Consider the following 230,686-nt stretch of genomic DNA (forward strand, 5'->3'; position numbering starts at 1 on the left):
AGTATATGCTCCGAATATGAAAATTACATTTGGTGAAATAGAATGTTGAAAGATAGTGATTTATTAAGGATTGCTACCTTCAATATATGGAACCATAATAGTCTTTGGTTGGAGAGATTAGAAGCTATTTGTGAGGAAATTTGAATTATTTCTCCACATATTCTTGCTCTACAGGAGGTTAGAAGTTGTGTTAATTTGAATTCAAAGAAAAATGTTGCACAGTATATAGCGGGTCAAATAGAGTATCCGTTTTGTATATTTAAGGAGTACCCTGATTTAATGAATGAGAAAAATGTCATTTTTTGTTGGTAAGTCGATATTCACCGTATAATCGCCGATATAATTTCATGTACTGTTTTTAACTAACAAAAGATAGGATACACATGTTACGTTATTCTATATAATCAAACAAAATACAGAGAAAGACAATCATTTTTACTATATTTTGTTATAAATTTGAATAATATTAATTAATACCATCCATTATAAGAGATTTTAGTTGAATACATACTATATGGTGTGTAAAATCTAAGCAAGTAGCAGTATAAATATAAATTCGAGGTGAATGCATGCTAGATTTTAAGCAGTTAGAAACTTGTTTAAAAGACAAGAGATTTGTAGATGGATTACAGGAAATAAATAATGAAATTGCATATATAAAAGAAACGAATACTTTATCCTATGTGAAGAATTGGCTTGCCAATATTCCTTCGCATAAGGAGTTCGATATATTAATTCGTCTTACTGATGAAGGGCTTATGCACCAATACAGTTCATTCCTCATTCGTTACGCTTATAAAAAATTCCCAAATATGAGAACGCTCTCTTTATATTGTGATGAGTTAATTGATGAGCGGAAAATTCTTGAAGCAGAGCAGCTGTTAAAAGAAACTTTAGAAGAGAGTAATAAAGAAGAAATAGATGCAGATTTTTTAGCGAAAACATATTTTACGTTAGTACGATGTCTTTTAGAAATGAAACGAAACGAAGAAGCGTTAATGTATATGCAAAAAGCAGAGGAGTACAGTGCACGCGCAGTGTTTGATAAATGGGGCTACGTTTATATGCATACAGGTGAATGGGAGAAAGCGGAAGAACAATTTATTGCTGGCATGCAGCATGAAGATTGTGAAGAGTTATCTACCTATTTATTATCACAATTGTATGCGAATAAAGGAGAACAAAAACGCGCGATACAGTTAATCGATGATGCAATTGTAAAATTCCCACAAGTATCATATTTTCATTTTGAGAAGATAAAGTATTTATTAGATTTAGAGCGATATGAAGAGATGTTAGCGGTAATAGATAACATAAATACTCAGCTGCCGTATCATGCCTATAATACTTACTTTGTACATTTACGTGCAGAAGCACTGTACAAAATGAATAAATTTGCAGATTTACAAAAACTATTAAAAGAAGAAAATAGTTTAAAAGAATCTTTATATCATAATTTAGAAAAAAATCCGGATGGAAAAAAGGTTCACTTGCCGATAGTTCCTATTGTACAAAAGGATAATTATTGTGTTCCGACAAGTTTAGAGATGATGTTGCGTATATGGGGAGAGAAACGTACACAAGATGAAATAGCAGAGTTTATTTTTGATATGACAGGTTCGAAGTTTTCAGATACTGTTTCTTATTTAGAAGAATTAGGTTATGAATATCGTTATTTTAAAGGGAATGAAGAGAATTATAAGAGACTGATTGACGAAGGAATTCCTGTTTTATTAAGTATAGATATTGAGCATGCTTCACACGTACAAGTTCTATCTGGATATGATGATACATTGCAAGCTTTCTATGTTCAAGATCCAAACTTTATAGAACCAGTTCTTGTGGAATATAGTAAATTACAAGAAAAATATCGTTATACAGGCTGTTTAGCAATCACGTTTGTTCCGAAAGAAAAGAAGGAGCAACTAGCGTTTCTAAGTGAGGAAGAAAATCGTTACTTTAAATCTATTTTTTCTCTTACGGATCATTTAGATGAACATGACAAAGAGGGGATTAGTAACTTAGTACAATTTTTAAAAGAAACGAGTGATAATCCAAATACGTGGTTATATACGATAAAGCACTTAGATGTTGAAGTAGATAAAGAATTTATTTTATATTGTATTGATAAGTTAATGGAAAAGTTTCCGAACTCGGACTTTGTTAAATTGCATGGTGCACAGTGTTTTATTCGTCTTCAAGAAGTAGAGAAAGCGGAGCAAATGCTGACAAGCGTTGAGAAGAAAAATAATCGTGCTTTATATCATTTAATAAACGGAAGATATGCTTTTGAGCAGGAAAGTTATATAGAAGCGATTTCAAGCTTTCGTTCATCGTTACAATTAGACGCAGATCAGCCTATTGCTTGGAGTTTTCTCGCTTTATCCTATATGTATATTGATCAATCTGAAAAAGCATTGCAATACTCTCAAGTTGCGTTAGAGCGTAGTCCTGAAAGGTTCACTTTAACAAATCACGGTTTAATATTAATAGATTTAGAAAGATATGAAGAAGCATATGAAATCTTTAATGACTTGTTAAAAGAGTATAAATATGAAGCGCATGTATGGTATGAACGAGCGAGATGTGCACATCAACTAGGGAAATTATATTTAGCAATAAAAGGGCTTAAAGTAGCGATTCGTTTGGATAGTAATGCACCTTACATTTATACGAAACTTTCGGAAATATACGAATCTGATTTGAAGGATGAGGAAAGTGCGAAAGAAATTTTATTAAACGGTATTGAGAATTGTGATGATAAAGCACCTCTTTACGTAAAATTAGGTGATTATCATTTTCAAAATGATAGCTTGGAAGAAGCAGAAGTATTGTATAAGCGTGCTTTAGAAGAAAATGATGAGGATGTTTATTCTCACTTCGGACTTACACAAGTTTATATGGCAAGAGAACAATATAAGGAAGCAAAAGAATATATACTTGGTCTTGAGAAGCAAATTGAAAAGAGCCAAGATTTCCTCATGAATGCAGGAATGGTTTTATGGGATGCTGAAATTGAACTTGGTGGAAATGAAGAAGGGTTTAAAGTAGCACTATCTAAGTTAGAAAATGGTATAAAGAAAAGTGATTATAATGTAGCAAGTGCGTTAGATGAATATGTGAATCGAATTAAAGGAACGGAATTTGTACAACGAGGTATAGCATTTTTAAGAACGTTACACAAAGAAAGAAATGAAGTAAGTGAGTACGGTTGTTATGCAGGTATTTTATATGAATCTATTGGACAGTACGGCCAAGCGATGAAAAGATATAATAAGGCGATAGAACAAATGGAAACGGCATTACCGTATTACCGAATTGGTGAAACACTTATGGCATTAGGGCAATTGACGGAAGCAAAACAAGCGTATGAAACATGTTTAGAGCTTGATGGGAATTTCGTAGGTGTACATTTACAGCTTGCGGAAATATACGAAAAAGAAGAAAACCGTTCTAAAGAACAAAGTCATATGGTTCAGGCGATGAAAGAAGAGCCGTTGCATATTAATATGGAATATTTAGCACAGCTTTCAGTAGATATGAATCTTCAGGAAGAATTGCTGACTGAACTAGAACAATTAGTGGACGAAGTACCTGAAATATGGCGTTTAGATGCGATTGCATATGTGTACGGAGCGATGAATGAAATAGATAAAGAACAAGCACAGGTTGAATACGCACTACAATTAGATGGTGAGCATATAGAAGTTCTATATCATTATGCAAAAGTATTAGTGAAAAAAAGAAATGTAAAAGCAATTGAAGTTGCAATGAAAGTAATACAAAAAGATTTTGATAATGAACGTATATTTGATGTTTATGTAAAAGCAGTAGAGCAACATAAAAAATTGTCTAACATACGAGATTTTCTTCATACGTTAAAGGTGAAAAAAGCAGAAAGGAGTACAGCATTCATGTATGCTGCAGCTGCGGTTACGGAAATATGGATTGAACGCCAGCTGCATGAACAGCCAAAACGATCTATCATTACGAGAGCTTTTTATCGTATGAAAAATCGTGCGAAAGAAATTTCAATGGTTACTATGATAATTGATTTATATGAAATCTCTTTAAAGTTAAATCCGAAAAATAGTATGGCAGCACAGCGATTTGCGCTATTTTATGAGAATGTAGAGATGAATAAAGAAGCAATAGAGATTCTGCACACGTCACTAGAAAATAAATGGGATTATGACGTAGCGAAGCAACTTGTAAATCTTTTCGTTGAGTGCGAGGAAGAAGATATGTTAAGAGATGCTTTGGAATTAACGAAACAAATGGTTCGAGAACTACCAGATGATTATGATACTCTTCTTCTGCAAGCACAAGTATTCTTTAAAGCAGGGGAAGAAAGAAAAGCAGAAAAGATTATCTTACAATTAACAGAGCAAACACCGTTTGTAAGTAGAGCATTTCTTGCTTTAGGAGAAATATATCAAAGTCAAGAAAGGTTTGAAGAGGCAATTCATGTATTAGAAAATGCTTCTATACATCATCCAAATGAAACAGCAATTCTTCTTTCTTTAGCATCTTCATATCATGGTGCCGGCCAAACGATAAAGGCAGAAAAAATAACAAATGAAGTATTAATAATTGACGCGAGTGATTTGTTAGCAAGATATGATCGAGCTTGTTATTTAGCACAGTTAAATAGAAATGAAGAGGCGAAGGAAGAGCTTGAATTTGTCCTTCGTGAGGATGAATCGGGATTCTTTGCTGAACTTATTGAGGATGATGAAAATTTAGCAGCATTGCGAGAATTTGAAAAGTAATTGTATAAGAATAGGGAAAAAGATAAGGATATATTTTGAATTAGTTGACAATTAGTTGCTAAATGGCATAAAATAACTTTTAACAAAGTATACAAATCTGAAGACGAGAAAGAGTAAAATAGTGAGCTGTTCTCCAGAGAGCCGGTATATTGCTGAAAGCCGGTGTGCAGACGTTATTTGAAAATCATCTCCGAGGAGCCGAGGCTGAAAGTAAGTAAGCCCGGACGGATGTCTACCGTTACAAAGAACACGTATGATAGTACGTTGCTAAGTGCTATTAGTGAAAAAGCTAATAGAATTAGGGTGGTATCGCGGGTAAACCCGTCCCTACTTTATAGGGACGGGTTTTTTGTGTGCTTTAAAATATTCAAAGGAGTGATTGTATATGGAAAAAGTAGATGTAAAAGAATCAGCTGTAGGAAGAGAAATGCGAATTCGCAAACAGTGGAACGAACAAAATATTTTCGAACAATCAATTCAGAATCGAGAAGGCGCACAGTCTTTCGTATTTTATGAAGGACCACCAACGGCGAACGGACTACCGCATGTAGGTCATGCACTTGGACGAACAATTAAAGACTTAGTAGCAAGATATAAAACGATGGCTGGTTATAAAGTGTTAAGAAAAGCAGGATGGGATACACATGGTTTACCTGTAGAATTAGGCGTTGAGAAGCAACTTGGTATTTCTGGTAAACATGAGATCGAAGAATATGGCATTGAACCATTTATTCAAAAGTGTAAAGAGAGTGTTTTCACATATGAGAAGCAGTGGCGCGAATTCACTGAAAGTATTGGTTATTGGGTAGATATGGATGATCCATATGTAACTTTAAAGAATCCATATATCGAAAGTGTATGGCATATTTTGGGGACAATTCATGAAAAAGGATTGTTATATAAAGGACATAGAGTTTCACCATACTGCCCAAGCTGCCAAACCTCATTGAGCTCACATGAGGTTGCGCAAGGGTATAAAACAGTAAAAGATTTAAGTGCAACTGTGAAGTTTAAAGTGAAAGATAGTGAAAATGAGTATTTCTTAGGTTGGACAACGACACCTTGGACACTTCCAGCAAACGTTGCGCTTGCTGTCCATCCAAATATGGAATACGTTAAAGCAAAACAAGAAAGTCATGTATACATTGTTGCGAAAGAACGTGTACAAGAAGTATTAAAAGAGAACTATGAAGTATTATCTGTTCATAAAGGCGAAGAATTATTAAACACATCTTATACAGCGCCATTTCCGATGAAAGAAGTTACAAATGGTTACCGCGTTATTGCAGCAGATTTTGTAACGGGAGATAGTGGTACAGGACTTGTTCATATTGCTCCAGCATATGGAGAGGACGATTATAGAGTTGTTCAAAGTGAAGGATTGTCATTCTTGCACGTTGTAGATGAAAAAGGTGAGTATACAGAGGCAGTACCATTTTTGAAAGGGAAATTTGTAAAAGATTGTGACGTGGATATCGTTCGTTATTTAGCGAAGGAAGGTTTACTGTATCATAAAGAAAAATATGAACATAGCTATCCGCATTGCTGGCGTTGTGATTCCCCACTACTTTATTATGCAGGAGAAAGTTGGTTAATCCGAACAACTGCAATTAAAGATACATTTTTACAAAATAATGATTCTGTTACTTGGTATCCGGATCATATGAAACATGGGCGCTTTGGTAAGTTTTTAGAAAATATGGTGGACTGGAATATTAGCCGAAATAGATATTGGGGAACGCCATTGAATGTATGGGAATGTGAAAGTTGTGATCATCAGTTCGCACCGAAAAGCATTGCCGAATTAAGAAAGCATAGTACGAAAGAAACACCAGAAGATTTGGAATTGCATAAGCCTTATGTAGATGAAGTGCAAGTCTGCTGCGGGAAATGCGGAGGCACAATGAATCGTACACCAGAAGTGATTGATGTTTGGTTTGATAGTGGTTCTATGCCATTTGCACAATATCATTACCCATTTGAAAATAAAGAGTTATTTGAAGAGCAGTTTCCAGCGGATGTTATTGCAGAAGGAATTGATCAAACACGCGGCTGGTTTTATAGTTTATTAGCAGTATCAGCACTATATACAGGAAAAGTACCGTATAAACGAGTGTTATCACTAGGGCATGTTTTAGATGAAGAAGGGCAGAAAATGTCTAAAAGCAAAGGAAATGCACTAGATCCAGTTGATTTAGTAGATAAATTTGGTGCAGATGCGCTAAGATGGGCTTTACTTGTTGATAGTGCCCCGTGGAATGCGAAGCGTTTTTCTGAAAGAACAGTACTGGAAGCGAAATCTAAATTTGTAGATACATTAGTCAATGTGTATAGCTTCTACGTTTTATATGCAAATTTAGATGAGTATAATCCTAAAGAAACGTATGATGTAAAGCTTACGAAATTAGACGAATGGGTATTATCAAGATTGCATAGTACAACGAAAAAAGTGAGAACTGCACTTGATGATTATCAATTTACGAATGCAGCTCGTGAAATTGCAGCACTTGTAGATGAAGTGAGTAACTGGTATGTAAGACGCTCACGTAATCGTTTCTGGGAATCTGGTATGAACGCTGAGAAAGCAGCTGCGTATGAGACACTTCATGAAGTGCTTGTAACAATTAGTAAATTAATTGCACCATTTACACCGTTTGTCGCGGAAGACATTCATCTAAATTTAGAAGGAAGCAGCGTTCATTTAGCCGATTATCCAGTTGTAAATGAATCACTACTTCAACCAAAATTAGAAGCGGAAATGGATGCTGTTTTACAAGTTGTTGAACTTGGAAGAAGTAACCGTAATCAGCATTCTTTAAAAGTAAAACAGCCGCTAGCAGAACTTGTATTACTTGAGCATAACGAGAATGATATGGATTGGGAATCTTATCGTGATATCGTTATGGATGAGTTAAATGTAAAAGCGTTCCATGTTGAACTCGATGAAACAAAATACACATCATATCAATTGAAGCTTAATTTTAAAACAGCGGGGCCAAAATTCGGTAAAAATGTGAATGCAGTGAATGGTTGGCTAAAACAATTATCACAAGAAGAAGTACAAAACTTTGTATCAACAGGAAGAGCAGTTTACGAAGCAACACCAGAAGGAGAAGTAGTTGTAACTGGTGAAGATGTGTTAGTTGAGAAAGTTGCAAAATCAGGATTCTCTAATACGACTAACGGACAATATACAGTTATGTTAGATACGAATGTAACGGAAGAATTGTTACAAGAAGGAGTAGCGCGTGAATTCATTCGTGCGGTTCAAGAATACCGTAAACAGTTGAATTTACCAGTTAATTTACGAGTCGATATTATTCTTGATACAGAAGAAGAACTACAGCGAACGTTAACGAACCATAAAGATTTATTGGAAGAAAACTTACTCGTTAAACAATTTACATTTGGTCACTTAACGAACGAAGATGATGAACTTTCTTTAGGTGAAACAAAACTTAGAATTAAATTAAGTGCAGCTAATTAAAGAAAAAAGGAAGTTGGAATGATTCCAACTTCCTTTTTTGTATGGAGGTAAATTAACTAGCTAATTTCCTCATAATCCATTCGATAGGTCCTCTAGAAAATTTCTTTCTCCATAATACGCTAAACAAAATACTGAAAATGAAAAATACAGTAGCAAATAATAAAACGAAAAGTAGTGTTTGATGTTCCATTCTATTGAATAGAATTAATGTCCCAATCCCGATAAATACATGACTTACATAATGAGTTAATGTTAATTGACCTGTTTGTATAATGGAAGTAACAAACCAATTATTTTCATATTTTTCAGTAATATAGAGGCAAAGTATTAATATAGCAATAGCAGATCCTGTCGCAGATAAAATGTACAATACATTTGGTAAAACGGGTCCTGTATTAAACAAAAATGTAGCAGCTGCTTTGCCAATGTGTGGAATGAAGTAGTACGTGAGCCCTTTTGATAAAAGTTCTATCAGTATGGTGAATGTAATACCGAGCAAGAGCAACCTATCTCTAATCTTTTTATTATGAAGATCTAATCTGCCAATTATCATACCGATTAAGAAGAATGAAAACCTATGGGAAAAAGGGTGATAACCATTAAAGAATAAATTGCGAAGAAAACCGTTAACTGTCCAGAAGTCTACATAGTTTATAAATGGAGTAGGGCCTCCCCAACCTTCGAAAGCATTGAAAGTAAGCTGAAGAGATTGTGCCAAGAGTAGGATAATAATAGATAAGAAGAGTAATGCTTTTTTTCGGACTGTAATGAGTAAGGCAGCAACGAAAAGGTAAACACCATAGTAGTGTAATATATCCCCAGTCCACTCCATTACGTATAAAAGTAATCCTAAAATAAATAAGAATAGTGCCCGTTTCCATATGATCTTTCGGCTATTAGAAATTTTTATTTTTTCATTTCTAGCAACAGAGGATCTAGTCATTAAAGATATTCCAATTCCAGCAAGTATAACAAACAAGGCAGAAGCTCTACCTTCAAAAAGTGACATTAAAGTTATTAAAAATGGGGGACCATTTCCTTCTGCACCTGTTATCACCATAAAATTAACAAGCAGCATACCAAACATCGCCAAGGCCCTAGCAAAGTCTAAGCCGATAATTCGTTTTTTAGTATTCAATTCAATCCCTTCTTTCAAAAATAATGTTTACAGCTTCCATCCATATTTGTCTATAATCTATATCCACATGTAACATCATAAAATTCCCGACATTATCAAGCACTAATGCTAACATATGAGCTTTTGAAACTAGATTTTTATTTTCAATTAATTGCAGCTCATTTGCTTTTGTAAGGAGTGATTCAAACCCTTGTAAATATTCTGTTTGCACAGTTAGTAATCGATCTTTGTACATATCATTTCTTGAAGATAGTAATAAATATTCTTGCAACACACGATTAAAATAAGGATCGTTCTGCTGTTCATCAATTATTTTGAATCCAATTTCAATGCATTTCTCAATAAAATTTTCTTTCGTAAACTCTTCTGTATGGAAGAAGGAAGAAAACTGCATCGCAGCACATAATTCTGTGAAAATACATTCGATTAATGCATCTTTAGATTTAAAGTAATAATAAATGGACGGTTTAGCAATTCCGACTTCTTCAGCAATCATAGAATAGGTCGTTTTAGTAATGCCATGTCTGGCAAACAGTCGATAGCTTGCTTCCATAATTGAAGAGAGTGTTTCTTCACTTTTGCTCATAATAAAGCCTCCTACAAAAAGGTTATATAAATCGTATCATTCATAAATATTTTTTTCAACCTACCGTTAGGTAAAAAAAATATCCTGTTTTTTACAAAGTAATTTAAAAAGGTTAAGAGTTATGGAAATACTTTAGAAATATATTTCTAAAGTATTGTGTTCACTTTACACATAAATATTGAGAAAATTTCACTTACCCTAAATGGAAAGGTAATAGAAGTGTTCATAGAGAATTACTCGTAGATTCAATTTTTATCCATCCATTTTGCGGGGAATGATTGCCTAGTGGTAATGGGATAAGGTTGAGCTACTTTATTAGGGGGAGTGGTTCTATGTTTAATAAAAAAATGGTGGCAATGGCAATGACCGTGCCGTTAGTAATGGGGACGATTTCTACGGTTTCGGCATTGGAAAAACAACAGCAAGTAAAGTTAGAAGCTTATTCGCCACAGAAAAAAGCAACTGAATATTTAAAAGAAAATGCTGCGCAGTATGGATTGAAAACAGACCTTTCAGACTTGCAATATATTTCTACCACACCCCCGTCAGTAGCTTCATATGTTAGGTTCCAACAAGTTGTTAATGGTGCACCTGTATTTTCAAAACAAATAACAGTTACGCTTAACGGAGAGGGAAAGGGAGTACTCGCTGTTTCTGATTATCAGCCTGTTACAGGTGTGAAGGAAGTAACGACAAAAATTAGTGAAAAAGATGCAATACAAAAATCAATGGCGTATGTTGGAGAAGCAAGTGAGCAAAATTTATGGGCTCCTACAGATAAAGAGTTCGGATATATTGTTGAAGAAGGAATTGCTCGTCCAGTATATAAAGTTGTAGTCCATTCTAATAATCCATTTGGTGCATGGGAAACATTTATTGATGCAGAAAATGGAAAGTTAATTAAAAAGGTTGATATAAACCGAAAAGCTGAAGGGTCAGGAAAAGTATTTTTACCTAACCCAGTCGTATCTAGCGGTAGTAAAGTAGGCTTAAAAGATAATAACGATGCAGATTCAACAGCTCTAACGAACCAACTGAAAACTGTTACGTTAAAAGGTTTAGATGGAACAGGATTTTTAATTGGAGAGTATGTAACGATTTCTTCAAAAGCGAGAACAAAATCTACAAACTTACAATTCAACTATACACGTGCAAATGATAGCTTTGAAGATGTGATGTCATATTATCATATTGATACATTGCAACGTTACATTCAAAGTCTAGGATTTAAAAATATTAATAATCGTTCGATAAAAGTGAATGTTAATGGTACAACTGATGATAACTCATTCTATTCTCCATCAACAAAAGCTTTGACTTTCGGTACTGGCGGTGTTGATGATGCAGAAGATGCTGGTATTATCGCACATGAATATGGGCATTCGATTCAAGATAACCAAGTTCCTGGCTTTGGTAGTTCAGCAGAAGGTGGAGCGATGGGAGAAGGATTTGGCGACTTCCTAGGTGCTACATATGAAGATGCAGTATCGACTACTGGATATGGTAAAGCATGTGTTGGAGAATGGGATGCGACAGCTTATTCTAGTTCAGATCCAACATGCTTACGCCGATTAGATACGAATAAAGTATATCCGAAAGATATAACGAATGAAGTGCATGATGATGGTGAAATTTGGGCTCAAGGCCAATACGAAATGGCACAAGCTTTTGGCCGTGATGTAGCAACAAAAATCATTTTACAATCACACTGGTCATTAACACCAAACTCTAAATTCAGTGATGGAGCGAAAGCGATTAAGCAAGCGGATGCTCTTTTATATGGCGGACAACATGCTGCTGATATCGATCGCATTTGGGCAGCGAGAGGCATTAGTACGAATTAATATAAAAAGTCGTGGCATTATAAGCCACGACTTTTTAATTTGCTTAAGAACTGGTACTAGTAAATAAAGCTATATCAATGATAGTGTGAATATATCCGTATCCCATTTACTTTTTGGCTTCTTTAAAAACAAAATGCTCTTTAAATTTTCTAGATTCAACTTTTTGACCATTTCGCATCGATCGGAATGGGTGTTCTTGCCATGTAATAATAACATCAACTTCATCTGCTTTTGTAGCAACGGGTAAATTAGCGTGTTCAAATCCAGTTTTTCCACTTGCCAAACGACTTTCCTTTAGGGAAAAGAGTTCATATTTCGTTTTCTTATTTGGTTCGTTGCGGAATACTTCGACGTTTACATTATATACTTCACTATTCCCGACATTCTTTACTGAAAAATGATATGTTTGAAATTCATCTTTTTTAGCTTGAAGCATATTCTTGTTTGTTTTTTTCGGTTTATCAATATTCACTTGCCATCGATCAGAGTTTTGAGAGATTGGTAAAGATTTTGGTGAATAGGCATACGTTTCGTTTACTACAATTAAGCAAAACAAAAGGAGAAAGAAACTAATTGCTTTTTGCATAAACACACCTCGCTTTAAAATTTTTATTAATATGCGTAAATGAATTAGTTTTTATGTAAAAATTGGAAAATATTAAAGGTGTAATTTAGGATTTAATACATAAGAATATGTATTACAAAATTAACTTTTCACACTTTAGAAGAAGTTAGGAGTTATAAAACCAGAATGTTTCAAAAAAAGCTTGCGTTTTATAAGGTGAGGAGTTAGAATACTCTGTAAATATAAAAAGTGATGATCAGGAAAAGTACATGGTGCAAAGGTCTACAGAGAGCAGCCGGTTGCTGGGAAGGTTGCGATACCGCATGATGGAAAGACACCTGTGAGTGTTGCTTTGAACGTGATTATTAGTAAAAGCAAACGGTACCTACCGTTATCAGGGCTAAGATGGTCAATATGACAATTTGGGTGGTACCGCGGAAAAAATCCGTCCCTATTTATAGGGGCGGATTTTTGTATTCTTTGAAAGGGGGTGAGTGACCGTGGATGATGACGATGACAACAATAACGTAAATAAATATAAAATTACTGGAGGGAAAAATAATGGATTCAATAATGAAGCGTTCACTCACAAAAGAATGTACAAAGAAAAGCGGAAAGGTTGTATTACTTCAAGGATGGGTAAAAAAGATTCGACATCTTGGAAATGTTAGTTTTTTATTATTACGGGACAGAACAGGAGTAATTCAATGTGTATTAGAAAATGAATTGGCCGGATATAAAGTTGATGTAGAAAGTGTTGTCCATGTAATCGGTGAAACAGTCGAGACGTCGAAAACAGAATTGGGTGTTGAAGTACTTGCCCATGAAGTTAAAGTAATAAACGGTGCAGAGCCACTTCCATTTGAAATAAATAAAAAGAAGTTACAAGTTGGCTTAGATCAACTACTTAATGAGCGAGTAATATCATTAAGGCATGAGCGAACCGCAGCGATTTTTAAAGTGAAATCTACACTCGTTCAGAGCTTTAGTGAATTTCTTATAGAGAACGATTTCACACGGATCTTTACGCCGAAAATTGTTTCGCAAGGGGCAGAAGGAGGAGCAAATGTTTTTAAGCTTCCATACTTCCAAAAAGAAGCTTATTTAGCACAATCACCACAGTTTTATAAGCAAATGATGGTGGCAGGTGGGTTAGAACGAGTTTTTGAAATTGCACCTGTATATAGAGCGGAACATCATAATTCTTCCCGTCATTTGAATGAATATATATCGTTAGACGTAGAACTTGGTTTTATTCATGATTTTTATGAAGTGATGCAACTAGAAACGGATGTTTTACGATATATGTTTCAACAAGTAGCGAAAAAATGTGAAATAGAACTACAACTATTACAAATAGAAGTACCTGTTATTACTGAAATACCTAAAATTACATTGTTAGAAGCACAAGAAATTTTGAAAAGTAAGTATCGTAAAGAATCTCCTGTAGGGGATTTAGATACAGAAGGTGAAAAGTTACTAGGGAAATATGTAAAGGAAACATATAATAGTGAATTTGTTTTCATTACACATTATCCGAAAGAAGCGAGACCGATGTATACGATGCAAAATAAAGAGAATCCAGCTATTACTGATTCATTCGACTTATTATATAAAGGGCTAGAAATAACGTCAGGGGCACAGCGAATTCATAATTATGAATTGTTACTCGCTTCGTTTAAAGAAAAAGGATTACATCCAGAGAAATTTCAATCTTATTTAAATACATTCCGATATGGTTGTCCACCACATGGAGGTTTCGGAATTGGGTTAGAAAGGATTGTATATAAACTATTAGAATTAACAAATGTACGAGAGGCTAGTGCTTTTCCGAGAGATTGTACTCGTCTTATACCATAAAAAGAATCTTTGCGATTATCGCGAAGATTTTTTTAGTTCGTTTGAAAAGATGAAAATATAGACTCTTTCTTTTGCTAATAAGCTTAGTAAAAGTGAGTTATCAATATGAACCATTTCGACAAAAAATCAATATACCCCTTGACAGTTACAAATATAACCGATATACTTCATATTAATTTCAAAAGAAAATATATTCTAAATATTACAATGTGTTGAATAGGAGTAGTAAGGTCATGTATTTGTACAGAGAGCTATGGGGTTGGTGTGACATAGTCAAATGACATCCTGAACTCGCCTAGGAGCAGTAAGGTGGAACGGAATCACATTCTTAGTAAATCTTAACGGTTAACCTTCGATATTAGGTTTGTAATCAAACGATTACTACTAAGGTGGATTCATAATGGAATCAATAAGGGTGGTACCGCGTTAAGTAAATGGCTTAGCGTCTCTTTATATAGAGATGCTAGGCCATTTTTTTATTATATGGAAGAAGAAATGGAGGGTTTATTTGAATAGGTTTATAAAATTTATTTATTTATATAAAAAGATTTAATTAGGAGGAAAATGAGATGAAACAGACGGAGCAATGGACTTCGAAATTAGGTTTTATAATGGCGGCAGCCGGATCAGCAATTGGACTTGGTGCGATATGGAAGTTCCCTTATATCGCTGGGAAGAGTGGGGGAGGAGCGTTCTTTTTAATCTTTATATTATTTACTGTTTTAATTGGACTACCGCTACTTATAGCTGAATTTATGATTGGACGCAGTACGCAGAAACAAGCAGTTGGAGCATTTAAAAGCATCGCACCAAATACAGGATGGCATTGGATTGGACGCCTTGGTGTTGGAACTTGTTTTATACTACTTTCGTTTTATAGTGTTGTAGGTGGATGGGTATTAATTTATTTATTCAGAGGAATAACTGGACAACTGATTACTCCAGGACAAAATTACGGTACATTATTTACTGAAACAATTGGGAATCCTGCTTGGGCTATTATGGGACATTTCGCTTTTATGTTCATTACGATATGGGTTGTATCAAAGGGTGTACAAAACGGAATTGAAAAAGCAAGTAAATATATGTTGCCAGCATTGTTCGTTTTATTTGTCGCTCTTATTATTCGTTCGTTAACACTTGATGATGCAATGAAAGGTGTGAAGTTTTTCTTACAACCAGATTTCTCAAAGATTACTTCGGAAAGTATTTTGTTCGCAATGGGGCAATCATTCTTTGCAATTAGTATCGGGATTTCAATTATGGTTACGTATAGTTCCTATTTAAATAAAAAAGAAAGTTTACCAAAATCAGCAATAACAATTGTTGGATTGAATTTATTTGTTTCTTTATTTGCGGGTCTTGCCATTTTTCCAGCCGTATTTTCATTAGGAATGGAGCCGACAGAAGGACCTGGATTACTATTTATCGTATTACCATCTGTATTTAGTCAAATTCCATTTGGTGGGTTTTTCTTAACAGTATTTCTTGCACTATTTACATTTGCGACATTAACATCGGCATTTTCTTTACTAGAGACTGTTGTTTCAGCATTAGCAAATGGTGAACAAGAAAAGAGGACGAAATTATCATGGCTGATCGGTTTCGGCATTTTCTTAGTAGGTATACCATCAGCGTTATCATTTGGAGTATGGAGTGATATTACGATTTTCGGAAAGAATATTTTTGATGCAGTAGACTTTTTATCTAGTAATATATTAATGCCGCTTGGTGCACTATTTATTAGTATTTTCGTTTCATTCAAAATGGAGAAGAAGGTACTAGAAGCGGAGTTTTTTGTAGGTGGAAATTATGGAAAGAAAGTATTTACTTGTTGGGCATTTTTACTTCGATTTGTAGCACCACTTGCAATAATTATCGTCTTCTTAAATGTAATAGGGATTATTTAATATTAAATGTTATAATATTCAGTAAAAAAAGAAGATGGGGATGTTTATGGCGAATTTGATAGAAACAGGAGAGTATATGAATATTAGAGGGAAAAAGCTATACGTTGAAACACATGGAAATCCTAAAAATAAGCCAGTCTTATACTTGCATGGTGGACCAGGAGAGAGTTGTTATGATTTTTCATTTCATCAAGCGGAACGTTTAAAAGGTTCTCTATATGTAATTATGATAGATCAAAGAGGTGTTTGTCGCTCAGAAGAAATTACTGAAGACGAAGCTTTTGGATTAAATGATTTGATTGAAGACTGTGAGGAATTAAAAAAAGTATTACAAATTGAGAAGTGGTCTATAATTGGACATTCTTTCGGTGGATATGTAGCATTGCTTTATGCGTCGATATATCCAAGTTCAATAGAGAAAATAATATTTGAAGGACCAACTTTTGATTTTGCATTAACAAGTAGAGCTTTGTTGCAAAAGACAGGGCATTTATTAAAAAAGTATGGAAAAGAAGAAGTAGCAAAAGAGTGCTTTGCTTATTCATCTAGCGATGCTAGTTCAGAAGAGTTGTTAGAAGCTTATATAAGATTAAGCGCTGAATTAGAAGAAAAAAGAATGGAGATTTACAATAATAAGGAAGATAGGACAGATGAGAGTTTATACAGTGATGAAGAGTGGGAAATATTTTCAAATCGCTCCAAAATTCACTTTGATAGATTAAAATTAGAGGGAGCATGTCATACATCATTATTATCAAAAATAAAAGATGTACAAAATCTAATGTTATTAATAGTAGGAAAACATGATGTAGTAACGTGTGAAGAACAAATTAAAACATTTAATAAAGATGCCCGAAACGGCAAGTATATCGTATTTGAAGAGAGTGGTCATTCACCTCATTATGAGGAAGCAGATAGATTTGCAGAAACAGTCATACATTTTTTGAAATGAAGAAAAGGGTGCTTCTATAAATGAGAGGCACCCTTTCTAAATTTCTGGATATGTGATTGTGATGTTAGGCCACTTACTTTGCCAATTCTTTTTTATAACTCTGTTTTTGTACATATGTAATCGTTCTTTTGATTCAAGAAAATGAGCTGTTGGTCTCACTTGTAAAGAAAGGACATCTCCAATACCACATGGGGCTGTTAAGATAGCGTTGTTTAGTTCATCAAGTGTAACTCCTAAAGCCGTTGCTGTTTCAGGGAATTTAGAAATAGCATTAACAGAAGAAGAATATGGTGGCATATTATTCACTACATGCATACGAGCTTGATTTTTTACAGACCAAGGGATAGTAGCATCCATATTCATTAATTTCGTTTCTAATGATTGTTCGTATATCTCATCTTGATGTAGACTATCATAATAAATCACATCAACATCAGGCATAGCCGTTTTAGCTTCATAGTCATGTAAAGTATCCCAAATTTTAGAACGAACAAATCCGGCACAAATCCACCAATCAGGTAGCTCTAGTGATTTTGCCATTTGTAATACATTCATCATCCATTCGTCGTTTTCTATTAAGCGAATTATATCTTTCTCTGTTTTGATCTTCATTGATAAATTCACCTTTCTAGTAAATTAATGCATCAGTTCAATAATCCATAAAATCCAGTAAGCACCTGGTACAAATAGCAGTTGTGCTAATAATGTGCCGAGAAGTCTAGAAATCATTAGCCAACCATACATTTTACTCATAGATTCAGCACCGCTTTCTGATTGTAGAGCACGTTCTGTTAAAAGAGCAATGCGTGGATCGAGTAATACAGTTAATAAAATAGTGGCGAAACCATTTACAAGGCCAGAAGCTGTACTTGCATTTGTTGCATAATCTGGATTTAAAAAAGAAGCGTAAAGGGCTGAAAGTACCCCTGCTGTATAAATAGCAGTAGCAAACATGTTAATAAGCATTATACGCTTTGGAATACCGCCGATACGCAGTCTATGAATCATTTCTAACTTTGGAAAGCGGACATATTTTTTTGTGTACTTTAATTTTTGAATGTTATTCGTTTTCATCATTCGAATGAAAGAACCGTCTGTTTCAAAGTTTTGAATGACATATCCAAATAATTTTGTCAAAGTTGGATAAAGAATGATCGCGATTAATGTACCGATAGAAGCCGATAATAGTACGAGTCGTATAATATGCTCTAAATTAATAGAAGAATCTAGTTTTGCTTCATCGACAATACCACCGATTAAAAAGGCTTGTAGTAAGTTTGATGTTCTTGAAATAAGTAACACCATTCCTACAACAGACAGGGCAACCGCAATCTTCTTTAAACGTACTCCAGCTAATCGAATACTATAAGAGCTTGTTTCAACTGCGTGGATTACAATTGTGAAAGCCATTATAAAAATTAACGTAATTGACATTTGTTTCACCAGTTTCTATTAAAATAATTGTAACTTTTTTACTTTATCATATCTATCGTATTTTGTAACTGAAAGTATGTGACATATGGAAATTGATTTTTCGAAAAAATAGATAATGATAGTATAATAGGGAGAAGTGGAAGAGATGTTAGCAGTTATTTATACAGCAAATTAAGTGGAGGAATGAAACATGTATAAAACATTTCTATTTGATTTAGATGGAACTTTAACGGATCCGAAAGAAGGAATTGTAAATTCGGTTTTGTATGCGTTAAAAAAAGTAGGAATTGAAGAAGTACATATAAGTGAGTTAGATTCATTTATAGGTCCTCCTATTCAGCAATCATTCGTAGAGAGATATAATATGAGTGAAGGAGAGGTTGAACGTGCAGTTTTTTACTTCCGTGAGTATTTAAAGCAGCGTGGATTGTTTGAAAAGAATGTATACGAGGGGATTCTGAAGCTCTTGCAACAATTAAAAAGTTCAGGGAATCGCATATTTGTAGCAACTTCAAAGCCCACTGTATTTGCGAAACAAGTTATAGAGCATTTTCAATTAACGAATTATTTCGAAGACATCATTGGAAGTAATTTAGATGGTACGAGAATAAAAAAAGAAGAAATAATTGCTCATATTTTACAAAAAAATGAAGAACTAAATAAAGAAGAAATGATAATGATTGGTGATAGAAAGCACGATATAATAGGTGCAAATCAGAATGGAATTGCTTCAATTGGTGTTTTATATGGCTATGGCTGTGAAAAAGAACTGACTGAAGTTAGTGCGACCTACATAGTGAAAGATGTTGAAGAAGCTGTATCATTTTTGTGTAGAGAAAAATTTAATACAGCAGTAAATATAGATTCTAGCAATCCCTTTATAACGTATGACGATGAATTCGTTTCTGTTTAAAGGGATTTTTCATATGTAATCGCAATAATTATAATTAGACATTTTTAGCATAAAAATTTGTATGAATAAGAGGAGGGATGTCAGAATTAAAAGGTTAGTAGAAATTTATCAATAAAATTTAGAATATTCTGTTTAATGGAGGGGTAAACATTGGAGTTAGTTATTATATTATTAGCACTAAGTTTACTTATGTTCGTAGCATACAGAGGTTTTTCTGTTATTTTATTCGCACCGATATTTGCATTATTTGCAGTATTTTTGACAGAACCTAGTTATGTATTACCTTTCTTTTCTAATATCTTTATGGAGAAAATGGTTGGATTTATAAAATTATATTTTCCTGTGTTTTTATTAGGAGCAATATTTGGAAAAGTAGTGGAAATGTCAGGAATTGCAGATTCTATCGCAAAAACAATTATTGAGTTAGTTGGTGAAAAACGTACTATATTAGCGATTGTATTAATGGGGGCTATTTTAACGTATAGTGGTGTTAGTGTGTATGTAGTAGTGTTTGCTGTTTATCCGTTCGCAGCTAAGTTGTTTCGACAAGCTAATATTCCAAAGCGTTTAATCCCTGGAACGATTGTTCTTGGAGCAGTAACGTTTACAATGGATGCGTTACCTGGATCACCACAAATTCAAAATGTAATACCTACAACATTTTTTAAAACGGATATTTATGCTGCACCGATACTTGGGATTGTAGGAGCAATTTTTGTTCTTACAGTAGGTTTACTATATTTAGAGAGTAGACGTAAGAAGGCAAAAGCGGAAGGTGAAGGATACTTTGGTTTTAATGATGGAAATACTGAAATGGCAGCATCTTTGCAAGTAGAACAAAAAAATATGCCATTAACTAATAACATTGAAATCACAAGAGCACAACAACTTATTACATTTATACCACTTATTTTAGTAGGTGTAATGAATAAAGTGTTTACTATTATGATACCGAAGTGGTATCCAAGCGGTTTTGATTTTTCTGCAATTGGTATGAAAGCATTTGGAAAAGTAGAATTAAGTGCAGTAGTAGGAATTTGGTCTGTAGAATTGGCACTTATTATAGGGATCTTAACAACGTTATTATTATATTGGAAGCGAGTAGTAACAGGTTTCCAAGCTGGATTGAATACAAGTATTGGTGGAGCGCTACTTGCAACGATGAATACAGGAGCTGAGTTTGGATTCGGTGGTGTCATTGCAGCACTTCCAGGTTTCGCAATTATGAGAGATGGCATCTCTGCTACTTTCACAAATCCGTTAGTGAATGGTGCAGTAACGACGAATATTTTAGCTGGAATTACAGGCTCGGCATCAGGAGGAATGGGAATAGTATTAAGTGCAATGGGAGATAAATTTATTGCAGCGGCCAATCAATTTGATATTCCATTAGAAGTTATGCACCGTATCGTATCAATGGCATCAGGAGGAATGGATACACTACCACATAACGGGGCTATTATTACTATTCTTACAGTAACAGGATTAACACATAAACAGTCATATAAAGATATATTTGCTATTACAATTTTGAAAACGGTTGCTGTATTTTTAGTTATCGCATTCTATACTTTAACAGGACTCTATTAAAAAATTTGAATCGTAAAGATTCATCAAATCGATAATTTATGTTATAAAATATTAATTAGGATAAGAAGGGGTGGGGGACTTGCAAGAGGTTTCTGAGTTTCGTATGCCAAAGTCGGTATTATATGGAAGGAATTCGCTTGAAAAACTGGGAGAACAATCAAAAAAGTTAGGGAAAAGAGCTTTTATAGTTACTGATACAATTATGGAGAAATTAGGATATGTTGAAAAGTGTATGCAACAACTAAATAAGAAAGGTATTACTGTTAGTACATATAATAAAGTGGATGCTGAGCCTACAAATATACACGTATTAGAAGCGTTATCTCTTTGTAAAGAGGAAAAGTGCGATTTTATTATCGGTATTGGTGGTGGAAGTTGTATTGATGCTGCGAAAGCGGTAGCGGTTTTATATACAAATGGTGGAGAAGTTGAGGATTATGTCCAAAAGGATATTAAAATAGAAAACAAGCCACTACCACTTATTGCAATTCCAACAACTTCTGGTACTGGATCGGAAGTTACAAGTGTAGCAGTAATTACGAATAAAAAAACAGATGTAAAAATGATGATGAAGCATCCTAGTTTTATACCGAAAGTAGCAATTATAGATCCAGTTTTGACAAGTTCGTTACCCCCACAAATTACGGCAGCAACAGGAATAGATGCGTTATGTCATGCGATTGAAGCTTATATTTCTAAATTTTCACAACCACTTACAGATGTACTTGCTCTTTCAGCTATTGAAAGTATTATGAAATATTTACGTATAGCATATGAAGATGGACGTAATATGGAGGCAAGAGAAGCGATGATGATTGCTTCTTTACAAGCTGGAATTGCATTTTCTAATGCATCAGTTACATTAGTTCATGGAATGTCAAGGCCAGTGGGAGCATTATTTCATGTACCGCATGGAATATCAAATGCCATACTATTACCTACAGTGTTAGAGTTTACAAAAACAAGTGCAATGAAAAGGTTAGCAAAAATTGGACGTAGTTTAAATAAGGATTTGTATTCGAATTCTGATGAGGAAGTAGCAGACTACACACTTGGTGAAATAAAAAAACTTTGCTTTGATCTTCGTATTCCAAATTTAAAAGAATACGGAATCGATGAAATTGAATTTGAAAATGCTATTTCTAAAATGGCATCAGATGCAATTGAAAGTGGTAGCCCAGCTAATAACCCACGTGTTCCATCATATGATGAAATCAAAGAGCTGTATCGAGAGTGTTTTAATTATAAGTATAAAGAATTTATAAAAACATCAGATTGTTAATTTCAGAATATTCTATAAAAATTTCCTTGGAAATGAAAGTAGAATTATTCTTTATTATTTCCATATTTCCGTTAAAACAAGACTTTATATTCCAAACTTAAAGTCTTGTTTTATTATGTATAATATACACAATAAAACGTTGTTATTAGTTTTATAAAAATAGTTTAGGTAGGTGTTTATATGAAAACGATAGGTCTTATAGGTGGCATGAGTTGGGAATCAACTTCTGAATATTATCGAATTATTAATGAAGAAATAAAAGAGAGATTAGGAGGGCTACATTCAGCAAAATGTTTGATTAATAGTGTGGATTTTGAAGAGATTGAACGATGTCAGTCTAGCGGAGATTGGGATGGTGCTGGAGAAATTCTAGGGAATGTGGCATATTCATTACAAAAGGGAGGAGCAGACTTTATAATCATTTGTACAAATACAATGCATAAGGTAGTTGAAAAAATAAAGGAAAAAATTGATATTCCATTCTTACATATTGCTGATGCAACTGCAAAAGAAATTAAAAGAAAAGACATTCAAAAGGTTGGTCTGCTTGGAACTAAATATACAATGGAGCAAGATTTCTATAAGTCACGTATTGAAGAGCATGATATAAAAGTAATAGTACCATCAGGAACAAATAGAGAAAAAGTAAACGAAGTAATATATACAGAATTATGTTTAGGAAAAATAGTAGTTCAATCTAGAGAGTATTATAAAAGGGTTATAGAAGAATTAGTACAAGAAGGAGCACAAGGAATTATATTAGGTTGTACGGAAATAGGTTTATTAATAAAGCAAGAAAACGTATCAGTCCCGATATTTGATACGACCCATATACATGCAATTGAAGCAGTCAAGGTAGCTTTAGATAAATAGATTATAATTATATTATGTAAACTTAATTCGTATATCTGGAAAACATTCAGAAAATACTTTATAATGTAAGTGGTTACATTTGAGGGGGAATGCGTATGTTTTCAGTTCAACCAATCGCATTTGTACATAATGAAAGAAAGGAAATAAAAGATGATGAGTGGGGAGAAGTAAGATCCCGTATAACTTTAACTGAAATGTATGCAGAAAAAAGTATACAAGGGATTGAAGATTTTTCTCATATTGAAGTTGTTTTTTATTTTCATAAAGTAACTGACGAGCAAATTCAGTATTTTGCTAGACATCCTAGAAATAATAAGGATTATCCTGAAGTAGGTATTTTTGCACAGCGCGGGAAAAATCGTCCGAATCGCATAGGTGTAACAATTGTAAAGGTGATCAAAAGAGAAGGTAAATCAATTATTGTTGAGGGATTAGATGCTATTGATGGCACTCCTATATTGGATATAAAACCAATAATGAAAGAGTTTATGCCGACAGAAGAAATACACCAGCCTAAATGGGCAACGGATATAATGAGACAGTATTGGAAGGGGAATGTAGTAAAATGAGAATATATGAAGCAACAATTGCAGATTTAGATGGACTGGCATCAGTTTTTAATAACTATCGCATGTTTTATAGACAAGATTCTGATTTAGAAGGGGCAAAAGTATTTTTACGAAATCGAATTGAGAGAAAAGAGTCTGTTATTTTCGTAGCAGTTGAAGACGACGAATATATTGGATTCACGCAACTATATCCATCATTTTCTTCCAATTCAATGAAAGAATTATGGATTTTAAATGATTTATTTGTACAAGCGGCGAAGCGTGGAGCCGGAACAGGTAAAAAATTATTAGAAGCTGCTAAAGAATACGCATTAGAAAATGGAGCAAAAGGTGTAAAATTGCAAACAGAGATTGATAATTTATCAGCACAACGATTATACGCTGAAAATGGCTATTTGAGAGATAATCGTTATTTCCATTACGAATTAACGTTTTAAAAAATTAAGTTGAAAGAGGCATTTTCAAGAAAAAGAATTTCTTTGTAATGAGAAATTCTTTTTTATTTTTGCCTAAATTAAAAAATATGACAAAAATAAAACGATATTTATTTATTGTTAAACAATAAATGTTGTGATAAAATTATGTTGCCATTAAATAAGTGAGGTATTGTAAATGAATCTTAAACGAAGTTCAACAATGTTCTTAAAAGTAATTATTTTTCTTGCTGGAATTTCAGTGCTTGCTTTATGCATATTTTTAGTGCCGGAAATGGCGGATTTCACAGCGAATTTGTATCCTAACATTGCTCCGATAAAATATCTTGTTTTCATTGTAATGTATGGAGCAGCTGTGCCTTTTTACGTTGCTCTTTATCAGGCTTTCAATCTTTTACAGTACATTGATGAGAACACAGCGTTCTCGGAATTATCAGTAAAGGCGTTAAAGAATATAAAGCGCTGTGCAATTACAATCAGTGGTGTGTATGTATTAAGTTTGCCACTTTTTCATTTTATAGCGAAAAAAATGGATCCTCCTATTGGGTTAGTGGGACTCATTATCGCTGTTGCTTCGCTCGTTATCGCGGTTTTTGCTGCTATCCTCCAACGACTTCTACAAGAGGCAATTCACATAAAATCAGAAAATGATTTGACGGTTTGAGGTGGCGGATATGACAATCATTATTAATATTGACGTCATGTTAGCAAAACGAAAAATGAGTGTAACGGAGCTTTCAGAGAAGGTTGGAATTACGATGGCGAATCTTTCTATTTTGAAAAATGCGAAAGCAAAAGCGGTTCGTTTTTCAACATTAGAAGCGATATGTAAAGCTTTGGAGTGTCAGCCAGGGGATATTTTGGAGTATAAAAACGATGAGAATACTCAATAAAAACAGATAACAAATGTAAATAATAGAAGTCAATAAAGAAGGGATAGCCACTAAGCTATTCCTTCTTTACGTTAATTGCTGTTACTAATAAAAAATATAATTTGAATTGCAATGTTTGCGTATCAAAAGGGAACTTGCTACCTTTTGAGGTGATCCGTTTTGTGGAATACAATTATTTGCCAAAAGGCTATTTTAACTATGTTTTAAATTATTTCGGGTGAATCAAAATTTTCATTTGTATTATAGTTGATTTAAAACCCAGTTTGTTGCATCTTCAAAGTTATCTGCAATGTAGTTTGGTTCAATATGTGCCCATTTGTCTCGGTACGTATGCAAAGCATCATACCCAGCGCCTGTTCGGACTAGAATCGTAGTCGCATTTACTTTTGCTCCTGCAACAATATCAGTCCCACGATCACCAACTACAGCACATTGTGTTAAATTAAGTCCATGTTTTTTTGCTGCTTTAAGCAGCATGCCTGTACTTGGTTTCCGGCATTCACAACCATCACCGTGTTTATGAGGACATACATAAATATCATCAAACCCGAAGCCTTCTAATTCTTGTACAAAATCGGCTACAGTTGCTATTCCATCTGCGATACCGGGTTGATTTGTGAAAGAGAAAATTTTTATATTTTTAGCTTTTAGTTTTCGCAAGGATGTTTTTGTGAATGGAAATAATGTAAAAGATCCTGGATAATGTATTGTAGTGTCACCACCAATTGTACCGTCACGATCAATGAAAATTGCTTTAATGTTTGTCATAGTTATAGTCCCTTCACTTTATAAAGTAGTTTAAAAATATTTTACAAATCGGTAGCCATTTACTTCATAACCTAATTTTTTGTAAAAAGGATGAGCTTCTACTCTTTTTGTTCCACTAACTAGCCATGTGCCAATGCAATTATGTTTCTTTGCTAATTGCTCGGCATAATCCATCAAAACTTGTCCAATGCCTTTCCGTCGTATGTTAGAATCAACGCTAATAATTGAAATCTCTCCATAACGTGTTACATCTTCTAAATTTTCACGTATACGAAATCCAAGTAATCCAAATATAGCTTCTTCTTCCTCGTAAACATATAAAAAATCAAACGGACTCATTTGTACGAATTGTAGGCGGTTGTTCATATCTTCATAGGAAATAGAGGAACCTTTTAATTCTTTCGTTAAAGAACAAAGTGCGTCTATATCATCTATCGTTGCTTCACGAATTTGAAAAGACATATTATCAACTCCAATAAAATGTAATCAAACATTTAATATTCTGTTAAAAAATGTTTTTTCCTGCTATGAAAATAAATATTTTATAATGATATATAGATAGTTATATGTTATTCTTTTCCTTGATTGTATTGGAAATGGAAAGAAGGGGAATGCATGTTAAAAGTAAATATCCGCTCAGCTGGATATGAAATAGGCGAAAAAACAATTCATGATATAGTTTTTTCTATCGAAAAAGGTGAACTAGTTGCTCTTATTGGAGCAAATGGTGCTGGGAAAAGTACAACGATTAAAACGATACTCGGATTACTTGTAAATATGGACGGTGAAATATCATTCGGTGAAAAGAAAAATCCGTATGCATACGTACCAGAACATCCAACATACTATGATTACTTGACGCTCTGGGAACATATTGAATTATTAATGGCAGCTCGTGGAAGTGAAATGGGAAGTTGGGAAGAACGAGCGGAACAATTATTACATACTTTTCGAATGAATAAGCATAAACATGAGTATTTATCAAAGTTTTCAAAAGGCATGAAACAAAAGTCTATGCTAATATTGGCGTTTTTAACTGAGCCAGATTTTTATATCATTGACGAACCTTTTATCGGTTTAGATCCAGTAGCTACGAAAGAGTTTTTAAATTATTTATATAAAGAAAAAGAGCGCGGGGCAGGAATTTTACTTTGTACGCACGTATTAGATACTGCTGAAAAAATTTGTGAAAGATTTTTACTCATTTCACAAGGTACATTAGTCGCAGATGGACATTTAGAATCTATTCAAATATTAGCGGAAATGCCGGGTAGTTCATTATTAGACTGCTTTGATGTAATTGTAAGGCGTGAACAACATGATTAAACAACAATTTTATAAGAGATTACGCCATGAACTTGAGCGGAAATGGAAGTCTATACGTTCGGTAACAGATTGGACAGTCGCATTATATATTATTATTCCAGCACTTATATTTATGGGAATCTATTATCGATCGCTATGGATAAATGAATTATCAACGGAAGAGACGATTTATTTCGGATTAGGATTACTCGCATTTTATCTAGTAACATATCCAAGAGGAGTTCGTTCATTTTTTGAGCAAGCGGATAGTTTATTTTTAATTTCGTATGCAACACATATGCGAAAATTAGTCCAGTATGGCATGATGTACACATTTGTTCGAATAGCGATAACGAATATAATAGTAGTCGTTATTATGTTACCAGTGTTGATGAAAAGTATCGAAGTAACAGAGATACAAGTCCTATTATTTTGGGTATTCTTTACTATATTTCGATTTATGTTGTCGTTGTTAACGAGATTTGTTCATGTACATGTGGGGAAACGATGGGTTTTATGGATTGTAAAAAATGTAGTATTTTCTATGAGCGTGTCCTTTTTTGGAATTAGTTTATTTTTTATTTATAAAAATCCGTTGTATTCAATTCTATTTATCGGTCTAGTAATTTTCTTAAGTAGTGTATTAGTAAAAGAGAAAATGAATTATAAAAAGTTCTTTTTTAAAGAAATCGAGAAAGAAAAGGAGGAAAGCATGCGCTGGACGAGCGGAATTATGCAAGTTGGTGGTCATGCGGCTAAACCGAGTAGTTCAAATAAAAAACCGTGGATGTTTCCGCGCTCTAAAAGACTTTTAGGGAAAAAAGCTGATTCTCGTATTGTCGAATCTTTTTTGAAAGAATTTTTCCGTACAAGTACTGCACGAATATTTTATATTCAAATTATATGTATCAGTACTGCAAGTATAATTATGACTCCAAGGTGGATTGCAGCTATTGTTCTCGTATTTGCTGTAGTTGCAATTTCTCGCTATGCACGTGATTATTGGAATGAATTTACGAATAAGATGTTTCTTCGTTTATATTGTGATGAAGGGAAATTACTATTGTTAAGATGGAAGGCAGATCGTTATTTACTACTACCAGCAATACTTTTATATGGAATAGTTATACTCTCACAGTTTTATTTATTGCCAGCTGTGGTAGGCAGCGTTGTTTTTATTTTATTAATTGTATGGATTGTATTTGTACCATTAAAAAAGAGCCATTGACGGCTCTTTTTCTAGTCTGTAACACATTGATAAATAAAATATACTAAAACGAGTATACTTGCGGCGGAATAAATGACATCTAAAGTCATCTGATCGCCTCCTTATTGTTGTTGTTGTATTTTTATTGTATGAAATCTTACAATTTCATATTCAAGTGAAAAATATGTGAACGTTAACAAAATTGTAAAGTGCAAAAATTACAATCATTTTGTATAATAGAAGAAACCACCGTTATATAAAAAATAATGAGTAAAAGGGGAGGGAACATAAATGCCAAATTGGTTTAGAAAAACCTTAGTCGCATTAATTACCGTGTTTACATTTGGTTTAGTGACGCCTCCTTCCATATTACTTGATAATGCCAAAGCTGCGGACAAGCCTACGAGCACAGCTGGGCAACAAAGTTTGGAGAGCACGTCCTATACATATGAAGAAACGAATGACAGGTTAACCACCGATACTTTTATTACTTATGCAATGCAAGAAGCAGAGAAGCAGTCGATGCAAAAGTTTGGTACTAAAATTGGTCCAGTAATTGAAGATGAGTTTAAAGATGTAATATTACCGAAAATTGAAGAGGCAATTGCTGAGCTTGCTAGTGATGTACCAGAAGATTCACTACAATCATTAGCGATTTCTCAAAAACCAGCTGGTGGAAATAATGAGAAGATTTTTCACGTCTACGATACGAAATCTGGAAATGATTTATTGCGTTTCCATGTAAGAAGAGATCATCCACCGCAAGATGGTTATTATTTTAATTTCCATTACCACCGTTTTGATGATGGATACTCTGGACATCATGAGTTAGGAAATATTTATTGGAATACGAATGTACCACCGAAATGGTTGTCTTAAAAAGAACAAGAGAAAATCTTGTTCTTTTTTATTTTTATAGAAGGGACAGACAACTATGTTGTTGAATAACATAGGTTTAGAAAAAAGAAGCAAAGGGAGTATGGGAATGCAAAAATATATTGTTTTTGACTTTGATGGCACATTAGTAGATTCACAAAATATATTTGTACCGATTTATAATCAACTTGCTGAAAAACATGGGTATAAAGCAGTAAAGGAAGACGAAATTGAACATTTACGTAAATTAACGATGCCAGAGAGATGTAAACAACTTAATGTACCACTGTATAAACTACCGATATTAGCGTTGGAATTTTATAAATTATATCAGCCTGCTATAAAAAATCTCGTTTTGTTCCATGGGATGAAAGAAGTATTAGATGAACTACATAAAAAAGGCTACGGAATTGCAGTCATATCATCGAACTCAGAAGAGCATATTCGGGCGTTTTTACACAAGAATGGTATCGAAAATATTCAAGAAGTGTATTGTTCTAAAAATTTGTTTGGTAAAGATAAAATGATAAAAAGATTTTTGAAATCAAAAAAAATAACAGAGAAAGATATGTTATATGTCGGTGATGAACAGCGAGACGTAGCAGCGTGTAAAAAGGCTGGAGTGAACGTAATTTGGGTATCTTGGGGATATGATGTTATTGAAACAGTGAAAAAAGATGCACCAGATTACATGGTTCATAAGCCGATGGAAATTGTGCAAGTAGTACAAGGAGCGTATTCTTAATATGAATACACTGCGAGCAGGCATTCATCATATTGAATTTTGGGTAGCAAATTTAGAGGAATCCATTTCTTTTTATAATAAGTTGTTTTCCATAATTGGGTGGAGAAAGTTAAATGAAATAGCATATAGCACAGGAGAAAGTGAAATATACTTTAAAGAAGTAGATGAGGAAATTGTAAGGACGTTAGGGCCTAGACATATTTGTTATCAAGCTATTCATAGAGAAGTAGTTGAGGAAGTAGCAGATTTTCTTTCTAGTACGAAAGTGAAGGTAATACGTGGTCCAATTGAAATGAATCATTATTCGGAAGGTTACTATACGATTGATTTTTACGATCCGAATGGATTTATTGTAGAAGTTGCCTATACACCAAATGCAGAAATGTAAGGGGAATAGATATGAAGATAATTACAGCATGGCAAAACAATATACAAATAGTAAAAAATGCAGTGGATATTAAAGAAATTTCTAAAGGTTTTTCACCTGATAAGAAATATATAATTACGAGTGCGAATAATGATAAATATTTATTGCGGACAGGCGATATAAAAGAGTATGAAAGAAAGAAAATAGAGTTTCAAATTTTAAATGAAATGCAAAATCGTAGTGTGCAAGCACAAAAACCAATTGAAATAGGTTTGTTGGCAGAAGAAGGTTTATGCTATGGCATCTTTTCGTATTTAGAAGGGGAAGATGCGAAGAAGTTATTGCCTACGTATTCACCAAAAGAACAATATGATATTGGTATAGAGGCAGGGAAAGATTTAGCAAAAATGCATACATATGAAGCTCCTAATAATATACTTCCATGGTATGAAAGAGCAATGAAAAAACATAGTAAATATTTAGAGGCATATAAAACATGTGGAATAAACATAAAAAATGATGATAAAATCATAAAGTTTATTGAAGAAAATGAAATATATTTAAAGAACCGCCCAAATCGATTTCAACACGATGATTTTCACTTAGAAAATATAATTGTACGGGATGGAAAATATGTAGGTGTTGTTGATTTTAATGGCTACGATTGGGGCGATCCACTTCATGATTTTGTGAAAATTGCACTGTTTGCAAGGGACATTAGTATTCCGTATTCAATCGGACAAATAGAAGGATACTTTAATAGAAAAATACCAGAGGAATTCTGGACATTATACACGGTGTACGTTGGTATGACAGTTTTCTCCTCAGTTGTCTGGACATTACGAGCAGCGCCGCATATGTTAGATGATATGTTAGAGCGCCTTACTATAGTTTTAGAGGATCATAATAACTTTGAGTTATCGAAGCCAATTTGGTTTCAATCAGATAAGATTGATATGAAATAGAAAAGGTAGGTGTGATTCGCACCTACCTTTATTTTTTACCATCAAAATACTTATTTAATTTTCTTAAATGTAAGCGGCTGAGTACTTAATGTAGCTGGTACATGTAACTGAAGGGATGGGAATTCACCACTTACATTCATTTCATAAGCGAATAATAAGCTCATTTTCATTTGGAATAAGTCAACTTTTGCAGAGAAGATGTCGTAATGATGATGCCCTAATTGAATATCCATTTCCATAAATTGTACATATAACGAATCATCTCGTTTGTATACTTGTAATGTTCCGTATGCAGGATGTTCAAAAGTACCAGTATAATCCTCTAACTTGTGCGAAGGTGTAGTCCCTTTAATTTGTTCAGGGAGGGATTCAGTTGCTTCTTTCATCATTTCCTTCATTTTTTTAGTATCTTCTACAGCACGTTTATGCCAATCAATGGATTCTAATTCAAGTAGTTCGTCATAAATTTGATTAGCGAGATAAGTAGGAAGTAATGTTCCTCCAGCATTCGTTAAAATGACAAGGCCTATGTTTTCTGTTGGTATGAATGAAACAAGCGCTGAAAATCCATCGATATTACCGCCATGATGAATCACTTTTTTACCACGATAAGCGCTAATAAACCAACCAAGACCGTAACTATTTAATGGAGATTCAGGGAGTGATAAAACCGGTTGGTCTGGAATTGAATTGTGTGGTGTATACATTTGTTGTAATAATTCAGAGGAGATTAATTCATGATCTCCAAATTTTCCTTCATTTAAGTGGAGAAGTACCCAATTTGCCATATCTTCAATTGTGGAATTAATACACCCAGCAGCGCCAACTGTATCGATGTTACGGAATGGAACTGCTTTTATTTCACCGTCATTTTCAATGTAAGGTAAAGCGTAATCATCTGTAGTTTGTGAATCGTTAACAGAGAAGTTTGTATGTCTCATATTTAAAGGTTCTAAAATATGTTCTGTAGTGTATTGCTCCCACGTTTGATTTGTAATGTTTTCAACAATGTAGCTAATTGTTGCATACATTAAATTGTTATATAGAAATGCAGTTCGGAACGGTGCATCAAGTGGTAAATGTTTTATTTTTTCAACGAGATCTTTTCGAGATAAGGAAGAACTGTACCAAAGAGCCTCATGACGACTCACTCCAGTTCGATGAGAAGCTAAATCCCGTCCTGTAACTTGTGAGCTAGCAAGTAGTTCAGATAAAGTAAAGTTAGGTATATAAGACTGGATAGGGGTATCCCAATTAAACTTTTTTTGCTGTGCTAACAAGCTTAATGAAAGTGTGCCAAATGCTTTCGTTGAGGAACCGATTGCGAATCGAGTATTCGGTGTAACAGCCTCTTTTGTTTCTATATTACGATAGCCGAAACCTTCTGAAATAATAACTTCACCGTCTTTTATAACAGCGACAGCAGCACCAGGAACATTTAAATCCTTCATCATTTTTTCAGCCGTTGTTTGTAAAGAAGTCATAACAGGCGTTTCAATTTTAGACATACTTCTAACCTCCAAATATAAATTTTGTTCTACCGCACTATACTTTCGGTAATAGAAAATGAAAACCTTTTTATATTTGGAAAGTTAATAATTTTGTAAGAATTAGCGCAAGAAATTTTATTAATTAGGATTATTAAATTTATCATTTTTCATGTTATGATAAATTGCATATACGATTGAAAGAAGGTTTTCCTACATATGAAACATGCTGAAAATGAATACTTAAATTTATGCCGCCATGTAATGGAACATGGTACGAAGAAAGAAGACCGTACAGGGACAGGCACTGTATCTGTATTTGGATATCAAATGCGTTTTGATCTAAGTAAAGGTTTTCCTTTATTAACAACAAAGAGAGTACCGTTTCGCCTTGTAGCAAGTGAACTGCTTTGGTTTATGAAAGGTGATACAAATATTCGCTATTTATTGCAGCATAATAATAACATTTGGAATGAATGGGCTTTTAAGAGCTGGGTAGAAAGTGATGAGTATACTGGCCCTGACATGACTGATTTTGGTCTTCGCTCACAACAAGATGAAGAATTTAAAGTACAGTACGACGAGCAAATGGAATTGTTTAAAAAGAACGTTTTAGAAGATGATGAGTTCTCAAATAAATATGGTTATTTAGGAGACGTTTACGGTAAACAGTGGCGTGCTTGGAAAACGACAGCTGGTGAGACACTTGATCAATTAAAAGATGTAATTGAAATGATTAAAAAAACACCAGACTCACGTCGTTTAATCGTTTCTGCCTGGAATCCAGAAGATGTACCAAGTATGGCCTTACCGCCTTGTCATACGCTATTCCAGTTTTATGTAGCAGATGGAAAGCTTTCTTGTCAGTTATATCAAAGAAGTGGTGACATATTCCTTGGGATTCCATTTAACATTGCAAGTTACTCACTACTAACACATTTAATTGCACATGAATGCGGACTTGAAGTGGGAGAATTTGTTCATACAATTGGTGATGCACACATTTATACAAATCATTTTGAACAAGTAGAAAAGCAATTGGCACGTGAACCACGTCCATTCCCGAAACTTACATTAAATCCAGATGTGAAATCTGTTTTCGATTTTGAAATGGAAGATTTAACGATTGAAGGATACGATCCGCATCCAGCAATTAAAGCACCGGTTGCAGTATAATTGTAGAGGAGATGAAAAAATGATTGTTTCATTTATGGTCGCTATGGACGAAAATAGAGTAATTGGTAAAGATAATAATTTACCTTGGCGTTTACCGAGTGAATTACAATACGTGAAGAAAACAACGATGGGTCACCCGCTTATTATGGGAAGAAAGAACTATGAAGCGATTGGTAGACCACTGCCTGGAAGACGTAATATTATTGTAACTCGTAATGAAGGGTATCATGTTGAAGGTTGTGAAGTTGTTCATTCTGTAGAAGAAGTGTTTGAACTATGTAAAAATGAAGAAGAGATTTTTATTTTTGGTGGAGCGCAAATTTACGACCTCTTTTTACCTTATGTAGACAAGTTATATATAACAAAAATCCATCATGCATTTGAAGGAGATACATTCTTCCCAGAAATAGATATGACAAATTGGAAAGAGATTTTTGTAGAAAAAGGTTTAACGGATGAAAAAAACCCATATACGTATTATTACCATGTATATGAGAAACAACAATAATAAAAAAGATTGATGTGAGAATTCGCATCAATCTTTTTATTTATATTCACCAATATAAGTTTATAGATGAGATTCGATAGTGCTATAATGATAGGTAGCATGTAAAAATGCTAAAATTTTCAAAAGTACTAATATAGAAAGAGGAGGAGAATCGATTGAGAAAGATATGGGGGATTCTTTTTCTTTGCTTAACATTCATGTTAGTTGGATGTGGTAAAGAAGAAAAACCACAAGAAGCGTTTGATACATATGTAAAAGCGTGGAATAAACAAAAATTTGCAGATATGTATGATCAACTATCAAAAAATGCAAAAAAAGATATTTCAAAGAAAGAGTTTACTGAGAAATATGAAAAAATTTATTCTGGTATCGAAGTGAAAGACTTAAAGGTAGAAACAGGGGAAGTAAAAGAAGATAAAAAAGATGAAGGCCCTGTTCCTTTTAAAGTAAGCATGGATACAGTTGGTGGTAAAATTACATTTGGTCATGAAGCAAAAATGGTGAAAGAAAAAGATGGAGATAAAGAATCTTGGAAAATAGATTGGACTCCTGATTTTATTTTCCCAGGCATGACGAAAGATAGTAAAGTGCGTATGCAGACAACACAGCCAAAACGTGGTGAAATATACGATCGTAATGGAAAAGGTCTTGCAACGAATGGGAAAGCTTCTGAAATCGGATTGATTCCTGAAAAGTTAGGCGATGCTGCTCCGCAAACGAAAGAAACAGTAGCGAAGTTATTAAATATGTCTGTAGAAGAAATTGATCAAAAATTAGCTGCTAAATGGGTAAAACCAGGGTATCTCGTACCAATTGGAATTTTGCCTGAAGGGGCAACACAAAATACGTACATTGATTTTCCAGGTGTTTCCTCAAAACCTGTAAATGTTCGTACATATCCGTTAGGGGAAGCGGCAGCTCATCTGCCTGGTTATATTGGAAAGGTAAATGCTGAAGATTTAAAAACGCTACAAAAGAAAGGCTATCAAGCTGATGACCCAGTTGGTAAAGCTGGTTTAGAGCAAGTATTAGAGGAAAAGTTACGCGGTAAAAAAGGTGGCCGTGTCTTTGTAGAAGATGCGCAAGGAAAAGAAATTAAAAACTTGGCAAAAACAGATGCTGTTGATGGAGAAAATGTAACTTTAACTATTGATAGTGCTGTTCAAGAAAAAACGTATAATGAAATGAAGGGTGAAGCTGGTTCAAGTGCAGCAATTAATCCGAAAAGTGGAGAAACAATTGCACTAGTAAGTAGTCCAGCATATGATCCTAATATAATTGCACGAGGGACATCGAAGGCACAACGCGAAGCTTGGAATAATGATCCGAAAAAACCAATGACAAATCGCTTTACACAATTGTCGGTACCAGGTTCTGTATTTAAACCTATTACAGCTGCAATTGGTCTTGAAACGAAAACGATTGATCCAAAAGAAGAGTTGAAAATTGAAGGATTAAAATGGACAAAAGATTCTTCTTGGGGTAATTACTATGTAACGCGTGTGAAAGATGCAAATCCGATTGATCTTGATAAGGCGATGAAATACTCGGATAATATTTACTTCGCACAAGAAGCTTTGAAAATCGGAAAAGACAAGTTTATGAGTGAAGCAAAAAAATTCGGATTCGATGAGAAACTACCAATTGAATATGGATTCCCTGCTTCTAAAATTGCAAATGACGGCATTAAAAATGATATTCAAATGGCAGATACGGGATATGGACAAGGACAAGTATTAATGACTCCTCTTCATTTAGCTTTAACGTATGCGCCAATTGTAAATGATGGAACGATTCCGTCACCGTATATTATTAAAACAGATAAACAACCAAAAGCTTGGAAAGAAAATGTAATTTCTAAAGGAAATCAGGATATATTAAAAACTGCAATGACGAAAGTAATTAATGATCCAGATGGTACAGGGAAAATTGCTAAAATTGATGGCATGACTCTTGCTGGAAAAACAGGTACAGCGGAATTAAAAGTATCAAAAGAGGCCGAAGGAAAAGAACTAGGTTGGTTCGCTGCATTTGATTTAAATTCCCCAGATATGGTCATTACAATGATGATTGAAGATGTAAAAGGTAGAGGCGGAAGTAATATTCCAGCTGAAAAAGTAAAACATGTATTTCAAAAATAATATGTAATAGTAGGCTATCTCTATAAGTTGTAGAGGTAGCCTATTTATATGAAAGAGTTTGTAATATCCGTATACTAAATTTTAAGGAAACAAAGTAAATCATTAACTTACGAAAAAAAAGTAGCTATTTTTTATTGACATTGATTAAAACTTTTTGTATTATACTTACATAAGGTAAGTTATTAACTTTCGAAAAATAAATCTTGAATTAAAGATAAAGAGAAAAAAGGGAGAGAATACAATGACAAAAGTACTATTTATCACAGCAAATCCAAATTCAGCAGAAGGTTCTTTCGGAATGGCAGTAGGGGAAGCTTTCATCGAAGCTTATAAAAACGAACATCCACAAGACGAAGTTGTAACAATTGATTTATTCAACACTACAGTACCAGCAATTGATGCAGATGTATTTGCTGCTTGGGGTAAATTTGCAGCAGGTGAAGGCTTTGAAGCTTTAACTGAAGTTCAACAACAAAAAGTAGCAGCAATGAACACAAACTTAGAAACATTTATGAATGCAGATCGTTATGTATTCGTAACTCCAATGTGGAACTTTAGCTATCCACCAGTAGTAAAAGCATACTTAGATAACGTAGCAATCGCAGGTAAAACATTCAAATATACTGAAAATGGTCCAGTCGGCTTATTAGAAGGTAAAAAAGCGCTTCACATTCAAGCAACAGGTGGCGTATATTCTGAAGGAGCATACGCAGCTGTAGACTTCGGTCGCAATCACTTAAAGACTGTATTAGGATTTGTCGGTGTAAATGATACTGAATATATTGCAGTTGAAGGTATGAATGCAAACCCTGAAAAAGCACAAGAAATTAAAGAAGCAGCAATTGCTAATGCTCGTGAATTAGCAAAACGTTTCTAATATAGAATGCTTAAAAAGTCCGAACACTTGCTGTTTGGACTTTTTTTCTTCTTTTTCCTTCGTTTGTCTAGTATAATGAAGGTCGGAATGATAATAGGTGGGGGTTCTGTATGATTCAAACGTTTTTTAAAATCTTTTATTTAATTTTAATCGTAATTGCGATTACACCGAGAATGTGGCGTCTTAAAAGACAAGTAAATACGATGGCGCCAAAAGAAAAAGACAATGCTGTGTATAAAACGACAAATTGGTTTGGTAAGAAAATGGTACGTGTAGCTGGAGGGGCAGTAGAAGTGAAAGGACTTGAAAATGTTCCGAAAGACAAGCCAGTACTAGTTGTAAGTAATCACCAAAGTAATATGGATATCCCTGTTTTACTAGGTTACTTAAATAAACCAATTGGATTCGTTTCAAAAGCAGAGATTAAAAAGTTCCCAGTTGTACCAACTTGGATGGAACTGATGAATTGTGTATTTATGGATCGTAGCGATCGTCGTCAATCTCTTCAAGCGATTAAAGATGGAATTGAACTATTAAAGAATGGACATTCTATCGTAATTTTCCCTGAAGGAACGAGAAGTAAGGGTGGCGAAGTTGGAGAGTTTAAGGCTGGTAGTTTTCATCTGGCAGTAAAGTCAGGTGTAGCAATTTTACCTGTAACATTAGATGGTACATATAAGATGTTTGAAGCGAATGGAAATCGTATGAAGCCAGCTCATGCAACAGTAACAATTTCTAAGCCGATTACACCTGAAGATTATGCGAATATGGATATTAAAGAATTAACGAAGCATACACAGGAAGTTATTGCCTCACAATTACATAAGTAATAAAAAAGGATTCAGCTTATCGTAAGCTGAATCCTTTTTTATTATGCTGTAGGTAAGACATAAAAGAGTACACAGAAGAACATCATCGCACTACCACCTAAAACGAACAGGTGCCATATGGCATGGTTGAAAGGTAGCTTTTCCCAAAGGAAGAATATAGCTCCAACAGAATATAAAATTCCACCTGCTAAAAGTAGTGAAAAACCATGTCCAGTTAGATTTTCATAAAGTGGTTTAATAGCAACGATTATGAGCCATCCCATAATGATGTAACATAAAGTTGAAGCCTTTATAAAGCGACGTACAAAGAAAATTTTGAAGACGATACCTCCGATTGCTAGTGTCCATATTATAGCAAGCAACGTCCATCCTAATGGGCCACGAAGTGTAATAAGTAGAAAAGGAGTATACGTGCCAGCAATCAATAAGTAAATGGCTGAATGATCTAAAATAGTAAATATTTTTTCTACTTTAGGATGATGAATGCTATGTAGCAATGTTGAAAACAAGTACAGTAAGAACATACTTACACCATAAACAGTAAATGCAACTACGGCTGATGCGGTACCGTGCTTAGAAGCATGAATAATCAATATGATTAAGGCAGGGATGCTTAAAATGGCACCGATACCATGTGTAATTGCATTTGCAATTTCTTCTTTTACAAATTGGGTCATTCGTGTCATTTTTTCAGTCATAATGCAAATCCTTTCTACTATCATAAAATAATATGTCATTTCCCTTACCATATCATACACAAGAGCAATAGAAAATGAAATTTGTATAATTGATTATATTTTTGAATTTTTTTGACAAAAGACAATGGATTTGTTGACGTTTTCAAACTTTTTTGACAAAATAAAATTATGTAATAGTAGGACAAGGAAACTACTAATAAAGGGGATGGGGAAATGTTTTCAAATATTGGCTTTCCAGGGTTAATTTTAATTTTAGTAGCAGTACTCATTTTATTTGGACCTAAAAAATTGCCGGAAATCGGGAAGGCTTTAGGGGAAACGTTAAAAGAGTTTAAAAAATCAACGAAAGAATTGACAGATGACGCATTTCAAGAAAAGGAAAAGAAAGAAAAAATGTAGTGTATTTTCCTTGTAATGGATAAATAAAGTGTGGTGAACGAGATGGAAAATCGGGAAATGAGCGTAGTAGAACATATTGTTGAGCTTCGAAAAAGAGTAATATATACGGTGTTATCCTTTGTACTATTTTTAATTATTGGATTTACTTTTACAAAGGATATTTATTTTTGGCTTGTAAAAGATTTACCAATGAAATTAACTGTTCTCGGTCCAAGTGATGTATTGTGGATTTTTTTCTCGATTGCTACAGTATTTGCTATCGTTTGTACAATTCCTTTTGCTGCTATACAAATTTGGTTATTTGTAAAACCGGGTTTACATCCAAATGAACAAAAGATGACAATAATGTATATACCGGTATTGTCTATATTATTTATTGCAGGTTTATGTTTTGGATATTTCATTGTAATGCCGTTTCTATTTCACTTTTTAACTACGATAGGTAATGAAATGTTTAATACGATGTTTACGACAGAAAAGTATTTTCATTTTGTACTTAATTTAACAGTTCCATTTGCTGTGATTTTTGAATTGCCAGTCGTTGTAATGTTTTTAACTAGTATTGGAATACTTACGGCGGAATTTTTAATAAAAATAAGAAGGTATGCTTACGTAGCATTAATTATCATTGCATCTTGTATATCACCGCCAGACTTTTTATCTCATAGTTTAGTTGCAGTGCCGCTTATTTGTATTTATGAAGTAAGTATTGCGTTATCAAAGGTTGTTAGTAAGAGGAAAAAGAAAAGAGAAGAAATGCAGTCGAAAAGTGCCTCGTTATAAAGGCACTTTTTTATTTATTTGTTATACTATAGCTATAAACGTATACAATATATAGAAGAAAAAAATTATAGAATCTCCAAAATTTAGACAAACTTTGCGCTTTTATAAGCTTATACTAAATGTATTAAACAATTGATGGATAATGAGATTCCCGTCTCAGAGATATTTAGGGCGGGAAGGTGAATTAGGTGGAGATGAATAGAGTATAAATCTTCTAGCCATAAGGACTACAGAAATCATATAAGTCTGATTTTACTCCACTTTAAACAACGTGTTACAGCGCAAAGTAGAGGAAGTTCAAAAATCCAATGAAAAAGAGGATTGATATTGTGATTACGAAAAGTTTTTATTTCACTCATTCAACAGGGGATTGCATTAAAATATTCGAAATCCCTGTCCTACAGGCACAGCATCCATTATCGTTTCTAATTCAGTCTCGTCTTCAATTATTTATTGCAAAAATTCAAAAACAAAAACACCCAAGATTTTCGTATTCTTTCCGTGAATATTTACAAAATTGTTTGAAGTGGAATGATTATTTAAATGTATATAAAACAAATACCCTTGAAAAAAATGCATGATACGAAGTACGGACAGGGTTAGTAAACTCTGTCTTTTTCATTTTAGATATGAAAATATAATTAATTTGATGAAATTTCGTTCCAAATTGTTGAAAGCAATGGGAATACTAGTATAATAACAAGGAGAGCGTATTGGAAAGGGAAGAAGTATAGTATGCAAAAAATTAAAATTGTAACAGATTCAACGGCAGATTTATCACAAGACGTAATCGAAAAGTATGACATTCATGTTTTACCATTATCAATCTCTGTAAATGGACAAACATATTTAGATCGCGTTGATTTACAACCTGACGAATTTATTGAAGAAATGATTAAATCAGAGGAATTACCAAAAACATCACAACCAGCTATGGGTACATTTGTAGAAATGTATGACAAGCTAGGGGAAGATGGAAGCGAAGTCCTTTCTATCCATATGACAAGTGGAATGAGCGGTACTGTAGCAACTGCAAATAGCGCTGCATCAATGACTGATACAAAAGTAACAGTTGTTGATTCTCAATTTATTACACATGCTTTAGCATATCAAGTAATTGAAGCTGCAAAAATGGCAAATGACGGACGCTCACTAGAAGAAATTTTAAAACGTGTAGATGAAGTAAGAAAGAATACTCGTTTATATGTAGTAGTGGATACATTAGAAAACTTAGTGAAGGGTGGACGTATCGGTAAAGGAAAAGCGTTTATCGGTTCTCTACTTAATATAAAGCCAATTGCTAGTCTTGAAGACGGTGTTTATAATCCTGTAACGAAAGTTCGTAGCCAAGGCCAAATTGTAAAAACATTAGCTAAGTTATTTGAGCAAGATACGGCTGGAAAAGTCGTAAAAGCTGTTGCAATTCCGCATGCGAAAGCAATTCCTTTAGCTGAAAGTATGAAAGCGGCGGTTGAAAAAGTAAGTGGATTTGCTCAATCAGAAATTTTCTATACAACGCCTATTATTAGTACTCATACAGGTCCGGGCGCAATCGGATTTATGTATTTAGCAGAGTAATAAAAAAGCTACTTGAAAATATATTTCAAGTAGCTTTTTTATGTAAATAGAAAGTAAGAAATAAGAAGAGCTACACAGGCACTACCGCTAATGATATAGCGAGTCTGTAAATATTCATTCATAGAAAACACCCTTTATCCCGCTATTTGTGGACAGTAAAACTCTCTACCTCAAATTTAGCTGGAGCAAAGAGGTTAGGTAGCGGGCTGCCCGTAAAAGCTTGATTGGTGAAGGCAAATAATCAGTGGGGATGAAGAAAACCCACTAATTAAAGTTTCACTATAGGATTTTCTATATTATATGTTGGATATAGAAAATCAGTCATTACGTTACACATGTAAAGTTTCAATTTTTTCTTTTATTTGCTTATTATTTGTTGCGTTACTATAAATAAAAGTTTGACCTAAAAAGAGTACATGCAGTTGTTCCCACGGTAACATGCGCAAATTCCAATTATTTCGAAGTCTAGTTATTGCTTCACGAGGTGTTTCATCGGCGAGTGCAAAAGCTCCATAATGCATTGGTATAAAATGCGTAGCGTTTAAATCTAAATAAGCTTGCACGGCCTCTTCAGGTGAAACATGAGATACTTTCATAAACCATTCTGGTTCATAAGCGCCAATGGGCATAAGAGCAATATCAATTAAAAAGCGTTCACCAATTTCTTTGAAACCTTGGAAATAGCCACTGTCACCACAAAAATATATGGTTTCCATAGTCGTTTCATTATCAATAATCCATCCACCCCAGTGAGACGTATTCATATCAAATAAGAATCTTCTCGTCCAGTGCTGAGAGGGTACGAAGTGAAAAGAAACTTCGTTAATTATCGTACTTTCCCACCATTTATACTCTTCTACATGTTTAAATTTCTTACGAGTAAATAATTTTTTTAATCCAATAGGTACAAGATATAGAACATCATCATTCAACTGACGAAGAGTTGAAAAATCTAAATGATCATAATGACCATGTGAAATAAGGACAATATCAATTTTAGGTAGTGCTTCTATAGAGAGTCCAGGTTCTGTAAGTCTTGGAACTAGCTTTAATTTATTAGCCCATACTGGATCTGTTAATATATTAAGTCCATTCGTTTGGATAAGAAAAGTGGAATGCCCAATCCATGTGATAGTCGTTTTTTCAACATTACTTTGCAAAAATGCACTTTGTTTAACGGGTGATTGTTCTACTAAGAAAGAAAAATCTTTTTTGTTTTGCTTTCGTTCTTTACGCCAGCGTAAAAAAGAGCGAATTGATTTTTTTGTACTAACATTATCCATATTTTCATAGCGCTTTGCCATGAACATCACCTCATTTAAAATCGTTGTATTTGTATTGTACCGAAATGTTGTTAAGGAATACAGTGTAAAACATGGATTAATGTTTAAGGAATTGTTAAAAAATAGGGAGAGGTATTTACAAAAGTAACAATAAAATTAGTTTTATCACTTTTATTTAGAGAAATAATAGTAAAAAAATATATTTTGTCTAGTAATTCGCTTGAAATAAAAAAGTAACATACGTAAATTCGTACGATTTCGTGAACAAATGTAGTAAACAATTTTCTCGTAGTGTTAACTTTTGTTATTATAAACATAACCTATTTAAATTTAGGATAGAGAAAAGAGGTTTATAAATGAAGCGTTATCAAAAAATAATTGGTCTTATGGTTGTATTTTGTCTCTTTGTACTTGCTGGATGTAGTGAATCAGGTTCAAAGCTTCGTAAACCATTAAATTGGGATTTAGAAACCTTCCAATTTACAAATCAAGATGGAAAGAAATTTGGTACAAAAGATTTAAAAGGGAAAGTTTGGGTTGCAGATTTTATGTTCACAAATTGTCAGACAGTTTGTCCACCAATGACTGCAAATATGGCCAAGCTTCAAAAGATGGCAAAAGAAGAGAAATTAGACGTTCAGTTTGTTTCATTTAGTGTAGATCCAGACCTTGATAAGCCAGAAAATCTGAAAGCTTTTATTCAAAAGTTTACAGAGGATACTAGTAACTGGAATTTATTAACGGGGTATTCGTTAGAAGATATTACAAAGTTTTCAAAAGATAATTTCCAATCACTTGTAGATAAGCCGGAGAACGGTCAGGTCATGCATGGTACATCATTTTATTTAATTGATCAAAACGGAAAAGTAATGAAAAAGTATAGTGGCATTAGTAATACGCCATACGAAGACATTATACGTGATATGAAGCGATTAGTGGGTTAAAAATAAGGGTGCATAGCACCCTTATTTTTTTGCATTAGTCTATCGATAAAATGTCATGTTGCTGGGGAAGTTTCGGCGCCCGAATTTCTAATACGCCGTTTTGATAAGAAGCTTTTGCCGCTTTTTTATTAATTGAATACGGCAATTTAATCAATCTTGATGCTTCTGAAATGGAACGTTCTCGGCGATAATAGTTATGGGATGTTTGTTCTTCTTCCTCTTCAAGTATCTCTTCTTTTACAGAGACTTTTAAGTATTCACTTTGTATTTCAATTTGGATTTGTTCTTTTTGTATACCTGGTAGTTCAGCTGTAACAACGAGTTCTTCACCAACTTCATATAAATCTACAGGGAATGTTAATAAACGGTTTCCTTTTTGGAAAAAATGATTTAAATCAGCGATTACATTGCGAAGAGGTGTTTGCTCGAAGAAATCATCAATTTGCTTTAAGTAATTACGAACCGGTGGGCGAGAAGAATCTTTTTTTTCTTCACTCATGGTATTCCCTCCTAGAAATCAATTTGCAATATCATATGACAAAAGCGGAGAAAGGTGAGTGCCTAGTTTTCATGTTTTCATAAAAAATTGTTAAAAATGTGAAATGGAGTGATTTTTTTATAGTTTTTGGTCGCCATATTCAGTTGATTATGCTAGTATAAATAGGGTTGATATAGTAGTATAGAGACAGAATGAAAACTGAAAGAGGGTAAGAAGTATGTGTGGTTTTGTAGGATGTTTATGTGAAAACCCTAGAGAGTTTTCAGAAACAGAAAAACATCAATTTGAAAATATGAACACGATGATTTTCCACCGTGGTCCAGATGACGAAGGATATTTTCGTGATGAACATGTACAATTTGGCTTCCGCCGTTTAAGCATCATTGACTTAGAGGCAGGACATCAGCCGCTAACTTATGAAAATGATCGATATGTAATTATTTTTAATGGTGAAATTTACAACTATGTAGAATTACGTGAAATGTTACTTGAAAAAGGTGCAACGTTTGCAACGCAATCTGATACAGAAGTTATCATTGCATTGTATGCACATATGAAAGAAAAATGTGTAGATTACCTTCGTGGTATGTTTGCATTTATGATTTGGGATCGTGAAGAAAAGAAACTTTTCGGTGCACGTGATCACTTCGGTATTAAACCTTTATACATCGCACAACAAGGTGATACTACATTCTTCGCATCTGAGAAGAAAAGTATTATGCATGTGATGGAAGATAAAGGCGTTAATCCAACGTCACTACAACATTACTTTACGTACCAATATGGTCCAGAGCCAGAAACTTTAACAATTGATGTTAATAAAATCGAGCCTGGTCATTATTTCGTAAAAGAAATCGGTAAAGAGATGGAAATCCATCGCTACTGGAAACCTTATTTCAACGCTTCAAGTGCAACGAAAGAGGAGCATATCCAAGCAATTCGTGATGTGTTATATGATTCAGTAAAAGTGCATATGCGTAGTGATGTACCAGTAGGTTCATTCTTATCTGGTGGTATCGATTCATCTATCATCGCTTCTATCGCAAGAGAAATGAATCCAAATCTTTTAACATTCTCTGTTGGTTTTGAGCAACGTGGTTACAGTGAAGTTGATGTTGCGAAAGAAACTGCTGAGAAATTAGGCGTTAAAAACCATAACGTATTCATTTCAGCGAAAGAATTTATGGATGAGTTCCCAAAAAATCATTGGCATATGGATGATCCTTTAGCTGATCCAGCAGCTGTACCATTGTACTTCGTTGCGAAAGAAGCACGTAAACATGTAACAGTTGTTCTTTCTGGTGAAGGCGCAGACGAGCTATTTGGTGGTTATAACATTTACCGTGAGCCAAACTCACTAAAAATGTTCTCTTACATCCCTAGTCCAGGTAAGAGCGTTCTAAAAGCATTAAGTGGTGCTCTTAAAGAAGGATTTAAAGGTAAGAGCTTCCTAGAGCGTGGATGTACACCAATTGAAGAGCGTTACTATGGAAATGCTAAAATCTTCCGTGAAGAAGAAAAAGCTGAATTAATGAAGTATTACAATGAAAGTGTTAACTATATGGATATCACGAAACCATTGTATAACGAGATTAAAGATTATGATGATGTAAGTAAAATGCAGTACATTGACATGTTCACATGGTTACGCGGTGACATTTTATTAAAAGCTGATAAAATGACAATGGCAAACTCATTAGAACTTCGTGTACCGTTCTTAGATAAAGAAGTATTCGATGTTGCATCTAAAATTCCAACTGAATTTAAGATTGCTAACGGAACTACGAAAGCCATTTTACGTGAAGCAGCACGCGGAATCGTTCCAGATCACGTATTAGATCGTAAAAAACTTGGATTCCCAGTACCAATTCGTCACTGGTTAAAAGACGAAATGCATGATTGGGCTATAAATATTATAAACGAAAGTAAGACAGAGCATTTAATCGACAAACAGTATGTATTAAACTTACTGGAAGCACATTGTGCAGATAAAGGCGATTATAGCCGTAAAATTTGGACTGTACTTGCGTTTATGGTATGGCACCAAATTTATGTTGAGCATAAATACGATACGAATAAGTTCCATGAAGAAACAAAACGTGCGTATAGCTTAGTTTAATTAGAAAAACCTTAAGATCGCATACGGTCTTAAGGTTTTTTTCATAAATAGGAAGTATTATTGATACAATAATAGTAAAAGGATGGACAACATATGATTACGTTTGAGAAAGTTACTGTAGAAAATGAAAGCGTTGTTAAAGAAATGTTTAAATCGCATAGTTTAGGTGAGAAAAAGGTACAGTACTGTGTGAAAGTTGATGATACATATATTGGTGTAATAGATTATAGTGTACAAGAGGAACGGGCTGTTTTATCACAGCTAATTATTCATTTTGATTACCAAGGTTACGGTTATGGTACAAATACGTATTTTACATTTGAAGAAATGATGAAACAAAGAAATGTGAAAGAAATAAAAGTGCTAAAAGAGAAATTAACAGAAAAGGCGAAGTCTTTCATAGAGAGTTTTGGTTTTACTTCAGAAGATGAAGAGTACGTAAAGAAAATATAACGATGATTATTTATGCGATACAATAAATATAAGGCAGGTGGATGTATGACGATGACTTCTGGTCTTGTATTAATTGGAGGGTGCTTTATAGTAGCAGAATTATGTCATATAATCATTCGGAAAAGAATGATTAAGAAAAAAAAGCCGTATGAATTACAATACGTCCCTGTCTTTTTCATTATGTTTTGTATGCTTAGTACATTACAAAATCTAATAAACTTTCCACCACTTGTAAATGTTTTTTTAAAGTTCGGTTTACTTTATAGTGGTGTTGGAATAGTACTTTTATTTATTTTATTTTGCATACGTTATGTTCACTATCAATCGTATATATTTATTTTAAATTGGTTAAAGCAAGATGATAGAAACCGCCTTACATAAGGCGGTTTTTTTATTTGCAATTGTAACAGAATTTGTACATTTCACATAAAATAGGACGAGTAGAAATGCAAACATATTACAAGAAAGGGGCGGGGCAATAAAATGAAACTTGTTATAGACGCAGGGCACGGTGGATATGATTCTGGTGCTGTTGGTAATGGTTTAGTAGAAAAAAACTTAACACTTCAAATTGCTAGACGCGTTCGAGACATTTTAACGGTAAATTACCCAATTACAATTAAAATGACACGTGATAGTGATGTGTTTATTTCTTTATCTGAACGTGCTAATATTGCTAATGCTTTCAGTGCGGATTATTTTATTTCATTTCATATTAATAGCGGCGGGGGTACAGGTTTTGAAAGTTATATTTATAATGCGTTATCCAATAGCAGCACTGCATATGCAAAGCAACAAAAAATGCATACAGCTGTCAATCCTGTATTAACAAAATATGGTCTTCGTGATCGAGGAGCAAAAAAAGAAAATTATGCGGTATTAAGAGAAACCGCAATGGATGCAATTTTAACTGAGACTGCTTTTATTGATACAGCTTTTGATGCAAATTTATTAAAAAATCCACAATTTATTGAAGATCTAAGTCAAGCGTATGCAAATGGAATAGCAGCTATTTTTGGAGTAGCTCCAAATCCACAACCTCCTAACCCACAACCGGTACCTCAAACGAAGGGAATCGCTTATGTTCTTGGGAAAAATGTAAATTTAAGAAATGGTCCATCAACTTCTTCCTCAGTTATTCGTCAATTAAATTCTCCAGAATCTTACGTTGTATATCAAGAAAGTAACGGATGGCTAGATTTGGGGAATGGACAATGGGTGTATAATGATTCTTCTTACATTAATTTTGTAAAGACAAGCAATAGTGATGGAAGCCCGATTGGGGTTGCATATATACAAGGGATGAATGTAAATTTAAGAAGTGGTCCATCAACTACATCTGCAGTTATCCGCCAATTAAATTCTCCAGAATCTTATTTAGTATATATAAATGAAAATGGTTGGTTAAACCTTGGTGGAAATCAGTGGGTATATAATGACCCAGCGTATATTAAGTATACTCAATATTAGGAATTGAAATGATAGTGCAATATGGATGCGTATCCTTGTTATGTATAACAAGGATACGCATTTTAATAACAACATTTTTTTCATACTTATGCACTATGTTTTAAAAAGAAACATTAGCAAAGCGGATAGAATCTAAATAGTATATATTAAAAAAGTTTTCTGATATACATTGACAATGTATGTAAGATACATTAATCTTTAAATGTTAATGATAATCGATTTCATCTAGGGAGGACATATGATACATACTAAAAAACTAATTATGTTCTGCATTATGATACTCATGGTTGTAATTGCAGGATGTAGTAAAGAAGAGAAAAAAGAAAATAATATATCAGCGAAAGCAAAAGATTCATATACGGTAAAGCATGCAATGGGTGAAACGACAGTAAATGGTACACCTAAAAAAGTTGTTGTTTTAACAAATGAAGGCGCAGAGGCTCTCCTAGCTGTGGGCGTAACGCCAGTGGGGACTACGAAACCACGTGCTGGTGATGAATGGTATCCTCATTTAGCGAAAGAGTTAAAAAACACGGAAGTTGTAGGAACTGAACGTGATATTAATTTAGAGGCTGTAATGAAGCTTAAGCCAGATTTAATTATCGGAAATAAAATGCGTCATGAAAAAATATATGATCAGCTAAAAGAAATCGCACCAACTGTTTATGCAGAAACATTACGCGGTGATTGGAAAGAAAACTTTACACTTTATACAAAAGCTGTAAATAAAGAAAAAGAAGGGCAAAAAGCTCTTGATGATTATAAAAAACGCATTGAAGGAATGAAAGAGAAGTTAGGCGATAAATTGAATTCTAAAGTTTCTATTATTCGTTTCGTGCCAGGTGATGTTCGTATTTATCAAAAAAACTCATTCTCGGGCGTTGTTTTAAATGATATTGGATTTAAACGACCACCATTACAAGATAAAGATGATTTTGCGATAAAAGGAATTACAAAAGAGCAGATTCCAAATATGGACGGAGACTACTTATTCTATTTCACTTCTGATAAAGATGCAGATAAGAATAATGAAGGAAATTCGTTAGCGAAGGAATGGACAGAAGATCCACTCTTTAAGCAACTACAGGCTTCTAAAAATAATAAAGTATTCCAAGTGGATGAGGTAATCTGGAATACAGCAGGCGGTATTAAAGCTGCGAACCTTATGTTAGATGATATTGAAAAATATTTCCTTAAATAAATGATAAAATACATCACTTTTACGAAGTGATGTATTTTTAGTTTGTGAAAATACAGAAAATTCCTTCTTTAAGGGTGTCATAAGTTGTACAATAAAATCAATCATGTGATAAAGGAGTGGGGAAGAATGAAAGCTACTCATAAAGATTGGATCTTGTTTAATGGGAGAATGATTAATACGAAAGAAGAACAGCCGATGGTAGCATTAGAAGAGAGAGGCTTCCAATTTGGTGATGGGATTTATGAAGTATTTAGACTATACGATGGCAAGCCTCATTTATTAGATTTACATTTGGAACGATTCTTTAACTCTATGGCAGAAATAAAACTAATTCCACCATTTACGAAGGAAGAATTAGTAGAAGAGTTATATCAAATGATTGAAAAAAATCAATTTCAAGAAGATGGCAATGTATATTTACAAATATCAAGAGGTGCACAACAGCGCAATCATGTATATGAATCAGATTTACAACCGACATATTTTGCAAATCTTGTTTCGTTCCCAAGACCAGTTGCTTCAATGGAGGCAGGGATTAAGGTGACAGTAGAAGAGGACATCAGGTGGAAGTTTTGCCATATAAAATCTTTAAATTTGCTTCCTAATATCATGATCAAAAACAAAATAAATGAACAAGGGTATCAAGAAGCAATATTAGTACGAGATGGTATTGTGACTGAAGGGTGTCATTCCAATTTCTTTATCGTGAAGAATAATAAGTTGATTACACATCCAGCGGATCATTTCATTTTACATGGTATTACACGTCACTATGTAATTACATTAGCGAAAGAGTTACATATCGATGTAGAGGAACGAGAGTTTTCATTACAAGAAGTATATGACGCTGAGGAGTGCTTCTTTACAGCGACGCCACTTGAAATATTCCCAGTCGTTCAAATTGGTGATGAACAGTTCGGGGCTGGTGAAAGAGGACCAATTACGAAAAAACTACAAGCTGCATACGAAGAGAGTATTCGTTTGTTTAAAGTGACAAATTAATCATGAAGAAAAAAGCTGGTATTCTTCCGGCTTTTTTTCATGATATAATTCAAGCATAGGACAAGTTTTGAAAACGCTGTAAAAAGGGGATTTAATATATGAATTATGAAGATTTTAAAGAAGTAATTCACGGAAGACGAAGTGTTAGAAAGTTTACAGATCAAGAAGTATCTACTAATGATATAAAAGAAATAATTGATTGTGCTCGTTACGCACCAAGTGATACGAATTCACAAACGTGGGAATTCTTAGTTATCATGAATCGAGAGAAGATTAAAGAAATTGAACAAATGACGTGGGATGCATTACATAAACTTGCGGCAAAAGCAGCAGAAAATGGAGAAGAGAAAGCAGGGAAATTACTTACACGTTCTTTCGGACCATATGCAACAGCTTTCTCGGAGGCACCAGTATTAATCGTATGTTTGGCAACACCATATGAATCAAAGTTCCGTGAAAAGATATTTGATCCAATTGCTTTTGTTCCAAATTCAGTTTGGGAGGAAGAAGGCATTAAGAGTAGCTGTTTAGCGGCACAAAACTTAATGTTAGCTGCACATGCAAAGGGACTTGGTACTTGTCCAATGACAGGGCCAGTATTGCTAGCTCAAGATGAACTGCGCCAATATTTACAAGTTGAGCCTGAAAAACAAATAAATATGGTTATTTCACTCGGATTTCCGAAAGATAAACCGAAGAAACTTCCAAGAAAAGAAGTAGATGAGATTACAACGTTTGTTTTTTAATTGCTGTATAGAAAAGACATTGAATTAAAAATGTCTTTTTATTTTTGAGGGTATGTAATTCATATGTTGGGCTAAAATGATAGATAAGAGGAAATTACTATTTATTTCATAAAAAAAATTAATGTTCTATTAAGGAAAGTATGATACATTAATCGTGAGCAAGATTCTATTTGTTCATGAAAGTGTTGAAAGTAGGCTCAAAATTTAAAAGTTATTTTTGTATAATAAATTATAATGAAGTTACAGGGGGGATGAATTTTGAAAAAATTCATAATCACTGGATTGTCTGTATTGTTATTAGTTGGTTGCGGTGCTCCACAGGAAAAAGAGGACGCTCAATCAAAACAGGAAGAACAAGTTGTAAACGCAAGTGATGAGAATATGGTTGTATTTCCTGAAGGAGCAATGTCAATTGGAGAAGGGAAAGTAAAAGTTATTACTCCAGATGGTACTTCTGAAAACGGCAATATACCGCCTGTATTCATCAAAAAGGATACATTAATTCAGCAAGTTGAATTAGAACTTTCTAATTTTCAAAGTGATAAAGAAACATTCGTATTTGTAGATCAAATGTATACAGATAAACATCAAGTAACTAGTACAACGCAGACAACAGTGCAGTTAAAAGAAAAAACGCTGGAAACAGGTAGTCATACAATTACTGCAGTTCAGTATGAAAACAATGACCCGAAAGGAAAGGTTATTAGTTTTAATCAAGCAACATTTGAGACAAAACCTGCGTCTTAATAAGAATAAAAAGTACATTACTCAAAAAGTAGTGTGCTTTTTTGTTTGGACTAAAGTGGGCAAGAGTGAATAACTTATTTCATTTTCTAATACGATTAAATAGGAAGTAATCACTTGTTACTACTATGACAGAGAAAGAGGTTGAATACGTGAATCGGTGTATTCGTATCATTTTGATTAGCCTAATGATGGCAATAATTTGGTTTACGATACAAGAGTTTATGCAAATAACGCTCAATTATCAAATTCATGACTTGTTAATAGGAGCTATTTGTTTTACCATTGTTTATCTATTATATGATAAACTCGGACTAAGGTAAGTTTCAGAAGAAAAATGTAGGTATTTCATTTGAAATGTCGAATAGTACATACGATGTCGTAATAACAAATTTTCTATTGTTTACTGTGAAACAGAAGAAGGAGAGATAGTGGTTATGAAACGAGCTCTTATTAATATTGATTATACATATGATTTTGTAGCGGAAAAGGGTGCTTTAACTTGCGGGAAACCAGGACAGGAAATTGAGAAGGAAATTGTACATATAACGAAGCAATATATTGAAAATGGAGATTACGTTGTCTTTGCTATTGATAAACATGAAGAAAATGATGTATATCATCCAGAATCAAAGTTATTCCCACCTCATAATATAGCTGGTACAAGTGGAAGAGATTTGTTTGGTGAATTACAAGATGTGTACGAAACATATAAAAATGCAGAGAATGTATATTATATGGACAAAACGCGATACAGTGCGTTTGCTGGAACGGATTTAGAGATGAAGCTAAGAGAAAGAGGAATAGAAGAAGTTCATCTTGTAGGTGTTTGTACTGATATTTGTGTTCTTCATACAGCAGTAGATGCTTATAATAAAGGGTTTAAAATTGTTGTTTATGAAAAGGCGGTTGCATCTTTTAATGCACAAGGGCATGAATATGCACTTGGACATTTTAAGTCATGCTTACATGCAGAAGTGAAGTGAAAAAAGAGGCCTTTAAAAAAGGTCTCTTTTATTTGTCCATGTTCATTGAAAACAGCTACAGCAGAGTGGTCTTGATCCGACAACTTTTCTAAGTTCTTCAATATATCCCATTGTATGTAACCTCCGTAAGAAAAAATAAGAGCAAATAAACTATTCGTTATTATGTAAATATATTCCTCTTTATAAGGGGAGAGATGACATATAACTTATTTGTTTTATTTGGTAAAATATACATCAAAAAAGGTCAAACAAAAACTTTGACCTTTTTTGACCAAATGTTATAATAAAGGCAGAAAGAGATAATCTTTCATTCATAAATAATAAGGAGGAAAAAATATGCGTAATTTATTTCCAGAGATAACAAAACGTCAAAATGGCATTTTTGATTTTGGGCCTTCTTTATTAGAAGGGATGACAGATGCTTTCTTTAAGCCACTGAACATGGATACTTTTAAAGTAGATGTTCATGAGCAATCTGGTAAATATACTGTGAAAGCAGATTTACCAGGTTTTCAAAAAGAAAACATTCAAGTTGATTTTGAACAAGATATATTAACGATCCAAGCAACGAATCATAATGAAGTAGACGAAAAAAATGAGAATGGCACATATATTCGTAAAGAACGTTCTATAGGTTCTGTAACTCGACGCTTTAATTTTAAACAAGTTGAGGAAGAAAATGTTAAAGCAAATTATAAAGATGGCGTACTGACAATTGAATTGCCAAAATTGAAAGAAGAAAAAAGTAGTAAGACAACAATTAATATTGAATAAAAGAGCTGATAAATTCAGCTCTTTTTTTACGTAGTTAATGAATAAATGAGTTGAAATCGTAATGAGATGAATAAAGTTTTAACGTATAAAAAATTTTCACGATTCGCTCCCCCTTAGGTTATTAAAAAGGGTATATTTAAAGGGAAAGGAAAAAGAACACCTAGACATACTGTTTAAGGTGAATTAGTAATAGAGTCAAAATACATAGTAAGGATAGTGGCATTTTAGATTAGGATAATAGATTTTTCTGGAACAAACTTAGGCGATTATGAATTTTTTAATTAGTAAGGAAGTGGTTAAATGAGCTTATTAACGTATACTGAAGAATTTTTTAATTATGTAAGAGAGTTTTTACTTTTAAGATTTTTACTATTTGCTTTAGTTTTAATCATTATTTCTTTTGTAATAAACCGTATTATTGATTGGTTTTTTAGGAAATCAAGCTTTTTTGATGAAGAGGTAGAGCAGACGATTCAAAGTGTAATTCGATCTATTTTTAGATATATCATTATCATCAGTCTTATCATATATTTAATTAGCCAATTTGTAGATATAAAAAGTATTATTGCAGGTGCAGGGATAGCTGGAGTTGTCATCGGTTTTGCTGCACAACAGATGCTAAAAGATGTTATATTAGGCTTTGCAAGATTAGCGGACAAAGAGTTTCGGGTTGGTGATTTTGTAACTTTTAACGGAACAAATTCAGGAACTATTGAAGAGATTAGTATTCGTTTTATGCAAATTCGTGAATGGTCAGGAAAACTACTTACCATCCCGCACGGAGAGATTAGAACGATACAAAATTTTAATAAAGGATGGATGCGTGTAATTGAACGCATCACGGTAAGTTATCAGGAAGATCCAACAAGAGTGAAGGAATTGTTAGAAGAAGTATGTGTTATATGCAATGAAGAATTGAATCAAACTCTTTATAGAGTAGAGGATGAGGCTGTTGAACCATTTAAATACGTCGGTGTTACAGACTTAAATCCTAACTTGAAATATGTTGGCTATGAATTTTGTATTACAGGTTTAATAAAGCCAGAAGATTATTTTGAAACTTCTAGACAAGTAAGATTTGAATTAATGTCTATGTTCCATAAGAATCAAGTGCAAATGCCAGCAGCGAATATGGTTGTTACTACTGAAGGTTTACAGCATATCCATGGTGGACAATCTTTATCGGACAGCTAAAGTAGAATCGTTTGTTAACAAAAATTCTGCTTCCAACATTGGATAGAATAACAATAATAAAATGATTGATATAAAGAAAGGGCTGAAGGAATTCGGTTCTTTTTTTATTTATAGAATTTAGAAATTTCTTAATGTTATAATTGTAGTTGGTGATGAGAATGAACTTTGAAGAAAAAGAGATGCGTCGTTTAGAAGCATTAAAAGAAATTGCTGAATTATTAAATGAAGCAACAAACTTACAGGATATGTTAGAAAAAGTGTTGCATACATTGTTACAAGTAATGAATTTACAAACAGGGTGGATATTCTTTATTGATGAAAGTGGAAAGCACAGCATGCTTGTAGACGAAAATTTACCAGAGGCTCTTACGTGGCAAAAGAAGAAGCCGATGTGTGAAGGAAACTGTTGGTGTGTAGAACGTTTTGTGAATGGGAGATTGGAAAAAGCGACTAATATTATTGAATGTAAGCGAATAGAAGATGCAATTGAATGTAATTGGGGAGAGACAGAAGATGTTACACATCATGCGACAATTCCGCTTAGGTCTGGATCAGAAAAATTTGGTCTACTAAATGTGGCTGCACCTCATAAGACTCATTTTTCTGAGGAAGAGTTAGCGTTATTAGAATCAATTGCATTTCAAATTGGAACGACAATACAACGTATTCAATTAGTTGAGAAAGAACGTAAATATGTAGTGGTAGCGGAAAGAAATCGACTTGCACGTGATTTACATGATTCAGTAAAACAATTGTTATTTTCTATTATGCTAACAGCGAAAGGTACTCTGAATATGACGCAAGATAGAGAATTGCAAGAGATGTTAAGTTATATTGGGGAATTATCACAAGAAGCATTACAAGAGATGAGGCTATTAATTTGGCAATTAAGACCTGAAGGATTGGAGAAAGGATTAGCAGAAGCAATTCAAAATTACGGGAAGTTATTAGGAGTTCAAGTGGAAGTTCGAATTGATGGGATGGTTTCAATTGGGGATGAAATAGAAGAAGTTTTATGGCGTATTAGCCAAGAGGCGCTACATAATTGTAAAAAGCATGCTTCGTGTGAAAAGGTACATATTCTTTTGAAAATAGAAAATAACCAGTTACATTTTTACATAGAAGACAATGGAATAGGATTTATACAAGAACAAGTAAGGGAATCAGCACTTGGCCTGAAAAGTATGAAGGAACGTATTCAGTTAATGAAGGGGTCGTTTCAAATTATAACAGAGTTGAAAAAGGGTACAAAAATAGAAATTCAATTGCCGATTTGAAGGGGAGAATAAGGTTGAAGATTAAACTGCTACTAGTTGAGGACCATCATATCGTTCGAAGAGGACTTGTATTCTTTTTGAAAACGAGAGAAGAATTTGAAATTATTGGGGAAGCGGAAAATGGCGAAGAGGCATTACATTTCATGCAAAAAGAAAGACCAGATGTCGTACTAATGGATGTATCGATGCCGAAAATGGATGGAATTGAGGCAACAAAACGTCTAAAGCAATATGATGAGACAATAAAGGTACTTATATTAAGTAGTTTTTCAGAGCAAGATTATGTTATACCAGCACTTGAAGCTGGAGCAGATGGTTATCAATTAAAAGAAGTACAACCTGAGCAACTTGTCGCTTCTATTATTGCAGTACATCAAGGAAATGCGAATTTTCACCCGAAAGTAACACCTGCATTAATGGGGCGTTCTGCAGTAAAGAAGGAAGTAGAAAATCCTTTTTCAATGTTAACGAAAAGAGAGCAAGAGGTACTTCGCGAAATTGCGAAAGGAAGAAGCAACAAGGAGATTGCAGCAGAACTTCATATTACAGAACAAACTGTGAAAACACACGTTTCAAACGTTTTAGCTAAATTGGAAGTGGATGATCGTACGCAAGCCGCATTATACGCAGTGAAACATGGAGAGAATTATTCATAAGCATGAATAATTCTGTTATATCGTATGACAGAATACATAGGAGCAATTAAAATTTATAGTAATCCCTAATATAGGTTTTTCTTCTTTCGATAATTAGGTACAATAAAGTGAAACTCTAATCAGTGGGGGACCATCCCCACTGATGATTAGTTTAACTAATCGGTTTTTACAGGATAAAGCTACGATGGAAGGGGAGGATATGCTATGCCTGGTACAAGAAGTGGGATTGGAAAGATTCAGGCTTCGTTAAATGGTTTATCACCGAAATTGCGAAGTATTGCCGAACATATTTTGAAACATCCACAAGATGTTGTACATAAATCTATTACAGAATTAGCTGAAGTTACGAATAGTTCCGAAGCTACGATATTCCGCTTATGTAAAAACCTTGGTTTGCAAGGTTTTCAAGATTTAAAGATTACATTAGCTCGTGAAATTGTACATACACCGATGCAAAATATTCATGAAGAGGTATCAGCAGAAGATAGTATGGTAACTGTTGCTAAAAAAGTTTTTCATTCGCATATTACAGGACTGCAAGATACTTTACATTTGCTTAATGAAACGGCACTTGAGCAGGCTGTACGAGCCTTACAAGAAGCAAGTCGAATTGAGTTTTATGGAAATGGTGGCTCTGGTATTATTGCAATGGATGCGTATCATAAGTTTATGAGAACGGGTATTTCTTGTATCGCTCATACTGATTCGCATTTTCAAATTATGGGAGCAGGTTTACTCTCAGAAAATTCAGTTGTTATTGGTATTTCTCATTCTGGTAGCAATAAAGGATTACTTGAAGCGTTAGAAGTAGCGAAAGCAAGAGGAGCCAAAATTATTGCGATTACGAGCTATAAGAAATCAGCATTAAGTCAACTTGCTGATATAACGTTATATACATCAACACGTGAGACTGAATTCCGCACAGAAGCAAGTTCATCACGATTAGCACAGTTAAGCTTATTAGATACTTTGTATGTAGGGTTGTCGTTGCAGCGACAAGAGGAAACTCTAAAAAATTTACAAAGTATACGTGAAACGATTTCGATGAAGCGAATATAAAAAAAGCTCTTCAAATGAAGAGCTTTCAGACTGTAGACAAACTATTTTTGGAGAGTTCAAATGCTAAAAATAGTTTGTTTCTTATTTTAGGGATAATTTATCCAATGGAATTTATATGTAGAGCTTTCTATACTATAATTTACTATAAGTGAGGAAGATGTCTTATGAAAATATCTGTTTATGTTGCAAGTGCATTTAGCAAGGAGCATAAAGGCGGAAATAAAGCAGGAGTGGTATTTATTGAGAATACAAATACATTGACCACTACTCAAAAAATCGAAATAGCCAAACAACTGGGTTATGCGGAAACCGCATTTATATCAGAATCTGAAATTGCTGATTATAAATTTGAGTATTTTACTCCAAAAGAAGAAGTTGATTTATGTGGTCATGCCACAATTGGCTCTTTCGCGATACTGATGTATTTAAATAAACTTTTCAGGAATCGCTATACGATTGAAACGAACAGCGGTGTTCTTACTATCACTATAAAAGATGACATCATATTCATGGAACAAAATAAACCGAGATTCTATGATGTTGTATCTCCAAACGAGTTCATCGACTGTTTTGATAGTAAAGATATAGACAATAAATACCCAATTCAAATTGTCTCCACTGGCTTAAAAGATATTTTAATTCCTATAAAAAGCGAAATACAATTACATGCACTGCAACCTAATTTTGAAAAAATTAAAGAAATCAGCAAGTATTATAATGTTGTCGGGATGCATTTATATACTTTTAATGACAATCGAATTATATGCAGAAATTTTGCTCCACTATACGACATTAATGAAGAAGCAGCGACTGGAACTTCAAACGGTGCATTAGCTTGCTATCTTTATGAACAGCACTATTTGCAAAAAGAAGTCTATGTATTTGAACAAGGTTATTCTTTACACTCGCCTTCCGAAATATTAGTTAAATTAGCAACCAATAGCAAGAATAAAATAGAAAAAGTTTATGTTGGTGGCAAAGGCTATTACTGTGAAACTAAGTGTTTAAATATAGAAAATATTGAGTGAAGAGCTTTTTTATCGATGAGAAGTTTGTTACTTTATTTTCTTTTAGAAATGTATGACTTACTTATAGTCAGTGATAAACTCTCATTTTTAAAAATTTAAAATAAAGACCGATTTATGTAATAATTCAAATATTGTTCATAATTTCACAAATTGTTTATGAAGTGTCATGTTATGATGAAGATGTAATGATGATTGAACACTTAAATTTGGTACAATAACTAGCCAAAGTAGTGAAGAAAGTAGTTGTGAGATAAACTCATTAAAATGCTAAAACACTAAAGGGGAGATCACATATGAAAGCAGTAGTGGTTAATAAAAACAGCAAAGCAAACATCGAAGTGATTGAAAAAGAATTACGTCCGTTACACTCAGGTGAAGCGTTAGTAGATGTAGAGTATTGTGGAGTTTGCCACACTGATTTACACGTTGCGAATCATGATTTTGGTAACACTGATGGCCGTATTCTTGGTCATGAGGGTGTAGGTATTGTTACGAAAATAGCTGATGATGTTACTTCACTAAAGATAGGTGACCGTGTAAGTATTGCATGGATGTTCCAATCTTGTGGACGTTGTGAATATTGCGTAACTGGTAGAGAAACATTTTGCCGTGAAGTTAAAAACGCTGGTTATTCAGTGGATGGTGGTATGGCTGAACAATGTATCGTTACAGCTGATTATGCGGTAAAAGTACCAGAAGGATTAGATCCTGCTCAAGCATCATCAATTACTTGTGCTGGTGTAACTACATATAAAGCTATTAAAGTATCAGATATTAAACCTAGTCAACCTATTGTAATCTATGGCTGCGGTGGATTAGGTAACTTAGCTATCCAATATGCTAAAAATGTATTTGGTGCAAAGGTAATCGCAGTAGACATTAATGACGATAAATTAGCCTTAGCGAAAGAAGTTGGTGCTGATATGACTATCAATCCAATTTCTCAAGGTCCTGCTGATAAAATTGTGCAAGAGAAGTTTGGTGGCGCTTATGCTGCGGTAGTAACAGCAGTCTCTAAAGTAGCCTTTAACTCAGCAGTTGATGCAGTACGTGCTTGCGGTAAAGTAGTTGCAGTAGGGCTACCAGTAGAAACAATGGACTTAAACATCCCACGACTTGTACTGGATGGAATTGAAGTAGTTGGTTCTCTAGTTGGTACTCGTAAAGATTTGGAAGAGGCGTTTATGTTTGGGGCAGAAGGAAAAGTAGTGCCGGTTGTTCAAACTTGTTCGCTAGATAAAGTACAAAATGTATTCGAAGAAATGGAACAAGGTAGAATTCAAGGGCGTATGGTAATTGATTTTAAAAAACATAATTGTGATTGCAAATAATTCACTTTAAATATAAAAAACATGAGTCTAGCAAAGGACATGTAAAAAAGTTAGACAGCATAAGAAGATGATCCCTGTATTTAATAGGGATCATCTTCTTTATTTTCTACTAATATCGATGCCAATTAATACTTCATTAATGAGAAATGATTAAAGGTTTACTTTATTTGCAAACGAAAAGGAATCTTTATGTTTAACAAATTTTTTATGATCTGGAACGTTTTGAATTGCTACAATTTGCGAATCTCTTGCTTTCAGTGCATCTTGAATCCCGATGGTCATAAGCTTAATAAATAGAATCGTAATAAAGAATGAAGCGAGAGTATAAAAAATAATCCACCATGAAAGATTCATTTCATTACGATTTAATCCAATAAGACCTGCCCAATCATTAGATAGAGAAACAGGTTTGAGCACTCCGTCATAGAGTTCACGCATTTGTATGCCGCCAATTACAATGTTAAGCAACGCTAAATGGATAACGAGTATGAGTGTTTGGACGATATGTTCCATAAATAATACAAATAAGCGGTCAAGTAATAAGACTCGTAAGTGTTTTTTTATAATATGAAAACGACTAGCCCCCAGTAATTGTGAACTTAAGATGTAATCTTGTTTCATAAATTCATCAACCTCTGAGGATATGTATAAAGAAAGTGTAGGCAGAGCGACGAAAATAAGTACGAGTACTTGATAAAACGTAAATGAAATATTTGGATCTACCCCATCAGCATTTGATGTGATTATAATATTAACGGGCGTGATGAGTATGAATGCGATAAATAGAGTTGGAATGTAATAAAAAACTTCTGAGCATGACTGGAAAAATCTCTTGAGTTTTGGAGCAAATAAACTTAAGAGGATTCCTATACATGTTCCGCATAAAATTCGAAAGAAGCTAATTGCCATGGCTAATAAAATAGTGAATTTTGCTCCTTCTACAATTTGTAAGAAAACAGACTCTCCAAAACGATCAGATCCAAAAGGTGGAATTAACGATGGCGGAAAGGGGGCCTTTCCAAGTAATTCGTTATTGTCATTGTAAAGTAACTGAGGAGGTTTTGGGATGTTATCTTTAAAGAACCAACTATAAATAAAACTAGCTGAAATAAGTATGAATAGATAAGTAAAGCCGATTAAAAAGCGTTTTGATTTCCAAATAGATTTCATAATGATACTCCTTTCAATTGCTTTTTCCATCTATTCATCATGAATGAGACTATTTGGAAAATAGCATAAAATGGTAAAATAATCATAACAAGTATGATAAATGCAGCTGGAGGTGAAACAAACGCCTTATTAAATAAAAATTGAATAATGCCTTCCATATTAAAAACAAATTCTAAAATGAATAAATTAGAAAGTAAGAAAACAAAAATCGTTTTTAAATGGTGGAAGAAGTGGATAGATATATTTTTGAATAAATGAATGCATAGTATATAACTTGATGAAAGGCCTTTTCCATATGCAACCTCTACGTAATGTTTTCCTTGCTCTTCTTTTATGTATAACACCATCATCCGAAACATTTGTAATGTAGGTAAGACAGCTAATGATAAAATAGGGAGTAAATAAGCTCGATTTTCATTAAAGGAAATAATAGTGACAGGAGATTCCCCAAATTTCTGAAGTACCCATATGAAAAATATTTGCAAACAGATCATCATCATCATATCAGGGACAGCTTCTAATATGAACACAATTCGGTTTATCCATTTTTTTATATAATCTTTTGCTAAAAAATAAAAAAATGCCATGCTAGATGATAAAAAGAGAGCAAGAAAAAAGGCTAAAAATAATATAGTAAATGAATATAGGTAAGGTTCTAAAACAGTTGGAAATAATGGTGTTTTTTTGAAATGGCCAAACTTCGGGTCTGATCCTATAATCACTAATGATTCAGGGGAAAAAACTTGTTTTAACATAGTAACGGTCTGATTAAAAAAATAAATTGGTTGAAAGGTAAATCCTTGTTGAGTGATAAATAAATAAGGTAAATTTAATAATAGTAAGAGTGATAAAAGAATTGATGAAAGCTTAATTGTGAATTGAGATATTTTATTTAACATTAAATCCCTCCGACATCTTTTTACAACATTATACAATAAATTTCGTGTTATTGTTTTTATTTTTCTGAAAAATAAAAATACTTTTCGGTTTTATAGTATGCAAGATATATTTACAAGATAAAAAAGTGATAGTAGGGGGCCACGCTCTATGTTTATCAAGATAAAAGACTAGTGAACCTAAAACAATAAATATGAGTAAAATGCACAGAATTCTCATTCTGCGGTTAGTTACTTTTCTTGGCTTGATGGTGATGTTACGTGACCGCTAAAAATGAATATTGCTTTTCAACTTTTTCTTCAAGCAAATAAGTAGAACGTATGGAGGATTATGTATGTGTTGTTAATGAGAGGAAAGAGTGTATTGCGTAACGAATATAACGTAATTTTACCGCATGGAAAAGCTAAATTTAGTATATAAGTGAAATGGAATGAGGGGATTTATTTTTGGTATGAAAAAAATTTTCTTTTTATAACTTGATAAATGAAAAAATATTTTATATACTAATTCATGTAAACGGTTTACTAAATCGTATTTTGCTAGTAATGAAGGGAAGATTCGCATGGAAACAAGGGGGAGAGTAATCGGGATTGATATCGGTACCACAAGTACAAAAACGGTTGTGTTCACAGAAAAAGGAAAAGTCATTGCATCACATGCAATCGATTACCCAATTATTCAACCGAATGTAGGATGGGCTGAGCAAGATCCTGATGTAATATGTGCCGCTGTATACAAAAGTGTAAGCGTTGCCATTGAAAAAGGTAATGTATTACCAGAAGATATTTCTTCAATCGGTATTAGTACAGCTATGCACGCATTAATTGCAGTAGATGAAAATGGTGCGCCATTAACGCGTTCTATCATTTGGGCAGATAATCGAAGTACGAAGCAATCAGAAAAATTATTACAACAAATGAATGGGCATGAAATTTATAGACGTACAGGTACACCGATTCATCCGATGTCACCACTTTCTAAATTGTTATGGATGAAAGAAGAGGAACCAGAGTTATATACAAGTGCCTATAAATTCATTTCCATTAAAGAGTATGTGATTTACCAATTATTTTCACGCTACGTAGTTGATTATTCGATTGCTTCTGCTACAGGGTTATTTAATTTAGAAACATTAAACTGGGATGAAGATGTTTTAACTATGTTACATATGTCATCAGAAAAATTATCAACCCCTGTACCAACTACATATATTTTATCAGGTATGAAGCCAGAGTTAGCACAGAAGATGGGGATAAGTGCAGAAACACCAATTGTCATCGGAGCAAGTGATGGGGTTCTTGCAAATGTAGGAGTTGGTGCGATATCACCGGGTGCGGCTGCAATTACGATTGGAACGAGTGGTGCGGTTCGAACAATCTCATCAAATATAAATACAGATGAGAAAGGGAGAACGTTTTGTTACGCATTAACAGATGAGCACTGGGTAATCGGTGGTCCAACGAATAACGGCGGAATATTACTGAGATGGTTACGTGATGAATTTGGTAGTCCAGAGCAAGAAGTAGCAAGAAAGCTCGGCATTGATCCTTATGATTTATTAATTAAATATGCAGAAAGCGTACCAGCTGGAGCGGATGGGCTATTGTTCTTACCTTTCTTATCTGGAGAACGCGCACCTTACTGGAATGCAAATGCTCGTGGTACATTCTTTGGAATCAATCTTCAACATAAGCGAGAACATTTTATACGTGCAGTGATGGAAGGTGTTTGTATGAGTGTATATTCAGTAGCACTCGCAATCAGGGATTGTACAGGGCCACTTACTGAAATACGAGTTTCAGGAGGGTTTGCAAAATCTGCATTTTGGAGACAAATGTTGTCCGATATGATGGGAAAAGAATTGCTTGTACCTGAAAGTCATGAAGCATCTGCGCTTGGGGCAGCGGCAGTTGCTTTATATGCTGTAGGAAAAATTGATTCTCTTGAAGAGGTAAAGGATTGGATTGATATTGTCCATCACCATGTACCGAATAAAGAAAATACGGCTATATATTTAGAAATGTTTTATATGTATGAACGACTTTACAATCGCTTGAAAGAAGAATTTGATTGTATAGCTGCTTTCCAACGTAAACAATAGGGGGATTGGGAGAAATGGTAGTTGGGATCGTACTAGCGGCAGTTGTCATACTACTTTTACTTATTACGGTAGTAAAATGGCATCCATTTGTCGCATTAATTTTAACAGCAATTGGTGTAGGATTAGCAATGGGAATGCCTTTAATTGGAACTTCACCAAAAGATCCAGGGATTATTGATTCTATTAAACTAGGGCTTGGTAATACATTAGGGTTTTTAGCAATAGTTTTAGCACTAGGAACGATGCTTGGAAAAATGATGGCCGAATCTGGTGGTGCTGAACGTATCGCTAACACATTAATTAATCGTTTTGGGAAGAAACGAGTTCACTGGGCGATGATGTTCGTTGCATTTTTAGTAGGGATTCCGGTATTTTTCCAAGTTGGATTTGTACTATTAATTCCGTTAGTATTTACAATTGCGTTAGAAACTGGGGTATCACTTATTACAATTGGTATTCCGCTAGTAGCAGGACTGTCAGTCGTACACGGACTTGTTCCACCGCATCCAGCGGCAATGGCGGCAGTTGGTATTTTTAAAGCAGATGTGGGGAAGACAATTTTATATGCGTTAATTGTCGGACTTCCAACTGCAATTATTTCAGGTCCACTTTACGGGAAATGGATTGGTGCTCGTATACATAAGGAAGTACCATTAGATATAGCGGAGCAATTTGTTGAAAAAGATAATAAAAAAGAGCTTCCTAGCTTTTGGAATACATTGTTTACAATTTTACTTCCAGTATTTCTTATGCTTGGTGCATCAATAGCAGAAGTTGCATTAAATAAAACGAGTCAACTAGCACAAGTATTACACTTTATTGGAGATCCGATTGTGGCTTTATTAATTGCAACCATTTACTCTTTCTTTAGTCTTGGATATGCAAAAGGTTTCTCAAAAGATAAAGTGTTACAATTTACAAATGATTGCCTTGGACCTATTGCAAACATATTGTTAGTGATTGGTGCAGGCGGCGCATTTAATAAAGTATTATTAGATTCTGGAATTGGAACGACAATTGCAGATATGGCGAAAGAATCACATATTTCACCGATATTATTAGGGTGGGGAATTGCGGCACTAATCCGAATTGCAACTGGATCGGCAACTGTTTCTATGATGACAGCAGCTGGTATTGTTGCGCCGATTGCAGCAAGCACACCAGGTGTAAATGTTGAATTATTAGCACTTGCAACTGGTGCAGGGTCATTAATTTTATCACACGTGAATGATTCAGGATTTTGGATGATTAAAGAGTATTTCGGAATGACTGTGAAAGAAACATTATTAACATGGACTGCAATGGAGACTATATTATCTGTAGTAGCACTTGGGCTAATTTCGATATTAAATATATTTGTATAGAATAGGAGATTGATTAATATGAAACTAGGTTTAATTGGATTAGGAAAAATGGGATTTCCATTAGCTGAACACTTATATGAAGACAAGCATGAAGTAGTTGTATACGATGTAAATAAAGAGCTTGTTGAAAAGGCAGGAAAACTAGGAATTACTGCACGTCATACATTAAAAGAAATGATTGCTGAACTAGAAGCTCCTCGTACAATTTGGGTAATGGTGCCTGCAGGAGAAGTTGTAGAGTCAGTACTAAAAGATGTATATCCATTATTAGATGAAGGTGATATCGTTATTGAAGGCGGAAATTCATTCTATAAAGATACGTTACGCCGTGCTGAAGAAGCAAAAAGCTTCGGATTACATTATGTAGATATCGGTACATCAGGCGGTGTAGAAGGAGCTAGATACGGTGCTTGCTTAATGGTTGGTGGAGAAAAAGAAATTTACGACCAATTAGAACCTTTATTTAAAGATTTAGCAGTAGAAAATGGCTATTCTTATGCTGGCCGTGTTGGTAGTGGTCATTTCTTGAAAATGGTTCATAACGGTATTGAGTACGGCATGATGCAAGCAATCGCTGAAGGATTTGAAGTACTAGATAAGAGTGACTTTGATTTCAATTATGAAGATGTTGCAAAAGTATGGGCTAACGGATCAGTTATCCGTGGTTGGTTAATGGACTTAACTGAAAAAGCATTTGCAGAAGATCCGAAACTAGATGGCATTAAAGGTGTAATGAACTCTTCAGGAGAAGGAAAATGGACTGTTGAAACTGCACTTGAACTTCAAGCTGCAGCACCAGTTATCGCTATGTCATTATTTATGCGCTATCGTTCTCAGGAAGATGATACATTCCATGGAAAAGTAGTTTCAGCATTACGTAATCAGTTCGGTGGACATGAAGTTGTGAAAAAATAAGGATGTTTTTAAAAAGAAACTTGTGTATAAGCGCAAGTTTCTTTTTTATAGTTTAAGAAATTACTAATTTAAAAATACCAATCAATCATCGTTTTTTTGTCACAAATGATAGCTTCGACGTTCATTGAATGAACAATATATTCTATATTTTCTTCTTTAGCTAATAATAAGGTTGTAAAGGAATCGTATATACTCATAAACGCATACTCATTATCTTCGCCAGTAATAATTAACTCATTATTGCTAATGTCCCAAATATCTAATGGAGTAGTATTATTTACCTGTAATAATCCGTTTGTATCAAGAATTGGTTCAGAGAAATATAGATTTTTTGCACCTTTAGAACCGAGGAGTTTAAGTAATTTGTGTAATAAAAATATAGACGTATAATCTTCTGTTGGATAATAAAGATCTTTTTTTAAGTTTGAATGTAGCTTTTCAGCTAAATCCTCTCTTTTATATTCTTCTGAAAGGGCACTAATGGAAGTCAACATGGCCATTGCTAGGTCTGCGTATGAATGTAATCCACTACAAGACATCATTTCCTTCCAAGAAACGGATTTCCCATTATAAATGATTTCTTCAGCGCTAGGATAGATGTGCTCATATGGTCTTTTTCTCACAGACTTTTCCCATTCTAAAGGCATTTGGATAAAAGGATATAGCAATATAGCTGCAGATTTAAAGTTTCTTGGTAGTTGTTCTAAAATTGGTGATTTGTCATCTAGCCAAATGTAATCCAACAAAATATAACCTCCTCTTAGACTTTGAAATGTACGGATTCCCGTATTATGTTTTTTGTATTGATTGTATCAAATATAAAGCGAAGCATGAAATATGTCCCAACATAAAAGTAAGAATAAATAAAATGAAGTTTTCATAAATAGTAAAAGGGTGCTTATGTCATCAGTATAGCTAAGAAATGTTGTTACATATGAGAAGAGCGTGTTAATAAAATATGAGGTGGTTAAATGGGAAATGAGCAAGTGAAGTCTGTAAAGGAAGAAAAAAAGTTATGTCTTTGTATGATCGTTAAAAATGAGTCTAGAATTATGGAAAGATGTTTAAATGCAACAAAATCAATTGTAGACTTTGTTTCTATTTGTGATACTGGATCGACGGATAATACGCCTGAAATTATTGAAAATTGGTGTAAGGAAAATGAGATACCTGGGACGGTTCATCATGAGCCGTTTAAAAACTTTGGTTATAACAGAAGCTTAGCTGTTTCGTTAGCGCAAAAAACATACCCAGAAGCAGATTATTTATTAATATTAGATGCGGATATGATTTTAGAGGTTGATCCGAATTTCGATAAAACGAGCTTAACGGAAGATCATTATCTTACATTACAATATGATGTTCATATTAAATATTGGCTTACACGTCTTTTAAAAGCTTCTTTACCATGGAAATCTGTCGGTGTTACTCATGAGTATTGGGATATAGATCGTTCAAAAGTTGGAGCGAATTACAATACGAGGGTAGCTCGGTTAGAGACTCTTGTCGTGAATGATCCCGGAGATGGCGGGAGCAAAGCTGATAAATTTGAAAGAGATGAGAGGTTGTTGTTACAGGGAATAAACGACCCAGAAACAACGCCAGATTTGCATATAAGATATTTATTTTATTTAGCTCAGACTTATTTTCATTTAAGTCAATTTGAGAATTCAATTAAATGGTATAAAAAACGTGTGGAAGCAGGAGGATGGGTTGAAGAGGTATTCTATTCGTTATTGCGAATAGGATTTTGTTATGAGCAGTTAGCAAATCGTTCAGCAAATAAACAAAATGAAGTGACAGATGCTGATGAAAAAGAAACTGTTAAAGGGCAAGAAGAGCAATATTTAGCGTTAGCTGTTTTTTATTTTCAAAAAGCTTGGGAATATAGACCAACCCGGGCTGAACCATTATACCAACTTGCAAGGTTGTATCGATTACGATCTCAAAACAATATTGCTTTGATGTATGCTCTGCAAGGGAAGGAAATTCCTTTTCCAAAGGATGATCTACTATTTGTAGATTATCATGTGTATGATTACTTATTTGACTATGAAATTTCTATTAGTGCTTTCTATATACCTCATAAAAAACATTTAGGGGCGGTGTCGCAAAAGTATTTGGAATCGATAAAAGAAAAGATTCCATTTCATATAGCAAATATAGTAGAGAATAATGCGAAATTTTATTAAATACATTTTCGATTAAAGGAGTAGTGGAGTAATCATGGAATTAATACGATGGGCGATTGAACTAGGAGAATCGGTGCATGGAAATACGTATGAAGAATTGATGCCACTACTAGACTATTATTATGATCGTGATCATTTAAAAGCGTATTGTATCGCAAATCTTCTTTTAAACATGGATGTATTAGATGAGGACCGGGAAAGAATCGAATTAAGAAGATGCATCGCTGCTTATTATGCTGGATTATATAAAGTAGCAAGAAAACATGCAAATGAGTTGGTACTTAAACATCCGGATGTAGATCTATATAAAAATAATTTAAGATTAATGGAAGTTTATTTGAATAAAGAATATGATTATTGTCTTTTTATATGCCCAAAGACATACGGTAGTTTCATAGATATTGCGCGAGCTTTAAAGTGGAGGTTGGAGCAGGAGGGAAATACAGTAATTATATCAGAAACAATACTGGAAAATGTAAAGAATACAGTTGTTTTTGGAGCACATACATATGCATATAACCCGAACCTTCTTCCGAAAGATGCAATTGTTTATAATTTAGAACAGCTATACGAAGGAAGTCCATATGCGCACCCCCTTTATTTAATATTATTAAAAGATAGAGTGATTTGGGATTATAGTAAACAAAATATAGAATGGCTTAAACAAAAAGGGGTAGGAAAAGAAATAAAACATGTAGAAATGAACTATGCTCCAACTTTGGAAATAAAAAAAGATGCGTTTGAAGATGAAATTATTGAAGATATTGATATTCTGTTTATAGGTGCTCTTAATCCGAGGCGACAAGCTATTTTTGATCATCTAAAAGCGATTGCCCCGAATTTAAATATAGTTTTTAAAAATAATGCGTGGGGAATTGTTAGAAATGAATTGATTGCTAGAGCTAAAATTATATTAAATATTCATTTTTATTTATCAGGAATTCTTGAAACACCTCGCGTGTCTTATGCAGTCGCAAATAAGAAATTTATTATTTCCGAAAATAGTAATCCAGAAGATGAGGTAGAGTGGCCAGGAATTGTGTTTACTCCGTACGAAAAAATAATTGAAAACGTAATGAAATATATAGAATTACCAGAAGAACGGAAAAGATTAGCGGAAAAAGCATATAATCATTTTGAAGCAAATGAAAGTTTAGGTACATTGAGCATGAGAGATGAAACAAAGTAATTGTACAAAACTCATACGAAAGTATGAGTTCTTTTTTGTTTATCATACTATTTTATGAAACAAGTTAACTCTTTATATTGTGTTTTGTATAGAAATTTCTGATAATATATAAGTAGAACTTGAAAACAAAGGGGAGAAATAATCATGAAACTAGTCGTTATTAACGGTACACCAAGAAAATTTGGTCGAACTCGTGTGGTGGCAAAATATATTGCGGATCAATTTGAAGGGGAATTATATGATTTAGCAATTGAGGAGTTACCTTTATACAATGGAGAAGAGTCACAACGTGATTTAGAGGCAGTAAAAAAATTAAAAACGTTAGTGAAAGCTGCGGATGGGGTTGTATTATGTACACCAGAATATCATAATGCGATGAGCGGTGCGCTGAAAAACTCTTTAGATTACTTAAGTAGTAGTGAATTTATTCATAAACCAGTTGCATTGTTAGCGGTTGCTGGTGGCGGTAAAGGTGGAATAAATGCATTAAACAGCATGCGAACGGTCGCTAGAGGTGTTTATGCAAATGCAATTCCAAAACAAGTTGTGCTTGATGGATTACATGTGCAAGATGGTGAACTTGGAGAAGATGCAAAACCATTAATTCATGATGTAGTTAAAGAATTAAAAGCATATATGAGCGTATATAAAGAGGTGAAAAAACAACTAGGAGTGGAATGATATGTCCTCACTTTATCATGATTCTCGCTTGTATTACATTCTAGGAGCCAATAGTCTATCTGCTATTGGTTCCGGAATTGTTATGATAACGATTCCTTGGCTGTTAATTAAAGAGAGTGGAGGAGAGACAACATTTGGTTATGTTTCTATCATTGCAACCCTCATTATGTTTTTATTAACACCATTCATTGGGCAAAGTATTGATCGTTTTTCAAGAAAATCTTTATTGCTATGTAACGAAGGAATCGGAATAGCCGTAATCGGAATAATGGTTATATGGGGATTTGCTGGGCAACCTTATCATTCTATTCACTATATTCTTATTTATATAGCCGGATCATTCTACTATTTATTGTTTTATCCTACAATATTTGCGTTCAACCAAGAGATATTTCAAGCAGAACATTATAAAAGTTTAAGTGGAACGATGGAAATACAAGGACAGTTAACACAAGTTATTTCTGGAGCGGCTGCGAGCTTCTTAATTGAAATTGTATCTTTGAAGTGGATTTTGTTAGTAGACATGTTAACTTTTGCTGGAGCATTTTTTCTTTTCTTATGTATACCGTACGTAAAGAAAAAAGAAGTGAAAAGAAAAATAACATTTAAGAAGCAATTGTTTGAAGGAATTCACTTTATGAAAAAACGTCCTAAGCTCTTTTGGTTCTTACTGGCCACTTATATGCCGTTTATAGGTGTTATGATGGCAAATTATTTAATACCAGTTTATATTTCGGATATACTTAAAGCCAATGCCTCTGTATACGCAATAGAGGGCACGATGTACGGTGTCGGAGCGGTTGTTGCAGGAATCTGTATTCCACTCATAATGAAATATGTAAAAACAGAAGTTTCAATCGTTATGACGATGTTCATTTATGTAATTTCAATTACCGCAATGATTATTGAACCTTCCGTAATTTTCTTATATGGACTTGCAGTTTTTCATGCAGTTGGAAATGCGGGTACAAGAGTGGCGAGAAATGTATTGATGATGGAGGAAATTCCAAACGAAGTAATGGGACGTGTAGACAGCTTATTTCGCCTAATTGGTACTGGAATACGAATTGTATTATTAATGCTGTTTACAGCGGGTGTATCTAAAGCCGGAGTAATGCTTCCGTTTTACGTATTAAGCTGCATATTGATCTTCTCATTAGGAATCGCTATTTATTATGTACTATCACAACGTAAAGTAGCGGCGAATGTTTCTAATAAATCAATCGTTTAAAAAACACTTCTGCCGCCCTTTCTTTTTCTGTATAATAAAAAGAAAGGGAGTGCAAACTTATTTATGAACAAATGGATCTTTCTTATCATTTTATTATTACCGCCACTATACATCATTTATATGACGTTTAGAATGAACAAAGTTGCTCGTGAAAAGTTGAGCTATCACTCTCCGTACGTTCTTATACTGGGTGCAAAGTTATTTGGAGATAGACCGTCTTTATCTCTTCAAAATCGTTTGGATGTAGCGGTGGAGTATTTATTTTCCCATCCTGAAGCGAAAGTAATTGTTTCAGGTGGTCAAGGAGAAGATGAAGATATACCGGAAGCTCACAGCATGAGAAACTATTTAATGGTACACGGTATAGATGAGAGTCGTATTTTAATAGAAGATCAATCTACAAATACGTATGAAAACTTAAAGTTTAGTATGGATTTATATAATGTGAAACATGCAGTAGTTGTAAGTAATACGTATCATTTATATCGAACGAAAATAATTGCAAAGCGTTTAGGCATGAAGATGGAGGCACTAGCTGCTGAAACACCAATTCGTTCTAAGAGAAAAATGTATGTTCGCGAATATGCTGCTATTATGAAAACAATATTGTTCGACCGTTAGAGCTCAAATGTGAGCTCTTTTTTAATTTAAAAGCGTATCATTTGAAATGAATGCCATATTCCATCAAAATAAAGGAAACAACATTAAAGGAGTTGTATTTGTGATTCAATTTAATCATGTGTCAAAATCGTATGAAGATGGCACGAAAGCAGTGGATTCATTGCATTTAGAAATTAAAAAGGGAGAATTTTTTGTTCTCATCGGTCCGAGTGGATGCGGTAAAACAACGACAATGAAGATGATTAATCGTTTAATCGAAACGACTGAAGGATCGCTTTTAATCGATGGAAAAGATATTCAACAATATAATATAAATGAATTACGTTGGGATATAGGATACGTGTTGCAACAGATTGCTTTGTTTCCTCATATGACAATTGCTGAAAATATTGCAATTGTTCCTGAAATGAGGCAATGGAGCAAAAAAGAAATTAAAGCACGCGTCGATGAATTGTTACATATGGTTGGATTAGATCCGGGTATTTATCGAAATCGTATGCCTCATGAATTGTCAGGAAGACAAAAACAACGTGTCGGTGTCGTGCGAGCATTAGCTGCAAACCCGAAAATCGTTCTTATGGATGAACCATTTAGTGCGTTAGATCCATTAATTAAGGAACAGCTTCAGAAAGATATTGTACAGTTGCAAAAAAAGATTCAAAAAACAATCGTATTTGTAACACATGATATGCAAGAAGCATTATCACTTGGAGATCGCATTTGTATTATGAAAGAAGGAAAAGTTGTTCAACTAGATACACCAGAAGGAATTATACATAATCCGAAAAATGAATTTGTAGAGGAGTTTATTGGAAATCGCGGACGAACTTGGTATCAGGGGAAAAGTATAGCAGATGTATTGCCGCTTGATCAAAGTGTGCAATTAGAAGGGCAGGCGCTATCATTACATTCTTCTTTACAAAAAGCGTTAGTTCGTGTGCGTGATGAGGAGGTCGTTCCAGTTGAAAAAAACGGTCAATATATTGGAGCGTTAACAAGTCGTCATATTGTCAATTACATTGTTGAACAAATGAAGGAAAGAGGCTAAACAGTGACTAATTTTATACAAACGTTCCAAGAACGAAAAATAGAATTACTAACTGCATTAAGTGAGCATTTACAAATATCGCTTATTTCATTATTTTTTGCAGTAATTATAGCGGTGCCACTTGGCATCTTATTAACAAGAAAAGAACGAATGGCTGAATTTATAATAGGAACTTCTGCAGTAATGCAGACAGTGCCATCACTTGCATTACTCGGACTATTAATTCCATTAGTAGGAATCGGAAAACTTCCAGCGATTATCGCATTAGTTGTGTATGCACTATTACCTATTTTACGAAATACATATACAGGAATAAGGGAATTAGATGAATCTCTAATAGAAGCCGCGAAAGCTATGGGGATGAATAGTTGGAGAAGATTGTGGAAGGTAGAACTTCCTCTTGCATTGCCTATCATTATGGCCGGTATTCGTACAGCGATGGTATTAATTGTTGGAACGGCTACATTAGCAGCTCTCATTGGTGCTGGTGGGCTCGGTAAGCTTATACTATTAGGTATAGATCGAAATGATCATGCACTTATCATTTTAGGGGCCGTACCAGCCGCGTTACTCGCTTTATTCTTTGATATAGTACTTCGCATACTTGAACGACCGAAACGCTCTTCTAAGCGTGTTATATTGACGATATGTATTGTTTGTATAATGATTGCTTCTCCATTTCTTTGGAGTACAGAAAAGAAAGATATTGTTATTGCGGGCAAACTTGGATCAGAACCTGAAATTTTAATTCAAATGTATAAGCAGCTTATTGAACAAGATACAGATTTACACGTACAATTAAAACCAGGTCTTGGAAAAACAGCATTTGTATTTGAAGCGTTGAAATCAGGGGAAGTAGATATATATCCAGAATTTTCAGGAACAGCTTTATCTACTTTCGTGAAAGAAGAACCAAAGAGTACAAATCGTGATGAAGTATATGAGCAGGCTCGCATTGGAATGGAAAAGAAATATAATATGATTATGTTGAAGCCAATGGAGTATAACAATACATATGCACTAGCTATGCCGAAAAAAATAGCAGATCAAAAGAATATAAATACAATTTCTGATTTAGGGAATGTTGCACAGGAAGCCAAAGTAGGATTTACATTGGAATTTGCTGATCGTGAAGATGGTTATAAAGGAATGCAAAAATTATATAACTATAAGTTCTCGAATGTTAAAACGATGGAGCCGAAGCTGCGTTATAGCGCAATTGAATCTGGAGATGTTAACGTAATTGATGCATATTCAACAGATAGTGAATTGGAGCAATACGGACTGAAAGTGCTGAAAGATGATAAAGGGTTATTCCCACCTTATCAAGGAGCACCATTATTAAGAAAAGAAACGTTACAGAAATATCCCGAACTTGAAAAGGTATTAAATAAATTATCTGGAAAGATTACAGATGAAGAAATGCGAAAAATGAATTATGAAGTTAACGTAAATGGTAAAAGTAGTGAAGAAGTCGCAAAACAATTTTTACAAAAAGAGAAGTTACTTCGTTAAATTTACAAGAAATATACAAATTTATATGTTTGAAATGACCGTTCATTACAAAATGAGCGGTTTTTTTGTGCATACTTATACATTTTTTCAAAAAAGTATTCCATTTTTGCTCATTTTCTTTTAGAATAAGTAATGTTTTCCTGAAAAAATATAAGAGAAACGTCTATTAGAGAAAAAGGTGACTTTAATAGTTGAACGAACATAACACCTAGAATGACAGATGGGGTGGTACAAATAGAAAAGAAGTTAGGATTTTTTCCATTAATCGCATTAGTAGTTGGAACAATGGTTGGTGGCGGTGTTTTTAGTTTACCGCATGATTTAGCAGTAGGAGCAAACAGTGGTGCAATAATAATTGGCTGGTGTATTACAGCGATGGGAATGATTCCACTTGCGCTCGTATATCAAACGTTAGCAAGACAAAAACCGGAACTTGAAGGTGGAATTTATAGTTATGCACGTGCTGGTTTCGGTGAATATATTGGATTTAATAGTGCTTGGGGATATTGGCTAGCAGGAATCTTAGGTAATGTCGCAACAATTATGTTACTGTTTAGTACATTAGGTTATTTCTTTCCAATTTTCAAAGGAGGAAATAATGTTGCGTCTATCGTTGGGGCATCACTTTTATTATGGACACTTCATTTTTTAATTTTATTTGGAATCCGTGAAGCTTCTATTATGAATGTGATCGCAACAATAGGGAAGTTAGTTCCAATCGTTTTATTTATTGTTGTAATGGTAACAGCCTTTCGCTGGGACACATTTACACATGATTTTTGGGGAGAAGGAACGATCTCACTTTCCGCTATACTTGGTCAAGTGAAAAATACAATGCTTGTAACACTTTGGGTTTTCATTGGAGTTGAAGGAGCGGTTGTATTATCTGGAAGAGCGAAGAATAGTCGAGATGTTGGTAAGGCAACAGTATTGGGACTTATTTTAGTAATGTCCATTTATATTTTAATTTCTGTCCTGTCAATGGGAGCTATGACAAGAGGCGAACTTTCTGTGTTAGAAACTCCGTCCATGGGACATGTATTAGAGCACGTTGTTGGTCCATGGGGTGCAGTTGCGATTAACATCGGATTAGTTGCTTCACTTGTCGGTACATTAATTGGCTGGTTTTTACTTGTTTCTGAAATTTCTCATGTAGCAGGAAAAGATGGCGTATTTCCGAAAGTCTTTACGAAAACAAATAAGAAGCAAACACCGCACATGGCATTATGGATTTCAAATGGTGTTGCCCAAATTATATTTATCATCGTTTTGTTTTCGGAATCAACATATCAAATTATGTATTTCATTGCATCAACATCAATTTTATTACCATATTTATTATCAGCGTTATTCCAATTTAAATTAGTCATTACAAACGAACTAAAAGACGCTAAATTAAAAAATGGAGCGTTAGCTTTAATTGCTTCTATTTACTCTGTATGGCTTCTTTATGCAGCTGGTTTAAAGAATTTACTACTCGTTTCAATTGTGTATGGAATTGGAATTATTGTTTACACGTTTGCAAGAAAAGAACAAGGGAACCGTTGCTTTGTAGGTGCAGAGAAGTATGTGATGTGGGCAATTATTGTTGCGGCTATCACATCAATATATATGTTATTAACTGGAAATATAAAAATGTAAAAAGTCCTTTTCATTTAAAGGGCTTTTTTCTTTGTTTAGAGAATATTTACTACATAAGATATTCAGGAGGGATGAGAATGGAAGAAAAAGAACAGTTGTCTAGAATAATTGATTTAGCTAGTGAGTTAAGGAAAGTATTAGTGCAAGAATCTTTTTTTAATCATCATCCTGAACTAAGAGGAGTCATTGAAAATTTAGCAAGTTCTGTTGAAAATTTGGCGGAATTACAAATAAGTAAAGATGAAAACGCTGAAGATCGATTACGTTACGTACTTGCGAAAATGAAAATTGCTCATAATGCAATTTTACAAGAGAAAAAAGCATTTCCTTCTCATTAATATAAGTTTTTATTTTGAACCTGGCGGATAACGTCAGGTTTTTTATTTCTAGTTTTTCGTTTCTTTCATACACTAAGAATAGTATGAAAAAAGAAGGTGACTAAGGTGAAATTACATAAAGCTCTTCAGCCAAGTTTTATAAAACGAATGTACTATATGAGATTTTTAGGGAAATTTACAAAAGCTGAGAAAGAGAAGAGTGGAGAGAATTTCTTTGTACACTGCTTATCGCCAATACCATTCACTTTACAGGAACAATTTACAAATGAACCATATGTATTTGAAGGGTTATGTAGCAATAAAAAGAATGAAAAAACTTTTCGGAATTAAAGAAGAGGAAATTAGAAAAGCAATTAGTAATGTTTCGTCTTTATTATGAAAGAGGAAATGTATACGTGGAGTTAATATGTACAGAAGAACCGAAAGAAATAGCAAGCAGCTATAAAATGATTCCGGCACCTAAAGTTACAAATCATAAAAAAAGAGAATCTTTAGAGCGAAAACTTAGCAACGGTTATTTATCATTTCTTATGCCAAAATTTCCGAAAGACTTTGAGCCTCCCGAATTATTGTGGCACGATGGAAGACTGTACGGAAACATATCCCTAAAGTCATCAATTAGCTCAATCGCCTATTTTGAACAGAAACGTGAATGTAAATATATAAACTGCAGTGACTGGACGAAGTATGTAGAAATAGCGGTAGAAGATCAATTATATTTTGTAAGTGATTATGTATATGAGCAATTAAAAAAACGAATGCATGAAGAAGGTAAGCTAGTTGAAGTAGAGGATATAAAAATACAAAAAGATGAATGGGAATGGGATGAGCGTGAATCGTCCTTTTTACAGTATGTACAAAGTATGGTGCATAATAAAGGGTTATATTTGGATGAAACGGATATTTATAATTTCCATATAAGTGTAAAAACAAATATGTTAACGATTCTTGGTGGTATACCGGGCGTTGGGAAATCACGTTTTGTGCAAACTTATGCAGAAGCATTAGGGTTACAGTATGGGGAAGAGTTGGTTTGGATTCCAATTTCGCCATCGTATCAAGAACCACATGATTTACTTGGTTACCTTCATCCAAATGGTACTTTTATTGAATCTGAAGCGAAGTTAGTTAGGACGTTAATGAAGGCGAAAGAAAATCCAAATCAACTGTATATAATCGTTTTTGATGAAATGAACATGTCTCATATTGAGCATTGGTTTACTCCGTTTCTATCTGTTCTTGAACTTGAAACAAAAAATCGTATTTTAAACTTGTATGAGGGTGTACAGGACATAGAGAATTCAATTCCATCAACAATTGAAATTGGAGAAAATATTATATTTGTAGGTACTGTAAATTTTGATGAAACAACGAAAGAGCTCTCTGATCGATTATTAGACCGAACGAACCTAATAACGTTACAGAAAATTCCGTTTTGTGAGATGGGCATGGAACAGGGGAAAGTCGTATTACATCCACCTTTGAAAGTAACGGCTGGAGAATTTCGGATAAATTGGATGAGAAATAAAGCGATGATTGAAGTGTTTTCTGAAGAAGAATTAGAGCTATTAGATAAGTTGCATGTCGTATTGTCATCACATGACGCGTCTAAGGGAATTTCTTTCCGATGTGCAAATGCAATTGCGACTTATTTGCAAAACATACCGTTTCAAAATAACCATACCTATATGATTAGTAGAGAAGAGGGGTTTGATTTACAAATAAAGCAGCGTGTATTGACGAAAATCAGAGGGACCGAAATGATGGTTGGGCCTTTACTTTCTGAAGAAGCAAAAAGGGGGGCGACCTTAGTACCTCTTTTGCAATCTACACTTGCAAACAGAGTATCTACATTTGAACACTCTTTAGCATATATACGAGAAAAACGTAGAGAACTGGAGTTGTATGGATATGCAAAATGAAGGGCGTTATGAAACAAAAATCGTTGATACGAATGAAACGCTCCCTTTTGTATTAAAGTTAATCATTGGAAATGAGGGGAAAGGAGATTATATTTTATTAAATCGTCTTTGTACATCTACTACAGCATTAGTTCAATGTATTTATAAAGTACAAGAATTAAAACCAATAAGATTGCAGTACAATTATGAAATCCCAATGAATATTACTTTTATATGGAATAAAGTATATGAGGGACAGAAAAATATAAAAGAGGCTCAATATGAAATAAATGAAAAAAAACAAAGAGTATTAATATATGAACACGGGAAAACAGAATTCTTTTATCCATGGCGCTGTGGTCTATACCATTTTGAAGTGCGTATAGAAGATACAACGTATTATGGCGCATTTCAAATCGTACCGAAAAACTTTTTTGATGATCAATTTGAAATGATTCAAGACTATGTGAAGTCAATTTTAAATGAGTTGATTTTGGATAGAGGTTACTATAAAAAAACCTTCTCTGCACTTAGCGATATTGAGGATTCTTCTTATTTAGTGTTACTTAGAAAGTTACCGCAAAAAATGAAAATGATAAAGCAAATCTTTAAGAAAATAGAATCAAGCTCAAAATTTATAAATGAATATAAATGGGAAGGAAAAGAGCGAAAGCCAACAAGAAAAGGAACTATAGTGGCAGAACGAAAACCTTATGCCAAACATTATAATCGTAAGTTTATGGAACAAAAAAATAGTAAGGAAAATGCATTTCTTAAATATAAAGCGATGCAATTTTATCATTATTTAATTGAAGCTAAAAGTTTTTTACGTCAAACAATTGAAATATTAGAAAGAGAAAAAAAGAAAAAATCAGAAGAGTTTCAAGCTGTAAAAACGATTATACAAACAATTGAGCGTAATGGATCAGTAACCGATAGAGAGAAGCAAAAATATAAAAATATACATTTACTAAAAGAAGCCGATTTACGAAAGAGCTCAATGAAAATACAAGAATATAAAATATTGGCGCATATTGTGCATGAAAATGTACAATACTTTCAAATGTTAATGCACTCTTCATTTTGGAGGGAAGTTACTGAAACAAGTAACATGAACTTACATGATTTACCGATACCACATCAACAATTACTACATCATTTAGAAGTACTCCCGCAATATACGGATCAATCTCCATCATTATTATTTGTTTATAAGCCAACGTTTTTAGTGTATGAATATTACGCTTTTTTTATCGTTATTTCACTTTTAGAGCAAATTGGTTTTGAGGCTAGAAACTCCATCCGTGAACAAATACAAGAACATTTTTATGTAGATGGATTACAAGATGGAACGACAGTAGTTTTAGAACGAGATGATATAAAGGTGCATGTCTCATTTAATGACTTAATTGAAACACATCCTCTTATTGCATTAAGTAAAGGTAGTAATTTTTACAATGGTGAGGATACGAAGAAGCCAGATATTCGCTTAGACTGTTATGTAAAAGAAGATGGGAAATACGTATATAAATCTTCTATTATTATTGAAGTGAAGTATAGTCCAATGTACAATATTTTTCAGCACGTCGGAAATACGAAAGCAACTGAGCAAATGTATAAGTACTGGTCTATAAAGTATGTAGAAGAACAGGATGGAAAGCGAGTCTATTATCGAAGGTCAATTTATGAAGTCATTTGTGTATATCCAGGAAGCCATATGCATAGTAAAAAAATTGAGTCTGGATGCGGTGTTTTCTTGCAGTTATATCCATATAAGACGAAACAAGGGGAAGAGAAATTAGCTGGAAAACATGGGATGGTACAAATTTTTGAAAAATGGCTAAAAAGCATTAAGAAGTAAAAGAAATCCTTTTTCATAAAGGATTTCTTTAGATTAAGAAGAATTATATGCTGTATGGAAAGAAACGTAGTGTAATTTAGATTTGAAAAGTGCTACAAATGTGTTATTAAAAGGAATGTGAGCGCGGGATAAAAGTCGATTAAATTGGAATCTAATTCATTTTGCAGAATATAATAAGTCATAAATATTTTTAGTTGCATACGAAGATTTGTTCTTATATGATAGATAGTGAAAGCGTTATCAAAAAAAACAGAGCGGCGATGGGAAAGGCGGTTAAATATGTTCCAGCGTGTTCAAACAAAGGAAGAACATTTTGGGTTCGAGCAACTATGGGGAGATTTTTGTGAAGAAAGAAACTTAATGTTCGTAGAACGTAATTTAAATCCATCACGATTTTTATTAATAGAAGATGAACATCCTATTGGTACAGTAGAATGTATTAAGTATACGGTACCTGAACAATCGAATTCTGAGTTTTTCTATCCGTTTTCTAAAAATGATTTAGTAAAAGATTTGAAGAATGTATATGAAATAGGCAAGTTAAGTATTTCGAAAACGTCTCGTGGAAGAGGACATTTCAAAAGGCTAACAGCTATTTTATTTATACATGCGTTAGAAACAAAAGCTGAATGGTACATTGCAGCAGTAACAAAAAGAATGTATATGTATTTACTTACACTTGGTTTTCCAATTGAACCAATAGATAATCCTTTTCAGTTTCATGATACTTTACAAGGTGTACCAGTAAGAATTCATGCTCGAAAAGGGGTTACGCATTTGTATTCTTTAAAAGAATTTCGTGATGTGATTCAAGGGAATGCTCATGCACAGGCATTAATTACAGAATACAGTAAAAATATTATGTTAACGAAATAAAGCGAAGTGAATATGTATAATAAAGAGAATAATATTTGTATAGGATATAACTCTTCATTAAAAAAGACCCTTATTATTTTAATAAGGGTCTAAAAATTATAATCCAAATATACTAAAAATCATTTTGCGGCGCTTCGGTTTCTTTTCTCGTTCATATGTTGGTTTTGAATCCGGAGTAATATAAATGGGTTCTTCTTTCGTTAGGGCAGCTTCTAACTTTTGAATTCGCTCTAACATTTCCTCCATTTCACGACGGTGTTGTAAAAGTTGGTACGTGACGACATCATTTGCCTTATCTTGCATTTGTTCTTCCATTCGATCAAGTCTTCTCGTAATAGTGTTTAATTGATTAGCTAATTGCTCAAAATCATTCGATGATATGTTTTGAACAATTGTATTAACTTGAGTTTTTAATTCCTCAACTTCATTTGAGGAAGCCTTTTGAGTAGATTGAGAATTTTGAGATTGCTCTATTTGAAATCGATGGTGTTCTAACATTTGATCGACATCCTCTTGTGTGAAAATAAAGTGGCCATATTTGTTTTTCTCTATCGTAAGATTTAATTGTTGCGCGATCCGGACAACAGCCTTTGGGCTAACACCTAATTTCTTTGCGATAAATGGTGTTTTATATTCCAAAATAATCCCCCCTATATATATCCTGTTGAATGATTTCGAGCTATGAAGTAAGTTCCCTTCTAGTGCGACAAAAGAAGTGTGGAATCGGCAAAGAAAGTGTTTTTTCACGAAATTGAGTTGAGGAGAATAGTTCTTTTAAATAAAAATGTCTTATCGTAACATTTAGAATAATTTGACGAGTGTAAATGAATTAGATTATCATAATGATAAATATCTTTTTTATGTATGCATATAATATATAAAAAGGTGGTTGCTAATGTAGAATTTTGTTAGAGTATTAGAATGCTTACTTCACTTGAATAAAATTAAGTAGGAGGTGGCTTCCTTGCTTACAAAGTAAGTAAGGAAAAGTATTTGGACATATATAGTATAAGTATAGTGATTGTTTTAATTGCCTTAACGGCATTTTTCGTTGCAGCAGAATTTGCAATTGTTAAAGTGAGAAGTTCACGAATTGACTATTTAATTGCAGAAGGAAATAATCGTGCAACATCGGTCAAAACAGTCATTACAAACTTAGACGAATATTTATCTGCTTGTCAGTTAGGAATTACTGTTACAGCTTTAGGAATTGGGTGGTTTGGTAAACCTGCGTTAAAGCAAATGTTTGATACGCTTTTTGCAAATTGGAATATCTCTACTCAACTAGCAGACATTTTTGCTGTAACTTTAGTATTTTTGTTAATTACTTTTTTACATGTTGTAATAGGGGAATTGGCCCCAAAAACATTTGCAATTCAAAAATCTGAACAAGTGAGTTTGCTTGTTTCTAAGCCGTTAATTTTCTTTTATCGTATTGCATTCCCATTCATTTGGCTATTAAATGGTTCAGCTCGAATCATTACGAAGCTGCTAGGGCTGAAACCGCCGAAGGGGCATGATGAGGTTCATTCAGAAGAAGAATTACGGTTGTTAGTTTCAGAAAGTTATAAAAATGGTGAGATTAATCAATCTGAATATAAATATGTAAATAAAATTTTTGAATTTGATGATCGGATTGCAAAAGAAATAATGGTACCTCGAACTGAAATGAATATTATAAGTAAAGAAATGCCTGCTGAAGAAGCTTTGCAAAAAATGTCTCGCGAAAAATATACAAGGTATCCAGTTGTTGATGGCGACAAAGACCACGTAATAGGTTTTGTGAATTTTAAAGATATTTTTACTGAGTTTGTACAACATAAAGCTGTTAATAAGAAGACAGTAGAGCAATATATGAGACCAATTATTTTAGTTATCGATTCTATTCCAATTCATGATTTGTTTTTAAAAATGCAAAAAGAAAGAACACATATTGCTATATTGATAGATGAATATGGTGGGACATCTGGACTTGTTACTGTTGAAGATATTTTGGAAGAAATTGTTGGAGATATTCAGGATGAGTTTGATACGGATGAGCAGCCAGAAATTCAAAAGGTTAGTGAAACGAAGACGATACTAGAGGGAAAAGTACTTGTTAGTGAAGTGAATACGTTATTTGGTTTAGGGATTGATGATGATGGTGTTGATACAATCGGTGGTTGGATTTTAACGAAGAATATAGAGATTGCTGAAGAGGATTCCATTGAAATTGAAAATTATAAGTTTTGTGTGAAAGAATTAGATGGACATTATATAAAAAGATTAGAAGTTACAAAGATAGTAGAATCGATTGTTATTTTAGAAGATGAAAAACAAATTTCGTTACAAGAGCAAATTAGCTCGTAAACTCTGCTATATAGCAGAGTTTTTTTGAGCATAATGTTTTTTGAGGGATAGGGGCTATGATACAATGACATAAGTTGAACCTTTCACTAGGTGAAGTATTGTTGTATACATATATTTGGAAGGAGAAGAAGTATGAAAAAGCATTTATATATAAACGGAAGTTGGAAATCTGTAAACACGTATAAACCATTATACGCACCATATTCTGAAGAAACATTAGCGGAAATTGCACAAGGAACGGAAGAAGATGTAAAAGAGGCTGTTACTGCTGCAAAAAATGCAATGACAAAAATGAATAAATTATCTGCATATGATCGTGCGACTATTTTAGAGAAAGTTGCACAAAAAATGGATGAAAGAAGAGAAGAATTTGCAGAGATTATTGCAAAAGAAGCTGCAAAACCAATACGTGCTGCAAGGGGAGAAGTAGATCGTACTGTTCAAACGTACAAATTTGCAGCTGAAGAAGCGAAGCGTATATATGGTGAGACATTGCCATTAGACGCCGCACCTGGTGCAGATGGGCGTATTGCATATACAATCCGAAAGCCGATTGGGGTTATAGGGGCTATTACACCATTTAATTTCCCATTAAATTTAGTAGCGCATAAAGTTGGACCAGCAATCGCTGCCGGAAATACAGTTGTATTAAAGCCAGCTGATCAAACGCCATTATCATCTTATGCATTAGTTGAGTTATTTGAAGAGGCAGGATTGCCAAATGGAGCTTTAAATATCATTTCTGGCCCTGGCCCCACGGTTGGTGAGGCAATCGTCAAAAATGATTACGTTGCTTCTATTACTTTTACCGGAAGTCCAAAAGTTGGAATCGGAATAAAACAAAAGGCTGGGCTAAAACGAGTTACGTTAGAACTAGGCTCAAATGCTGCTGTTATTATTGATGAAGATGTAGAGTTAACAGATGAAATAATTGAACGTGTAAAATGGGGAGCATTTGTTAATAATGGGCAAGTTTGTATTTCAGTACAACGTGTTTTTGTACATGAAACGAAAATACATGAATTTCTCTCAAAGCTAAAGAAAGCGATGGAATCAGTTGTTGTTGGTGATCCATCGCTTGAGGAAACGGATGTATCAGCTTTAATTTCAAAAAAAGATGTAGAGCGAATTGATATGTGGGTTCAAGAAGCAATTAAGGAAGGAGCAACTGTTTTATGTGGTGGTAAGAAGCAGGATGCAAGAATTTTTGAACCGACTGTATTAACAAATGTTCCAGATCATGTATCTGTGCAGTGCCAAGAAGTATTCGGTCCACTCATGACAGTAAATACATTTAAAGAATTTGATGAAGCGATTGAGCAAGTAAATAATTCGCGTTACGGCTTACAGGCGGGAGTATTTACAAATAATTTATTTAAAGCAATGCGTGCAATTGATGAGCTAGAGGTTGGTGGTGTCATGATTAATGATATTCCAACGTTCAGAGTAGATCATATGCCTTATGGTGGTGTGAAAGAAAGTGGCACGGGACGCGAAGGAATTAAATATGCAATAGAAGAAATGACAGAAATGAAATTAGTATGTATTAAAAAATAAAGTGGAAAAACTTAAAACTTGCACTAAAAAACGAGTAGGAAATGTTTACGATTCCATACTCGTTTTTTACGCTTCTAGTAACTATTTAATTAAGTGTAACTTTTACTTCATTTCTTGTTTGAAAATAGTATCTTCTACATAAATTTGTTCTTTATCTATAGCAGTAGCATGAGTTAATACTAAACCGATTGGTGTTTTTGTATCTTTATTTTGAACAATTGTAAAAGGAACATTTTTTTCGTTTGCTAATTTAATGTATTTTGATAAATGTGGGTAAGCAATGCCACCATTTAGGAGGAGTTGTAATGATTGAGAAGAGCGCATGCTACCCGCCACTTCAGAGTATACATTACTTTGCATTACTTGACCGATTGTTAAAGCGATTTCCACACGCTCACGTAATGTAGTTAAATACATATTACGTTCTTCTGGTTTGTTTTGCTTTTGGCCGTAAATGCCTTCTTGGAGATAATCTTCCACATTTTTATTTACCATATTTTTCACACCTTTCATTTTCTATTGTACGCAAGAATTAAAAATGATGCAAAAAAAAGTCGTTTTGACTACGGAAATAATGAAAATATGTGAAGGAAAAAGGGGATTTGTATACAATTAGTTAAATAAGAAAGAAAAAATAATTTTATCAACAGAAATTAACAAAATGTGACAAAAATCTATTAACGAATCGTATTTTTTGTGTTAATATTCAAAATATAAAGGGTATTCGTCGTATGGAAATGGAGGGAATGGAGGTTTTTCCAATCGATAAGGATATTAAAGAAATATTTTGTTCACACTTGAAAAACAATAGGCACCAATTCGTAGAGAACTGGAAAAACAAAATGATAATTTCCGAAAAAGATCCATTTAAACTAGAAGTAGTTCAAAATGGAGAGGATTTACTAGAGTTAATTATCGAACTTACTATGGAAGATAAAGATATAAATTATCTTCAACCGTTATGTGAGAAAATTGCTATTGAACGTGCTGGAGCAGATGCGAATATTGGAGATTTTGTTTATAACGCAAACGTGGGAAGAAATGAACTTTTCGAAGCGATGTGTGAATTAGATGTTAGCGCTCGTGAATTGAAACCAATTATGGCAAAAATACATACTTGTTTTGACAAATTAATTTATTATACCGTTTTAAAATACTCGGAAATTATATCGAAGAATTTAGAGGAAAAACAGCAATATATTAACGAAACACATAAAGAAAGGCTGACGATTTTAGGGCAAATGTCAGCTAGTTTTGTACATGAATTTCGTAATCCGCTTACTTCCATTATGGGGTTTGTTAAATTATTAAAGGCGGATCATCCGAGTTTATCGTATTTAGATATTATTTCGCATGAATTAGATCAATTAAATTTTCGTATTTCGCAATTTTTACTCGTATCGAAAAAAGAAATGTGGAATGAATCGGAACGGTTTTGGCTTAATGACTTGTTTCAAGACATTATACAATTCTTATATCCGAGGTTGGTCAATGCGAATGTTTTGATTGAAAAGAATTTACCGTATCCAATTCCGCTTGTTGGTTATCGGAGTGAAGTGAGACAAGTATTTTTAAACATATTAATGAATTCAATTGATGCTCTTGAATCAATGAAAGAAGAACGAAAAATTATCATTGATGTATTTGAAGAAGATCAAGCTATTCGAATTGTGATAAAAAATAATGGACCAATGATTCCAGCTGAAAATGTAGAAACGATTTTTGAACCATTTGTAACTACTAAAAAGTTAGGAACTGGTATTGGATTATTTGTATGTAAACAAATTGTGGAAAAACATAATGGATCCATTATGTGTCGATCAGATAACGATTGGACAGAATTTCAAATTGCATTTCAAAAATAAACAGTCTACACCAAATGAATGGTGTAGACTGTTTTAATTTGTGAGTATAACGGCTTCTAATTTAGGATCTTTAGTTGAATAACCTACTATTGAAATTGTATAAATAACATTTGGTTCAACATTGAATTTTGGTATAGTCAATAAAACGTTTTTATTATCTGCGAGTGAAATTTCAATATCTGCTGTACCAGGGCTAACTTGCAAAAAATCTGTTATTTGTTTAAAGAGTACATTTTCAAATAAATGATCCCCATCTTTTAAATCTACGTTTACAACAGGGGTATCTGGAGAGAAATGTGCAAACCGTATTTTGGCTTGACCAGCTGGTAAATGTGTATTATCAAGTATAGGCTGTAATTGTAGGTGATTATCACTATTTATTGCAGCAAGAGTATAAGTATGATTTCCCATTATTGGTACCAACGCTGAAAAGATTGGAGTTTCATTTCCGACAGGAACAATATCTATACGGTATTTACCTTGCACTAATGATAAATAAGGGCTGAATTGCTTAAATGAAATATTTTTAATAACCTTTTGTCCGTTTACTAAAATGTCAACCGCTGGTATATTTGGATCGGCATGAAAAATTCTTATATGTGACGGTAAAGCAGCTTCTTGTGAGTCTCTTGTTTCATACGCCTGTACAAGTTTTGATAGTGCATCGTAATATTTCATATATAATTCTATATATTTTTTAGGATTACGAAACTGATAGTAACGTGCGAGTTGTTCGTATTGTGTAACTTCTTGTCCATATTTTTCGATTTCAGATTGAGACATGAACATTCCTCCTTTGTCATCATTAAAACTATATGCGAAGCAAGAAAGCGGTTATGCAAAAAAAATGATTTTATAAAGGGAAAATTAAAAATTGACAACAAATATGTTTTCATAAAGAGGTGCTGGTGCATACGAGAATTTCGCAGAGTAAAGCAGTACATATGACTGTACGAAAGTAAAATAAATGCCAAATTGAAAGTGCATTTCAATTAACATATTGAATACATGTCCAAAAATCGCTAGAAAACTAGGGATTTTTTTAATTATAGGCAAATACACATACAAAGTGATAATTGTCCTACATAAATTATAAAGGAAAGATACTTTGAATCTGAGGAAAGGAGTGCACTTCGGGATAGGGATATCCCGATAGTAGTTGTGAATGAAGTTATGAAAAGGTTTTGTGTTATAGGCTGTAGGATGAATTTGTAAACTTCATTTTTCTATTTATTTTAGCAATTGACAGTATTAACCCATAAGAGAGCGTCATGACGAACTGATTAGTGTGGTTAATCGGTTCTTTTTTTATAGTTTAAAACTGAAAAGTTTACATAATGAATAGGAATCTGAATTGATTAGTAAGGTGGGTGTCGAAATTTGTTTTAAAATATGCAATTTAAAGTAGGATAATAGGAAGGAGTTTAACGGGAGTTCCGTCGAAGTGTACAGAATGTCGGCATTTAAGGACAGTTGGCATTATGCTATAAAAACATTTGGTGATGTAGTCATTTCATATAAAAAGGAGGGTTATTTGGGCGTATAGAAAAGGGTTGGTCTTCGGTTTTTTAGTTCTGAATTTTCTGTTTTATAAAAATTTTTAAGCACTCATTTGTATATTTTATAATAGTTTTTTGATAAATTCACTGCTTTTGCAGAGGATTCTTTTTTATGAAAGAAACGTCAATTTTCTTCATATATATATACAAATTGGAGAAATGGGGGAGCGCTATGCGCGATTACTTAATTAAACCACTTGTTGGTCAGCCGTATCCAATGATTTCACATGGAAAAGGTGTTTATTTGTATGATCAAAATGGCAATAAATATTTTGATGGTTCGTCAGGAGCAATTACGGCAGGTATTGGGCATGGCGTAAAGGAGATTGCAGACGTTATTAAAAAGCAAGCTGAGGAGATTGCTTTCGTTTATAGATCACAGTTTACGAGTGAACCAGCTGAAAAATTAGCGAAGAAGTTAAGTGATTTAAGTGTAGGAGATTTGAACTGGAGTTTTTTTGTAAATAGTGGCACGGAAGCGAATGAAACAGCTATGAAAATTGCAATTCAGCATTTTCAAGAGCGAGGTATTCAAGGGAAACATAAAATTTTATCAAGATGGATGAGTTATCACGGTATTCCGATGGGTGCTTTATCGATGTCTGGGCATCCACTACGTAGACAACGTTTCGTATCTATTTTGGAAGATTATCCGACTATACCAGCTCCATATTGTTTCAGATGTCCTGTTCAAAAGGTATATCCAACTTGTCAGCTGGCATGTGCGACTGAACTAGAAAGATCAATTGAAAGAATTGGTGCAGAGCATATTGCTGCTTTTATTGCTGAGCCGATTATCGGAGCAGCTGGAGGCGCGGTTGTTCCGCCGAAAGACTATTATAAAGTCATTAAAGAGATTTGCGACCATTACGATATTTTATTTATTGCGGATGAAGTAATGACTGGGCTTGGTCGTACTGGAGCATGGTTTGCGATGGAGCATTGGGGCGTAGAGCCGGATATTATGACACTTGGTAAAGGGTTAGGAGCGGGATATACACCGATGGCAGCGACAGTTGTAAGTGATCGTGTTATGGAACCAATATTACGTGGATCACGTTCAGTAATGAGCGGTCATACGTTAAGTGCAAATCCATTGTCTGCAGCAACGGCTTTAGCTGTTATTGAATATATGGAGAAACATAATCTTCCTGAAAAAACAGCAGAAAAGGGAGAGTATTTAATAAAAGGCTTACAGAAAGTTCAGCAACAATCGACAATCATTGCTGATGTGCGCGGAAAAGGGTTGCTAATCGGGGTAGAATTGCAACCGTTTACAAAAGCGTCAGAGCTTATTTCAGTTGCAGCTAAAAATGGTCTGCTTTTATACCAAGCAGTTTCAGGGCAAGCAGGAAAAGAAGATAGTGCACTGCTTGTAGCACCGCCAATGACAACTACATATTCCGAGTTAGATGAATTACTTTCAATTTTCTCTAAAAGTGTGGAAGAGATGATGCAAAAAGGAGGGCATAGTATCGCATGACAACTATTACAAATACATTCGGTAAATTAAAAGAAATTGAGGAAGTAATTTCTTTGTTCCATGATGATATGACATTGATGTTTGGGGGATTTGGAGGGATTGGATCCCCTCCATCTTTAATACAGGCAATTTTAGAAAAAGGCGTTACAAATTTAAATTTAATTGGAAATGACACTGGATTTCCTGATGTAGGTATCGGTCGTCTTGTTACAAATGAAAGAGTTAAATCAATAATTACTTCTCACATTGGCTCCAATCCAAATGCAGGAAGGCAACTAAACGAGGGAAGGTTACAAATTGAGTTTTCTCCGCAGGGAACATTAGCAGAGCGTATTCGCGCTGGTGGCGTTGGTCTTGGTGGTGTTTTAGTTGATGTTGGTGTTGATACGATTGTGGAAGAGGGAAAAAGAACAGTTGAAATGAATGGTAAGACCTACTTAGTTGAAACAGCATTAACTGCTGAAGTTTCAATTGTATATGCGAAAAAGGCAGATCCGTTTGGTAACCTTGTATTTGACAAAAGTGCACGAAATATGAATCCCCATGTAGCTATGGCTGGGGATATAACAATTGTAGAAGCAGAAGAAATAGTCCCGCTTGGAAGTTTAGATCCAGAGGAAATTGTCGTTCCAGGTGTTTTCGTAAATTATATTGTACCGTCGGAAGGAGTGAACTGGAAATGGGTATGGGCGTAGAAGTGAGGGATAAGATTGCTAGGCGTGCGGCGAAAGAAATACAAAATGGTATGATTGTAAATTTAGGTATTGGCATACCATCGCTTGTACCAAATCATTTGCCTGAAGATATAAATGTTATGTTTCATGCGGAAAATGGAATCGTCGGCATGGGACCAACGCCAAGTAAAGGGAATGAAGATGAAAATTTGTGTAATGCAGCAGGTTTACCAACTTCTCTTATAACAGGAGCAAGTTATTTCGATAGCTGCACAGCGTTTGGGATGATTCGAAAAGGTTTGCTAGACATAACGATTCTTGGTTCATTACAAGTAAGTGAAAATGGTGATTTAGCAAACTGGATTGTACCTGGAAAACGTGTTCCAGGTATTGGTGGAGCAATGGATTTAGCACAAAAAGCGAAGCGGGTCGTTGTTGTGATGAATCATGTTGATAAGTACGGAAATGCAAAAATTGTTTCAGAGTGTACATTGCCATTAACTTCAAAGAAATGTGTAGATTTAATTATTACTGATATGGCAGTCATGGAGGTAACTCCGAGTGGACTTATATTACAAGAATTAATGAGCCCATACACAGTAGAAGATGTAAAACGACATACAGAAGCTGATTTTCAAATTAGTTCTAACTTACTAGTAATTGAATGAAGGGAGATGTAATATATGGAGCAATTAAAAAAGCAAGTTTGTGATTATATTGAGAGCCATGAAGAGGAAAGTGTGAAATTTTTAAAACGATTAATTCAAGAAAAGAGCGTATCTGGTGATGAAAGCGGTGCGCAGGCAATTGTGATTGAAAAATTACGTGAATTAGGTTTAGAGCTCGATATATGGGAGCCTTCTTTTTCTAAAATGAAAGATCATCCTTATTTTGTATCACCCCGTACAAGTTTTTCAGATAGCCCAAATATTGTAGCAACTTTAAAAGGAAGTGGCGACGGGAAATCTATGATATTGAATGGGCATATTGATGTAGTTCCAGAAGGGGATGTGAATCAGTGGGAACATCATCCTTATAGCGGTGAGAAAATCGGAAATCGTATATATGGCCGTGGAACGACGGATATGAAGGGCGGAAATGTCGCACTTATGCTTGCGATGGAAGCGATTATTGAATCTAACATTGAATTAAAAGGAGACATCTATTTTCAAAGTGTAATAGAAGAGGAAAGTGGCGGAGCAGGGACATTAGCAACTATATTACGAGGATATAAGGCAGATGGTGTCATTATTCCGGAGCCTACTAATATGAAGTTTTTCCCGAAACAACAAGGTTCCATGTGGTTTCGTCTACGTGTAAAAGGGAAAGCTGCACACGGTGGAACGCGCTATGAAGGGGTTAGTGCAATTGAAAAAAGTATGTTTGTTATAGAACATGTAAGAAAGCTAGAGGAGAAAAGAAATAGTCGAATTACAGATCCGTTATTTAAAGAAATTCCGATTCCAATTCCAATTAACATTGGGAAAATTGAAGGAGGGAGTTGGCCAAGTTCTGTTCCCGATGAATTAATTTTAGAAGGAAGATGCGGTGTTGCGCCGAATGAGACTATAGAGGCGGCAAAAGAAGAGTTTGAGAATTGGATTGCTGAATTAAATGATGTGGACAATTGGTTTGTTGAAAATCCAGTAGAAGTAGAATGGTTTGGAGCGAGATGGGTTCCTGGTGAACTAGAAGAGAATCATGAACTCATTACGACACTTCATCACAACTTTGTTGAAATCGAAGGGAACGAACCAATTATTGAAGCATCTCCGTGGGGGACTGATGGAGGTTTATTTACACAAATTGCAAACGTACCAACAATAGTATTTGGTCCAGGAGAGACGAAAGTAGCACACTATCCAAACGAATATATAGAAGTTGATAAAATGATAGCTGCCGCAAAAATTATTGCATGTACATTACTAGATTGGTGTGAGGTGAAAAAATGAAATACTATGAATCTTTTAGAGAACAGACGAATTGTTATACAGTAGAAGGTGTTTTAGATTATTTTAATAAGCGTATTCGGGTAGATCACTATACAGGAAATGTTGAAAGTATTATACAGACAATTGACGAACTAGCAGAGAAACATTCTTTCACTAAATGTATTATTAAAGGAAAGGGAGAGCATGTTTCAACATGGCTCTCTTTCGGTTTTTTGTTGGAAGCAACGATACCTCATTATTTTCAAGGACACGATGCATACTTTTTTGTGAAATATAATAATGATGAAAGACGAAATAGTATGCATTGGATTGAGGAAGATACTATATTAAGCGGTGTAAAAGGAAAAGAAATAAAAGAAAAAGTAGTTCCAGAGAAATTTTTGCTGAGAAAAGCGACTGAAGAAGATGCAGAAGAATTAGCAACTGTATTCGGAAAAGTATTTGAAGTGTATCCGACACCTTTAAATGAAGCGAGTTATGTATTACAGACGATGAAAGAAGACGATACAATTTACTACGTGTATGAATTTGAGGGGAAAATTATTAGTACAGCATCTGCAGAAATGAACATAAAGGAAGGGAATGCAGAATTAACGAATTGTGCTACTTTACCTGAATACCGTAAACATGGATTTATGAAAAGTTTACTAATTAAATTAGAGGAAGAACTTCAAGAAAGATCTATTTTCTGCTCCTATACAATTGCTCGATCGCTTTCTTTCGGAATGAATGCTGCCTTTCATCAATTAGGCTATACGTATACAGGAAGACTGGCGAATAATTGCTACATTTTCGATAAGTTGGAAGATATGAATATATGGGTGAAAGATCTTTCTAGCTATTCGAAAGCAGTAAAACTTCCGCCTCAAAATTTGGCTGTAAAGCAAAACAGTTAGGTGGAGCTGGGTGTTTGAAAAAGCCGTACTAATTAGAGTTTCGAGTTATCTAATGAAAATATAAAATTGATTAAAATTATAGAACGGAATCGTCATGCTTACAATCGCACATAGGTGTGCCGAAAATTCGGCATGTAATTGCTGGATTTTCGGCAAAAGGGGGGATGACATTGCTAGCAGTTTCGACACAAGAAGTCATTGAAGCGATTTTGGGCAGTATTGATGAGGCTATACACGCTGTAGATGAAAATGGAATTACAATATTTTATAATTCTGTAGCTGCAAAACACGATGGATCGAAGATTGAAAAAGTGTTAGGGAAACATCTGTTAGAAGCGTTCCCGTCTTTATCAAGGGAAACGAGTACATTGATGAAAGTACTAGATACAAAAAAACCTATCGTACATCAGGTACAACATTATCAAAATTTAAATGGTGAAGATGTTTGTACAGTAAATACGACGTTACCTATTTTTATAGATGGGAATATTGCTGGGGCTGTTGAAATTGCAAAGGATTACTCTACAATTCAAAAGCTTACTGACACAATTGTTGACTTACAGTCGAAAATAAAGCGATCATCTAGAAAAAAAGTGATTAAAAAGCACGCTGCATTTGAGACGATAGTGACAAATGATACGCGGTTTAAACAGACGAAAGAGTTAGCACAAAAAGTAGCACCAACAGACGCGAATGTTTTAATATATGGTGAAACAGGAACAGGAAAAGAACTGTTCGTACAAGCAATTCATGAAGCTTCTAAAAGAAAAAACAAGCCATTTATTGCACAAAACTGTGCAGCTTTACCAGAGTCGCTATTAGAAAGTTTATTGTTTGGAACGACAAAAGGAAGCTATACGGGAGCGATTGAAAGAGCTGGGCTATTTGAACTTGTTGATGGTGGGACATTATTTTTAGATGAACTGAATTCAATGCCTCTTGATTTGCAGGCAAAAATGTTACGAGTGTTAGAAGATGGAGTCATTAGAAGAATTGGTGATAATAAGACGAGAAAAGTAGATGTTCGTGTTATTACCGCGATGAACCAGCCTCCAGAAATATGTTTACGAGAGAATAAAATTCGCACTGATTTATATTATCGCTTAAACGTATTTTCATTATATATCCCACCGCTTCGTGAAAGAACTGAGGATGTACTATTATTAGCATCTTATTTTTTGAAAGAATATAATAAAAGTTATAAAAAAGGTGTACTTCAAATTGATGAGGAAGCGAAAGATAGACTGCAAGCTTATCAGTGGCCTGGAAATGTACGGGAGTTAAAACATACGATTGAACATGCTGTTATTATTGCAGAAGGGAATACATTAACAGCCAATTGTTTACCACGTACATTTCGGAAAGAGAAGTTTTCGAAGAAGAAGGGTATAATGCCACTTAGAGAAGCACTTCATCAAACAGAAAAAGAATTAATAGATCAAGCGTTGATTGAAACGGAAGGGAATATATTACAAGCCGCAAAAATGTTGGGTATCCCTCGTCAAACGCTTCAATATAAACTGAGCAAGTACGACAAAACCGCCGAATAATCGGCGGTTTTTGTGTGTTTGCACGAATAAAAGAGCGTTTACATATATAAAAAGTAATGAATATGATGTTAAGTATTGATTTCATACAACGCTTAAAAATATTTTTTCGCTTATGTAATAGGGTTCTCCGCACATTTACTTATCAACAATGTAAAGTTGGCATAACTATTGCTTATATAAAGGATGAGCGTATAAAAAGGGGGAATAGCAATGTTACATGATGTATACAAACCAAATCGTCACTGGAAGGATATCGAATTATGGAAAGATGTTACTGAAGAGCAATGGAATGATTGGGTTTGGCAATTAACGAATACGATCAAAACGTTAGATGACTTAAGAAAAGTGATTAACTTAACACCTGAAGAAGAAGAGGGCGTTAAAATTTCAACGAAAACGATCCCGTTAAATATTACACCGTACTATGCTTGGCTAATGAATCCTGATGATCCACGCTGTCCGATTCGGATGCAATCAGTACCGATTTCGGAAGAGTTATATAAAACAAAATATGATTTAGAAGACCCACTTCACGAAGACGAAGATTCACCAGTTCCAGGGCTAACACATCGCTATCCAGACCGTGTACTATTCTTAGTAACAAATCAATGTTCTATGTATTGTCGTTACTGTACACGTCGTCGTTTTAGTGGACAAATTGGAATGGGTGTACCGAAGAAACAATTAGATGATGCAATTGCTTATATTCGTGAAACGCCACAAGTACGAGATGTATTAATCTCCGGTGGTGACGGACTTCTAATTAACGATAAAATTTTAGAATATGTATTAAAAAATTTACGAGAGATTCCGCATGTTGAGATTATTCGTATCGGAACGAGAGCACCAGTAGTATTCCCACAACGTATTACAGAAAACTTATGTAACATTATTAAAAAATACCATCCAGTATGGTTAAATACACATTTCAATACATCTATTGAAATTACTGAAGAATCGAAAAAGGCATGTGAAATGTTAGCGAATGCTGGTGTTCCAGTCGGAAACCAAGCAGTAATTTTAGCTGGTATTAACGACAGCGTTCCAATTATGAAAAAACTTATGCATGACTTAGTAAAAATCCGTGTACGTCCATACTACATTTATCAATGTGACTTATCTGAAGGTATCGGTCACTTCCGTGCACCAGTATCTAAAGGTCTTGAAATTATTGAAGGTTTACGTGGACACACATCTGGTTATGCTGTTCCGACATTCGTTGTTGATGCGCCAGGTGGAGGCGGTAAAATTGCACTTCAGCCAAACTATTTAATCTCACAAAGTGCAGATAAAGTTGTACTTCGTAACTTTGAAGGTGTTATTACGACGTATCCAGAACCAGAGAGCTATATTCCAGGAAGAGCGGAAGGATACTTTAAAGAGATTTATCCGAACTACGAAGAAAAACGTTCAGATGTTGGTATCGCAGGTCTTATGAGCGATAAGAAATTTAACCTCGTTCCAGACGACTTACAGCGTATGAACCGTCGTAAAGACTACGAAGATAATGATACTCATGCATCTTTAAAAGATAAACGTGATAAGCGCGATCAATTAAAAGATAAAAAATATCAAGCACAAATGGCTAAGTTAGAAGAAAACGACAAAAAAACTGAGGGTGATGCAGTATGAATTGTATGTGGTGTGACAGTACAGAAGCGAAAGAAAGCTTGAATACTGTATATTGGGAATTACCAGATGGTACGAAAGCCATTGAAATCCAAGAGACACCATGTATTTCTTGTTCCTCGTGCGGGATGGACTATCAATCAGACCATACAGTAAAAGAAATTGAAGATCAATTATTCTTAATTTACACGAAAGATTTACCAAAACAACTAACATATGAAGAATTAATGGGAAGACCGCGTCTATTAAAAAGAAATTATTTCGACTTTTAACCAGCTTTTATGCTGGTTTTTTTCTTTTTTGCCTTGTATAATGTACCCAAGTTAGAAAGGTAGGGAATATTTTTGAAAAAGACATTTTACCATTATATGATGAAGCATCGTGCAGCTTTATTTAGAAATGAAATTTCAGATTTAGCAGAGGCGATGTATGATGATTTAAGTTTTCCGAAGCAATCTGAAGACTATGATGAAATTAGTTCATACTTAGAGTTGAGCGGAATGCTAGAAAGTATGTCTATATTTGATGAAGCCTGGGATTTATACATACAAGATAGATAAAAACTATTTGAAAACATACAGAATACATTACTTTATTTAAAGTGAAGTATTCTGTATGTTTTTTTATTATGAAATTTGTTGATTTGAAGCTAGTCTAGTTACTAGCTTTTGTTTGAGTGTAATGTAAATTTTATAAGATTATATTTTTTATTGAAAAAATTTATGAATATAAGCTTCTGTGATAAGCGTTTTTATGTAGGTTGCATATACTGATATCAAAATCACGACGTCAAAAAAAGGAGAGATAGAGATGGCAAGAAAAAAACAACCTAAATACAACGTAGGGGACATAGTCGTGATTACGCTATATGGAACCGTTGGGAAAATCACAAATATGAAGGTTTTAGATGGAGTTTATGTATACGAAGTCAATAATCATGATGGATTTTACGTAGAGCAAACATTGCAGCACGTTACAGAGCAAGATATGAAAAAGGGCGATACGGAGTGGATTGAATTAAATTATAATTTCACGTTTGGTGATCTTGTGCAAGTAACTGGATATGATAAAGATGTTTTCCGTATTGTTGGTTTTCGTACAGAAGTATGGAGATATAAGAATGACGCATGGGAAGATACAATTTATGAATTGTCACGGATTACGGATGGTGAATGGTTAGAAGCGGATGAATCAGATTTAACGTTACTCGCCAATGCTCAAACGGCAAATGCAATTTTGAAGAAAATGAAACAAGATAAAGCAGGTATGAATAAATTAGATTTAGGAAAGTTAAAGTCAATTAACAACTCGAAAAAAGTGAGTGTTAAGACGAATCGTCAAGAAATCATTGATGGATTACTTGATATTTATAACGATTATCAATTATTGTTCGATACATTTAAAGATGAAGAATATAAAATTGTAATGGATGTTGTTCATAATTATTTAGTTAAATTGACAGAGAAAAAATAGTTAACTAGAAAGAGAGAATAAATTGAACAACAACATATGCAGTATAAGGTATGCCTACAACTATTAAAAAAATAAAAAGCCACTTTATAAGAGAGTCTGCCCATTGATCTTCATGCATGAACTCTTCTTTTGTTTGTCCTACTTCATATTGATTTTCCATTATTATTTCCCCCTTTGAATAGCTTGTACTACAATCGTATGCATCTCGTCCAAAGCTTATGACCTATAAAAAAATAAAATCTATTTTTCTAATCTCATATACATAATTTTGAGATTTTTTCATAAAACAGAAATAAAGGAGTGATGCTCATGAAGGAAATTGAAGTCGTGATTGATACGGAAGAGATTGCGGAGTTTTTTTATGAGCAACTAATTGAAAGAGGGTACGTTCCAAAACGAGAAGAAATTGAAGATCTCGCAGATATTACATTTGAGTATTTATTAGAGAAATGCATGATTGATGAAGTTTTTGATGAAGAGGATGAATGAAAGTAACGACGGGCATAACTCGTCGTTTTTTACTCTTTACAAACCTGTCACAAATATAGTCAATAATTATTGGTATAATGAAAAGGAAATTTTACTCAAGAGGTGAAGGAATGTTCAAAAAAATTATTGATTCTTTATTAGGAAAGAAAAAATATCGTTCATATTCAAGTAGTGATTATCGTCGTAGAGGGCGCTCGTATTCAAGTAGCGATTATAAACGACGTTCATCTGGTTATGGACATCAACATTATAAAAGAAAACGTAAAAGCCGTAGCTTCTTTTCAAGTAGCTGATGAAATGGCGTCGTGTACTAGCATTATTTGATAGACCACTGCGAAAAAATACAATTGTTGCAGAGCGTTATAAAATTGAATCAGTAATTGGAATGGGCAGTTATGGGGTTACATATGTCGTTAATGATTTACAAATAAATAGATATAAAGTCTTAAAACAATTAAGACAAAGTAAACAAAGATATGAGTCTGGTAGAAAATCATTTGAACAAGAGAAAATGATTTTACAAACATTAAATCATCATGCAATTCCTAGTCTATATGATCATTTCTTATGGGAGAAAAAGAGCTTCTTTGTGATGGAGTACATGCCTGGTAAAAATTTTGAAGATTATATTTTCATAGATGGGTATGTATATACAGAACGTGAAGTTTTTGAGATTTTATATGAAATATTAGAAATTGTATCGGTGTTTCATAGTGAAGGCATTATTCATCGAGATTTACGCATTCCAAACATACTAATGAAAGAAAATCAAATTAGTATTATCGATTTTGGATTGGCTAAATGGAAAGGTGAAGATGATGAGCGAGCTACAACTTACGAAGGTGAACAAGCTTTGATGCGAGAAGTTCACTTTCGTAGCGACTTTTATGCGCTCGGTCATTTCTCATTATTTTTATTATATGCAGGATATGAATCTAATGAAAAACAGGAAAAACCATGGTACGAAGAATTAACTTTGGAACATTATAATCGTGAAATGCTTATGCGAATGTTACAAATAAAAACGCCGTACTATGAGAATGTACAAGATTTAAAACAAGATGTAGCTTCTGCTTTAGAAAGGATGGAGACTCCATGTTTCAAAAGTTTTTAGCAAGCGTTGGTATTGGAAGTGCAAAGGTAGATACTGTTCTTGAAAAAGATGAGTATATTGTTGGGGAAGAAATAGTTGGAAAGGTTCATATAACTGGAGGTTCAGTTAGCCAACAAATTGAAAGCATTTACTTAACATTATCGACGTCGTATGTACGAGAAGTGGATGATAAAAAAGTAACAGCAACATATGATTTAGAGCGAGTACGCTTAACAGAACCTTTTTCTGTAGAACCGAATGAAAAAGTTGAAATTCCATTTTCTTTTCCAATGCCAATTGAAGCACCACTTACACTTGGTATGAAAACGGTTTGGATTCATACAGGTCTTGATATTAAACGTAGTATAGACCCAAGTGACCGCGACTACGTTCAAGTGTTACCTAATGCATTATTAAGTAGTGTTTTAGATAGTGTAAATGAATTAGGGTTTAAAGCACGTCATATAGAATGTGAAGAATTACCGCATCGATTACGTAAGCAAGTTCCATTCGCACAAGAATTTGAGTTTATTCCGGTTTCTGGAGAGCATTATGGGAAATTAGATGAATTAGAATTATTAATCTTGCCACGTGCATACGACCGACTAGAAATTATTATGGAAGTAGATAGAAAATCACGTGGATTAGCTGGTTTATTCGCTGAGGCGCTTGATCTTGATGAGAAGGTGATTCGTTTTACCGTAACAAGAGAAGATATCCCTGAGATGAAGCAAAAAATTAATAATTATATTTTTTAATAAACTATGCATAAAAAAGAAATGGAGAGGAAAACTAAAACAACCGCTCCATTTTTTTGCATAGTGAGGTTATGTATGTGAAACGATATCGACATTTATACTTGCTAAGTTTTACGTTACTCATTTGTTTTGTCGTATTATCACTTTCGTATCATACCGCTTGTATTGAGAACTTTGACAATATAGTCGCACATTTTATTCAAAGCTTTCGAAACGATTATTTGACGACCTATTTTACTTGGGTGTCTTTTATCGGTTCCAAAAGAATATATTTTCCATTACTCATTATTCTTGTAATGTATTTTCTCGTTAGAAAAAAGTTACTTAGTGCGTTACTTCTAACAATTAATTACTACGGATCTCGTTATTTAAACAGTATGCTTAAACTATGGTACGAACGAGCAAGACCTGATGTCACGCAGCTTGTTACTGCAACTGGATATAGTTTTCCGAGCGGTCATACGATGAATGCTACTGCTTTTTTAGGATTTATTGCATACGTCACAATTACTGAAGAGCGTATTTCGTTGCATAAAAAATTGTTAATTATTCTTATAGCAAGCTTTGTTGTATTATCTATTTCAGTTAGCCGAATATATCTTGGCGTGCACTATCCATCTGACATATTAGCAGGATGGGCAGCTGGCGGTAGCTGGCTCGTTTTATGTGTTATATTCCATAAAACGTTCATAAAAAAAGAACCTATGTCATAATAGGTTCTTTTTTCATTGGCTCAACATGAATGTGTGCATGGTAAATTCCAAATTTTTTGCGCAGCATAGCTTCGATGTTGTCGGTAATACAGTGACTTTCTCCAACATCCATGCGAGCATCTACTTCAATTGTAATATCAACGTACGTTTGATTCCCATACATACGTGCTCGAATATCTACAATGTTTTCCACACCGCCAATATGCTCAATAGCATCAGCGTATTCTTCCATTTTATCAGGATCAATTCCATCTGTTAGCATATGAGAAGATTCTACGAAAATCTCCCATGCAGTTTTACAAATAATAAGACCGACAATTAAAGCGGCAATAGGGTCTAAAATAGGCATTTGGAACTGAGAACCGACAATACCTACTACGGTACCAATACTTACGAGTGCATCTGATAAATTATCCTTTGCAGCGGCTTCTAATGATTTACTTTTTGTTCGTGCTGCAATTTTTTTCGTATACAAATACACGCAGTACATAACGACAGCAGAAAATAAAGCAACCCATGCAGCGAGTACATTAGGCGCTGCTTGTTTCGGATTTAAGAAAGATTGAATGGCACTAATAACAACTTCTAATCCGACTGTTGCCATAATGAAGGACGCAACAAGTGATGCGATTTGTTCGGCACGCGAATGCCCATACGGATGATCTGGGTCACGAGGTTTACGAGATATTTTTAGACCAATTAATATCGCTAAAGAAGCACCGATATCCGTTAAGTTATTTAAACCGTCAGCGCGTAATGCGCTAGAGAGGGTAATATAACTGATGATGATTTTCATAGAGGATAAAAATATGTAGGCCATAATGCTGACAATAGCACCTTTATCAGCTTCTTTATGAGAAAGAGTATCCATTTTAATCACTCACCTTTCTTTAAAGGAATTTCTTTCTATAAATAGAGTATCAAACGAAAGTCGTGTGGGTCTATACAAACATTGTTGACGTTTTATAGCTTTTTAAGAAGGGGATAACAAAGTTTCGTAAAGGAAAAATATGTTGAAAAGTACAAAGTCAAGGTGTGAACCTAATTGGAGTTTATTTACTAAAGAGATAGGAGGGTAGATGGATGAGGAAACGAATACTTTTCTTACTACGTATTATTCTTATCATGACAAGGTGTAATTCATTAAACGATGAAAAAATTCAAAAGATAATTGTGAAAATAGATGAAAACCCTCTGAAAAATATTTTCCAGAGGGCTTTCATTTTAGTATGCTTCTAAAAACTCAGTAACTTGCTCTTCTGTTTTTGCATTAGCACTATGTAAGTGGCCTAGCTTCTCACCGTTTTGGTATACAAGTAAACTTGGAATACCCATTACTTGATACTCTTCAGCGATACTTGGAAACTCATCTTTATTGATAGAGTACCATTCAAATTTATTGAACTCTTCCATTACATCTCCGATAAAGTTGTCCATACGTACGCAATCTGGGCACCATGTAGTAAAGAACTTAACAACTACAGGCTCCTCGCTTGCGATGATGTCTTTGAATTCTTGTTCTGTTTTAATTTCTTTCATAAGTAAAACTCCTTTCAATATCACACGAATTTATATGCAAAATTCGTATTTGCAAACATGTTGCAAACTTATTATTTGTTTTTTAGTTTTGTAGTTCGTTCACACTTATAAAATTGTATGTAACATGACTGCGCTACTAAGTGTGAAAATAATGGAACCTCACTTTTCTTTATAAGCTTTTTCCAGGATTGTGTCAAACTTTTGAATTTTATACAGAAATTAAAGAAGCCCACACTTTGATTGAGTATGGGCAGAGGGACTAAAATTAATCGCTTATTAATTTCGAATAGATATTTAAATCGATAAGCTTTCCAGCTGATTTTTCGCTCTTTCTCAGAGTACCTTCAAAAGTAAAGTTTAATTTTTCTAATACTTTTATAGAATTTACATTTGCAGGTTCAACTTTTGCTTCAACACGATTTAGTTTTAGATGTGTAAAAGCATAATCTAATAAAGAGGATATTGCTTCAGGTGCATATCCTTTACCCCAAAATGTTTTTGAAATATCATAGCCAATCTCAGTCTTTGAGTTTTCAAAATCTAAGGAATTATAGCCACATGAACCGATAATATGATTAGATTCTTTTTCAATAATAGTAAAACGTATAGCTTTATTATTTTGAGCGAGTTCGTTAAGGAATTGAATCATATCTTTTGCCTGGTTCTCATCAGTGAAATTACTTATATTCATGAATTTAGTAACATCAGGATCAGACCATATTTTAAACATACTTAGTGAATCAGATGCTTTCATTTTCCTTAAATATAATCTCTGTGAGTGTAGTTCTGTAATCAATACTTTTACCTCCGTTATGTTGTAATGATAGGTAGATTAAAAATATTGATATCTGCGCATAAGTCAGTCCCTTCTAGATTAATTAACTTTTATTATACAAGAAAATTACTACATTGAACAAAGGCGTTAATTGGAGCTAACGAAATGACAAACTCATCAATTGAATATTGCGTTCAGTGTGATTAAGAAAGTGGTGTATAAAGATGGGACGAGATGAGAGTTACTTCCAAACTAAAAAAAGAGTAGATAATTTAAAAACATTTTACATTCATTTAACCATCTACATACTAGTCAATCTGATGCTTTTTTTACTTTTTAAGTAGTGAATTAGCTATTTTTTATTTTTAATTACAAAAATTGAATAAGGTTAGAAATTATATGGTTGTAATGGGAATTGAGGGATATGAATAAAAAAATTTTATCCCGCTATTTGTCGGGCAGTAAATACCCCCACCTCAAAGTTCAGCGGAAGCAAAGAATTTAGGTGGGGTCGGGCTGCCAGTAAAAGCCCGATTGGTGAGAGCTGATTAAAGTTTCACTTTATTAGGGATTTGCCTTAAACATTTATTACAGTCAAGAATATTTATAATAATATGAACTAAAAAAGGTCCAATTTTTGTAATGTTGGAGGGGATTATTGTGGACATAACTCAAAGCGTATCAAGAATAGTGGTTAATGGGAAAGACCTTTCTTTCACTTCAGTTCAAACCTCTGCATGGAATCATGGACCTGTAAATGATTTAATCGTTACGACGAATCAGAGAGTGAATGAGCTTTATCAATTCATGTGGTCGCAAGTACCGGTTACGATTTCGGTATATTTCCTTCAAGGAGCGGATTTACTTAGGTTCGTTAGGGTTGCGGGAATTAATGAGCGTGTAACAGGAGAATATGTATATCATTTCATTTGGTGATAAGAAGGAGTCAAAGTAGTCTAGCAGCTACTTTTTTATTTTGTCATTTGAATATAAGCGAGCGGACTAGCTTTATAGTACCCACTGAAATAAAGAATCATAATATAATTTGTAATAAATTATACGGGAAGGGAGCTGAAAATCATGTTTTATTCATATTTTAATTCTGAAACTGGTATGCGACCAGCGTATGGTACATCTATAACGTATAGTGGAGCACAAAGTACAGTCCAAGCTATTCAACAAGCATTGCAAATGCAACAACAATTGCAAATGCAGCAGCAAGGTGTACAACCGTATTATTCATCCGTAGAGTATTTTTACCCAGTACATCAAGTTACACCGTACGGAAGTTCTTTTCTGACTATTCCATATGGGACTGTATACAACTTATAACTAGTAAGGAATGAAGTGGTGTATATAAATAAGGGTGCAGGTTAATAGCGCCCTTATGAATAATAAAAATAGCTAGTCCAAACCTTATAAATCAATCTTACATAATATATAGTAATAAGTTTGAAAGGGGAATCAGTATGTCTTGTTATTACTACTGTAAGTATTGTAAGGAGTATAAAAATAAGCATCATGATTGTTGTAAGAACACTAGTAAGTGTCATGATAACAAGGACAATCTTGTTAGAGCATCGGCATTTAGAGCTAGAAATACTGTGAATCAAAATGTTCCTGCTAATACTTTTGTGAAAGTGTTATTTCAAAATGAACAATTTGATTTAGCGAATGAGTATAATCCAGCAACATCTATTTTTATGCCGAAGACTAAAGGTGTATATTCTATTATTGGAACGATTGGTTTCTTTCCAAACGATCCAACTTTAAATTATAGAGCGCGTGTAGAAATTCGTGTGAATGGAAACGCAGCGATAGCTATAGATAATGACTTTTTTGGTCCAATAAGTTTTGGAAATGTCGTAAGTGTTTCGACGATTGTTCAATTGAATGCAGGGGATGAAGTTGAGATTTATGCACAAAGTAGTATAGATGGAGTTTTAAGTCCTTTAGAAGATGGTGCACATTTTGAAGCAGCAAGATTTCCTTCTCCAATTAAATAAAGTCATTAAACAATGAGTTTGCAGAAGCTTAAAGGTAAACCCTCACCGAAATGGTGAGGGTTTTTTAATCTATTAAAAATAGTAACAGGTCGTCCAAGCTATTCTAATCTATATAGCATACTATGTAAAAATAAGTGTAAAGGGGGACTCACTATGTCTTATTATTACTGTAAGTATTGTAAAGATTACAAAAAGGAAAGTCATGATTGTTATAGGAAAAGTAGTAAATGTGATAGGAAGTATGTAAAGGTGAAGTGTTGTGATGATAAGAAAGAGGAGCTTGTAAGGGCATCGGCATTTAGAGCTGTGAATACAGTTAATCAACCTGTTCTAGCAAATACTCCTGTTAAAGTATTATTTCAAAATGAACAATTTGATCTAGCGAATGAATATAATCCAGTAACGTCGATTTTTACTCCGAAAACTAGAGGGGTATATAGTGTATTAGGAAATATAACATTTTCTCCAAATGATTTTAATGTAAATTACAGAGCTAGAGTAGAAATTCGTGTAAATGGCAATCCGGCAATAGCGATAGATAATGATTTCTTTGGAACAGGAGTATTTTTTAATAATGATGTTTCCGTAACTACTATTCTTCAATTAGAAGCAGGAGATTTAGTTGAAGTTTTTGCAGAAAGTAGTATTGCTGGCGTAATTGTACAAAATGTTAATGGTGTAAATACGGTTCACTTTGAAGCGGCAAGATTTCCTTCTCCAACTAAATAAAACTGATTATTAAATGTTTTTTAGTAGGTTTAGTTAATCCCCTTACCAAATGGTGGGGGATTATTATTGTTTTTCTAAAATATATAAGTAAATAGGTAAAGCGTAGTTTAATTTGTAGGGGCTTCAACCTTCTTCAGATAATAAACAGAATAATAAGTAACATGCTTGTAAAAACGCATTGTTAGTAAGTTTACTAGTTTTCTTATAGAACAAGAAAGACGGAATACATAAAAGATCGTATCATTATGTTTTTTCTTTACCATATAGAAATTATATATTGAACATAGATTTGTGTAGGGAATGCTAATACACTGAAAAGAATAGCATAAAGGCGATTACACTATATAAAAACAAAATCAATCCTAAGATGAGTAGTATTGGATGCAACTTGAACATATTTGACCTCCTTGAGTATATAAAGAATTTTAATATATTGTTGGTCAATTTAGAAGGGGGACGGTTACATAAAAAAAGAGCATACATAAAAAGTACGCTCCAAAGAAAGATAGGTTTTATGAGTGGATAATCTCCATACGATAATATATGTTCTTTTCATAAAAACGTGTAAAAAATCAATGAATTATCAATGGAATATCATAACATGAGTAATTTTAGTCTAGGAATGCAGTTATTTTCTTTCTCGGTTATTTTAGGTAATAAAGTTGTGAAAATCGTGCATTATGCGGACTAACAACGGGATAGCGATCGTACTTCCGTTACATATTTCTTAAAGTCTGGGTATTGCGTGATAGTTTGACATTTAGGGGTGCATAGTTGATTAATTATAGACACATTTGTAATTACTTCGTTACAAGGACCGAAAAATGTAATTTTTAGCTTTGAATTTGGTGGGATTTTGAACACGATAGGTTTTTTTTCCATGAAATCAGCTCCTAATATTGAGTATTATAATTTAATGGATATAGAGTCGTATTAGTATAATATGAAATTTCAGTGGATTTGCTTATAATAAAGAATTTTATAGTAGTAAAAGTGCTTAAAGATGTAAAGGGGAAATTGAGAATGGAAAATAAAATGTTTAATTAATATAATCAATAAATACGCAAATGGTTAATATAACTAATGCATTTTTTTGTTTGTTACATATTATGTTAGTAAGAATGGTATAAGGGGGTAGTATAAAATAGTGGAAGAAAATGTACAAGCTCAGCTTTCGCCACCGTGGATCACATATTTTAATGAATTAAAAAATTCAATAGGTGCTGATCCAACTGTTACAGTTGGGCCGCTTATTCCTGTTGGTGGTAATTATATTATTTTAGTGCATGCGTTAAGCAACGAAAAAGCGAGAGCATTAGCAACGCTTTTAAAATCTTTTGTACAATTTGGGAATGTAAGTGTGACAGTTATTGTAACGAATAATGAGAATGAAATTGTAAATCCATTTCCTTGTCCACTAGATGCATTTGAAATAGCTCATTTATTTCAAGTAGCACTAGAAAATAATCCTTATTTTGAACAAGTTGTGGTACAGCCTCAGTTCCCTGGCGGACCGAATGTTGTTTTTCCGGTTTTCGCTGCGGAAGTCATTCAGTTTTTCAATGACGATATTTCTAACTTATGTCAAACGTTTACAGGTGTTGCGGCCAATGTGTTTCGTGATGTAATGAATGATGAGGTTTGTGGTATCCCAATTCTATTTTCCACAAGTTGTGTTATGAGCAGTGAAAACTCACAATTACAAAATACAGATTTAGCACCAAAGTTATTTTATTAAACTGTAAAAAGACATTTTCAGTAATAGAAAATGTCTTTTTTATGCACCAATAGTGTTCAGGTTGGAAAATTGCAATTTAATAGGAGTAAACTTCAATTAATTAAAATTTTTCTAAATCTCAAATTTCATGTAGAGGTAGTAATTTTGACTTAAGAATATATAGAAAATGAGGGATGAAATTTTTTAGTTGAAAGGAAATCGATACTGAAAGTTATAATTTAATAATACAGGAGATTTTTTTTAATATCTGTAAAAATGATTGATAGGACGAGATTACATAATAAATGAATAGTAGGGTATATTTCGAATGTTTTATGTGGCATACATGTTAAAGTTGATAGAAATATTTCTGAAAGAGAATATATTTTGAAAAACAGTAAAGATTCTTTTTATTTATATTATAGATAGCTAGTTTTAGAGAGAGGAGGCTTACAATAAAACAAGCTATGAATAAGACATTCAAAAGGAGCTGGAATGTATGGGGTATATTGTAGATATTTCAAAATGGAATGGAACTATTAATTGGGATATTGCAGCATCTCAGCTAGATTTAGTGATTGCTAGAGTTCAAGATGGCTCTAATACGGTGGATTTTATGTATCAAAATTATGTTAGTGAAATGAAAAAGCATAGTATCCCATTCGGTAATTATGCTTTTTGCCGTTTTATATCTATTGCTGATGCAAAGAAAGAGGCACAAGATTTTTGGAATCGTGGTGATCAATCAGCTAAGTTTTGGGTGGCGGACGTAGAAGTTCAAACGATGGCAGATATGCAAGGCGGGATACAGGCATTTATTGATGAATTACGCCGTTTAGGTGCGGAAAAAGTAGGATTATACGTAGGGCATCACACGTATTTATCATTTGGAGCATGTAATATTGAAGCTGATTTTGTATGGATTCCTCGTTATGGAGGGAATAAGCCAGCATATCCATGCGATATGTGGCAATATGCGGATTCAGGGAATGTTCCTGGGATTGGGAAATGTGATCTGAATCGATTAGTAGGAAATAAGTCACTTTCTTGGTTTATAGATTCCAACAAAGCAAATCAATCTAACATAGTGTATACACAGCAACCGAATGGCATTGGTATTGCAGTTTCGAAATATCCTGATGGATACGGAATAAATTTATATGAAACTCCCATGACCCCTCAATTTACAGGTGCACTCACTCAGAAAATTCCATATTTAATCTTAACAGGTTATTGGGGAGGCGGTGAGCAAGATATGATTTGTTTAGAGAACGATAAGCAGTGGGCATATTTAAAACATTTTAATGTGAAATGGTTTTATGCAACTTCGAAATATCCTGTCGGTTACGGAGTAAATTATTATGAAGAGCCTGAATGTATGAATTATAAAGGGAATATAGATGGATCGACATCTTTTCGAGTGTGGGGTAGAGTGGGAAATGCGGTAGATATCGGGCAGAATAGTTGGATACCTGAAAAACATGTAATTATTAAGTAACTATAGCGGCAGTATTGTTTTTAAGGAGTATGTAAAGAGTCTTCTTACTATACATAATAGTAAGAAGACTCTTTACGTTTAAAAATGAAAATACATGATACATAGTCTACTCATATGAAATGAATTACATGTAGAAAACACACTGTTTTCACAATGACTGTGTATAGTTAATTTGCATAATGATAAAAGTGAGGTATTTGAATTGAAAAAGAAAAAAATATTTATTGGAACAATTATTTCATGCGTGATGCTAGCATTATCTGCATGTGGTTCCTCAGACAACGTAGTAACATCAAAAGTAGGGAATGTTACAGAGAAAGAATTAAGTAAAGAATTACGACAACAATATGGAGAAAGTACTTTATATCAAATGATGTTAAGTAAGGCATTGTTAGATAAATATAAAGTTTCAGATGAGGAAGCAAAAAAGAAAGTAGAAGAAGCAAAAGATAAAATGGGTGAGAACTTTAAATCGACTTTAGAACAACTTGGATTGAAAAACGAAGATGAATTAAAAGAAAAAATGAAGCCAGAAATTGCATTTGAGAAAGCGATTAAAGCAACAGTTACAGATAAAGATGTGAAAAATAACTATAAACCAGAAATGAAAGTAAGTCACATTTTAGTGAAAGATGAAAAAACGGCTAAAGAAATAAAGGAGAAAGTAAATAATGGTGAAGATTTTGCTGCCTTAGCAAACCAGTATTCAGAGGATACTGGTTCAAAGGAACAGGGCGGGGAAATATCTGGTTTTGCTCCTGGGCAAACAGTGAAAGAATTTGAGGAAGCTGCGTATAAATTAGATGCAGGCCAAGTAAGTGATCCGGTTAAAACAACTTACGGTTACCATATTATTAAAGTGACGGATAAAAAAGAATTGAAGCCATTTGATGAAGTAAAGGATAAAATTCGTAAAGATATAGAACAACAAAGACTACAAGATACGACAGGTAAATGGAAACAACAAGTAGTCAATGATTTATTGAAAGATGCTGATATTAAAGTGAATAATAAAGAATTTAAAGATACATTTAAATTTCTAGAAAAGAAATAATGACTGTAATCATAATTAGAAAAGGGAACTCATATAGAGTTCCCTTTTCTAATTAGTGTGTGAGTTATAAATAGATAGTAAGACAATACAATATTACATTTAAATATTAAGAATTACAATGGGAAATTATGGTTTATAATTATTTCAACGAAAGTGGATATTCTACGGTTTTCATTATGCAAGTTTATTACATATATTTACTCTTTAATAATGAATATCGAACATAATTTAAAAAATAATACATATAATGTTTTTGAATAAATATTTAACATGGATAATTAGTAAAAAGCTGAGCATTCGATTGGAAAGGATGTTCTTTTTGTTGTGAAAATTTTAGGATAAAGAATGAATCGTTTTAAACGCATCATTTACCACATCAATAAATTAAGGTGGGGAGAATATATGAAAGTAATCTTTCAAGGAGAGGGCGGAGCGAAAATTTTTGAGTCATATGATGAAAATATAAGTGATTTATTAGTTATATTAAAAGAAACGAAAGGGATTAAAATTGGGATGGTTGAGTATAAAGTGTTAAAGTACGAACTTAATTATTTTCGTCATCCGAAAAAAGCGGATACAGAGAGAGAGTTACATATAATAGTACAACCTAAGTATATGTAATAAAATATAATAATAAAAATCACTGATTCAGTTTTGTAAAGTTCCATAGAGTATGTAAGAAAAGAGAGTGTTGTAAATGCTCTCTTTTCTTATGCTTTGTGAGTTCGTTCATCATAGTATATGTTTTCAGTTATAGATGGTTAATAAACGATAAAAATTTAAAACTTTTTCGTTTAGGCAGGGATTTTATATTTGAGTAAATAAATATACTATGAAGTATTTTTTATACGAATATTGGAGGAGTATAAAATGAGTTTAGCAAGTTACATAGGCTGTAATGTAGAAATTCCGTTAACGGATCCAGATTCTAATGATGTAATTGTTTTTGGACCGTGTTTTTCAGATGAAAGTATGCTTGAAATTGTACAAGATTATCAATTCCAAACAAATTACACATATGAGGTTTCAACTAATTGGGGAATTGAACTGGTCGAGTGGCAAAATGTAAAGGAAAAAAAAGAAGCGAAAGAAAAACTTTTAACTTTATGCAAGATTATGGAAAGTTATTTGGAAGATGGAGACTATTTCGAATTATTTAGTTGTTGGGTTGGTGATGAAGATAAGGAACGAGTAGGGGAATTGAACTTAAAAATAAATCATTTTAATATAGATGAATTATGTATTCCAGAAAGAACATTAGTTAGGATAGAAAAATAAGCTTTGAATATTTTTTAGAAAAAGGCGATTTCACTTTGTGTGAAGTCGCCTTTTAGTTTTTATATGCATTTTATATAAGAAATGAAAAGTTTATTTGATAAAGGAAAAAATATGGAGATAAATAAAATTATGTTTTTTGTTAAGAAATAATAAGTATAGCTCTTCTCAAAGGAACGTAAGTTCGTGTATAATAAGAACGAATGTTCTTTTAAGAGGTAACCTAATTATAGTTTAGAAGTAAATTCGAGTTTAGTAAGTATTAAAAATAACTAAGGGATAGCATGAATAAATAAATGTATAAATGATCAAGGAGATAAAAAATGAACGATGTAAAGATACAAAAAGAAGAAAGAGAGTGGGTTCCGTTTACAGTAATGTCCGAACAACTTTTAAATATGAGAAAGATTATTGGAGAGAAATTAAAAGTACAAAAACCGCTTTTAACAAATGAAGCAAAAGAGAGGATTTCTGATAAATTATTAACGTCATTACTGTCTGAGAAAGAAATATTGGTAACATATTTTGAAGATGGTTACATATTAACAAGCTACATGACTGTTGTACATATCAATCCGGTAAAACAAATTGTAATTTGTACAGACGCCTTTTATAAAACTTACGTATTTAACGCTATGGATATTATTGAAATAATGTAAAAGAAGCTGAATATTAAATGGCAGCTTTTTTTATTTCTGATTTATGAGACAAATAATATAAGAAAAAGCAGCTAGCTTTGTGCTAGCTGCTGAGCCCCAGGGAAAGGGAGAAAAAGATAGGGTACTCCAAAATCGATAAGAGCTGTCAAACAGCCTGATTATAGTATAGACAAATTAAAATTTTCTATACAAAAAGTTGAACATAAGATTAGGCTGTACCCACTTGGTTTTGATCTGCAAGGTCAGAATCAAATGTATTGGTCGCGCTAACACCGCTAAAAGTATTAACAACAAAACCAACGTTTGATGCGCCGGAACCATTATAAGCTTTCGTATTTTCTTTCGGAGAAACGTTGTAGAAATCACCTAAGTTAAATGATCCATTACTATTTTGTACAACTAAATTTCCTACAACTGATGGCATAATTTTCACCTGCTTTATAAAAAGTTGTTAACATTACTATATGGAGTTATAGTCCAGATGGTTCATATAATAAAAATTGTGGAATAGTAAAACGTTTGGAGCATGGATTTCAATAAAAGTGTGTTAAAATTAATATAATAAAGTTGAGTAATTTTTTTAAAAATTTGTATAATTGATATATATGAAAATAAAGGAGGCAAAATGTAATGAAAGATATTATGAAAAAAGTTGATTTAACAGATGCCAAATCAAGTAATCTTGTTGCACTAATTTATAGTAATGAAGTTATATTAGTTGAAGACGCATTTTGTCCAAATGAAATAAAATTAAAGTTTAATGAAATTGCAATTTTATCTGCAATTAAAACAGCTCATATTGCGAAAGTGTCTATTAGGAAAGAACTTGAAGCGCTTTTTCATGATACGGGTGTTATATTAGTGAAACAAAATGTTGATTATGGTAGTAGCCAATCTATTACCATGCATTTTGAGCAATTTAAAAAGTTGCAAGATGAGATTGAACATTTAAATAAAAGTATGTAATAAAGCAGCTAAATAAAGGTTCTATCATAAAGGTGGAATGTGTTGTGTTGAAAAAGTGGTTTAAAAATTATTTGGGTGAATCGCATTGTAAACATAAATATATTTTTATTAAGATGCAGGATAATGAGGATTTTAAAAAAAGGTACATTAGGTGTAGTTTATATTTACCAGTGTGAGAAATGTGGAAAAGAGAAGTTGAAATATAAAAACAATAATGAAATAAACAATGAATTTTTAGATATATAGCAAAAAGTAACCATGATGGTTACTTTTTTTGTTTATGTATACAATATCAAAACCATTACTAAAGTATGAGTTGAGTTAATACTATAGTAAATCGCTGAATAAAAATGAAGAGAGTAAGATATAGGGAAGGAGGATGAGAGAAATGAAGCGAAAAGAAATTAGTAAATCTGTAATTATTACAGGCGTGACACAAGGGTTAGGGCGTGCGATGGTTGATCGATTTCATGAATTAGGGTGGAACATATATGGTTGTGGACGTTCAAAAGATAAAATTGAAGAACTAAAAAAACAGTACAGTAAAATACATGATTTCCAAGTAATTGATGTTTCAGATTCTCAGCAAGTTAACAATTGGGCAAATTATATACTTAATACACATACAGCTCCCGATATGATAATAAATAATGCATCGATTGTAAATCAAAATGCACAACTTTGGAAAATTACGGCTCAAGAATTCGAAAATGTAATGAATGTAAACGTGAATGGTGTAGTAAATGTAATAAGAGCATTTGTTCCAGCGATGGTAGCTAGGAAAGAAGGAATTATCATTAATATGAGTTCTAGTTGGGGGAGAGAAGGTGAGGCTGAGCTTGCGCCATATTGTGCCTCGAAATTTGCTATTGAAGGTATCACTAAATCTATGGCCCTGGAATTACCCCATGGCATGGCTGTACTTGCTTTAGATCCTGGAGGGAGTATTAGTACTCCAATGCTGAAGTCATGTGCGCCACAATATATAAATGAATCGCCTACACCTGAAACTTGGTCACATAAAGCAATTGAATATATATTGAATATAACAATAGATAAAAATGGAGATTCATTGACATGCCCAGCATGCATATAAAAAGCACCTTTAAGGTGCTTTTATATTAGTAGCACATTATATCATTCACAAAATTACATCTAAAAAATAAAATAAAAGATTAAGGGTGAGATTTGTTTGTTTTGAAAGCTTTAGAAAATATTTAAATAGGTGATAAAAATGAATCCAAGCAGTTTAAAAGTGACAGGGGCATGGTTTCAAGTGGGAGGGAACCTTACAGCTGCTATTGGAACGACAAGAGGATTTATTGGAGAAGAGAAAGTTGAATCGGATCTTGTTATTGTAGGAAGCTCATTACAAGCCCTCGGATATATATTACAAATCATTGCGAGCAATTATGATGATGGGGAAGAAAAAAGAGAAAATCAAAATATAGACTTAGAGAATCAAAGTAAATTACTTGATCAAATAGGAATTGAGTTATTAGCATTAGGCAATATATCAAATGTAATAGGAACATATTTTAATATAAATGAACATTTGAAAGAAAATGATTATCTTATCATTACAGGGAACAGTTTACAATCAATCGGTGCTTTTTTAGGAGTAGAAGCAGCTTTGTTGGATATAAATGTATTACAGAAAATTATTATACTGGGTAACTCCATGCAAAGTTTAGGGGCTGGATTACAAGCGTATCAAGGTGTTTCAAATGTATTGAAAGATGAGAGAGAAAATGAAGATAGTATTTTTGATAAGAAGGATGAGAGAATCATTGCACTCATTGGTATTTGGATACAAGCGATAGGAACGTTAATTTCTGCAATTGGAGTAACTGCAATAGAGGAAGAAAATAGGCTAGAAAACAATAAAAAGTCTGAAATACTTATTTAAATAGAAGGAGATACATTGATTTTAGAGGTAGGTTAAGATTAAAATGGTAGTAGGTTTTTTTGCGTATATTTTGAAAAGTGATATATAAAATACAAAATAAGGAGTTTTCAAGGGATGATGTATTTATTAGCAATTCTTCTTCCACCTGTTGCTGTATTATTTTGTGGAAAACCAATTCAGGCAATCATAAATTTCATATTAACATTAATATTTTGGGTTCCAGGAGTTATACATGCAATTCTTGTAGTGCATGATAAAAAAGCTGATCGGCGTTTGAAAAAACAAATTCAAGCATATGATGAAATTAATAAGAGGAATCGAAGATAATTCATCTGCAAAATGTTTTTAAAAGAAAGGAGGATTAACCTCCTTTCTTTTTTAGTGGGTGTTAAGTTTAGATTTTTGTGTGGCGGAAAGAATTTTTAATGTAAGTATTATGATAATAACTTTTAGATTGTGCATGTAATAGGCCAGTATAAATACTTTCTGGTACATTAAAGAAATCGTACATACCATTCTTTAATTGGATTCGCAAAATCATAGGAAAAAGGATTATAACCAACAGCAACTATATTTTTTGAAATTACGGGAGATAGCTTCATCATTACGCAACTCCTCACTTTTTATTTTTAATACTTTTTTGTAGATGTTGAGGTTGTGATGTTGAAATCCTTATAATTTAAGAGGTATTATACTTATATGCAATATATTAAATGTTTGTTATACGTAATTATAAGGAAGTTCACACGAAGTACATATCGTTGTGCTATTTTTATTTCACCTTTGATTTATAAATAAGAAAATATTGACCATTTGAAAAAAAGGTATATTATTTATACGAGGTATTAAAAATTCACTTTTTACATTCTATGCTTCAAGGGGCAGCGTTATTAGGAAAAATAGAAGTGAAAATAGTTTGTATAAGAAGTATTCTAAAAATTATAATCTGTGAATTGGGAAAATATTGAATGCTCCAGGTCAATATACTTTCTTAATCAAATTCATTTTAGAAAGTGACCTCAATATTTTTAAGTAAATCAACGGGAGAATTGAAAGGCAGGAGAAAGTAACATGTCAGAAAATTATCGTTCTCGAGAGGAACGACGACAAGTTAAAAAGAAAAAACAACCAGCTTCTAAAACACAAAAGCCAAAAGGTAAAACATCATTCTTTCGCAAGTTTTTAATTACTTGTTTATTACTTGGTATTGTTGGTTTAGTGGCGGGGGTTGCTACCTTTTTCGTAATGATTAAGGATGCACCAAAACTTGAGAAAGCAAAACTTGTTAATCCGTTATCCTCAAAAATTTATGATAAAAACGGGGATTTGGTATATGAATATGGAAAAGAAAAAAGGACGAATGTTACGTATGAGCAAATACCTAAATTAGTAGAAAATGCATTTTTAGCGACAGAAGATTCACGTTTTTATGAGCATAGCGGAGTAGATTTTAAAGGTACTGCCCGTGCTGTTCTAGTAAGTCTTAAAGGGGATTATGGTTCTCAAGGTGGAAGTACGATAACACAGCAAGTTATAAAAAACTACTTCTTATCAATGGACAAAACACCAAAGCGTAAGGCGCAAGAAATATATTTAGCTTATAAGCTAGAACAACAGTATTCAAAACATGAAATATTAGAGATGTACTTAAATAAAATTAACTTAAGAAACCGTTCATATGGGATCGCAACAGCAGCACAAAACTACTATGGTAAAGAATTGAAGGACTTAACATTACCAGAAGTTGCGATGCTTGCAGGTTTACCGAAAGCACCGAATAACTATGATCCAACGAAAAAAGAAAATGTTCAAAAAGCAACAGAAAGAAGAAATGTTGTTCTAAGTTTAATGAACCGACATGGATATATAACAAAACAGGAAATGGAAGAAGCATCAAAAGTTGACGTAGAAAAGGGGCTTAAGCCTGCAGCTCAACTACAAACAATGCCATACCCTGCATTTATGGATGCAGTTGTGAAAGAAGTAGAAAAAGAATTACCAGATGCTAATATCGGTTCTGACGGTTTAGAAATTTATACAACGTTAGATCCGAAAGCACAGAAACTTGCAGATAATATTTTAAATAATAATATCATTGATTATCCGAACGATAAATTCCAAGGTGCATTCACATTTATGGATACGAAAACAGGAGAAGTTCGTGCTATAGGTAGTGGCCGTGGAGAAAATAAAGCTGTATTTAAAGGGCATAATATGGCAATTGAATTAGATCGTGCAGCTGGTTCAACGATGAAGCCGATTTTCGACTACGCTCCTGCAATTGAATATTTAAAATGGGCTACGTACCATCAAATTGATGACTCTCCATTTAAGTATTCAACGGGACAAGAAGTACGAAATGCAGATAGAAGTCATATGGGTCCAATTACAATGCGTGAAGCATTAAAAATGTCGCGTAATATTCCTGCAATTAAAACTGCAAAAGAAGTAGGGATTAGTAAATCGAAAGAATTCTCTGAGAAACTAGGTATTACATTTAATACAGCACCGACAGAATCGACAGCGATTGGTACAAATGAAGTATCGCCAACTGAAATAGCGGGTGCTTATGCGGCATTTGGTAATGAAGGTAAATATACGAAACCGCATTTTGTTAAGAAAGTCGTTTATCCAGACGGTAAGTCACAAAGTTTTGGACAAAAACCAAAACAAGTTATGACAGATTCTACAGCATACATGATTACTGATATGCTTCGTTCTGTAGTTACATCAGGTACTGGTACATCGGCAAATGTAGGCTCTTTAGATGTAGCTGGTAAAACGGGTACGACAAACTATTCATCAAAGCAATTAGCTCAATATAAAATTCCAGAAAGTGCAACTCGTGATAGTTGGTTCGCTGGATATACACCGCAATATACGATGGCAGTATGGACTGGGTATATGAAAGATGGTAAAGACGAGTATATTAGTAGTAAAAATACGAAAATTGCACAGTTGATCTTTAAAGAAATGATGAGCGAAATGGCTACAGATAAATCACGCTTTAAAATGCCAAGTAGTGTTATTCAAGAAGGTAGTGAGCTACGTATAAAAGGTGAAAAACGTGATTCATCGCCAAATACTAGCGTACCGGATACAACGGAGCAACCAAAACAAGATCAACAGCAAAAAACTGAAGAAGAGAAAAAGCAAGAAGAATTAAAGAAACAAGAAGAACTGAAAAAACAAGAAGAACAAAAGAAACAAGAGGAACTTAAGAAGCAAGAAGAACAAAAGAAACTAGAAGAGCAAAAGAAACAAGAAGAACAAAATAATGGAAATGGCCAAGGAACGACACCTCCAGCAAATAACGGAGGAGGTCAAGGAAATACGACACCTCCAGCAAATAATGGAGGAGGTCAAGGAAATACGACACCTCCAGCAAATAATGGAGGAGGTCAAGGAAATACGACACCTCCAGCAAATAATGGAGGAGGTCAAGGAAATACGACACCTCCAGCAAATAACGGAGGAGGTCAAGGAAATACAACTCCACCAGCGACCACACAACCAGAGACTGGCGGTAATGCAGGAGAGACCCCTGCTAATAATGGGCAATAAGAAAAATTTATAAAAAATATTAAAAAGCACTTAAGATTTGTGAAAATTACAATCTTAAGTGCTTTTTTCGTTTAAATGTAGTAGCTATGAAATGATGTGTTTTAAATGTTAAACGTACCATAAAAATTTTGAAAATAAATTGATGGGAAATGATAAAAGACTTGAGCCTGAGGTAGTGGAGCGTGGCTAGGATGATAAAAGGTAGTGCTACTTGGATGGGCACCATGATGCCAAAATGAAGGGGTAGCTTGACCTGGTGATTGGTATTGTTGCCAAATTGCTGGAAGTTCAATGCCGACATCGGAACTTGCTGTATGAACGGCGGGGGCATGTATTTCGGGTATCGAAGGAACCGCGACAGTTACTCTTGATGATAATACCCACATAAAATAATCACTCCTAAGTTGTGATAATAAATTAGTATATTCTTTTCACACGTATAAAGGTACATATATAGGACTTTCGTTTAAAATATGCGTACAAAGTCTTAAGACTAATGTAAGCTGATGGTGGACTATTTAATATGAAAAGATACGTCTATTTGCGGAGGGAAAAGAGATAAAAAAAATATACAATGAGGGTGTTAATCGTAATATTTTACGAGTGTATGGAGGTATTTTTATGGAACGATTATGGACGAAATCATTTATTCAAATGACTTTCGCAATGTTATTTTTATTTACAGGATTTTATTTACTTGTTCCAACGCTCCCGCTCTTTATTAAAGAGATAGGTGGCAATGAATCGCAAGTTGGACTTATGATGGGGATGTTTACAATAGCTGCTGTTGTAATACGACCGATTATTGGAGGAATGTTAGATCAATATGGTAGAAGATCCTTTATTATTTTCGGACTCATCTTTTTTGGCTTAACGATGTATTCCTATAATATAGCATCGACTATTGTCCTTTTAGCTGTTTTACGTGTTATTCACGGAGTAACATGGGCTGTTTCTACAACAGCTGTTGGAACAGCAATAACGGATATTATTCCAGATTCACGCCGCGGTGAAGGTATGGGGTGGTACGGGATGGCGATGACAATTGCAATGGCGATTGGACCTATGATTGGATTATGGGTTGTGCAAAATTATTCATTTGATGGTCTATTTTTATTAGCGACGTTGTTATCTTTTATGGCAGTCGTATTATCATTAATAACGAAGATCCCATTTACGCCACAAAAAGAAAAAGGGAAAATTCAGCTATTTGAGAAATCCGTATTAACAATCACGATTGTAGTATTCTTTTTATCGTTTGCATATGGAGGAATAACAACCTTTTTACCGTTATTTGCATCATCAATTCATGTAAACCCGGGAACTTTCTTTCTTGTATATGCAATTGCATTAACAATTGTAAGACCAATTTCAGGGAAACTATTAGATAAGTATGGAGAAGTATTCATTATACTTCCAGCATTATGTATTACTATTTTAGCTATAGTTGTTTTAACTATTTCAAATGGTTTGATAGGTGTAATTATCGCAGCAACATTATACGGTATTGGATTTGGTTCAGCGCAGCCAGCTTTGCAAGCGGCAATGCTTACAATTGTCGATCCGAGTAAAAGAGGAGTTGCAAATGCTTCATTTTTTACAGCGTTTGATTTAGGAATCGGGTTAGGTGCTATTTTACTTGGAGTTGTTTCACAAATGTTTGGTTATCGTATTTTATTTTCAGGGAGTGCAATTTCAGCATTGATAGCCTTAATTATTTTCGTCTTCTTTGTAAAACAACGATTAGGAAAAAAAGAGTTTGCGTAAACTGGAGGAATAAAGATGAGAATTTCAATTGATCGTAAAGCTCTGCAATGGTTCCAGGAAGAATTACGTATAAAGCACGGTGAATCTGTACGTTTTACTGTAAGGTACGGAGGGGATAGTTCAATTCAGCCCGGATATTCTTTAGGGGTTGTTGCTGAGAAACCCGATGGCGAAATAGTGTCAGTTGAGAAGGAAGGTATTATATTTTTTGTAGATTCTGATGATCTTTGGTATTTTCAAAACTATGATTTATTTGTAAGTTATCATGAGGAAATGGAAGAAATTCAATTTAATTATGTAAAATAATAACTTTATTAAAAATGAATAAGTTTTATATAAAAATTATATTTAAGAGATAGTGAAATAAATATCATATAGTAACGAGCTGTATTTATGTACAGCTCGTTTTTTCTATTTCTCAAATAAAATTAGAATAATTGTATATTTGGCGGTGTTATATGAAAAATCTTTATATCTTGTTTTTGAAAATACGCAAAGAAGTCTATCCTTTCTTTATAAAATATAAGAATTATTTTCAAAAAATTGTATTGTTACAGTAAGAAAAGTGTAGGAAACTTATCATTATAAAATAAATTGAAATCTTCTAAAAACTCTGATACATTGAAATAGAAATGTAGTTTCACAATATTGTAAAGGCTTACAGTTATGTGCACGAAGATCTATTAGGATTGGAGGAAATAATGATGAAAGCTGAAGAGAAATTTTCCCCGGGATTAGATGGTATAGTGGCAGCGGAGACGAAAATCTCGTTTCTTGACACAGTAAAAGGTGAAATTGTAATTCAAGGGTATGACTTAATCGAACTCTCAAAAACAAAAGAGTATTTAGACATTGTGCACCTTTTATTGGAGGAACACCTACCGAATGAAGATGAAAAAGTAACACTTGAAAAGAAATTAAAAGAAGAATATGCAGTACCAGAAGGTGTATTTAACGTACTAAAGGCATTGCCTAAAGAGACGCATCCCATGGATGGATTACGTACAGGTGTGTCAGCGTTAGCTGGTTACGATAATGATATCGAAAACCGCTCGTTAGAAGTGAATAAAAGCCGAGGGTACAAGCTGTTAAGTAAAGTGCCAAACATTGTAGCGAATAGCTATCATATTTTAAATAATGAGGAGCCAATTGAACCTCTTAAAGAATTATCTTATAGTGCGAATTTCTTCTATATGTTAACTGGTAAAAAACCAACTGAACTTGAGGAAAAGATCTTTGATCGTTCCCTTGTTTTATATAGTGAGCATGAAATGCCAAACTCTACATTTACAGCTCGCGTTATTGCATCAACACAATCAGATTTATACGGTGCTTTAACAGGTGCAGTTGCATCTTTAAAAGGAAGTTTACATGGCGGTGCAAATGAAGCGGTTATGTACATGCTTTTAGAAGCTGGTAATGTTGAGAAATTTGAAGAGTTATTACAGAAGAAACTATATAACAAAGAAAAAATTATGGGCTTTGGACACCGTGTTTATATGAAGAAGATGGATCCAAGAGCACTTATGATGAAGGAAGCTTTAAAACAGTTATGTGATGTAAAAGGTGATTATACACTATATGAAATGTGTGAAGCTGGAGAAAAGATTATGGAAAAAGAAAAAGGAATTTATCCAAATCTTGATTATTATGCAGCTCCAGTATATTGGATGCTAGGTATTCCAATTCAACTTTACACACCAATCTTCTTTAGCTCTAGAACAGTGGGGTTATGTGCGCACGTTATTGAGCAACATGCAAATAATCGTTTGTTCCGTCCACGTGTAAATTATATTGGCGAGCGACATGTACTTAGTAAATAAGAACAACTGGGGAGTTGTTAGCGCCGCCCGCCAGATGGGTGTTTGACCGACACCCATCATTAATAATAACGAATTTTCGACAGAAAGGGAAGAATAGCATGATTAAAACAAATGAAATTAAGCAAAAAGATGCATTATTAGAAGAGATTACCGATTATGTATTAAATAAAGAGGTTACTAGTGCAGAAGCATTCAGTACAGCTCGTTACGTATTACTTGATACACTTGGATGTGGAATTTTAGCACTGCAATATCCAGAATGTACGAAATTACTAGGACCAGTTGTGCCAGGAACAATCGTGCCAAATGGTACACGTGTACCAGGTACGTCTTATGTACTAGATCCAGTAAAAGGTGCATTTAATATCGGATGTATGATCCGTTGGTTAGACTATAACGATACTTGGCTTGCAGCAGAGTGGGGACATCCATCTGATAACCTAGGCGGAATTTTAGCAGTTGCAGATTATATTAGCCGTGTTCGTATTTCAGAAGGAAAAGAAGCTTTAAAAGTACGTGAAGTATTAGAAATGATGATTAAAGCACATGAAATTCAAGGCGTGCTTGCTTTAGAAAACAGCTTAAACAGAGTTGGTCTTGACCATGTATTATATGTAAAAGTAGCAACAACTGCAGTAGTTGCGAAAATGCTTGGCGGAACACGTGAAGAAATCTTTAATGCATTATCACATGCGTGGATTGATAATTCTAGTCTTCGTACATATCGTCATGCTCCAAATACGGGCTCACGTAAATCATGGGCTGCAGGTGACGCAACGAGCCGCGGTGTTCATCTTGCAATGACTGCTCTAAAAGGTGAAATGGGTTATCCAACAGCATTATCTGCGCCAGGATGGGGATTCCAAGATGTATTATTCAATAAACAAGAATTAAAATTAGCAAGACCACTAGAGTCATATGTAATGGAAAATGTATTATTTAAAGTGTCATATCCAGCAGAATTCCATGCACAAACGGCTGCAGAATGTGCAGTGAAGTTGCATCCGGAAATTAAAGAGAGATTAGATGAAATTGACCGTATTACAATTACAACTCATGAATCAGCAATTCGTATTATTGATAAAGAAGGTCCATTAAATAACCCAGCTGATCGTGATCATTGCTTACAATACATTACGGCAATTGGTTTATTAAAAGGAGATATCGTTGCAGACGATTATGAAGATGCAGTAGCAAACGATCCACGTGTAGATGAATTACGTAATAAGATGGTTGTTGTTGAAAACAAACAGTACAGTTTAGATTACCTTGACCCGAACAAGCGCTCAATCGCCAACGCTGTTCAAGTTCACTTTAAAGATGGCACAGTAACAGAAAATGTGGAATGTGAATATCCGCTTGGTCACCGCTTCCGTAGAGACGAAGCAATTCCAAAAGTTGTTCAAAAATTCACTGCAAATATGGCAGGTCATTATTCTAGTAAGCAACAAGAACAAATTCATGAAGTTTGTTTAAATGAAGAAAAACTAGAAAATATGAATGTAAACGAATTTGTAGATCTATTCTTAATTTAATAATAGGGGGGGAATTTAGAATGGCTTGGGTTGTGAAAAAACAGTCAACACAAGAGGAGCTTGCGAATCGATTCCGAGCTTTAGTAGAAGCAAATGAAATTTTGCAAATTCCAGGTGCTCATGATGCAATGGCAGCTCTTGTTGCGAAAAATACAGGTTTTTCAGCTCTTTATTTATCAGGAGCTGCTTATACTGCAAGTAAAGGTTTACCAGATTTAGGTATCGTGACGTCTACTGAAGTGGCTGAGAGAGCAAGAGATTTAGTAAGAGCTACAGACTTACCTGTTCTTGTTGACATTGATACAGGATTTGGTGGTGTACTAAATGTGGCGAGAACAGCTGTAGAAATGGTGGAAGCGAAAGTAGCAGCTGTCCAAATTGAAGATCAGCAATTACCAAAAAAATGTGGACATTTAAATGGTAAGAAACTTGTTACTACAGAAGAATTGGTTCAAAAAATTAAAGCGATTAAAGAAGTTGCACCTAGCTTATACATTGTAGCACGTACTGATGCTCGTGGCGTTGAAGGATTAGATGAAGCAATTGAAAGAGCAAATGCATATGTAAAAGCAGGTGCAGACGCAATTTTCCCTGAAGCGCTTCAATCAGAGGAAGAATTCCGTCTATTTAATAGTAAGGTAAATGCACCTTTGCTTGCGAATATGACTGAATTCGGAAAAACTCCATATTATAGTGCAGAGGAATTTGCGAATATGGGTTTCCAAATGGTTATTTATCCTGTAACTTCACTTCGCGTTGCAGCGAAAGCGTATGAAAATGTGTTTGCTTTAATTAAAGAAACAGGTTCTCAAAAAGATGCACTTTCTAATATGCAAACGAGAAGTGAATTATACGAAACAATTTCATATCATGACTTTGAAGAGTTAGATACTGGTATTGCAAAAACAGTATTATCAGAAGATCAATAGATAAAGCAGCGAAGGCGATGAAAATACATCTTTGGCAAAATAAAATGCTTGATGTGAAAAATCATCGCCTTCTATTTTCAAAAAAGATATTCCACTCATCGTAGACGAGCATAAGCAAAAAGCTATGAAAGCCGAATGATAGGGGGATACATATGGAGAAAACGAAGTTACCATGGGATGAATTCTTTTCACTTAATAAAGATATAAATCATACTTACTTTACACCAGAAGATTTTTCAGGTGATGAAGATTTAATCGCAAAAACGACAGAACAATTCGTTAAACAAGAAATTGTTCCACAAATGGAGAATATTGAACAACATAACTATAAAGTTTCTCGTCAATTATTTGAGAAAGCTGGGGAACTTGGATTATTAGGCATTGAGGTACCAGAAGATTATGGCGGGTTCGAGTTAGGAAAGGCTGTCTCAGGTCTTGTAGCAGAGAAAATGGGTTACGCTGGTGCGTTTAGCGTTTCTTTTAATATACACGCTGGTGTCGGTACATTGCCTTACATATATTATGGAACGAAAGAGCAAAAAGAAAAATATTTACCGAAAATCGCATCGGGAGAATGGATTGGGGCTTATGCTTTAACAGAGCCAAATGCTGGTTCGGATGCATTAAGTGCAAAAACAAGCGCCGTATTGAATGAAGAGGGAACAGCTTGGAAGTTAAATGGTGAGAAGCAATGGATTACAAATGCTCATATGGCAGATGTATACGTTGTTTTTGCGAAGACAAATAAAGGAATGACAGCGTTTATTGTCGAAAGAACATGTGAAGGTGTATCTATTGGATTAGAAGAAAAGAAAATGGGGATTAAAGGTTCTTCAACAGCGACTCTTATTTTAGAAGATGTTGTCATCCCTGCTGAAAATGTTTTAGGGGAAGTTGGGAAAGGGCATCACGTAGCCCTTAATATTCTTAACTTTGCTAGACTTAAACTTGCTTTTGGAAATATTGGAACAGCAAAACAAGCAATTGGTTTGTCGGTTCAATATGGAAAAGAGCGAAAACAGTTCCAAACGGAATTAGTAGACTTTACGATGATTCAAGAGAAAATTGCAAATATGATCATTGCTACATATGGAGCCGAAAGTGCAGCTTATCGTACGGCAGGTGTAATCGATGAAGCAATTCATGAGAGCGATGAAGATCTTATGAAGAAAATGTCCCAATTTGCAATTGAATGTGCACTGAATAAAGTAAATGCTTCTGAAACACTTGCTTATATCGTAGATGAAGCTGTACAAATTCATGGTGGTTACGGTTATATGCAAGAGTATGAGGTAGAACGATTATATCGTGATGCTAGAATTAGTCGTATTTTTGAAGGAACGAACGAAATTAATAGATTAACAGTTGCCAAAATGTTAATGAAGCAAATCGAACAATTAGAAGATACTGAAGTAGAAAGTGATGTAGCAAATGTAGAAAGAAACCATCGTTACATTTTATTAGCGAAAAAATTGTTGAAACAATCTTTGAAAACGCTCTCTAAAACTCCAGGCCTAAAAATTGACCAAGAACAAGAATATTCACGTGTAATTTCAAATATGTTGACGGACGTGTACGTCATGGAATCAGCGTTTTTACGTACGAGAAAAGCGGTAAGTAAAAATGGTGAGGAAAAAGAACGTACGAAGCAATTAATAACGGATGTTATTTGTGAAGAAGGATACCGTAAAGTAGAAGAAGCGGCGATTTCTGTACTTTCAGCGGCTGTCACAGAAGAACAAGATAGACATGTGATTTTAGCTGAAATCCGTCAATTATTAGTGCCTTTATACACGAACGTATTTACGAAGAAGAGAGAAATTGCGAAAGCTATTATAAATCGCGGGAAATATATTGTGTAAATAGGAGGAAAGCGATATGAAAAAGATTGGTTTTATCGGTTTAGGTAACATGGGCCTTCCAATGTCAAAAAATCTAGTTAAATCAGGTTACACAGTATATGGCGTGGACTTAAATAAAGAGGCGGAAGCGTCCTTTGAAAAAGAAGGCGGAATTATCGGTCTATCAATCTCAAAACTAGCAGAAACATGTGATGTAGTTTTTACAAGTTTACCTTCACCTCGCGCTGTTGAAGCGGTATATTTTGGAGCAGAAGGATTATTTGAAAATGGTCACTCGAATGTAGTTTTCATTGATACAAGTACGGTATCGCCGCAGTTAAACAAACAGTTAGAGGAAGCTGCAAAGGAAAAGAAAGTAGACTTTTTAGCAGCACCTGTGAGCGGTGGTGTAATAGGAGCCGAAAACCGTACATTAACGTTTATGGTTGGTGGATCAAAAGACGTATATGAGAAAACGGAATCTATCATGGGCGTACTAGGCGCGAATATTTTCCACGTTAGTGAGCAGATTGATAGTGGTACAACTGTTAAGTTAATTAATAACTTATTAATTGGTTTTTATACAGCTGGTGTGAGTGAAGCTTTAACATTAGCGAAAAAGAATAATATGGATTTAGATAAAATGTTTGATATTTTAAATGTAAGTTACGGTCAAAGTAGAATTTATGAACGTAATTATAAAAGTTTTATAGCACCTGAAAACTACGAGCCAGGATTTACTGTGAACTTATTGAAGAAAGATTTAGGATTTGCAGTTGACTTAGCTAAGGAAAGCGAACTCCATTTACCGGTAAGCGAAATGTTATTAAACGTATATGACGAAGCGAGTCAAGCTGGATATGGTGAAAACGATATGGCTGCTTTATATAAGAAAGTTAGCGAGCAATTAATTTCTAATCAAAAATAAATTATACAAAGGAGAGAATACAATGATTACAACTGAAATTAAACGAGTAAAAAATCACATTAACGGTGAGTGGGTTGAATCGACAGGTACGGAAGTAGAAGCAGTTCCAAATCCAGCGACTGGAAAAATTATCGCTTACGTTCCACTATCTCCAAAAGAAGATGTTGAAAAAGCTGTTGAAGCGGCAAAAGCAGCATTCGAAACATGGTCTAAAGTACCAGTTCCAAATCGTTCAAGAAATTTATATAAATATTTACAGCTATTACAAGAAAACAAAGATGAGCTTGCAAAAATCATTACGCTAGAAAATGGTAAGACGCTAACGGATGCAACAGGTGAAGTACAGCGTGGTATTGAAGCGGTAGAACTTGCAACATCTACGCCAAATTTAATGATGGGTCAAGCACTTCCGAATATCGCTAGCGGAATTGATGGATCGATTTGGCGCTACCCAATCGGAGTTGTTGCTGGTATTACACCGTTTAACTTCCCGATGATGATTCCGTTATGGATGTTCCCACTTGCAATTGCTTGCGGTAATACATTCGTATTAAAAACATCTGAAAGAACGCCACTTTTAGCGGAGCGACTTGTAGAATTATTCTATGAAGCAGGTTTCCCAAAAGGCGTATTAAATTTAGTGCAAGGCGGAAAAGATGTTGTAAATAGCATTTTAGAAAATAAAGATATTCAGGCTGTTTCGTTCGTTGGCTCTGAGCCGGTAGCTCGTTACGTATATGAAACAGGTACGAAACACGGAAAACGTGTACAAGCATTAGCAGGTGCGAAAAACCATGCGATTGTAATGCCAGATTGCAATCTTGAGAAAACAGTACAAGGTGTAATTGGATCTGCATTTGCAAGTAGTGGAGAGCGCTGCATGGCATGCTCAGTAGTAGCAGTAGTGGATGAAATTGCTGATGAATTTATTGATGTATTAGTAGCAGAAACGAAAAAATTAAAAGTAGGCGATGGCTTTAACGAAGATAACTATGTTGGACCATTAATCCGTGAATCTCATAAAGAGCGCGTTTTAGGCTATATTAATAGCGGTGTAGCAGATGGGGCAACTTTATTAGTAGATGGCCGTAAAATTAATGAAGAAGTTGGAGAAGGTTACTTTGTAGGTGCGACAATCTTTGATGGCGTGAATCAAGAAATGAAAATTTGGCAAGATGAAATTTTTGCTCCAGTATTAAGTATTGTACGTGTTAAAGATTTAGAAGAAGGTATTAAACTAACAAATCAATCTAAATTTGCAAATGGTGCGGTTATTTATACGTCAAATGGTAAACATGCACAAACATTCCGTGATAATATCGATGCTGGTATGATTGGTGTAAACGTAAACGTTCCAGCACCAATGGCATTCTTCGCATTTGCAGGAAATAAAGCTTCATTCTTTGGTGATTTAAGTACAAATGGTACAGATGGCGTTCAATTCTATACACGTAAAAAAGTTGTAACTGAGCGATGGTTTTAATATAGAGTAAACAACCAAATCAGTTATTAGATGAAAACCACCACTATTAATAGTGGTGGTTTTCGTCTTGTTAATTATTTTTTTCAAAAGCTAGTTTAATACCAAATCCAATTAGGACGACTCCTGTTAGCCCTTGAATATAACGTTGCGTCTTCGGTTTTTTCATAAAAGCACTAATTTTATCAATTAAAAATATATAAAATGCAAACCAAATGACTGTTAAAACGAGGTAAGTAAGGCCCATTACAAGAAGTTGAATAAATGTATTATGATTTGGATTTAAAAATTGTGGTAAAAAAGTTAAAAAGAAGACTGCTACTTTAGGGTTTAATAAATTTGTAAGAAATCCTTGGCGAAAGCAAGAAGTATGTTCGTTTTCATTATTCAAAGATAGATCATTTGTATCTAAGTTTTCTTTGTTTCTTACTGCTAAAAGGGCTTTAATACCGATATATATTAAATAGAGAGCCCCAACGTACTTGAAAATAGAAAATAAAAGAGCTGACTTTACAATAAGTGCAGAAAGACCAATTACAGCAGCTAAAGTATGAATTAATAGTGCAATACATGTACCAAACACTGTTTTCACTCCACCGACTTTACCAGCAACCAATGTATTTTTCGTAGCCATTGCTGTATCTGGACCAGGTAAAATGATAAGGCAAATAGACATAATGATGAAAAGAAGATAATTTTCTATCATAGCCACCCCTCCTTTTTATTTTTAGAATATTTGATTAAAATCAGTGTAGCACAAAAATGGATTTAATAAAATTAAATTTTATTAAAAATAATTAAATAAAAAAGGCTATATAGTAGCTGTAATTACACTACTATATAGCCTCGATTTTATACCGCTATTTGCGGGTAGTAAGATTTTCACCACACAAGATTTAGCTGAAGCAAAGAAGTTAGGTGGGGGATGAACAAAATATCCCCTCATGACAATTTCATTTTATGCATTAAGTAAGTTAAAGAAACGATTCACATCTTCTTCTGAAACGTCACTTAACTGTTTATATTTATAATTCGGATTTTGATCTTTATCAACGACAACGGAGCGTACTCCTTCGAAGAAATCTTCATGTCTCATGAAGTTTTTAGCAAGTATAAGGTCCGTAGCGAAACATTCTTCAACGGATTTATCTTGTCCATCAATAAACTGTTTTAATGTTACTTTTAGTGAAATAGGGGATTTTGATAACAGTATTTCTTTCGTTTTTAGAGCAAAGGAACTTTCATCTTTCTCCAATGAATGGATGATTTCTTCAATTGTATCGAAAGCAAAATGTGAATTGATTACTTCTAATGAAGGAGCGAGCTCGCTTTCTAAGTTTGGAGCAGTTGCAAATGTACGAATAACTTCTTTTAAATTAGTATGTACATCATCTTCTTTATGCCAATTTACACTTTCAAGTTCAGTAAGAAACTCTGGTAATGAATCAGATGTCATAAAGTAATCTGCAGCATTAATAAATAATACGTCAGAAGCTTTTAAAATAGATGCTGTTAAAGCAACGAATCGTCCTGTATATCCAGGCGCTTTATTTAAGAAATATGCAGCTCCGACGTCTGGGAAGAAGCCGATATTCATCTCTGGCATTGCCCATTTCGTACGCTCAGTTACAATGCGATACTTCGCACCATTTGTAAGACCGACACCACCGCCCATTACAATTCCATCTAAACAAGCAATAATCGGTTTTGTATATTGATAAATATATGTATCAATTTCATACTCTTCTTCAAAAAAACGTTCTGCATGTTGCAATGCCACTTCATTGGAACGCGCTTCATAAAGAGTTTTAATGTCGCCACCTGCACAAAAACCTTTTGTGCCAGCTCCTTTTAACACGATAAGTGCAATACGCTCATCGTGTTCCCACTCTTTAAGTTTTTGTCCGATAGGTTGTAACATGTCATAAGATAAAGAATTAAGTGCTTTTGGACGGTTTAAAGTAATTGTCGCAACGCCATTTTCACTAACAGAAAATAAAACTTGTTCAGTCATAATGCATCCTCCCTTACATATCTTCTTATTCTTAATTCTTGATATGTACTGAAATGTCCTTTATAAATTTTGTCAAAAGTTGACGGTAAATATTAATTTGGTCATTGCATATTTTGACGAGTTATCTTTGCAGGATTTCAGAGACCGAGGGGGAATATTACAACATTACTGTAAGTGTAATTATTTGAAGTTATAATGATAAAAGCGCTATTATATAGGTGTGAAATGTTCATTATCAATTCTAAAAGTGTGTTTGAAGAAAAAATAAATCGTACAATTGTAATAAAAAATTTTACATTGAATTAGAAATAGAGAAAGGAGAAATCGGAATGCCAGGACCTTTACTATTGTCGGTTATTATTTTGTCTTTTTTAATGATAGGAATAACGCAGTATTTTCATCATACAGATACGACAGAAGAAGTGAAGGATAAAGTACGTCTCGTATTTCCGATTTTTATAATATCTATTTCATTCTGTATTTTATTAAATAAAGATGGCTACATTGTCGCAGTGTTCTCATTTTTCGTCGCAATCGTCTTAATTACCGTTTTATATTATGTAATGAAAGACTTTATACAAAAATAAAGATGTCACAATAGGCATTTTTATTTTGGGGGAAATGTAAAATTTCACATACCGTATTTTATATAAAATACATAAAGCATATAACAATAGAAAAGTGTGTACTTTGCTGTGTATGTACTTGTCAATCTTGCATAGCCACTATACTATTAAAATGTAGAGATTATAAAAAGGGGTTGTATCTATCATGAAATTTGAGATGCACACAAAAATTATTTCAAATGAAAAAGAAGTAAGATTACATATTGAAGAAAATATATTTCAATTAATATTGGATGGTTACCACTTATTTACAATTAAAGAAATATTGCCTTTATATAAATCAAATGAAGAAAGAATTGGAAGTGCAACGATATTGAAACTAGAGTGGGAGAACGGAAAAACTACAATAAACTATCAACTCGTTTCACTAAAATCAGTAAATTAAAAGGAGTAGAAAAATATGAAGTTATTTCATACAGCGGATTGGCATTTAGGAAAGCTTGTTCATGGCGTGTATATGACTGAAGACCAAAAGATTGTATTAGATCAGTTTGTACAGGCTGTTGAAGAAGAAAAACCAGATGCTGTAATTATTGCAGGGGATTTATATGACCGAGCAATTCCACCTACAGAAGCAGTAGACTTATTAAATGATGTGCTGCAAAAAATAGTTATTGATTTACAAACACCAGTTATTGCAGTAGCTGGTAATCATGATAGTCCGGATCGTATCCATTTTGGAAGTAGTTTAATGAAAAAACAAGGATTACATATTGTAGGTCAATTTCAATTCCCGTACGAACCTGTTGTACTAAATGATGAATATGGAGAGGTTCACTTCCATCTAATACCGTATGCAGACCCAAGCATAGTGAGGCACGTGTTGAAAAATGAAGACGTACGTTCTCATGATGATGCGATGCGCATTTTTATGAATGAGCTCTCTGAAACGATGGATAAAGAAGCTAGACATGTATTTGTTGGACATGCATTTGTAACTTCTTCAGGAGAAGCGGAGGAGAATACAAGTGATGCAGAACGACCACTTTCAATTGGTGGTGCTGAATATGTAAATAGTCATTATTTTGATAAGTTTCATTACACAGCGCTTGGACATTTACATCAAGCGCATTTCGTACGTAATGAGACGATTCGATATTCAGGTTCACCACTTGCCTATTCAATTTCTGAAGAGAAACATAAAAAAGGTTATTACATTGTAGAACTGAATGAAACTGGTGAAGTAGCAATTGAAAAAAGGTTACTTTCACCACGTCGTAAAATGCGAACAGTAGAAGCGAAAATAGATGAATTATTACAGCACCCAGTAAGTGAAGATTACGTATTTGTAAAATTATTAGACGAAAACCCTGTCTTACAGCCAATGGAGAAAATACGATCTGTATATCCAAATGCAATGCACGTTGAAAGAGCGATGCAAAGGCGAGAACTCACAGATACAAATGAAGTAACGGTTTCAAGACATAAAACGGATGATTTATCTCTTTTAAAGGCTTTCTATAAAGAAATGAAAGGGTTAGATTTATCAGAAGAGAAAGAACGCCTATTTATAGATGTATTACAAACAGTGCAAGAACGGGAAGGTGAACGAGGATGAGACCGATTCAGCTTATTATGACAGCATTCGGGCCATATAAACAGAAAGAAGTAATCGATTTTGAAGATCTTGGAGAACATCGTATTTTCGCTATTTCTGGGAATACGGGAGCTGGAAAAACAACGATTTTTGATGCGATTTGTTATGTGTTATATGGTGAGGCTAGTGGAGAAGAACGTAGTGATACGAGCATGCTTCGAAGTCAATTTGCTGATGATAATGTTTATACAAGTGTTGAATTAACCTTTCAGTTAAAAGGGAAACGCTATGAAATAAAACGGCAACTTGGACATAAAAAACAAGGGAATAAGACCATTACAGGACATGCAGTAGAATTATATGAAGTTATTGATGGAGAAAACGTTCCAGCCGTCGATCGTTTTCATGTAACAGACGTAAACAAAAAAGTGGAAGATTTAATTGGGTTAAGTAAACATCAATTTAGCCAAATTGTTATGTTACCCCAAGGGGAATTCCGAAAACTATTAACATCTGAGACGGAAAACAAAGAAGAGATTTTACGTCGTATTTTTAAAACGGATCGTTATAAATTAATGCGTGAGTTACTTGATCAAAAGAGAAAACAATGGAAAGATGTCTTGCAAGAAAAACAAAAAGAGAGAGAGCTCTATTTCCGTAATGTTTTTAAATTACCAATCCGTGATGGAGCATTATTAGAGACATTAGTGGCACAAGAACATGTAAATACGCATCAAGTAGTAGAAGCGTTAGAACAAGAAACAACCGTGTATAAGGCAGAGGTTGAGCAATTACAAGTAGAACAAGATGTTCAAACGAAGCAATTAAAGGATGCAGAAACACGTTTTCATGCAGCAAAATCTGTAAATGAGAAATTTATAGATTTACAACAAAAGAATGAGAAATATAACACTTTACAAGAGAACCGTGCAGCAATTGAAAGGAAAGAAAAATCCTTTAAACGTGCGGAACAAGCAAAGCGCTTATTACCATTTGAACAATGGTATGAAGAAGCGATGGAAAATGAGCAGAAAGCTGAAAGTTTGTTAAAACAGATAAGCGTCAAACAAGAACAGATAATGAATAGCTTTGAACTTGCTCAGGAGAAGTATGAAGTAGTAAAGAATAAAGAAGCTGAGCGAGAAGAGGCTAAAAAACTTGTTCAAAGATTAGAAGAGTTACAAGCGATTATTGAATCATTAGCTGAGAGAAAGCTGAATTTACAAAATACCGAAATCCAAATAGGGAAATTAAAAGAAAGTATGCAAAAGTTAGATCAACAACTAGAAGAGCATACAAACAAAAAACAGAGAATGTCTGATGAATTGCAGCAATTAGAACAAGCACTTGAGCAATATGTAGCTAAAGTAGAAGAACTAACGAATATGCGAGAAGATGCAAAAGTTTTAAAGCAAGCATATGATGTTTGGCAAGAAAAACAAAAATTCGAGCAAGAAAAAGAAGCGGCAAATAATAAAATGCAAGTGGCAGTTCGTGCATATGAAAACATGGAGCGCCGCTGGTTAAGTGAACAAGCTGGTATATTAGCTCTTCATTTACATGACGGTGAATCTTGTCCGGTATGTGGTAGTACGAATCATCCGCAAAAAGCTACAGAACAAAGTAATGCGATCGATGAAAAAGAGTTAAACGATTTAAGAGATAAGAAGAACATTGCTGAAAAATTACATGTGCAAGTAGAGGAGAAATGGAATTTCTATCGACTACAATATGAACAAGTGATAGAAGAAGTTGTGAAGCGCGGCTACAACTCGGAAAAATTAGCTGAAACATATAGTGCACTTGTTCAAAAAGGAAAACAATTAGCTGCAGACGTTAATACGTTAAAAGCAAGTGAAGAAACACGTAAGCAGATTGCTGCGAACATGAAAAGCGTAGAAGAAAAAATAGAAGAACTTCAGAAACAAAAACGAGAAGTGGAAACAATGCAGCACCGTACAGAAATGGAGTGTATGCAACTTCGTACGTCATATGAACATGATAAACGAAATATTCCAGAAAACTTACAAACAGTACAAGCTTGGAAAGCACAGTTTGACCAAGCTATGCAGGAACTTAGGTTAATGGAGGACGAATGGAAGAAAGTGCAGGAAGCGTATCAGCATTGGCAAAATGAAAATATACGTATTCAAGCAGAACAAAAAGGTGCTTCTAATCAATTTGAAAGTGCAAAATTAAAGAAAGAAGAGACTTTCGCACGCTTTATGAAAGAGCTAGAACAAAGCGGGTTTACAGACGAATTCACGTATAAAGAAGCCAAATTAAGCGATCACGAGATGGAAATGTTACAAAAAGAAATTCAAGGTTATTATTCATCGCTTGAAGTGCTTGCAAAACAAATTGAAGAGTTACAAGCTGAATTAAAAGATAAAGAGTATATGGATATTACAGCGTTAGGTGAACACATAACAGAATTACAAATTAATCTCGATATCATTAAAGAAAAACGTCAACGTGCGCAAAATGCGGTAACATATATTTCTGATTTACATGAAAACATTAGACGTATTGATGAGCAAATTCATGAGGAAGAAAAAGCTTTCCAAGAACTTGTTGACTTATATGAAGTAATGAAAGGTGATAACGAGAGCCGTATATCATTTGAACGTTACATCTTAATTGAGTATTTAGAACAAATTGTTCAAATTGCAAACGAACGATTACGTAAATTATCAAACGGACAATTTTATTTAAAACGAAGTGAACGAGTTGAAAAGAGAAATCGTCAAAGTGGATTAGGCTTAGATGTGTACGATGCATATACTGGCCAAACACGCGATGTAAAAACACTATCCGGCGGAGAGAAATTTAATGCATCACTTTGCCTAGCGCTAGGAATGGCAGATGTCATTCAAGCATATGAAGGTGGTATTTCCATCGAAACGATGTTCATCGATGAAGGGTTCGGTTCATTAGATGAAGAATCATTAACGAAAGCAGTAGACGCCTTAATTGACTTACAAAAATCAGGCCGATTTATCGGTGTCATTTCACACGTACAAGAGCTGAAAAACGCAATGCCAGCTGTATTAGAAGTAACGAAGCAGAAGGATGGATGTAGTCAGACTAGGTTTGTGGTGAAGTAAGCTTAAAAAATGGAGTAGGGAATCTATCGATATTTTTAGTGTCATATGTATGAATCATAAAACGTCGTCTCTTATATTGGAGGCGACGTTTTATTTTATAAAATATCTATGAATTATCTGTAGAAGGCGGCGTATTCTCCAAACGATTATAAGCTTTAAAAGCTGAAATTGCCGATATAACCCCGCCTACTAAAAATAAAGTCGATCCTCCAACTAAGATGATACGACTGACATATGTTTCCCGTGCTTCTTCGACTTCTTCTTGTAACGCTGTAGGCATATGAATCCCCCCTTTATAAAAGTTGTTTTATCTCGCTATTTGCCGTGCAGTAAGACCCACATCTAAAAATTCAGGGGAAGCAAAGAATTTAGGTGGGGCCCTGCTGCCCGTAAAAGCCCGATTGGTGAGGGCTGATAATCAGTGGGGGATGAACAAAAGCCCCACTGATTAAAGTTTCACTTTATAAATAGTATATACAAACGCCTAAAATGTGTTAAAATAACTGATGATTTTACGCAGTGAGTAATTAGATGAGTAGGATGCGAGTGGCTAAGTAAATCTTCATCACAAATTTATGTGAACTTCACATAGAGCACATATTAACATTGTATTATGTATATGTACCAAATAAATAAATAAAGTGAATGTAAGTTCTGTTTTCAAAAATTTAAAATCCTTTTATTTCTATATGAAAGTTTTAATCAAGGGTTTTAAAAAATTTGGAAATAGATCTTATGAATATGGAATTCATATAAAAGGGGAATGTCTTATGACAACATATACGAGTGAAATGAGAAAAACTTTAGTTTCAGAAGAAGATGTAGATATTTTAAAAATTATGGCGCATCCAATCAGACTGCAAATTGTAAATGAATTAAGTACGAGAAAAACTTGTAATGTAACACAATTAACAGAGTTACTGAATATTCCGCAATCTACTGTTTCACAACATTTATCAAAAATGAAGGGTAAAGTGTTACGAGCAGAGAGAAGAGGTTTAGAAATTTATTATCATATTAACAATTTAAAAGCGAGTAAGATTGTTAATGTTTTAGGGTATATAAACTAGTGAAATATTTTTATATAAAATAGCCCCTGCTGTTGAGCAGGGGCTATTTTGTATTGTTTTATGTATTTGTATTTAAAACTTTATAGTTTTTATGATTTACAATTGTTCGATCAAATTCAAAAGTACCACCGCTTACATTTGTAATTTCAACTAAGACCGATTCAGTATAAAGTTTTAATACAGATCCTGTAATCTTTAAATTATTTCGTTGAAAAAGTATAGTATCCCCTACGTTTGCTTTCATAGTACCTCCTCATTAAAGACAGAAATATTTTTTTATTATATATATTAAACCACGGATAGATATATTAGTGAATATTTAGTTTTATTTATTGGGAAAAAATTTGTTCTCTAATAGAAAAGTATAAAGTACTCTTATGTTAAAAGTTATATTTTATTTAAGTTTATCCCGCTATTTGCTGGGCAGTAAGACCCCTACCTCAAAATTCAGTGGAAGCAAAGAAGTTAGGTGGGGGCCCTGCTGCCCATAAAAGCCCGATTGGTGAGGGTTGATTAAAGTTTCACTTTATTATAAGCAAAGTAAATTGTTTTCAGCATTAGCGAAACAATATTTCTATGTAAATACTGCAGAGAAACAAATTATTCAAAAAACAGACACTATGTAGCACAAAACGTAAAGTAGATAAGTAAAGTTTTTTTCAGGAGTATAAGAAAAATATACGTTTATTAATAAGATCTCTAATTGGTAAAATTCCAATTAAAAACATAGAAAAACTTTAATATAAAAAGGTAATCAATTACAAATGGAGAAGTAATATATACGAAAGGAGAGATTTATATGAATAAAGGGAAAAAACAAGTTAGTCAACTTAGTTTTCTGGTGAATTTTATGAACGACAAGGGGAGTCTTGTGAAAATTTAATAGTATTATAGTATCCCCTTGTGAAAAAATGGTTGGGGGAATATATAAATGATAACAGAAATGAATATTAAAGTAGTTTGTGAAGAATCGTTTTCAAAAAGAGAAATAAAAATTTTAGAGACGTTTCTTTCAACTTTATCGGGGCATTCTAATGCTCTCGTTACAAAAGAAGGGATGTTTTTAAACCCATTAAGTAAAGAGAAGAGTGTGATTTATTATCATAACTTTGTATTTGTAAAATCACTTACAGAACAAATGTGTGCAGAATTAAAAGAAGTTTTAACAAGACGTATTAAAAATGCTTTCATTATGATGGAATTTGTAGAGCCAATTGTTACATTTGAAGAAACAATTATAAACGTATAAAAAAAGTCAGGCTTATGAATTGACCTAATAAAACCGTCTCTTTAATAAATAGTAAAGAGACGGTTTTATTGTTTCACTTTTTAAAAAAGGGTTCAAAAACAAATGTAAATCGAGCTTATACAAAAACTACTTATTAAATAACTGTTACGTATTTAATAAGTAGTTTTTGTATTTCATCCTTCGTTTTTTGTAACTGATTCTACGTTTTTGACGCTCTGTCTTGTAAGTGCTTACATGAACGAAAACATCTTATACAATGAAGGTGTCAAATCAAAAGAGGTGACCAAAATGAACATAAAAAAAGTAAATTTAGCGAATAGCATTGAAATAGAAAGAGGAGGCGGAAAGGTATGAAAAAATCAACTGTTAATCCATGGTTTGTTGTCCTTGGCACAGTTATAGTACAAATGGGGCTTGGGACGATATATACATGGAGTTTATTCAATCAGCCTTTAGTTAGTAAATACGGTTGGAGTCTTAACGCTGTTGCGATAACTTTCTCAATTACTAGTCTTTCTTTAGCATTTTCAACTTTATTTGCGAGTAAATTGCAAGAAAAATGGGGACTTCGTAAACTTATTATGATAGCTGGATTAGCATTAGGACTAGGGTTAATACTTAGTTCACAAGCTTCTTCATTAATATTGCTTTATGTACTAGCAGGAGTTGTTGTAGGTTATGCAGATGGTACAGCATATATCACTTCACTATCAAATTTAATAAAGTGGTTTCCAGAGCGTAAAGGTTTAATTGCTGGTATTTCTGTCTCTGCATATGGTTCAGGTAGCTTAATCTTTAAATACGTTAACGCACAGTTGATTGAATCAGTTGGTGTATCGCAAGCATTTATATACTGGGGTTTAATTGTTACAGCTATGATTGTAATTGGTGCTTGTTTAATCCATCAAGCTGCAGATCAAGGAGCAGTTCATGAAACAAAAACTAAGGAATACACAACGAAAGAAATGTTAGGCACAAAACAAGTATACTTATTATTTATCATGTTATTTACATCATGTATGAGTGGCTTATACTTAATTGGTATGGTAAAAGACATTGGTGTTCAACTTGTAGGACTTAGCGCAGCAACAGCAGCTAATGCGGTGGCTATGGTTGCAATCTTCAATACATTAGGTCGTATCATTTTAGGACCGTTATCGGATAAAATTGGGCGTTTAAAAATCGTTACTGGTACTTTTGTTGTTATGGCGAGTTCAGTCTTAGTTCTAAGTTTTGTAGATTTAAATTATGGTATTTACTTCGTATGTGTAGCAAGTGTAGCGTTTTGCTTTGGTGGAAATATCACTATTTTCCCAGCTATTGTTGGTGATTTCTTCGGTATGAAAAACCATAGTAAGAACTACGGAATTGTGTATCAAGGATTTGGATTTGGGGCGCTTGCAGGTTCCTTTATCGGTGCACTTCTAGGTGGATTCAAACCAACGTTCATGGTGATCGGTGTATTATGTGTCGTGTCATTCATTATCGCAATTTTAATTCAAGCACCTAAACAGAAAAAAGAACAAGAAGAAGAGTATCGCAGCGTAGCATAAGTATACAAATCTTCTATAACACTATGATTACGAAAAAGCATCCTATTCTATTAATTAGGATGCTTTTTTATGAGTTATTTTAACAAGGTTAAATTACTTTTGTGATTTTTATAGATGTAAAAGTGAGTGGAATACCCATTTGGAATATAATAAATTGATACATCATATTCGAAATATATATTAAATCTTAAATGATAAAGAAGACATTCATTAGTATTTGTAAGATATATTTTCAGAAAAATATTGAGAAAATATATACTTGAGTTTTTCATAAAGCATTGTAAATGAACGTATCTCTAGTTTATCTTCTTCAATTTTAAAAAGAGGAGTTTGAATTTTATTTATAATATAAGTACATTTAATGCGTTTAGGTATGATTTTATTAAGAAGCATTAAAATACTTTATCTGAAAAATAAAAAAAGATTGACAAGTTTATTGAGAAACATTATCATTTCGGTGTAAGATAGTAAATGAAAAACATTATCAATAAAATGGATTTTAAAGGTAATGCGCACTTGACCAATTAGTTTAGTAAGTGTATTATTTTTTACAACATGATTGATAATGAAAATCAATATCATTTATGTTACTTAATGAAATTAATGTTTATGTGAAAGGATAGAGAAAATGAACTTAGGGGAATTTGATGGGCAAACAGTTTTAGTAACAGGTGCAGCACAAGGCATAGGCAGTGTTGTTGCCAAAATGTTTTTAGAAAGAGGAGCCACAGTTATTGCGGTTGATCAAAATGAAGAGGGGTTAAATGTACTCTTAAATCAAAATGAATTAAATAAAACACGTATGAAAACGTTTCGTTTAGATGTGAGTAATAGCGCTGCTGTTGAAGACATGGTAAATCATATTGCAAATGAAATAGCGCCAATAGATATTTTAATAAATGTTGCAGGGGTTTTACGTATGGGACCAATTCATTCGTTAAGTGATGAAGATTGGAATAAAACATTCTCTGTAAATACTACAGGGGTTTTCAATATGTCCCGAGCGGTAAGTAAAAATATGATGTTAAGAAAATCAGGGGCAATTGTTACAGTCGGTTCAAATGCGGCAAATACGCCGAGAATGGAGATGGCTGCGTATGCTGCGTCAAAGGCTGCAACGACGATGTTTATGAAATGTTTAGGACTAGAGCTTGCGGCATACAATATACGCTGCAACTTAGTTTCTCCAGGTTCTACTGAAACTGAGATGCAAAGATTACTATGGGCTGATGAGAATGGAGCTAAAAATATAATTGCTGGTTCTCAAAATACATATAGACTCGGAATTCCATTACAAAAAATTGCACAACCTTCAGAAGTTGCTGAAGCCGTGTTATTTTTAGCCTCAGATAGAGCAAGTCATATTACAATGCACAATTTATGTGTCGATGGCGGTGCTACGTTAGGAGTTTAATCAAAATTCAGGAGGTTATTATATTATGAATGAACATATAGCTGTAAAGGAATTGTCAGAAAAACTTTTAGAAGATTATAAGACTGAATCTTCATTCTTTTTTGCTTCACCAACTCGAACGATATTAGCAGAAGGAGAGTTTACTACAGTAAAGCATCGTGAAATTGAAAATTTCCCAGAGCTTGTGCAAGCGACATTAAGTAATGCGAAACAAGCTGGAAATCCAAATCCTATCGTTGTGGGTGCTTTGCCATTCGATCGTAGAAAAGAAGTGCAACTTATCGTACCAGAATATAGTAGGATTTCTGAGCGTTTACAATTGGATACAACAAATCAGCTTGAAACAAATGAGAACGTAACATTTGAAATGACGCCAATGCCAGACCCTGAAGTTTATATGAATGGTGTGAAGCAAGGAATTAAAAAAATACAGGTCGGTGATTTAAAGAAAATCGTTCTATCTAGATCGTTAGATGTTAAATCTTCGGAAAAGATTGATAAGCAAAAACTTCTGCGAGAATTAGCAGAGCATAATAAGCATGGTTATACATTTGCTGTGAATTTACCGAAAGATGAAAAAGAGAACAGTAAGACGCTAATTGGAGCAAGTCCTGAATTGCTTGTTTCACGTAATGGTATGCAAGTTATTTCTAATCCGTTAGCTGGTTCAAGGCCACGTAGTGAGGACCTAGTAGAAGATAAAAGAAGAGCAGAGGAATTACTTTCTTCTCCAAAAGATTTACATGAACATGCGGTAGTAGTTGAAGCGGTTGCCGCTGCACTTCGTCCGTATTGTCATACATTACATGTCCCAGAAAAGCCATCAGTTATTCATAGTGAAGCGATGTGGCATTTGTCTACAGAAGTGAAAGGTGAACTTAAGGATCCAAATACTTCTTCTTTACAATTAGCAATTGCCCTTCATCCTACGCCAGCAGTTTGCGGAACTCCGATGGAAAAAGCAAGAGAGGCTATACAGCATATTGAGCCATTTGACCGCGAGTTCTTTACAGGAATGCTAGGATGGAGCGATTTAAATGGAGATGGAGAATGGATTGTTACAATTCGTTGTGCTGAAGTACAAGAAAATACACTTCGTTTATATGCAGGAGCTGGAGTTGTTGCTGAGTCAAAACCAGAAGATGAGTTAGCAGAAACATCGGCTAAGTTCCAAACAATGTTAAAAGCTTTAGGGTTAAGAGATAGTTCACTTAATGAAAAATAGGGGGAAGAAAGAATGCTAGTAGGTTATACAGAATGGCCAAAAGAATTTGCCGATCATTATCGAGAAGAAGGATGTTGGCTTGGTGAAACATTTGGAGGAGTGTTAAGAGAGCGGGCTGAGAAATATGGAGATCGAATCGCGGTTGTAAGTGGTAAGAAGCATATGACATATAGTGAACTTGATAAAAATGCCGATCGTTTAGCAGCAGGTTTACTGAATTTAGGAATAAAGAAAGGGGACAGAGTTGTAATCCAGTTACCTAACATTATCGAGTTTTTCGAAATATGTTTTGCACTATTTCGAATTGGAGCGCTTCCTGTCTTTGCACTACCTTCACATCGAAGCAGTGAAATTAGTTATTTTTGTGAGTTTGGTGAGGCGAGCGCTTACGTTATTTCAGATAAGGCTCTCGGTTTTGATTATCGAAAACTAGCAAGAGAAGTGAAAGAGAAAGTGCCAACTTTACAACGTGTAATTGTAGTGGGGGAAGAAGAAGAGTTTGTGAACATAAATGATCTGTATATGGATCCCGTCTCATTACCAGAAGTTCAGCCAAGTGATGTTGCATTTCTCCAATTATCAGGAGGGACAACAGGTCTTTCTAAATTAATTCCTAGAACACATGATGACTATATTTATAGTTTACGTGTAAGCGCTGAAATTTGTAATTTGAATGCAGAAAGCGTCTATATGGCAGTTCTTCCAGTAGCACACAATTACCCAATGAGTTCTCCAGGGACATTTGGAACTTTCTATGCGGGTGGAAAAGTGGTATTGGCAACTGGTGGTAGTCCAGATGAGGCATTTGCTCTTATTGAAAAAGAAAAAGTTACAATTACAGCGCTCGTTCCCCCATTAGCAATGATTTGGCTTGATGCTGCATCTTCTCGTAATACCGATTTATCGAGCCTAGAGGTTATTCAAGTAGGTGGTGCTAAGTTTAGCGCTGAGGTTGCAAGACGTATACGCCCTACATTTGGATGTACGTTACAGCAAGTATTCGGTATGGCGGAAGGATTAGTGAACTATACAAGATTAGACGATCCGGAAGAAATTATTATTCATACACAAGGTAGACCAATGTCTGCACTCGATGAAGTACGAGTTGTTGATGAAAATGACAACGATGTACAACCTGGCGAAGTAGGTAGTTTATTAACAAGAGGTCCATATACAATTCGTGGTTACTATAAAGCTGAAGAGCATAATGCACGATCATTTACAAAGGATGGGTTTTATCGCACAGGTGATCTTGTAAAAGTAAATGAACAAGGATACATCATTGTAGAAGGAAGAGATAAAGATCAAATTAACCGTGGTGGTGAGAAAGTTGCTGCGGAAGAAGTTGAAAATCATTTATTAGCACACGATGCGGTTCATGACGTAGCAATTGTATCTATGCCTGACGATTATTTAGGTGAACGCACCTGTGCTTTTGTTATAGCTCGCGAACAAGTTCCGGCAGTAAGTGAATTAAAAATGTTTTTAAGAGAACGTGGTATCGCGGCTTATAAAATTCCAGATCGAATTGAATTTATTGAATCATTCCCGCAAACAGGAGTCGGAAAAGTCAGCAAAAAAGAACTACGTAAAGTCATTGCTGAAAAACTAATTATAGTAAAACAATAATAAAAACCGGAAGGAAGTGATTAGATGGCTATCCCATCTATTTCAGTATATAAAATGCCAATTGAATCAGAACTACCAAAAAATAAAGTGAATTGGACACCAGATCCAAAACGTGCAGTACTTTTAATTCATGACATGCAAGAATATTTTCTTGATGCATATAGCGATAAAGAATCACCAAAAGTAGAACTTATTTCAAATATTAAAATGATAAGAGAAAAATGTAAGGAACTTGGTATACCAGTTGTTTATACAGCACAACCTGGTGGGCAAACGTTAGAACAACGAGGTTTATTACAAGACTTTTGGGGTGACGGTATTCCTGCTGGACCAGATAAAAAGAAAATTGTTGATGAACTTACTCCTGATGAAGATGATATATTCCTAACAAAATGGAGATATAGTGCATTTAAAAAGACAAATCTATTAGAAATTTTAAATGAACAAGGAAGAGATCAACTCATTATTTGCGGTATTTATGCGCATATTGGCTGTCTTTTAACAGCTTGTGAAGCATTTATGGATGGTATAGAGCCGTTCTTTGTAGCAGATGCAGTTGCTGATTTTTCACTAGAGCATCATAAACAAGCATTGGAGTATGCATCTAATAGATGTGCAGTAACGACATCAACAAACCTACTGTTAAAAGCTTTACAAAGTGTAAAAGGTGATGAGAGTGAAGGAATCACTATACAGGAAGTGCATGAACTAGTTGCACAACTACTTCGTGAGCCAGTAGAGAGTATTGATATTGATGAGGACTTATTAAATAGAGGGCTTGATTCGGTCAGAATTATGAGTTTAGTAGAGAAATGGCGTCGTGAAGGGAAAGAAATCACTTTTGCAGATTTAGCAGAACGTCCAACTGTTGCAGGTTGGTACAGTTTACTATCTTCACAAACAGCACAGGTGCTGTAACAAATAGACTACATAATAAAGGGGTAGTAAAGAATGCCTAACAGTCAAAAGATTCGTCATTCGTTATCATCTGCGCAGTCTGGTATGTGGTTTGCGCAACAATTAGATCCGCTTAATCCGATATATAATACTGGGGAATATGTAGAAATAAATGGAAATATTCATCGAGACATTTTTGAATTAGCTGTACGTAAAGTTGTAATGGAAGCAGAGGCAATTCACGTTCGCTTCGAAGAGGATGAAATTGGCCCATGGCAAGTTGTTGAAGAATCACAGTTTCATATGCATTTTATTGACGTTCGTAAAGAAGAAAACCCTGAAGAAGCTGCTAAAGTATGGATGAAAAATGATTTATCTATACCAGTCAATTTGAAAAAAGATATATTATTTACTGAAGCACTTATTCAAGTTGAAAATAATCGTTTCTTTTGGTATCAGCGCATCCATCACATTGTGATGGATGGCTATGGATTTTCACTTCTTAGCCAAAAGGTAGCGAATGAGTATACATCACTTATAGAAGAAACAAACAAGAGTCAAAAGCCATTTGGTTCTCTTGCGAAAGTCGTGCAAGAAGATATTGAGTATCGTGAGTCAAAACAATTTCAGGAAAATCGTACTTTTTGGTTAGAAAAGTTTGCAGATGCCCCAGAAGTTGTAAGTTTGGCAGAACGAGCACCGAGAACATCAAATGGATTTTCACGAGAAACAGCTTATTTATCTAGTTCTAGCACGAAAACTTTACTAGAAGATATCAATATTTCGTTAACAAGTTGGCCGGAATTCATTGTCGCTGTAACAAGTATTTATATGCATAAATTAACAGGTGAAAATGATATTGTTTTAGGTTTACCGATGATGGGACGTCTAGGTTCTGTATCTATTCATACACCAAGTATGGTAATGAATTTAGTTCCACTTCGTATTACAGTAACTCCAAATATAACTCTTGCGGAATTATTGCAGCAAGTTTCTAAAGAAATTCGAGATGTACGTCACCATCATAAATACCGTCATGAGGAATTAAGAAGAGACTTAAAGTTACTAGGTGAAAATCAAAGGTTGTTTGGACCGTTAGTGAATGTTATGCCTTTTGATTACGGGCTTAATTTTGCTGGAAATCGTGGTATTACACATAACTTATCAGCAGGACCTGTAGATGATTTATCGATAAATGTATATAAACGTTTTGATCAAAATGAGCTAATGATTCATTTTGATGCGAATCCCGAAGTATATAATGGCGCAGAGCTAGCATTGCATAAAGAAAGATTTATGAATCTATTTGAATTAGTAATAAATAATTATGAGAAAAACGAGTCGATTGGAAAAATAAACATTACTCTGCCTGAAGAAAATCATAAAGTTTTATTGGAATGGAATGAAACGAAGGAAGATGATGAGTTAATTAGTCTACCTATATCATTTGAAAAACAAGTGCAAAAAAATCCCAATAAACTAGCGATTACTTGTGACGGTGTAAACCTTACGTATAAAGAGCTAAATGAACGAGCGAATGAACTAGCACATTATTTAGTAGAAGAAGGAATACGACCAAATCAGTTTGTAGCTTTAGTATTCCCTAGATCAATAGAAATGGTAGTTAGTATGCTAGCAGTCGTAAAGGCTGGTGCAGCGTATTTACCAATAGATCCAGAATACCCAGCAGAAAGAGTTAATTATATAGTAAATGATGCAAAACCAGTTTGTATCATAACACATTCATCTGTTTCATCTAAGTTAGTTATAGAAAATGATATGAAAAAAATTGTATTAGATGATGAAGAAACGAAAATAGCGTTACATACATATTCTCGTATGAATATAGCATGTAAGAATGATGTATCACTTTTAAACCCAGCCTATACAATATATACTTCAGGCTCAACAGGAAACCCAAAAGGTGTAATTGTTCCTATGAGAGGTTTAAGTAACTTTTTAATGGCTATGCAACAAAAGTTTTCATTAAATGAAAATGATCATTTATTAGCAGTTACAACGTTTGCGTTTGATATTTCTGCTCTAGAAATTTATTTACCTCTTATTAGTGGTGCAAGTTTAACAATTGCGCAAAAAGAAGACATACAAGAGCCATCAGCATTAACGACACTTTTACAAGAAGAAAGAGTGACCATTATGCAGGCTACACCGACGCTTTGGCAGGCGTTAGTAACTGATTATCCAGAAAAGCTACAAGGGCTAAACATACTAGTTGGTGGTGAAGCTCTTCCAGCGCATTTAGCAAATAAATTAAAAGAATTAGGTTGCTCAATAACTAATTTATATGGACCAACTGAAACGACGATTTGGTCTACTTTCATGAACATTGATGAAGGTGAAAAGGGTATACCTCCTATCGGAAAGCCAATTTGCAACACAGAAGTGTATGTATTGGATGCAGGGTTACAACCAGTTCCACCTGGAGTTATTGGGGAATTATATATTGCAGGGGAAGGACTTGCAAGCGGATATTTAGGAAAACCTGAGTTAACAGCTGAACGGTTTGTTGCAAATCCTTATGGAGAATCAGGGAAGCGCATGTACCGTACAGGAGATCTTGTGAAATGGCGTAGTGATGGTGCGTTAGAGTACATTAGTCGCGCAGATCATCAAATTAAAATTCGTGGATTCCGAATTGAATTAGCTGAAATTGAAACGGTATTACAACGACATGAAAATATTCAACAAGCGGTAGTAATGGTACGAGAAGATCGTCCAAATGATAAACGCATCATTGCGTATATCGTTGCAGAAGAAAAGGAACCGATTAATCTTTCAGAAATTCGTTCTTATGTTTCAGAAAGTTTAGCGAATTATATGATACCATCGGCATTTGTTGTGCTAGAAGAATTACCATTAACGCCAAATGGTAAGGTTGACAGAAAGAAATTACCTGCTCCTGATTTTAATGGAATGAACAATGAGAGGGTTGCTAGAAATCCGAAAGAAGAAATATTATGTGATTTATTTGCAGAAGTACTTGGTGTTTCTCGAATTAGCATTGATGATAATTTCTTTGAAATGGGTGGACATTCACTTCTCGCATCTCGTTTAATGGCAAGAATTCGTGAAACGTTAAGTGTGGAATTAGGAATTGGGAAACTATTTGAATCACCAACTGTTGCCGAACTGGCGCAACAATTAAACCATGCAAAAAGTGCAAGACCAGCTATTCAGAAAGCAAGTAGGTCAAATGAAATTCCACTTTCATTTGCACAGCGCAGGTTATGGTTCTTAAATTGTTTAGAAGGTCCAAGTCCTACTTATAATATTCCGCTAGTCATTCGTATGAATGGAATATTGAATCGGGAAGCATTACAAGGTGCTTTTTATGATGTAGTTGAGAAACATGAAACACTTAGAACAATTTTCCCTAACGTATTAGGTAGTTCCTATCAGAAAATTTTAGATATGGAAAACTTAAATCTAGAAATGGTAATAACTAATACATGTAAAGATGAATTAGAAAGTGTACTTTCAGAGGCGGTAAGATATAGCTTTAACCTCGATTTTGAGCCGGCAGTTCGTTTGCAACTTTTTACAATGAGTGAAAACGAACATGTATTATTAATTCTATTACATCATATTGTAGGTGATGGCTGGTCATTACAGCCGTTAACGAGAGATTTTACAGCGGCGTATAAAGCGCGATGTCAAGGTGACAGAGTTCAGCTGGAGACACTACCAGTTCAATACGCAGATTATGCACTTTGGCAACAGCAATTGCTAGGTGATGAAACGACACAAGAGAGTCTTATTTCAACACAATTAGATTTTTGGAAAGAAGAACTTAAAGGTTTACCAGACCAAATGGAGTTACCTACAGATTTCCAGCGTCCAATTGAGACGAGTTACCGCGGGGAAACAATTCATTTTCATATAGATGAAGGTATGCATAGTAGGTTAGTAGAGCTTGCACGTAAAAATGGAGTTAGTTTGTTTATGGTATTGCAAGCAGGGCTTAGTGCACTATTTACAAGATGAGGTGCAGGCACTGATATACCAATTGGAAGTCCGATTGCTGGAAGAAGTGATGATGTACTTTCAGATATTGTTGGTTTATTTGTAAATACATTAGTGTTACGTACAAATACTTCAGGAGATCCAAGTTTTAAAGAATTATTAAATAGAGTGAAGCAGGTAAATCTTGCAGCTTATGAAAATCAAGATGTTCCATTTGAAAGGCTTGTTGAAGTATTAAATCCAGTACGTACTCGAAACAGCCATCCGTTGTTTCAAGTTATGTTAGCTTTTCAAAATACACCAGAAGCAACGTTTCATGTACCAGATTTAGAAGCGAGCCTTGAAATTCAAAGCGTTGGTTCTGCAAAATTTGATTTAACATTTGAAATTAGTGAGAGTAACGGGGTTGATGGTACTCCGAACGGTTTACATGGATTACTAGAGTTTAGTACCGATTTATATAAACGTGAAACGGTTCAAAAACTAATAGAACGATTCATTTTGTTATTAGATGATGCAACTACAAATCCAGATCAATCCATTGGCAGATTAGAAATATTAACTTTAGCAGAGAAAAATACAGTGTTAGAAAAGTGGAATGGTGGTTTTCAAATTGCACCAGAAATGACATTGCCACAATTGTTTGAAAAGCAGGCTCATATAAATCCAAATTCTATTGCTGTTGTCTTTGAAGATAAGAAATTAACTTATGAAGAGTTAAATAGAAAAGCAAATAAAATAGCTCGATTCCTAATAGCAAAAGGGATTGGTCCTGATCAACTCGTTGCTTTAGCGATGCCAAGATCATTAAACATGGTTGTAAGCTTATTAGCTGTTCTTAAAGCTGGTGCTGGATACCTTCCGTTAGATCCAGATTACCCAGCAGACCGTATTTCATTTATGCTACACGATGCGAAACCATCATGTGTTTTAACGAATTCAGAAGTGGAAATTGAATGTAATGAGGCACTAAAAGTTTTAGTTGATGATGTGAAAGTAATAGCAGAGGTTGAGAAATATAGTGAAGACAATATTGATGAAGTGGAACGAATTAAGCCATTATCTCCATCACATATTGCTTACGTTATTTATACGTCAGGGTCAACGGGCAGACCGAAAGGCGTTATGATACCTCATCAAAATGTAGTGAGACTTTTAGGAGCAACTGATCATTGGTTCCAGTTTGACGGAAACGATGTTTGGACGATGTTCCATTCATATGCTTTTGATTTCTCGGTTTGGGAAATTTGGGGACCTTTATTATACGGAGGGCGTTTAGTTGTAGTCCCACATACTGTAAGTCGCTCGCCGAAAGAATTTTTACAGCTTCTTGTTAAAGAAAAGGTTACGGTTTTAAACCAAACTCCATCAGCGTTCTACCAATTGATGCAAGCAGATCGTGAAAATGAAGAGATTGGCCAAAAATTATCTTTACGATATGTTGTTTTTGGAGGGGAAGCACTTGAGCTAAGTCGCTTAGAAGATTGGTATAGTCGACATCCTCATAACGCACCAAAGCTTATTAATATGTATGGTATTACAGAGACGACAGTACATGTTAGTTATATTGAATTAGATGAAACTATCGTCTCTTTACGGGCAAATAGTTTAATTGGGTGCAGTATACCTGACCTTAAAGTGTATGTGTTAGACAACTATTTACAACCAGTCCCACCTGGAGTAGTTGGAGAAATGTATGTTGCAGGTGCAGGACTTGCGCGTGGATATTTAGGAAGAGCAGGATTAACGGCTGAACGCTTTATCGCAGATCCATTTGGCAAGCCAGGTACAAGAATGTATCGTACAGGAGACTTAGCTCGCTGGCGTAATGATGGGACGCTAGATTATATAGGACGTGCAGATCATCAAATCAAAATTCGTGGATTCCGAATTGAATTAGGAGAAATAGAAGCAGTCATAATGAAGCACCCTAAAGCTGAGCAAGTAGCCGTTATTGTACGTGAAGATCAACCAGGGGATAAACGGTTAGTTTCTTATATCATTGCATCAAATAATGAAGCAATTGATACGAATGAAATGCGTCAGTTTGCTAGTGGTAGTTTACCAGATTATATGGTTCCATACGCTTTTGTAGTAGTAAATGAGTTACCTTTAACTCCAAACGGTAAATTAGATAGAAAGGCATTGCCAGCTCCAGCATTTATCGCATCATCTTCTAGTCGTGGTCCAAGAACACCGCAAGAAGAAATGTTATGTGACTTGTTTACAGAAGTGCTAAGTGTACCTCAAATTGGAATTGATGACGGATTCTTTGATCTTGGTGGTCATTCACTCCTTGCAGTACAGCTTATGAGCCGCATGAAAGAGGCGCTTGGAGTGGAACTAAACATTGGTACTTTATTTGCAGCACCAACTGTTGCAGGGTTAGCTGAAAGACTTGAGATGGGGAATGGTCAAAGTGCACTTGATGTGTTGCTTCCATTACGAGCAAGCGGGGATCAATTACCACTATTTTGTGTACATCCAGCAGGTGGATTAAGTTGGTGCTATGCAGGACTTATGAAATCTTTAGGAACAGATTATCCAATTTATGGTGTGCAAGCACGTGGTATTGCTAAAAATGAAGAACTTCCAAAAAGTTTAGAGGAGATGGCGGCGGATTACTTGAAACACGTTCGTGAAGTACAGCCTCATGGACCATATCGTTTATTAGGTTGGTCGCTTGGAGGAAATGTTGTGCATGCAATGGCGGCGGCAATTACAAAATGAAGGGGAAGAAGTAGAATTACTTCGTAATGCTTGACTCTTATCCTGGACACTTCTTACCGAATACGGAAGCGCCTACTGAAGAGGAAGCATTAATCGCATTACTTGCTTTAGGCGGATATGACCCAGATAACATGGATGGTAAACCACTTACAATGGAAAGTGCAGTTGAAATCCTTCGTAAAGATGGAAGTGCATTAGCAAGTCTTGAAGAAGAGACTATATTGAACTTGAAAGAAACATATGTAAATTCAGTAGGGTTGTTAGGGAAATATGTACCGAAAGTTTATAACGGAGATATCCTGTTCTTTAGATCTACTGTTATACCAGACTGGTTTGATCCTATTTCTCCAAATACGTGGCTAAATTATTTAGACGGGCAAATTGTGCAGCACGATATTGATTGTAGACATAAAGATTTATGTCAGCCAGGTCCGCTTACGGAAATTGGACAAGTATTAGCGAAATATTTGCAGAATAAGAAAGGGGTAAGTAGAGTATGACGAATCCATTTGAAAATGATAATTACACATATAAAGTATTAATAAATGAGGAGGGCCAGTATTCTCTCTGGCCTGCTTTTCTCGATGTACCTATTGGCTGGAATATCGTATATGAAGAAGCTAGTAGGCAGAGCTGCTTAGAATATGTTGAATATAACTGGAAAGATTTGAATCCAAAAAGTAATCAAGTTCGCGAAAAAACATTAGCAGGAAAACGATAATGAAAGAAAAACTAAATCCAAAAGTAGTTGTAAGTATCGTTTATATAACTGCGATGTTTATGGCTGCGATGGACGCAACGATTGTAAATGTAGCACTGCAAACGATAAGTAGAGAACTACAAGTACCTGCATCTGCAATGGGGACGGTTAATGTTGGGTATTTAGTTAGTTTAGCTGTTTTCCTTCCGATTTCTGGTTGGTTAGGAGATCGATTTGGTACGAAAAGAGTGTTTTTAATTGCTCTTTTCGTATTTACAATTGCCTCTGCTTTATGCGGAATGGCTAACGATATTACTTCATTGAATATTTTCCGTATTATTCAAGGTGCTGGTGGAGGGCTTTTAACACCAGTTGGAATGGCAATGTTATTTCGAACATTTTCACCAGAGGAAAGACCGAAGATTTCTCGGTTCATGATACTTCCAATTGCTGTAGCACCAGCAATTGGAAGTATCATCGGTGGTTTCTTTGTAGATCAAATGTCTTGGCGTTGGGCATTTTATATTAATCTACCGTTTGGAATCGTTGCATTGCTATTTGGACTTCTATTTTTAGCAGAGCATGTTGAAAAATCAGCTGGTCGCTTTGATTCGCTCGGCTTTATTTTATCAGCACCAGGATTTGCGATGCTCATATATGCGCTCAGCCAGGGACCATCAAAAGGGGGGATTTCTCCAGAAATTATGAGTACTGGGATAGCTGGGGGTGTATTCATTACATTGTTTATAATCGTAGAACTGAAAGTAAAGCAACCGATGTTAGATTTACGTTTATTAAAAGAACCAGTGTTTAGAAAGATGAGTCTTATATCATTATTTTCATCAGCTGGTTTACTAGGAATGTTATTTGTTTTTCCACTTATGTATCAAAATGTGATAGGAGTTTCCGCGCTGGAATCAGGACTTACGACATTTCCAGAGGCGATTGGATTAATGATTTCTTCACAAATTGTGCCATGGTCATATAAAAAATTAGGAGCGCGAAAGGTAATTTCTATTGGATTAATTTGTACCGTGGTTATCTTTGTTTTATTAAGTTTTGTAAATCACGATACGAATCCGTGGCAAATCCGCGCATTATTGTTTGGTATCGGTATTTTCTTAGGTCAATCTGTCGGTGCGGTTCAATTTTCTGCCTTTAACAATATCACGCCGCCTTCTATGGGGAGAGCTACTACTATATTCAATGTGCAAAATCGATTAGGTTCAGCAATAGGAGTAGCTGTTTTAGCTAGTATACTAGCTGGTTTTGGAAGTAATAACGCTCAATCCGATTTTTTACCATATCAAGCAGCATTAATTGGATCAGCAATATTTTTGCTCATAGCACTACTATTTTCTTTACGTATTTCCGATAAAGAGGTAATGTCAAAGAAGAAAGAAAAAACATTATCTGTATCAGAAAAAGAGAAAGTACTTGTCAATGAATAACAATATACGCATGCTTTCTTATGAAAATTGATATTCGTTGAATAAAGGAGAGTTTACATGATAGAAAGTAAAGTTGTAGATTCTATTCCAACTTTGAATGAGAATGATTGTCAAATATGGTGGGCAAGAATTTCGGATTTACAATCATGGCATTACAATTTACTAAATGATATAGAGCGAGAGAAAGCAAATTCGTATCATCATTCGGCAGATCGAGCTCGTTTTATAATAGGTTGCGTAATAAGTAGATTAGTTCTCGGTAAGATACTTTCTATGTCACCAGTCCAAGTACCAATTGATCGAATGTGCTCAGTATGTAAAGTGCAGCATGGAAGACCACAATTACCAGAAGGTATGCCGCAATTATCCGTTTCGCATTCAGGTGAGTGGGTTGTCGTTGCTTTTACAAAATCTGCACCTGTTGGCATAGATGTAGAACAAATGAATCCAAATGTAGATGTTATGAAAATGGCAGAAGGTGTATTAACAGACATTGAAATAGCGCAAGTTATGAAACTGCCAAATGAACAGAAAATAGAAGGATTTTTAACATATTGGACTCGAAAAGAAGCGGTGCTGAAAGCGACAGGTGAAGGACTAATGATTCCGCCAGTACATATTACAGTATCAGCTCCAAATGATCCTCCAAACTTGTTGGTTTTTAAGGATAGACAAGAGTTATTAAATAATACAATGATGGAAGATGTAAAGCCTAGTTTAGATTATAGGGCCTCTGTTGCAATATTCAGTAAGGAAGTAACTGAAATTACGCAATTAGATGCGGCAGCACTTTTAAATCTTAAATAAAAAAATTATAGAAGAGGTGTTCCTCATGTTAGTAGCGGAAAATAGAAAGAATGAATTCACTTATAACGTACAAGCAATTAAAAATATTTTATTTTCTGGAGATACATCATCCATTCATGCTTTAGAAAAGCTTTTAAATGATACAGTTCAGTTTGATGTTCTTGAACAAGAGGCACTTGGTAGACAGTACATTCCGAAAGAAGCAAAGAATTTCTTTGATAAAGATGGAACATTTCTTTACCGTGTATCTAATGTTAGTTATAAAGGCAAGGTGTTATCTGAAAATCTAATTTTTGCAGACACTTCGTTTTTACCGGACGCAATAAAGAGTGAATTAGAGAGTGGAAATATTCCTGTTGAAAAGCTTATAGAAAAGATGGAAGTAAGAAGAAATGTATTATATGAAGGATATCAGCCATCTGGAAATATTATCGAATTGTTTGATGGATGTTCTGTTACAGCGAATGTGTATCCAACTAGAAAGTATCAAATTGTAAGTAAATGCAAATGTGTATTTTATATTTGTGAAGTGTATCATGCAGAGAATATAAAGCAATTGCTTAAATAAAAACAAGAAACCAGCCTATAAAATGGCTGGTTTCTTGTTTATTTAACAGCTTCTTTTAATTCTTTACCTGCTTTAAATGCAGGAACTTTACCAGCGGCGATTTGAATTTCTTCGCCAGTTTGCGGATTACGTCCTGTACGAGCAGATCTTTCGCGCACTTCAAAAGTTCCAAAACCGATTAGTTGAACTTTATCTCCAGATTGTAATGCATTAGCAATTGTGTCAAATACGGATTGTACAGCTGCAGAAGCGTCCTTTTGAGAAATATCAGCTGATTGAGCTACGTTTTTAATTAATTCTGTTTTGTTCATGTTTTCACCTCATAAAAAAATTTTTGGAATGAATGTTTTAGTATAATAGATAGTAAAGATAAAGCTATCACTATGATTAGATAGAATACTATATAATTATGTTAATTTCGTTGCAAGAGACTGAATCCCTTCTATTATTTAGGGATTAATTAAGAATCGATGCATATAAAAAGCTTTAGTATGAGGATGAGGGGGAGTATATGAATGATTTTTCGTGAAAAAAATGAGAAGGAAAGTATATTAATTCGTCAACATGACCATGGTTTTTTAGCTGGAGAGATTGCAAAACATATAAAAGAAGACTTTTTTGAAAGTAAAACATATTTAAAAGAAACAGTTGATGCAATATATGAGCATGACAGAGGATGGATAGAGCTTGATAAAGTACCAATTTTGAATGATGCTAAAAATATTCCATATACATTTATGGATTGTCCAAGCCCATTACGTTTTGTTTTTTATACGATTGGTTTGAATGAAATTGAAAATTCTAATCCATACGGGGCATTGCTTTGTAGTAAACATTTTTTATCATTTCCACTAAACGAGGAAGATGAAGAGATGATGTCATTTTATAAACATGAATTAGAACGACAAAAAAGAATCTTGAAAACGTTAACAAAAGAACAGTTTGCGATGTTCGATAAACATTATAAATTATTAAAGTTTTGTGATGAACTTTCTTTATACGTATGTATGAATAAGTCTGGTGTCAAAAAGAAAGATGAAATTGATTTATTTAAAGATGGTTTTGAAGGAACAGAAATGTTTAATAGTGAAGAGGAGAAACTTATTCAAGCTGAATGGGTGGACGAGGAAACAATTCGGATTACACCATTTCCATTTCAAACGGAATTTTATACGTATGTAAAATATAAAACGATAAATAAGCATGAAATGAAAGAAAAAGGGATTGCAAAGGTTGATAGAGAATCAGAAATGAAGAAACAAACCATTCGTTTCATACAATAAGGAGGTAATATAAATTGAAAGATTATATATTAAAACAGTGTGATTATCATGCTTGGGCCAATACAAGATTATTCAATCGATTAAAAGAGTTACCAAACTATGAGACGATTTTTAATGAGCAGATACAGAGTGTATTTCCATCCATTAAGGATACTTTTGTGCATATTTATATTACAGATCAAGTGTGGTTACATATATTGCATGGTAAAAGTATGAATGAAGCAATACAAGACCGAGAAGATTTACGAAAACAAATTGAAACTAAATCGTTACATGAATTAGAAAAAATGTTTGAAAACATGGCAAATCAATATAAAGATTTTTTAATTACAATACAAGATGTGAATGCTGTATTTGTTATTGAGAATCCATATGTAGGGAAATTAGAAACTTCGATTTTAGAATTAGTGCAACATGTCGTAAATCATGGTACATATCATAGAGGAAATATAACAGCGATGATCCGTCAACTTGGTCATTCGTCGACAATGATGGATTTTGTACTGTATTTACATATGGTTAAAAAGCAGGGAGAGTAATATAGTTTGTAAGAAGGAGAGGCTTTAATTATAGAAGTCTCTCCTTCTATTTTATTCCGCATTCATGGTAGATCGACTGATTAAAGTTTTCTTAAGAAGCTTTATTTTCTTGTAATTGCTTAGCATATTGTACAGCCTTATATGCATTGACTCTACCGTTTTTCCAGTACGTACCTGTACCACTAATTTTATCAGAAGTTGACTCAATAATTTGGCGAATTTGTGTATTACTATATCCTTGATTTGCTAAAAGAGCAGCGACTCCTGCAACATGAGGTGTTGCCATAGATGTACCACTTAATGATTGATACGTGCTTCCTTTATATGTTGAATATATATTTGAACCTGGTGCTGCAACATCTACCCAGCTACCATAAGTAGAGAATGAAGATTTTCTATCTGATTGATCTGTAGAACCAACTGCAATTACTTCGCTGTAATAAGCAGGGTAATTAGCTTTTGTATTTCCAGCATTTCCAGCAGCTGCAACTATAACAGAGCCTTTATTCCATGCATATTGAACGGCTTGTTGTAATGCAGTACCACCATTTGGAGCTCCTAAACTTAAACTAATTACTTTTGCACCCGAATCAGCAGCTTCTCGAATACCTTGCGCTACAGCATCAAGAGTACCACTTCCTTGATTATCTAATACGCGGACAGCATAAATTGAAGTTTGTGGGGCAACACCAGCAATTCCGACGCTGTTATTCGTAAGTGCTCCAGTAATTCCAGCGCAATGTGTACCATGACCATTACCATCATCAGATGTATTGTCGTTATCAACATAATCATGCCCGTAAATTACTTTCGAAGCCAGATCAGGGTGTGAGCCTTGAACTCCTGTATCAATAATAGCTACTTTTACACCAGGATCACTTCGTTGGCTATCCCAAGCTTGTGGAGCTTGAATCTTTTGTAATCCATATTGATTATTAAAATATGGGTCGTTTGGAGTCCAAAAGGCGTGAACGTAATAATTTGGTTCTGCATATTCCACATCTGGATTATTTTTATAACTCTTTATTTTTTCTTTTACAGTACCTTTTGAAAATTGTACGACTTCAAAACCTAACTTATCATCTTTAGATAAGACATTAGCTCCGACAGATTTATGAAAAGATTGCACATTACTTAAAGATGCATTTTGTTTGAACTTAACGATTAATTGGTTAGGAACGTAATCAGTAGATGATGTTTCAGCACTTGAAGTATTCGTGTTAAAGAAGAAACCACCAATAATAAATGATAAAACAGATAGGAAAACAATGATTTTGTTTTTCAAAAGATTTTTCCTCCCTTTTCTTGGATGAGTTTTTCAGCGACACTTTAATGTCGCATTCCTTTTCAACTATATAGTTAGACCATACGATTTATGACATTTATGTGAAAAACTTTTGAAGGAATAAAAAGGAGTAAATATTGATATAAATATATTTTTAATGATAGTAATTAAGTAAAAGAGGGGATGAAAAAAGGAATGCTCATCATGTATGAGTCATTCCTTTTTTCATAGATTAACTTGCCTGTTTTTTATTATTTTCTTTCAATTTCTCTGCTTGTAAAAAGCGATTCGTTTCAGCAACAACAATACTACTTAATCCAATCAAACCAATCAAGTTTGGAATTGCCATAAGTCCATTTGCAATATCAGCAAATGTCCATACGATTCCTAGCTTTAAATTAGCACCAATTGCAATCATGAAAATAAAGATTGCTTTATAATATTTAACTGCACTTTCTCCGAATAAATAAGCTACACATTTTTCTCCATAATACGACCAGCCTAAAATAGTAGAGTAGGCAAATAAAATAATTGCGATACCGAGAATCATACTACCAGCAGTACCGAATACAGATTGGAATGCAAGTGTTGTAGCTTCAACACCAGTTTTACCTGATTTCCAAGCGCCTGTAGTAATTAATACTAGTCCTGTAATTGTACATACAATAAACGTATCTAGAAAAGTACCAGTCATTGAAACTAAAGCTTGCTTTGCAGGCGAATCGGTTTTTGCCGCCGCCGCCGCAATTGGTGCACTCCCTAAACCAGCTTCGTTCGCAAATACACCACGCGCCATTCCGATTTGGATAGCTGATGCAACTGTTGCCCCAATAAAACCACCAGCAGCTGCTGTACCATTAAATGCACCAGAAAAAATAAGTGAAAATGCTTCTGGAATTTGGTCGTAGTGATAGAAAATAATTATAAGACCAGCAATTATATAAAAGAAAGCTTTAATAGGAACGACATATCCCGTCACTTTCCCGATTTTTTTTACACCGCCTAAAATAACAATTGCGATTAAAAATGACATTACTATACCAGTTAAAGCAGGAGGGAAAGAGAAATTAATTCGCATTGCCTCTGCAACTGAGTTAGATTGCACCATATTACCAATACCGAAAGAAGCAGTTGTACCAAATATAGCGAATAATATAGCAAGCCATTTCTTACCTAAACCACGCTCTAAATAATACATTGGTCCACCTGAATATTCACCATTTTCATTACTAACACGGTATTTCACTGCAAGTATTGCCTCTGCATACTTTGTTGCCATACCGAATAAAGCGGTAATCCACATCCAAAATATTGCACCAGGACCACCAATTGTAACCGCTGTTGCAACACCGGCTATATTACCCATACCAATCGTTGCGGCCATAGCTGTCATGAGTGCTTGGAAGTGACTAATATCTCCAGAAGAAGAAGTATCTTCTGATTTTTTAAACGCTAGTTTGTGAGCGTATAATAGTTTACTAAACTGTAAACCTTTCAAACGCACTGTGAGAATGATACCTGTTCCAACGAGTAGCAACAAAGTTGGTAATCCCCACACGTATTGATTTAGTTGTTCTAATACTTTACTTACTGTCTCCATCTTTATTCTCCTTTTTTAGAAAAAATAAAAACCACTTCAAGTAAATGAAATGGTCTCTGGAGAAACAAGGGATAGAAAAATAAACCGATACAATCGGCTTTTTCTTTCGCTTGTCTCTGTCCTTTTACCTGAGAGATTATCCGCTAAAGTAGCGGATTTGCTCCTTCGGTGCTCGTTTTCCTCCGCGCTCTATGAAAGCGAGAGGGAGTCTCTCCAGAGATTCGTCCCCATGCAGTTCTACTTGTAACCAAGACCTGAGAGTTTCAAAGCTGGTATAACAACTTTTTGCCCCGTCGGTAGATCAATAGACCTTCTCCTGAATGGTTCATCCGAATTATAAAATTTATAAACACATTGATTGTAAATCAATAAAAATATTATAGACATACAAATTGTGAATTGCAATCATTTTTTATTTTAAAATAGTAAATAGTTTTATTTTTTTGTAAGTCCTAATTTATCTTCAACTTCATTTAAAGTAGATAAAGCGATGACAATATGTTGATCCGCAAGTCCTAAAGCTTGTTTTGTTTTTTCAATAGTTTCATTGGTTGGAGTAGAGTTATTTGCTCCGTCTATAATCAAATTTGCTGCATTTTTCATGAAATTTGATGCGGATTTAAACTGAGTTGTGAATTGAAGTAGTTGTTTTTGTATATCTATATCTGTTATGTTTTCTTCAATTTTAAGCGTGTCTATTTCGTTCATAATTGTTTCGTACTGTTTGGAAACAGCACTCATTGTAACTAATAGTTTATTTCGATCTACTGAATCTCCATTCGTGTTAATCTCTTCCCAGGCAGGTAACCAATCTTTTTCGATGATGTCATTATAATGAGTAGTCAATTCATGAATTTTAGGTTGTAATTTCGTTTTGAAAGTTTTTGTCTCCGCTGTTTCTACAGTTGCTTTTTCGTTGTTATTTTTAACATTAGTAACATAGAAAATCGTACCGAAAATGATGAAAATAGAAATAACAACTGTCCATTTAGTAAAAAGTAATTTCTGCAATATGTAACGCCTCCAAAATTTAAAAACTTATAATTATAATATATAACAATAATGTTGTTTAAAGTAGAGAAAATAGGTTAGAAATAATTTAAATTATGACTTTTCTATACACGAATAATTAAATTTAGTAAAATGATGAAAGCTATATGCGAGAAAAGAGGGTTTTTAGTGAAAATGAATAGAAGAAAACTGGTTTTAAGTATTTCAATGGCTATGTTATTAGTTGGTTTATTTGCACTCATATATGTAGACAAAGAATCTAAAATTAAAGATTTTCCAGTGCCAATGTCAGCAATCCATATTAACGATGATAATGAAGAGGACTATCAATATATAAGTGTAATGCCTATTACAAAAGCAAATGGATGGGAGAACTTAGGGGAAAACGGGCATACTGTTAGTTTTAAAAAAGGGGAAAGGAAGGTAGCAGTAGTACATTATCCGGGAGAAATTACGTATTATTTATTTGAGAAAAAGATGAATAAGGGAGATTAGCTAAAGATGTAATTCATTAAGAGTTACATCTTTTTTTATTCTGAATCATTTGAAATTAAATTCGATAGATGTTTTGATAGATGTAGTGATAAATATGATTAGTTCTATATGCCTATAAAGAGTATTAGGGTGATTATAAAAATATTATGTGAACTAATTATTGTGAGAAGAAGATAAATTATATGCTAAAGGGGGAATTAAAAATGTTACTAAAAACAATCTACTGTAAGGTGGAAGAAGAGAAAAAGAAATTGTTTTCAAATGCGCAAGAAAAATGGAGTGATATACGGCATCTAGATGGTTTTCATGGACAATTTGGTGGATGGTATGAAGATGAGGCATGTGTATTTACTTTATGGGAAGATAGAAGTACATATCAATCATTTATGAATGGTGCTCACGATACAATTTATTTAAATAGTAATCAAGAGGATACGTTTCTTTCGTGTGAAATTGAATTATTTCAAACGTTGTATGATATAACTGATACGCATTTGAAAGACGTTGTTACAGAAGGATCATTCGTAAGAGTTGCTATATGTGATGTAAAGGTGGAAAAGGAAAAGTATTTTTTACAGAAGCAAGAAACAATTTGGAATAAAGGAATGGAAAAAGCAAAAGGAATGTTAGGTGGAGTAGTTGGGAAGTCTTTAAAAAATGAAAATCGTTACATAGTGTTAACGTATTGGAAAGATGAACAGACGCATCAACATTATGTGGAAGAGATTTTCCCAGATTTATATAAATTAGCTAATATTCATGAAGATATAGAAGAGATAAAAGGAAAACAAGCTGTATGTAAGGAAGAATGGCTTGTATATTAAACGCTGAAAAAGTGTATAAATGAATGTATAATAAAGATATTTTCTTATAAACAAGTAATTAATAGAAGACGTTATATACCCTTTCATGTTAATATATTTAAGTTATAATAGGAGGCTTACCCTTTTGTATTGTACGGTAGAAGCAGTGTGAGCTTGAAATTTTTTTAGAAAAGGATGTGCCTAATTTGCGTATCAATAAATTTATTAGTGAAGCTGGAAAAGCGTCTCGACGTGGAGCGGATAAACTAATTAATGAGAGAAGAGTAATTATTAACGGTAAGGTTGCAAAAATTGGTGACCAAGTGAACCCAGGTGATGATGTACGAGTAAATGGAGAGCAGCTTCGAATTGCTCGAGATCACGTATATATCGCTTTAAATAAACCAGTAGGTATTACATGTACGAGTGAAAAATCAGTAAAAGGTAATATTATCGATTTAGTGAACCATCCTTTACGAATTAGTCACATTGGACGTCTTGATAAAGACTCAGACGGTTTAATTTTGTTAACGAATGATGGTGATATTGTTAATGAAATTTTACGTGCTGAAAACAAACATGAGAAAGAATATATCGTTTCAGTAGATAAGCCAATTACACCTGATTTCTTAGAGAAAATGGCAGCGGGTGTTAAAATTTTAGGAACAAAAACGCTTCCTTGTGAGGTTACACAGTTATCAAAATATGAGTTCCAAATTATTTTAACACAAGGGCTAAATCGTCAAATTCGCCGTATGTGTGAAGCTTTAGGTTATCAAGTATACACGTTAAAACGTACGAGAATTATGAATATTGAATTGAATAATTTACCGGTTGGGCAGTGGAGAGATTTAACAAAGAAAGAGAAAAGACGTCTATTTGCAGACTTAAATTACGAACCACAAGATTGGTAAAATTGTGAAGTGAAACCAAAAAAATTTGGTTTCACTTTTTTAATTAAATAAATAATTTTTTTAAACACTTGCAAAAATAAAATGAATAAGATATATTAAATAACAATAAATGGATGTTTTACAAAAAGCAAAGAAAAGGACACGAGTTATTTTACCCGGTTATACAGAGAAGGAAGGAAAGCTGAGAACTTCCTAACGCAGAAAAATAACTTACCACCTTAGAGCTGCACTAGGGAAATTAAGTATCTAGTGCCGTGTATGCGACGTTATCGCAAAAGAAGCCATTATGTTTTTTGTGATGGGAATCTGGGTGGAACCACGGATATAAGCATATTCGTCCCTATATTTAGGGATGAATATGCTTTTTTGCATTCAATTTCATAATAAGCGAAGAAAAGGACACGAGTTATTTTACCCGGTTATACAGAGAAGGAAGGAAAGCTGAGAACTTCCTAACGCAGAAAAATAACTTACCACCTTAGAGCTGCACTGGGGAAATTAAGTATCTAGTGCCGTATAAACGACGTTACCGTAAAAGAAGCCATTGCATTTTGTGATGGGAATCTGGGTGGAACCACGGGTAAAAGCACGCTCGTCCCTATGTTAGGGATGAGTGTGCTTTTTATTATGAAATGGAGAGATGAAAAATGAAAGAACAAATGATTGAAATTAAATTTCCAGATGGTAGCGTGAAAGAATTTGTAAATGGAGTTACTTTAGAAGAAATTGCGGGATCCATTAGCAGTAGTTTGAAAAAGAAAGCAGTCGCGGGGAAAGTGAATGATGGGTTATATGATTTACGCCGAAATATTGAAGAAAATGCGGAAGTAGAAATCATTACTATAGATTCAAATGAAGGTGTAGAAATTACAAGACACTCTGCGGCACATATTTTAGCGCAAGCTGTAAAAAGAATGTATGGTGATATAAATCTTGGGGTGGGGCCTGTTATTGAAAATGGATTTTATTATGATATGGATCTTCCAAGTAGTGTAAACGTAGAAGATTTACGAAAAATCGAAAAAGAAATGAAAAAGATTATAAATGAAAATATAAAGATAGAACGAGTTGAGGTTTCTCGAGAAGAAGCAGCAAAACTGTTTCAAGAAATGAACGATCGCTTGAAATTAGAACTTTTAGAAGCAATTCCTAGTGGGGAAAGTGTAACACTATATAAACAAGGTGAATTTGTAGATTTATGTAGAGGGCCACATTTACCATTTACAGGTTATTTGAAAGCATTTCAATTAACTCACGTTTCCGGTGCATATTGGCGAGGTGATAGTAATAACCAAGTGCTTCAGCGCATATATGGTGTTGCATTCTCTTCTCAAAAAGAATTAGAAGAGTATTTACATTTCGTTGAAGAAGCAGCAAAAAGAAATCATCGTAAGTTAGGCAGTGAGCTTGAGTTATTTATGTTTTCTGAAGAGGCTCCGGGAATGCCGTTTTATTTACCGAAAGGACAAATGATTCGTAACGAATTGGAAGCATTTTTAAGAGAAATTCAAAAAGAGTACAATTATCAAGAAGTACGCACTCCGTTCATGATGAACCAAGAAGTATGGGAGAGATCAGGGCACTGGGGACATTATAAAGATAATATGTATTTCTCTGAAGTAGATAATAAAAGTTTTGCATTAAAACCGATGAACTGCCCAGGGCACATGCTTATGTTTAAAAATAAATTGCATTCTTATCGTGAATTACCGATTCGTATGTGTGAATTTGGTCAAGTACATCGCCATGAATTTAGTGGTGCCTTAAACGGATTATTAAGAGTACGTACTTTCTGCCAAGATGATGCACATTTATTTGTAACTCCAAAACAAATTGAAGATGAAATTAAATCAGTAATGGCGCAAATTGATTACGTATATAAAACTTTTGGATTCGAATATGAAGTAGAGCTTTCTACTCGTCCAGAAGACTCAATGGGTGATGATAAATTATGGGAGCAAGCAGAAGCAGCATTAGAAAATGTATTACAATCGCTAAATTATAAATATAGACTAAATGAAGGTGACGGTGCATTTTACGGGCCGAAAATTGATTTTCATATTAAAGATGCTTTAAATAGAAGTCACCAGTGCGGAACAATCCAGCTTGATTTCCAAATGCCAGAGAAATTTGATTTAAATTATATAGATGAAAATAATGAAAAGAAAAGACCAGTTGTTATTCACAGGGCAGTTTTAGGGTCATTAGATCGCTTCTTAGCAATATTAATTGAGCACTTTGGAGGTGCGTTCCCGGCATGGGTGGCACCAGTTCAAGTGAAAGTAATTCCAGTTTCAAATGCAGTACATGAACAATATGCCAATGAGATTGCACTTAAATTAGCACAAGCTGGAGTTCGTGTTGAACAAGATGCACGAGATGAAAAATTAGGATATAAAATAAGAGAAGCACAAATGCAAAAAGTACCGTATGTTCTTGTTATTGGAGATAAGGAAATGGAAAACGGAGCTGTAAATGTACGTAAATATGGGGAAGAGAAGTCAGAAGTTATTGCACTAGATGTATTTGTGGCAACTATTGAAGAAGAAATAAAGAATAGAAAATATTGATTGTAAAGAAAACACACTATTAGAAATTAGTGTGTTTTCTTTTTTATCTTACAAAAATGTAAGGTAAATGTAAGCGAAATCGAGGGAACGAGTTGTAGAAAAATGAGAATATGAAGTAGGAAATAGGTTCATGTTACAGGTGTAACTCTTATTGAATGAATAATTAAAAAAATCTTAAGGATTTACATGACAAAATAATAAGAAATATGTGAGAAATTAATTTTATACAAAAGGGATGGAGTGAAAGAGATGTCAACAAATGTAGTTACTGTAGAAAGTGTAGAAAAAACGTATGGAAAAAGAAATGAGAATCAGTCAAAAGCATTAAGGGGTGTATCGTTAAGTATTAAAGAAGGAGAATTTGTCGGGATTATGGGTCCTTCTGGGTCTGGAAAAACGACTTTACTTAATGTGATAAGTACACTTGACCAAGCGACAGGTGGTAGTGTGACGATAGCTGGTACAAATATTACTTCTATGAAGGGCAATGCGTTATCTGATTTTCGCTCTCAAAAATTAGGTTTCATTTTTCAAGATTTTAATCTACTAGAAAACTTATCAATTTATGAAAATATAGCTTTACCACTTTCTCTGCAAGGCGTACCATCAAGTGAGATTACTGGAAAGGTAAATGACGTTGCGAAGAAATTAGGAATTACTGAAATTTTAACAAAATATCCAACTGCTGTTTCTGGTGGACAAAAGCAAAGAACAGCGGCGGCAAGAGCTTTAGTACATAATCCAGCAATTGTATTAGCAGATGAACCGACAGGTGCGCTTGATAGTAAAAACGCAAAAAGTTTATTAGAAGCAATGCAAGATTTACATGAAAATCACAATGTAAGTATTTTGATGGTTACACATGATGCATTTAGTGCAAGTTATTGTGAGCGTATTTTATTTATTCAAGATGGTCTTCTTTATAAAGAATTAAATCGTCAAGGCACTAGAGAGAATTTCTATCAAGACATTTTAGGTGTGCTCGCTCATATGGGCTCAGCTGCTGAGTCTAAGTAGGGGGCGAAACTATGTTATTTAAATTATCACGTCATAGTATGAAAAAAATGTTAAAAGATTATATGGTTTTACTTATTGGCCTCGTTATTAGTATTAGTATTTTCTATATGTTCCAAACGATGGCGATGAATAGCGAATTTACGAAAGATAATAGCCTAATTAGTAGTATTAGACTCGTCTTTTGGGTAAGTGCAATACTATTATCTTTCATTACTGTATTTTATATTATATATGCCAACTCTTTCTTACTCACGTTAAGAAGAAAAGAACTCGGTATGTACATGATGCTTGGTGCAAAAAAGAAAAAAGTAGCACAGTTATTATTTATTGAAACATTCGGTATGGGTATTGTCAGTATTATTATCGGTATTTTAGTAAGGATGTTACTTGCAAGTGTAGCAGGAAACTTTTTAATGAATGGAATGGAAATTTCAGCAAAAGGTAGTTATGCATCTGTATACACACCAGCAATTTTAGTTACAGCTATTTTCTTCTTAATACTATTTTTCATTACTGGCTTAATGAACAGTGTCCGATTGTTACGTAAAACTGAACTAGAGTTAATTCGTGAAGATGAAACACTAGATGAAGTGAAGAAAAGTAAAACTCGCATTATTATAATGACAGTACTTGGTGTATTACTAGTAAGTATAGGGTACTATTTTATGATCAATGTAAAAATATATGCTGAATTAGGTTTTATTATAGCAACCATCGTTACAACACTTGGAACATATTTTATCTTTAGTTCATTACTCCCATTTTTTGTGATGAAAATTAAGGGGAATAAAAAACGAAATGAAACTGGTCTAAATAGTTTTACATATGCACAGCTACGCTTTCGAGTAAATAGTTTATCGAGAGTATTAGGTACTGTAGCGATGTTAATTGCATTAGGCGCAGGTGCGATGACGGCAGGTATGGCTTTCCAAAAAAATGTAGGTATTATGACAGACTTTTCTCGTGTATATGATGTTGTAATTCATGATCCGAATGATCAAGACAAAGCTGCCTTAAAAGAAATGGAAATTGTTGAAGAAAGCAAGTACAAATATAAAGTAGATGGAGAAGCCGTTTATTATTTACGTAACGACTTAACTGCGAAACCACCACTTGTTTCAGACCATTTTGATACAAAAACGTTAAAAGAGCCTGTTCGTAAACGTGTGACTGAACCTTTAACAGAACCTGTATATTCAGCTTTAGAGGCTCCTGAATTAGCAAAATTCCCTCGTATGCCAAAGGATTGGGAAGACGCAGTTGTAAGAGAGATACAAATTACGCATAATCAATTTAACGGAAAACCAGTAAGAATTGCAGACGAAGAGCATTATAAAGGAATTCAAGGAACAGAACACACTGTAACATTAGCAAAAGTAGATGATATGAAAAAATATAAACCGTTATTGATCGAAATAGACAAGAGACAAAAAGCACAAATTGAAAAAGCAACAGGTGAAAAGGTAGACTTATTTACGAAAATGACAATTTATCAGTTTATGAACAGCTTCATGAGCGGAACAATGTTTATGGGATTTTTCCTCGGAATTGCCTTTTTAGCAATGATGGCAAGTTCCCTTATGTTCAAGATATTAACAGGTGCTTCTCGCGACATACGCCGTTATGAAATGTTACGAAAAATTGGTGTGAGACGCAGTATGCTAACGAAAAGTATATATAAAGAAATTTCATATTTATTTATCTTCCCAGCAATCATTGGCATTTCTCACGTTTTAGTAGGGCTTAACTTATTCAGCTTTATATTAGTTGACCCGTTTGTAAAAGTGTGGGTGCCAATTGGGATATTCTTAGTCATTTATTTCATCTATTACTGGATAACTGTTCAACTTTATAAAGGTATGGTAATGCCGAAAGAAGAGGTAGCTAAATAGTTTATGAAAAGAGTCCTTGTGTTGAGAATAAGGGCTCTTTTTTTATGTTTTTTATTAAGAAGGAAAAGATTGGATAATGGTCGAAAAATATAATTTAACTTCCAATAAATGACTAAAACAATACTATTTTGTCGAGAGAAAGGATACGAAGTATGAAAGAAATGCTATAGTTATTTCGCAACAAAGTGTATGCACGTTTTTTTCTAGCAAATATTTTAGAGCGACTCGGTTCTATGATTGCTGGAATTTCTTTAATGTTTTATTTGCTAGATCAATACGGAAAACAACCAGTTTACGCAACGATGACACAAATTATGATTGCATTACCTGCATTAATCTTTTTTCTATTAGTAGGGACAGTAGTGAATCGTTTTGATAGACAACGTATATGTACAGTAAGTAACATATGTTGTTCGCTCTGTAATATTGGAATCCTAATTTCGCTTTATTACGGGATGATTATACTTGTCTTTATATTTTTATTTTTGGAAAATGCATGTATACAATTTTTCTCTCCATCAGAACAATCGATGATACAGGGAGTAGTTGAATCAGACCAATACGGTGCAGCAGCGGGTATTAATCAAATGGTAAATAGTTTGTATGCTTTGTTTGGTGTAGGAATTGCAACGATGGTGTACTGGACTTTTGGAATTTATGGGAGCATTTTAGTAAATACACTTACTTTTATTACGAGTGGTATTTTGATTCAAACGATCTCCATTCCAGAAAAAGTTCGTGTACCAAATGGTAGAACAAAATGGAAAGAAGTTAATTTGAAGATGTTAATAACAGAGTTTAAAGAAGGGATTAGGTATATATACCAAAATGAAACTTTAAAAAAATTACTTTTGGGATTTATCGTGTTTGGTTGATTATTTTTTGTTACGTGTTTATTCCAAGCTATTTTACTAAGTGGGAAAAAGCGAATTCAAGGTATGGTTGAAGAGGTTTGTTTTTTTCTGAATATTCTTTTTTAAAGGGGTAATAGTTATGTTGATGCGAACTGCTAAGTGGTGTGGGATTACTTGTTTACAATTATTCGCTGCAATTCTATGTATAATCTGTTTAGGTGCGCTCCCTCGATTATTTAAGGGATTACAAATTGATTTAATTGGTTTTTGGAACACGATTGTGTTTATTGGAGGAAAGTTACTCCAACCTTGGGAAATTACATATGGATTTCGAGATTCGAGGAAATTATTTCCGCAAATATGGATTCATTATTTAGAGACAATGTTTGTATTTATTTCGGCATTTTTACTGTCATTACTTATTGCGTATGTTCTCGTTGTGTGGGTATTACAACGGTCTCAATCAAAGCAACGAATGTGGAATGGGATTTTTGTTGTACTTGAAAGCATCCCAGATATTTTAATAATTTTATTATCGCAACTTCTAGTCGTAATAATCTTTCAAAAGACAGGCTTTATGCCAGTAAAACTAGCGGGGATTGGGGAGGAAAGGGCTCGCCTATTGCCAATAATATGTCTAACTTTGCCTACAACACTATTATTTATTAAGCTACTACTATTACGTTTCAGAGAAGAATTAGAGAAAGATTATAGTATATTTGCTAAAAGTAAAGGACTTAGTTTACGACATATGTTAACAAATCATATTTCAAGAAATGTTTTGTTAACAACAATCTATTATGCAAAAACAAATATTTTATTTATGTTATCAAATTTATATATTATTGAATGGATATTTAATACGTACGGTATGTTTGTTTTTGTAAAAGAAAATTCGAAATTAGAAATATTTACAGTAAGTTTAATTATATTATACGTACCGCTTTTTATACTATTTCGTTTATTACATACGTTTTTACAAAATGTAATAAAGGAGCGTGTTTAGCATGTGGCAAGTTGTAAAAAGAGATGTGAGATTTTGGTTTGGTGTTACTTTTTTAAGCGTACTTATGATTGTTAGTATTGGAAATACTTTATTTTTCGATGGGAATATCCGTGAACTTACGATGATGTATAACGAAAAAGGAGAACTAGAGGCTGCTCCATTTTCACCGTCGAATAAATTTTGGTTCGGTAGTGATGAGAAAGGACGCGATCTTTTCCAGCTAATAATAGAAGGAGCGAAATGGACAGTTGGTGCGAGCGTAATTATAGCGATTCTACGAGTTATAGTTGGAGGAGGTATTGGTTTGCTTCTTGGTATGTATAGCAAACGTTCTTTTCCAGTTATAGCATCTTTTTTTGATCCGTTCAGCATTGTACCTATGGTTATGATTTCTTTTTTTGTGTTAAAGGAAGTTTTAGTGTTTGAAAATGGGACAGTACCAGAGCCGTTTCATTTAAGGGTAATATTTCAAATGGTTATCCTTACATGTTTAGCGGTACCAACAATTATGTTATATACAGCGCAGGAAGTCCGTCGGATAAAAAGAGAAGAATTTATGATGGCAGCAACTGTGCTTGGGGGCAGTAAATGGCATAGAGTGAAAAATCACGTATGGCCACACGTATTACCATCATTTTTTTTACTTGTTGCTCAACAATTTGTGAGTACTTTATTACTTCTCTTGCATCTTGGCTTGTTAGAGTTATTTTTTGGCGGAACAATTATCTTTGGTACAGAGGCAGATAGTGTAACAAAAGAATGGACCGGCCTAATTGGTCAAAACTTCCGTCATTTAACTACTCATACATGGATTGTACTTATACCGATTGCTTTTTATAGTATGACAATTTTAGCTGGAAATCTAATTAGTAATAGCATGCAAGATGCGATTAAGTTAGGAAATGTGAGAAAGCTAGAGAGGGAAAGTAAAGAATTACAAGTAGAGAAACAAGTACAACTAACTATGGATGACTTTTCTTTTTATAGAGAGATACAAAAATAAAAAAGATAGCTGAAGACAAATTGTTTTCAGCTATCTTTTTTCGCTTAAAGTGGTGGTAAATCAATCTTACCTTCTTCAAATAATTCTTTTATCATATGTTTCGTATAACCAGCGGCTTGACCAAATGTGATTTTTGCTGGCATTGGTGCTTCGTTAGCATCTACAACTACATCAATAATACATGGTTTATTTTGTTTTACTGCATTTTGGAAAGCGGGAAGTAGTTCATCTAAATTCTCAACACGGTATCCAATACCTCCACACGCCTCTGCATATTTTGCAAAATCAGGGTTCGTTAAGTCTGTTTCGAATTCGATATTACCCATAACTTCTTGCTCGAATTTAATCATCGCAATTTTATTATTGTTTAATACGACGACAACGATTGGTAATTTATATTTTACAGCTGTTACGAAGTCATTCATCGTCATTCCAAATCCGCCATCACCACAAACTGCAAATACTTGTTTATCCGGGAATGCAATTTTTCCAGCAAGAGCACCAGGTAAACCGCAACCAAGTGTTGCGAGCCAGCTAGAAATGACAAATTGCTGGTTTGTCATACGGAAGTGTCTTGCGGTCCATACTGTTACATTTCCGACATCGACTGATAGAATTGCGTCATCATGTGCTACTTGCTGCAGAGCATGCATAACGCGTTGTGGTTTAATTGGAATGGAAGAGTCTTCTTCTTGATCGTGTAATTTTTCTTCCCACTTTTTCATCATTTCTTGGTGATGTTCTAAGAAGGAATGGTCTGTGTGTTCTTCAACATTTTCAATTAACCATCGTAATGTTTTATCAGCATCACCAGCTAAACCAATATCTGTCGCATAACGTTTCCCGATTTGGGCAGGATCTGTATCGATATGAATTGTTTTTGCTTTTTCAGGTAAGAAGCCGGTGAACGGATAAGAAGTACCGACCATAATTAAAGTATCTGCATGCTTCATTGCTTCATAAGAAGGTTTCGTGCCAATCAATCCTAATCCACCAATACAAAGAGGGTGTTCATCAGGAATAATTCCTTTAGCTGGCAATGTAAGTACGATTGGAGCACCAATATGTTCTGCCAATGCAAGTAAAGATTCTCTCGCATGTTTCGTACCTTTTCCAGCTAAAATAACAGGCTTTTTCGCTTCAGTAATTGCGAGTTTTGCAGCATCTAAATCTTCTTCTTGAGGAAATAAATCAGGTAATGTAAAGGAAGTATTTGTAACTCGAGCACCACTTTTTACTTCGAATTTCGGAACATCATCAGGAATTGTAAGAACAGAGACCCCTTTTTTCGTATAAGCCATTCGAATCGCTTGATTCACGACAGCAGGTAGCTGTTCTGCTGACATAATACGCTGGTTATAAACCGCAACATCATCAAACATTCTTTCTAAATTTACTTCTTGGAAAAAGTCCGTTCCAAGTAAATCGGTTTCTACTTGACCTGAAATTGCTAGAACAGGGGCTTTATCGAGTTTCGCATCATATAAACCATTTAATAAATGAATAGCACCAGGTCCTGCAATTGCCATACAAACGCCAAGTTTTCCTGTTAATTTTGCATAGGCAGCCGCTGCTAATGCACCAGCTTCTTCATGGCGAACTTGAATGAATTTAATTTTATCTTGTTTTTTTCTTAAAGCTTCAATGATAGAATTGATGGAATCTCCAGGCATACCGTATATGTGTTCTACTCCCCAGTCAATTAATAAATCAACTAATGCTTCACTGGCTGTTTTCCCAAACATAAGTGTTCCTCCTTATAATAGGTAGATAACATTATGTTTTGGATAAAAAGGAAAAATATACAAATAAGAAAATTTATCTGGTTATTTGTAATCTAAGAATCAGTGTGGGAGGAACAAAAGTTTTACTTTAGCAACTTTAATGATGACCAGCGAATAAAGTGAACACTGTTATTAGTAAAAAACCACTAGTCGCCCACATTAGAAATGTAAGGAAAGAGAGCTGTTTCTTAGCTTTCCAAAGCATTTCATGAATTGTGACATATCCAAGTGAACCAATAGCACTTCCCATAATGAGCCCTTGCAGGTCAACAGCTTTTCCTTCCATCAAAATGCCAAAAACTGTGCCAGTACCGAGAATAAGCGAAAGTAATAAAGTCGTTAATAAAAAGGAAATATATTTATGTTTTGTAAAAAGAAATGGAATAATTAAAGCTAATCCTTCTGGAATATGGTGAACGACAATTGCTATTAAAAAGGGAATGGCAGAGTCATTATGATTTATAAAAGCTGTACCTAACGCAAATCCACTAGGTATATTATGAATAAATATAGCGAAAGAGAGAAAAAGGAAGGTTTGCCATGCTTGTTGATCTTTTTTATGTATCATTGGATGGTGACAATAGTTATCTAATAAGCTCATAACTAAAATACCGATGGCTATACCAAGTATAGGCCCAATCATTTCGTAGCTTGAAAATGTTTCAGGAATAATTTCAAGGGATAAAAGCCCAAGTAAAATTCCGCCACATAATGCGTATAAACGATGCATCTTTTCTTCAATGAGTTGGCGTGTTGCTACTCCAACAGCACCGCCTAATAGTAATCCACCAAATGAAAAAAACGTAACAATCATTGGAATCCATAATCGTTCCATAGTATCACACTCCGATTCTTCCACTTATTTTTAGCTTACGAAAAGGAAAGTTAGAATAGTCCAAGTAATTGTGTTTGAGTATAGAGAAAAAAGTAGTGATTCGTTATAATCTATATATTAAACTTAAGTGAGGAAATGAAAAGGGGAATTGGTTATGCAACAAATTAAAAAAATAGGAAACTCATTTTGGTATATGACACCTGTTTCTGAAACAGATAGACCTATCTTAGGAATGGTCGTTGGACAAGAAAAAACGTTAATGATTGATGCAGGGAATTCAGAAGAACATGCACAATTATTTTTAGAAATGTTAAAAGAACAAAATGTATCGAATCCAGATTTCGTAGCACTAACCCATTGGCATTGGGATCATATTTTTGGATTGCCTGTACTACAAGATGCATTGTCTATTGCACATTCTGAAACGAAAAAAGAGATGCGTACACTTGTTTCTTATGAATGGACAGATGAAGCTTTGGACGCACGCGTAAAAGAGGGTACTGAAATTGCATTTTGTGCGGATTGCATAAAAAAAGAGTTTGAAGAAAAAGCGAGAAATATTAACATTATTCCTCCGACCTTAACGTTCCAGAATCAAATGGAATTAGATCTTGGTGAAGTGACATGCGTGTTAAAACATGTGGGCGGAGATCATGCACATGATTCAGTTGTTATTTACGTGAAAGAAGAAAAGATATTATTTTTAGGAGACTGTATATATGCAGATATTTTTTCTTCGAAGTGGAACTATACGACGAAAAGAACGTTTGCATTAATAGATGAATTAGAAAAATTTGATGCTGAGACATATATTCTTTCTCATGGGGAAGCGATAAATCGAGAGGAGTTTTTACAAGAGATTCGCATGTTAAAAGCAGTAGGAACTTATACAGAAGCTCATAAGGGCGATGAAGAGAAGATAAAGGCAGCGTATAAACAAGAACTAGATAGAGAATTAAATGAAGATGAGTTAGAAACAATAACTTATTTTGTCAATGGTTATGAAATGAATAATCAATAAGACACTACATTAATCCAATATAATTAAATTGCACAAAAAGAGTATTGAAATTTAATTCAATACTCTTTTCAATAGTTAAATATGTAGTTTCAACTAAATTCTAAATATAGGGGTTCATCGTCTGAAGTGATTTTATTCTATTTATTTTTCGTATAGATAGTGGTTCAAGTAGAAGCTTTCTTTGCTAATTCAGTAATATATTCAAAGAATACATCACGTTTTACATCATAAACGACATTTACAGGTCGTCCATCAGCAGTTTCCTCTGTACGTCCTTGGCTTGGTCCGTATGTATGAACGATACTATTAATTGTTTCAGTTTTTGCAAGGTTAGTGTTTCCGACAAGCGCGGTAGTTAGTACATCCCATAAATAGTAGGTAGAGTTCGTTGAGAAGTGAACGAGAGGGGGAACCATTGCATAGCATTGACCAAGGAAATCCATACCAATATACTTTCGTTCTTTTGCCCATTGTTCACGTATGTCTATAGTTAACGGAACTTGGTTTGTACTTTCTAGTGTCACTAAGTCGATTTTAATTTTTGCATCCCATACACGAGCCACTGCTTCAGGGTCCCAAAACGAATTCCACTCAGCTGTTCCATCATGCTCTGGTTCATGTACATTGCCTGCTGTAAGAAATGTACCACCCATCCAAACGAGACGTTCAATTTTATCTTCTATGATGGGAGTTTCATATAATGCACGAGCAAGGTCAGTTAGGGGCCCGGTAAATAATAAAGTTGTTTTTCCTTCCGTTTGTAGAAGTGTTTCTATTAAATGGTGATGTGCAGGCTTTGCCACCACGGGTGTTACAACTTTTCCAGACTCATTTAAAATTGGTAGAGCATCTACATAAAATGCATGCATCCGCCAGTCTTTTGGAAACGGGTTTTGCCCGCGAGAGTTTGAAGCGGCTACTGCAATATTACCTTTGCCGAAGCGATCAATAATTTTACGACTTGCAGACATTGCGGGTTCTAAATAGCAGTCTGCTGGGATAACAGATACACCGGTAAGTTCAACGTTTTCCATTTGAAGTAATAAAAATAATGAAATTAAATCATCTACGCCGCCATCATGATTGAAGTACACTTTTTTCTTCATTGTAATCTCCATCCTATATGATTTAGTTAGAAATTAAATATGAATTGAGGAGAAGTCATCAATAATTTCCACCACTTCAATTTCTCCATTAATCAGTAGCTCAGGAAGTTCATTTCTAATATTTCCTTTCCAATACTTTCTAGCTTGTTCGATTTTTTGAGAAAAAGGAATACCATCTTCTTTTGGTAAAAGATTCCCGTCACCTTCAAAAGAACTTCCGATTACTCGTAGTTTAACAATCTGTAAAACTTCTCGATTGTAAGAATCAAATAATGCTTTCCATTTTAAAGCATCTTCATAGCTTTTTGCAGCGTATAAACAAGATAACCTGGAAGGATATTCAGGGAATTCTTGTAGTCTAACCATTTCTACAATGGTTTCTCTAGCTGCTCTAATTGTTTGATCCATATAACTTATAACTACTTTAGCATTTTCATTATTTATATGTAATTCGTCATTTTTATAGTGATTATTTAAAATTTGTATGCCATCTTCACCATTAGCATTTAATTGTTCTCTTTCAAAAAAGAAGTGATATAGAGTATTGTGTTGATTTTTGTTAAAAGGAATCATTTGTCCGATATGCATTTTTTTCCTTGTTACGATGTGATATGCGTAAAATTCTGTTTCATTCATGGTTATCCTCCTAGTAATAATGTAATGCAATGTTAAATTTAGTAATTCAACATTGAAATATATAAAACCTTTATAAGTAAAAGTGAGAATTTGAGTTGAAAGTAAAGAAAATACATGAAAACGTTTTAAATTTGTTCACAAAATGTTCACTTACGAAGGGGATTCCAATGTCGATATAATGACAAAGACTCAAAGAGAGAGGATGATGAAATTTGCCAACAACAAGAAAAGAAAACCTCCAATTTGGCATGATGATGTGCCTTGGAATGGTTATCGTAATGACGTTTTACAATTTACTAATGAATGAAACAGGAGGACCAATTTATATTAAAGAGATTGCATTAGAACTATTAATTGGCTTTATTATTGCGCTATTAATTGAAATAAGTATAGTTGGACCTTGTGCGAAAAAAATTGTATTCATGTTGCCATTTGATAAATCTAAGAAAATAAATATTATCGTTGCGATGGCGACAACTATGGTAATCGGAATGGTGTTCTTTATGTCATTTTTCGGTATGGCTATGATGCATTTACATGGTGGACTACAAGGAGCTTCATTTGTTTCAATTTATTTTTCGATTTTTATTAAAAATTTCATAATGGCATATCCATTACAATTAATTATTATGGGACCGCTTGTACGTTTCTTATTTGCAAAGTTTGTTATGAAAAAGAAATCTTTTAATGTAGCGTAATTTTCATTTATAAAACACTATATATAAATAAAAAACACATCTCGCATTTTTGAGGTGTGTTTTTTTTCATTCCAAGTTATTTTCATAGTGATGTGACATTTGTCCTTTTGTCATTATAGGATGATGGTTTTTAATTAAGTCAGAAATAAAGGATGAGGAGATGATTTTTTGAAAGGTATTCTATTTGCTGTTTTTGCGGGGATATTTATAACACTTCAAGGAACCTTTAATGCGAAACTTAGTTCACATATCGGTATATGGTCGACGAGTATTATAACCCATTTAATTGGATTCATTATTGCAACAACTGTATTTTTGTTAAAGAAAGAAGAGAAAGTAACGGATTTAAAGAGTGTAAAAAAAATATATTTAGTAGCGGGTGCATTTGGTGGATTCATTATTTGCGCAGAAACTATGGCGATATATTCACTAGGAGTTACATTGACAGCTGGCACACTAATGGCTGCTCAATTGTTAACGGCAACAGTTATTGAAATGAAAGGACTGTTTCATATAAAAAAGATACAGATGGAGAGATATCATATTGTGGGAACAATAGTAATGATTATAGGTATTGTTGTATTTAATATGTAAATGAAAGGAGGAAATGAATATGGAGAATAGATCAAGTTTAATTACGCATTATTTGAAAATCAATAAAACGCTCGAGGTTTTTTCAGAAATAGATACAGCATATTTTCAATTAAATCACTTTGAAAAAGGCGAGCTTATTTGCAATATAGATGACGAAATGGATCGTTTATATTTTGTTGTTAAAGGGAAAGTAAAAGTTTATACGATTACACCTGAAGGGAAGAAACTAATTCTTCGCTTTATCAATCCATTGGCCATTGTTGGTGATATTGAACTAATTCAAAATAGCAAAGCACATAATGTCGTTGAGGCTTGTTCAGATGTTGTAGCAATCTCTATTTCTAATACGGTTATTAGAAACAAGTTATTACATGATCCTATATTTATGAAGTTCTTGCTTGAAAACATTGCCAACACGTTAAAAATATCGACTCGTTTTACTGCTCTTAATTTACTTTATCCTGTAGAAGTACGTGTAGCTAGTTATTTGCTTTCAATTTCAACAGATAGTAACGGGAATATGTATAAAGGGGATTTGGATGCAACTTCAGTAACGAGTATTGCAGATTTTATAGGGGTAAGTTATAGGCACGTAATTCGGGTATTACAAAGATTTTATAATGAAAAACTAATTGAAAAGAGTAATGGAGTTATTGTAATTAAAGATTTTTCTAGAATGAAGGAAGTCGCTAAAGATAATATATATGAGCAATGAAAGGGAGAGGAAGATTTTGATTGGATTTAGTTTAGCTATATTAGCAGGAATATTAATTAGCGTACAATCTGTTTTTAATGCAAAAGTAAATGAAAATGTAGGACAGTGGTTAACAACTACATGTGTCCTTGGAATAGGTCTCATTAGTTCTATTCTATTTTATATCATTACAGAAAACAGTATTAGCATTAAAGTGTATACTGCAAATTATTTGTTTTATGTAAGTGGACTGTTTGGCATCGGGTTAATTATTTGTATAATGGGTGCAATAAAGAGTTTAGGTCCAGCATATACGGTGCTAATTAGTCTTATTACTCAATTGGTCGTTGCGTTATGCATTGATACATTCGGATTATTTGGAATGGAGAGTGTTCCATTACAAGTAAATAAATTAGTTGGTATAGGTTTATTAATTGTGGGAGTAGGAATTTTTAAAAATCTATTTTTGAATAAGAAAGCTATTCTTATAAATGAGGATAGTGTCTAAAGAATATAAAGGGAAAAAGTGTAAATGGTCAGAACTTATATATTTAGATAGTAATAAGTGAGCGATGAGGAGAGAAGATAAATGAATCAGTTAATGTTGCAAGATGGTATACACTATTTGAAAATCAATGGGATTATGCATTGGTGTAAAGTTGCAGGGACAGCTCATAATACAGTCCCTCTTATTATAGTACATGGTGGTCCAGGTGGTAATCATTATGTATTCGAAAGAACGCTTGGTTTGAAGTTAGAAGGAAATATGACTGTAGTTTATTACGAACAAAGAGGTTGCGGACGAAGTGAGGCACCACAAGATGACGGTGAGTACTCAATCAATACTCTAGTCGAAGATTTAGAGGAATTAAGAAAGCAATTACATGTAGAGAAGATAAATTTGTTAGGCTACTCTTTTGGTGGACAACTTTGTTTAGAGTATGCTTTGAAATATTCGAAAAATGTTGAACAAATGGTATTACAAGCACCATCGTTAGATGATTTTAATGATATGTATACTGTGCAGATAGAAGGTTTTCTACAAGTAACGAAAGGGGAAATGAAAGAACAAATATTGAAAATAAGTAAGTCGAAAATTGCGCTAAAAGAAAAATATAATCAAGTTTGGAGTATAGTTGATACAGAAAATGTAGATCGACTATTGTTTAAAAATGAAGAATTTGCAAAGCTAAATAGAAGGTTTTGGGAGGAAAGTCAGTTAAGTAATACAGGGAAGATGAGCAAAGTTATTTTTGGAACAAAAGCATCTTTACCGCTTATTGAGCGTATTAAAGGTTTAGAAATTGATACGTGTGTCATAGTTGGAGCGCATGACTATAACACGGGTGTAGGAATGAGTTATAGAATAACGAGACAATTGAAAAATGGTAAACTTGTTATATTTGAAAATAGTGGACATTTCCCAGATATCGAGGAGATGGATAAAGTCTGTGAAACGATTATTGAGTTTTTGGAACAAAAGGGGGATATTAAGGTCGAACCGAATTAATAGAGTTGAATTGGCTATTGGGATATTAAATCATGTAATATGCTAATTGTTTACTTGTAATTGAGGAAGAATCAATTAGTGTATTTGGAAAATAAGTAAAAAAGATCTCGTAAGGTGGAGGTCTTTTTTACTTATTATTTAATATTTTGAACTTTATATGAACTGAAGTAGAAGAGTATGATAAGCACTTTCAGGGAACGAGAATATAACCGAAAATAAAATATTACTAAACATATATAACTAATGAATACAATGTCTTTTTCAGTTATTAAGTTGTAAATCATTTTATGATAAAATCTTTTACATAATTTAATAAAGGGGTAGTATTCAATGGGTTATTTCTCAAATGGTTTATTAGTTTTGTTTGTGCTAATCGTATGCAGTTGTATATTTTTTGGTTGATAATATAATGAGAGTCTTATATAAAAGAAGTTATCTTAAGTGAGATAACTTCTTTTTACTTTATATTGAGAAGGAATTCTATCTTTTTTATTGAAGTTTGTTCTAGTTATTTTTACATCAATCGGATTTGTGTAAAGGGAATTTTATGAAATATAAACAAGCCAGAGAATAGGGAGTATTGACATGGAAAATAGTATACGCTACATAAGTGAACATCCTACAGATTTTAATGGATTATTATCCTTATACGAATCTTTAGGATGGAATTCTCTTAAATTAACGGTTAACGAGTTAGAACGAATGTGTAAGCAAAGTTGGTATGCAATTTATGTTTTTGATGATAAGAGGTTAGTAGGGATGGGGCGTGTCATATCAGATGGAGTCATAACAGGCATTATTTGTGGAGTTGGTGTATTGCCAAAATATCAGTCTAGTGGCATCGGAAAAGAAATAGTGAAACGATTAATCCAACACTGTGAACAAAACAAGGTTATTCCACAACTTATGTGTGTAGAAAAATTGCAATCTTACTATGAATCTATAGGATTTGAAGCATTCTCTATTGGGATGACAAAACATATTATAAGATAGAGGTGCTTTATCCCGCTATTTGCCGAGTAGTAAAAGCCCCACGGATTAAAGTTTCACTTTATATTTTCAGTTTACTCGTACATATTTTCAAACTTCAACATAAAGGAGAATGGCTGTATGGAGATTGCTAAAGGGATAGAAATGCTACATCCCGAATTTCAAGAATTTGTTATTCATCCAATTCTTTTATGGGATGATGAAATGGCAGTATTAATAGATACGGGTTTCCCAGGACAAATTGAAGATATACAAGTAGAGATGGAAAAGGTTGGGGTATCATTTGATAAGTTAAAAGTCGTGATTTTGACGCATCAGGATATTGATCATATAGGTAGTCTTCCGGAGTTGTTGCAGCGCTGTCGAAGTAATATTAAAGTTTATGCGCACGAACTAGATAAGCCATATATCGAGGGGGATTTACCTTTATTGAAGGAAGGAAATGTAGAGAACCGACCAAAAGGAAAAGTGAGTGATACTATGATTGACGGGCAAGAACTTCCGTATTGCGGTGGAATACTAATTCTTCATACTCCAGGGCATACCCCGGGTCATATTAGTTTATATTTGAAACAAAGTAAAATTCTTGTTGCAGGAGACTCTATGTATAGTGTGAATGGGATGTTAGGAGGAATTCACGCCCCAACAACTATAAATATTAAGGAAGCACAGCAGTCTTTGAAGAAGTATTTAAATCTAGATATTGAATCTGTAGTTTGTTACCATGGGGGATTAAGTAAGGGGAATATAAAGATTCAACTTCAAAATTTATAAAAGTCGAAGATAATAATTTTTAGATAATGGATGCTAAATTATAAAAAAACATGTTTGAAAAAAATTCAAACATGCTTTTTTATTAAAGGAAATCTGTTTAATATGAATGACCTAATCCGTTCCAATAAAAAGAAACGATTTCTTGTGCTAATTCATCTATATTTGCAAGAATAGGATTGTGATTTTCATCTTTAAAATTCCCAATAGATAATAAAGATACGAAAGCATGAGCCGCAAATTTAGCGTTTCCTTTCGGAATTTCTCCGATGTGCATAGCATTATCGAGTGCTTTTTCTAGTACTTCATACATATTATCTTCAGCATTTTTTAATTGTTTCAATTGTTCTTCAGATAACGACAGTTTTGCATCTTTCATAAAATTTTTCATATCAATATCCATCGTTGCGTGTAAGTAAACTTTAGCGAAGTCTAATAATCTTTCTTCTAAAGTTTTGTTTGTAGAGAGTATTTGAGACATATTCTCACGTATACGTACCATCATTTCGATCATAGTAGCGGTAAATAAATCGGCTTTTGTTGAATAGTAATAGTAGACAGTTGCTTTCGTAACACCACAAACTTTTGCGACCTCATCCATAGAAACGACTTGATAATTTTGTGTAAGAAATAAGCGGGTTGCTACTTCTAAAATGTTTTCTTTTGTAGATTTTGTATTTTTATTTTGACGCGGCCTTCCGAGAGGACGTTGTTTTTGTTCCAAATACATTCGCTCCTGACATTTATGATTGAGATAATTATAACATAATTTTCAATCATTCTTGATTAATTAACCGACCAGTATATATAATTAATAATGGAGGAAAAAAGGAAGGTGGGTTTTTATGAAAAAGCACCCGTTACATATGTTAGGGAGGCTTGTAGCAGGGAGAAATACGCAGTGGATCACTTTATCGGTGTGGGTTCTTATTACATTATTACTTTCATTTACGTTACCACAAGTCACCAGTACGAAAGAACCGGAATCCGAAAAATTTACCTGAAACAGCTATGTCACAGCAAGCGGAAGCGCTTATGAAAAAAGAGTTTCCGAATAATGCAGGGAATCCTTTGTTAGTAGTATGGTATAGAGAAGGTGGGTTACAGTCACAGGATTATAAACTCATACAAGATGTTTATAAAGAGTTAAAATCTAGTCCTTTAAAAGAACAATCAACGTTACCACCATTTGATACAATTCCAGAGCAAGTATTATCAAAAAGTGCGTCAAAAGATGGTACATCATTTGTTACACCGGTATTTTTTAATAAATCTGCTGGTACGGATATATTAAAAGGAAATCTTGAAGAGTTTAGAAAAATAGTGAATAGTAAGGTGGATGAAGATCCATTTAAACAAAAAATAAGTGAATCTGGTTTACATGTTCGATTATCAGGACCTGTAGGTATTCAAACGGATGCAGTTAGTTTATTTAGTCAAGCAGATGTGAAATTGTTAGTGGCTACTGTACTACTAGTGTTAGTTTTGTTAATTTTACTGTATCGTTCACCAATTTTAGCGATTTTACCTATACTTGTTGTTGGCTTTGCATACGGTATTATTAGTCCTACACTCGGTTTTTTAGCTGATCACGGATGGATTAAAGTAGATGCCCAAGCGATATCAATTATGACAGTATTATTGTTTGGCGCTGGAACGGACTATTGTCTATTTTTAATTTCGAGATATAGAGAGTACTTGTTAGAAGAAGAAAGTAAATATAAAGCATTGCAACTTGCGATTAAAGCATCTGGCGGTGCAATAATAATGAGTGCGTTAACTGTTGTACTTGGATTAGGAACATTACTACTTGCTCATTATGGTGCCTTTCATCGATTTGCAGTACCATTTAGTGTTGCTGTATTTATAATGGGAATCGCGGCTTTAACGATTTTACCAGCACTATTATTAATTTTCGGTAGAATTGCATTTTTCCCGTTTATACCGAGAACAAATTCAATGAATGAGGAGTTTGCAAGAAAGAAAAAGAGGGCTGTAAAAGTTAAAAAATCAAAAGGCTCCTTTAGTAAAAAACTTGGAGATATTGTAGTACGAAGACCATGGACAATAATTATGCTAACTGTATTTGTATTAGGCGGATTGGCTTCATTCGTACCACGTATTCAATACACATATGACTTATTAGAGTCGTTTCCAAAGGATATGCCTTCTCGTGAAGGGTTTACGTTAATTAGTGATCATTTCTCAGCTGGTGAACTAGCACCAATAAAAGTTGTTGTTGATACGAAAGGAAAAGAGCTTCCTATTAAACAAGAACTAGAGAAATTTTCTTTCGTAAATACAGTAAAAGAGCCAAAAGAGGGAAAAGAAAATAAGCAAATACAAATGTATGAAGTTTCTTTAGCGGAAAATCCATACGCAATTGAAGCATTAGATCAAATTCCTAAATTGAAAAACAGTGTAGAAAAAGTATTAAAAGATGCTGGGATTAGTAATGCTGAAGAGCAATTGTGGATTGGTGGAGAAACAGCTTCATTATATGATACAAAGCAAATTACTGAACGTGATGAATCAGTAATTATTCCAGTAATGATTAGCATTATCGCTTTACTATTACTTGTCTATTTACGATCGGTTGTTGCAATGGTTTATTTAATTGTAACTGTTGTCTTATCATTCTTCTCAGCGTTAGGAGCAGGATGGATATTACTTCATTACGGTATGGGTGCGCCGGCCATTCAAGGTGCGATACCGTTGTACGCATTCGTATTTTTAGTTGCTTTAGGTGAAGATTATAATATCTTTATGGTTTCAGAAATATGGAAAAACAGAAAGACACAAAATCACTTGGATGCAGTAAAAAATGGTGTAATACAAACAGGTAGTGTTATTACATCGGCAGGTTTAATTTTAGCAGGAACTTTTGCAGTGTTAGGTACACTTCCAATTCAAGTATTAGTTCAATTTGGTATTGTAACTGCAATTGGCGTATTACTAGATACATTTATCGTAAGACCGTTACTTGTACCCGCAATTACAGTTGTGTTAGGCCGATTTGCTTTTTGGCCAGGTAAACTTTCAAGAAAGAGTGAAGAAATACAAAAGGTAGATGCATAGTTAAAAAAGCCAAGGATATTTGAAGTGACCCCTAAAAGTTAGACACGGTTATTTCATTAGGCAGCTTGATAAAAATGAGTCCGGTATTGCACCGGGCTCATTTTTAATTTTGCCTTTATCCGTTTTGTATTGTAATAATCTATATATTTTTCTAATTCTATTTTGAAGTGCTCTACACTTTCAAACTCTTTTATGTAGAGAAACTCAGACTTCATGATTCCAAAGAAATTCTCCATTACTGCGTTGTCATAACAGTTGCCTTTACGAGACATACTTTGTACGATACCTCTTTTTTGTAATGCGTGACGGTATTGTTTCATTTGATAATGCCACCCTTGATCTGAATGCATCATTAGTTGGTGATTTTCAGGTAAACCTTCTAATGCTGTCTCTAACATTTCTGAAACAAGTGAATACGTCGGTCTAGAGCCAATTGTATAGGTAATGATTTCACCATTATACAAGTCTAATACAGGTGATAAATAAAGTTTCTCACCGAATAATTTAAATTCTGTAATATCGGTTACCCATTTTTCATTTGGCGTATCTGCCGTAAATTTACGCTCTAAAATATGAGGTGCAATTTTACCAACTGTTCCTTTATAAGATTTATATTTTTTCATACGTACAAGACATTTTAAACCTAACTCTTTCATAATTCGTTGCACTTTTTTATGATTCACTATTTGATTACGATTGGCTAACTCATTACGAATACGACGATATCCATAACGACCTTCGTGTTCATCATAAATCGCTTTAATTTCTACTTTTAAATCGGCATCTGGATCGATTCTATCCATTTGTTTTACATAAAAATAATAGGTGCTTCGAGGGATATCCGCTAACTTTACTAATTCTTTCACTTGAAACTCATGCCTTAATTCATAGACTACTTGTGCCTTGTCTTGTTTGGTGATTTTTCCTTGTTTTGAACTAAGGCATTCAACTTTTTTAAATACGCATTTTCCATACGTAAGCGTTCTAATTCAGCTTGTAACGCTTCAACTGAACCTTCTGCCGGAATCTTTTTAGTATCATGTTTTGTGTTTTTATTTTTCATGAATGGACGCCCCTTTTTCTTTGGTTCAAGGGCATCTAAGCCACCTACTTCAAATTGCTTCTTCCATTGATAAACCGTTGTAAAAGAAGGAACCATGAATATAGCCGCTGTATCCATTAACGATATACCCGATTGAGCCATAAAATTTAGTACGTCTAGTTTAAACTCTGCGGTGTAATTTGTATAGACCTCGTGTAAACCTTCTTCTCCATGGAGTTCGTATAAGCGTAACCAGTATTGAAATTGTGCCTTTGTAATATGCATCTGTTTTGCATATTCTGCTTGAGAAATTATTTTCGGATTAAATCCTTGAACGAGCGTTAACTTTAAATCCTTCGTAAATTTTGTCATACAAAAAACTGCACCTCCAATTGTTAGACTGTGTCTAACAATTGGGGTGCAGTTCATATTTTCCTTGGCTTTTTTCAATGTAGTTAATTAATTTTTTGAAGTTAAATCATCAGCTGCAGCGTGATCAGCATCTTCAATTGTTGTTTCGGGCATTCCGTATAAGCCGTTCATTGCTTGTTCTTCGATAGTAAGATTTGCAGTATTATTATTTTGAATAGATGTAGTGTTTTCAGTAACATTTTCTTTTTTATTCATATTTTTGTTATTCATGTATGTATCCTCCAAATTTCATTTGATTTATCTATAGTATGTGGATGGATTTCCAGAAATATGTGAATTGATTCTTACAGCCCTTTCCGAACGGGAAAGCCCATCGCCTTTAGGCATGGGATGAAAGTGAGGTTGGATACGGAGTACCACTAAAAATCGCTAAGTTTGTGGTACTTTAAGTATCCAAAATATTGGTATCTTTTGTGGTGTAGTTTAAAAGTAAAACTGATACAATGTGAATATGATAAATGATTATAGAAGAACAAAAACAACTGTGTCATTAATTAACTACCATTTTGTGTTTTGCCCGCGATACAGAAGAAAAATTTTTCTTAACACAAAAGTAGAAGAACGTTTCAAAGAGTTGGTTCAAGAAATATGCGGAGAAATGGATGTTGCTATTGTCGCAATGGAATGCGACAAAGACCACGTTCACTTGTTCTTAAATACACTACCAACACTTAGTCCTGCTGACACAATGGCGAAAATTAAAGGAGTGACATCGAAGCGTTTGAGAGGAGAGTTTCCTCATCTTCAACACTTGCCAAGTCTATGGACACGTTCCTATTTTGTTTCTACTGCTGGAAATGTATCGACTGAGACAATTAAACAGTATGTTGAAAATCAAAAGACGAGGGGGTGAAAATTGTGTCACAAACAATCACAGTCAAAGTTAAATTGCTTCCAACAAAAGAACAAATTCAGTTATTGGAACAAAGTAGCTATGAGTATATCAAAGTCATTAATACACTTGTATCTGAAATGGCTGAAGCGAAGAAGAGCACTAAGAAAAGTACAAAAGATGTTGAAGCGAATCTTCCAAGCGCAGTGAAGAACCAAGCAATTAAAGACGCTAAAAGTGTGTTTTCTACAAAGGTGAAAAAAAGTAAATACAAAGTTATTCCGATTCTAAAGAGACCTGTTTGTGTATGGAACAATCAAAACTATTCGTTTGACTTCACGCACATTTCAGTTCCACTCATGGTAAATGGAAAATCAACTCGCTTAAAGGTTCGTGCTTTATTAACTGATAAATATAATCGCAATTTTAATTTGTTAACACACAAGTTAGGTACACTTCGTATCACGAAGAAATCTAATAAGTGGATTGCTCAAATATCTGTCACAATTCCTACAAATGAAAAAACAGGAACGAAGATTTTAGGGGTAGATTTAGGTCTTAAAGTCCCTGCGGTAGCCATCACAGACGATGAGAAAGTTCGTTTCTTCGGCAATGGTAGACAAAACAAATATATGAAACGTAAGTTTCGTAGTGTTCGTAAGAAGTTAGGTGAAAATAAGAAATTAAATGCCATTCGACAACTTGATGATAAAGAACAAAGATGGATGCAAGACCAAGACCACAAAGTAAGTCGTGAAATCATTGACTTTGCAACTGATAATAACATTTCTGTTATTCGTTTAGAACAACTAACGAATATTAGACAGACGGCAAGAACAAGCCGTAAAAACGAGAAAAATCTACACACTTGGTCATTCTATCGTTTAGCACAATTCATTGAATACAAAGCGAATTTAGTTGGTATTAAGGTAGAATATGTGAACCCTGCTTATACAAGTCAAACATGTCCGAAATGTTCTGAAAAGAACAAAGCACCAGCCAGAAAATCCAAGTGCCGATGTGGATTTGAGAAACATCGTGATAGTGTTGGGGCGATGAATATTCGCACCGCAACTGTGATTAATGGTACCAGTCAATCAGCTTAAGATGCTATACGCACTGTCTTAGGAGGGGCAATGAGATGCCCTCATCTTGAAGTCTGTTCAAAACAGAAATGGACTGCGAACGTTTAGTCATTCAAGAATCCCACCCGTCAATCCGTAAGGATTAGGGCTTGCGACTTTAGTCGTGGGAGTCTCAAAGCAGTTAAGTAATACTTGCAACGAGTGGCTTAAGTAATATCTAATTTTTAATTATATAAAGTGAAACTTTAATCAGTGGGGTGTCAGCCCCCGCTGATTATTAGCACGACCCCCACCTAACTTCTTTGCTTTCGCTGAATTTTGAGGTGGGGGTCTTACTGCCCGGCAAATAGCGGGATAAAATTGAAAATGAATAAAAGAAGAGAACATGTTTATATTACATGGTCTCTTTTTATTATTCATTAATATTAAGTAATCGTGGAAAATATAGGGTGATTTGTAGTTTAATAGTAAAGAGAGTGATTAGTGTTAATTTTCTTTGTTTTTAAGAATTTAAGGATATAAATGTTTTAATAGGGGGAATAAAGTGAAATTCGTAAGCATTGAAAAAGATGAGATCTTAATTGGGAATATGGCAAAATTGTATTGTAAAGTATTTGAAAAAACAAATTTCAATGAAATGATCGAGCGAATGAATAGGCATATAGAATATACAGGTTTTAAAGGTATAGTAGCAATAAATGATGAAAATGAAGTAGTTGGCTTTACTTATGGTTATCGCTCAATGGAGGGACAGTACTATAATCAATTAATGAGAGAAGCGTTACATCTAGAGCAAGTAGACGAATGGTTACAAGATTGTTTTGAATTTGTAGAGTTAGCAGTCCACCCACAATATCAAAATGAAGGTCTTGGAACGAAATTACATAATGAATTACTAGAAGGGATTCCAAATAGAACGAGTGTTTTAACAACACAAATAAACAATGAAAAAGCACGTTCGTTATATGAAAGATTAGATTGGGTAAATGTATTAGAACCATTTCATCCAAGTAAAAATGATGTTCCATATGTAATAATGGGAAAAGCATTAAAAACAAAAGTGAATTGATAATTATGCCATTCACAAAAATGGTTGGTTTGTAATAATGAAGGGGAAAACGAAAATGACGAAAATATCTATAGAAAAAGCTACAATTTTAGATGCTGAGAAATTAACAGAAATAATGAAAAGAACATTTGATGCAGAAGCAAAACAATGGCTATATGGCCAAGATGATGTCATTGATTATAACATTCAACCGCCAGGATATTCTTCAGTTGAAATGATGGAATATTCCATTGAAGAATTGGATTCTTTCAAAGTTGTAATGGATAAAGAAATAATCGGAGGGATAATAGTTACGATTTCTGGTAAGTCGTACGGTCGAATTGATCGTATTTTTGTAGATCCTGTTTATCAAGGAAAAGGAATTGGATCACATGTTATGAAATTAATAGAAAAGGAATATCCGAACATAAAGATTTGGGATCTCGAAACATCTAGTAGACAAATTAACAATCATCACTTTTATAAAAAGATGGGTTACCAAATGATTTTTGAATCGGAAGATGAGTATTGTTACGTGAAAAGAATAAAAACAAGCTCAAACAAAGCGAGTGTAGTTACAAATAAAGATATGAAAAATAGTCAATACGAAAACTGTAATTTAGCAAATACAGAGTATTATCAAGTGAATTTAAAAAACAGTTCATTTGTTGGTAGCAATATAATGAATATGAATATGAGTAATTGTAATGTAAGTCAATCCAAGTTTAGAAATATAAATTTTAGATGGTCATCATATGCAGATTTAAATCTTTCTGGTAGTAAATTTAATTTGGTGACTTTAGGTGGAGTGCAATTTAAAAATACAAGTCTTGGAGATGAGAAGGAACCTATTGTATTCGATAAATGTGATTTGGAATGTAGCACTATAAGTAATAGTAATCTGAAAAATATTGAAATAGAAAATTGTGATATAGTCGGCATGAAACTAAATGGTATTTTGATTGAAAATTTGCTTGATTTATATAACAAGGTGAAAAGTTAACCAAATCCATATCCATATAGTCTTTAATCTTTTTGAAAATTAAGTATTATATCGAAATAATTATGTAAAAATGACATAAAGAAATCCGGGCGAGAAGGTCATTCGTGAACGTTTCTAGAATAACACACAAATATATTGTTATTTATATGGAGGAGAGAAAGATGGGAATCAACGTTAGAGCAGTAGAAATACAAGATGCTAGAGCAATTCATCGTATATGTATACAGGATAACGTTTTACCGTATATGGTTTTCTTACCTAGCATGCGTGTAGAGGCTATGGAAAATAGAATTCGAAATTTAGCACCAAATCAATTTGAATTTGTTGCAGAATATGATGGAGAAGTTGTTGGGTTTGTAGGTTTAACACAAAGTCCGGGCCGAAGATCTCATTCAGGCGATTTATTCATTGGGGTAGACAGTGAATATCATAATAAAGGAATTGGGAGAGCACTTCTTACGAAGATGCTTGATTTGGCTGATAATTGGTTAATGTTAGAGAGAGTAGAACTAGGTGTATTAGAAACGAATCCAAAAGCAAAAGCTTTATATGAAAAATTTGGATTTGTAGAAGAGGGAGTAAAGATAGGGAATTTGAAAGCTCATGGAAAGTTTATTAATGAAATTATGATGAGTCGTTTTAGACCGAATGGTTTAATTGTACATAATGAATAGTTAAAAGCATGACAGTATACTGTCATGCTTTTTTATTAGAACTTGGCTGCAATAAAAATAATACTAAACCAATAAAAATAACGGTAATTCCTAGTCCTTGTTGTAAAGAAATGGTCTCATGTAATATAAAGTACGCTAGTATACAAGTGCCAATTGTTTCACCTAAAATACTCATTGAAATTACAGTAGCACTCATCCATTTTAATAACCAATTAAAAATGGTTTGTCCTAAAATTGTAGCAATGAAAGCTAATCCAATAAAGCACAACCAAGTTTGTGTAAAGTAATGGATGAAAGATTCTTGTTGCGTGAAAGCAAATATGCCAAGAAAGCCAGCACTACTTCCATAACTAATTACTGAATAGGGTATAAGTGACAAATCTTTACGAACGTGTTGGCTAATGAAAAAATAAGCAGTAATGATACCGGCAGCAATAAATGCTAAAATATCTCCATATAAAGCTTCTCCACTAATTTGGAAATCTTGCCAGCCAATGATGATACTACCTGAAATAGCGATGAGGCAACCAATAACCGCTCCTTTCGTAAATCTTTCCTTAAATAAAAAATAACCACCAATCATTGAGAACAAAGGTTGTAACGTTACGATAACTGTAGAGCTTGCTACAGAAGTATATTGTAATGATTCAAACCATAGTACATAATGTGCAGCTAAAAATAGCCCAGATATGAATCCGAATGTCCATTGTTTTTTCGTTAAAGTTTTTAGCTCATTTCGACTATTTTTATTAAATAGTAATAACGGTAACAGGATCAGTGTGGCAAAGAATAATCGGTAAAAAGCAATGATTGTCGCAGGAGCATCTGCCAATTTTACAAAAATTGCTGAAGTTGATAAGGCGAATACACCAAAAAATAAGATGAAATATGAAAGAATAGGTGATTTCAAAGTTTGTCCCTCCTATAGAATGTTTATTATAATAAACTTAATACGATATAATGTACAAAGGTAAGTATATAAGTCCCGGAGATAATAGGAAAGGATTATTTGCCTTTGTTTAGTATGTCAGCACAAAGACAATGAAATATGCATTATGATGGATGAAAGGAAGTTTTACTATGATACATGATAGGCTTGGACAAACAGTATTAAGTTATCGTAAGAAAAATAATATGACAATTCGTGAATTCGCTGATTATGCAGGAATTAGTACATCACTAATTAGCCAAATTGAAAGAGGACATGCTAATCCTTCTTTAAATGTTTTGGAGTTAATTGCAAAAGCATTAAATGTACCGCTGTTTACACTTTTTATTAATGATATCGATACAGATTCGCTCATTTCTAAGAAAAAAGATCGAAAAAAAGTATATCGGGAAAACAATGATCACATTGTATATGATGTATTAACACCTGATTTTATGAAAGCACGTATTGAAATGTTAATGATGGATTTAAATAAACGAGCAAACACAACAGAAAGCCATTATTCCCATGAAGATAAGGAAGAGATTGCTGTTATTATGAAAGGGGAAGTGTATGTGGAATTGGAGGGAAAAGAATATTATTTAGAAGAAGGCGATGTTGTACGTATTCCACCGAATGTGAAGCATCGATTTTTGAATAAAAGTGATGAATCGAATCACATTTTATTTGTACTGACACCATCTTTAGGATGAAAATATAGTGATTTTTAATAGGGGAGAAAGAAAATGGAAAAAAGTATTTTGAAAGGCGGTCTTTCAATTATTTCTCAATGTAAAAAAGAAACAAATGATATTTGGCATGCACATTTTGGAGCAGCTGCAATTGCTAGTTATTTTTTTATGAAAGATAATAATATTGATGAAGAAACAGCTCGTAATATGTATTCGCAAACAAGGATGATGCTGAACAAGAAAAAAATTGGTGAGATGATTGATGATAAAAAAGAAATAGATTTTAAAATTGCGGAAAATATGATTATAAAATCTTTAGAACAAACGATTGATGAGCTTCATTGGGTGGGGCATAACGTCATTTATGCGTCATTAAGTTTATTAGCTATGAAAGAGCTACAAAAATGGGGTGATAATCAAGCAATTGAAGGGATTACTACTCTTATTTTATCATTTCGAAAAACAATTCCAGGTAGATCGTGGATTGGTTATACGACGAAAGAAGTAAAACAATTAAGTTTTGAAGAGGAGATACAAAGTGAATTGAGTAATCCAACACAAGTATCTCAGTTCATTTTAAATGAGTTATCGAAATTTAATAGTATTTATCGAGCGGAATCACATCATGATTTAATTGGGCATTTGCTTACATACTCCCACGCAATTAATATAATGTACGATTTAGGACATATAGATATATTTCAACGAGGGATACGTCCGCTGTTAAAACTAGTATACGTACTAAGAGCTAGCCAAAAGCTCAAGCTGAATACGGAAATAACTTTACACTCACCTATAGATCGATTACCTTTAATTCAATCTAAACGTGCAAATATTTTACCAACTGAAAATATATTTTGGATAAAAGACTATAGTGAATTCGATTGGGATTTTGGTCATGTATTTAAATTCTCATATAGTTATTTTAATCATATACAGAGAGCTCCAAATTATAAAGATATCACATTAGAAAAATTCCGTTATGTTATTCATTCTTAATGAACGCTAATGATCTGTAAAAGGATGTTTAATCTAGTTTCTTTTTTTGTTAGTAGTATATTATTTTTTCAAATATGTAAGATTTTACATGCGTATTTTACTTTTACTAATTATGTAAGTAGGCTATACTGAAATACATACATTTTATTTTTGGAGAGATGTAAAACGACATGGAACTAGCGAAATTGGAAAAAGTAATTGAAATAAAAAAAGAAGAACTTTTATATTTAGTATCGGATTATGGAATTCAACATGAAAAAGTATTGGCATTGAGTCAAGAACTAGACAAATTAATCAATTACTTTATGTTTTTAAAATAAAGAGAACTATGACGGGGTTTGTAAATGTTATAGTTCTTTTTTATTAGGTAATTTGAAAATATATTAAAATATATTGTCTAATTTCTTACAGAATGCGCAACTTGCTAGTCGAATATAAGGACTTTTGGTTATAATAAAAAGGAATTATTAATTGTATCGGTTAGGAGCGCAGCACATATGAAAACAGTTGTTGTTATCGGTGGAGGTATAACGGGACTTTCTACTATGTTTTATTTAGAAAAATTAAAAAAGGATTATAATATCGATTTAAATTTAATTCTTATTGAGAAAGAAGAGTATTTAGGTGGTAAAATCCATAGTGTGGAAGAAAAGGATTTCATTATGGAGTCAGGGGCGGATTCAATCGTTGCTCGTAATGAACACGTTATGCCACTTGTAAAAGATTTAAATTTAGAAGATGAAATGGTATATAATGAAACAGGTATTTCTTACATATATTCTGAAAACATGTTACATCCGATTCCTTCTGATACTATATTTGGGATACCGATGAGCGTCCAGTCGTTGTTTAGCAGTACGCTAGTCTCAACGAAGGGGAAAATCGTAGCTTTAAAAGATTTCATAACGAAAAATAAAGAGTTTACGAAAGATACATCACTTGCTTTATTTTTAGAAAGCTTTTTAGGGAAAGAGTTAGTGGAAAGACAAATTGCTCCTGTGCTTTCAGGCGTATATTCTGGTAAATTGAATGAGCTTACAATGGCATCTACATTACCGTATTTACTGGATTATAAAAATAAGTATGGAAGTATTATTAAAGGTTTTGAAGAGAATAAAAAACAATTTCAATCAGCAGGAAATAAAAAATTCGTATCATTTAAAGGTGGACTATCTACGATAATTAATCGCTTAGAAGAAGTGCTGACTGAAACTGTCGTAAAAAAAGGTGTTATAACGACGGCTGTAAGTAAACAAGAAGATCGATATGAGATTTCTTTTGCAAATCATGAAACAATACAAGCTGATTATGTTGTTTTAGCAGCTCCACATGATATTGCACAAACTTTATTACAGTCTAATGAGTTAAATGAGCAGTTTAATACATTTAAAAACTCATCTCTTATAAGTATTTATTTAGGATTTGACATACTAGATGAACAACTACCAGCTGATGGTACGGGGTTTATTGTAACGGAAAACAGTGATTTACATTGTGATGCTTGTACATGGACAAGTCGAAAGTGGAAACATACATCGGGTAAACAAAAATTATTAGTTAGAATGTTTTATAAGAGTACCAATCCGGTATATGAAACAATCAAGAATTACAGTGAAGAAGAATTAGTACGAGTCGCTTTATATGATATTGAAAAGAGTCTCGGAATTAAAGGTGAACCAGAAGTAGTTGAAGTTACAAATTGGAAAGATTTAATGCCGAAATATCATTTAGAACATAATCAAGCGGTTCAAGCATTACAAGAAAAAATGACGAATCTTTATCCAAATGTATATTTAGCTGGTGCCTCATATTATGGTGTTGGAATTGGTGCGTGTATTGGAAATGGAAAGAATATAGCCAATGAAATAATGGATACATTAAATAAATAATACTGTAGAATAAATAAAAACTGTCCCTTCAGCAAAATGGAGGAACAGTTTTTATTTATTTTATTTGAATGGAAATTGTATTGTTTTTTGCATTGTTTTCTTTTATTGTTAATATTATTTCTCCAGACTCTTTAAATGAATACGGTGATAGTTGATAAATATCTTTTATATCAAGTTTTTCTTGTAATTTATTTACCGGTATTGATACGATATTTGGCTTCCATGTTTCTTGTTTTCCTGAAGGATATTCTATAAGTATTACCGGATTTTTTAACTTTATTGTTTTCCAAGAGACGAAATATAGTTGTACTTCTGTATCTTTTTTTAATAATTCTTCGGAGAAATAACCGAATTCGCCTACATTACCGAAAACAGTATAGTTTTGATTTTTTAATTTAATATCTAAATAACTAGGTTGATATGTTACTGCATGATAAGTTCCATATGAAAGTGAGAGTATGGCAGCGATTAAAATACCGATTGAAAATGTCTTAAAGCTATTGCCTTTAAAGCTAGTCATCATGAATGAGTTTGGTGTGAATTTTTTTGCGAATAAAAAAATAAGTAATATGAGTAAGAGGGATAAGCCGATGAATATATACATAGATTTTTACACCTCCATAGCGTAAAATGGATTAACTATATTTTACCATAAATGTATGGGTTAGGGTGGTTGTTTAGAAGGGAAAAATGAAGGAACAAATTCTTTACAGTTCTTGATAATTTAAAATTTGATTTATGAAAATTATAGCGTCATGTTTGAGTCGCAATCAGAAGGTATCCAATTCGTGTATATAGAATAAAGAGGGAATGCGCCATTAGAAATGTTTGACTTATGGAACAATAAGGACTTTACTAATTATACATATTTTTTCTGATATAATGAATGAGTAGAGAGAAAGGAGTGATCCTATGGCATTTCCTATATTAGAAACAGAACGCTTACGTTTAGTTGAAATAGAACAATCTTATTGTCAAAAAATATATGAAATCTTTTCATTGGATGAAGTGACGTGTTATTACGGTATGAATTCTTTTACGGAGTTTGGACAAGCTTCACGTATGATCGAATCTTTTTCAAAAAATTACTTTGAGAAAAAGGCAATACGATGGGGAATTGTGTTAAAAGAAACGAACGTTTTAATAGGAACAATTGGACTAAACAATTTACAATTATGGAGTAAACGATCTGAGATTGGATATGATCTGCATCCTCGTTATTGGGGAAATGGTTACGCTTCGGAAGCAGCTCGAGAAATTATTGATTATGGATTTAAAGATTTAGGTTTGTTTAGAATTGGAGCTATTACATATCCTGAAAATGATACTTCTTGTAGAATGTTATCTAAAATTGGCTTCCAAAAGGAAGGTCTATTGCGTGGATATATTCATCAAGGAAATAAGCAACACGATGCATTATTGTATTCTATAGTACGAACTGATATTGAGGACATAAATTTATAATAAAAAAAACCTCTTAATTAAAAGAGGTTTTTTTTATTATAAATTAACCTAATTTAGGTAATAAACGTTCTCCGCTTTTCATGCTACTTTTACATAAAGGGCATTTAGGCTCTTCTTCAAATGAAAAGTTCTTTCTCATCCATCCTAAACAATCCTCTGATTCACATTCCCAAACAGGGGTTTGTTCTGGTGGTACTTCTGCTACATCGTTCTTTCGATTGCGATACATGTAACCACTCCTTTTATGTAAAAAATTTTAGTTATATATTAAAAAGGTTGTTAACCTTGCTGGTAACAACCTTTTTATTGTTTGAATTATAGCTTTACAACGTTTTTAGCTTGAGGTCCGCGGTTACCTTCTTCAACTTCGAAACTAACTTCTTGACCTTCGTCAAGAGACTTGAAGCCGTCGCCAGTGATAGCTGAGAAGTGAACGAATACATCGTTACCGTCTGCAACTTCGATGAAACCGAAACCTTTTTCGCTGTTAAACCATTTTACTTTACCTGTTAATGTCATGGTAATGCCTCCTAAAAGTAGAAAAATTACAATATGATCGGCCTTATTTGAATGAAAATAAAAGTTCACATATTATCAAAAACCCATAAGGAATACAAAATGTCCCTGATTGATACTTGATAATATGCAAAGAAAATATAGTGTTAAATTGACCTTAATTACTATCTTACAACAAATGGTTGGAAATAGCAAGTGCTGGTAATACCACTGAGTAATCTGGGTGATAATAGTAAAGGCACAAAGGCACCTCTTTTATTTATATATTATTCCTAATTTGGATTTATGCAAAATCATGTAAGAAAAACTTAGAGTAAATATTAATATTGCATTTTTTATGGTAAAATATGGTTGTTAACTGTTAGTAGTTAAATATTATAAAAGGAGAAAAGAAAGTGAAAAATAATTCATTTATAATAATTGAAGCAGCAAAAGCAGGGAGAAAAAAGGTGCATCCAGTCTTTGCTGTAATATTAGCCATTATATTTTTGACTTTAGGCGAACTTTTTATGTTATTTATGTTATTTTTACCAAAAGCTGAAACGATATTCATGAAAGGTATTTATGACAATGTTAGAATGGTGTTAACGTTTGGCGGAGCTATATTTATTTTATTTATATGGGTTCGTTTTGTAGAAAAAAGACCTTTTTCATCCATTGGCTTTTGGAAAGAGAAATGGATGAGAAAGTATTTAAAAGGTGCGTTAATAGGGTTTGTATTTATTTCAACGCCAGTTATTCTACTATTATTATTGGGGAGTGTGAAATTGCAAGTACAACATATTACCTCAACAGTAATAGTAGGAATAGTAGGATCTCTAGTTGCATTTTTAATACAAGGGGCAACGGAAGAAATTATTGTACGAGGTTGGTTATTCCCGGTTCTTTCTGTTAGAAGTCGTATATGGGTTGGGATTGTTGTGACGTCTTTCTTATTTGGTTTTCTTCATTTACTTAATCCAGGTATTACAATTCTTTCAATATCGAATATAATATTAGTTGGTGTATTTGCAGCTTTTTACGTTTTAAAAGACAGTAGTCTGTGGGGGATTTGCGCATGGCATTCCATTTGGAATTGGGCACAATATAACGTCTACGGTTTTGCAGTTAGCGGGATGACCATATATTCAACTCCGCTATTTAAACCTGCAACAAATGGCCCTGAATTCCTTCATGGAGGCTCGTTCGGAATTGAAGGTAGTATCATTACAACAATCATGCTCACTATCGCTTCAATTGTTTTATGGAGAAAGTTATGGGGAAGAAAAGCGAAACAACGAAATTTTAGTTAATGAAAGAGGGGGAAACTATGGGGATAATAGCATTTGAGGGAGCAAGCGCTGTTGGTAAAAGTACCACGTGCCGTGAATTAGAAAAGAATTATGGTGCTTATATAATACCTGAAGTGAATTCTTTATTTGAAAGGCCAAAAAATGAACATAGAACATGGTATTTTGAAAAACAAGTTGAGCGCTGGAATATAGCTGTTCAGAAGTCAGAGCAATATGAATTAGTAATATTCGATGGGGATATATATCAACCACTTAGTTATAATTGGTGCTTTCATTTTGATATATTTAATCAGCCATTATCTTTAATAGAAAATTTTTATAAAGAAAAGATGATAAATAGGGAAATTGGTTTTCCGGATCAATATTTTTATTTATATACGAACGATGAAGAACTTAGAAAGCGGAAAGTATCTGATGAGACGAAAAGAAGAAGAAACTTTGAAAAACATTTACATATATCAAAATCGTTTCAGCGTTATTATGAAAATTTAAATACTGTTACAGATGGGTATTGTAAATTAATTGAGGCGAAAAGTGTAAGAAATAATGAATTAGAAATAGTGAGAAACTCAAAAAATTTGAATGTGTGTGAAGAAAGACGTTTTGATGTTTCGAGGTTAGATGCTATTACGAAGTGGTTAAAAGAAAATCATGCATAAAGTAAAAACAACGAGTGTTGTAGAACGCGCTCGTTGTTTTTTTGTTTCTTTATAAATATAAAGGAAAAATTTGTAGAATATTTTCATTATTTAACAGAATAATCTTTCAATTTTAAAGAAAAAGAAATACAATATGAGGAAGTATATATAAATAATATGATAGGGGATGCGATGCGATATTTTGAATGAAGTAACAGTTTTTATATAAGAAATAATTAGGTAGTCAGAACAGAGATATTTGGGAGGAAACAAGCGAGATGAAAACATTTTTGAAAATAATAGGTGTTATAGCTGGTATGGCGGTAATCGGAGTAGGTTTAACATATGGTATGCTGCATTATTTAAATAATAGTAAACCAGCTGCGAAAAAGGCATCACCAGCTGCTCCAGCAGTAGAAGTATTAGCTGATAGTAACGTAAAAGCAGAAGATGCAAAGCTTTTAGAAAATGGCAATTATTCATTGCCAAATAGTGGTTTTAATAAAAATTTTAAATGGACAGATGAGAACATACAGACAGCATTACATGAAATGGCACATCAAAAAGCGAAAGCTGATCAAAAGTGGGGCTATATTTTTATTACACAAGAGCGGATTGAAAGCTTAATTGATATTGTAAAGAGTAATGATCTTGTGCAGGGAAGTACATATGTAGAAATTTTAGAACGATGGAAACAAGGGAAATATGAAAAGGTTGATGGGGATCACAATAAGATTTGGAAATTACAAAGTGGGAATTTAGGAGAAGGAAAAGGAGTAATGTCGGAAGCTGAGCAAAAAGAATTAATTAATCAATTGTTTATGAACAAAGGTACATATTCAGGTAGTAAATTAATTGCAGGTGGCGGACAGACTAATAAATAATATACTAATTAATGTAAGAGAGTAATTGCTTATTAGGCAATTACTCTTTTTATATGTACTTCTTAATATCTTAATCTGGTTCAAGTAAGGAAAGAAACGACTGTAACACCGGGGAAATCCATCTGGATTTATGATAGATTACATGACTTTGAATAACGGATGGAGTTTCGATAGGCTGAAAACATAGTTGTTCTTTTTGACAACTTTCCTGTACAACGATATAAGGAAGAATTGAAATGCCTAACTCACACATGACGGATTGTTTAATGACTTCAACATTGGAAGTTTCAAATGTTTTAGCTGGAATATTTCCGCTTTGACGTAAAAAACGATCTACCATTGTCCTATAGCCGCAACTTTGTTCTGTAAAAATGAACTGAGTTTCCTGTAATAACTGGAATGGATTTGTATGTGCAGCGGAATAAGCTGGTAAAATCCATCCAAATGTTTCATTACTAAAAGTACGCGTAATAAAATCATTATGTTCTATACTTTCTCCAATTATGAAGACAACGTCTGTTTCTCCTTCACGTAATTTTTGTAATGCTTGTTCATTTGTGTTTGTTTCAAGTACGATATTTACTTTCGGATTTTTCTGTTTGTAAGTACGTAATAATTGTGGTAATCGGTATACCGCTAATGATTCATTAGATGTAATACTTAATGTACCTTCTAAATAATCTGTATTTTGGGGGATTTCTTGCGCTTTTTCATATATTGAAAGTAATTCTAATGCGTAAGGATGAAATTGATGACCTGCTTTTGTAAGTAGCACTTTTTTCCCTAACCGATCGAAAAGAGGAATATGTAAATCGTTCTCTAAAGCTTTCATATGTGCTGTAACAGTAGATTGCGCATAACCTAGCGCGTGCGCAGCTTTAGAAAAATTACCATACTTCACAATGGCGCAAAATGTTTTAACATGTCTCATTTCCATAAGCGATCCCTCTTTTATTATCATGATTTGTGAATGATTATATCATGTATTTTAATTTTCCAAATGATTAAATTTTGTATAAAATGAAATTGTAGAAATATTCATTCAGGTGATATTGGAGGAGAACAGATGATCAAAAAGGGCTATCATGTAGCTGTTGTTGGGGCTACAGGTGCGGTAGGGCAAAAAATTATTGAACTGTTAGAGAATGAAATGAAGTTTAATGTAGTTGAAGTTACATTGCTTTCGTCAAAACGATCCGCTGGTAAGAAAGTAAGATTCAAAGGACGAGAGATAATTATACAAGAGGCAAAAACAACTAGCTTTGAAGGTGTAGATATTGCCTTTTTTAGCGCTGGGGGAGAAGTATCTAGACAATTTGTAACTCATGCAGTTTCTAGTGGTGCGATTGTAATTGATAACACAAGTGAGTACCGAATGGCACAAGGTGTACCGCTCGTTGTTCCGGAAGTGAATGCGCACACTTTAAAACAGCATAAAGGTATCATTGCAGTTCCAAATTGTTCAGCATTACAGATGGTAACAGCACTTCAGCCGATTCGAAAATCATTTGGTTTAGAAAGAATTATCGTTTCAACATATCAAGCTGTATCGGGTTCTGGCATTCATGCGATTCATGAATTACGAGAGCAGGCTAAGTCTATACTTGCAGGTGAAGAAGTGAAGAGTGATATATTACCGGTGAAAAAAGATAAAAAACATTATCCAATAGCATTTAATGTACTGCCTCAAGTAGATATATTTACAGACAATGATTTTACTTTTGAAGAAGTCAAAATGATTCAAGAAACGAAGAAAATATTAGAAGATGAAAACCTGAAAATGGCAGCTACTTGTGTACGTGTTCCAGTTGTATCGGGGCATTCAGAATCGGTTTATATAGAACTGGAAAAAGAAGCAAGCGTTGCGGAAATCAAGGGAATACTAATGGATGCACCAGGTGTTATTTTGCAGGATAACCCTAGTGAACAGCTGTATCCAATGCCATTATATGCAGAAGGGAAAATAGATACATTTGTCGGAAGAATACGTAAAGATCCTGATACGCCAAACGGATTCCACCTCTGGATTGTTTCCGATAACCTATTAAAAGGTGCGGCTTGGAATTCAGTTCAAATCGCAGAGACTTTAGTGGAAAAGGGGATACTTTAATATAGTTTAAAAAACTGGGGAATCGTTAATGATTCCCCAGTTTGTATTTCATAATTGTTTTCTTTATTTCGGCCAACTTTAATTAAAATTAGTCGTTATTGAATTTTTATAAATATCTACTTTATGTGCAGTGAAGCGTAAGGTTTTGGATTCTGCATGAATTGTAAGATTAATAATAATCGATAACGGCATTTCGACCGTTTTCACAATATCTTCTATAGCAATATACTCATTTTTTGCTTCCTTATAATAAACAACAGAACGAATTACGGCCTCGTCACCTTCAATATCAATTTCACACATCATAGGGAATTTTTCACCATTATGTAAGAATAATTCGCCTAGTACGATTGAACCGTTTAATTCTTCTGTAAAATTAGTAGTTGCCGCTGGTTTTACCCATGTTTCGTCATGTTCTTCGTTTTCCTCTTCATCTATTGCCCATTCCCAAATGGGGTTTTGTTTTAGGTCCTCAATAGTTAATTTATCAATTGGTTTGCAACTACTCATACATAAATTCTCCTTTTATTTTGATAAATAAGTTTTTTGATTTCATGAATTAGATGATTGCTTATAAGTGGGTTTAACAAAGTATTTTGCTCATTTGATATCCAAACTACTTTATTTTGAAATAAAGCTATTACAGCAATATTAACAAAACTTTAATTGTCTAGTAAATAATTATTAGTGGAGATATTAAAATGGGATGGTGTTAAAGAAAGATAGTAAAAAACATCAAGGATGAATGAAATCCATTTGTTACGATATGGATATATCCAATGTGAGGGGGAGTTTGATGTATCAAGTAAAGGGGTATTTTTCATCATTAAAAGGAAGTTATTATGAGATTGGAAAGCAACAAGGGGAATTCGTGAAACAAAATCCGTATCTCATCCCGCAATTTATACACGAAGAAAATGTAATATCTAATAACCATTGGACAGAATCGAGAAATATACTAAACAAACATTGTCCAGGCATAAATGAAGAAATTGAGGGGTTTTGTGAAGTGTTAAAAATTCCTTCAAAAAATATGATGTATTACTATCAAACACTATTGAAAGCAGGTTGTAGTCATTGTGCAGTATTACCTAAAAAGACCGATTTAGAGCACACATATGTATTAAGGAATTATGATTTGTCACCAGTAATAGATGATATGCGTTTTTGTTCAACTCATGTTGAAGGTGCGTATGCACATAGTGGCTTTTCTACTCAATATTTTGGCCGAACGGAAGGGATAAACGAGCATGGATTAGCTGTTACATTTTCAGCATGTGGTCAACCAGTAGGAAATATTGCAGGTTTAAGAAAGCCAATGGTGAGTGGTTTACAATGTTTTGCGGTAATTCGATTGTTGTTGGAGAAATGTAAAAATGTGCAGGAAGCTAAGTTACTAATAGAAGAAATCCCAATTGCTAGTAATATTAATTTAATAATAGCTGATCCTTTAAATGCAGCATATATTGAAATATTTGACGGTCATAAATCCACAATAACGATTGATGGTGAAAAACAAGCTTTTATTGTATCAACAAACCATGCAGTTAGTTCATCAATTCAGAAATTAAATAATAGGAAATTAGAACAATCAACAAAGAGATATCACCTTTTACATGAGCATTTAAATAGATGTGAACAAGTAAGCATAGAGTCTTTAAAAAAGTTAGTAGAAGAAGAATATCCTGCTGGACTTACTGTGCATAACTATGAAGAATGGTTTGGAACTTTACATTCTGTATTATTCGATTTACATGATCGTACAATGAAGATTTGTTTCGGATCACCACTTTTAAACGACTGGTATTCATTGAAAGTTGGAGGAAGTATGCCGTTTTCTGAGGTGAACGTGAACTTTAAAAATAAAACTTATACTGACTTTTGGAAGGAAGATAAGAATGAATTGATACCTAAAAGATAAATGGGATAAGATGGTGATGTAAAGAGTGCATTTATACTGGAGGGATTATCAATACTAAAAGTTACGTTACCATTTGTTCTTATCTTTTTTCTTGTCATTGCGATGTATATTGCTTATCAAAAGAGAAAAAAGTCTGGGATAAAAGGATTGAAAAGTGCGGTAACTTCTATTTGTTTCTTTTCACTTGCAATCTTAAATATGTTTGCATATTGGTTTCATTTTGGCGGTGCTTTTACTTTGTTATTTTCAATTGTATTATTGCTAGTTGGTGCATATTTTACTAAATATATTCCAATATCTAAAAAGGTACATTAAAGTTTATAAGAGTTAAATATAATGTTTACTTTGTTTTGAAAAGAGATTATTCTACTAAATTGTTGTGAAACGGTTTCATAGGATAATCTCTTTTGTTTAGTTTTGGAAAGAACGTACTGTGATTTTTAGTTGCTCAATAAATTCTCGAGTTGCAGCACACATATATTTATCTTTTCTATAAATTAGCCCTATTTCAATTATTGGAGTAGGGTTTTCTATTTTAATAGCTTGAATGTTTTTATTTTGTAAAAAGTCTATATATGGTTTGGGTAACACTGTAATTCCCATTCCTTTGGAAACCATTTGGATTAAAGATTCCATCGTACTAATTTCTAAAATTGGCCTTGGTTTAAAGTTTAACTTTTGACAATGAGATGTAATTAGTTCGGTTAAAAAGAAATTTTTAGGTAAAAGAATTAAAGGGTAGTTCTGTAATTCAGCAATAGATACATGATTACGTTCAGCTAATCGATGACCAGTGGGCACGACCAATGTAAGATGGCTTTTGTATAGAGGGATGGAGATAATCTCTTTATCTTGCACCGGGAGAAATGTAATTCCAATATCTAGTTCGTTTTGTAATAATTTTTCACGAATATCTCCTGTACGAAGCCCTAATACAGAAAGCTCTATATTAGGATATAAATTATTAAAATTTAAAATAGCTGGTGGTAGTAAATAATTTACGACGGTTAACAAAGCCCCTATTGTTAAGGAACCTTGCTGTAATCCGTTTAGGTCTTGAATAGCTGAACGAGCTTGTTCGACTTCATGAAAAATGGTTTTACTATGTGATAATAAAACCTTCCCTGCTTCAGTTAAAGATATTTTTTTACCAATTCGATCGAAAAGTGGCATTCCTACTTCATGCTCTAATGCACGTATTTGTTGACTTAGTGAAGGCTGTGAAATATTTAATTTCTCAGCTGCTTTTGTGAAATGTAATTCTTTTGAAACAGCTAAAAAGTATTCAAGTTGTCGTAATTCGATTGGAATCACCTCAAGTATAATAATAGATTATACCTATCATTATTATATAAATAATTGAATTGAACAATGATTTTAGAGGTTTTATAATCATCTTTATATAACAGAGAGGTTTGTAAAAATTAATCGAGAGAAAATACATGTAACACCTTTAAAGGAGGAAATAGAATGGCTAATGAATATCAATTATTATCTTTAAATATAGGATTACCAAAAGAGGTTACATACGGCGGAAAAGTAATTCATACAGGCATAAATAAGAAACAAGTAAAGGAACCGGTATATTTATCCTTTGTAAAATTTAATGGGGATGGACAAGCTGACTTAGTTCATCATGGAGGAGTAGATAAAGCAGTTTGTGTTTATACTGGTGATCACTATCCATATTGGGAAAAAGAATTGAATCAAGATTTTGTATATGGGGCTTTCGGAGAAAATATAACAGTTAGTGGTATGCGCGAAGAGGATGTTTGTATTGGTGATACGTTTGAGCTAGGACAGGCAATCGTACAGGTAACACAACCAAGGCAACCTTGTTTTAAATTAGCAAAAAAATATAATATTCCAAAGTTACCACTATATTTTCAAGAAACAGGATATACAGGATTTTATTTTCGTGTATTAAAAGAAGGATGGGTATCATCAGTCGATACCTTAAAAAAACTACAGTCTGATCCAAAAGGTGTTTCAGTAGCGTTTGCTAATCGTATCATGCATAAGGAAAAACAAAATATTGAAGGGGTAAAAAGGATATTAGAAGTAAATGCACTTTCATGTAGTTGGAGAAAGTCTTTTGAAAAGCGTATAAGTGGAGAAGAAATTAATACGAAGGAAAGACTTGAAGGAATAAAAGACTAAAAATATTTTATTATAAATAGTGTATTTCTATTAGTAAAAGCTAATTAGAAAGCGCTATTTTTGTATAATAAACTAATTAATATCCAAAAATCTTAATATCGTTTTATTCGACTTATTTTCAAATAGTCAAAACATAAAATTAATTAGACTTTTTTTTTATGTTTTGTGATAGTATATTGATTGGTAAGACCTCTATTTTTAAGAGTAGGTCATATAAGTATATCTAATTTAATGGAATTTAACATTTGGAGGTACAACATGGGGAATGTTGAAAAATTGGCAAGTCTTCTAATAGAAGAACCGAAAAGAGAGCAGTTATTTCCTTTATTTGAAGAAGTGTTTGGAATTACAACTCAACCATTGAATGATTTTTCGGATAAAGGATATTGGGGTGATACATATAAAGCTTTATCATTTTTACAAGAAGATAAAGTGATTGCAAATGTTGCGGCATTTTCACTCCCATTATTAATTAATGGTGAAAAAATAAATGCAGCGGGTATTCAATCAGTAATGACACACCCTAATTTTCGTAGACAAGGGTTAATGACACAATTAATGGGTAAAATGATAGAAGAAATCGATAAGAAATGTGAATGTGCATTATTGTTTACGGAAAACCCTGAACTATATACAGCATTTGGATTTAAAGTTGTGCAGGAATATTTGATGACTATACCATATGATAAAAATATTAATAATAACGATTCACTACTTAAAAAGTTAGATTACTATAATATAGAGAATAGACAGTTAATACATGAAACTATTGATAGTAGCCAAAGACTTTCAAATAGTTTTTCAACTTTAAACTTCCATCCTTCATTTTATTTGAATATGTATGATTCGGAATGGAATGAGAAATTGTATTATTCAGAGAAACTAGATGCTCTAATCGTTTATGAAGTAGAAAATGAAAAGTTGAAATTATTTGGAGTATTTGCGCCAGTACTTCCGGTTTTAGATGAATTATGTGGAGAAATCAATGAAAGGTTTACGGAAATCGAATTTTATTTTTCTCCGGATCAATTAGGGGTTGAGGAAGTACAGTTTACAGAAGTACAGTCTAGCAAGTATTTAATGGTTCGAAGTGATAAAGAGTTAGATTTTAAAGGTTATAAATTCCCAGTATTAGCGGAGTTTTAAATGTCTATATAAATGCTTTATTATGGAGGAGCTATGAATATATCGTATATACCAGAACATATTGAGCAACTCACTATAATGAATGTACCTGAATACTATAAAATTAATGATAATCATGCGTTTATTGTCCGTTCGAAAGCAGAAACTGATTTTTGGCTTAAAACACATTATGGTTTTGAAGTAATGAATGGTCATGTATTTTATAATGAGATGATGACAGACTTTCAAGCTGAAGTTCAGTTACGTATGAATCCAAATTCAAAATTCGATCAAGCAGGTCTTTTTGTTATGATTTCGGAGAACTGTTGGCTAAAAACATCTTTAGAATATATCCCCGAAGGGCCATCTCACTTAGGTGCTGTCGTAACGAATAATGGATATTCTGATTGGTCAACGCAAGATTATCCAACTGAAGCAGCTAAGCAACAACTTCGTTTTCGAATTATTCGAAAACGCGGTGATTATACAATATATGTGAAAAAGAGACATCAATGGGAACAAATAAGAATCGCTCATTTAATGGAGGATATAGGAAATGAGCCTATTAAAATAGGTTTTTACACGTGTAGTCCTTCTAAAAATAAGGGATTTGAGACTGAGTTTTTACATTTTACAATTGAAGAATTATAGATGAAAAACCGTATTCTTTTCATTAAGAATGCGGTTTTTGTATTTACATAATATAAAGCATATGTATTGACCAGAAAGTCATTAATACTTATCATTTAATAATGTTAAATATTAATTTACATAATATAATAGAAGTAATGAAGAAATTACAAAAAATATCGCTTAAATAAGGAGGGATATGAATTATTCAGTGGTAATTTCATGGGAAAAGGAGACTATGTATGAAATCATTTCGTAAGTTATTACAGTATTTAAAACCATACATGTTCTTCGCTATTATTGGACCGCTATTTATGGTACTTGAGGTTGCGATGGACTTAATTCAACCGACTATTATGCAACATATCATTGATGTTGGGATTGCAAATCGGGATTTAAATTATGTAATAAAAATGGGGCTTCTTATGATAGGAGCAGCAGCACTCGGTTTAGTTGGAGGGCTTGGGTGTATGATGTATTCTACAAAAGCAGCTGTTAATTTCGCTACAGACATACGAAAAGATGTGTTTGCGAAAATAGAAACATTTTCTAGTAATAATCGTGATTCATTTGGAACAGGTAAATTATTAACGATCGTGACGAATGATATCACTTCCATTCAATCAGCAATGACGATGACATTACGTGTTCTCGTTCGTGGTCCGCTGTTATTTATCGGAAGTATAATTATTGTTTTTGTAACAGCAAGAGAGTTATTTCCAATATTACTTGTAGTTGTTCCGATTTTATTACTTGCGATTATTTTAATTGCAAGTAAAGCAAGTGGTACATTTAAAAAGGTGCAAGAGGCATTGGACAAAGTGAATACAAAGTTACAAGAAAATTTATCTGGTGTACGTGTTATAAAAGCGTATGTAAGACAAAAATATGAAATCGCTCAATTTGGAAGTGTAAATACAAATTTAACGAAGATAAATATTCGAGCTGTGCAGCTTATTTCTTTAATGATGCCAATCATTATGCTAGTTGTAAGTGGCGGGATTGTCGCAACATTATGGATTGGTGGAGAAAAAGTATTCAATGGAACGCTTCAAGTAGGAGCGATTTTGGCATTTATTAATTACTTGAATATCATTTTAATGTCACTTATGTCGATTAGCATGGTATTTATTCAAATTGCGAGAGCTTTTCCATCTGCGGATCGTGTACAGCAAGTGTTAAATACCGAGGTTGATATAATAAGCGAAGCGAATGCAATCGAACTTGAGAAAATCGAGGGGAATATCGAATTTAAAAATGTTAGTTATAGCTATACGAAAAATAATGAATACGTTTTAAAAGATATTTCGTTTAACATACAAAAAGGTGAAAAAGTAGGGATTATTGGATCAACTGGAAGTGGTAAATCTACCTTAGCGAAACTGTTACCACGTCTATATGATGTGGATCAAGGTGAAATATGTATAGATGGAATAGATGTTAAAACATATGATTTGCAAAAACTCCGTGCTTCAATAGGGTTTGTACCTCAGAAGGCTTTGTTGTTCTCAGGTAGTATAGAAGAGAATTTACGTTATGGTAAAGAAAATGCAACACATGATGAGCTGGAAGTAGCAGCTGCATCAGCTTGTGCGACTGAGTTTATCAATAAGCTGGAAGAATCTTATCAATATAATTTAACACAAGGTGCGACAAATCTATCAGGTGGACACAAACAACGTGTATCAATTGCAAGGGCACTTGTGAGAAAACCACCGATTCTCATATTAGATGATTCTACATCAGCAGTTGATGCAAAATCAGAGGCTACTATTCAAACAGCTTTAAAAACAAAATATAAAGGCACAACGACTTTATTAATCGCGTCCAAAATTTCTTCCATAATGGATGCGGATAAAATACTTGTATTAGATAATGGTGAATTAGTTGGCAATGGTACACATGAACAATTGTTAGAACGAAGTGAGGTTTATCAGGAAATTTATCTTTCCCAAGGTGGTAATTTGCATAAAGAAGGTGGGGAAGAACATGCGTAATTTTCAAGGGCAATTTGCTAATAAAGGTGGACGAAACAAACCAAAGATGGGGAAAGCTAAAAATGCTCAAGGAACTGTAATGCGGATATGGAACTATATGGGCTACCAAAAAGCTGCTCTTATGTTTGTTATATTTCTAGTCGTTGTTACTACTTTACTTGGATTATTAGGTCCCTATTTTATGGGGGTCATTATTGATCAATATATTGTACCGAAAGATTTAAGTGGTACAGCAAGAATGTGTATGTTACTTATCGCAATTTACGGTGTAACTGTACTTTTAACATGGTTACAAACATTTGTCATGATTAACGTTGCATTAAAAACAATTCAAAAAATACGACAAGATATTTTTGAGAAAATCCAAACGCTTTCTTTACGGTTCTTTGATGTGCGTTCCCAAGGTGATTTAATGAGCCGTGTGACAAATGATATAGATAATTTGAATCAAGCTTTGACACAAAGTGTTGTACAAATTATTTCATCAGCGTTAACTTTTATAGGTGTAACGATTGCGATGTTCGCTTTAAATTGGATTTTAGCAATTGTAACTTTAATTACAGTACCTATTATGTTTTACGTTACAAAAAAACTAGTTGCATATAGTGGTAAAAACTTTGCGAAGCGTCAAAAAGATTTAGGTGAATTAAATGGATTTATTGAGGAAGCAATTACAGGTGCGGATGTTACAACGTTGTACGGAAAAGAAAAAGAAACTGTACAAAATTTCAATAAAATTAATGAACAGCTAAGAGTTTCAGCTACGAAGGCTGATACATTTTCAGCTTTTATTTTTCCAAGTATGAACTTTATTAATAATTTAGGTATGGGCCTTGTCATTGGGACTGGATCAGTTATGGTCTTAAACGGAATGACAACAGTAGGAGTTATTGCGGCTTTTATTAATTATTCTCGTCAATTCTCAAGACCGCTAAGTCAATTTGCGACTTTAATGAATACAATTCAAGCGGCAGTTGCTGGTGGAGAACGTGTTTTTGAAATTATGGATGAGGTACCAGAAATTCAAAATAAAAAAGACGCATTCGTTGTACAAAATTTACAAGGGCATGTTGCACTTGAGAATGTTTCATTTGGCTACGCAGAAAATAAAACGATTTTAAAAGAAGTGAGTCTTAAAGCGCAGCCAGGAGAGACAATTGCTTTAGTTGGTCCGACTGGATCAGGGAAAACAACAATCATTAATTTATTAACTCGCTTTTACGATATACAGCAAGGACAAATTCATATTGATGGAAAAGATATAAAAGATTATGATATTAATTCTTTACGAAGTAAAATAGGAGTAGTTTTACAGGATACGTATTTATTTGCTGGTTCGATTATGGATAATATCCGTTATGGACGCTTAGATGCTACTGATGAAGAAGTTATCACTGCAGCTAAGGCAGCATCTGCACATTCTTTTATTAAGCATTTGCCAAATCAATATGAAACAGAAATTGCTTCAGAAGGATCGAATTTAAGTCAAGGACAAAAACAACTTCTAGCGATTGCACGAGCAATTTTAGCAGATGCAGATATATTAATTCTCGATGAAGCGACATCAAATATTGATACAAGAACAGAATTACAAATACAAGCAGGACTAAATAATTTAATGAGAGGTCGCACAAGTTTTGTGATCGCTCATCGACTTAAAACAATTGAAAAAGCAGATCAAATTCTTGTTATAAAAGATGGAAATATTTTAGAAAGAGGGAATCATGAATCTCTCATGGAAGATAGAGGGTTTTATTTTGATTTGTATACGAGCCAGTTTAAAATATAGTAAAAGCATTGATATGTTGCGGTTTCTCTTGAGAGGAGAAACCGTATTTTTATATTTGTAAATGTTACTATTCGAATGGTCTTTCACTACATATTTTAACAGCATCCCCTTGTATTCTAGGAAAAACATGTGAATAACGATTTAATGTTATGAACATATCTTTATAACTGAAGTGTTTACTTACAGTCTTTGGATGTATACCTTGTTTCAAAAGTAGCGTAGCATGTGTATAACGTAAATCATAAAATCGAACTTTAAAAATTGGAATTTAAATAAAAAGAGCGCTGTTAAAAGCGCTCTGAGACAAATCATATATTTAGAGAGGAGTCAAGATAATATATGGATATTGTGTGAGAATGTTGTAGGTTTTAATGAAAAATAAAGCACACATATAAGTGTGCTTTTATGAACGCTTTAGATTTGTATGACTATATAGTCATACAATAAAATATGCTTGTTTAATATAAATGTGTGTCAAATCTATAAAAAGATATTGTGTATAAGGAACAATAAATGTTAATTAGCCAAGTCTTTTGTTTTTATCCTGCTATTTGCCGGGTAGTAAGACCCCCACCTCAAAATTCAGCAGAAGCAAAGAAGTTAGGTGGGGGCTGGACTGCCCGTAAAGTCCGATTGGTGAGGGCTGATTAAAGTTTCACTTTATTAACGAATTTGTGCAACTGTTAACGCTGCAGAACGAATATCTACTGTACCTATTACTTCAACGGGGACAATTTGAATTAAATCACCAGGGTTTAAGTTAATTAGAATGACACCACTTGATACATCGACTTCACCAGTTCCTATAATATTAGAACGGACTGCGGTTCCGGATCCTGCAATAACATTAGTCGATGAATTTAATGTCAAGAAAAAGCGTGCTGCTTCCGGGGCTAATGGAAGGTTATCAAGGCTGATCGTTAATGTATAGCTAATTTGATAAATACCAGCTACCTGAATTTTAATACCAGTTCCAGTACTAATTGTATCATTGATTACAGGGACAGTAATATTAGGATTTGGGCCTGTACTAGGTAATAGTAGTGGTGTAAATAATGTTGCGAATTGAGGTGAAGTAGCATTGAAGGCAAAACCTAGGGCAGGTAGTGTACTAGGTGCGTGTGCTTCACAATTAAAATTAGCGAATTTACGAATGGATGAGCGCATATTTTCACTCCTTTCTTGTATTTAGATTTCGTGAGTATTAACTTCACATTTTGGACAAGCATAATACAATATATGAAAATTTATAGTAGATAGTGCACAAGCTTCACTATTACGAATAAAGCAATGAATAATAATAAATACTATATGGAAAAGCAGTTAGCTAACTGCTTAGTAGGTTCTCCAAGAGCAAATAGGCGCAAAATTATTGCACTCTCAAAAAGATCAATACAGATAAGTGCTCTTTTTGAGAGTGAGTATAAATTTCTATCATTCTATCTAGTATTTGCACTGTATTATGTAGTTGCTACTAAAATTGATGTGAATTTTTAAAATTAGAGGTTTCTTTTAATGAAACCTCTAAAAAGACAACTAAATTTACGTTATAGTAAATTCAATTGCGATAGGAGTGCCTCCATCTAGGACTGCTCCTCCTACAATAGTAGCAGCTGTAGTAGTCACACCAGTAATAGTATCACCTGTTTGAATAACACCATTAATATAAAGTGTTAAAAAGGCATAAGAAGCAGGGAATGTTGTTACAGCACCAGTGTCATCAGTGAAGTCTGTGTTAGCAAAAGTTAAATCTGCTCCAGCAGCAGTTCCTGTTGCTGCTGTACTTACAAATCGTCTTCCTGCTATAAAAGGTTTAACGATAGGCATTTATATTCACCCCTTTTTGAGAATTAACTTAGACAAGTTTTTTGAAAGTTTTGTCCTGTATCGTATATTATGCTGTGCTTCTACTAAGAGATACGGCTTGTATACTAGTAAATAAATATAATTATTATGCGTTTTATAAGTTAGGTTCTTATAAGTAATTAAGTGGTTAAGGTTGGATTTTGTATATGGTATGTTTATGTTAAAAAAGAGAGCTCTTTTAGAAAGAGCTCTTAATCAAATTATTATCTTAGTGTTGGAGGGAAACTGGCGGCCTCAGTGACAGATGGTAGAAATAATTTACGTGGTATTGTAATAAATTCAAGCGCAATTTGCTTTGGATAAAAAAGTATTTGAGTTAAATCTAGAGCATGTATTAATAGTATCATGAAGCTTGTAAGAATGATAAAACTACCCCAAAAGAAACTTTTTGAAGTGTTGCGGAAATCTTTTATTAAAGAAAAGAATGAAAAAAATGCGGTAACAATGAGAATAAAAAATTTATACTTATCAGCCATTGTGATCCTCCTAAAGAACAGTAATTTATATTATATCGTATTTTTCAATATTATTATAAAAAGATTTTAAAGTGAATAATAAGAAAAAAAATAAAGCCATAACTTAAAATCTTAGTTTAGGTTCTATTGTTTGAATTCTTTGTTTTAGAAGGTATAAAATCTGAAATTGAAAATTTTCCAAATGAACTACCATTTTTTATTTCTGATCCAACATCAAGTGCTTAATGAAATGGTATGAAAGATTATAGGCTAGTGATACGAGATTAAATAAGAGGAATTTCCGTGCAGCAAGAGTTCTAGCTCAGATTTCTACTAGAGAAAAGTATTTAGTTGGAGTTGGTATGTTAATAAAAAACGGATGGATGTCGAAACTAAATATTCATGACATTAAGGACAAAGATCAGGAAATATAATTTGGTATTCTGGGAATAACCGGAGATCCGTAGTTAAGGTTGCATAGTATTTGTATTTTTTTTCTAATTTTTCAATTGTTGTTAAGTGATGAGAACCTAATCCGCGTCGTACACTATGTTGAGAAAGAGTAGGCCCGATTTGTAATTTTCGTTTTTTCATTGCATCGTTCCATGGACTATAAAAAAATTTAAAAATAAAAGCAGGTTCCATGTAAATGCTATAAGGATAATGCGAACCATGTCTCCCGACTCTATAGTTCCCGTGCGAATTATTGTGAATTAATCTACCGTTAAGATATAGTTGGTTTGGATTAGGTTGAATTATTATGCCGTGATAACGTTGTTTAACAAGCGGAGAGCTATATCTTGGATTAGTGTAGCCATGAGTCGGTTCATCAATCATCATAATCATTCTTATTGAAAACATATTGCCGCCCATAGTGTTAAGTGATTTGAAAAATTGTTCTTTATTATAACAGCACAGGAATTCTGTCGTATTCAATACCATTTTCCATCCTGTAATTTCTCTTTCAATTTCCATAACTTCTTGATCAACTAAATAAGCATCAAATTCGAATGATTTTGAGTTTCGTATTTCCCAATTAGGAGCGAATGTTTTACAGATTTCAACTGAACGATCAGTGGATCCACGGTTAATAAGAATGCCATGATCAAATAGCTTTGTATGGTGCATTAACCACCACGGAAGTAAATATTCTTCATTGTAAAAATGAGAAATTAAAGTAGTCTTAATCAAAATCACCTCCGTATTTAACCTGCTTCTTATTTAATATAATATGGAAGGAAACCTATTGTTAGAAGGTTTCCTCTTAAAAGTTTTAAACCACATAGGGTATGTGGATGGATTAGTATGTAAAGTAGTCTGAATGATAAAGAGTGGTATTAAAAAGTACAAAATCTAAAATGAGCATCGAATTAGTGTATAACGATTGAAACGGCACTGAAAACTAATAAAACAGCCATAATGATGTTAAATAATTGATTATGTTTTAATAAAAGTTTTTGGAACATGGAACCAAAAAGGCTCCAACTAAATGTACTCAGTAAACCGACTATACCTAGAAATAATGAGAAAAGTAGAAAACTTGAATATGAATTGTAGTAAGGGAGTATAAAAGTAGAGACTACTGTGAGTCCGAATAATATTCCTTTAGGGTTAATAAATTGAAGGAAAATACCCACTGTAAATAAGTTTTTATTATTTTTTTCATTGTGACCGGCACCGCCTTTACTAGTAATTATTTTAAAGGCTAAATATAGCATATACGCGACACCTAAAATTTTTAAAGGAAATTCAATTATAGGGATAATATTAATTAATACAATATTAAAGAAACTGCATAAAGAAGTGAGGATGAAAAAACCGAATGCTACTCCAAAGCAAAAGTTTATGCTTCTCTTTAATCCATGTTGATTTGCGTATGTCATAGCTAAGAAATTGTTGGGACCAGGTGTGAAGCTACTTATAAATACAAATAACAAAAAAGAAAATATAGGCATTTCAAAACCCCCTATTTTTTGTGTGTTATAATGACCGAAAAGAACAATATAACGTGTGCTTTTTATTATACATAACGGTCGTTATATTGTATACAGTGTAGGAGTGTTTTTTATGGAAGAAATTCAACTTATTCTGGCAAAAAATTTAAAATCAATACGTGAAAAAGAAAAATTAAGTTTAGAAAAGGTCTCTCAATTAACAGGTGTAAGTAAAACAATGATTGGACAGATAGAAAGAGGAGATTCAAGCCCGACACTAACAACAATATGGAAAATTGCTAATGGTTTGAAAGTATCATTTACCTCTTTAATTAATAATCCACAGCCTGATACGAAAGTAGTTTTACGAAATGATGTTCAAGTATTGTCTGAAGACAATGGGAGATATAAGGTGTATCCCTCATTTCCTTTCCAAGATAATAGGAATTTTGAAATCTATATGGTTGAAATTGATACAGAAGGGAAATTAAGTTCAGAAGCGCATAAAGAAGGAACAGAAGAGTTTATAACGGTATTTGAAGGGAAATTGACAATTGACATAAACGATTGTCAATATACGTTAAATAATGGAGACTCAATTCGCTTTAAGGCGGATAGACCGCATACTTATACTAATTCAGGAAGAACATTAACGCGGTTAAGTATGACTATTTATTATCCAGCTTTATAAGCTGGCAATAATATAAAGAGTAAATGTGTATTGTTAAAACCATCTATAAGAGATGGTTTTATTTTTTGAATATAAAAAAAGACACTCAATTGAGTGTCAATATAGTATTGCTCTCGCGTATAGGATTGGAGATGTTCCTCAAATACATATTGAGATGGTCTGTAAAGAAGAAACGATCTTCATCTTTAATGTAACACCGACATGGGGGAAGTGTAAATTGATAATATATATACGGAAAATTTAGTATAGATGTTTTCTACTATGGATATAGTACAATTTATTTTTATTACGTCATCACTCTCGTAATATTTACCAATTGAGTATTTAGATTGTTTATTATAAAAAGAATGAATCATTTTTTAATCAATTCGTATAATTGTAAGAGAGGCACCTGTTGATCCACCTCCAACTAAATTCACGACAGATAATATACCAAATAATTGTAGTGAAATTGTATTACCAGCATTTAAATTAGTAATTAAATTATTACTATAATTTGAAGTTGATAAAGCGGGAGAAAAAATAGAGCCAGGAATTGGCGTAGAAGCGTTTAATAGTAGTCTAGTTCCAGCAAGTAGAGCGGTTGTCGTATTAACTTGATAGGTTAAATGATATCTTCCAGTTACAGGAATTGTAAATACGTCATTTGAAGCGTTAACTGTAAAATTACCAAGACTTTGGTTATTTGAAAGTGGAATGTTTGTTCCTCCTAATATGACTGAAACAGGACCACCTGATGTATTATTAGCGAACATAGAGTTTGTTGTAACGATAGACCCAGTACTTCCGGTAGACCCAGTACTTCCGGTAGGCCCAGTACTTCCGGTAGATCCAGTACTCCCGGTAAGCCCAGTACTTCCAGTAGGCCCCGTAGGTCCAGTAAGCCTGTAAGGGAAAATAATGTCAAGGGCCATTGACATTATTTCTTTTTTTCTAATTTCATTATCATCTTGAATATAAATCACCTCATCTTTTTAAATAAGAATGTAATAGATTTAGTACTTTTTAAATAGAATGATTAATTTATTATATTAATTAAAGCGGTTATAGCAACGGTAAAATGTTTAATATATGTAATAATTCTTTGGGAAGAAAAAAGAGAATAGTTATAAAGTTATTCTTTAATGATAGGGTCATAATGATGTGTATGAATTAAAAAACATGTGGAATGAGGTATTAAATTGAAACGCAATGACAATTTATCATTGAATAAGGGGATGATAGGCCCAGAAAATATTGGACCTACATTTCCGATTCTGCCACCAATTTATATTCCAACCGGAGCAACAGGCCCGACTGGAATAACGGGGCCGACCGGAGAAACGGGGCCGACCGGAATAACAGGCCCAACCGGAGTAACAGGCCCAACCGGAATAACGGGACCAACCGGAGCAACGGGCCCGACTGGAATAACGGGACCAACCGGAGCAACAGGCCCAACCGGAATAACGGGCCCGACCGGAGCAACAGGTCCAACTGGAGAAACGGGCCCGACTGGAATAACGGGACCAACCGGAGCAACAGGCCCAACCGGAATAACGGGCCCGACCGGAGCAACAGGTCCAACTGGAGAAACGGGCCCAACCGGAGAAACGGGGCCGACCGGAGTAACAGGCCCGACTGGAATAACAGGCCCAACCGGAGCAACAGGCCCGACTGGAATAACGGGCCCGACCGGAGCAACAGGTCCAACTGGAGAAACGGGCCCGACTGGAATAACGGGACCAACCGGAGCAACAGGTCCTACCGGGGGGATTGGCCCTATAACAACCACCAATTTGTTATATTACACTTTTGCGGATGGAGAGAAGCTTATATATACAGATGCTGACGGGATACCCCAATATGGTACAACGAATATTTTGTCTCCTAGTGAAGTTTCTTATATTAATTTGTTTGTTAATGGAATACTGCAGCCACAACCATTATATGAAGTGAGTACTGGTAAATTAACTTTATTGGATACGCAACCACCATCGCAAGGATCTTCAATTATATTACAATTTATTATTATTAATTAAAAGGACAGATCCTTAATGAAAAGGAATCTGTCCTTTTTGTTTTATATTTAAATAGTTAAAATTAAGTGAAGGTACATTCAATTTCTAGCTGTCATAAATGGTTGAATGATAGGAATTTTAACTTCAATTCTTTTCATAGTGTATTGGAATAAAATATAAAATGAATTTTTCAATATAGTATATGAGAGTTCTCTATAATACAAAGGGCTTCATGTGTAAAAAGAGAACACAATCTTAGTAAAGAAATAATGTATATTTATATGAAAAAATGGCACTGTTAATTGTTGAGTATATTCAAATTAATATGTGTATTTAAACCTAAGAGATAAACGTGGAAAAATAAAATAAACCCGTAAGTTTAGGTATTTAATCTAAGCAGTCAATTATTAAAAACATATAATTAATATGTGAGTCATGAACATAATTAAATAACGTTTTTAAGTTTAATTATATTTCATGTTTCCTATTTTAAGTCAATATATAACACATACTCTTTTACAACTTTATGATCCTTATAATAGGAAAAACTCAAATATAAAACAAGTAAGGAGGACATAAATGACAAGTAATAATTGTTTCGGTCATAACCACTGCAATAATCCGATTGTTTTCACTCCAGATTGTTGTAACAATCCACAAACAGTTCCGATTACTAGTGAGCAATTAGGTAGATTAATTACTTTACTAAACTCTTTAATTTCGGCTATTGCAGCGTTTTTTGCAAATCCAAGTGATGCAAACAGATTAGCTTTACTCAATTTGTTTACTCAACTATTGAACTTACTAAATGAATTAGCACCTTCTCCAGAAGGGAATTTCTTAAAACAATTAATTCAAAGTATTATTAATTTACTACAATCTCCTAACCCAAATCTAAGTCAATTACTTTCTTTATTACAACAATTCTACAGTGCTCTTGCACCATTCTTCTTCTCTTTAATTATTGACCCTGCAAGTTTACAACTTTTATTAAACTTATTAACTCAATTAATTGGTGCTACTCCAGGAGGCGGAGCAACAGGTCCAACAGGTCCAACAGGTCCAGGAGGTGGAGCGACAGGTCCAACAGGTCCAACAGGTCCAGGAGGCGGAGCGACAGGTCCAACAGGAGCAACAGGAGCAACAGGAGCGACAGGTCCAACAGGCCCAACAGGAGCGACAGGTCCAGCAGGTACTGGTGGAGCAACAGGTTTAACAGGAGCAACAGGCCCAACGGGAGCAACAGGTTTAACAGGAGCAACAGGCTTAACAGGAGCAACGGGTGCAACTGGTGGCGGAGCTATTATTCCGTTTGCTTCAGGTACAACACCAGCAGCGTTAGTTAATGCGTTAGTAGCTAATACAGGAACTCTTCTTGGATTTGGATTTAGTCAGCCTGGTATAGCATTAACGGGTGGAACAAGTATCACATTAGCATTAGGTGTAGGTGATTATGCATTTGTAGCACCAAGAGCAGGGGTTATTACGTCATTAGCAGGTTTCTTTAGTGCAACAGCTGCATTAGCTCCATTATCACCTGTTCAAGTGCAAATACAAATATTAACTGCACCTGCAGCAAGCAATACGTTTACAGTACAAGGCGCACCTCTTTTATTAACACCAGCATTTGCCGCAATAGCGATTGGTTCTACAGCATCAGGAATCATACCTGAAGCTATTCCAGTAGCGGCTGGGGATAAAATACTGTTATATGTTTCATTAACAGCAGCAAGTCCAATAGCTGCAGTTGCTGGATTTGTAAGTGCAGGTATTAATATCGTTTAATTTGTTACATTTAGTAGGAAATTAAACAGGGGTTTGTATATAGTCCTTCCTAATAAATTTAGGAAGGACTATATTTTTTTGAGAAATAAGTAATAAATCCATTGAACAATTACTCTTTGTTAAGTTCGTATAAAAAAGTATAATTTACCCTTTCTCATTTAAGGCATAAGTTATGTAACTTTAAAAATTTCCGATCAGCAAAAAAAGATGAATTCTTTTAAAAAAGAATTCATCCATAAAATAAACTATTTATTTTTATTGCAGTTACATCCTTTTTTCTTTATATAGCCTTGCTCGGCTAAGTCTCTTTGCGATTGGGAATTGGAAGATTGAGAATTGGAAGATTGAGAGGATGCTGAAGAGCTACTATTTTTATTATAAGAGTAGTTTTTTCGATAGTTATAATTACTCATAGTACTATCACCTCCAATTTAATATATAAATATTATATGTATGTACACTATCAATTGTTACTATTATTAATAGGAAGAGAACATACAATAAAAAAATCTCCTTGGTATTTTCCTAGGAGATAAATGATGATTCTTTTGAAAATTTACAAATTAATAGCCCCAGTAAAGAGGAAAGTAATAAGAATCTTGGTGATACGGATTCTGTTGTTGAGTGAGGGGCTGGGTTGGATAATTTTTCATTTCACGGTTTTGATTGCAGTTTGCCGGAGGACCAATTACGGTAGTTGATTGGATAGGGGAAACCGCTTGTTTCCATTGTTGTTCATTGAGACAATAAGTATGGGCCATCATATGAGCTGGAGTTAACCTTAAAATGTCAGAACCGAAAATAACTTCTGGAGTTGGAGCATTGAAAATAGCTAATAAATGAGTATTATCTGCTGTAGCAATTTCATAATGCCACCACGCTTGTGGAATGTTGGCAACTTGCCCGGGTTTTATCGGTAAGTTTAATATTTGATTCGTAAATGGATTAAGTAAAGAAACAACAGCAGACCCTGAAATACAATAAACAAGTTCAGCTGCATTTTGATGAATATGTGGTTCTACAACATTTCCTGTACTTAAATAAATATCTAATAAAGAAGTATTTTCTAAAGTATTTAATTGTTTAATACCAAGTACATTTATATAATTCTGGGCATCTTTCCGAAAAAAATTACTTTTATTTACATCATAAGTAAAATTGGGTTGAGGGGGAGGTATAGTCGATGTTGGCAGTCAATTGTATTACCCGCCTTTCTATAGGTAAGTTAGGTTACAAAATTAGGATATGTGTCTAGTCTTTGTTTTGTGCTGTTGTCGGTAGCTTAACACCTTATTCCATAAAGAATAAGGTGTTAAGACCAAACTATATTCGTATTCCCATTCATACTTTGGATTGATGGAAAAAAGTAATGAAAATGTTAATTTAAAAGTACATCAATCATTTATAAGGAGTGAATGTTCATGTCATTTAGTGAAATGATTAGAAATGAAGTACTCAGCTGGGCGGGTGTTTCTGAAAAACCGCATCGATTTGGTGGTATTGAAATAAATTATGGCAAGAAAGAACTTGGCCATCTTCATGGTGATAAATTAGCTGATTTACCATTTCCGAAGTTAAAGCGAGATGAATTAGTGAAGCAAGGCTTGGTAAAATCACATCACGTATTACCTGAATCAGGATGGATCAGTTATTATTTAAAGAGTGAAGAGGATATTCCATTTGCAATTGAGTTATTTCGTATGCAATATGACCGAATTAAAAAGTAATGAAATATAGTAGGGTAATAAAAATTTATTTTTATGTCACATCCCTCCTTAATCGTTCGTCTTGTATGTAGAACGATTAAGGAGGGATTTTATTATGAAGAAATTTGATGTAGCAATTGTTGGCGGTGGGCTTGCTGGATTAACAGCATCTATATATTTAGCGAAAGTTGGAAGGAAAGTGATTGTATTAGAAAAGTCCAGTCAATTCGGTGGCCGAGGGATGACTACAAATAAAAATGGAATCTGCATGAATCTTGGTGCACATGCTTTATATAGAGGCGGGGCAGCGTTTATAACTTTTAACGAGCTCGGTATGACTCTTCCAGGTGGAATACCATCTACAAAAGCACATGGAATATGGAAAGGGGATATATTCACCATCCCAACAGATTTTCGCTCAATTTTATCAACACCACTACTTTCTTGGTCTGCAAAAGTACAATTCTCACGTCTTATGATTCGTTTAGGAAATTTAGATGTAGGAGAAGTTCCGAAAATGAGTCTAACTACATGGGCAGAAAATGAAATAAAAGATCCAATGGTTCGCAATATATTTTATGCGCTATGCCGGACAACAACATATACGTTTGCTCCTACAATACAATTAGCATCATCTGTACTAAAGCAAATACAGCTTTCTATAAAAGAAGGAGTGCTTTATGTAGATGGTGGTTGGGAGACGATAATAACAAAATTAAGAGCTATAGCAAATGATATCGGGGTGCAGTTTTTGGCTAAAAAGCATGTTGTGGAAATTGAGCATTCCGAAGGTAAACAAAGAATACATTGTGTTGATGATGAGGTTTTTGAAGTAGGTACAGTCATCGTGACGACTCCGCCGAAAGAGGCTTGTAAAATAATAAAAGGTGCAGAAGGAACAAGTTTGCATAAATGGAGTGAACAATCGGTACCGGTTACTGTTGGTGCATTAGATATTGGCTTGAGACAATTACCCAATCCTACACATCAATTTGTATTAGGATTAGATCAACCTATATTTTTCACAAATCAATCGAGAGCAGCTAAATTAAGTGAAGACGGATCAATTGCAGTGAGTCTAATTAAGTACCATAATCCTGTGCTAGAGATGAATCATATTCATGAAGATAAAGAACAGTTGGAAAGTACGATGGAGTTGTTACACTCAAATTGGAAAAGAGAAGTTGTTGCACAGCAATATTTACCGAAAATAACAGTAGTACATGATTTTCCTCATATTGACCGTGTTGAAAAGCCGGGTCCTAATATACCTGAAATGCCAGGTGTTTATGTTGCAGGAGATTGGGCAGGGCATGATGAAATATTAGCTGATGCTGCGGTAGCAAGCGGGAAACGTGCAGCGTTACACATTTTAAAGCAATATGAAAGTGAGGCAGTTCATCATGGAAACGGAGCAGTTATATGAAGCGTATCAACCATTATTATTTTCGTTATCATACAGAATCCTTGGGAGTGTTATGGATGCTGAGGATATCGTTCAGGATGTATTTATCTCGCTAAATAATATAGAAGATCCACAATCTATAGAAAATATGAAAGCATATTTATGTAAGATGGCGACAAATCGTTCAATTGATAAATTACGATCGGCAGCGCATAAACGTAACGTGTATGTAGGGATGTGGTTACCAGAGCCACTTGTAGAAGAGAGTGATGAGCCATCAAAGTCATTTATAATGAAAGAATCCCTTTCCACCGCATATTTATTACTTTTACAACAACTATCTGAGGTAGAAAGGATTGTTTTCATATTAAGAGAGGTTTTCAGTTATGAATACGAAGAAATAGCTTCAATTGTTGATAAGAGTAGTGTGAACTGCAGGAAGATCTTTCAACGTGCACGAAAAAGCATGTTGGAGAAACCGAAGCAATCAAAATTAAGCACGGAGAAAATGGCTTCTTATGTTGAAAAGTTTGTAGCATCATTACAGTGTGGGGATACGGAAGGTATGTTGGAAGTATTAAAAACAGATGCTATACTCAAAGCTGATGGTGGCGGTAAAGTTACGACTGCGATCAATCCAATTTATTCTGCAGATCGAATTATACGTTTGTTCTTTGGAATTGCACAACGATTGACAGAAGAGTACACTGTTGATTTCAAAATGGTAAATGGTATACCAGGAGTTATAGTTACAATAAATAATAAAGTAACATATGTTCTTTCGTTTGCATTTGAGGATGAGAAGATTTCAAATATTTATATGATGGTTAATCCTGAAAAACTTATGCATTTAAATGTAAAAATATAAAAAAGCGCATTTCTTCAGAAATGCGTTTTTTATTATTTTTCTAACATTTCAAGAGGTACATCTTTTTCGCCAGCTACCTCAAATTTAATTTCCCCGTCTTCTTCATAAATACGTGTAATAATCGGTATAGTAATCATTAATTTTTTATGCTGCTTTCGTTTTCGAGCAGCATCTAAGCTAATCACGTTCATTTGTAAGCATCCTTTCTTCTGGAAATATATAAACAAAGAAAATGCGTCCGAAAAGGGCGCTTAATTGAATTTGAAATACCGATTCATTTAAATGGGGTTTATATAATTTAATAACTGCAATTTTAATATGAAATAATATGAATGGAATAATTGCACGTAGAAATTAACTTTACCAAAAAACGAAACAATATGCTATAAAAAATTATAAATCTTTGTCATATAACAGGAAAAAGGTTTTTGTTTCGCATATAATAAAAAGTAGACGGGCAGCAAGAGTTTTTTCATCATATTGCTTGGAAAGGCGATGAAAAGAATGGATACAGTAGATTCATTATTATTGCAACTTGAACAATATGGAGAAGAGCATGATCGAAATAAAAAAACAAGGGAAGAAAAATTACGGAATGTTTCTCGTGAGATGGGGCAATTTTTATCAATTTTAGTAAAAGGGTGTAATGCAAAAAACATTTTAGAAATCGGAACTTCTAATGGTTATTCTACATTGTGGTTAGCTAATGCGGTAGAAGAAACAAATGGAAATGTAACAACTGTAGAGCTTTCTTCAGAACGAGTTGGAGAGGCACTTGTCAATTTTGAAAAGGCAAACCTGTTACAAAGAATTGATATTCACAATCAAGAAGCAGGGGCATTTTTAGATTCTCAATTAGATCATTCATTTGATTTTATTTTCCTAGATTCAGAGCGCACGCAATACATGTGGTGGTTTGAGCATATAAAACGTATGTTACAGCCAAAAGGTTTTCTTGTTGTTGATAATGCAACTTCTCATGCAAGTGAATTAGATGAGTTTATAAAAATGATTGAAGAAGATGATACGTTTGAAACAGTGTTATTAGCGTTTCAAAAGGGAGCATTTGTAGCTCACAAAAATAAATAGAAGTGAGTGTAATAGAATTATCACATTGAAAACGGGTGAATGTCAAAAGATTGAGTGTAGCACGATTAAAAGAACGTAAATTATTTAGGAAATATATGAAGAATCCGCCTTCAGCATGTAGTTCTCTAGGTCTTAAGTCTGAGGAAAATTATGTTGATTACAGGTATACTTATAGTAAGAAACAGGGAATGACTGCATAAACAGACATTTCTAAAAAAATCGATTTCAAGCAATCAGAATGTGTATGAAATACGATATAATTGATGAAATATAGTGCATATAAATTCGCACATATAAATAAAGGAGCGATTTTGTTGACTGAACTCGAGAAAAAAGAACCTGTATCCATTGTGAAAGATAATAATGTAGAAGTAGTGGTTGATACAGTTATAAAAGATGAAGAACTTGATGAATTAAATAAAGAAGCCGATCTTTATGTACAAAAGTTAAATAGCGAGCAAAATACAGATTTATCAAAAGTATTGTCGCAGCTAGGAGATTTGGGGGATAAAGAACAACAAGCAGCAGGACAAACGTTATCAGCATTAAAACGTCCTGTAACAGCGATGATGAATGGAAAGAATGAAGAAATTCCAAATACATTGTTAGAATTACGCAAAGTAGTATCAGAGCTTGATCCGAATTCATTAAAAGCAAGTGGTATGAAGAAAATTATGTTTAAAGTATTTAAGAAAAATCCACTTGAAACATACGTGCATAAATATCAATCTATAGATAAGCAAATTGAGGAAATTATTAGATCCCTTCTAATTGGTCGTGATAACTTACAAGAGGATACAGTTGGTCTTGAAATGTTAAAAGAACAATCGCACGATAAAATTCATGCGCTTGATAAACAAGTATACTTAGGGAAAAAGCTTGCTGGCATGCTTGAAGCTGAGAAACAAAATCCAGAGCGTCAAAGGGATATTCCGTTAATTAACGATGCATTAGAAAAGATACTTGTACGTACACGTAATATGCAGCAAGCGAAAAGTGTATTATTACAATCTATAGCTTCTGTAGACATCATTAAGAAAAATAATGAAAAATTAACAGAGGCAATACGTAATGCGATTACGATGACACAAAACGTTGTAACAGTTTCAGCTGCTATTCAGCTTGCATTAACGAATCAACGTAAAACAATTGATGCGGTAAATGCAACGAATGAAGCAATTGAATCGATGGTATTAAGTAATTCTCAAGCGTTAAAACAAAATACAGAAGAAACGACGAAATTGCTTGAAAACCCTGCTATTAGCATGGATAAATTACGTGAATCATTCCAAAATGTGTTCGCTGCAATTGAAGCATCTGAAAAATCGTCAGAACGTATTATCGAGTCAAGTAAGAAGTTCGTTATTGAACTAGACACATTTAATGATGAGATGAAGCAGAAACTCATTCAGCGTCCAAGGAAATAACGGATTATTAGAGGAGGTGAACAAATGAGTTTCATTCAAACAGTACTATTACTACTCGGTACATTGCTTTTAATAGCATTTACTGTTGTTGTTTTAGTCGTATATTTCGGAAGGAAGCTGTATTTTTCATGGACGAAGCCATATAAAAGAGCGCAAGATTCTTTAGATAAGTTATCAAACAAATCAATACCGTTTCTACAAGAATTTACACAACATCCACTGTTTTATCGCTGGATTCGCACCGAAGGGAAGAAAGAACAAAATACATTAAATACTCTATTTTGTGCATCAGGTCAACGTACGAGAGAACAAGTCTTCTCGATGTTACCGAAAGAAAAGCAGAAAAAAGTGCATGTAATGGCAAAAACTACGAAAAAGCTTACGAATGAAGATATCGATGTAGCCACGATGAAAGTGAAAGATTTCTTAAGACAAGAAGCGCAGCAAACGGTAAAACCGACAGACTTATCATTTTACAAATTGTATTTTTATGACCGTTATCCAGACGCATTAAATACAATTCAAGCGTATAAACGCTCAATAAATCCTTCATTACAAAGAACGGTTGATGATATTACAATTTCAGTATTGAATGCACTTCCGTACTATCAAGAGCAACGCATGTTTGAACAACAACATAAACTTGAAACATTCTTAATGAAAGATTTAACGACCATGTTATCGTTGGTAGTACAATTACCACCTTCACAAAGACCAGAGAAGGAAGAAGAATTGAAAATCTACTTGGAAAATTTCCAAAAAGAAATGGAAGTAGTAGAGCGAGATATTCGCGACTCAATTGATCACGATTTAAATGTGAAGATGAGAGCAGCGACTGAGAAGTTTAAGAATAAATAGAAGAGATCGCCTAAAAGTTGAATGTTTCAGCTTTTAGGCGTTTTTTTTGTAAATTGAGAGTGTTTAATCTTTTGTAAAATTGTATATGCAAACGTAAATAAATGGTAAAATATAGAGTGGTTTTTTGTACTTTGTGTAAATAATTATTATAAAAGGGGTATGGTATTGTGTTATTTGAGTTAGTCATCCTATTTGTAATTTTATTTTTATTTCTGGGCTATCCCATTAGTAAAGCTTGGGATAGTTTCCAATCGAAGAAGGAAAATTCCTCAAGTATACTAAAGTTCGAGCCACAGGAAATATTATCAATATGTTTGAGTTATTTTATATTTGGTTTAGGCATTATGTGGAATGCAAATGATGTAAGAGGAGGAATACCATTACATAAATTTGAAAAGAACGGAATGATGTCTGATCAATATGCTTCTTTAGCACATGACCACATTGCTATAGTAGTTCTCTTAGTTATTTTAGGTGCGGTTTCGTATTGGAGATTAACGAAAGGCCTAACAAAACTTTCACCAATATTTTATATTTTTTATAGTACTTTAATGATAGTAAACATTGTATATACATTCATCTATATTACCCATACAGGCTTTGCCTTTTATACGGAACTCGGAGGATTGAGATACATTCCAGTCTTTTGTATTCAAGTTGGGATGCTTGCATTTAGTCTATTATTCATAGCTAAATTAAGAAATACATTAGATTATTTCATACAATCTCAGAATGAGAAAGATTATACG

At 33.8% G+C, this 230,686-nt stretch carries 219 protein-coding genes, 9 pseudogenes, 1 riboswitch and 5 other annotated features (2 of these 234 running past the window's edge); of the genes and pseudogenes, 173 read left to right on the forward strand and 55 right to left on the reverse strand.

Going from position 1 to position 230,686, the window contains the following annotated elements:
* The 3 genes from BC_RS10845 to ileS form a co-directional block, all read left to right on the forward strand.
* On the forward strand, positions 1 to 49 hold the 3' end of the coding sequence (locus BC_RS10845; RefSeq protein ID WP_033685475.1) for a class I SAM-dependent methyltransferase. It extends 830 nt beyond the left edge of the window; only the last 49 of its 879 coding nucleotides appear in the window; its start codon lies off the left edge, out of view; the stop codon is at positions 47 to 49.
* Between the two features lie 520 nt (positions 50 to 569).
* A complete protein-coding gene (locus tag BC_RS10850; protein ID WP_000883839.1) occupies positions 570 to 4,772 on the forward strand; it encodes a bacteriocin-processing peptidase family protein in 4,203 nt (1,400 codons plus the stop codon).
* 91 nt (positions 4,773 to 4,863) lie between these two features.
* Positions 4,864 to 5,104: a binding site (T-box leader), on the forward strand.
* A gap of 53 nt (positions 5,105 to 5,157) precedes the next feature.
* Positions 5,158 to 8,259 (forward strand): isoleucine--tRNA ligase, encoded by a 3,102-nt coding sequence (gene ileS / locus BC_RS10855; protein ID WP_000416534.1) that lies wholly within the window; start codon positions 5,158 to 5,160, stop codon positions 8,257 to 8,259.
* A gap of 52 nt (positions 8,260 to 8,311) precedes the next feature.
* On the opposite strand, the gene BC_RS10860 is transcribed toward ileS, so the two are convergent.
* Both BC_RS10860 and BC_RS10865 read right to left on the reverse strand, forming a co-directional pair.
* Positions 8,312 to 9,397 carry a DUF418 domain-containing protein gene (locus BC_RS10860; RefSeq protein ID WP_001093116.1) on the reverse strand — a complete coding sequence of 362 codons (1,086 nt, stop codon included), beginning with the start codon at positions 9,395 to 9,397 and terminating at the stop codon, positions 8,312 to 8,314.
* A gap of 1 nt (position 9,398) precedes the next feature.
* Positions 9,399 to 9,983 carry a TetR/AcrR family transcriptional regulator gene (locus tag BC_RS10865; protein ID WP_000045220.1) on the reverse strand — a complete coding sequence of 195 codons (585 nt, stop codon included), beginning with the start codon at positions 9,981 to 9,983 and terminating at the stop codon, positions 9,399 to 9,401.
* Positions 9,984 to 10,315: 332 nt separating this feature from the next.
* Between BC_RS10865 and BC_RS10870 the strand changes: the two genes are divergently transcribed.
* Positions 10,316 to 11,827, forward strand: a complete 1,512-nt coding sequence (locus tag BC_RS10870; RefSeq protein ID WP_000482288.1) for a M36 family metallopeptidase — start codon at positions 10,316 to 10,318, stop codon at positions 11,825 to 11,827.
* Positions 11,828 to 11,933: 106 nt separating this feature from the next.
* Here the strand turns inward: BC_RS10870 and BC_RS10875 are convergent, their stop codons facing one another.
* Positions 11,934 to 12,413 carry a hypothetical protein gene (locus tag BC_RS10875; RefSeq protein WP_001167921.1) on the reverse strand — a complete coding sequence of 160 codons (480 nt, stop codon included), beginning with the start codon at positions 12,411 to 12,413 and terminating at the stop codon, positions 11,934 to 11,936.
* 222 nt (positions 12,414 to 12,635) lie between these two features.
* Positions 12,636 to 12,848 (forward strand) — a binding site (T-box leader).
* Between the two features lie 105 nt (positions 12,849 to 12,953).
* On the opposite strand from BC_RS10875, the gene aspS reads away from it, so the two are divergent.
* From aspS to BC_RS10890, 3 genes are all read left to right on the forward strand, one after another.
* Positions 12,954 to 14,252, forward strand: a complete 1,299-nt coding sequence (gene aspS / locus BC_RS10880; RefSeq protein WP_000377334.1) for an aspartate--tRNA(Asn) ligase — start codon at positions 12,954 to 12,956, stop codon at positions 14,250 to 14,252.
* 203 nt (positions 14,253 to 14,455) lie between these two features.
* Positions 14,456 to 14,705, forward strand: a binding site (T-box leader).
* 116 nt (positions 14,706 to 14,821) lie between these two features.
* Positions 14,822 to 16,162, forward strand: coding sequence for a sodium-dependent transporter (locus BC_RS10885; RefSeq protein WP_000814537.1), 1,341 nt, complete (start codon positions 14,822 to 14,824; stop codon positions 16,160 to 16,162).
* A gap of 46 nt (positions 16,163 to 16,208) precedes the next feature.
* On the forward strand, positions 16,209 to 17,114 hold the full coding sequence (locus BC_RS10890) for an alpha/beta fold hydrolase (protein ID WP_001284946.1): 906 nt from the start codon (positions 16,209 to 16,211) through the stop codon (positions 17,112 to 17,114).
* 36 nt (positions 17,115 to 17,150) lie between these two features.
* Here the strand turns inward: BC_RS10890 and BC_RS10895 are convergent, their stop codons facing one another.
* The gene (locus BC_RS10895; RefSeq protein WP_000695362.1) at positions 17,151 to 17,726 is read right to left on the reverse strand and encodes a nucleotidyltransferase family protein; all 576 of its coding nucleotides are present in this window, start codon (positions 17,724 to 17,726) and stop codon (positions 17,151 to 17,153) included.
* Positions 17,727 to 17,750: 24 nt separating this feature from the next.
* Complete coding sequence (locus BC_RS10900; RefSeq protein ID WP_000028915.1) at positions 17,751 to 18,548, reverse strand: lipid II flippase Amj family protein; 798 nt, start codon at positions 18,546 to 18,548, stop codon at positions 17,751 to 17,753.
* 190 nt (positions 18,549 to 18,738) lie between these two features.
* On the opposite strand from BC_RS10900, the pseudogene BC_RS10905 reads away from it, so the two are divergent.
* From BC_RS10905 to BC_RS10940, 8 genes and pseudogenes are all read left to right on the forward strand, one after another.
* Positions 18,739 to 19,405 (forward strand): annotated as a pseudogene (locus BC_RS10905) (HAD family hydrolase).
* Positions 19,406 to 19,611: 206 nt separating this feature from the next.
* Positions 19,612 to 21,051, forward strand: coding sequence for a GntP family permease (locus tag BC_RS10910; RefSeq protein WP_000424336.1), 1,440 nt, complete (start codon positions 19,612 to 19,614; stop codon positions 21,049 to 21,051).
* A gap of 79 nt (positions 21,052 to 21,130) precedes the next feature.
* Positions 21,131 to 22,333: an iron-containing alcohol dehydrogenase gene (locus BC_RS10915; RefSeq protein WP_001158673.1), complete on the forward strand. Its 1,203-nt coding sequence runs from the start codon at positions 21,131 to 21,133 to the stop codon at positions 22,331 to 22,333.
* A 180-nt stretch (positions 22,334 to 22,513) separates the two neighbouring features.
* Entirely contained in the window at positions 22,514 to 23,206 is a 693-nt protein-coding gene (locus BC_RS10920; protein WP_000848573.1) for an aspartate/glutamate racemase family protein, read from the forward strand.
* Between the two features lie 95 nt (positions 23,207 to 23,301).
* The gene (locus tag BC_RS10925; RefSeq protein ID WP_000493258.1) at positions 23,302 to 23,775 is read left to right on the forward strand and encodes an SAM-dependent methyltransferase; all 474 of its coding nucleotides are present in this window, start codon (positions 23,302 to 23,304) and stop codon (positions 23,773 to 23,775) included.
* The gene (locus BC_RS10930) at positions 23,772 to 24,212 is read left to right on the forward strand and encodes a GNAT family N-acetyltransferase (RefSeq protein WP_001223870.1); all 441 of its coding nucleotides are present in this window, start codon (positions 23,772 to 23,774) and stop codon (positions 24,210 to 24,212) included. The genes BC_RS10925 and BC_RS10930 overlap by 4 nt, the downstream gene beginning before the upstream one ends.
* 175 nt (positions 24,213 to 24,387) lie before the next feature.
* A complete protein-coding gene (locus BC_RS10935) occupies positions 24,388 to 24,873 on the forward strand; it encodes a DUF2975 domain-containing protein (RefSeq protein ID WP_001050142.1) in 486 nt (161 codons plus the stop codon).
* A 10-nt stretch (positions 24,874 to 24,883) separates the two neighbouring features.
* A complete protein-coding gene (locus BC_RS10940; RefSeq protein WP_000152532.1) occupies positions 24,884 to 25,102 on the forward strand; it encodes a helix-turn-helix domain-containing protein in 219 nt (72 codons plus the stop codon).
* 240 nt (positions 25,103 to 25,342) lie between these two features.
* Here the strand turns inward: BC_RS10940 and BC_RS10945 are convergent, their stop codons facing one another.
* Positions 25,343 to 25,870, reverse strand: coding sequence for an HAD-IIIA family hydrolase (locus BC_RS10945; RefSeq protein ID WP_000181788.1), 528 nt, complete (start codon positions 25,868 to 25,870; stop codon positions 25,343 to 25,345).
* Between the two features lie 30 nt (positions 25,871 to 25,900).
* Complete coding sequence (locus tag BC_RS10950) at positions 25,901 to 26,332, reverse strand: GNAT family N-acetyltransferase (RefSeq protein ID WP_000009777.1); 432 nt, start codon at positions 26,330 to 26,332, stop codon at positions 25,901 to 25,903.
* Between the two features lie 153 nt (positions 26,333 to 26,485).
* Here BC_RS10950 and BC_RS10955 point away from each other — a divergent pair, with 153 nt between their 5' ends.
* The 6 genes from BC_RS10955 (at position 26,486) to BC_RS10980 (ending at position 31,335) form a co-directional block, all read left to right on the forward strand.
* Positions 26,486 to 27,196, forward strand: a complete 711-nt coding sequence (locus BC_RS10955; protein ID WP_000921912.1) for an ABC transporter ATP-binding protein — start codon at positions 26,486 to 26,488, stop codon at positions 27,194 to 27,196.
* A complete protein-coding gene (locus BC_RS10960; protein ID WP_000595441.1) occupies positions 27,189 to 28,403 on the forward strand; it encodes an ABC transporter permease in 1,215 nt (404 codons plus the stop codon). The genes BC_RS10955 and BC_RS10960 overlap by 8 nt, the downstream gene beginning before the upstream one ends.
* 270 nt (positions 28,404 to 28,673) lie before the next feature.
* Positions 28,674 to 29,261 carry a YpjP family protein gene (locus BC_RS10965; protein WP_001134421.1) on the forward strand — a complete coding sequence of 196 codons (588 nt, stop codon included), beginning with the start codon at positions 28,674 to 28,676 and terminating at the stop codon, positions 29,259 to 29,261.
* Between the two features lie 106 nt (positions 29,262 to 29,367).
* Complete coding sequence (locus tag BC_RS10970) at positions 29,368 to 30,003, forward strand: HAD family hydrolase (RefSeq protein ID WP_025687389.1); 636 nt, start codon at positions 29,368 to 29,370, stop codon at positions 30,001 to 30,003.
* Between the two features lies 1 nt (position 30,004).
* Positions 30,005 to 30,391, forward strand: coding sequence for a VOC family protein (locus BC_RS10975; protein WP_001094664.1), 387 nt, complete (start codon positions 30,005 to 30,007; stop codon positions 30,389 to 30,391).
* 11 nt (positions 30,392 to 30,402) lie between these two features.
* Positions 30,403 to 31,335, forward strand: a complete 933-nt coding sequence (locus BC_RS10980; RefSeq protein ID WP_000692087.1) for an aminoglycoside phosphotransferase family protein — start codon at positions 30,403 to 30,405, stop codon at positions 31,333 to 31,335.
* A gap of 50 nt (positions 31,336 to 31,385) precedes the next feature.
* Here the strand turns inward: BC_RS10980 and BC_RS10985 are convergent, their stop codons facing one another.
* A complete protein-coding gene (locus BC_RS10985) occupies positions 31,386 to 32,843 on the reverse strand; it encodes a serine hydrolase (protein WP_000034322.1) in 1,458 nt (485 codons plus the stop codon).
* Positions 32,844 to 33,041: 198 nt separating this feature from the next.
* On the opposite strand from BC_RS10985, the gene BC_RS10990 reads away from it, so the two are divergent.
* From BC_RS10990 to BC_RS11010, 5 genes are all read left to right on the forward strand, one after another.
* Entirely contained in the window at positions 33,042 to 33,998 is a 957-nt protein-coding gene (locus BC_RS10990; RefSeq protein WP_000679609.1) for a thymidylate synthase, read from the forward strand.
* A gap of 19 nt (positions 33,999 to 34,017) precedes the next feature.
* Positions 34,018 to 34,506 carry a dihydrofolate reductase gene (locus BC_RS10995; protein ID WP_000637205.1) on the forward strand — a complete coding sequence of 163 codons (489 nt, stop codon included), beginning with the start codon at positions 34,018 to 34,020 and terminating at the stop codon, positions 34,504 to 34,506.
* 155 nt (positions 34,507 to 34,661) lie between these two features.
* Entirely contained in the window at positions 34,662 to 36,647 is a 1,986-nt protein-coding gene (gene pbpC / locus BC_RS11000) for a penicillin-binding protein 3 (protein WP_001227238.1), read from the forward strand.
* A 241-nt stretch (positions 36,648 to 36,888) separates the two neighbouring features.
* On the forward strand, positions 36,889 to 37,524 hold the full coding sequence (locus BC_RS11005) for an FMN-dependent NADH-azoreductase (protein ID WP_000170025.1): 636 nt from the start codon (positions 36,889 to 36,891) through the stop codon (positions 37,522 to 37,524).
* A 110-nt stretch (positions 37,525 to 37,634) separates the two neighbouring features.
* Positions 37,635 to 38,354 carry a lysophospholipid acyltransferase family protein gene (locus BC_RS11010; protein ID WP_000616577.1) on the forward strand — a complete coding sequence of 240 codons (720 nt, stop codon included), beginning with the start codon at positions 37,635 to 37,637 and terminating at the stop codon, positions 38,352 to 38,354.
* 41 nt (positions 38,355 to 38,395) lie between these two features.
* Here the strand turns inward: BC_RS11010 and trhA are convergent, their stop codons facing one another.
* On the reverse strand, positions 38,396 to 39,052 hold the full coding sequence (trhA, locus tag BC_RS11015; RefSeq protein ID WP_000136889.1) for a PAQR family membrane homeostasis protein TrhA: 657 nt from the start codon (positions 39,050 to 39,052) through the stop codon (positions 38,396 to 38,398).
* Between the two features lie 213 nt (positions 39,053 to 39,265).
* On the opposite strand from trhA, the gene BC_RS11020 reads away from it, so the two are divergent.
* From BC_RS11020 to BC_RS11035, 4 genes are all read left to right on the forward strand, one after another.
* A complete protein-coding gene (locus BC_RS11020) occupies positions 39,266 to 39,451 on the forward strand; it encodes a twin-arginine translocase TatA/TatE family subunit (RefSeq protein WP_000492443.1) in 186 nt (61 codons plus the stop codon).
* A gap of 42 nt (positions 39,452 to 39,493) precedes the next feature.
* Positions 39,494 to 40,234 (forward strand): twin-arginine translocase subunit TatC, encoded by a 741-nt coding sequence (gene tatC, locus BC_RS11025; protein ID WP_000431523.1) that lies wholly within the window; start codon positions 39,494 to 39,496, stop codon positions 40,232 to 40,234.
* A gap of 329 nt (positions 40,235 to 40,563) precedes the next feature.
* Entirely contained in the window at positions 40,564 to 40,815 is a 252-nt protein-coding gene (locus tag BC_RS11030) for a DUF2535 family protein (protein ID WP_000629012.1), read from the forward strand.
* Positions 40,816 to 40,969: 154 nt separating this feature from the next.
* Positions 40,970 to 41,812, forward strand: coding sequence for a DegV family protein (locus BC_RS11035; protein WP_001169470.1), 843 nt, complete (start codon positions 40,970 to 40,972; stop codon positions 41,810 to 41,812).
* Between the two features lie 329 nt (positions 41,813 to 42,141).
* On the opposite strand, the gene BC_RS11040 is transcribed toward BC_RS11035, so the two are convergent.
* Positions 42,142 to 43,116 (reverse strand): MBL fold metallo-hydrolase, encoded by a 975-nt coding sequence (locus BC_RS11040; protein WP_001129632.1) that lies wholly within the window; start codon positions 43,114 to 43,116, stop codon positions 42,142 to 42,144.
* Positions 43,117 to 43,451: 335 nt separating this feature from the next.
* On the opposite strand from BC_RS11040, the gene BC_RS11045 reads away from it, so the two are divergent.
* Positions 43,452 to 44,039 (forward strand): SCO family protein, encoded by a 588-nt coding sequence (locus BC_RS11045; RefSeq protein WP_000833331.1) that lies wholly within the window; start codon positions 43,452 to 43,454, stop codon positions 44,037 to 44,039.
* Between the two features lie 34 nt (positions 44,040 to 44,073).
* Here the strand turns inward: BC_RS11045 and BC_RS11050 are convergent, their stop codons facing one another.
* Positions 44,074 to 44,538, reverse strand: a complete 465-nt coding sequence (locus BC_RS11050) for an Hsp20/alpha crystallin family protein (protein ID WP_001288085.1) — start codon at positions 44,536 to 44,538, stop codon at positions 44,074 to 44,076.
* Between the two features lie 217 nt (positions 44,539 to 44,755).
* On the opposite strand from BC_RS11050, the gene asnB reads away from it, so the two are divergent.
* From asnB to adhP, 17 genes are all read left to right on the forward strand, one after another.
* A complete protein-coding gene (gene asnB, locus BC_RS11055) occupies positions 44,756 to 46,657 on the forward strand; it encodes an asparagine synthase (glutamine-hydrolyzing) (protein ID WP_000333822.1) in 1,902 nt (633 codons plus the stop codon).
* A 93-nt stretch (positions 46,658 to 46,750) separates the two neighbouring features.
* Positions 46,751 to 47,110 (forward strand): GNAT family N-acetyltransferase, encoded by a 360-nt coding sequence (locus BC_RS11060; protein ID WP_000627520.1) that lies wholly within the window; start codon positions 46,751 to 46,753, stop codon positions 47,108 to 47,110.
* A 51-nt stretch (positions 47,111 to 47,161) separates the two neighbouring features.
* A complete protein-coding gene (locus BC_RS11065) occupies positions 47,162 to 47,491 on the forward strand; it encodes a hypothetical protein (protein ID WP_000200456.1) in 330 nt (109 codons plus the stop codon).
* Positions 47,492 to 47,593: 102 nt separating this feature from the next.
* On the forward strand, positions 47,594 to 48,580 hold the full coding sequence (locus tag BC_RS11070) for an N-acetylmuramoyl-L-alanine amidase (protein WP_000779891.1): 987 nt from the start codon (positions 47,594 to 47,596) through the stop codon (positions 48,578 to 48,580).
* 238 nt (positions 48,581 to 48,818) lie between these two features.
* Entirely contained in the window at positions 48,819 to 49,781 is a 963-nt protein-coding gene (locus BC_RS11075) for an ABC transporter substrate-binding protein (protein ID WP_000581989.1), read from the forward strand.
* A 126-nt stretch (positions 49,782 to 49,907) separates the two neighbouring features.
* Positions 49,908 to 50,783, forward strand: coding sequence for a D-amino-acid transaminase (gene dat, locus BC_RS11080; protein ID WP_000648386.1), 876 nt, complete (start codon positions 49,908 to 49,910; stop codon positions 50,781 to 50,783).
* 98 nt (positions 50,784 to 50,881) lie between these two features.
* Positions 50,882 to 51,529, forward strand: a complete 648-nt coding sequence (locus tag BC_RS11085; RefSeq protein ID WP_001105288.1) for a nitroreductase family protein — start codon at positions 50,882 to 50,884, stop codon at positions 51,527 to 51,529.
* Between the two features lie 258 nt (positions 51,530 to 51,787).
* Positions 51,788 to 52,276: a hypothetical protein gene (locus BC_RS11090; RefSeq protein ID WP_000713493.1), complete on the forward strand. Its 489-nt coding sequence runs from the start codon at positions 51,788 to 51,790 to the stop codon at positions 52,274 to 52,276.
* A 125-nt stretch (positions 52,277 to 52,401) separates the two neighbouring features.
* Entirely contained in the window at positions 52,402 to 52,596 is a 195-nt protein-coding gene (locus BC_RS28315) for a hypothetical protein (protein ID WP_011110070.1), read from the forward strand.
* Between the two features lie 114 nt (positions 52,597 to 52,710).
* The gene (locus BC_RS11095; RefSeq protein WP_000816763.1) at positions 52,711 to 53,259 is read left to right on the forward strand and encodes a cysteine hydrolase family protein; all 549 of its coding nucleotides are present in this window, start codon (positions 52,711 to 52,713) and stop codon (positions 53,257 to 53,259) included.
* A 336-nt stretch (positions 53,260 to 53,595) separates the two neighbouring features.
* Complete coding sequence (locus BC_RS11100; protein WP_001245055.1) at positions 53,596 to 54,033, forward strand: Hsp20/alpha crystallin family protein; 438 nt, start codon at positions 53,596 to 53,598, stop codon at positions 54,031 to 54,033.
* 300 nt (positions 54,034 to 54,333) lie between these two features.
* Entirely contained in the window at positions 54,334 to 55,227 is an 894-nt protein-coding gene (locus tag BC_RS11105; protein WP_000055427.1) for a mechanosensitive ion channel family protein, read from the forward strand.
* Positions 55,228 to 55,406: 179 nt separating this feature from the next.
* Positions 55,407 to 56,504 carry a two-component system sensor histidine kinase CasK gene (casK, locus tag BC_RS11110; protein WP_171287445.1) on the forward strand — a complete coding sequence of 366 codons (1,098 nt, stop codon included), beginning with the start codon at positions 55,407 to 55,409 and terminating at the stop codon, positions 56,502 to 56,504.
* A 14-nt stretch (positions 56,505 to 56,518) separates the two neighbouring features.
* Entirely contained in the window at positions 56,519 to 57,160 is a 642-nt protein-coding gene (casR, locus tag BC_RS11115) for a two-component system response regulator CasR (protein WP_000694623.1), read from the forward strand.
* Between the two features lie 204 nt (positions 57,161 to 57,364).
* Positions 57,365 to 58,219 carry a MurR/RpiR family transcriptional regulator gene (locus tag BC_RS11120; RefSeq protein WP_001119646.1) on the forward strand — a complete coding sequence of 285 codons (855 nt, stop codon included), beginning with the start codon at positions 57,365 to 57,367 and terminating at the stop codon, positions 58,217 to 58,219.
* Positions 58,220 to 58,383: 164 nt separating this feature from the next.
* Positions 58,384 to 59,247, forward strand: a complete 864-nt coding sequence (locus tag BC_RS11125) for a PhzF family phenazine biosynthesis protein (protein WP_000704350.1) — start codon at positions 58,384 to 58,386, stop codon at positions 59,245 to 59,247.
* 293 nt (positions 59,248 to 59,540) lie between these two features.
* A complete protein-coding gene (adhP, locus tag BC_RS11130; RefSeq protein ID WP_000649120.1) occupies positions 59,541 to 60,578 on the forward strand; it encodes an alcohol dehydrogenase AdhP in 1,038 nt (345 codons plus the stop codon).
* Positions 60,579 to 60,728: 150 nt separating this feature from the next.
* On the opposite strand, the gene BC_RS11135 is transcribed toward adhP, so the two are convergent.
* Positions 60,729 to 61,748 carry an ABC transporter permease gene (locus BC_RS11135; RefSeq protein ID WP_000836565.1) on the reverse strand — a complete coding sequence of 340 codons (1,020 nt, stop codon included), beginning with the start codon at positions 61,746 to 61,748 and terminating at the stop codon, positions 60,729 to 60,731.
* Positions 61,745 to 62,647, reverse strand: coding sequence for an ABC transporter permease subunit (locus tag BC_RS11140; RefSeq protein ID WP_000932683.1), 903 nt, complete (start codon positions 62,645 to 62,647; stop codon positions 61,745 to 61,747). The genes BC_RS11135 and BC_RS11140 overlap by 4 nt, the downstream gene beginning before the upstream one ends.
* A gap of 560 nt (positions 62,648 to 63,207) precedes the next feature.
* On the opposite strand from BC_RS11140, the gene gntK reads away from it, so the two are divergent.
* The 3 genes from gntK to gnd are packed head-to-tail and all read left to right on the forward strand — an operon-like array spanning position 63,208 to position 67,025.
* Positions 63,208 to 64,746, forward strand: coding sequence for a gluconokinase (gene gntK / locus BC_RS11145; protein WP_000450003.1), 1,539 nt, complete (start codon positions 63,208 to 63,210; stop codon positions 64,744 to 64,746).
* 14 nt (positions 64,747 to 64,760) lie between these two features.
* The gene (locus BC_RS11150) at positions 64,761 to 66,110 is read left to right on the forward strand and encodes a GntP family permease (RefSeq protein ID WP_000260208.1); all 1,350 of its coding nucleotides are present in this window, start codon (positions 64,761 to 64,763) and stop codon (positions 66,108 to 66,110) included.
* 18 nt (positions 66,111 to 66,128) lie between these two features.
* Positions 66,129 to 67,025, forward strand: coding sequence for a phosphogluconate dehydrogenase (NAD(+)-dependent, decarboxylating) (gene gnd / locus BC_RS11155; RefSeq protein ID WP_000765995.1), 897 nt, complete (start codon positions 66,129 to 66,131; stop codon positions 67,023 to 67,025).
* Positions 67,026 to 67,093: 68 nt separating this feature from the next.
* On the opposite strand, the gene BC_RS11160 is transcribed toward gnd, so the two are convergent.
* Complete coding sequence (locus BC_RS11160) at positions 67,094 to 67,771, reverse strand: DUF2711 domain-containing protein (protein WP_000888158.1); 678 nt, start codon at positions 67,769 to 67,771, stop codon at positions 67,094 to 67,096.
* 225 nt (positions 67,772 to 67,996) lie between these two features.
* Here BC_RS11160 and BC_RS11165 point away from each other — a divergent pair, with 225 nt between their 5' ends.
* From BC_RS11165 to BC_RS11220, 12 genes and pseudogenes are all read left to right on the forward strand, one after another.
* Positions 67,997 to 69,217, forward strand: a complete 1,221-nt coding sequence (locus BC_RS11165) for a glycosyltransferase (RefSeq protein WP_000526219.1) — start codon at positions 67,997 to 67,999, stop codon at positions 69,215 to 69,217.
* Positions 69,218 to 69,251: 34 nt separating this feature from the next.
* On the forward strand, positions 69,252 to 70,406 hold the full coding sequence (locus BC_RS11170; protein WP_000420428.1) for a hypothetical protein: 1,155 nt from the start codon (positions 69,252 to 69,254) through the stop codon (positions 70,404 to 70,406).
* A 144-nt stretch (positions 70,407 to 70,550) separates the two neighbouring features.
* A complete protein-coding gene (locus tag BC_RS11175; protein WP_000780355.1) occupies positions 70,551 to 71,087 on the forward strand; it encodes an NADPH-dependent FMN reductase in 537 nt (178 codons plus the stop codon).
* A 1-nt stretch (position 71,088) separates the two neighbouring features.
* On the forward strand, positions 71,089 to 72,318 hold the full coding sequence (locus tag BC_RS11180) for an MFS transporter (RefSeq protein ID WP_000097166.1): 1,230 nt from the start codon (positions 71,089 to 71,091) through the stop codon (positions 72,316 to 72,318).
* A gap of 63 nt (positions 72,319 to 72,381) precedes the next feature.
* Positions 72,382 to 72,939 carry a YdcF family protein gene (locus BC_RS11185; protein ID WP_001045715.1) on the forward strand — a complete coding sequence of 186 codons (558 nt, stop codon included), beginning with the start codon at positions 72,382 to 72,384 and terminating at the stop codon, positions 72,937 to 72,939.
* 100 nt (positions 72,940 to 73,039) lie between these two features.
* Entirely contained in the window at positions 73,040 to 73,987 is a 948-nt protein-coding gene (locus BC_RS11190) for an ABC transporter ATP-binding protein (protein WP_000614090.1), read from the forward strand.
* A 3-nt stretch (positions 73,988 to 73,990) separates the two neighbouring features.
* Complete coding sequence (locus BC_RS11195; RefSeq protein ID WP_000181014.1) at positions 73,991 to 75,502, forward strand: ABC transporter permease/substrate-binding protein; 1,512 nt, start codon at positions 73,991 to 73,993, stop codon at positions 75,500 to 75,502.
* 213 nt (positions 75,503 to 75,715) lie between these two features.
* Positions 75,716 to 77,143, forward strand: a complete 1,428-nt coding sequence (locus BC_RS11200; RefSeq protein WP_000129444.1) for a basic amino acid/polyamine antiporter — start codon at positions 75,716 to 75,718, stop codon at positions 77,141 to 77,143.
* Between the two features lie 77 nt (positions 77,144 to 77,220).
* Positions 77,221 to 77,481, forward strand: coding sequence for a hypothetical protein (locus BC_RS11205; RefSeq protein ID WP_000391445.1), 261 nt, complete (start codon positions 77,221 to 77,223; stop codon positions 77,479 to 77,481).
* Between the two features lie 105 nt (positions 77,482 to 77,586).
* Positions 77,587 to 79,403: pseudogene (locus BC_RS11210) on the forward strand (AAA family ATPase).
* On the forward strand, positions 79,393 to 81,243 hold the full coding sequence (locus BC_RS11215; protein ID WP_001178730.1) for a hypothetical protein: 1,851 nt from the start codon (positions 79,393 to 79,395) through the stop codon (positions 81,241 to 81,243). The pseudogene BC_RS11210 and the gene BC_RS11215 overlap by 11 nt, the downstream one beginning before the upstream one ends.
* Before the next feature lie 279 nt (positions 81,244 to 81,522).
* Positions 81,523 to 82,119 (forward strand): hypothetical protein, encoded by a 597-nt coding sequence (locus tag BC_RS11220; protein ID WP_000487796.1) that lies wholly within the window; start codon positions 81,523 to 81,525, stop codon positions 82,117 to 82,119.
* Positions 82,120 to 82,215: 96 nt separating this feature from the next.
* Here the strand turns inward: BC_RS11220 and racA are convergent, their stop codons facing one another.
* A complete protein-coding gene (gene racA / locus BC_RS11225; protein ID WP_000456023.1) occupies positions 82,216 to 82,758 on the reverse strand; it encodes a chromosome-anchoring protein RacA in 543 nt (180 codons plus the stop codon).
* Between the two features lie 354 nt (positions 82,759 to 83,112).
* On the opposite strand from racA, the gene BC_RS11230 reads away from it, so the two are divergent.
* The gene (locus BC_RS11230; protein ID WP_000356252.1) at positions 83,113 to 84,468 is read left to right on the forward strand and encodes a hemolysin family protein; all 1,356 of its coding nucleotides are present in this window, start codon (positions 83,113 to 83,115) and stop codon (positions 84,466 to 84,468) included.
* A gap of 132 nt (positions 84,469 to 84,600) precedes the next feature.
* On the forward strand, positions 84,601 to 86,025 hold the full coding sequence (locus tag BC_RS11235; RefSeq protein ID WP_000716485.1) for an aldehyde dehydrogenase family protein: 1,425 nt from the start codon (positions 84,601 to 84,603) through the stop codon (positions 86,023 to 86,025).
* A gap of 102 nt (positions 86,026 to 86,127) precedes the next feature.
* Here the strand turns inward: BC_RS11235 and BC_RS11240 are convergent, their stop codons facing one another.
* Positions 86,128 to 86,520, reverse strand: coding sequence for a YueI family protein (locus BC_RS11240; RefSeq protein WP_000247558.1), 393 nt, complete (start codon positions 86,518 to 86,520; stop codon positions 86,128 to 86,130).
* 236 nt (positions 86,521 to 86,756) lie between these two features.
* Between BC_RS11240 and BC_RS11245 the strand changes: the two genes are divergently transcribed.
* The gene (locus BC_RS11245; protein WP_000425084.1) at positions 86,757 to 87,890 is read left to right on the forward strand and encodes a BA2291 family sporulation histidine kinase; all 1,134 of its coding nucleotides are present in this window, start codon (positions 86,757 to 86,759) and stop codon (positions 87,888 to 87,890) included.
* A 33-nt stretch (positions 87,891 to 87,923) separates the two neighbouring features.
* Here BC_RS11245 and BC_RS11250 read toward each other — a convergent pair whose 3' ends face one another.
* Positions 87,924 to 88,673 (reverse strand): DUF4397 domain-containing protein, encoded by a 750-nt coding sequence (locus BC_RS11250; RefSeq protein WP_000083284.1) that lies wholly within the window; start codon positions 88,671 to 88,673, stop codon positions 87,924 to 87,926.
* Between the two features lie 948 nt (positions 88,674 to 89,621).
* Between BC_RS11250 and BC_RS11255 the strand changes: the two genes are divergently transcribed.
* From BC_RS11255 to BC_RS11300, 10 genes are all read left to right on the forward strand, one after another.
* Positions 89,622 to 90,932: an aspartate aminotransferase family protein gene (locus BC_RS11255; RefSeq protein WP_001205874.1), complete on the forward strand. Its 1,311-nt coding sequence runs from the start codon at positions 89,622 to 89,624 to the stop codon at positions 90,930 to 90,932.
* A complete protein-coding gene (gene atoD / locus BC_RS11260) occupies positions 90,929 to 91,627 on the forward strand; it encodes an acetate CoA-transferase subunit alpha (protein ID WP_000208102.1) in 699 nt (232 codons plus the stop codon). The genes BC_RS11255 and atoD overlap by 4 nt, the downstream gene beginning before the upstream one ends.
* A complete protein-coding gene (locus BC_RS11265) occupies positions 91,612 to 92,274 on the forward strand; it encodes a CoA transferase subunit B (RefSeq protein ID WP_000525293.1) in 663 nt (220 codons plus the stop codon). Before atoD ends, BC_RS11265 begins: the two co-directional genes overlap by 16 nt.
* 15 nt (positions 92,275 to 92,289) lie before the next feature.
* The gene (locus BC_RS11270; RefSeq protein WP_000436698.1) at positions 92,290 to 93,558 is read left to right on the forward strand and encodes a peptidase; all 1,269 of its coding nucleotides are present in this window, start codon (positions 92,290 to 92,292) and stop codon (positions 93,556 to 93,558) included.
* Positions 93,555 to 94,454 carry a putative beta-lysine N-acetyltransferase gene (gene ablB, locus BC_RS11275; protein ID WP_000878594.1) on the forward strand — a complete coding sequence of 300 codons (900 nt, stop codon included), beginning with the start codon at positions 93,555 to 93,557 and terminating at the stop codon, positions 94,452 to 94,454. The genes BC_RS11270 and ablB overlap by 4 nt, the downstream gene beginning before the upstream one ends.
* Before the next feature lie 164 nt (positions 94,455 to 94,618).
* A complete protein-coding gene (rocR, locus tag BC_RS11280; protein ID WP_011110073.1) occupies positions 94,619 to 96,004 on the forward strand; it encodes an arginine utilization transcriptional regulator RocR in 1,386 nt (461 codons plus the stop codon).
* Between the two features lie 210 nt (positions 96,005 to 96,214).
* On the forward strand, positions 96,215 to 97,636 hold the full coding sequence (gene ablA / locus BC_RS11285) for a lysine 2,3-aminomutase (protein WP_000902142.1): 1,422 nt from the start codon (positions 96,215 to 96,217) through the stop codon (positions 97,634 to 97,636).
* Positions 97,633 to 97,905 (forward strand): YokU family protein, encoded by a 273-nt coding sequence (locus BC_RS11290; protein WP_000995763.1) that lies wholly within the window; start codon positions 97,633 to 97,635, stop codon positions 97,903 to 97,905. Before ablA ends, BC_RS11290 begins: the two co-directional genes overlap by 4 nt.
* 72 nt (positions 97,906 to 97,977) lie before the next feature.
* On the forward strand, positions 97,978 to 98,193 hold the full coding sequence (locus BC_RS11295) for a YozE family protein (protein ID WP_000750717.1): 216 nt from the start codon (positions 97,978 to 97,980) through the stop codon (positions 98,191 to 98,193).
* Positions 98,194 to 98,443: 250 nt separating this feature from the next.
* A complete protein-coding gene (locus tag BC_RS11300; protein WP_000101499.1) occupies positions 98,444 to 99,106 on the forward strand; it encodes a hypothetical protein in 663 nt (220 codons plus the stop codon).
* 4 nt (positions 99,107 to 99,110) lie between these two features.
* Here the strand turns inward: BC_RS11300 and BC_RS11305 are convergent, their stop codons facing one another.
* Complete coding sequence (locus BC_RS11305; RefSeq protein WP_000431486.1) at positions 99,111 to 99,266, reverse strand: DUF3930 family protein; 156 nt, start codon at positions 99,264 to 99,266, stop codon at positions 99,111 to 99,113.
* A 149-nt stretch (positions 99,267 to 99,415) separates the two neighbouring features.
* Here BC_RS11305 and BC_RS11310 point away from each other — a divergent pair, with 149 nt between their 5' ends.
* The 5 genes from BC_RS11310 (at position 99,416) to BC_RS11330 (ending at position 102,159) form a co-directional block, all read left to right on the forward strand.
* On the forward strand, positions 99,416 to 99,595 hold the full coding sequence (locus BC_RS11310) for a YozD family protein (protein WP_000658451.1): 180 nt from the start codon (positions 99,416 to 99,418) through the stop codon (positions 99,593 to 99,595).
* 110 nt (positions 99,596 to 99,705) lie between these two features.
* Positions 99,706 to 99,888, forward strand: coding sequence for a hypothetical protein (locus tag BC_RS11315; RefSeq protein WP_000473371.1), 183 nt, complete (start codon positions 99,706 to 99,708; stop codon positions 99,886 to 99,888).
* Complete coding sequence (locus BC_RS11320) at positions 99,888 to 100,709, forward strand: serine/threonine protein kinase (RefSeq protein ID WP_000872063.1); 822 nt, start codon at positions 99,888 to 99,890, stop codon at positions 100,707 to 100,709. The genes BC_RS11315 and BC_RS11320 overlap by 1 nt, the downstream gene beginning before the upstream one ends.
* The gene (locus BC_RS11325) at positions 100,691 to 101,446 is read left to right on the forward strand and encodes a sporulation protein (protein ID WP_000486625.1); all 756 of its coding nucleotides are present in this window, start codon (positions 100,691 to 100,693) and stop codon (positions 101,444 to 101,446) included. Before BC_RS11320 ends, BC_RS11325 begins: the two co-directional genes overlap by 19 nt.
* Positions 101,447 to 101,523: 77 nt before the next feature.
* Complete coding sequence (locus BC_RS11330; protein WP_000833370.1) at positions 101,524 to 102,159, forward strand: phosphatase PAP2 family protein; 636 nt, start codon at positions 101,524 to 101,526, stop codon at positions 102,157 to 102,159.
* Here BC_RS11330 and BC_RS11335 read toward each other — a convergent pair.
* The 3 genes from BC_RS11335 to BC_RS11345 all read right to left on the reverse strand — a co-directional run bounded on the left by BC_RS11335 (position 102,149) and on the right by BC_RS11345 (position 104,494).
* Positions 102,149 to 103,030, reverse strand: coding sequence for a cation diffusion facilitator family transporter (locus tag BC_RS11335; protein WP_000380385.1), 882 nt, complete (start codon positions 103,028 to 103,030; stop codon positions 102,149 to 102,151). The two genes, BC_RS11330 and BC_RS11335, sit on opposite strands and share 11 nt — an antisense overlap.
* A gap of 353 nt (positions 103,031 to 103,383) precedes the next feature.
* Positions 103,384 to 103,698, reverse strand: coding sequence for a thioredoxin family protein (locus BC_RS11340; RefSeq protein WP_000658787.1), 315 nt, complete (start codon positions 103,696 to 103,698; stop codon positions 103,384 to 103,386).
* Between the two features lie 265 nt (positions 103,699 to 103,963).
* Positions 103,964 to 104,494, reverse strand: a complete 531-nt coding sequence (locus tag BC_RS11345; protein WP_000627261.1) for a GNAT family N-acetyltransferase — start codon at positions 104,492 to 104,494, stop codon at positions 103,964 to 103,966.
* Positions 104,495 to 104,697: 203 nt separating this feature from the next.
* Between BC_RS11345 and BC_RS11350 the strand changes: the two are divergent.
* The 5 genes and pseudogenes from BC_RS11350 to BC_RS11370 all read left to right on the forward strand — a co-directional run.
* Positions 104,698 to 104,808, forward strand: a pseudogene (locus BC_RS11350) (2TM domain-containing protein); the annotation flags it as partial.
* Between the two features lie 325 nt (positions 104,809 to 105,133).
* A complete protein-coding gene (locus BC_RS11355) occupies positions 105,134 to 105,409 on the forward strand; it encodes a hypothetical protein (protein WP_000355695.1) in 276 nt (91 codons plus the stop codon).
* A gap of 144 nt (positions 105,410 to 105,553) precedes the next feature.
* On the forward strand, positions 105,554 to 105,805 hold the full coding sequence (locus tag BC_RS11360; protein WP_000500098.1) for a DUF3947 family protein: 252 nt from the start codon (positions 105,554 to 105,556) through the stop codon (positions 105,803 to 105,805).
* Between the two features lie 137 nt (positions 105,806 to 105,942).
* Positions 105,943 to 106,479: a C1q-like domain-containing protein gene (locus tag BC_RS11365; protein WP_002182716.1), complete on the forward strand. Its 537-nt coding sequence runs from the start codon at positions 105,943 to 105,945 to the stop codon at positions 106,477 to 106,479.
* Between the two features lie 153 nt (positions 106,480 to 106,632).
* Positions 106,633 to 107,208: a hypothetical protein gene (locus tag BC_RS11370; RefSeq protein ID WP_000122943.1), complete on the forward strand. Its 576-nt coding sequence runs from the start codon at positions 106,633 to 106,635 to the stop codon at positions 107,206 to 107,208.
* 687 nt (positions 107,209 to 107,895) lie between these two features.
* Here the strand turns inward: BC_RS11370 and BC_RS11375 are convergent.
* Positions 107,896 to 108,090, reverse strand: coding sequence for a hypothetical protein (locus tag BC_RS11375; RefSeq protein WP_000412555.1), 195 nt, complete (start codon positions 108,088 to 108,090; stop codon positions 107,896 to 107,898).
* 265 nt (positions 108,091 to 108,355) lie between these two features.
* On the opposite strand from BC_RS11375, the gene BC_RS11380 reads away from it, so the two are divergent.
* From BC_RS11380 to BC_RS11405, 6 genes are all read left to right on the forward strand, one after another.
* Positions 108,356 to 108,946 carry a hypothetical protein gene (locus BC_RS11380; RefSeq protein ID WP_000392281.1) on the forward strand — a complete coding sequence of 197 codons (591 nt, stop codon included), beginning with the start codon at positions 108,356 to 108,358 and terminating at the stop codon, positions 108,944 to 108,946.
* A gap of 478 nt (positions 108,947 to 109,424) precedes the next feature.
* Entirely contained in the window at positions 109,425 to 110,423 is a 999-nt protein-coding gene (locus BC_RS11385) for a glycoside hydrolase family 25 protein (RefSeq protein WP_000540652.1), read from the forward strand.
* A gap of 202 nt (positions 110,424 to 110,625) precedes the next feature.
* A complete protein-coding gene (locus BC_RS11390; RefSeq protein ID WP_000727349.1) occupies positions 110,626 to 111,477 on the forward strand; it encodes a peptidylprolyl isomerase PrsA in 852 nt (283 codons plus the stop codon).
* Between the two features lie 402 nt (positions 111,478 to 111,879).
* Positions 111,880 to 112,098, forward strand: a complete 219-nt coding sequence (locus BC_RS11395) for a hypothetical protein (RefSeq protein ID WP_000864275.1) — start codon at positions 111,880 to 111,882, stop codon at positions 112,096 to 112,098.
* 249 nt (positions 112,099 to 112,347) lie between these two features.
* Entirely contained in the window at positions 112,348 to 112,755 is a 408-nt protein-coding gene (locus tag BC_RS11400; protein WP_000050503.1) for a hypothetical protein, read from the forward strand.
* Between the two features lie 320 nt (positions 112,756 to 113,075).
* Positions 113,076 to 113,411: a YolD-like family protein gene (locus BC_RS11405; RefSeq protein WP_002024004.1), complete on the forward strand. Its 336-nt coding sequence runs from the start codon at positions 113,076 to 113,078 to the stop codon at positions 113,409 to 113,411.
* 208 nt (positions 113,412 to 113,619) lie between these two features.
* Here BC_RS11405 and gerPF read toward each other — a convergent pair whose 3' ends face one another.
* Positions 113,620 to 113,835, reverse strand: coding sequence for a spore germination protein GerPF (gerPF, locus tag BC_RS11410; protein WP_001141569.1), 216 nt, complete (start codon positions 113,833 to 113,835; stop codon positions 113,620 to 113,622).
* Positions 113,836 to 114,041: 206 nt separating this feature from the next.
* Here gerPF and BC_RS11415 point away from each other — a divergent pair, with 206 nt between their 5' ends.
* The 5 genes and pseudogenes from BC_RS11415 (at position 114,042) to BC_RS11435 (ending at position 116,613) form a co-directional block, all read left to right on the forward strand.
* On the forward strand, positions 114,042 to 114,377 hold the full coding sequence (locus BC_RS11415) for a hypothetical protein (protein ID WP_000651907.1): 336 nt from the start codon (positions 114,042 to 114,044) through the stop codon (positions 114,375 to 114,377).
* Between the two features lie 44 nt (positions 114,378 to 114,421).
* Positions 114,422 to 114,623 (forward strand): annotated as a pseudogene (locus tag BC_RS11420) (hypothetical protein).
* Positions 114,624 to 114,765: 142 nt separating this feature from the next.
* Positions 114,766 to 115,473 (forward strand): SDR family oxidoreductase, encoded by a 708-nt coding sequence (locus tag BC_RS11425; protein ID WP_000823061.1) that lies wholly within the window; start codon positions 114,766 to 114,768, stop codon positions 115,471 to 115,473.
* A 138-nt stretch (positions 115,474 to 115,611) separates the two neighbouring features.
* Positions 115,612 to 116,286 (forward strand): DUF6944 family repetitive protein, encoded by a 675-nt coding sequence (locus tag BC_RS11430; RefSeq protein ID WP_001070035.1) that lies wholly within the window; start codon positions 115,612 to 115,614, stop codon positions 116,284 to 116,286.
* Positions 116,287 to 116,400: 114 nt separating this feature from the next.
* Entirely contained in the window at positions 116,401 to 116,613 is a 213-nt protein-coding gene (locus BC_RS11435; protein ID WP_000990233.1) for a YqaE/Pmp3 family membrane protein, read from the forward strand.
* A 67-nt stretch (positions 116,614 to 116,680) separates the two neighbouring features.
* On the opposite strand, the pseudogene BC_RS11440 reads toward BC_RS11435, so the two are convergent.
* Positions 116,681 to 116,891, reverse strand: a pseudogene (locus BC_RS11440) (KTSC domain-containing protein).
* A 466-nt stretch (positions 116,892 to 117,357) separates the two neighbouring features.
* Between BC_RS11440 and BC_RS11445 the strand changes: the two are divergent.
* Positions 117,358 to 119,850 (forward strand): PBP1A family penicillin-binding protein, encoded by a 2,493-nt coding sequence (locus BC_RS11445; protein ID WP_001293967.1) that lies wholly within the window; start codon positions 117,358 to 117,360, stop codon positions 119,848 to 119,850.
* A 101-nt stretch (positions 119,851 to 119,951) separates the two neighbouring features.
* On the opposite strand, the gene BC_RS11450 is transcribed toward BC_RS11445, so the two are convergent.
* The gene (locus BC_RS11450) at positions 119,952 to 120,236 is read right to left on the reverse strand and encodes a hypothetical protein (RefSeq protein WP_000270101.1); all 285 of its coding nucleotides are present in this window, start codon (positions 120,234 to 120,236) and stop codon (positions 119,952 to 119,954) included.
* A gap of 235 nt (positions 120,237 to 120,471) precedes the next feature.
* Between BC_RS11450 and BC_RS11455 the strand changes: the two genes are divergently transcribed.
* The 8 genes from BC_RS11455 to BC_RS11490 all read left to right on the forward strand — a co-directional run bounded on the left by BC_RS11455 (position 120,472) and on the right by BC_RS11490 (position 130,156).
* On the forward strand, positions 120,472 to 121,617 hold the full coding sequence (locus tag BC_RS11455; protein ID WP_000440662.1) for an MFS transporter: 1,146 nt from the start codon (positions 120,472 to 120,474) through the stop codon (positions 121,615 to 121,617).
* Positions 121,618 to 121,632: 15 nt separating this feature from the next.
* Complete coding sequence (locus BC_RS11460) at positions 121,633 to 121,923, forward strand: HesB/YadR/YfhF family protein (protein ID WP_001222842.1); 291 nt, start codon at positions 121,633 to 121,635, stop codon at positions 121,921 to 121,923.
* 395 nt (positions 121,924 to 122,318) lie between these two features.
* Complete coding sequence (gene mmgD / locus BC_RS11465) at positions 122,319 to 123,440, forward strand: citrate synthase (RefSeq protein WP_002041090.1); 1,122 nt, start codon at positions 122,319 to 122,321, stop codon at positions 123,438 to 123,440.
* 98 nt (positions 123,441 to 123,538) lie between these two features.
* The gene (prpD, locus tag BC_RS11470; protein ID WP_000598123.1) at positions 123,539 to 124,975 is read left to right on the forward strand and encodes a 2-methylcitrate dehydratase; all 1,437 of its coding nucleotides are present in this window, start codon (positions 123,539 to 123,541) and stop codon (positions 124,973 to 124,975) included.
* Between the two features lie 20 nt (positions 124,976 to 124,995).
* Positions 124,996 to 125,904 (forward strand): methylisocitrate lyase, encoded by a 909-nt coding sequence (prpB, locus tag BC_RS11475; protein ID WP_000312639.1) that lies wholly within the window; start codon positions 124,996 to 124,998, stop codon positions 125,902 to 125,904.
* Positions 125,905 to 126,056: 152 nt separating this feature from the next.
* The gene (locus tag BC_RS11480; protein ID WP_000415995.1) at positions 126,057 to 127,766 is read left to right on the forward strand and encodes an acyl-CoA dehydrogenase family protein; all 1,710 of its coding nucleotides are present in this window, start codon (positions 126,057 to 126,059) and stop codon (positions 127,764 to 127,766) included.
* A 16-nt stretch (positions 127,767 to 127,782) separates the two neighbouring features.
* Positions 127,783 to 128,673, forward strand: coding sequence for an NAD(P)-dependent oxidoreductase (locus tag BC_RS11485; RefSeq protein WP_000719409.1), 891 nt, complete (start codon positions 127,783 to 127,785; stop codon positions 128,671 to 128,673).
* 22 nt (positions 128,674 to 128,695) lie between these two features.
* Positions 128,696 to 130,156 (forward strand): CoA-acylating methylmalonate-semialdehyde dehydrogenase, encoded by a 1,461-nt coding sequence (locus tag BC_RS11490; protein WP_000633345.1) that lies wholly within the window; start codon positions 128,696 to 128,698, stop codon positions 130,154 to 130,156.
* A 70-nt stretch (positions 130,157 to 130,226) separates the two neighbouring features.
* Here BC_RS11490 and BC_RS11495 read toward each other — a convergent pair whose 3' ends face one another.
* Both BC_RS11495 and BC_RS11500 read right to left on the reverse strand, forming a co-directional pair.
* The gene (locus BC_RS11495; protein ID WP_000572360.1) at positions 130,227 to 130,859 is read right to left on the reverse strand and encodes a LysE family translocator; all 633 of its coding nucleotides are present in this window, start codon (positions 130,857 to 130,859) and stop codon (positions 130,227 to 130,229) included.
* A 252-nt stretch (positions 130,860 to 131,111) separates the two neighbouring features.
* Positions 131,112 to 132,167: an enoyl-CoA hydratase/isomerase family protein gene (locus tag BC_RS11500; protein ID WP_000139775.1), complete on the reverse strand. Its 1,056-nt coding sequence runs from the start codon at positions 132,165 to 132,167 to the stop codon at positions 131,112 to 131,114.
* A gap of 329 nt (positions 132,168 to 132,496) precedes the next feature.
* Between BC_RS11500 and BC_RS11505 the strand changes: the two genes are divergently transcribed.
* From BC_RS11505 to BC_RS11520, 4 genes are all read left to right on the forward strand, one after another.
* Complete coding sequence (locus tag BC_RS11505; protein WP_001119404.1) at positions 132,497 to 132,754, forward strand: hypothetical protein; 258 nt, start codon at positions 132,497 to 132,499, stop codon at positions 132,752 to 132,754.
* Positions 132,755 to 132,938: 184 nt separating this feature from the next.
* Positions 132,939 to 133,178 (forward strand): DUF2584 family protein, encoded by a 240-nt coding sequence (locus BC_RS11510; protein ID WP_000667342.1) that lies wholly within the window; start codon positions 132,939 to 132,941, stop codon positions 133,176 to 133,178.
* 15 nt (positions 133,179 to 133,193) lie between these two features.
* The gene (locus tag BC_RS11515) at positions 133,194 to 134,351 is read left to right on the forward strand and encodes an exonuclease SbcCD subunit D (protein ID WP_000765153.1); all 1,158 of its coding nucleotides are present in this window, start codon (positions 133,194 to 133,196) and stop codon (positions 134,349 to 134,351) included.
* A complete protein-coding gene (locus BC_RS11520) occupies positions 134,348 to 137,437 on the forward strand; it encodes an AAA family ATPase (RefSeq protein ID WP_001247465.1) in 3,090 nt (1,029 codons plus the stop codon). Before BC_RS11515 ends, BC_RS11520 begins: the two co-directional genes overlap by 4 nt.
* 106 nt (positions 137,438 to 137,543) lie before the next feature.
* Here BC_RS11520 and BC_RS27645 read toward each other — a convergent pair whose 3' ends face one another.
* Positions 137,544 to 137,717: a hypothetical protein gene (locus BC_RS27645; protein WP_001141668.1), complete on the reverse strand. Its 174-nt coding sequence runs from the start codon at positions 137,715 to 137,717 to the stop codon at positions 137,544 to 137,546.
* Positions 137,718 to 138,207: 490 nt separating this feature from the next.
* Here BC_RS27645 and BC_RS11525 point away from each other — a divergent pair, with 490 nt between their 5' ends.
* The gene (locus BC_RS11525; protein ID WP_000214801.1) at positions 138,208 to 138,507 is read left to right on the forward strand and encodes an ArsR/SmtB family transcription factor; all 300 of its coding nucleotides are present in this window, start codon (positions 138,208 to 138,210) and stop codon (positions 138,505 to 138,507) included.
* A 58-nt stretch (positions 138,508 to 138,565) separates the two neighbouring features.
* Here the strand turns inward: BC_RS11525 and BC_RS11530 are convergent, their stop codons facing one another.
* On the reverse strand, positions 138,566 to 138,751 hold the full coding sequence (locus tag BC_RS11530; RefSeq protein WP_000646793.1) for a YkvS family protein: 186 nt from the start codon (positions 138,749 to 138,751) through the stop codon (positions 138,566 to 138,568).
* 687 nt (positions 138,752 to 139,438) lie between these two features.
* Between BC_RS11530 and BC_RS11535 the strand changes: the two genes are divergently transcribed.
* The 11 genes and pseudogenes from BC_RS11535 to BC_RS11585 all read left to right on the forward strand — a co-directional run bounded on the left by BC_RS11535 (position 139,439) and on the right by BC_RS11585 (position 156,714).
* Positions 139,439 to 139,756, forward strand: a complete 318-nt coding sequence (locus BC_RS11535; RefSeq protein ID WP_000627304.1) for a hypothetical protein — start codon at positions 139,439 to 139,441, stop codon at positions 139,754 to 139,756.
* A 350-nt stretch (positions 139,757 to 140,106) separates the two neighbouring features.
* On the forward strand, positions 140,107 to 141,309 hold the full coding sequence (locus BC_RS11540) for an L-lactate MFS transporter (protein ID WP_000750111.1): 1,203 nt from the start codon (positions 140,107 to 140,109) through the stop codon (positions 141,307 to 141,309).
* Positions 141,310 to 141,937: 628 nt separating this feature from the next.
* Positions 141,938 to 142,723 (forward strand): 2,3-dihydro-2,3-dihydroxybenzoate dehydrogenase, encoded by a 786-nt coding sequence (gene dhbA / locus BC_RS11545; protein WP_001048437.1) that lies wholly within the window; start codon positions 141,938 to 141,940, stop codon positions 142,721 to 142,723.
* Between the two features lie 25 nt (positions 142,724 to 142,748).
* Positions 142,749 to 143,948 carry an isochorismate synthase DhbC gene (dhbC, locus tag BC_RS11550; RefSeq protein ID WP_001002070.1) on the forward strand — a complete coding sequence of 400 codons (1,200 nt, stop codon included), beginning with the start codon at positions 142,749 to 142,751 and terminating at the stop codon, positions 143,946 to 143,948.
* Between the two features lie 12 nt (positions 143,949 to 143,960).
* Entirely contained in the window at positions 143,961 to 145,577 is a 1,617-nt protein-coding gene (locus BC_RS11555) for a (2,3-dihydroxybenzoyl)adenylate synthase (RefSeq protein ID WP_000960113.1), read from the forward strand.
* Between the two features lie 24 nt (positions 145,578 to 145,601).
* On the forward strand, positions 145,602 to 146,495 hold the full coding sequence (locus BC_RS11560) for an isochorismatase family protein (protein ID WP_001007255.1): 894 nt from the start codon (positions 145,602 to 145,604) through the stop codon (positions 146,493 to 146,495).
* Positions 146,496 to 146,528: 33 nt separating this feature from the next.
* A pseudogene (locus tag BC_RS11565) lies at positions 146,529 to 153,688 on the forward strand (amino acid adenylation domain-containing protein).
* Positions 153,685 to 153,909 (forward strand): MbtH family protein, encoded by a 225-nt coding sequence (locus BC_RS11570; protein ID WP_000184055.1) that lies wholly within the window; start codon positions 153,685 to 153,687, stop codon positions 153,907 to 153,909. The pseudogene BC_RS11565 and the gene BC_RS11570 overlap by 4 nt, the downstream one beginning before the upstream one ends.
* Positions 153,909 to 155,339 (forward strand): MDR family MFS transporter, encoded by a 1,431-nt coding sequence (locus BC_RS11575; protein ID WP_000660194.1) that lies wholly within the window; start codon positions 153,909 to 153,911, stop codon positions 155,337 to 155,339. The genes BC_RS11570 and BC_RS11575 overlap by 1 nt, the downstream gene beginning before the upstream one ends.
* Before the next feature lie 57 nt (positions 155,340 to 155,396).
* On the forward strand, positions 155,397 to 156,146 hold the full coding sequence (sfp, locus tag BC_RS11580) for a 4'-phosphopantetheinyl transferase Sfp (RefSeq protein WP_000573004.1): 750 nt from the start codon (positions 155,397 to 155,399) through the stop codon (positions 156,144 to 156,146).
* Between the two features lie 25 nt (positions 156,147 to 156,171).
* Positions 156,172 to 156,714, forward strand: coding sequence for a hypothetical protein (locus BC_RS11585; RefSeq protein WP_000959125.1), 543 nt, complete (start codon positions 156,172 to 156,174; stop codon positions 156,712 to 156,714).
* Positions 156,715 to 156,752: 38 nt separating this feature from the next.
* Here the strand turns inward: BC_RS11585 and BC_RS11590 are convergent, their stop codons facing one another.
* A complete protein-coding gene (locus tag BC_RS11590) occupies positions 156,753 to 157,025 on the reverse strand; it encodes an HU family DNA-binding protein (protein WP_001043905.1) in 273 nt (90 codons plus the stop codon).
* 204 nt (positions 157,026 to 157,229) lie between these two features.
* On the opposite strand from BC_RS11590, the gene BC_RS11595 reads away from it, so the two are divergent.
* Together BC_RS11595 and BC_RS11600 are read left to right on the forward strand one after the other, a co-directional pair.
* Entirely contained in the window at positions 157,230 to 157,997 is a 768-nt protein-coding gene (locus BC_RS11595) for a DUF3891 family protein (protein ID WP_000577297.1), read from the forward strand.
* A 14-nt stretch (positions 157,998 to 158,011) separates the two neighbouring features.
* Positions 158,012 to 158,536 (forward strand): DinB family protein, encoded by a 525-nt coding sequence (locus BC_RS11600; protein WP_000656267.1) that lies wholly within the window; start codon positions 158,012 to 158,014, stop codon positions 158,534 to 158,536.
* A 91-nt stretch (positions 158,537 to 158,627) separates the two neighbouring features.
* Here the strand turns inward: BC_RS11600 and BC_RS11605 are convergent, their stop codons facing one another.
* The 3 genes from BC_RS11605 to BC_RS11615 form a co-directional block, all read right to left on the reverse strand.
* Positions 158,628 to 159,821, reverse strand: coding sequence for a S8 family peptidase (locus BC_RS11605; protein WP_000790938.1), 1,194 nt, complete (start codon positions 159,819 to 159,821; stop codon positions 158,628 to 158,630).
* 232 nt (positions 159,822 to 160,053) lie between these two features.
* Positions 160,054 to 161,421, reverse strand: a complete 1,368-nt coding sequence (locus BC_RS11610) for an alanine/glycine:cation symporter family protein (protein ID WP_000451037.1) — start codon at positions 161,419 to 161,421, stop codon at positions 160,054 to 160,056.
* Between the two features lie 106 nt (positions 161,422 to 161,527).
* Positions 161,528 to 161,648: riboswitch (glycine riboswitch) on the reverse strand.
* Positions 161,649 to 161,856: 208 nt separating this feature from the next.
* Positions 161,857 to 162,432: a hypothetical protein gene (locus BC_RS11615; RefSeq protein ID WP_001170889.1), complete on the reverse strand. Its 576-nt coding sequence runs from the start codon at positions 162,430 to 162,432 to the stop codon at positions 161,857 to 161,859.
* Positions 162,433 to 162,564: 132 nt separating this feature from the next.
* Between BC_RS11615 and BC_RS11620 the strand changes: the two genes are divergently transcribed.
* From BC_RS11620 to BC_RS11660, 9 genes and pseudogenes are all read left to right on the forward strand, one after another.
* On the forward strand, positions 162,565 to 162,927 hold the full coding sequence (locus BC_RS11620) for a hypothetical protein (protein WP_002197739.1): 363 nt from the start codon (positions 162,565 to 162,567) through the stop codon (positions 162,925 to 162,927).
* 203 nt (positions 162,928 to 163,130) lie between these two features.
* Positions 163,131 to 163,751 carry a YdbC family protein gene (locus tag BC_RS11625; RefSeq protein ID WP_000925179.1) on the forward strand — a complete coding sequence of 207 codons (621 nt, stop codon included), beginning with the start codon at positions 163,131 to 163,133 and terminating at the stop codon, positions 163,749 to 163,751.
* A gap of 185 nt (positions 163,752 to 163,936) precedes the next feature.
* Positions 163,937 to 164,644 carry a 23S rRNA pseudouridine(2604) synthase RluF gene (rluF, locus tag BC_RS11630; protein WP_001222171.1) on the forward strand — a complete coding sequence of 236 codons (708 nt, stop codon included), beginning with the start codon at positions 163,937 to 163,939 and terminating at the stop codon, positions 164,642 to 164,644.
* Positions 164,645 to 164,765: 121 nt separating this feature from the next.
* Positions 164,766 to 164,989: a binding site (T-box leader), on the forward strand.
* Between the two features lie 36 nt (positions 164,990 to 165,025).
* Positions 165,026 to 165,247: a binding site (T-box leader), on the forward strand.
* 44 nt (positions 165,248 to 165,291) lie between these two features.
* Positions 165,292 to 167,214, forward strand: a complete 1,923-nt coding sequence (thrS, locus tag BC_RS11635; protein ID WP_000663098.1) for a threonine--tRNA ligase — start codon at positions 165,292 to 165,294, stop codon at positions 167,212 to 167,214.
* A 249-nt stretch (positions 167,215 to 167,463) separates the two neighbouring features.
* On the forward strand, positions 167,464 to 168,231 hold the full coding sequence (locus tag BC_RS11640) for an ABC transporter ATP-binding protein (RefSeq protein ID WP_000106426.1): 768 nt from the start codon (positions 167,464 to 167,466) through the stop codon (positions 168,229 to 168,231).
* Between the two features lie 11 nt (positions 168,232 to 168,242).
* Entirely contained in the window at positions 168,243 to 170,123 is a 1,881-nt protein-coding gene (locus BC_RS11645; protein WP_000897905.1) for an FtsX-like permease family protein, read from the forward strand.
* A gap of 152 nt (positions 170,124 to 170,275) precedes the next feature.
* A pseudogene (locus BC_RS11650) lies at positions 170,276 to 170,995 on the forward strand (MFS transporter); the annotation flags it as partial.
* Between the two features lie 121 nt (positions 170,996 to 171,116).
* On the forward strand, positions 171,117 to 171,983 hold the full coding sequence (locus tag BC_RS11655; RefSeq protein ID WP_000929105.1) for an ABC transporter permease subunit: 867 nt from the start codon (positions 171,117 to 171,119) through the stop codon (positions 171,981 to 171,983).
* Between the two features lies 1 nt (position 171,984).
* On the forward strand, positions 171,985 to 172,986 hold the full coding sequence (locus BC_RS11660; protein ID WP_000267877.1) for an ABC transporter permease subunit: 1,002 nt from the start codon (positions 171,985 to 171,987) through the stop codon (positions 172,984 to 172,986).
* A gap of 44 nt (positions 172,987 to 173,030) precedes the next feature.
* On the opposite strand, the gene BC_RS11665 is transcribed toward BC_RS11660, so the two are convergent.
* Positions 173,031 to 174,731: a pyruvate oxidase gene (locus BC_RS11665; RefSeq protein ID WP_000467257.1), complete on the reverse strand. Its 1,701-nt coding sequence runs from the start codon at positions 174,729 to 174,731 to the stop codon at positions 173,031 to 173,033.
* 136 nt (positions 174,732 to 174,867) lie between these two features.
* Positions 174,868 to 175,605 (reverse strand): ZIP family metal transporter, encoded by a 738-nt coding sequence (locus BC_RS11670; protein ID WP_000440627.1) that lies wholly within the window; start codon positions 175,603 to 175,605, stop codon positions 174,868 to 174,870.
* Between the two features lie 154 nt (positions 175,606 to 175,759).
* Here BC_RS11670 and BC_RS11675 point away from each other — a divergent pair, with 154 nt between their 5' ends.
* Entirely contained in the window at positions 175,760 to 176,626 is an 867-nt protein-coding gene (locus BC_RS11675) for an MBL fold metallo-hydrolase (protein ID WP_001186119.1), read from the forward strand.
* 164 nt (positions 176,627 to 176,790) lie between these two features.
* Here BC_RS11675 and BC_RS11680 read toward each other — a convergent pair whose 3' ends face one another.
* Together BC_RS11680 and BC_RS11685 are read right to left on the reverse strand one after the other, a co-directional pair.
* Positions 176,791 to 177,744, reverse strand: coding sequence for a nucleoside hydrolase (locus BC_RS11680; protein ID WP_002195488.1), 954 nt, complete (start codon positions 177,742 to 177,744; stop codon positions 176,791 to 176,793).
* Positions 177,745 to 177,765: 21 nt separating this feature from the next.
* Positions 177,766 to 178,368, reverse strand: a complete 603-nt coding sequence (locus BC_RS11685; protein ID WP_001005956.1) for a DUF2441 domain-containing protein — start codon at positions 178,366 to 178,368, stop codon at positions 177,766 to 177,768.
* A 212-nt stretch (positions 178,369 to 178,580) separates the two neighbouring features.
* Between BC_RS11685 and BC_RS11690 the strand changes: the two genes are divergently transcribed.
* The 7 genes from BC_RS11690 (at position 178,581) to BC_RS11720 (ending at position 183,628) form a co-directional block, all read left to right on the forward strand.
* Positions 178,581 to 179,066 (forward strand): hypothetical protein, encoded by a 486-nt coding sequence (locus BC_RS11690; protein ID WP_001143404.1) that lies wholly within the window; start codon positions 178,581 to 178,583, stop codon positions 179,064 to 179,066.
* A gap of 168 nt (positions 179,067 to 179,234) precedes the next feature.
* Positions 179,235 to 179,660: a DMT family transporter gene (locus BC_RS11695; protein WP_000676257.1), complete on the forward strand. Its 426-nt coding sequence runs from the start codon at positions 179,235 to 179,237 to the stop codon at positions 179,658 to 179,660.
* Between the two features lie 19 nt (positions 179,661 to 179,679).
* A complete protein-coding gene (locus BC_RS11700) occupies positions 179,680 to 180,375 on the forward strand; it encodes a Crp/Fnr family transcriptional regulator (protein ID WP_000431609.1) in 696 nt (231 codons plus the stop codon).
* A 16-nt stretch (positions 180,376 to 180,391) separates the two neighbouring features.
* Positions 180,392 to 180,862: a DMT family transporter gene (locus BC_RS11705; RefSeq protein WP_000579028.1), complete on the forward strand. Its 471-nt coding sequence runs from the start codon at positions 180,392 to 180,394 to the stop codon at positions 180,860 to 180,862.
* Positions 180,863 to 180,943: 81 nt separating this feature from the next.
* Entirely contained in the window at positions 180,944 to 181,864 is a 921-nt protein-coding gene (locus BC_RS11710) for an alpha/beta fold hydrolase (RefSeq protein WP_001072682.1), read from the forward strand.
* Positions 181,865 to 182,449: 585 nt separating this feature from the next.
* A complete protein-coding gene (locus BC_RS11715; RefSeq protein WP_000431726.1) occupies positions 182,450 to 182,857 on the forward strand; it encodes a GNAT family N-acetyltransferase in 408 nt (135 codons plus the stop codon).
* A gap of 117 nt (positions 182,858 to 182,974) precedes the next feature.
* Complete coding sequence (locus tag BC_RS11720) at positions 182,975 to 183,628, forward strand: MBL fold metallo-hydrolase (RefSeq protein WP_000401467.1); 654 nt, start codon at positions 182,975 to 182,977, stop codon at positions 183,626 to 183,628.
* Between the two features lie 97 nt (positions 183,629 to 183,725).
* Here BC_RS11720 and BC_RS11725 read toward each other — a convergent pair whose 3' ends face one another.
* Positions 183,726 to 184,349, reverse strand: coding sequence for a TetR/AcrR family transcriptional regulator (locus BC_RS11725; RefSeq protein WP_000436013.1), 624 nt, complete (start codon positions 184,347 to 184,349; stop codon positions 183,726 to 183,728).
* 121 nt (positions 184,350 to 184,470) lie between these two features.
* On the opposite strand from BC_RS11725, the pseudogene BC_RS11730 reads away from it, so the two are divergent.
* Positions 184,471 to 186,703 (forward strand): annotated as a pseudogene (locus BC_RS11730) (MMPL family transporter).
* Positions 186,704 to 186,759: 56 nt separating this feature from the next.
* Here BC_RS11730 and BC_RS11735 read toward each other — a convergent pair.
* Together BC_RS11735 and BC_RS11740 are read right to left on the reverse strand one after the other, a co-directional pair.
* Positions 186,760 to 188,117 (reverse strand): IS3-like element ISBce18 family transposase gene (locus BC_RS11735; protein WP_113732220.1). Its coding sequence is split into 2 segments (ribosomal slippage): positions 186,760 to 187,661 and positions 187,661 to 188,117, totalling 1,359 coding nucleotides; the frame shifts between segments, so codons are not numbered across the junction.
* 87 nt (positions 188,118 to 188,204) lie between these two features.
* The gene (locus BC_RS11740) at positions 188,205 to 188,387 is read right to left on the reverse strand and encodes a DUF4021 domain-containing protein (RefSeq protein ID WP_001060657.1); all 183 of its coding nucleotides are present in this window, start codon (positions 188,385 to 188,387) and stop codon (positions 188,205 to 188,207) included.
* Positions 188,388 to 188,628: 241 nt separating this feature from the next.
* On the opposite strand from BC_RS11740, the gene tnpA reads away from it, so the two are divergent.
* The 5 genes from tnpA (at position 188,629) to BC_RS11765 (ending at position 192,819) form a co-directional block, all read left to right on the forward strand.
* Positions 188,629 to 189,030, forward strand: a complete 402-nt coding sequence (gene tnpA / locus BC_RS11745; protein WP_000606465.1) for an IS200/IS605 family transposase — start codon at positions 188,629 to 188,631, stop codon at positions 189,028 to 189,030.
* A gap of 5 nt (positions 189,031 to 189,035) precedes the next feature.
* Positions 189,036 to 190,115: an RNA-guided endonuclease TnpB family protein gene (locus BC_RS11750; protein ID WP_000084147.1), complete on the forward strand. Its 1,080-nt coding sequence runs from the start codon at positions 189,036 to 189,038 to the stop codon at positions 190,113 to 190,115.
* Between the two features lie 523 nt (positions 190,116 to 190,638).
* Complete coding sequence (locus tag BC_RS11755; RefSeq protein WP_000673968.1) at positions 190,639 to 191,163, forward strand: GNAT family N-acetyltransferase; 525 nt, start codon at positions 190,639 to 190,641, stop codon at positions 191,161 to 191,163.
* A 37-nt stretch (positions 191,164 to 191,200) separates the two neighbouring features.
* Positions 191,201 to 192,145: a GNAT family N-acetyltransferase gene (locus tag BC_RS11760; RefSeq protein WP_002025165.1), complete on the forward strand. Its 945-nt coding sequence runs from the start codon at positions 191,201 to 191,203 to the stop codon at positions 192,143 to 192,145.
* A gap of 161 nt (positions 192,146 to 192,306) precedes the next feature.
* A complete protein-coding gene (locus BC_RS11765; protein WP_000512624.1) occupies positions 192,307 to 192,819 on the forward strand; it encodes a GNAT family N-acetyltransferase in 513 nt (170 codons plus the stop codon).
* A gap of 22 nt (positions 192,820 to 192,841) precedes the next feature.
* On the opposite strand, the gene BC_RS11770 is transcribed toward BC_RS11765, so the two are convergent.
* Complete coding sequence (locus BC_RS11770; protein WP_000841809.1) at positions 192,842 to 193,729, reverse strand: DMT family transporter; 888 nt, start codon at positions 193,727 to 193,729, stop codon at positions 192,842 to 192,844.
* Positions 193,730 to 193,899: 170 nt separating this feature from the next.
* Between BC_RS11770 and BC_RS11775 the strand changes: the two genes are divergently transcribed.
* From BC_RS11775 to BC_RS11790, 4 genes are all read left to right on the forward strand, one after another.
* The gene (locus BC_RS11775) at positions 193,900 to 194,460 is read left to right on the forward strand and encodes a helix-turn-helix domain-containing protein (RefSeq protein WP_000581032.1); all 561 of its coding nucleotides are present in this window, start codon (positions 193,900 to 193,902) and stop codon (positions 194,458 to 194,460) included.
* A gap of 33 nt (positions 194,461 to 194,493) precedes the next feature.
* A complete protein-coding gene (locus BC_RS11780) occupies positions 194,494 to 195,438 on the forward strand; it encodes a hypothetical protein (protein ID WP_000415694.1) in 945 nt (314 codons plus the stop codon).
* A 170-nt stretch (positions 195,439 to 195,608) separates the two neighbouring features.
* Positions 195,609 to 195,758: an aspartyl-phosphate phosphatase Spo0E family protein gene (locus BC_RS11785; RefSeq protein ID WP_000417698.1), complete on the forward strand. Its 150-nt coding sequence runs from the start codon at positions 195,609 to 195,611 to the stop codon at positions 195,756 to 195,758.
* A 177-nt stretch (positions 195,759 to 195,935) separates the two neighbouring features.
* Positions 195,936 to 197,327, forward strand: coding sequence for a protoporphyrinogen oxidase (locus BC_RS11790; RefSeq protein ID WP_000860348.1), 1,392 nt, complete (start codon positions 195,936 to 195,938; stop codon positions 197,325 to 197,327).
* Positions 197,328 to 197,382: 55 nt separating this feature from the next.
* On the opposite strand, the gene BC_RS11795 is transcribed toward BC_RS11790, so the two are convergent.
* Complete coding sequence (locus BC_RS11795; RefSeq protein ID WP_000275239.1) at positions 197,383 to 197,931, reverse strand: hypothetical protein; 549 nt, start codon at positions 197,929 to 197,931, stop codon at positions 197,383 to 197,385.
* 308 nt (positions 197,932 to 198,239) lie between these two features.
* Here BC_RS11795 and BC_RS11800 point away from each other — a divergent pair, with 308 nt between their 5' ends.
* On the forward strand, positions 198,240 to 198,791 hold the full coding sequence (locus BC_RS11800) for a GNAT family N-acetyltransferase (RefSeq protein ID WP_000885396.1): 552 nt from the start codon (positions 198,240 to 198,242) through the stop codon (positions 198,789 to 198,791).
* A 43-nt stretch (positions 198,792 to 198,834) separates the two neighbouring features.
* Here the strand turns inward: BC_RS11800 and BC_RS11805 are convergent, their stop codons facing one another.
* Positions 198,835 to 199,020, reverse strand: coding sequence for a cold-shock protein (locus tag BC_RS11805; protein WP_000286203.1), 186 nt, complete (start codon positions 199,018 to 199,020; stop codon positions 198,835 to 198,837).
* A gap of 86 nt (positions 199,021 to 199,106) precedes the next feature.
* Complete coding sequence (cspD, locus tag BC_RS11810; RefSeq protein ID WP_000176366.1) at positions 199,107 to 199,310, reverse strand: cold-shock protein CspD; 204 nt, start codon at positions 199,308 to 199,310, stop codon at positions 199,107 to 199,109.
* 392 nt (positions 199,311 to 199,702) lie between these two features.
* On the opposite strand from cspD, the gene BC_RS11815 reads away from it, so the two are divergent.
* The 3 genes from BC_RS11815 (at position 199,703) to BC_RS11825 (ending at position 202,121) form a co-directional block, all read left to right on the forward strand.
* Positions 199,703 to 200,599 (forward strand): CPBP family intramembrane glutamic endopeptidase, encoded by an 897-nt coding sequence (locus BC_RS11815; protein ID WP_000794819.1) that lies wholly within the window; start codon positions 199,703 to 199,705, stop codon positions 200,597 to 200,599.
* Complete coding sequence (locus BC_RS11820; protein ID WP_002195492.1) at positions 200,599 to 201,258, forward strand: AAA family ATPase; 660 nt, start codon at positions 200,599 to 200,601, stop codon at positions 201,256 to 201,258. Before BC_RS11815 ends, BC_RS11820 begins: the two co-directional genes overlap by 1 nt.
* Positions 201,259 to 201,515: 257 nt before the next feature.
* Positions 201,516 to 202,121 carry a PRK06770 family protein gene (locus BC_RS11825; RefSeq protein ID WP_000846980.1) on the forward strand — a complete coding sequence of 202 codons (606 nt, stop codon included), beginning with the start codon at positions 201,516 to 201,518 and terminating at the stop codon, positions 202,119 to 202,121.
* Between the two features lie 70 nt (positions 202,122 to 202,191).
* Here BC_RS11825 and BC_RS11830 read toward each other — a convergent pair whose 3' ends face one another.
* Positions 202,192 to 203,058 (reverse strand): LysR family transcriptional regulator, encoded by an 867-nt coding sequence (locus BC_RS11830; RefSeq protein ID WP_000425897.1) that lies wholly within the window; start codon positions 203,056 to 203,058, stop codon positions 202,192 to 202,194.
* Positions 203,059 to 203,187: 129 nt separating this feature from the next.
* Between BC_RS11830 and BC_RS11835 the strand changes: the two genes are divergently transcribed.
* On the forward strand, positions 203,188 to 204,231 hold the full coding sequence (locus BC_RS11835; protein WP_000591716.1) for an aspartate-semialdehyde dehydrogenase: 1,044 nt from the start codon (positions 203,188 to 203,190) through the stop codon (positions 204,229 to 204,231).
* 78 nt (positions 204,232 to 204,309) lie between these two features.
* Here the strand turns inward: BC_RS11835 and BC_RS11840 are convergent, their stop codons facing one another.
* The gene (locus BC_RS11840; RefSeq protein WP_000093107.1) at positions 204,310 to 204,741 is read right to left on the reverse strand and encodes a hypothetical protein; all 432 of its coding nucleotides are present in this window, start codon (positions 204,739 to 204,741) and stop codon (positions 204,310 to 204,312) included.
* A 286-nt stretch (positions 204,742 to 205,027) separates the two neighbouring features.
* Between BC_RS11840 and BC_RS11845 the strand changes: the two genes are divergently transcribed.
* A complete protein-coding gene (locus BC_RS11845; RefSeq protein ID WP_000285230.1) occupies positions 205,028 to 206,152 on the forward strand; it encodes a C45 family autoproteolytic acyltransferase/hydolase in 1,125 nt (374 codons plus the stop codon).
* Positions 206,153 to 206,203: 51 nt separating this feature from the next.
* Entirely contained in the window at positions 206,204 to 206,467 is a 264-nt protein-coding gene (locus BC_RS11850) for a hypothetical protein (RefSeq protein WP_033685113.1), read from the forward strand.
* 96 nt (positions 206,468 to 206,563) lie between these two features.
* Here BC_RS11850 and BC_RS11855 read toward each other — a convergent pair whose 3' ends face one another.
* Positions 206,564 to 207,466: a LysR family transcriptional regulator gene (locus BC_RS11855; protein WP_000612250.1), complete on the reverse strand. Its 903-nt coding sequence runs from the start codon at positions 207,464 to 207,466 to the stop codon at positions 206,564 to 206,566.
* Between the two features lie 156 nt (positions 207,467 to 207,622).
* On the opposite strand from BC_RS11855, the gene BC_RS11860 reads away from it, so the two are divergent.
* The 5 genes from BC_RS11860 to BC_RS11880 all read left to right on the forward strand — a co-directional run bounded on the left by BC_RS11860 (position 207,623) and on the right by BC_RS11880 (position 213,853).
* Complete coding sequence (locus BC_RS11860) at positions 207,623 to 208,312, forward strand: MOSC domain-containing protein (protein WP_001262990.1); 690 nt, start codon at positions 207,623 to 207,625, stop codon at positions 208,310 to 208,312.
* Between the two features lie 258 nt (positions 208,313 to 208,570).
* Complete coding sequence (locus BC_RS11865; protein WP_000528670.1) at positions 208,571 to 209,458, forward strand: GNAT family N-acetyltransferase; 888 nt, start codon at positions 208,571 to 208,573, stop codon at positions 209,456 to 209,458.
* Between the two features lie 33 nt (positions 209,459 to 209,491).
* Positions 209,492 to 210,088, forward strand: coding sequence for a DUF1349 domain-containing protein (locus BC_RS11870; RefSeq protein ID WP_001027672.1), 597 nt, complete (start codon positions 209,492 to 209,494; stop codon positions 210,086 to 210,088).
* 221 nt (positions 210,089 to 210,309) lie between these two features.
* Entirely contained in the window at positions 210,310 to 212,064 is a 1,755-nt protein-coding gene (locus tag BC_RS11875) for an ABC transporter ATP-binding protein (RefSeq protein ID WP_000834781.1), read from the forward strand.
* A complete protein-coding gene (locus tag BC_RS11880) occupies positions 212,057 to 213,853 on the forward strand; it encodes an ABC transporter ATP-binding protein (RefSeq protein ID WP_001243544.1) in 1,797 nt (598 codons plus the stop codon). Before BC_RS11875 ends, BC_RS11880 begins: the two co-directional genes overlap by 8 nt.
* Before the next feature lie 663 nt (positions 213,854 to 214,516).
* Here BC_RS11880 and exsF read toward each other — a convergent pair.
* The 5 genes from exsF to BC_RS11905 all read right to left on the reverse strand — a co-directional run bounded on the left by exsF (position 214,517) and on the right by BC_RS11905 (position 218,129).
* Entirely contained in the window at positions 214,517 to 215,020 is a 504-nt protein-coding gene (exsF, locus tag BC_RS11885; RefSeq protein WP_001257867.1) for an exosporium protein ExsF, read from the reverse strand.
* A gap of 375 nt (positions 215,021 to 215,395) precedes the next feature.
* Complete coding sequence (locus tag BC_RS11890) at positions 215,396 to 215,680, reverse strand: DUF4183 domain-containing protein (protein WP_001123247.1); 285 nt, start codon at positions 215,678 to 215,680, stop codon at positions 215,396 to 215,398.
* A gap of 242 nt (positions 215,681 to 215,922) precedes the next feature.
* The gene (locus BC_RS11895) at positions 215,923 to 216,195 is read right to left on the reverse strand and encodes a hypothetical protein (RefSeq protein ID WP_000774115.1); all 273 of its coding nucleotides are present in this window, start codon (positions 216,193 to 216,195) and stop codon (positions 215,923 to 215,925) included.
* 387 nt (positions 216,196 to 216,582) lie between these two features.
* Complete coding sequence (locus tag BC_RS11900) at positions 216,583 to 217,365, reverse strand: glycosyltransferase family 2 protein (protein ID WP_000598280.1); 783 nt, start codon at positions 217,363 to 217,365, stop codon at positions 216,583 to 216,585.
* A gap of 179 nt (positions 217,366 to 217,544) precedes the next feature.
* Positions 217,545 to 218,129: a LysE family transporter gene (locus BC_RS11905; RefSeq protein ID WP_001121273.1), complete on the reverse strand. Its 585-nt coding sequence runs from the start codon at positions 218,127 to 218,129 to the stop codon at positions 217,545 to 217,547.
* 55 nt (positions 218,130 to 218,184) lie between these two features.
* Between BC_RS11905 and BC_RS11910 the strand changes: the two genes are divergently transcribed.
* Positions 218,185 to 218,799, forward strand: a complete 615-nt coding sequence (locus BC_RS11910; protein ID WP_113732221.1) for a helix-turn-helix domain-containing protein — start codon at positions 218,185 to 218,187, stop codon at positions 218,797 to 218,799.
* 359 nt (positions 218,800 to 219,158) lie between these two features.
* On the opposite strand, the gene BC_RS11915 is transcribed toward BC_RS11910, so the two are convergent.
* A complete protein-coding gene (locus tag BC_RS11915) occupies positions 219,159 to 219,764 on the reverse strand; it encodes a collagen-like triple helix repeat-containing protein (protein WP_000639392.1) in 606 nt (201 codons plus the stop codon).
* Between the two features lie 216 nt (positions 219,765 to 219,980).
* Between BC_RS11915 and BC_RS11920 the strand changes: the two genes are divergently transcribed.
* Both BC_RS11920 and BC_RS11925 read left to right on the forward strand, forming a co-directional pair.
* A complete protein-coding gene (locus BC_RS11920; protein WP_011110088.1) occupies positions 219,981 to 220,820 on the forward strand; it encodes a DUF4183 domain-containing protein in 840 nt (279 codons plus the stop codon).
* A gap of 558 nt (positions 220,821 to 221,378) precedes the next feature.
* Positions 221,379 to 222,584 carry an exosporium glycoprotein BclB-related protein gene (locus BC_RS11925; protein ID WP_000203317.1) on the forward strand — a complete coding sequence of 402 codons (1,206 nt, stop codon included), beginning with the start codon at positions 221,379 to 221,381 and terminating at the stop codon, positions 222,582 to 222,584.
* A gap of 563 nt (positions 222,585 to 223,147) precedes the next feature.
* On the opposite strand, the pseudogene BC_RS11930 reads toward BC_RS11925, so the two are convergent.
* Positions 223,148 to 223,781, reverse strand: a pseudogene (locus tag BC_RS11930) (cupin domain-containing protein).
* Positions 223,782 to 224,005: 224 nt separating this feature from the next.
* Between BC_RS11930 and BC_RS11935 the strand changes: the two are divergent.
* From BC_RS11935 to BC_RS11945, 3 genes are all read left to right on the forward strand, one after another.
* Complete coding sequence (locus BC_RS11935; RefSeq protein ID WP_000010320.1) at positions 224,006 to 224,311, forward strand: luciferase family protein; 306 nt, start codon at positions 224,006 to 224,008, stop codon at positions 224,309 to 224,311.
* Between the two features lie 94 nt (positions 224,312 to 224,405).
* A complete protein-coding gene (locus BC_RS11940; RefSeq protein ID WP_000713010.1) occupies positions 224,406 to 225,716 on the forward strand; it encodes a phytoene desaturase family protein in 1,311 nt (436 codons plus the stop codon).
* Positions 225,694 to 226,563 carry a sigma-70 family RNA polymerase sigma factor gene (locus BC_RS11945; protein ID WP_000447162.1) on the forward strand — a complete coding sequence of 290 codons (870 nt, stop codon included), beginning with the start codon at positions 225,694 to 225,696 and terminating at the stop codon, positions 226,561 to 226,563. The genes BC_RS11940 and BC_RS11945 overlap by 23 nt, the downstream gene beginning before the upstream one ends.
* A gap of 32 nt (positions 226,564 to 226,595) precedes the next feature.
* On the opposite strand, the gene BC_RS27650 is transcribed toward BC_RS11945, so the two are convergent.
* Positions 226,596 to 226,754: a hypothetical protein gene (locus tag BC_RS27650; RefSeq protein ID WP_001100984.1), complete on the reverse strand. Its 159-nt coding sequence runs from the start codon at positions 226,752 to 226,754 to the stop codon at positions 226,596 to 226,598.
* Positions 226,755 to 227,058: 304 nt separating this feature from the next.
* Between BC_RS27650 and BC_RS11950 the strand changes: the two genes are divergently transcribed.
* The 4 genes from BC_RS11950 to BC_RS11965 all read left to right on the forward strand — a co-directional run.
* Positions 227,059 to 227,652, forward strand: a complete 594-nt coding sequence (locus tag BC_RS11950) for an O-methyltransferase (RefSeq protein WP_033685480.1) — start codon at positions 227,059 to 227,061, stop codon at positions 227,650 to 227,652.
* A gap of 314 nt (positions 227,653 to 227,966) precedes the next feature.
* The gene (locus BC_RS11955) at positions 227,967 to 229,079 is read left to right on the forward strand and encodes a toxic anion resistance protein (protein WP_000137402.1); all 1,113 of its coding nucleotides are present in this window, start codon (positions 227,967 to 227,969) and stop codon (positions 229,077 to 229,079) included.
* A gap of 24 nt (positions 229,080 to 229,103) precedes the next feature.
* Complete coding sequence (locus BC_RS11960) at positions 229,104 to 229,937, forward strand: DUF3974 domain-containing protein (protein ID WP_000008379.1); 834 nt, start codon at positions 229,104 to 229,106, stop codon at positions 229,935 to 229,937.
* Between the two features lie 167 nt (positions 229,938 to 230,104).
* Positions 230,105 to 230,686 carry the 5' portion of a DUF6688 domain-containing protein gene (locus BC_RS11965; RefSeq protein WP_000895914.1) on the forward strand. It continues 570 nt past the right edge of the window, so the window shows 582 of its 1,152 coding nt (coding positions 1–582); it begins with the start codon at positions 230,105 to 230,107; its stop codon lies beyond the right edge, outside the window.

The organism is Bacillus cereus ATCC 14579 (genome assembly GCF_000007825.1).
Taxonomy (GTDB): Bacteria; Bacillota; Bacilli; order Bacillales; family Bacillaceae_G; genus Bacillus_A; species Bacillus_A cereus.

Excerpts from the sequence above, each read along its gene's own strand:
- BC_RS10970 (WP_025687389.1), top strand. The coding sequence starts at position 29,368 with ATGCAAAAATATATTGTTTTTGACTTTGATGGCACATTAGTAGATTCA.
- BC_RS11765 (WP_000512624.1), top strand. The coding sequence starts at position 192,307 with ATGGGAATCAACGTTAGAGCAGTAGAAATACAAGATGCTAGAGCAATT.
- BC_RS11070 (WP_000779891.1), top strand. The coding sequence starts at position 47,594 with ATGAAACTTGTTATAGACGCAGGGCACGGTGGATATGATTCTGGTGCT.
- BC_RS11240 (WP_000247558.1), bottom strand. The coding sequence starts at position 86,520 with ATGGTAAATAAAAATGTGGAAGATTATCTCCAAGAAGGCATTTACGGC.
- BC_RS11660 (WP_000267877.1), top strand. The coding sequence starts at position 171,985 with ATGTGGCAAGTTGTAAAAAGAGATGTGAGATTTTGGTTTGGTGTTACT.
- BC_RS11105 (WP_000055427.1), top strand. The coding sequence starts at position 54,334 with ATGAGCTTATTAACGTATACTGAAGAATTTTTTAATTATGTAAGAGAG.
- BC_RS11515 (WP_000765153.1), top strand. The coding sequence starts at position 133,194 with ATGAAGTTATTTCATACAGCGGATTGGCATTTAGGAAAGCTTGTTCAT.
- BC_RS10950 (WP_000009777.1), bottom strand. The coding sequence starts at position 26,332 with ATGTCTTTTCAAATTCGTGAAGCAACGATAGATGATATAGACGCACTT.
- BC_RS11245 (WP_000425084.1), top strand. The coding sequence starts at position 86,757 with ATGGAAATGGAGGGAATGGAGGTTTTTCCAATCGATAAGGATATTAAA.
- BC_RS11500 (WP_000139775.1), bottom strand. The coding sequence starts at position 132,167 with ATGACTGAACAAGTTTTATTTTCTGTTAGTGAAAATGGCGTTGCGACA.
- BC_RS11400 (WP_000050503.1), top strand. The coding sequence starts at position 112,348 with ATGAGTTTAGCAAGTTACATAGGCTGTAATGTAGAAATTCCGTTAACG.
- BC_RS11780 (WP_000415694.1), top strand. The coding sequence starts at position 194,494 with ATGGAAAAAAGTATTTTGAAAGGCGGTCTTTCAATTATTTCTCAATGT.
- BC_RS11935 (WP_000010320.1), top strand. The coding sequence starts at position 224,006 with ATGTCATTTAGTGAAATGATTAGAAATGAAGTACTCAGCTGGGCGGGT.
- BC_RS11150 (WP_000260208.1), top strand. The coding sequence starts at position 64,761 with ATGGTAGTTGGGATCGTACTAGCGGCAGTTGTCATACTACTTTTACTT.
- BC_RS11940 (WP_000713010.1), top strand. The coding sequence starts at position 224,406 with ATGAAGAAATTTGATGTAGCAATTGTTGGCGGTGGGCTTGCTGGATTA.
- BC_RS10980 (WP_000692087.1), top strand. The coding sequence starts at position 30,403 with ATGAAGATAATTACAGCATGGCAAAACAATATACAAATAGTAAAAAAT.
- BC_RS11170 (WP_000420428.1), top strand. The coding sequence starts at position 69,252 with ATGGAATTAATACGATGGGCGATTGAACTAGGAGAATCGGTGCATGGA.
- BC_RS11865 (WP_000528670.1), top strand. The coding sequence starts at position 208,571 with ATGGGGAATGTTGAAAAATTGGCAAGTCTTCTAATAGAAGAACCGAAA.
- BC_RS11560 (WP_001007255.1), top strand. The coding sequence starts at position 145,602 with ATGGCTATCCCATCTATTTCAGTATATAAAATGCCAATTGAATCAGAA.
- BC_RS11045 (WP_000833331.1), top strand. The coding sequence starts at position 43,452 with ATGAAGCGTTATCAAAAAATAATTGGTCTTATGGTTGTATTTTGTCTC.
- BC_RS11665 (WP_000467257.1), bottom strand. The coding sequence starts at position 174,731 with ATGTTTGGGAAAACAGCCAGTGAAGCATTAGTTGATTTATTAATTGAC.
- BC_RS11385 (WP_000540652.1), top strand. The coding sequence starts at position 109,425 with ATGGGGTATATTGTAGATATTTCAAAATGGAATGGAACTATTAATTGG.
- BC_RS11890 (WP_001123247.1), bottom strand. The coding sequence starts at position 215,680 with ATGCCTATCGTTAAACCTTTTATAGCAGGAAGACGATTTGTAAGTACA.
- BC_RS11375 (WP_000412555.1), bottom strand. The coding sequence starts at position 108,090 with ATGGAAAAAAAACCTATCGTGTTCAAAATCCCACCAAATTCAAAGCTA.
- BC_RS10975 (WP_001094664.1), top strand. The coding sequence starts at position 30,005 with ATGAATACACTGCGAGCAGGCATTCATCATATTGAATTTTGGGTAGCA.
- BC_RS11250 (WP_000083284.1), bottom strand. The coding sequence starts at position 88,673 with ATGTCTCAATCTGAAATCGAAAAATATGGACAAGAAGTTACACAATAC.
- thrS (WP_000663098.1), top strand. The coding sequence starts at position 165,292 with ATGAAAGAACAAATGATTGAAATTAAATTTCCAGATGGTAGCGTGAAA.
- BC_RS11880 (WP_001243544.1), top strand. The coding sequence starts at position 212,057 with ATGCGTAATTTTCAAGGGCAATTTGCTAATAAAGGTGGACGAAACAAA.
- BC_RS11490 (WP_000633345.1), top strand. The coding sequence starts at position 128,696 with ATGATTACAACTGAAATTAAACGAGTAAAAAATCACATTAACGGTGAG.
- BC_RS11060 (WP_000627520.1), top strand. The coding sequence starts at position 46,751 with ATGATTACGTTTGAGAAAGTTACTGTAGAAAATGAAAGCGTTGTTAAA.
- BC_RS11125 (WP_000704350.1), top strand. The coding sequence starts at position 58,384 with ATGAAAATATCTGTTTATGTTGCAAGTGCATTTAGCAAGGAGCATAAA.
- BC_RS11800 (WP_000885396.1), top strand. The coding sequence starts at position 198,240 with ATGGCATTTCCTATATTAGAAACAGAACGCTTACGTTTAGTTGAAATA.
- BC_RS10895 (WP_000695362.1), bottom strand. The coding sequence starts at position 17,726 with ATGAAGATCAAAACAGAGAAAGATATAATTCGCTTAATAGAAAACGAC.
- BC_RS11870 (WP_001027672.1), top strand. The coding sequence starts at position 209,492 with ATGAATATATCGTATATACCAGAACATATTGAGCAACTCACTATAATG.
- BC_RS11700 (WP_000431609.1), top strand. The coding sequence starts at position 179,680 with ATGGAGAATAGATCAAGTTTAATTACGCATTATTTGAAAATCAATAAA.
- BC_RS11525 (WP_000214801.1), top strand. The coding sequence starts at position 138,208 with ATGACAACATATACGAGTGAAATGAGAAAAACTTTAGTTTCAGAAGAA.
- BC_RS11825 (WP_000846980.1), top strand. The coding sequence starts at position 201,516 with ATGAAAACATTTTTGAAAATAATAGGTGTTATAGCTGGTATGGCGGTA.
- dhbC (WP_001002070.1), top strand. The coding sequence starts at position 142,749 with ATGAATGAACATATAGCTGTAAAGGAATTGTCAGAAAAACTTTTAGAA.
- BC_RS11315 (WP_000473371.1), top strand. The coding sequence starts at position 99,706 with ATGTTCAAAAAAATTATTGATTCTTTATTAGGAAAGAAAAAATATCGT.
- BC_RS10925 (WP_000493258.1), top strand. The coding sequence starts at position 23,302 with ATGTTTTCAGTTCAACCAATCGCATTTGTACATAATGAAAGAAAGGAA.
- BC_RS11135 (WP_000836565.1), bottom strand. The coding sequence starts at position 61,748 with ATGAAATCTATTTGGAAATCAAAACGCTTTTTAATCGGCTTTACTTAT.
- BC_RS11185 (WP_001045715.1), top strand. The coding sequence starts at position 72,382 with ATGAACAAATGGATCTTTCTTATCATTTTATTATTACCGCCACTATAC.
- BC_RS10965 (WP_001134421.1), top strand. The coding sequence starts at position 28,674 with ATGCCAAATTGGTTTAGAAAAACCTTAGTCGCATTAATTACCGTGTTT.
- tnpA (WP_000606465.1), top strand. The coding sequence starts at position 188,629 with ATGATAAATGATTATAGAAGAACAAAAACAACTGTGTCATTAATTAAC.
- BC_RS11100 (WP_001245055.1), top strand. The coding sequence starts at position 53,596 with ATGCGTAATTTATTTCCAGAGATAACAAAACGTCAAAATGGCATTTTT.
- BC_RS11180 (WP_000097166.1), top strand. The coding sequence starts at position 71,089 with ATGTCCTCACTTTATCATGATTCTCGCTTGTATTACATTCTAGGAGCC.
- BC_RS11905 (WP_001121273.1), bottom strand. The coding sequence starts at position 218,129 with ATGCCTATATTTTCTTTTTTGTTATTTGTATTTATAAGTAGCTTCACA.
- gerPF (WP_001141569.1), bottom strand. The coding sequence starts at position 113,835 with ATGCCATCAGTTGTAGGAAATTTAGTTGTACAAAATAGTAATGGATCA.
- BC_RS11945 (WP_000447162.1), top strand. The coding sequence starts at position 225,694 with ATGGAAACGGAGCAGTTATATGAAGCGTATCAACCATTATTATTTTCG.
- BC_RS11425 (WP_000823061.1), top strand. The coding sequence starts at position 114,766 with ATGAAGCGAAAAGAAATTAGTAAATCTGTAATTATTACAGGCGTGACA.
- BC_RS11510 (WP_000667342.1), top strand. The coding sequence starts at position 132,939 with ATGAAATTTGAGATGCACACAAAAATTATTTCAAATGAAAAAGAAGTA.
- BC_RS11215 (WP_001178730.1), top strand. The coding sequence starts at position 79,393 with ATGCAAAATGAAGGGCGTTATGAAACAAAAATCGTTGATACGAATGAA.
- BC_RS11925 (WP_000203317.1), top strand. The coding sequence starts at position 221,379 with ATGACAAGTAATAATTGTTTCGGTCATAACCACTGCAATAATCCGATT.
- atoD (WP_000208102.1), top strand. The coding sequence starts at position 90,929 with ATGACAACTATTACAAATACATTCGGTAAATTAAAAGAAATTGAGGAA.
- BC_RS11020 (WP_000492443.1), top strand. The coding sequence starts at position 39,266 with ATGTTTTCAAATATTGGCTTTCCAGGGTTAATTTTAATTTTAGTAGCA.
- rocR (WP_011110073.1), top strand. The coding sequence starts at position 94,619 with ATGACATTGCTAGCAGTTTCGACACAAGAAGTCATTGAAGCGATTTTG.
- BC_RS11175 (WP_000780355.1), top strand. The coding sequence starts at position 70,551 with ATGAAACTAGTCGTTATTAACGGTACACCAAGAAAATTTGGTCGAACT.
- BC_RS11050 (WP_001288085.1), bottom strand. The coding sequence starts at position 44,538 with ATGAGTGAAGAAAAAAAAGATTCTTCTCGCCCACCGGTTCGTAATTAC.
- BC_RS11320 (WP_000872063.1), top strand. The coding sequence starts at position 99,888 with ATGAAATGGCGTCGTGTACTAGCATTATTTGATAGACCACTGCGAAAA.
- BC_RS11075 (WP_000581989.1), top strand. The coding sequence starts at position 48,819 with ATGATACATACTAAAAAACTAATTATGTTCTGCATTATGATACTCATG.
- BC_RS27645 (WP_001141668.1), bottom strand. The coding sequence starts at position 137,717 with ATGCCTACAGCGTTACAAGAAGAAGTCGAAGAAGCACGGGAAACATAT.
- BC_RS11450 (WP_000270101.1), bottom strand. The coding sequence starts at position 120,236 with ATGTGGGTATTATCATCAAGAGTAACTGTCGCGGTTCCTTCGATACCC.
- BC_RS11520 (WP_001247465.1), top strand. The coding sequence starts at position 134,348 with ATGAGACCGATTCAGCTTATTATGACAGCATTCGGGCCATATAAACAG.
- BC_RS10850 (WP_000883839.1), top strand. The coding sequence starts at position 570 with ATGCTAGATTTTAAGCAGTTAGAAACTTGTTTAAAAGACAAGAGATTT.
- BC_RS11575 (WP_000660194.1), top strand. The coding sequence starts at position 153,909 with ATGAAAGAAAAACTAAATCCAAAAGTAGTTGTAAGTATCGTTTATATA.
- BC_RS11845 (WP_000285230.1), top strand. The coding sequence starts at position 205,028 with ATGTATCAAGTAAAGGGGTATTTTTCATCATTAAAAGGAAGTTATTAT.
- BC_RS10875 (WP_001167921.1), bottom strand. The coding sequence starts at position 12,413 with ATGCAAAAAGCAATTAGTTTCTTTCTCCTTTTGTTTTGCTTAATTGTA.
- BC_RS11395 (WP_000864275.1), top strand. The coding sequence starts at position 111,880 with ATGAAAGTAATCTTTCAAGGAGAGGGCGGAGCGAAAATTTTTGAGTCA.
- BC_RS11165 (WP_000526219.1), top strand. The coding sequence starts at position 67,997 with ATGGGAAATGAGCAAGTGAAGTCTGTAAAGGAAGAAAAAAAGTTATGT.
- BC_RS10870 (WP_000482288.1), top strand. The coding sequence starts at position 10,316 with ATGTTTAATAAAAAAATGGTGGCAATGGCAATGACCGTGCCGTTAGTA.
- BC_RS10955 (WP_000921912.1), top strand. The coding sequence starts at position 26,486 with ATGTTAAAAGTAAATATCCGCTCAGCTGGATATGAAATAGGCGAAAAA.
- BC_RS11460 (WP_001222842.1), top strand. The coding sequence starts at position 121,633 with ATGAGAATTTCAATTGATCGTAAAGCTCTGCAATGGTTCCAGGAAGAA.
- BC_RS11570 (WP_000184055.1), top strand. The coding sequence starts at position 153,685 with ATGACGAATCCATTTGAAAATGATAATTACACATATAAAGTATTAATA.
- BC_RS11530 (WP_000646793.1), bottom strand. The coding sequence starts at position 138,751 with ATGAAAGCAAACGTAGGGGATACTATACTTTTTCAACGAAATAATTTA.
- BC_RS11035 (WP_001169470.1), top strand. The coding sequence starts at position 40,970 with ATGCAAAAAATTAAAATTGTAACAGATTCAACGGCAGATTTATCACAA.
- BC_RS11265 (WP_000525293.1), top strand. The coding sequence starts at position 91,612 with ATGGGTATGGGCGTAGAAGTGAGGGATAAGATTGCTAGGCGTGCGGCG.
- BC_RS11760 (WP_002025165.1), top strand. The coding sequence starts at position 191,201 with ATGAAGGGGAAAACGAAAATGACGAAAATATCTATAGAAAAAGCTACA.
- BC_RS11300 (WP_000101499.1), top strand. The coding sequence starts at position 98,444 with ATGGCAAGAAAAAAACAACCTAAATACAACGTAGGGGACATAGTCGTG.
- BC_RS11715 (WP_000431726.1), top strand. The coding sequence starts at position 182,450 with ATGGAAAATAGTATACGCTACATAAGTGAACATCCTACAGATTTTAAT.
- BC_RS11710 (WP_001072682.1), top strand. The coding sequence starts at position 180,944 with ATGAATCAGTTAATGTTGCAAGATGGTATACACTATTTGAAAATCAAT.
- BC_RS10940 (WP_000152532.1), top strand. The coding sequence starts at position 24,884 with ATGACAATCATTATTAATATTGACGTCATGTTAGCAAAACGAAAAATG.
- BC_RS11205 (WP_000391445.1), top strand. The coding sequence starts at position 77,221 with ATGGAAGAAAAAGAACAGTTGTCTAGAATAATTGATTTAGCTAGTGAG.
- BC_RS11305 (WP_000431486.1), bottom strand. The coding sequence starts at position 99,266 with ATGGAAAATCAATATGAAGTAGGACAAACAAAAGAAGAGTTCATGCAT.
- BC_RS10990 (WP_000679609.1), top strand. The coding sequence starts at position 33,042 with ATGAAACATGCTGAAAATGAATACTTAAATTTATGCCGCCATGTAATG.
- exsF (WP_001257867.1), bottom strand. The coding sequence starts at position 215,020 with ATGCGCTCATCCATTCGTAAATTCGCTAATTTTAATTGTGAAGCACAC.
- BC_RS11140 (WP_000932683.1), bottom strand. The coding sequence starts at position 62,647 with ATGTTAAATAAAATATCTCAATTCACAATTAAGCTTTCATCAATTCTT.
- BC_RS11085 (WP_001105288.1), top strand. The coding sequence starts at position 50,882 with ATGAATTATGAAGATTTTAAAGAAGTAATTCACGGAAGACGAAGTGTT.
- ileS (WP_000416534.1), top strand. The coding sequence starts at position 5,158 with ATGGAAAAAGTAGATGTAAAAGAATCAGCTGTAGGAAGAGAAATGCGA.
- BC_RS11670 (WP_000440627.1), bottom strand. The coding sequence starts at position 175,605 with ATGGAACGATTATGGATTCCAATGATTGTTACGTTTTTTTCATTTGGT.
- BC_RS10960 (WP_000595441.1), top strand. The coding sequence starts at position 27,189 with ATGATTAAACAACAATTTTATAAGAGATTACGCCATGAACTTGAGCGG.
- BC_RS11370 (WP_000122943.1), top strand. The coding sequence starts at position 106,633 with ATGTCTTATTATTACTGTAAGTATTGTAAAGATTACAAAAAGGAAAGT.
- BC_RS11010 (WP_000616577.1), top strand. The coding sequence starts at position 37,635 with ATGATTCAAACGTTTTTTAAAATCTTTTATTTAATTTTAATCGTAATT.
- BC_RS11895 (WP_000774115.1), bottom strand. The coding sequence starts at position 216,195 with ATGGCTGATAAGTATAAATTTTTTATTCTCATTGTTACCGCATTTTTT.
- BC_RS11775 (WP_000581032.1), top strand. The coding sequence starts at position 193,900 with ATGATACATGATAGGCTTGGACAAACAGTATTAAGTTATCGTAAGAAA.
- BC_RS11435 (WP_000990233.1), top strand. The coding sequence starts at position 116,401 with ATGATGTATTTATTAGCAATTCTTCTTCCACCTGTTGCTGTATTATTT.
- BC_RS11430 (WP_001070035.1), top strand. The coding sequence starts at position 115,612 with ATGAATCCAAGCAGTTTAAAAGTGACAGGGGCATGGTTTCAAGTGGGA.
- BC_RS11480 (WP_000415995.1), top strand. The coding sequence starts at position 126,057 with ATGGAGAAAACGAAGTTACCATGGGATGAATTCTTTTCACTTAATAAA.
- BC_RS11875 (WP_000834781.1), top strand. The coding sequence starts at position 210,310 with ATGAAATCATTTCGTAAGTTATTACAGTATTTAAAACCATACATGTTC.
- asnB (WP_000333822.1), top strand. The coding sequence starts at position 44,756 with ATGTGTGGTTTTGTAGGATGTTTATGTGAAAACCCTAGAGAGTTTTCA.
- BC_RS11835 (WP_000591716.1), top strand. The coding sequence starts at position 203,188 with ATGATCAAAAAGGGCTATCATGTAGCTGTTGTTGGGGCTACAGGTGCG.
- BC_RS11290 (WP_000995763.1), top strand. The coding sequence starts at position 97,633 with ATGAATTGTATGTGGTGTGACAGTACAGAAGCGAAAGAAAGCTTGAAT.
- BC_RS10985 (WP_000034322.1), bottom strand. The coding sequence starts at position 32,843 with ATGTCTAAAATTGAAACGCCTGTTATGACTTCTTTACAAACAACGGCT.
- BC_RS10935 (WP_001050142.1), top strand. The coding sequence starts at position 24,388 with ATGAATCTTAAACGAAGTTCAACAATGTTCTTAAAAGTAATTATTTTT.
- BC_RS11685 (WP_001005956.1), bottom strand. The coding sequence starts at position 178,368 with ATGAATGAAACAGAATTTTACGCATATCACATCGTAACAAGGAAAAAA.
- BC_RS11795 (WP_000275239.1), bottom strand. The coding sequence starts at position 197,931 with ATGTATATATTCATCGGCTTATCCCTCTTACTCATATTACTTATTTTT.
- dat (WP_000648386.1), top strand. The coding sequence starts at position 49,908 with ATGAAAGCTACTCATAAAGATTGGATCTTGTTTAATGGGAGAATGATT.
- BC_RS11785 (WP_000417698.1), top strand. The coding sequence starts at position 195,609 with ATGGAACTAGCGAAATTGGAAAAAGTAATTGAAATAAAAAAAGAAGAA.
- BC_RS11360 (WP_000500098.1), top strand. The coding sequence starts at position 105,554 with ATGTTTTATTCATATTTTAATTCTGAAACTGGTATGCGACCAGCGTAT.
- BC_RS11095 (WP_000816763.1), top strand. The coding sequence starts at position 52,711 with ATGAAACGAGCTCTTATTAATATTGATTATACATATGATTTTGTAGCG.
- adhP (WP_000649120.1), top strand. The coding sequence starts at position 59,541 with ATGAAAGCAGTAGTGGTTAATAAAAACAGCAAAGCAAACATCGAAGTG.
- trhA (WP_000136889.1), bottom strand. The coding sequence starts at position 39,052 with ATGACTGAAAAAATGACACGAATGACCCAATTTGTAAAAGAAGAAATT.
- BC_RS11840 (WP_000093107.1), bottom strand. The coding sequence starts at position 204,741 with ATGAGTAGTTGCAAACCAATTGATAAATTAACTATTGAGGACCTAAAA.
- BC_RS27650 (WP_001100984.1), bottom strand. The coding sequence starts at position 226,754 with ATGAACGTGATTAGCTTAGATGCTGCTCGAAAACGAAAGCAGCATAAA.
- BC_RS11065 (WP_000200456.1), top strand. The coding sequence starts at position 47,162 with ATGACTTCTGGTCTTGTATTAATTGGAGGGTGCTTTATAGTAGCAGAA.
- BC_RS11505 (WP_001119404.1), top strand. The coding sequence starts at position 132,497 with ATGCCAGGACCTTTACTATTGTCGGTTATTATTTTGTCTTTTTTAATG.
- BC_RS11645 (WP_000897905.1), top strand. The coding sequence starts at position 168,243 with ATGTTATTTAAATTATCACGTCATAGTATGAAAAAAATGTTAAAAGAT.
- BC_RS11255 (WP_001205874.1), top strand. The coding sequence starts at position 89,622 with ATGCGCGATTACTTAATTAAACCACTTGTTGGTCAGCCGTATCCAATG.
- BC_RS10995 (WP_000637205.1), top strand. The coding sequence starts at position 34,018 with ATGATTGTTTCATTTATGGTCGCTATGGACGAAAATAGAGTAATTGGT.
- BC_RS11535 (WP_000627304.1), top strand. The coding sequence starts at position 139,439 with ATGATAACAGAAATGAATATTAAAGTAGTTTGTGAAGAATCGTTTTCA.
- BC_RS11860 (WP_001262990.1), top strand. The coding sequence starts at position 207,623 with ATGGCTAATGAATATCAATTATTATCTTTAAATATAGGATTACCAAAA.
- BC_RS11555 (WP_000960113.1), top strand. The coding sequence starts at position 143,961 with ATGCTAGTAGGTTATACAGAATGGCCAAAAGAATTTGCCGATCATTAT.
- BC_RS11595 (WP_000577297.1), top strand. The coding sequence starts at position 157,230 with ATGATTTTTCGTGAAAAAAATGAGAAGGAAAGTATATTAATTCGTCAA.
- mmgD (WP_002041090.1), top strand. The coding sequence starts at position 122,319 with ATGATGAAAGCTGAAGAGAAATTTTCCCCGGGATTAGATGGTATAGTG.
- BC_RS11585 (WP_000959125.1), top strand. The coding sequence starts at position 156,172 with ATGTTAGTAGCGGAAAATAGAAAGAATGAATTCACTTATAACGTACAA.
- BC_RS11950 (WP_033685480.1), top strand. The coding sequence starts at position 227,059 with ATGAAAAGAATGGATACAGTAGATTCATTATTATTGCAACTTGAACAA.
- gnd (WP_000765995.1), top strand. The coding sequence starts at position 66,129 with ATGAAACTAGGTTTAATTGGATTAGGAAAAATGGGATTTCCATTAGCT.
- BC_RS10945 (WP_000181788.1), bottom strand. The coding sequence starts at position 25,870 with ATGACAAACATTAAAGCAATTTTCATTGATCGTGACGGTACAATTGGT.
- BC_RS11200 (WP_000129444.1), top strand. The coding sequence starts at position 75,716 with ATGACAGATGGGGTGGTACAAATAGAAAAGAAGTTAGGATTTTTTCCA.
- cspD (WP_000176366.1), bottom strand. The coding sequence starts at position 199,310 with ATGACATTAACAGGTAAAGTAAAATGGTTTAACAGCGAAAAAGGTTTC.
- BC_RS10930 (WP_001223870.1), top strand. The coding sequence starts at position 23,772 with ATGAGAATATATGAAGCAACAATTGCAGATTTAGATGGACTGGCATCA.
- BC_RS11340 (WP_000658787.1), bottom strand. The coding sequence starts at position 103,698 with ATGAAAGAAATTAAAACAGAACAAGAATTCAAAGACATCATCGCAAGC.
- BC_RS11335 (WP_000380385.1), bottom strand. The coding sequence starts at position 103,030 with ATGGATACTCTTTCTCATAAAGAAGCTGATAAAGGTGCTATTGTCAGC.
- BC_RS11610 (WP_000451037.1), bottom strand. The coding sequence starts at position 161,421 with ATGGAGACAGTAAGTAAAGTATTAGAACAACTAAATCAATACGTGTGG.
- BC_RS11005 (WP_000170025.1), top strand. The coding sequence starts at position 36,889 with ATGACAAAAGTACTATTTATCACAGCAAATCCAAATTCAGCAGAAGGT.
- BC_RS11675 (WP_001186119.1), top strand. The coding sequence starts at position 175,760 with ATGCAACAAATTAAAAAAATAGGAAACTCATTTTGGTATATGACACCT.
- BC_RS11455 (WP_000440662.1), top strand. The coding sequence starts at position 120,472 with ATGGAACGATTATGGACGAAATCATTTATTCAAATGACTTTCGCAATG.
- BC_RS10885 (WP_000814537.1), top strand. The coding sequence starts at position 14,822 with ATGAAACAGACGGAGCAATGGACTTCGAAATTAGGTTTTATAATGGCG.
- BC_RS11790 (WP_000860348.1), top strand. The coding sequence starts at position 195,936 with ATGAAAACAGTTGTTGTTATCGGTGGAGGTATAACGGGACTTTCTACT.
- BC_RS11655 (WP_000929105.1), top strand. The coding sequence starts at position 171,117 with ATGTTGATGCGAACTGCTAAGTGGTGTGGGATTACTTGTTTACAATTA.
- dhbA (WP_001048437.1), top strand. The coding sequence starts at position 141,938 with ATGAACTTAGGGGAATTTGATGGGCAAACAGTTTTAGTAACAGGTGCA.
- BC_RS11740 (WP_001060657.1), bottom strand. The coding sequence starts at position 188,387 with ATGAATAACAAAAATATGAATAAAAAAGAAAATGTTACTGAAAACACT.
- BC_RS11235 (WP_000716485.1), top strand. The coding sequence starts at position 84,601 with ATGAAAAAGCATTTATATATAAACGGAAGTTGGAAATCTGTAAACACG.
- BC_RS11625 (WP_000925179.1), top strand. The coding sequence starts at position 163,131 with ATGTTACTAAAAACAATCTACTGTAAGGTGGAAGAAGAGAAAAAGAAA.
- BC_RS11415 (WP_000651907.1), top strand. The coding sequence starts at position 114,042 with ATGAAAGATATTATGAAAAAAGTTGATTTAACAGATGCCAAATCAAGT.
- casK (WP_171287445.1), top strand. The coding sequence starts at position 55,407 with ATGCGTCGTTTAGAAGCATTAAAAGAAATTGCTGAATTATTAAATGAA.
- BC_RS11820 (WP_002195492.1), top strand. The coding sequence starts at position 200,599 with ATGAAAGAGGGGGAAACTATGGGGATAATAGCATTTGAGGGAGCAAGC.
- sfp (WP_000573004.1), top strand. The coding sequence starts at position 155,397 with ATGATAGAAAGTAAAGTTGTAGATTCTATTCCAACTTTGAATGAGAAT.
- BC_RS11495 (WP_000572360.1), bottom strand. The coding sequence starts at position 130,859 with ATGATAGAAAATTATCTTCTTTTCATCATTATGTCTATTTGCCTTATC.
- prpD (WP_000598123.1), top strand. The coding sequence starts at position 123,539 with ATGATTAAAACAAATGAAATTAAGCAAAAAGATGCATTATTAGAAGAG.
- BC_RS11720 (WP_000401467.1), top strand. The coding sequence starts at position 182,975 with ATGGAGATTGCTAAAGGGATAGAAATGCTACATCCCGAATTTCAAGAA.
- prpB (WP_000312639.1), top strand. The coding sequence starts at position 124,996 with ATGGCTTGGGTTGTGAAAAAACAGTCAACACAAGAGGAGCTTGCGAAT.
- BC_RS11325 (WP_000486625.1), top strand. The coding sequence starts at position 100,691 with ATGTTTCAAAAGTTTTTAGCAAGCGTTGGTATTGGAAGTGCAAAGGTA.
- BC_RS11405 (WP_002024004.1), top strand. The coding sequence starts at position 113,076 with ATGAACGATGTAAAGATACAAAAAGAAGAAAGAGAGTGGGTTCCGTTT.
- BC_RS11590 (WP_001043905.1), bottom strand. The coding sequence starts at position 157,025 with ATGAACAAAACAGAATTAATTAAAAACGTAGCTCAATCAGCTGATATT.
- BC_RS11680 (WP_002195488.1), bottom strand. The coding sequence starts at position 177,744 with ATGGAGATTACAATGAAGAAAAAAGTGTACTTCAATCATGATGGCGGC.
- BC_RS11485 (WP_000719409.1), top strand. The coding sequence starts at position 127,783 with ATGAAAAAGATTGGTTTTATCGGTTTAGGTAACATGGGCCTTCCAATG.
- BC_RS11040 (WP_001129632.1), bottom strand. The coding sequence starts at position 43,116 with ATGGCAAAGCGCTATGAAAATATGGATAATGTTAGTACAAAAAAATCA.
- BC_RS10890 (WP_001284946.1), top strand. The coding sequence starts at position 16,209 with ATGGCGAATTTGATAGAAACAGGAGAGTATATGAATATTAGAGGGAAA.
- BC_RS28315 (WP_011110070.1), top strand. The coding sequence starts at position 52,402 with ATGACAGAGAAAGAGGTTGAATACGTGAATCGGTGTATTCGTATCATT.
- BC_RS11220 (WP_000487796.1), top strand. The coding sequence starts at position 81,523 with ATGTTCCAGCGTGTTCAAACAAAGGAAGAACATTTTGGGTTCGAGCAA.
- aspS (WP_000377334.1), top strand. The coding sequence starts at position 12,954 with ATGGATTCAATAATGAAGCGTTCACTCACAAAAGAATGTACAAAGAAA.
- BC_RS11640 (WP_000106426.1), top strand. The coding sequence starts at position 167,464 with ATGTCAACAAATGTAGTTACTGTAGAAAGTGTAGAAAAAACGTATGGA.
- BC_RS11960 (WP_000008379.1), top strand. The coding sequence starts at position 229,104 with ATGAGTTTCATTCAAACAGTACTATTACTACTCGGTACATTGCTTTTA.
- gntK (WP_000450003.1), top strand. The coding sequence starts at position 63,208 with ATGGAAACAAGGGGGAGAGTAATCGGGATTGATATCGGTACCACAAGT.
- BC_RS11270 (WP_000436698.1), top strand. The coding sequence starts at position 92,290 with ATGGAGCAATTAAAAAAGCAAGTTTGTGATTATATTGAGAGCCATGAA.
- BC_RS11310 (WP_000658451.1), top strand. The coding sequence starts at position 99,416 with ATGAAGGAAATTGAAGTCGTGATTGATACGGAAGAGATTGCGGAGTTT.
- BC_RS10900 (WP_000028915.1), bottom strand. The coding sequence starts at position 18,548 with ATGTCAATTACGTTAATTTTTATAATGGCTTTCACAATTGTAATCCAC.
- BC_RS11830 (WP_000425897.1), bottom strand. The coding sequence starts at position 203,058 with ATGGAAATGAGACATGTTAAAACATTTTGCGCCATTGTGAAGTATGGT.
- ablA (WP_000902142.1), top strand. The coding sequence starts at position 96,215 with ATGTTACATGATGTATACAAACCAAATCGTCACTGGAAGGATATCGAA.
- BC_RS11805 (WP_000286203.1), bottom strand. The coding sequence starts at position 199,020 with ATGTATCGCAATCGAAAGAACGATGTAGCAGAAGTACCACCAGAACAA.
- BC_RS11445 (WP_001293967.1), top strand. The coding sequence starts at position 117,358 with ATGTCAGAAAATTATCGTTCTCGAGAGGAACGACGACAAGTTAAAAAG.
- BC_RS11540 (WP_000750111.1), top strand. The coding sequence starts at position 140,107 with ATGAAAAAATCAACTGTTAATCCATGGTTTGTTGTCCTTGGCACAGTT.
- BC_RS10920 (WP_000848573.1), top strand. The coding sequence starts at position 22,514 with ATGAAAACGATAGGTCTTATAGGTGGCATGAGTTGGGAATCAACTTCT.
- ablB (WP_000878594.1), top strand. The coding sequence starts at position 93,555 with ATGAAATACTATGAATCTTTTAGAGAACAGACGAATTGTTATACAGTA.
- BC_RS11620 (WP_002197739.1), top strand. The coding sequence starts at position 162,565 with ATGATGAAAGCTATATGCGAGAAAAGAGGGTTTTTAGTGAAAATGAAT.
- BC_RS11120 (WP_001119646.1), top strand. The coding sequence starts at position 57,365 with ATGCCTGGTACAAGAAGTGGGATTGGAAAGATTCAGGCTTCGTTAAAT.
- BC_RS10865 (WP_000045220.1), bottom strand. The coding sequence starts at position 9,983 with ATGAGCAAAAGTGAAGAAACACTCTCTTCAATTATGGAAGCAAGCTAT.
- tatC (WP_000431523.1), top strand. The coding sequence starts at position 39,494 with ATGGAAAATCGGGAAATGAGCGTAGTAGAACATATTGTTGAGCTTCGA.
- BC_RS11365 (WP_002182716.1), top strand. The coding sequence starts at position 105,943 with ATGTCTTGTTATTACTACTGTAAGTATTGTAAGGAGTATAAAAATAAG.